Here is a 167,714-nt window from a genome sequence, read left to right on the forward strand (position 1 = left end):
AGCATGCATTTTTGAAAAATACACCCTACCCTCACCCGAAGGAAACCCGAACAAGACTCGAACAAAACCCCCTAAAATCAAGAAAAGAGGGTCATTGAGGGTCATTCAAGGTCATACAGGGTCATTCAGGGTCATACAAGGTCATTGAGGGTCATTCAGGGTCATTGAAGGTCATTGAAGGTCATTGAGGGTCAATTCAGGTCAATCAAGGTCAATTCAGGTCAGTTGGGGTCATGTGCTTGGTTATTAGGAAAATAGCTTTTAGATTTGAAGCATATTAATCTTAAAACCATTCAATTATGGCAACATTCGAAAAAGGAATCCTAGGTGGATTCTCAGGAAAAGTAGGTAACGTAGTAGGCTCTCGATGGAGAGGGAAAAACATTATGCGTAGTTTACCCCAACGTGGTAACTATACCCCAAGTACCAAGCAAGAAGAACAGCGCGAAAAGTTTAAAAAAGTAATCTCTTTCTTAAGTCCTATTGTAGAGATCTTAAGTCAGTATTTTGGGAGTCCGCAAGGCGATAAATCGCGTTCTAATTTGGCAACCTCTTATCACCTTAAAAATGCAGTAGTTAGCACCCCGCAAGGTATGCTAATGGATTATGCAAAGGTGCTTATTAGCAAAGGAGATTTAAGAGGTTTAGATGGTGCAACCGTAGCCGCAGCTGCAGGGCGTTTGTTAAACCTAAATTGGCAAGATAACAGCGGCCAAGGTAAAGCTACCAACACAGATGCTTTAATGGCAGTAGTCTATGCACCCGATCTTAATTTATTTTATAGTGGTACAAACTTGGCTACTAGGGATGCCACGGCTGTAAGTATTACCTTACCCCCATTTATGTTAGGGTTCGAGGTAGAAGTTTGGGCATCCTTTTACAAACCAGACACCAATTTTGCAGCCAACAGTACCTATCTAGGCGCAGTAACTGTAGTGTAAAACTATAAACACATCACAGCTCATGTTAGCAACGGATAAGGATATGCGTGTTAGGTATTCATTCAATAATTATGATACACTAACACGCTTTTTCTATGTTGTTTTTCTTAAAAACAGCCCAAACAAGCGGTATAATTTAACTGTTTTTACTTTAATTTATTAAATGAATTTAAGGTCTTTTTAATCAATATTCTATTGATTAACTTTTTAGGATAAAAACGCATCTTACCTATTTTACTGCTCGGTATTACATCATTTTTTATCCAACGTTTAAGCGTACTTTCACTAATCTTAAAATACCCTAAAACATCTTCCATAGTTAGCCAGATTTCATTATTCATATCTTCGATAGTGTAACCAAAATAAGGCTGAGAATCTTCATTGTGGTTCTTTTTTTTCCTTGACATAGTTTTTGTTTTTTAGTTAATATATAGCCCTGAATTTGAGCAAATTGCCTTACAATATAATAATTTTTTATGAATTTGATAATTTCTGTATAAAAACAGGGGTTTTTCCTTAGTGCATTTGATGGGTGTTGTTTAGGTGGGTTTTTGAGGTTAGGTGGTTAGATGGTTAGAAGTTTAATGTTAAATAAAAAGACTGCTTACTGCATACTGCTTACTGCCAACTAGAGTTTAGAGGTTTAGATGGTTAGATGGTTAGAAGTTTAATGTTAAATAAAAAGACTGCTTACTGCCAACTAGAGTTTAGAGGTTTAGATGGTTAGATGTTTGGTGTTAAATAAATAGACTGCATACTGCACACTGCATACTGCATACTAAAGTTCTGAGTGATGAGTGATGAGTTGCGCTTTTGAAAATAGAATACAACTGCAAACTGCCTACTGCCTACTGCCTACTGCCTACTGCATACTGCATACTAAAGTTCTGAGTGATGAGTTGGTTCTTCTAAAATAGAATACAACTGCAAACTGCTTACTGCAAACTGCCTACTTCCTACTGCCTACTGCCTACTGCCTACAGCCTACAGCCTAAAGCCTAAAGCCTAAAGCCTATTAAATTGCTAAAATAAAATTACACCAATATCGTAGCACCTTTAGATGATTTCTCGTTATTTTCATCAAAATAGAAATCGATTCTTCCTAAGTTTAAACCATAAGCACCCACTTGATTGATTAATGTATTTTTACCTTCACTGTTTTTTACAATGGTTGGTTTTGGTAAAAAGGTATGGGTATGCCCCCCAATAATTAAATCGATGTTTTTGGTGGCTTTTGCCAAGTTTAAATCAGAGATTTTATTCGGATTGTTTTTGTAATAATACCCTAAATGCGATAAACAGATTATTAAATCGCATTGTTCTTTATTTTTAAGTTGATCTGTAATGTCTTGTGTAACGGTTAAAGGATCTAAATAGGCAGTTTCTTTGTACATCTTTTTGTTTACCAAGCCTTCCAATTCTATTCCTAATCCGAAGATTCCGATTTTAATGCCCTCTTTTACCATAATTTTATAAGGCTTTACGTGGGTGTCTAAAACAGTATTCTTAAAATCGTAATTGGCAGACACAAAATCGAACTTTGCATGGGGCAATTGTTTGTACAAACCTTCTATGGAATTGTCAAAATCGTGATTTCCGATGGTAGCTACATCATACTTTAGCATGCTCATTAGTTTAAACTCCAACTCACCACCAAAATAATTAAAATACGGAGTTCCCTGAAAAATATCGCCAGCATCTAACAATAAGGTATTGCTGTTTTCTTGTCTTATTTGCTGAATTAAGGTCGCTCTTCTGGCTACTCCTCCTCTATTCGGATTTCTACTATGATTGGCACTAAAAGGTTCTATATGACTGTGTGTATCATTGGTATGTAAAATGGTAATATGCTTTTGCTTTTTTGCTATCATTGAGGGGAAAACCAAACCACCAGCCAATGCGAATGTAGAAACAGCTCCTGTACGTTTTATAAAATCTCTTCTTTTCATTATTGTAGTTTTATGCGGTTATCAATGGCTGTTTGTAAAGTATCTACTTTTTTAAAATAATCGATAATAGCATCTCTCATTTTATAGTCTAAAACGGTTAATTTAACAGGGTCTTTAAAAAAGTTCATTCTATCTCCACCTCCTTGTAAATAGTCTGTGGTTAAAACCGTGTAGTTTTTATTGGTATCAAAAGGAGTTCCGTTTATTTTTAACGCATAAGCATCATCACTAATGGTTAAATTGATGTTTTTAGACAAAGGATGTGCAGCTTTGGTTTTTATAAAATAGTGTAGTAACTCCTCCATTTTAGCGCCACTAAGCGTAACTGCCACCAATTCGTTTTCAAAAGGCATTACTTTAAAGGCATGTTCTTTGGTAACCACCCCTTGAGGGATGATGGCACGAATTCCGCCAGAATTAAATAGGGCAAAATCGATATTGGTATTAGTTGTTTTCTGATACACAGGGTTTGCCATTTCCATACACAAATCTGCCAACAAATTCCCCAATACACTTTGTTTGTTCCTATTTTCTTTGGTTAGCACTATAGGTGTAAAAGTTAAAGGTTCTTTCATGTCTCCAGTAAGTTCTTCTTTATATGGATGAATCAACGAATTAATCTCTTTAGAAGCTGTAATACTAGTGTCTATTGCAATGTTTTTTGCAGTTATTTTAGTAAGGTTTTGATGCTCTTTTTTACAAGAAGACAACAACACCAAAACACATAGAAAATGAATATATTTCATAAATGATGTAATTTGCCCGAAAGCTAGTAATTTATCAATAAAAACAACTGTTAATTTTTATAAAATATCTTTCACGTTGTTTGGTTGACTATTTTAAAAATCACCACAAATACTTACCCATAACTTAACGCTTAATTCACATTAAATTCATCTAGTTGTAGTATGCTTGTAGATTTAAATAATCACTATGGCAAGAGCAAGTTTAATCGCTTTTTTTATACTATTCCAAACTTTAGGACAAGAGATTAAATTCGAGAATTTCTCCGTAAACAACGGACTCTCTAATAATTCAGTTAGAGATATAGAAAATGATGTAAATGGAGGTTTGTGGATTGCCACTTGGGATGGTTTAAATTATTTTGATGGGTATCGATTTACTGTTTTTAAAAATGATATTGATGATAAAAATACCATTGCAGGTAATTTTATATCAAAAATTAAACGCGATGCCAAACACCGTATTTGGATTATTACAGAAGATGCAAAAATCAGCAGATATATTGGCAATAAGCAATTTAAAAACTACACCTTTAAAGAAAAACCCAAAGACATTGCCATTTCTACAAATGGAAATGCGTTGGTGTGCACTGCTTTTACTTGTTATGAGTTTATTGATGGTCAATTTCAAAAAACAAAACAACATATTGATGAGCAGGACAATGTTGGTTTAAAAAATATCCTTCTCAACCAATATCCACACCTTTATATTAATGATGTTTTAAGAGATAAAAAAGGAAATATTTGGTATGCCACACGTAAAAATGGTTTGTTTATTATTAAAAATAAACTCGACAAAGCCAATACCTATCACATCGAAAATTACCTAAAAGACCCTTATTCTTCTACTAGTTTTCATAGCAATGAGGTAGAAACTTTACACGAAGATCTTTTTGGCAATATTTGGTTGGGCGCAAAAGATGGTGGCATTTGTATGGCCTATTCTAATTCTGATAAAATTCTTTCTGTAGCACCTCATCCTTTAGAATCTCCCAACATTCCGAACGAAACATTACGTGCCATTACCAAAGATGCAAAAGGCAAACTTTGGCTGGGTTATTATACAAAAGGACTGTATTCTTACAATGCTTTGTCTAAAAATTATAAAAAATTCACCATTAAAGAAGCCCTAACACAACCAGATTGGAAACGCATTCGTTCTTTGTTTACAGCATCTGATGGTACAGTTTGGGCAGGCACCTATGCTGGTATTATTAGAATAGACAAAAACGGCAATTATGCGTTGTACAATGCAAATACAATTCATCATTTTCCGAATAACAGAAATTATTCCATTTTCGAAGACAGCAATAAACAATTATGGATTGCTTGTTGGGGAGGCGTGGCCAAGTTTAATTTAAAAACCAATCAGTTTGAAGCGTTTAAGGGGCAAGAGGCATTAAACCAATACCATATTAGAGATTTAAAATTTGTAGACCAAGAGTTGATTCTAGCCACTGAGAATAATGGTTTGCAACTCTTAGATGTTAAAAAAGGACAACTGCAAAAAGTAGAAGTACAAAAAGGCCTTTCTAATTTCCACAGTCAAGAAAAAAGTAGTACAACAAACAATAAAAAGATAAAATTAATTGATTTAAAAAACGGCGAATTACAAAGTATCAATACCCATAAAGGAATTTTAAGCAACAGTATTTATGCGGTTTATAAGGATAAAAAAACAGGTTATTATTGGATTGCCTCTTTAGGCGGATTAAGCATTTATGATAAAGAGAAAGGAATTATTAAAAACATCACAGAAAAAGAGGGTTTACCCAGTCAGTTGGTGTACGGAATTCTAAGTAATAAAGATGAGGTTTGGATAAGTACCACCAAAGGAATTGCCCTAATCAATAAAAATAACTTTTTGGTGAAAGCCTTTTATCCTAAAGGAGGATGGCAGGTATCCGAATTTTCGGAAGGTGCTTATTATCAAGATGCAAAAGGCGATTTGTATTTTGGTGGTATTAACGGTTTAAACTACTTTAATCCGAATAACATTCAGTTTAACACAGCCAAAGCAAAGCTGAAGTTGTTGGTAGACTATAATGAGAATTTTGCCTCAACTATTGTAAAAAATCACAACCATAATCATATTGATATTGATTTGGTGCCCATTCGATTTCCGATAAAAGTAGAAAAAAACATTTACTATAAACTAGAAAATCATGACAGCCAATGGATTTTATTAAACGTAAATAACGAAATCAGTTACAGCAATTTAGTGCCTGGAGACTATCAATTTTTAGTAAAAGAAGGTAAAAACTCACCCGCCAAACGCTTGTTTTCTTTACAAATTAAAAAGCCTTTTTATAAAACATTTGTTTTTTACCTCTTAGTATCTGCCTTAATTTTAATTACAGCCATTATTGCCTTATACCTAAAAAACAAAGCGAGTATTGCACAAAAACAACGCCTAGAACATAAAATTGCGGCTCGTACTAAAGTGATCGAGAACCAGAAAAAAGATTTGCAACAAATCAATAGCAAATTAGATGAAAAAAATAAAGAGATCTTGCATCAAAAAGAAAAGTTGTTAGAATTGCACAACAACCTTAAAAATGAAGATTTCGAAATCGAGAAATTCAAAACCTTTGTATTATCGGAATTCCAAGAACCCATTTCTAACATCATTAAAAAAGCCAATGGGTTAACCGAAAATACCGACAATAAGAAAAACATTCTTCAGGAATCTAATAAATTGATTACCCTAATATCTGAGTGGAATTACCTAAGCCATATTAAAGACATTGGCCCTGTAAAAACAACTGCCATTCACTTATACCCTATTTTAAAAAACAGCATTCACAAACTAGAAAAGTCTTTGCACCACAATAAAGTCGATTTTAATTTTAATATAGACACGAGCATTCAATGGGTAGAAATAGATGTTTTGCGTTTTCGATTACTGCTGCAATATTTGTTTAATGATATTAGCAAATATTCAGATACAGGCAGCCAATTAGAGGTAAACATCTCTTGTAAAAGTTCGAATGTAATCGTAGCCATTAAGGCGAACAGCAGCCTTTTGATTAACAATTGGTATAGCGTTTTGCATTACAGCCCTTATTTTAAAGCTTTGCAAACTGTATTGATCGATTTAAAAGGAGAATTTATCAATTACAATTTAAAATCTAAATTTAAAATTGCGCTACAAGTACCTATTACGCGTATCGATCCTCATGATAAGCAAATAGAAACCATATCTTGGAAACACTTTAATGCACAAGAAAACCTATCAAAGGATAAGAAAAATGTCTTAATTTTTAGTGATGAAGAGAATTTTGCCACTGCCCATCAAATCTTAGCTCAAAATGAGTATAATCTAATTTTTGAAAATTCAGCCAGTAATTTAAACTCAGCCACCAAACAAATTCCCATTCAGATTATCGTTTTATATCAAGTCACTTTTTCTAAAGAACTCTTATATTTTATCAACCATTCAGATGAAATCCAAAGAAAAAGAATTCCGATGATTTACATCTCCGAAGATATTAATTACGAATTAAGAGAACAGTCTATCGAATTTGGTATTGATACTTTGGTACAGCTACCTGCTAGCGAATCTTTTATTCAGAAAAAGATGGAATCACTCATCAACAAAAAACATATTTCTACAGAAGAGAATCAATTTCAGCAAAAGATATTCGACATTTTAACAGACCAAGACCACCTGTTTACAGCCAATGACAAACTGTTAAAAAAGAGTCTAGAAATCATTAAAAAAGAAATTCATAATCCTGCTTTTAATGTAGAAATGTTGGTGGATTTGTTAGATATTTCTAGAGTAAAATGCTATCGTTTGTTTAAAGAACGTTTAAAGCAATCGCCTTCTGATGTTATCATGTCTTTACGATTGCAAAAAGCAGAGGCGTTATTAAAAACCAAGAAACTAAACATCTCAGAAATTAGTTTTGAGTGCGGTTATAACGATCCGAAATACTTTGCCAAAACTTTTAAAAAGCATTTTGGCAAAAGTCCTAAAGAATTTAAACAACAATTTGTATAGGTCTGCTGTTAATACAGGATTTTCTTAATGTTAGAGAATTGTTACTGTAACAAAAGAACACCCAATCTGTTTCTTTTTTATACCAATTTGAACGTTTTTTCCACCTTACAGAAACCAAATTACCCCATCAGCTTTTAGGGGCAAATTACTTTTATACCAATCAAAAACTTAAATTAAATGAACAAATTTTATCTATTATTAATACTTGCTATAGGATGCCTATCTTATACAAATGCGCAAGTACAAGTATCAGGAAACGTAGTTTCGGATACTGAAGGAGTACCAATACCAAATGTTTCTGTGGCTTTAAAAGGAAGTCTTAACAAAGGAACAACCACAGATTTTGATGGTAATTTTGTAATGAAACTTAATGATGAAAAAGGTGTTTTAATTTTTTCATATTTAGGGTATCAAACAAAAGAAGTTCCGTATGCTGGTAACCAAACTTTAAAAGTAATCTTAAATGAAGAAGAAAATGCTTTAGAAGAAGTGGTTATTGTGGGGTATGGTTCTCAAAAAAGATCGGATGTAACAGGAGCCATTTCTTCTGTAAAAAGCGAAGACTTTAACCAAGGAGTTGTAGCCAATGCAGGGCAATTATTACAAGGTAAAGTGGCAGGTGTAAATGTTTCTTCTGCAAGTGGTGAGCCTGGTGCTTCGCAAGATGTAATTATTAGAGGTGTGGGTAGTTTACGTTCGGGTACTACTCCTTTGTATATTGTTGATGGTTTTGCCTTAGACAATTCTGGCAATGGAGTGGCTACAAATCCGTTAAACTTTATCAATCCTCAAGATATCGAAAGTATCGAAGTTTTAAAAGATGCTTCTTCTGCTGCCATTTATGGTTCAAGAGCTGCAAATGGGGTAATTGTAATTACTACTAAAAAAGGAAAAAAGGGAAAAACGAAAATCAATTTAACCTTATCTAACGGTTTTTCTACACTAGCAAATAAAGTAGACGTTTTTTCTGCGGATGAATTTAGAACCAACGTAAATGCTGTTAACGGAACTTTGGTTGATGGTGGTGCAAATACGGATTGGCAAGACGAATTAACCAGAACTGCAATTTCTAAAAACATCAACTTTTCGATGAGTGGTGGTACAGAAAATTCTTCTTATGCAGCTTCTTTAGGGGTAGATGATCAAGAAGGGATTTTAAGAAATAGCAATTTAAAACGATATTCAGGGCGTTTAAACTTAACACAAAAAGCTATTGACGATAAATTAAAGGTAACTTTTAATTTAACAGCCACTAAATTAGACAATACCAGACCAAACTCAAGGTCTGTGGTGGGTAATATGCTAAGCTTAAACCCTACTGATGCGCCTTATGTTAATGGAGTGTTACAAGGGAATTTAAGTAACGATGTTTTAAATCCTTTTATCGCAGAAACCATTTATGGAGATTATACTAACAACAACCGTATTTTGGCGAATATTTCTCCTTCGTATGAAATTATAAAAGGGTTAACTTACAAACTAAATGTAGGGGTAGATTATTCTATTACAGAAAGAGATGTACAGTATATGCCTTATGCTACAGAAACCAATACCACTTTGGGTAGCGTAAATACAGCCACTACAAAAAACAGTAACACACTTGTAGAAAACACGTTAAACTATAATTTATATACAGATTCAAGTAGTTTTACCTTTCTATTAGGACACTCGTATCAGCAAACAGAAGTTAGTCAAAAGCAATTTTACTTAGAGGGTTTTCCAGATAATGGTGTAGAACCAAGATATCAATTAGAAACTGCCAATCAGCAAACTACACAGTCTGCTTATGCCACAAAAAACGAGTTACAGTCTTTCTTTGGTAGGGTAAATTATACGTATAACGATAAGTATTTGGTAACTGCAACAATGCGTGCAGATGGTTCTTCTAAATTTGGAGCAAACAATAGATATGGATATTTTCCTTCTGTGGCTTTAGGATGGAACATCAGCAAAGAAAGTTTCTTAGCAGACTCAGATCAGATCAACAACTTAAAATTAAGAGCAAGTTGGGGACAAACAGGTAGCCAAGAAATTCCTTCTAAAATTACACAAGCAAGTTATACAGAAAGTAATACTGAGAATGATACTTATCCTTTAGATACGGCTGCAACCGATTTAAGTGGTTATCCTTATGGTTCTATTTTTACGCGTTTGGCAAATCCTGATATTCAGTGGGAAGTATCAACACAAACCAATATAGGTGTAGATTTCGGTTTGTTTGGTAACAAATTAACGGGTACTGTAGATTATTTTCACAAAGTAACCGACAATATTTTATTAGAGGTAGCTCCTACAGATCCTATTGTGCCTGTTTCTAGTTATTGGACCAACATCCCAAATATGGAAATTAAAAACAATGGTGTAGAAATTGCTTTAGATTACAACAACTATGTAAGTGATGATTTTTCTTATAACATTGGTGGTAATATTTCAATCACTAACAACGAAGTAAACAACTCGCCTTACCAAATTTTAACAACTGGTGCTGCACAAGGTTCAGGACAAACAGGTGCTACCATTAACGGTGTTTTAAATGGCGAATCTATTGGAGCTTTCTATATTCAAGAGTTTACAGGTATTGGTGCAGATGGCTTAAATCAGTTTGCAGATGCAAATAACGATGGTGAAATCTTAGATGATGATCGTAGAGTAGCTGGTAATGCGTTGCCTGATTATATTTATGCATTCTACCTAAACTTTAACTACAAGAATTTCGATTTAGGCTTAAACTTTAATGGTGCTGGCGGACATAAAATTTACAATCACGTTGCCATGTCTTCTTTTAACAAAGGAAATTTAGCCAACTCTTTTAATACTACAGATAGAGCTGTTGAATTTTTAAATGAATCTGCAACCAACTCTAATTTAGTTTCTACACGTTATTTAGAGAATGGAGATTTCTTACGATTAAACAATGCCACTTTAGGTTACAATTTCGATTTAGCCAAAATAGGTCTTGCAGAAAGCATTAAAAACCTTCGTGTATCAGTAACAGGTCAGAATTTATTTGTGATTACTGATTATAGTGGATTCGATCCAGAAATCAATACAGGTAGTGCCATTGGGGGTATTCAAACTTTTGGTATCGATTATTTCAGTTACCCAAAAAGTAGAACACTTCTTTTAAGCTTAAATGTAGAATTTTAATAAAGACAACAATGAAAAATAGAATAAAAAGTATCGTATTTGCCATCAGCATAGCATGTATCTATAGCTGTAGCGATTTAAAAGAAGAAGTTTTAGACGAGTCTTTAACAGGTAGTGGACAAGCTGAAGCCATTAGTGGTGCCATTGCTCCTGCTTACGGACAGGTTTCTTGGACATGGAGACACACCAATTACTATGGTTTGCAATTGATACCAAGTGACGAAGCCATTTTACCTTACAGAGGTGGAACAGATTGGTACGATGGAGGTAAGTTTTTAGCAGCGCACACCCACTCTATTACGCCTACAAACGATTTGGTAAAAAGTGCATGGACACAATTAACCATCAATATTTCTAGAACGGTAACTGCTATAGAGGTGTTAAGACCAATGGCAGAAGCTGGTAACACAGAAGCTGAAGGGGCTTTGCACGAAATGATTGCGTTAAGAGCTTATCTAAACATGTTAACTTTAGATAGTTGGGGTATTGCCTTTAAAAAGGAATCTTCGAATGTAGATTCAGAAATTTTAAGAACACAAGAGGCTATCGATTATATAGAAAGCGAATTGTTATCGGTTGTAGATGTTATCAATACCAACAAAGGCCCTGGAAGAATGACACAAGCTGCGGTTTATGGATTCTTAGCTAGATTGCACTTAAATGCTGCTGTGTATAGAGATCCTTATGGTACTCCAAACTTTACTTCAGAAGATTTAGATAAGGTAATTGCGTACACAGACAACATCATCAACTCTGGTCAGTTTTCTTTATCTCCAGAATATTTCGATTTATTTAATGATGATAATAATAGCAACCCTGAATTGATATTTGCTTTAGATCAACGTGGTGTTTTAAAAAGAGAACACAGTCGTTGGGCGTATTGGTCTATCCCTGGTTCTATGTTTCCAAGACCAGAACATACAAGTGCTGATGGTACAGATGGCCCAGCGATTACTTCAGATTTTTACCAAACTTGGGTAACCGCTTATGGTAGTGTAGATCCTGCAGATGCAGATCCAAGATTTTTACAAAAAAACACCCAAGAAGTTGCCAATAGTGTATCAGATCTTACAGGACTTTCTCCTTTAAATGACGAGGACAACTATTACTGTGTAGCTGCAGAAGACTTCGAAATTGATAGAGGTATTTTAAGAGGTGTGCCTTGGGCTGCTCGTAAAGATGAAAATGGTGCTTTTTATACTTGCGATGATGGATACAGAATTTATCCTGTAAAACAAATCAAAGGAAATGGTACTGATAAAAATGTAGCTTATGTAAACCTTACCGAAACTGTAGATTTTACCAACGAAGGTAGAGCACACCATACTGGATTTCGTGTGTCTAAATATCAATTCAGCCATACGTCACCAAACGGAAACAATTTTAGTAGTGTAGATTTGGTGTTAATGCGTTATGCAGAAATTTATATGATGCGTGCAGAGGCAAAATTAAGAAAAGGTGATGCTGCTGCTGCTTTAGCAGATGTAAATACGGTAAAAACAGCTAGATCTGCTCGTGAGCCAATGCCAACTGCTTTATCAAGTATCGATATTGATGTGTTATACAGAGAATTAGGTTTTGAGTTTTACTGGGAAGGTTTGCGTAGAACCAACCAAATCCGTTTTGGTCATTACGAAGATTCTTGGACAGAAAAAACAGATACTGATGTAAACCACAGGTTATTTCCAATTCCGCAGGTAGCCATAGATGGCGCCTCTAATACTCCTGGTTATATAGAACAAAACAAAGGTTATTAGCATTTTTTTGTTTATTGCTTGGGGAGCCCTTCTTTTATAGAAGGCTCCCTTTTTTAACCTTATCTTTAAAAACATACAATTTTATTTTAGCATGAATACTAGTACAAAAAGCATATTACTGAGTTTGTTAGCCTTTTACTTTATGGGCTGCGAAAACAAATCAGCAAAAAACACTTCAGAACATCCGTTAAATATTATTTTAATGATTGGTGATGGAATGGGTGTTGCACAAATTTCAACCGCTTTTTATTTTGGCGAAGACCATCCGAATTTTGAACAATTTCAAGAGATTGGTTTTATCAAAACCCAAAGCAGCAGTCATACCATTACAGATTCTGCAGCAGGTGCCACTGCGTTTGCATCCGGACAAAAAACCTACAAAAGAGCCATTGGCGTTTCTAAAGACAGTTTGCCAATTCCGTCTATTATAGAACATTTACAAGATAAAGGTTATCAATCGGGTTTGGTTAGTTTAACACCAATTACCCACGCTACGCCTGCCGCATTTTATGCTCATGTAAAAGACCGTGATTTGCACGAAGATATTGCCTTAGATTTGGTAAATGCTGATATCGATTTTTTTGCAGGTGGTGGCTTAAAATACATCAACAAAAGAACAGATCAACAGGATTTGTATGCAGCCTTACAAGCTAAAAACTACCAACTAGATACAATGGGGTTGTCTAAATACAACAGCAATAAGAAAAACGGTTATCTATTGGCTCAAGAAGGTTTGCCATCGAAAACTCAAGGTAGAAAAAACTTTTTGCAAGAGGCTACACAACTTGGTTTAGACTATTTTACCGAAAAAGACAAACCATTCTTTTTAATGGTAGAGGGTTCTTATATAGATTGGGGAGGCCATGCTATGGATGCTGAATTGTTAAAACAAGAAGTTATCGATTTTGATAAAACTTTAGGCGTGGTTTTAAAATACATTAAAAAACATCCAAATACCTTATTGGTAGTTACTGCAGATCACGAAACTGGTGGAGTTAGCATTGGCAAATCTTATGTAATTGATGAAGCTACTGGCGAAAAATACGAAGAAATAGATCAAGTGGCCATCAATTTTAATAACGATCAGCACAGTGGTAGTTTAATTCCTGTTTTTGCCAAAGGAAAAGGCGCTGAAAACTTTAAAGGGATTTATGAAAACAATGAAATCTATCATAAAATACTGAAAGCCATAGAAGATAACTAAAAATACTATGAAACAAAACCTAAAAATATTAATTGCTATAATTAGCGTTTGTTTTGGCCTTAAACACCAAGCAATAGCACAGAAAAATTATTGTATTCATTCGCATAACGATTACAAACAATTGGTGCCCTTTTGGAATGCTTTTGCCAACGGAGCCACTTCTTTTGAAGCGGATATCTTTTTAAAAAACAATCAATTGTATGTGGCACATGAAACCAAAGAAATAGCCACTTCTAAAACCTTAGAGGCTTTATATTTACAACCGATAGCAACAGCAATTGAACGCAAATACCTAAGGGATAAAAAAATCATCCTTTTGGTTGATATTAAATCCGAAGCCAAAGCTACTTTACATCAATTGGTTAAGACATTAAAAGCGCATCCTGCCATCATCAACAATAAAAACATACAAATTATTATTTCTGGGAACCGACCTAAAGCTGAGGAATATGTAAAGTATCCTGATTTTATTTATTTCGATTATCAAGAATTAGGTACAGCTGTTGCCTCAGAAATTTGGACGAAAATCGGAATGGTGAGTTTGAATTTTAAACGTTTTTCTGAGTGGAATGGTAAAGGAAGATTAACGCATCCGGATGAAAAAAGAATTGCAGCCATTTTAAAAAAGGCAAAGAAAACCAACAAACCTTTCCGTTTTTGGGCAAGTCCTGATTCTAAAAAAGCATGGAGAACTTTATCGGAAATGGGTGTAGATATCATAAATACAGATCATCCTTATAAATGTGTGTCTTATTTTAAATCTTTATCCAAAAGAGTGGTTATTTCTAACAGCTTTTCTGAGGTGTATCAACCTTCATTTAAAACAGATCAGAAAGATTTACCCGTAAAAAACATCATTTTACTTATTGGAGATGGTAATGGTTTGGCGCAAATTTCTGCTACTACCTTAATGAACAAAGGGCAATTGTCTTTAACCCAGTTGAAAAGTATTGGTTTTATCAAAACCCAAGCTGCAGACGATTTTACTACGGATTCTGCTGCTGCTGGTACAGCCTTGGCTACTGGTGTAAAAACCAACAACAGGGCTATTGGTACAGATGCAGCTTTACAACCTATTGAAAACATCACCGAAATTTTAAGCAAACAAGGATATTCTACAGCTTGTATTAGCACCGATAACATATTAGGGGCAACTCCTGCTTCTTTTTATGCCCATGCCATAGACAGGTCTGATGACCCTAAAATTGCCAACGATTTAATACACAGTAATCTTACTCTTTTTATGGGTGGTGGCGCTGCTGCTTTTAAAGATTCTAATATTCAAAATCACTTTAACATTTTATCATCCATAAGCGATTTAGAAAATGCTACGAATGATAAAGTGGGTGTATTTCTATCAGAACATGGCATCAAATCGATTAAGGATGGTAGAGGCAATATGCTAGCAGAAGCTACCAAAACCGGATTGGAATTTTTAAAGAAAAAAGAAAAGCCATTCTTTATAATGATTGAGGCTGCCAAAATAGATCATGCAGGGCATTCTAATGATACTGCTGGTATTTTAGCGGAATCTATAGATTTTGACAAAGCCATTACAGAAGCCTTACTATTTGCAGACAATAACCCAGAAACCTTAGTGATTATTACTGCAGATCACGAAACTTCTGGATTTAGCTTACCTCAAGGAAATGTAAAAACCCACGAATTAGAAGGCTATTTTGCTTCTTACGATCACTCAGCCATTATGGTACCTATTTTTGCTTACGGTGCACAATCCAACGAATTTCAAGGAGTCTATGAAAATAACGAAGTCTTTCATAAAATTCTAAAAGTATTGCAAAAATAACAACGAATTCCCCCCTGTTTTATGTAAAGAATCCCAAGCGAAAGTTTGGGGTTTCTTAATTATAAAAGTGTCTATTTTAAGCGTTCAGTTCGTCCATAATCTCAGCAAATAATTGATAGGATTTTATTCTATCGTTATTATCATAAATATTGGTCACTGCAATCAGTTCATCTGCTTGGGTATAGGTTAAAAACTCTTTTACTTGTGCTTTTACTGTGTCTTTGCTGCCAATAAAAGAGTATTTTAACATTTGATGCACTTGTGGATTGTTGAGCACTTCTTTGTAGTAATTGCTCATTTCAGTTGGTGGCTGAACTGCTCTTCTTTTGCCTGTAAAAAGCCCTACAATTAACTGAATTAAAGAGGTTGATAATCGTTCTGCTTCTTCATCTGTATCTGCTACAATCACATTAACCCCAGCCATAACATAGGGTTTTTGTAAGGCTGCTGAAGGCTGAAACTCTTCTCTGTAAATTTTTAATGCACTACCTAAATAGGCAGTAGCAAAATGACTGGCAAAGGCATAAGGTAGGCCTTTTTTAGCTGCCAAATGTGCACTATCTGTACTCGATCCTAAAATATATAGAGGTACATCTGCACCTTCTGCCACTGTTGCTCTTACTTTTGCAGTGCTGTTATCAACAGAAAAATATTGCTGTATTTTTTCTACTTCTCTCGGAAAATCTTGTGCTGCTTCCATAAAGTCAGAACGAATGGCTACTGCTGTTTCTCTGTCTGTTCCTGGTGCTCTTCCTAAACCCAAATCGATTCGGTTTGGATGCAAAGCTGCCAGTGTTCCGAATTGTTCTGCAATAATTAAAGGGGAATGGTTGGGTAACATAATTCCACCAGAACCAATTCTAATGCTGTTAGTCCCTTGGGCAGCATAACCAATTAAAACGGAAGTGGCACTAGACCCAATGTTTTCTGAATTGTGATGCTCTGCCAACCAATATCGTGTATAGCCGAATTTTTCAGCACTTTGTGCCAATGCCAATACATTGCTAAAGGTTTCAGATAAAGTAGTATTTTCTGATACCAAAGCCAGATCTAAAATGGAATATAAGGTGTTTTGTGATTTCATAAAGTATAATCCTAAACGTAACAACTGTAATGGGTTACTTTTTTTGCAAAGGCAAAGGTACACAACCTTATGGGGTATTTGTTCTAACAAATTGTTAATTCCTAACTTTGTTGAAGAGGTAAAAGCAATGGTATTGTGTTTTTTTTTAGAAGGTATGGCATAGAACTACCATTTGGTTATATTCATAGAAACAAAAAAAAAGAGCACATTACTTTTTACGGCAATGCACTCTAACGATTCAATTCCCCAATTGAAATAGTTTCCATTTTCCCCACTATTTAAGTTCTACTTCGTTTTTATATGCTTCTTATTTATCTAATGATGTTTAAGAATACTCAAAAGTAGTTTTTTTGTAAAAGTTGTATAGGCTATAATAGATATATAGCAATGAAGTGTCTATAAATTGAAGTTTTATATAGATGAACAATATTCTATTTATAATTTGTTATTTCGACCTTGTGGAGAAATCTCATCAAAACGTGTAAAATACACTAGTTCTCGATACTAATTTTCCTCATTGCAATCGTAAAATTCACTCGAACTGACAATGGTTAAATTAACCACATAGATGCAGAGGGAACATAGTTTTTGGTGAAAAGTTCTTGAAGTTTGTTATGTTTTTCAACCATCAAACTGACAGCTTGTTCTTGTCATTTCGACCTTGTGGAGAAATCTTATCATAACATATCAAAACCACTAGTTTTTGATACTAATTTTACGCTTTACAATCGTAAAATTCACTCGAAGGGACAGTATTTAGGTTGACCACATAGATACAGAGGGAACATAGTTTTTAAGATTTGTTTATCATTAAACTGATGTCATGTTGTTGTCATTTCGACCTTGTGGAGAAATCTCATCAAAATATATCAAAACCACTAGTTCTCGATACTAATTTTCCTCATTACAATCGTAAAATTCACTCGAAGGGACAGTACTTTTATTAAACACATAGAAACAGAGAGAATATAGTTTTTTAAGTTTACCAACCATAAAACTGACAGCGTGTTGTTGTCATTTCGACCTTGTGGAGAAATCTTATTAAAACAAAGCAAATACAATAGCAAGAACTACTATCATATTTGCTTTTATAATATCTAATGATTACTTTTTTATTGAAGTGTTTCTGTTTTACAACAAAAAAACTAAACAAAATTACTTGTTAATATTGTAAAGCTTTAGAGGGATTCCAACTCGTATTCTAGCCACAAAATAATCTTTTGCATCACCGCTATATAAAGCATTATCAAAGCCAACATCGATACCAAAAGTTAGCCCAGTATTACCGTCTTTATCGGGTTTTCTAAAAATAGGCCCTAATAGAATTGAATAATTTTTTTCGTAAAATGTTTTCTCTGGTTTTTTAATTTTATACCTATGTGTTAGCCCTAAATTTAAACCAAATATTTTCTTTTTCCCAAAATAATAAGCTGAGTAAAAATTGAAAGATCCATATTGTAAATTGTGTGTAATAGCATTAAAATCGCCAAGGACAATAGGTTCAGAGTCTTTTCCTTCATCATCTGTAATGTAATATATATTGTTATCATCTTTAGTAGAAACCGTTGGTGTACCGTGTATGAGATTACTAGTTAAAAAAGACCCTGAATTGTATTGCAAGCCCCATTGCATATAAAAAGCACTTCTTAAATTATTTCTAGTGTAATTATAATTGAATGATAAAATTGTTTTTAATTTATTAATGCCTTTTTTTTCGATGTCTAACGCTGCAAAATCATCTTTAATATTACTATCAATATTTTTAGATGCATCAGAAAAACTATAGGAATCGTTATTAAAGGATGCATTTACATCAAACCAATGAAAAGAATAACCTGTATTTTTTATGTTTTTTTTATCAAATACCGCAGCTACATTTTTTATTATCTTACCTAATTCTGTTGATTCGTTAGACCAAAATTTATCCATTAAAAATTCAATAATTTTATCATTATTTTTGTTTTCTAATTTAGAATATTGGTTAAATCTAAGGTGTTTTATTCTATTATCATTTGCATCCAATTGAAGCGTATTTATTAGCTCTTCTGTTTTCGGAATATTTCTTTCTATATTTTTAAAAAAAGTTTCTTGTTTTTTTAAATCTTTATAATATTTCGCAAGTTTTTCTTGCTGTACACTATCGTATTTAATAGCATCAGTTTTCATTGCATCTAACAGATCTGTGTATTTTTTTCGTAGATCTATATATTTTTTTAGAGTAAAGTTTTCTGTAATATCAGTGGCAATGCTATCTGTTACAAATACCTCTCTCTTAATTTTATGATATTTAAATTTAGATTTATCTACATTAGAATAACTAGAACCTGCAAATTTGAAGATTAGACCAATACTAATCCCTACACTACTTTTCCATTCATTTCTCGAATATAAATTAAATATGCTACCACTACCTGTGCTATTGATACCTGATTTTAAATAATATTGATGTTCGGCATTATCCTTAAGCAAAAAATTACTACTAATAGAAAGTGTTGTTTTCTCTTTATTTTGCGTATAACCGAAAGCAGAAGCATTATCTACTAAATCTGAATTACCAAATATTACTTGGTTAAAGGCTTGGGTTAATCGTTCATTTTGCAATTCTGGCTGCACAATCCATTTGTTTGTATTAGTTTCATTTGCTGCTCTATAATTATCGCTTATAATCTTTAATCTTTCTTGAAATTGGTTTTTCTTTTTAGCTGTATCTTGGGTATAGCTGTTAAAAAAAGATGCAACAAAAAGTAATGTGATTAGTTTTTTCATGATTAGTTTAAGTTTGATGGAAAGTTACGCTTTACAAGTTAGTTATAATATCCTTACAAATAGGTATTAAATTGTATTGACAAAAAAGCTTTTTAAGGTTCCTTATACATTAGTCTTGTTTTGTCATTTCGACCTTGTGGAGAAATCTTATCATAATATGTCAAAACCACTAGTTCTCGATACTAATTTTCCTCATTGCAATCGTAAAATTCACTCGAAGGGACAATACTCCTATTCAACCACATAGACACATAGGGAACATCGTTTTTTTGTAGAAAGTTTGTAAAGTTTGCCAACAAACGGTAGAAATCTAATACCAAAATCCCACTTCTCTACTAGTTTGCTTCGGGTTTGCTTCGGGGTTTGTTCGGAAAAGCATGCATTTTTGAAAAATACACCCTACCCTCACCCGAAGGAAACCCGAACAAGACTCGAACAAAACCCTATAGAATTAAGGGTAATGTTCACCAGAAGTTGCTGAGGTGTTGTAGGTAACCTACTTGTGTTCTGATGTGTTATGGTGTGTTATGGTGTTTTATTAGCATTCAATAAAAGGGAACTCCCACTTGTTTGTGCTAGCTTGTGCTAATTACTAACAAGGGTTTGTTTACTAGATGTTTAGCCCTTAGTTTTACCGCATATTAACTAAAAAACATTTCATTATGGCAACATTTGAAAAAGGAATCCTAGGTGGATTTTCTGGAAAAGTAGGCAACGTAGTCGGTTCTCGATGGAGAGGAAAAAACATTATGCGCAGTTTGCCTCAGCGTGGTACGTACACGCCAACTAGCAGACAAGAGCTGCAACGCGAAAAATTTAAAACCGTTATTGGCTTTTTGAGTCCGATTACGGACATCTTAAGTGCGTACTTTGGGAGTCCGCAAGGCGATAAATCGCGTGCTAATTTGGCAACGTCTTATCACCTTAAAAATGCGGTAGTCGCTACAACACAAGGTATGGTAATGGATTATGACAAGGTATTGATTAGCAAAGGCGATTTAAGAGGTTTGGATGGCGCTAGTGCTGCTGCAGCTGCTGGGCGGATTGTAAACCTAAACTGGCTAGACAACAGCGGCCAGGGTAAGGCAACTGCTACAGATGTTTTAATGGCTGTGGTGTATGCACCCGACTTGGGTTTGTTTTACAGCGACACGGCTATTGCTACTAGAGATGCTAGCACTGCTAGTATTACTTTACCGCAGTTTATGCTGGGGTTTGAGGTAGCAATTTGGGCTTCTTTTTACAAAGACGGCACCAATTACGCGGCTACCAGTAGCTATTTAGGCCTCTTAACTGTGGTGTAAATCTGTTGATGAAATAGAGGCGATTGCCAAAAGGCATCTCATCTATAGTAAAAGCGCATTAGATTCTAAACATTTGTTTGTTTAGGCTAATGCGCTTTTTTAATGGATCTGCAAGTATTGCGTTATGCAGTTTAACGGTTTATTGATTGTCTTCTAAAGCGTCGTTGTTTAAAGATTGTTGTGCAAGTGGTAACAAGATTTTGTTGAGCAACATTTTAGGAAACATAGGTGTATTACCAATTTTTAAGCTTGGTATCATTCGTTTTTTACGCAATTCGTAAATTTTAGATCGGCTAATTTTTAAATAGGCCATTAAACCTTCTGTAGTTAGCCAATCTTCATTTTTTAGCATGTTGCTGTCAAATTCTATCTCTTTGTGTTCTGATACAGGTTGTTTGCTTTTGTTTTTTTTTGGTTTTTTCATAGTTTTATGTTTTTAGTTAATGAAATTGCAATGTGAATTGCGCTGCAATTTAGTTAAAATTTTATAAATATCATAATCCTAGGGTTTTGTATTGATTTTTACACAATAAATTAAGGGTTTTTCCTGATTATTTGTATCGATAGGTATTTAAATTTTGAGTATACCCAACTACTAACCTTTTAGCCAATGGCATCTACCTAACACAAAAGGGTTTAAAAAATTTGCTATTATTTTAGAAAATGATATATTTAACAAAAAAATTGTAAAAATAACTTTAACTACTTGTTGGCATAGTTCTTCTATATAGATATATAAACTGATGATAGTTGAGTGTATAAACAAGTTGTACACAATTAACCTGAAATGACATTTGAAGAAATAAAAAAGAAATATTCTGAACGAGAACCAGCGTTTCCGAAAAATTTGCCTGCACCAAATGAAAAGGATTTGAATGAATTAATTGAAAAATTTAATTGTAAGTTTTCAAAATCATTTGTTGAGTTTCAACTCAAATATTGTAAAGAAATTCCAATTGGAGATTTCGCCTTTGAAGGATTTGGTTTTGCTAATAAAGAACTTGAGCCTTATATGAATTTGGAAGAAGTCTTAAAAGATTATGCAGAATTAGAATTTCCTGAATATCTAACACCTTTTAAACAAGAAAATGGAGACTTTTGGTGTTTTGACAATAGAAATTCTGAATCTGAATTTCCTGTTGTTATTTTTGACCATAACTCAAATCGAATTGAATCTGACCCTAATTATAACTGGAAAAATTTTATAGATTGGATTGACAAAACGATGGAAGATGAATATTAAAAATTATACTTTATGAAATTTTGAAAATGGAAACTATACACAAAATAGACAATGAATTTATTTCAATTTGTCAAGAAATTTTAAATGAAAATCTTGACTTAAAAGAATGGAATTTAATTGAGAGTTGCGACCAATTTCAGACTGAAAAATATTGTGGTGGATTTGACGGAACAGAGAATGAATTTACTTTTAGTTATTTTAATAGAAACAGGGAAGAATTTTGGTTTCAAGTTTCATTATCAGATATTGAAAGAATAAAAAAAGGAATAATTACAGAAGTTAATATTAGAAAGGCGGAATAAAAAACTGTGTACAACAAGATATATAATTTATTGCTTGCTTTTTTCTTACTTACGAAAATCCTCGCGGATTTTCTTTGTCAGTAATTATTTACTAAATTAGTTGCTTAAAACACACAACAAACCATATATAAACACGTTATGTGCAATACAAAAAACATCGTTTTAATAAATAAAATATGAGTAAAAAAGAAGAATTTGAGGAAGAACTAAAACGAATAAAAAATATTTATTTTTCTGCTCAAGAAACATTTTTGATTAATAAAGAACTTTATAAAAATAATGATTCAAAAAATTATGAAAGCTCTTTAAAAAATACAGACCTTTTTTTCTACTTCTGCAAAATATATTTTTGGAGAAATACTGTTTTGGAACTTTCTAAACTATTTAATAATAAAAAAAACGAGAAGTTTAATATTATAAAATTTATATCTAAACTTAAACCTACTGGATATTTTAAGTCATTAAATTTTGATGAACAATTTTTAGATTCTATCTTGAATAGAATAAAAACCAATCAGCATTTGATTGATAATTTAACAGAGCAGAGAGATAAAGTCTATGCTCACGAAGACAGAGACAACGAGAACGTTAAAAATTTGGTAAGTCATAGCGAAACAGAAAAACTTTTAGATATAGTGAAAGATTTGATTAAAGAGTTATTTCAGGTGCATTTCGAATCATCATTGCAATTTGATATGATAGCTTCGCCAGCTACGAGTCTGAAGAATATAATCGAAAAGTTATGTAAAATGAATGTCATTGAGGAAAAAGAAAGGACTGAATTCTTTAAGAAAATGACGGAATAGTGCTGCATAAAACAAGTTGTATAATTCATTGCTAGTCCTAACCTACTTGGAAATAACTTCGGAATTTCCTCTGGTTTGTTTTTGTTTACTAATTTAATTGGTTAAACCATCAACGAAATCATACACAAACATGTTGTACACAAGCTGAAAAAAAAACCAACGCAAAAACAGCACATTCATTTTTTTGTGCCAACGAGAAAAACCAACGCTCTAAAAAATAAAAGAGCTGTTTCTTAGCCTTTGCATTCAAATTAGAACACTATATTTAATATTATGTAGTATATATTTTTATATTTGCTACTACAAATTAATGAATATCTAAAATATGGATAATTCTGAAAAGAAAGAAGACCGGTTTAAACGAGTAGCTTCAAGGCGTGTGGAAAACATTCTTAAGGGAATACGTAGTCTTTCCAAATGCTCGAACATTAATAATTACGAGTATAATGAAGAAGATTTAAATAAAATGGTCAAAGCGATTAAAGAAGAACTAAAAACAATGGAGATTCAATACAAAAAGAACCTCAAAAACAATACTGAATCTTTTAACTTTTAATATGAAAGATATTTACCAAAACTTAATTACAGCCTATACACCAAAAGATGTTAGAGAGCTAATCCAAAAAATCGGACTTTCAAAAATTCGTTGGGAAGATGTTGGAGAAAGAAGAAACAACTTGGCAACAATAAACATAGGAACTGACCCAGCAGCTGGAGTTACGGAACGAATTACAAACGCCATAGATGCTGTTTTAGAAAAAGAATGGAAAAATCAAGGCGAACCTGATGGATTCAGAACACCACGAAGAGCATCTGAAAAATGGTTTGATATTGAAGATGGTAAAATCTCAACTATTAAATCCGCTGTAGACAAGAGAATTGAAAAGCTTTCTGATTTAATTAGCGTTACACTTTACGATTCTGGAATAGATGAAAAGCCAACAGTTGAAATCCGTGATAAAGGAATTGGGTTAGAGCCAGAACAATTTTCAGATACAATTCTAGCCTTAAATGGCAGTAATAAAATTGGTAAGCTTTATTTAATGGGCGCTTACGGGCAAGGTGGCTCTACTGCATTATCTTACAATAACAATACAATTATCATCTCAAAACCTTTTTTTAGTGAAGATGGCAGAAAGAAAAAGAAGGTAGCATTTACAATAGTTCGTATAAATCAAGGAGATTTAGATAAGGACAAACACGAATGGTATGAATATATGGTTGAGAAATCAACAGGTCAACCATTCACGATTGAAATTGATGATAAAACTTTTGAACCTGGAACATTGGTTCGTCATATTTTAATGGATTTAGGGAAATTCAAAGGTAAAATTACTACACCTTCAAACTCGCTTTGGTATTTGGCACACAACTATATGTTTGACCCTATTTTACCATTTACCATTTCAGACAGAAGAAAAGACCGAAAAGAAAACAGAACTGTAACAGGAAATAATCGATTATTAACATATACCAAAAACCTCGAATATAAAAATAAAGTAAGTCAAACATTCAAAAGTGGAAACGTAACAATTTATTGGTGGGTTCTAAATTCATTGGGAGAGGACCCTAAAAATCGAATAAAGAATTACACGACTGTTTCACATCCAATTGTTATAACCTTTAATGGACAAAAACAAGGAGCATTGTTAAACGGTCTAATTAAAAACGACCTAAAACTTCCTTTTTTAGACCGCTATCTTATTGTTCATATTGAAGCTGACCATATGGACAATGATTCTAAAAGACAGCTTTTTAGTAGTACAAGAGAATCACTTCGTGATACATCCATCCTTGAAGAATTGAAAAAGTTAACTATTGCCACTTTAGATGCAGATGACAAACTAAAAGAGCTTGATAGAAATAGAAAACAAAGATATTTTACAAAAGACGATTCACAAGTACTTGATAGTTTAAAGAAAAGATTGGCGAGAAGAATAAACACATATCTTCAAAGTTCAGGAAGCGGAACAAGTGTTACAACTTCAAGCGGAACTAATGATGGAGATTCTTCAAATAAACTACCTGAAATTCCATTTACTGACCCGCCAACATTCTTTGAAATCACAACCAAATCCCCTAAAGAAGTTTATCCTAATAAACCATTTTCTATAAAATTCAAAACTGACGCACATCCAAATTACTTTGCTAAAACTGAAACTTTTGTAGCATTCATCGAATCTCAATCTTTTGGTTCGTATACTGGAACAGCAAATGTTAGTGATGGTTATGGTATAGTTTATTTTAAGACAAATGAAGACACAGAAATTGGAGAAAAAGGAGAAATAACTCTAGAATTAAGACCAACAGGACAAAAATCTCTTAGCTCATCAATAGAAGTGGTTGCTGTTGAAAGTCCAGAAAACTCGAACTCAAATAAAGATGGAAAAAACAAAAGTCCAAATATTCGAGTTGAATTTATTGATAAAGACCACTTGTACTATCAAGAAAACGAATGGGATGAAAATAATGTTGCAGTTGTCAACAGCAGTCAAGACGAAGTAATAATATCGGTTTCAGAAGAAAATAAAAACTTAACAAAATTAGTAGCTAGAGCTCAAAGAAAGAATGACACAGCAGTTCAAGATATTAAGAACAAATATTTAGAGCATATTTCTTTCTATGCGTTCATACTTGATAAAAATAGACCTGATGTAATTCTTTCAAAAGATGATGAACAAATTCCAGAAGAATCTTATCAAAAATTGAAAGAATATGAACTAATGAACGCGAGTGAAACTGTATGTGGTATGATATCGGATTTCTTCGAGATGATAATTACCGAAAATGTTAATAAAGACTCGGAATATTAATGATGGTAGAAGAATATATTACACCTTGGGCTAAAAAAAATGATTCAGACCCATTACACTCTTTATGTTCCTATTTAGGTGCTTTTCCACCTTCTTTGGCAAATTACTTTATCAAATATTTTACAGATAAAAATGATTTAGTTTTTGACCCATTTTCAGGTCGAGGGACTACTATTTTAGAAAGCAGAATGCTTGGAAGAAAATCTTTTGGTTCTGATTTAAATCCTATTGCATTAGCTCTCAGTAGAGCAAAAAGTAATCATATAAAAAAAGAAGATGTAATAAATAGAATAAATTACTTGCAGTCTTACTATGATTATGCACTTTTTCATCCAGAGGCTGAAGGAGAGTCCGAAGAAATACATTTAATTTTTCATTCGAGAACTATTGCTGAATTATGCTTTTTAAAATCAGAGCTTTTAAATTCAGAGGATAAAATTGACCAATTTATTATAGGAGCAATTTTGGGAATAATGCACGGTGGAGTTAGAAAAGATGGTACATCAGGTTATCTTTCAATAAGTATGCCTAACACTTTTAGTATGTCTCCAGATTACGTTAGAAGATTTGTCCAAACTAAAGAACTAAGTCGTGAATACAGAAACGTCTTCAATATTTTAAAAGAAAAGGTTGAACGTGTTTTCAAGAAACATAAATCACCTAAAATCAAATCAAATATATTCGAATGTGATGCTAAAACTTTGCTCACATCAAAAGAGATTTCGAAACATAAAGGAAAAGTAGATTTGCTTCTAACATCTCCACCTTATTTGGGTATTGTAAATTATGCTAAACAAAATTGGATTCGTTCTTGGTTTTTAGAATCTGACCCAACAGAAATATCTGAAAAATTGGATGATGATTTGAATATTAATCAATGGGTAAAATTTGCAAAGGTAACAGCGTTCCAATTTAAAGAAATGATGAAACCAGATGGTGTTGCTGTATTTGTGATTGGAGACGTTGCACGTTCTTCAACAAGTGTCATTCCGTTAGCTCGCGAATTTGCTATGATGATTAAAGAAAATAATCTTTTTAAAAACACTTGGGTTTTCTCTGATTATATACAAGGAGTAGATAAGACAACTCGTATTTGGGGAGAAACAAAAGGAAAAGCAACTGGAACAGATAGAATAGTCATAGTTTCCGATGTAAATCCATTTATAAATAATGAACGATTAAACGGAGAAAAAACTGTGACTTATGACTTAATTCAAGAAAGTACAAAAAAATTTTTAGGATAATTATGAAAGGGAAATCAAAAATATTAATACTAGATGACTGGTATGAAGAGTTCGAGCCTGGTACGTATGTAGAAGACACTCTTGAAAGAACAATTATAGCTCGTTCTAAAGATGTTTTTCCTGATTATTACACATTACCATTAAAAAAAACGATTCAATATAATGGTGAATCAAGCCAACCAGACCTTTGTTTGGTAAAGAAAGATTATAGCAGATGGTATGTAATTGAAGTAGAATTGGCTAAAAAACCTTTTAAAGGCCATACAGAAACACAAATTCGAGTATTCTCAAATGGTAAATACAATTCAATTGATATATCTCAATATTTAGCTGGTAAAGAACCTGAAATTAATCAGGAAAAGTTAAGAAAACTTATATTACGCGATGAACCAGGAGTACTTATAATGATAGATGAGTATCCCAAATGGGCAGATGAAGCAAAGAGCTATCCAAGAACAGGTATCTTAGTGTTCGGAATGTTTGACCATCCAGACGGCGTAGAAGCTTACAGAATAGATGGAGAATACCCAATTATAGAAATTGAACGGTCTAGGTGTATATTTCCAAAATATCCTGCCAATATGCTAATAGTTTCTTCGCCGAAGATATTAAATATAGGTAATGGAGATGAAATTATACTCATAGATAATGGACGTAAAACCAAATGGGAAAGGTTAGATGATGGAAATAAAACATTTTTGATACCTAAAGGTCAAAACCCACTTAATATTAACAAAAAATACTTTCTTATTAAGTCTGAAAATAATGAATTTTATATTAAAGAAAATTAATTGATATGGATAATCTAAATTTAACATTCACAGCAAATATAGCAGAGTCATATAAAAGATTGTCTTATAAATTATGGTATGCATTAGCAGAATATATTGATAACTCAACCCAAGCTTATGTCGAAAATAGTGAGCTTTTAGATGAGCAATTAAAAAAGGATGGTGAAAATCTGTATGTACATATAAATTATTTTAGAGGTGAAAATTTATCTGATGATTTCTTCGAAATTTCTGATAATTCTATTGGAATGAATGAAGATGTTTTGAGAAGAGCATTTAATACTGGTCAAAAACCAGAAATTAATACGGGAAGGAGTAAATATGGTCTTGGTCTAAAAACATCCTCATTTTGGCTTGGTGATAAATGGTCAGTAACCACAACTCGTTTAGGGAATAATAAAGAATATGTAATTACAGTAGATATAGACAAAATTCATAACGGAAATATCTCATTAGAAATTAAGGAAAATGATGTTGAAGAAAAAGCACATTACACGAGAATAAAAATTTGGGATTTACACAGACGGTTTGTAGGTAGAACACTCTCAAAAGTCAGGAAATATCTATCTTCTATCTATCGATATGATTTGTTATCAGAAAGCCTTGAGATTAAATGGATGGATAAATTCTTGGTATGGAAAAACTTAGACGAGTTATTAGTTGAAAATTTTGAAGGAGAAAGAACAAAAAAAGAGTTTAAATTTGTTGTTGATGGCAAATCAGTTAAGGGTTGGGCAGGTGTTTTAAATAGAGGTGATAGAGGTCAAGCCGGTTTTGCATTAGTTCAATCAAATAGAGTTATTAATACAAATTATAGACCGAGTGAAATTTTTGGAGAACAAGATGGTGGTCGAAACGATTTGGTGAATCAAAGATTAATTGGTGAAATTTTCATTGATGGTTTTGATGTTAGCCATACAAAAGACCAAATTTTATGGTCTGGCGAACAAGAGGAAGAGTTAGAAAATAAATTAAGAGCAGAAGTTTTTGAATTAATTAGAATTGCATTAACCAGAAGAGTTCGTGAATCAGTTGATGTTTCTGATGTAAAGACTATAGAAATTGCGCTTGGAAATTTACACCACGAAATGGAAAGTGAAATTGCTTCTGATTTAATAGAAAATATTGAAATACCACCTGAAAAGGCACTTGAGAAAGCTAACAGTTATTTACTTGAGGCAGTAATAAATAGAATAAGTGAGCCTGTAGTAATCAGGCTTGGTAGTTTGTTAGTAAAACTTTATACAGACGAAGATATGTCTTCATATGACCCTTATGTGATATCAGATTCTTCAATCAAAAAGGCTGACAAAAATGTACTAATTGTCATTTTCAACCCAAATCATCCACATTGGCAAGAAATTAAAGATGATAATGGAGTATTGGTATTTCTGAGACACGTTGTATATGATGGTGTTTCTGAATGGAAAGCTTGGAATAAAACTGGAGCAATTAATCACGACACAGTAAAGTTTATAAAAGATAATTTATTGCGTATACCATTTGAAATTGAAAAGGAAAAATCAGAAAAAAAGGTTCGTGAAGAATAGAACTGATATCATTTATACCTAAATGGTCAAGCCAACGCTATATACCATAAACATTTGCAATTCGCAACAGCCAACACTAGACCAAAAATTGCAAAAGGGTATGCCTTGCCAACGTTAACAAGTTCAAAGAAATAAAACCCAGACATTAAAACAAAATAAAGGTTTTAACTACTAAAAAGATAAACATCATAAAATGAAACTAATAAAGTACGTACTTTTAGCTATCGGAATTTTAGGATTAATTGCGTCTATTTACAATATGATTTATACTCACTCAATTTCTGACCAAAAAACAGGATTGTTATCAGGGATATTTTTAATTTTTGTTTCCTTTAATTTAAATAAAATAACAAAAGGATTTAAAAACTTTAAATTTACCAATTCTTAAGATTGACATACCAACAAGGTTGTTAAATGTGCTTGCGGTTGGGTTACTACATAAATTGTGTTGAAACCGAAAATGAACTACAAAAGAAACAAAATAGAACTTGAAGAAAATGGATTTTCTGTTTTGGCAGCCCTATACTCGGACAATGAAATAAGCGGAATTTTAGCTTGTATCGAAAACGCTGAACAATTCGGAAATTCATTTGTAAAAACAAAAGATGTATTTGCTATCCGACAACTGATTAAGAATATTCCTGAATTATCTGACTTGCTATTTAACGAAAAACTAACTGCATTAATTTCTGACCTTTCAGCATCTGAATATTTCTTAACAAAAGCCATCTATTTTGACAAACCAAGCACATCGAATTGGTTTGTGCCTTATCATCAAGATTTAAGTATTTCAGTTAACAAAAAAGCTGATTTAGAAAATTATGAGAATTGGACTTTTAAAAAAGGACAATACGGAGTTCAGCCACCCATTAAAATTTTGAAAGACACCATTACCATCCGAATTCATTTAGATAAAACAGACAAGAATAATGGGGCTTTAAAAGTAATCCCTAAATCACATTTAAACGGAATTGTGCGAGTGGACTCAAAAGAGTGGAATATTGAAAATGAATGTATCTGTGAAGTGGAAAAAGGCGGAGCAATGTTAATGAAACCTCTTACTTTACACGCTTCCAACAGAACAACAAACGGAAAAAAAAGAAGAGTAATACATTTAGAGTTTAATAAACATAAATTAAAAAAACCATTGGCTTGGTTGGAATATTTTGCAATAAAAAAAACATTACAAAACAACCTATAAAATTAATGGCTAGTTCTCGCCTAATCTAGTTTAAAGCACTTAACAATGTTAACTACATAACACAAAAGGGTTTAAAATTTGTTAGCTATTCTAGAAAATGATATATTTAACATAAAAATTGTAAAACACATTTAACAACTTATTGGTATAGTTCTGCTATATAGATATTTAAACTGGTTCTAGTTCTGTTATGTACAATAGTGATACAAAAATTAAATAAATTATTATGAAAAGAAATTATCCTATTCTATTATTATTTATACTGTTTTTAAGCTGTTCGCAAGACAACTTAGTTAGTGAAATTCAAGAAGAAGATGAGATAATTAACCTACCTCCTAGTGGTTTTGAAGTTGAAATTAGTAAAATTACTCATAGTAGTTCTTCTATTAGTTGGAATGAGTCAATTGACCCTGAAAATGAGAAAGTGACTTACAGTATCTATATTAACGGAAACTTAGTTATTTCTGGTTTTGAAGAACTTGCATATGAGTTTACTAACCTAAATGAACAGACTGACTATACAGGGAAAATAATTGCCGAAGATATTTCGAATAATAAAATTGAAAAACATTTCAGTTTTACCACCAAAAAGTATTACTTAAAGTTTGTCAAAAAATACAACTATGGTAATGACAATGTATATAATGAGTGGCAGAATGGAATACCCTATGAAATAATTAAAACTAAAAATAATGATTATTTAGTTGTTGGGTATTATTGGCCTCAATTCTCTGGACAATCAAAATTATATGCAATGAAAGTTGATTATGAAGGTAATGAAATTTGGAAAAAATTTTATGATTTTGATGGTGGTGAAACTTCTATTGTAGAACATAATTCAGGTTTTTATATACTTGGACCAAGAGTACTTTTAAATTTGGATTATGATGGAAATTTACTATGGAGTAAAAATATTAATAGTAACAATAATCAAAATGAAAGATTAGAAACAGAATCGATTGAAGTTGATAATGATGGGGATATTTTTATAGTAAGTAACAGAGAATCTAATGATAATAATATCGGATATGAAGCTGTTATTATTAAGTTGAACAATAATGGAGAATTTCTTTGGGAAAAAGTATATAAATCAAATTTCTACAATAGTAAATTTTTTGATATCAATATAAATTCTAACAATGAAATAATTATTGCTGGATCAATTGAAACCTCCATATTTTCAAATCCTGTGCTATCAGGTTATTGGATATTAAAGTTGAATATTGATGGAGATTTAATTTGGGATAAGGTATTTGAAATTGGAAATCATGGAATTCCTTATCAAATTATTACAAAAAGTAATGGAAATTATGCTTTTGCAGGTTTTAAAAACGTGTTTGAATTAACTCCTAATGGAGACAATATATTCACCTACCCAAATGAACTTACTACTCCATTCTCAATAGCTGAAACTGATGATAATGGATTGATTATAACTGGTTATAATTGGTTCGGTGTCTATTTTGATTTAGTTACAATAAAATTTGGAGTTAATGGAACTGAAGAATGGACAAAAGTTTTTCAAGAATCATTTACACATTTATCTGGTCGTTCTATTTTATCTGAACCTGATGGTGGCTATAGAATTTTAGGAAGACTTACAAAAAACGTTTATAATGGAGACGAAAGACCGTTAATGGTTATTTATAAAACTGATTCTGAAGGGAATTTTGAATAAAATTTTTGACAACAAAGTATAAATTTTATTGCTGCTAAATTTTTCTTTTGGAAAAATACCCCAGGCACAAAGTTGTTTGATAAATTGCTTACTTTTAGCTTAAATAACGAAACAAATCTTATACGAGAAACGTGGCAATTAATTATGAAAAACAAAACAATATTATTTTCAGGTCTTTTTCTATTATTCGTGATTACAGCATGTAAATCGAAAAAAGAAATAGTAAATTCAAATAAAACTGAATTTAATAGACATATTAAATTTATTCCTGAAAGTAACAATTTAACATTTGACTTGACACGAAAAGAAAATATGCCTTTTTCTGAATATGATTTTGGAGCAGAACTTTATAATGGCAAAATTTATGCTTTTCTAGATAATCATAGAAATAGATATGGAAATGAAGATAACAACCACGGAGATGTATGTGTTTATGATATTAAAAGCAACTCTTGGAGTAAAATAAATGTTATACCTAAATCACAACCAACTACAACTTCAGTCTTAGTAAATGATAAAATATACTTGATTGGTTCGTCTGAAAAAAACAGAGATTTAATACAAGTATATAATATAACTAAGAATGAATGGGACAAATCATTTAATCTACCTATTGGTTTATACTGGACTACCGTAGAAACTTTTAAACAGAATATTTATGTTATGGGTGGTTACTGCCCTCAGCTACACCCGGAAATTATGACATTAAATAATGTACAAATATATAATACACAAACTAAAGAATGGTCTGAAGGAGCAACTATGCCTAGAAGAATTCAATCTCCAAATTCATTAAAATATAAAGATGAATTTTATGTTTGGGATAATTACCCTAGAGTAATGTATAAATACAATCCTGAAAAAAATATGTGGGGTAGTTTAGATAAATTTAGACCATACGTGAAAGGAGCTCAAGAAGGGCTTGTTTTAAATAATAAACTTTACTTTATTTCTGGTCAACAAAACTCAGGAAAAGTTTCTAAAGCTATAAAAAAGATATATGAATATAATCCGAAAACTAATGAGTATTTAGAATCTTTAAACAACCTAATTACAGGAAGGCATTATAATTACGGAGCTTTTAGCTATAAAGGTAAAATCTATTTATTAGGAGGAAGAGAAGATCAAAACTGGGATTCAATGAATGATGTTATTGAACTTAAAATAAAGAATTAATTACAATAACGTATATGAAAAATGAAAATCAGGAATAAAATATTAATCTTAATTTTGACTTTTGGTTTATTTTCTTGCAAGTATTCTAATAAAGAAAAAGAAACTAAAAAATCAGCACCTGAATTTATTCATTCTGAAATAGGTTTTTCTCTACCAGATTCTTTGAAAATTATAAATGATTATGGCCAAATTTTCACAAAATCTCAAAAAGCTGAATTAAACAAAAATATTTCTGATTATGTAATAAATACTACAAAAGAAATTATTATCGTAACTATAGATAGCATAAAGCCATACAAAGACATTCAAAAGTTCGCAACTGACTTAGGAAATGACTGGGGAATTGGAGCTCCAAAATGGAACAATGGACTTACTATTGTTTTGTGTAAACCTTGTAAAAAAATTGGAATAGCAACAGGAACTAGTACTGAACTGATTTTAACTGACGAAATTTGTAAAGAAGTAATTGAAAATACAATTATACCCGAATTTAAAAAAGGAAAATTTTATAACGGAATTAATAAAGGAGTAACTGAATTAATCACGAAATGGAAATAAAAGTACTGTGTACAACACCGTATACAATTTATTGCTAATGCAAGCCTACCTACTAAAATCATCGAAGATTTTCTATTTAGTTTGTATTTGCTAAATTAGGTGCTTAAACACCCATCTAATTTTATATAAACCACTGTGCAACATTTGAAAAAACCGAGAATGAAAAGATATTTAGGAATCATATTATTGATTTTTATAACTATTTCGTGCAAAGGACAATCGAACAGGAATACTGAAAAAAAAGTTGGTGGCCCTTGTCAAGATTGTGAGGCTGTTTTAGATTTTAAACTATTGAATCCAGAACCGAAAGCGATTGATACTTTACCAAGTTTTGAAAAGAACGAGCCTAAAATTAAAATAACAGGAACGGTTTATCAAAAAGACGGAAAAACACCAGCCGAAAATATTTTACTTTACATTTATCAAACGAATAGAAATGGCCTTTATCAGCCAAGTAACAACCCAATGGGTTGGGAAAAAACTCACGGACAATATCGTGAATGGTTAAAAACTGGCAAAGATGGAAAATTCACTTTTTACACGTTTAGACCAGCACCATATCCCGAAGCTCAAGAACCGGAACATATCCATATTTATGTAAAAGAACCGAATACAATTCCATATTATATAGACAGTTATTTTTTTGAAAGTGACCCAAAGCTTACGGCAGCAAAAAAACAATCTCAAAAAAATAGAGGTGGCTCAGGAATTGTAAAACTTAAAAAAGAAAATGGAATTTGGACAGCGAATAGAAATCTGATTTTAGGTCTAAACATACCAGATTATGAATAAAAAACGTTGAATAACACCGTATCCAAATTATTGCTGGTTCTCGCTTACCCTAATCCAAAGTCTTAAAAAAGGATAACCACCTAAAACAAAAGGGTTTAAAATTTGGTAGCTATTCTAAAAAAGGATATATTTAACAAAAAAATTGTAAAAATAACTTTAACAACTTTTTGGCATAGTTCTTTTTTATAGATATATAAACTAATGATAGTTGAGTATATAAACACGTTAGCCTTTATTAAAAAAAATAAAACCTGAAACAATTATGAAAAAAATAATCTTTCTATTAAGCTTTGTGATTTTAACGAGCTGCAACCAGGTAAAAAAGGAATCTAGTGTTGATAATGAATCAGTTAGCGTCGACGACATTGCCAATGGATACATTGAACACTTGTTAAAATTCAACCCTGAATTTGGAACATTCTACCAAATTGAAAACTCGGATAATATAAGTTTAACGGATATAAGTCCCGAAGGAATACAAATAGCAGAAAAAGCTGAAGATTCATTATTTAATGCTCTGATTGCAATAGATCGGAACTTATTAGATAAAAATCAAAAGATAACTTATCAACTATTAAAAACAGAGATGGAAAGCTCAATAAACCAAAGAGTTTGCAAAAAACAACTTTGGTCTATTAATCATTTAGATGCCTTTTATACGTGGTATCAATATATTGGACAAACTCAACCTGTGGGTGATTCCATTGGAAGAAAACAAACTTTGTTACGTTGGGAAAAAATTCCAAACTATATACGTAACGATATGGCAAATAATAAAAAAGGGTTAAACGAAGGCTATGCATTGCCAAAACCAGTTGTAGAACGCGTAATTGCACAAATGGAGCAGTTAGTTACTGCACCAATAGAACAAAATGTATTTTATATGCCTGCTCTTCGAGATACAAGCGCAGTATTTCAGAATAAAATGAAAGTTCAAATAGAAACTAATATTATTCCTGAAATCAAAAAATATCTTAGTTTCATGAAAGAGGAATATCTTCCAAAAGCAAGAACAGAACTATCTATATCAACTATACCTAATGGGAATGATTGTTATGCTGCAATGTTGAGTGCTTCGACAACTTTAAAAAACAGCCCTGAAGAAATTTATGCCTGGGGTGAGGAAGCTATTTCAGAAAGAGAGAGAGTTATTAAAACTTTAGGAGCTAAATTATATAATACTGATGATATACAATTAATTAAAGATTCGTTTGCTAAAGACCCTTCGAATTATTTTGAAACCAAAGACGAACTTCTAGCCGATGCACAAGCAGCCATCGATCGTGCAAAACTTAGGTCGAAAGATTATTTTAATTTGTACCCAAAGGCAGATGTTATATTAGAACCCATATCTGTGCTAGAAGAAAAGACTGGGTATTCTCGATATTTACCAGCATCAGATGATGGATCACGTCCAGCAACCTATATACAAGCGACATATAAACCATCAAAACAAGTTAAAGGAGCAGTCGAAAGCACAGCATTTCACGAAACTTACCCCGGACATCATCTGCAAATTGCAATTAGTAGAGAACTTGTTAGTTCACACCCAGTAACAAAATATCTTGGAAATTCTGGTTTTTCTGAGGGTTGGGCAAGATATACCGAAACTCTTTCGGACGAAATAGGTTTATATTCTTCCGATAACCATAGAATTGCCATGTATATGGGGCTTCCAACTGGAATGGTTGTGGATCCAGGTATTCATTTTAAAAATTGGACTCGAGAGGAAGCTATCAACTATACACTTTCTAAACAATCATCAATGACTAAAGATGATGCGGAAAGATACGTGGATAGAATTTCTGTATGGCCAGGACAAATGACAACTTACGGAGTTGGTGAAAGGTTTTTTATAATATTACGAAAAAAAGCAGAGAATAAATTAGGTGAGGATTTTGACATTAAAGAATTTCATGACACATGTTTAAAAAATGGTACAGTTCCTCTTGATTTTGTTACTGAAGAGGTGGACAAATACATAAAAACAAAGACTAACAATGGCTATTAGTAATTGCTTGTTCTCGCCTAACCTAGTTTAAAGTACTCACCAATGGTAACTACTCTACAAAAAAGGGTTTAAAAAATTGATGGCTATTTTAGAAAAAGATATATTTAACAAAAAAATTGTACAACTCATTAAACAGCTTGTTGCCATAGCTCTGGGATATAGATATTTAAACTTATGGTAATTGGGTATACAAGTTGGCAGCAATATCCAAACTGAACGTAAAACGAATGAAAAAGAAATTAAAACAAAGTATTCTGACTTCTTATCTGATTGGAGCACCAATAGGAATTTTTACTGTTGTTGCTACGATTTGGATTCCTCTATTACTAACAGGAGAAGGGCTTTTGACAATCGCTATTCTTGGAACATATGGGATTTCGACAATAGGACTTGTTGTCGCATTTCTAATTGCTCTTTGGATTGGCGGAAAATTAGCTTACCAAAATATAAATAGTGGAAAATCGCTAATTCTGACTTCTTTTAAATATTCTGCTCTTGTGAATTTAATAATCTGGACAACCTTTTGTCTGATTGTTGGACTGACAGTAACAGAAGAAAGATTTTTAATGATAATTCCACCAATTATTGCATTTATTTTTTGTACCATTTTAACAACATTTTCAATCGGACTTTTAATAGCCTACGTGATAAAACGAATAAATAATAAACCGACTGAATTAAAAAATATAATTGTTTAGATATTTAAACTGATAATCGTTGCGTATATATACAAGTTAGCAACAATTAAATGAAAATGAAACACTTAACATTATTAATTATTTGCTTATTAAATTTTTCTTGTTCAAACAATTGTATTTTGAATTATGAAATTGTAGAAGCAAAATATGAAATTCCTTTTTATAGTTCTCAAAACGAAATTCTGAAACAGTCTGCAAATACAGGTTATAAAAGATATGAATTGATAAATGTTAATGAATCTGAAATTCCTTACATAATGGAAATTCTGAATTCTCAAATATCTGAAACTCAAAATGCGATTAATAACATTGTAGAAAATTTGTGTGATTATAGTGTTCAAATTGCTGGAGTTTATGACAGAAAGGAAAAGGTTAAAAAAATTTATCTGAATTTTGAATGTGGTTTTTTTGATTATAAAACAATTAACGAAAGTGAAGAATATATTATTGGTTTTGACAAAAAAGAAACGAAATTTAGTAACACATTAGATGGAGGAGATTGTCATTTTCAAGCGGAAATAAATACTAAAACGAATAAGTTTAGAATTATAATTGTGAATGGAGAAGCATAAAAAACTGTTGCTAACACCGTACAAACTTTATTGCTGATTCTCGCCTATTTACAACAATCCTCACAGACTTTAAACTGCCCCAACACGTTGAGCGTATTGTAACAAAACTATAAACGCTTCGTCTTTCATTCATAGACTAATCAGAAGTTCAAAATGCAAGAAAATTTAATACAACGTAAAAAAGCCTGGAATACAATCTTTATTTTTCTGGCTATTGTTACAATTTTAAGCGCTTTGTTTCATTATGCGATAGTTAATTTGTATCCATCTCGCATCTACATTGGAGGTCTGATGTGGTGTCCTGCAATAGCTACCATAATCACTTTAAAACTGATAAAACGCCCTATTGCTTCACTACATTGGAATTGGGGGAATTGGAAATATATTCGACTTTCTTATTTTGTTCCTGCTTTATATGGTTTCATCACTTACCTACTCATTTGGGGGTTTGGCTTTGGAAGTTTTACAAATGGCGAAGCAATTACAGATTGGGGTAAAGAACTTGGTTTGATGGGAATAGGAACTTTAAATTCAACATCGATTGTAATCATCGCCATTCTCTTATTAGGAACTATCGAAGTAATTAGAGCAGCAGCAACCACTTTAGGAGAAGAGATTGGATGGCGAGGTTTTTTTATTTATGAATTAAGAAAAGTGCTTTCGTTTACTGGTGTTTCCATTTTTAGTGGAATTATTTGGGCAACTTGGCATTGGCCATTAATTGTATATTATGGCGAAAATGTAATCTTGGAGTTGGCAACATTTTATGTTGTAATCGTTTCTATGTCGTTTATGTTAACTTACTACACTTTCAAGTCGAACAGCCTTTGGCCAGCGGTCATTTTTCACGCAGTAAGCAATGTATATATTCAAAAAATATTGCCGGAGTTAACTCTTAAAAATGAAGGAACAGCACATTGGCATGGCGAATACGGAATTATGTTTGCCATTGTGACTTGTGCTTTTGGAATTTACTTTTGGAGAAAAGGAAGTAAAGAAAAATTGTAACTGAAAACCATAGCGCTTAACAAGGTGTATGATTCGTGGCTGGTTTTAGGCTACTTACAATTGTTCTAGCAAGTTTACTTTGTTTGAAATTATTTAGTAGATTTACAGCTTAACCTTGCAACTTATCTTACACAAAGACGTTCTTGGACAGAAAATGAAATATTGCAAGTACTTTAAAAAATAAAAATTTAAAAAAATTGACTATGACTTTAAATGAACGTCTTGAATTTTGTAAGATTTGTTCAATAAGACACGTTGACTTTAAAACTGGGTTAGTGTGTTCTATAACAAATGAAAAACCTCAATTTGAAGATAATTGTAAAGACTTTTTAAAAGACGAAAAAGAGGCAGAAAGAAAATTGAAAATGAAACTTGATGCAGCTGGTAATTCTAGATCTCAGAATGGGTCTTTAAATCCTACAAAAAATAAAAATTATGGTATTTTTCTTACTGTAGCTGGTTTGATACTTTTACTGTTTATTTCTTTGCTTTTTGGACTCATTGTTACTTTTGGTGGAATTTCATTTTATATTAGAGGAAAACAACAAGAAAAAGTTTTAGCTGAAAATAAACAATTGAATGAAAAAATAAATAACAACTTATAAGCATATTCAACCAACAAAGCTGTATAAAATTATTGTTGTTGGGGTTATGTGTGAATTAGGGCGTAAGTTGAAACAACACACTACAGATTGACAGAATATCCGAAAGACATAAAATTCAAATACAGTTGGAGAAAATACCAACAACGAGTGCTTGATGAATTACAAGAACACTTATCTGACCGACATCTTCATGTAATTGCACCACCAGGTTCGGGTAAAACTATATTAGGGCTTGAAGTTGCTATTCGACTGAATAAACCTACTTTAATACTCGCTCCGACAATTGCAATTCGCAATCAGTGGATACAAAGGTTTTGTGAACTTTTTCTTCAAACCAACTTGACACCTGATTGGATTTCAAGAGACATTCGTAATCCAAAATTTATGACAGTTGTAACCTATCAAGGACTTCACGCAGCTTGTAATAATTGGAGAATTGAAGAAGTAGAAATTGATAACGAAGAAGAAGTAGAAGAAAACGGAAACGGCAATTCAACCAATGCAGAACTTGACAACATTGTAAACGGACTAAAATCTCAAAACATCAAAACCATTGTTGTGGATGAAGCTCACCATTTAAAAAATGATTGGTGGCAAACGCTTACAAAAGTCAAAGATAAATTAGACCCAATTATTGTTGGCTTAACTGCCACTCCACCCTATGATGTAACGGCTACAGAATGGCAACGGTATATTGAGCTAAACGGACCCGTTGACACTGAGATTTCAATTCCGGAATTGGTAATTGAAGGAGATTTATGTCCACATCAAGATTACGTTCATTTTACTTTACCAACAGAAAATGAAAATCAAAAAATCGTTGATTTCAGACAAAGTATTGAAAAGCTTTTTCAAGAAATTAAAAGTGATGAAACAATTATTCAGGCAATTGAGCAACATCCTATTTGGCAAAACCCAACAGAGCAATTGGATTGGATTTATAATAATCTTTCCTATTACTCTGCTTGCTTGATATTTCTAAAATCGAACGAAAAGGAAATTCCAGAAACTCACCTTGAAGTAATTGGCGATAAGAAATTTGAAATTCCAAAACTTAATTATGAATGGATTGAAACGCTTTTAGATTTTTATCTCTACATGGAAAAAGAAAACTTTAAAGCGTTTGAAGAACATCAAAAAACTCTTGAAAATCGACTAAGAAGATATGGAGCAATTGAAAGACGACAAATCAACTTTTCTCACAATAAACGTATAACAGGCTTTCTGACATCAAGCATCAGCAAGTTAAATGGCATTAAAGACATAGTTGATTTTGAATACAAGAATTTAGGCAATGACTTACGGTTGGTAATTCTTTCAGATTTTATACGCAAAGAATTTTACATCAATGCACCTGAAAATAATCTTGAGCTAAATAAAATTGGAGTTATTCCAATCTTTGAAAAATTAAGACGAGAAAATAAAGAGAACAAGAAAATTGCTGTGTTAACAGGTTCAATGATAATTATTCCTGTAAGTGCTTATCCTGCATTTCAAAGTAAAGCAACGAAATATGGAATTAACCAAATCAATTCAAGTCCTGTTCCATTTGACAGCAATTACATTTTAATCAGTCAAACCGAGCAACTCAAGCACGACATTGTTCATATAGTAACTCAAATCTTTCAGCGTGGAGAAATTGAAGTTTTGATTGGGACAAAATCTTTGCTTGGTGAAGGATGGGACGCTCCAGCAATCAATTCTTTAATCTTGGCAAGTTTTGTAGGTTCGTTTGTGCTTTCCAATCAAATGCGTGGCAGAGCCATTAGAACTCAAAACGGAAATGGCGACAAGACAGGAAACATTTGGCATTTGGTATGTATTGACCCAACCTCGCCAACAGGCGGAGACGATTTTGATTTGCTAAAAAGACGATTTAGAAGTTTTGTAGGTGTTTCATTTAAAGAAGAACCCGGAATAGAAAATGGAGTTGGGCGTTTAAATTTGTCAGAAAACATTCATCATAAAGATGAAGCGGAGAGAAAGAATATTGAAATGTTCTCCCTTGCAGGCGACAGAGAAAGTCTAAAACAAAGATGGGAAACGGCACTTGAAACAGGCGTTACACTTGTTGAAGAAATCAAAATCCCCTTCCCTGAAGAAAAAGAATACAAAGCTGTCAAGTCATTGTACCTGAATAAAACAATTCGCAACCTTTTAGCCACTTTAGGTTCGGGCTTAGTTGGTTTTGGTTTAGAAAGTTTGCAAGGTCTTGGGAGAGCAGCAAGGAATATAAAAACTACCCAAGACCTTTATGTTTTCCTCGCAATTTTTGGTGCAATTGGAATAGCTATTTTTGGCAGACTGACATTCAAGACATTAAGGCTATATTTTAAATACAGAGACATCTCAAAAGACATTCAACAAATTGGAGACGCACTTTTAAACTCGTTGATTAAGGCAGGAGCAATAAATACTGACTATTCAAAATTAAAGGTGGAAACCTCGGTGGACAATTGGGGTGCAATATTCTGTCATTTAGAAGGTGGGACAACTTTCGACAAATCAACTTTTATAAACGCCCTTCAAGAAGTAATTGCGCCAATTGATAATCCAAGATACGTGATTATCAGAAAAAACATATTTATGCTTTTTGTAAAGCAAAAGGACTATCATTCCGTTCCTGAAATTCTCGGACGCAACAAGAATTTAGCGGAGTATTTTAAAAACCAATGGGAACGACTTGTTGGTTCTTGCGACTTAATTTTCACAAGGACAATTGACGGAAGAAAATTACTCTTACGATCAAGAGTAAAATCGTTAGCTGCACAATTTGAAGAAAATGTAGAACACGTGAACAAATGGAAATAAAGAATTTAAAATATATAGGAAACTGGATTTTTTTAATTCTGTTATTGACCTCTTGCAACAGTTCTTTAAAAAATAGTGATGCTAGTAATGCCAATTCTACTAAAGAACAATTATTGGATAATACCCTAATAGATGGCAAAAACTTTGCATTTCCAGACGGAAAACTTAAATGCTTAGTGATGAGCTTTGATGATGGTTCTGAACATGACCGACTTTTAGTGGATAAATTAAACAAAGCAAAGATTGTTGGCACCTTCCATTTAAACTCGGCTAGATTAGGTAAAAGAGCAGAATGGTTGAGCACTGAATTGGGATATGATACTTACTTTGTATCCGAAAAGGAAATAAAAGACCTCTATTCAGGACATGAAATTTCTAGCCATACAGCTAACCATCTTGGTTTAAATCATCAGACAGACGCATTGATAAAATCTGAGGTATCTACAGATATCACTAAACTTACAGCATTAGTTGGTAAGCCTGTTAAAGGTTTGGCTTATCCATTTGGTGCGTTTGACAATCAGACCTTAAAATCATTAAAAGACTTGGATATTAAGTATGCGCGAACGACAACATCTACTCAAAATTTTGAACTACCAGAGGCTAATTTTCTCGTATTAAAGCCAACTTGCCATATTTTTAATGCTGTAAATTTTGGTTCGTTTTTCGCCAATACTAGCACTAAAGAAATGCAGTTATTAAATATTTGGGGACATAGCTATGAGTTTTATAATAATTGGGAATTAGCAGACGCTATTTGCAATGTTCTAGGAAACAAGGATGATATTTGGTATGCAAAAACTATTGAATTAATAGAATACTTAGAGGCGATTAAACAGCTTAAGTATGCTAAAAATACTGTTTTTAATCCATCGAAAAAGATTTCGGTTTGGGTAAAAAATAAGAACGAAGACTTTGTTGAATTACAACCAGAACAAACGATGCCTATTGATTTTAAAAATTCTTATCTTAACGTAAATACTATCGACAGTTTGTATCCTGATCTCTCAACCGAGATAAAATATCATGGAGATTGGACAAAAGTGAATTACAAACATCGTATCGCAAAATTCAAAAAATCACCTTTACATTTTGGAGATATTGTCTTTGTTGGCAATAGCATAACAGAACAAGGTGGAGATTGGAGTAAAAGGCTAAATAAAAAGAATGTTCGCAATCGTGGAATTGCAGGTGATGTTACTGATGGAGTTCTAAAACGAATTAAAGAAATTACATATTACAAACCTAAGGCGTTATTTTTACTCATTGGAATAAATGATTTATTCAACTTACACTTTCAAAAAGAAATTCCGTCGGTTGAATATGTAGCTAAAAACATTATTAAAATCACTGAGATAATTCATGAGAAATCCCCTGAAACAAAAATATATTTACAAACCATATTACCCACTTCCGAAGATGATATAGCTACTAATATTAACACTGTTAATAGCATTATTAAAAACCATGAAAAAAATTCGAATTATGAACTAATTGATTTGTACAAGGTTTTTGCAGATAGTAACGGATTAATGAATAAAAATCTTACCACGGATGGAACACACCTTAATGAATTAGGGTATGATCTTTGGGTAAAAACAATAAAAAATACATTAAACTAAAAAGTTTTGGTCTAGTGCTTAATGGGGAATTAATCGCTGTTTAATTTCTATACAAACCATAGCAGCCGTATAAAAATTAAGTGCTAGAGCAACCCTACCCTTTAAAAAGCTTTAGACGTGTTTGCAAAAATAGAAACAACATTTCTAGCTACATTTTATTTGTTAACCTTATACATTTAAATTTTATAAAAATTATAACACAATTTATAGACAGATAATAGTTGCATAGCTATTTAAATTCATAAAAAATGAGTATTTATGTAATCGATAAAACAAATCTTATGAAAACTAAACTACTTTTTATACTTTTTATAATATCTTTTTCTAGTTACAATTATAGTCAAGAAAATAAGTCTGTATCAGAAAAAATAAAGATTGAAAGAGATAACGAATTAGAAAAATTAACCATTGAAGACCTTGAGGCAAAAAGAACAATTGATAGCCTTCAGCTTATTCTTAAATCTACTACTGGTTATAAAAAAAGAATTGACGGTTTAGAGTCAATTCAGGAAAAAACAGAAAGTCGTTTAAAAAAATTGGAAATTAAGCAAAAAACTGAAATCCGATTAAATGGTCAACTTGCCTTTATTGAATTATTAAGTGTTCAGAGAGATATAAAACCTGCAGAATTATTTTTAAAATCGCAATCTTTTTTCAATAATCTAGGAGACATCAGTAATATTAAAAATTACGATGCTTTTAACGAATGGAATAAAGAGTATACCAAATGGTATAACCGACAGAAAAAAAATAATGCAGTAGCTACTATAATTACAAACTCTCTTAATATTGTTTCTGATATTTCAAATAAAGTTCCGCTTTATGGTTCTATCTCTCAAACGATAACGTCTGGTCTTACATCGATAGTTAGTGGATTAGGAAAAAAAGATAAAGCCCTAAAATCGAAAACACCAGATATGATTAATCTTTTAAATATGATAGGACAATTTGAGCAACAAAAATCTATAATTGATTATGAATGGGCGTTGATTAATGAAGAACTAAAGCAATTAAAAAAAGAAAACAAAATCTTATTGCAAAATCAATTTGATTATTACAGCGTAAATTCTGTAGATTTTGAAGAAGAATATATGAAGGCTACTTTAGACAAACAGAGAGATGCTTTTAAAGAAAAATGCCTTATTAAAATTAATGAAAAAATTGCTCAATTTGAGGCGAACAAAAATAAAGCTTGGCTTGGTGATGTAGAAACATATATGTACAAAGTACAATCAATAAGAATGCGATTTGGTCAATTAACAAGCCGAATGTTATCCAACATTGATCGTTATAAAAATCTTATAGAAATTTTTAATAAAAACAATTATCCTGCTGAATTTACTAAAAAGGTATCAAACCTATCTAAATCATTAGAAGATGTTAGAAATACATTTTACGATTCTTTTAATCCTGCTACTTACATAGAAGATTCAGCAACAATGTACATTGGAACAGAAAAATAAACAATGGCAGCTGTGTTTAAAATGAATTGCTAATTAAACCTTAATTAACTAAACACTCGCAGGTTTTTTATCTGTATTTAATGGGCTAACTTTAGTACTAAGTTATATTAAAAATGTAAATTTAACTGCAATACTGGTAAAAACCAATTCACAATTACTAGGTATATATCAGCAATATAAGTGTTTAAAGTGATGGATATTGGGTATGTATATAATACAACCATAATGCAACGCAACCTTTATGGAAGAAAAGCATCTTTAGTATACAATACCATATAAAATGAAAATTAAATTTTACCTAATAATTACTTTACTGTTTTTTGTAGCATGCAACGAAACAATGGATGAGCCCATACCTGCAAGTGCTTCTTTAATGATTGGTAAATGGAAACTAACAGAAGCATTCGTAAGTGCAGGCGGACCTCAATATTGGATAGATGTTGAAAATGGCCAAGAATTAGAATTCTTTGCTAATGAAACTTTCTATTCAGATAGATTTACAGAATGTATGGACGGAATCTTTTCTATAGAAGCAAATAAATTGCTATTGGAATATACTTGTGATGGATTTAATAGCGAAGCAGAAAACAACGACGGCTTTATTACTTATAATTTAGAATTTTTTAGCAATTATTTTATGCTTACACCCACAAGTGGATTTCTTTGCACTGAAGGTTGTAGCTATAAATATATAAAACAAGAATAGTTAGTGTAAATACTCACAAAAATAAATACTTGTTTCAAAACCAACCATCTATAAACAACGGTAATATTTATAAATCTTTGATGCCATTCTATCTCCATTTTATTTGCTAACTTTAGTGCTAAATAAGCCAAATATTATACATTAAAAAAGGTGATTTTTTAAAATGAATAACGAACAAACTGCAATACGAACAACCTATTTTAGCATAATTGGAAATACTGCTTTAGCCCTAATAAAAGGACTTGCTGGTTTTTTTGGAAATTCTTATGCTTTAATTGCAGATGCCATAGAATCTACAGGAGATATTTTTGCTTCAATTTTAGTTTTATTAGGTTTTAAATATGCAAAACGCCCAGCAGACAAAAACCATCCTTATGGACACGGAAAAATTGAACCATTAATTACTTTTGGCGTGGTTGCTTTTCTTGTGGTTTCTGCAACAATAATTGCTTACGAAAGTATTCAAAACATTAGGACACCTCATAAAATTCCGAAATCATGGACTTTGATTGTTTTGGCATTAATTATCCTTTGGAAAGAAATCTCATTTCAAATCGTAATTAAAAAAAGTAAACAAACAAATAGTTCTTCGCTAAAAGCAGAAGCTTGGCATCATAGAAGTGATGCTATAACTTCGATAATGGCATTTATAGGAATTACGATAGCATTACTATTTGGAAAAGGCTATGAAACTGCTGACGATTGGGCAGCATTATTTGCGTCTGCATTTATCTTGTATAATAGTTATTTAATTTTACGCCCTGCATTAGGAGAAGTTATGGACGAACAATTGTATGACGAACTCATACTAGAAATTAGAGAAAAATCAACTCATGTAAAAGGGGTTTTAGAAACAGAAAAATGTTTTATTCGAAAATCGGGGATGACATTTCATGTTGATTTACACGCAATTGTAGATAGTGATATTACAGTAAAATCGGGTCATGATATCTCACATAACTTAAAAGATTATCTACAACATAACATACCTAATTTAGGAGAGGTATTAATTCATATTGAACCTAATAAATAACAAAAGCCTGCACATTTAAAAGTATTGTTTTAAAAAATGTAAAAAAGGTCTCAATCTTCTACTTTAGTACTGCTCTCATAATAGCTCATGTATGGTGTTTTTCGTTTGAGTGCATTTTTTAGTCTTGTACAAATTCTAATCATACTTATATACATCTTTGATGTCTTTCTATCTCCATTTTATTTACTAACTTTGATGTGATACAAACAACTTTTAGTAAACAAATACGTTTGTAAGTAGAAATATCGTAACAAAATGGCAAACAAAACAATTGACATCAATGAATCTACTATAAAAAAGTATGTAGAATCGCTACGTCCAGAAAATCCAGAAATTCGAGAACAAGTAGATATTGGATATTCTTATGACGGAAAAGTGGTACTATTATTTGAAATTAGACCTGATTGGCAAGACCCAACAAAGAAACAACAATTAGATTTTGCCAAAATACGATACTACAAATCTAGAAAAGAATGGAATTTATATTGGATGAGAGCCAGTGGCAATTGGGAAATTTACAAGCCTTTTCCAGCATCTAATTATTTAGATAAAATTATTGAAATTATAAAAGAAGATAAAAACGCTTGTTTTTTTGGATAAATCTAGAGAACATATCATCAAAGAAATTGCGCAAGAATTGGATTGCGGATCTGACTGTTTCTATAACCCTAAAACAAACGAAGTAATTGCCATTCCGAATTTTACTGAAATAATGGATGAAGATATTTTTCGTGAAGCTTTTGGTGAGGAACTAGATAAAATAAAGCAACATAAAGCAGATTTTATAAAGTTTGAAGCTTTAGAGAGCGTTGAATCTTTTAAAATTATGGAGCTCTTTGTGGCTCAGTTATCAGACAAAAAACTTCAATCAGCATTAGAAGAAGTATTGGCGAATAAAAAACCTTTTCAGAATTTTAGGTATATAATTGACCATTCTAACTTTAGACAAACGTGGTTTGATTTTAAACAAAATGAACTGGAAAAAAGAGTAAAAAACCAAATCAAAGTTTAAAAGCCCAGGTGTAAAGTTTACAAATTAAACTGATTCCTTCACTACCAAACTTCAATAAACTCTTGTAATGTTGATAAAATCTTCAAGGGCGCTCTATCTCTATTATATTTTGTATATTCCTAAATTCAAGACAATTAGGTAACATACAAATTAGTTTATGTCTAATTCATGACAATAAAATCTTTTTACACAATTCAATTCATTAAAGACAATAGCTACAATTTTTAGAAATGGAAATAATCATCACCAAAGGTAAAAATAGAAACACGTTAACTTGTAGAAGAAAAGATGGAACTTTTACAAGTATAAACCTTGGACCAGATTTGCCAAATCACGATATTGCTCACTACATTGTAGAAAAAGAATTTAAGTTAAAAAATGGTTTTTATGGAAAAGTTAATTCTGGAATGACCATAGCAGCATTATCTGATAAAGAGATAATTAAAACTTTGGACGCTGAAACCTGGCTATCTGAAATTATGGCAAGAAACCTTCAATCAATTGGTTCTGGAGCAGCAAAAACTGAAGAATTTATTGAATTGGTAAATTGGGAAGCTGAAAATAGAAGCGGAATTCAAGTTCCGAAAATGAACTTAGCAGATATTGAAAAAATGAAATCAGAATTTGACCAACTGTGCAAAAAATGGAATTTGATTCATGAAAACGGAGCGTTAACACTAATTTTTGAATAAAAGAAGACAACACATTGTAAAAAAATAAAACTGGTAAACCCTAGAGTATTTTATATGTCATTTATTATTAAGTAATTATATTGCTTAATCTTGGCAACTTAACTTGTACAAATACTTTCGCAAAGATTAAAGAAAAATATAAAATGAAAAGAAAAATTCTAACAATTATATTATTGATTTTGTTATTTGGAAATTGCACAAATAACAATAAACCTGAAATAGGAATTGTATCTCTTGACAAGAAAAAAAAACAAAAAACTGTTGAACAAAAAATAGAGCTGAATACTGAAATAATAAAAGAGTTTATCTTACAAAAATGGAGTTCTAAGACAATTGAATATAACGACAAATCGTTAACTTTTTATAGTTTTAGAGCGCAGAAAATGAAAAGGTTCGACGAATTTTTAATTGAATTTAAAGAAAATGGAGAATTATATATGAAAAACATGACAGAGAGTTATGAATGTGCAAATGGAATACCATATGTAGACAAAGCAACTTGGGAATTTAAAAAAGGACTTTACAAGCCTAAAACTAATGATTATCATTTGACTAATAATTTAATTTTACACATTAAAGGTGGAAAATTAGCCGAAAACAGATTCGAATTTAAAAGAGAATATAAAATAAAGTCAATTTCTGAAAATAAAATAGAACTTATACAAGTTCATTCATTTTTGGAAAAATTTATTACAGATGGAAATAATTTTTACGAAGAATAAACAATTTACCAACACCTTACAAAATAAATCACTAGTCCAACAGCTAACCTTTAAACCTCGCAAACTTTCTATCTGTAATTTATTTGCTAACTTTAGTACTTAAACCTCGCTACTTTTATTATACAACAAGGTATGGGTAAATAAACTAAAAAATCGTAATTTAATGAAAAAGGTGTATTATATTATTTTATTCTCTTTTTTTAGTTGCTTAACTAAAAATGAAAATAGAAATAACTCAATAAAAAAAACCAGTAGCGAAGTATATTTTAGTGGTATAAGTGACGAAGTTGGGTTTAATGAATCTGTTAACATATCTAGTGAATCAAATTTTTACAATAAATTACATAAAAAGGAAACAACCTATTTAAAAGATACAGTTATTATCAATTTTAGGGAAGTAGAATCTCCAAAAATATTTGAATTTTCTGGTTTTGGAAACAATACCTACTATCCTGTAAGAGTATTTATTACTCCAGGAGATAGTATTCATTTTGAACTTAAAAATGGTATACTTAACTTTAAAGGAAAGAATTCAAGTCACTATAACTTCTTTCTTGAATTAGAGCAAAAATTTGATCCTTGGACAGATTTAAAATTTAGTAAGTTAAATGCAGATTTTATAACATACAAGAAAAAATGTGAATCATTTTACAATTCAAGACTTAACTTTTTAAATGATTATATCGAAAAACATAAAAGTGTTTCTAATGAGTTTAAAACAGCGATTAAGGAAGAATTAGAATTAGAATATTTACTTAATTTAATACGTCCAAGGTCTGAAGTTCAAGATATATATACTATAAATACTAGTGAAGATTTAACAACAATAATAAAAAACTCTAATAGAGATGAAGGAGATTTTTTTGATTTGGATAGTTATCTAAACAATATAAAACTACAAGATTTAAATAAACCTCGTTTAGTAAATAATATGTATTACAAAATGAGTATAGTTCCCCTCATTAGACAATACTTTGTTAAAAGCGAAGAAAAACCTTTTTCTAAAGAATCTTTTAAACAAGAGTTAAACTTCATAAAACATAATTTTAATGATACAATTGTAAAATACGTAACAGGAAGGTTAATTGTTGATTACTATAATAGAGGATTTGGGAAAGATAAAAACAGTAATGAGTTTATGAAAACAACCATAAAAGAATATAAAAAAACAATTACAGACCCAACTTATATTAAAGCTGTTGAAGATATTATAAATGAACTTAATGCATTAAATGAAATAGTGCCTAAAAATCTAAAAGAGTCTGTAATCAACTTATCAAAAGATACTATAAATATAAGTTCTATTTTAAATAATAAGCAAATAAAAGTTATCGATTTTTGGGCAAGTTGGTGCCAACCTTGTGTAAAAGAAATAGTTGTAGGTAATGAAATTAGAGAAAAATTAGCACAAAAATATAACCTAAAATTTATATACTTTTCTGTAGATAAAGATTCAGAACAATGGATAAAACAGAGTATTTATTTTGAAAATTTTTTACCAAATGGCAATCAGTTTAAAATTTTAAACCTTAATAAATCAAAGTTTATTAAGTTCTTAAACATAAAAAACAGTTATGGATTAACAATTCCTAGATACGTTATTTTAGATACAGAAAATAAGGTTATTGATAACAATGCTCCTAAGCCATCTAATGAGAAATTTGAACAAATTATTCAAGAATTATTTGAAAAATAACTACTTACAGAATAGTAGATAATTTATTGCTATTTCTAGCTTGCAAAATTCTTTAATACTTTCTATCTGAGATTTATTTCCTAACTTTAATGCAATCACAATGCAACTGCTTACACAACAACGTTGCTTTTTTAATATTAACTATCGTTAAACCATGGTAAAATTCTTTAGAAAAATTAGACATAACTTGCTTTTAGAAGAAAAAGTTATAAAATATCTAAAATATGCCATTAGAGAAATAAAATTTCATAGCACAGATAATGATAGAAAAATAACGGGAGTGCTAAATTATTATAGTTCTAAAGTAGACTATTTAAAAGACGATTATACGTTATTCAATAATTTGGTGATGAGAGAGATTACCAAAAAATTAAATTTAACACCCTTTAAACAATTAAATTGGAGCAACCCGAATGAAAAAATGAAGGAAATCATAAACCATCTACATGCATAAAAACGCCTAATTCAATGCTAAAACACGCTAGGCTAGGCACAAACAAAATTACAAAACCACTACCAATCAATCCATTTGCCACCACTTTGTGTTGTTAGTTTGGCTGCCATCTATATAAATTTCTTCACCAATTTTTGGTGTACGCAGATTCACCTTTAAAGCTTTGGCTTTTGCGCTTACACGTTCTATAGGCTCTGTCCAAGCATGCATTGCCAATTTAAAAGCCCCCCAATGAATAGGCATGAATTCTCTGGCTTTTAAATCGATACTGGCTTGTACAGTTTCTTCAGGAAACATGTGTATTTCTGGCCACATTTTGTTGTACTGACCACATTCTATCATGGCAAAATCAAAAGGGCCATATGTTTCGCCTATTTGTTTAAAATGATGGGCATAACCACTATCGCCACTAAAAAAGATATTTTCGGTAGAAGATTGTATCACCCAAGAACTCCATAAAGTTTTGGTTCGGTCTGTCAAACCTCTACCAGAAAAATGTTGTGCAGGTGTACAAACAAATTTTAAATCATAAAAATCGTGTGCTTGCCACCAATCTAACTCTGTAATTTTTGTTTTAGGAATTCCCCAAGCTTCTAAATGAACGCCAACACCCAAAGGGGTATAAAAGTGTTTTACTTTGTCTTTTAAGGCCTTTATAGAGCCATAATCTAAATGATCATAATGATCATGAGAAATTAAAACAGCATCAATCGCTGGCAATTTTTCTATAGCAATGGGCAATTCTTTGCTAAAACGTTCGCTTCCCAATTGGTCTAAAGGTGCAGGTACTTTGCCAAACATTGGGTCTATCAATAAGGTTTTGTTCTCCATTTGTACTAAAAACGTAGAATGGCCAAACCATATAAAACGAGTTTTTCCTTTATAATTTGCAAGTGCTAAAGAGTCTATTTTAGCCACATTAATATTTTCTTTGGGTTTAGTATTGACTTGCCCTTTAAAATAGCCCAACAAGCTTGTACCCATATCTTTAAGGCTCATATCTAACTGAACTTCATTGGTATTTACAAATACACCATCTTTATATTGCTTAGATTTTTGATAGCTGGCTTTTTGTGCTTTGCTAGCTTTGCCTCCAAATTGCGGACTTAAGTTGATAAATAATACCACAATAAGCACCAAAATCAGCACAAACCCTACAATTCCATAAACCATTTTCTTTATAATTTTTAATATTTTATTTTTCATCATTTGCATCTTAGGGTTGCGTCATATTTACGTCATATTAGCGTCATATTAACGTCATATTTAAGCCATAGTAAGCCTCCTCAAAAAAACAGTCAATTTTAAGTATTAGTACACTACAAAATTACCCTCGAATTATCCAATTTAAAGCATCATTAAAATAGAAAACCAATAACAGCTAAATTAAAGCGTATACGATTTCGATTTTTCTAAGGTTTTTTTAATATGTTCACTATCCCAATGTTTGTCAAAATCTATAATTCCGCGTTTAAAATCATCATTTAAAAACTCTTCTTGTTGTCTAAGTTCTTCTCTGGCTTTAAAAATATAATTGTCTCCTCTGTTGGGTTCTGCAGCCAAACGTCTTAAACTTTCTTCATCGTACTTTTTAAAATTTTGAATCTGTCTGTTTAATGTATATTTTCTAAAACCCATTTTACTCAACACATCTCTGGCTAAATTTAAAGAGGTGTCTAAAGATTCTCTATAAATATTTTTATGCCCCAGGTTTAACAACTCATACGCATCGTATCTATTTTTTGTACGAATCATCAATTCCACATGCGGATACTTTTCTTTAACCAAAGCACTAATGGCCTTACTAACAGCCAATCTATTGGTAGCACAAATAATAATTTTGGCATCTGCAATACCTGCTGATTCTAACAAATCTACTCGAGTTGCATCTCCATAATACACTTCAAAACCCATTTTTCTTAAAAAATCAACACGATTAGAATCATGATCTAAAATGGTGGCTTCTACCCCATGAGATCTTAAAAATCGTCCAATAGTACTTCCAAAATGTCCAAAGCCCACTAAAATTATTTTTTGTGATTTTGCAATATGATCCATAGGTCTTTTTACAGACTCTTTGGTACCAATATTGGGCAAAATCAGTCGCTCGTTTACCATACTAATAATTGGCGTTAAAGACATCGATAATGCTGTAATTACCAAAAGTAGGTCCATTTCTTCTTGCGATAAAATATGCAGGCCAAAGGCAAAAGACAAGAGTACAAAAGCAAATTCACCTATTTGTGCCAAGCCAAAGGTCAGCATTAACTTTTGATCTAATTTTAACCCAAACACTACTCCTGTTACAAACAATACCAAGGCTTTAATAACAATAATGCCAATTAACAAACCACCAATAGTTAACGGATTATTGGCAATAACAATAAAGTTAATAGAGGCACCTACAGCCATAAAAAACAAGCCTAACAATAAGTTTTTAAAGGGTTCTAAGGTGCTTTCTAGTTCGTGTTTAAACTCACTACCAGACAAAACAACACCACCTAAAAAGGCTCCTAAAGCCGGACTTATCCCAACAAATTCCATTAAAAAAGAAATCCCAAATACAATAAATAAAGCAGCTGCAATTAACAATTCTCTTACCCCTGTTTTGGCCACTTTTCTTAACATGGGTACAATTAAATAGCGCCCAGCAACTACTATTAATGCTACAGATAAAATAATCGCCAGGGTTTGATATCCCATAGGCAAATCTGCAATTAAATTGGTTTGTTCACTATGTTGGGCATCCGTAGTTGTACTCCCTTCATTGCTAGACAATAAAGGCATAAAACCCAACATAAAAATCACAATAATATCTTGAAACAATAAAATAGAAAAGGCAGAAGTACCAAAAGTGGTTTCCATTAAGCCTTTTTCTTTAATGGTTTGCATGGCAATGGCTGTAGAAGACAAAGCAACTGCCATAGAAATTACCAATGCCACTTTAAAATCGAAGCCTAAAAAGTGAAACAATAAATAAGAAATCAGTAATGTACCTCCCACTTGTATGCCTCCCATGCCTAAAATGGTTTTTCGCATGTTCCAAAAGTTCTTGGGTTCTATTTCTAATCCTATTAAAAATAGCATCATTACAACACCAAACTCTGCAAAGTGTAAAATATCATCTCCTTCTTCTCCAATAAAACCCAACACATAAGGGCCTATTAAAACACCCGCAAACAAATAGCCAATTACAGAACTTAATCCCAATCTTTTGGCGATAGAAACGCATAAAATTGCGCCAGCCAAAAATACAATAGCTTCAAAAAGTATCGTTCCTGTCATAATTTATAAAGGATTTAATTGTGGAATTTCATTTAAAAAAGATTGATTCTCTATATCGTTAAGCGTTAAACTGTTTTGCAATAAATCAATGGCTTTACCATATTGCATAGTCGCTTTTTCTAAAACCTCATCAGATAATTTGTGTGTACCCATTACTGCAAAAGGTGGAAAATACGTCATATTACACAAATTAGCAGTTTGCTCAAAAGGCATTAAAAATTGCCTTACTGTAAAACTATTAATCCCTTCAGAACAGTACATTTCTTTAGACGCACCAGTAGTTATGGCATTCAAACATATTTTACCTTGCAAGGCTTTTCCATTTGGCCCATAAGCCCAGTTAAACTCTAAAACCATATCTATCCATTGTTTTAACAAAGGCGGACAACTGTACCAATAAAAAGGATGATGCCAGATGATAATATCATGTTGTGCTAACAATTCTTTTTCTGCTTTAACATCAATATGAAAATCATGATACTGTTCGTACAAATCTTGGATGGTTACATTTTCTTTTCCTCTAATCTGTTCTATTAAAGCAGTATTTACCCTCGATTTTTCGAACTTTGGATGCGCAAAGAGTACAAGTATTTTTTTCATAGGATGATGGGCTATAGTTGTAAATGTAACTTTTAAAGATTGAAACTACTATTATTATTTGATGTTTAAAAATTATAAAATAGTTTTTAAGCAAAATTTTACCTTTTGTTAAAAGTAAGCCTTTTACAATTTCAATAAAGCTTAAAACGTCACTTAAATAGGGCAAGCAAAAACTTTTCTATTAAAAAAGAGGTTTGCATAATATATACAAACCTCTTTTTAAAACTTGAGTACCCTAAAACTCAAAACATTTAAATTTTATTGCAATCCGCCACCTAATGCTTCGTATAAATCTACCACAGCAACCAATTGTTGCAATTTACTATCAATAACATTCAATTCTGCACTTAAAGCGCTTTGTCTTGCTGTTAATAAATCTAAATAATTGGCATAACCATTTTTAAGCAGCTCTTCTGAATTGGTTTCTGCCATTCTTAAGGCTTCTACTTCGTTTTTTCTGTATTCATATTTCTTTACTTCAGATTCGTACGTAAATAAAGCGTTAGAAACTTCGTTACCTGCTGTTAATAAGGTTTTCTTAAAGTTTAACAATGCAGTTTCTTGGTTGGCAATTGCCACTTCTTTCTGTGTTTTTAATTTCCTTTGATTAAAAATCGGTTGAGTAATTCCTCCCACAATCGTTGCAAACAGAGAACTTGTATCAAACAAATCATCAACATCTAAACTTTGTAATCCTCCAGAAGCAGTTAAAGTTAACGACGGATAAAAACTACTGTTCGCTACATTAGTCAACTCAAAAGATTGAATTAATCCATACTCAGCAGCAATAACATCAGGTCTATTTCTTAACAACAAAGTAGGTACACCTAAAACAATATCTTCTGTTATTTTTTGATCGTCTAATGCTGTACGTTCAAAATGTTGGGGAGTTTTACCCAACAAAATACTCAACGTATTTTCTGTTTTAAAAATAGCCGTTTCTATATCTACAGCTAATGCTTGTGCACTATTGTATTGCGCAATATTCTGGTCTACAGCTACCTGAGTTACTTGTCCAGCTTCTTTTAAGGCTTTAATAGTAGCTACACTACTTTTACGAGTCGCAATGGTTTGTTGCGTAACTTTTAACTGTGCATCCAAAGCCAATAAATTGTAATAGGTATTGGCTATACTTGCAATTAATTGTGTTTTAATCGCTTTATGAGCAGCAACATTTTGCAAATAGGCTGCCTGTGTTGCCCTTACATTACTTTTTATTTTACCCCAAATATCGGCTTCCCAAGATAAATTGGCAGCAATCTCATACGTGTCTATTCCACCACTAAACAAATCGCCAAACTGACTGTTTTCTGATAATTCTTGGTGCGTAACATTGGCTCCAATACTTACAGATGGCAAATAACCTGCCTTACCTTGTTTGGCATAAGCTTCTGCAGCAATCATTTGCTGTAGCGCTATACGCACATCCATATTTTGTGCTAAACCTTCTGCAATATAGTTTTGCAAATACTGGTCTGTAAATAAATTTTTCCAAGAAACCGCTGCCAAAGAAATACTATCTGTGGGCAAATTTTCTGTTCTGAATAAATTTTCGGTTTCGTTAAGTATTGGTCTTGTATACTCTTTTGCTGAAAAACAACTTTGTAATACAATAGCCATCATTACCAAAAGGGTACCTTTTTTAAGGTGATTCTTTTTTATATTTAGTTTCATCTTTTTAAGCTTCAATTGTTTGTACATTAGGCTTACCAGAAATTTTTTCTTGTAACCATTGAAATAAAATAAATAGAATAGGAATTACAAATACTCCTAAAATTGTACCAATTAGCATACCTCCTGCAGCACCAGTACCAATTGAGTTGTTTCCTTCTGAGCCAACACCTGAAGCTAATGCTAAAGGCATTAACCCAAGTATAAAGGCAAAAGAGGTCATTAAAATAGGTCTTAAACGTGCTTTAGCACCATCTATAGCAGCATCCACAATACTTTCTCCTTCTTTTCTTCTTGCCAAAGCAAACTCTACAATTAAAATGGCATTTTTAGCCAATAATCCAATAAGCATAATTAAGGCAATCTGAAAGTAGATGTTATTTTCTAAACCTAAAAACTTTGTACTAATATAGGCGCCAAATACCCCAAATGGTAATGAAAATATTACAGCAAATGGTAGTAAATAACTTTCGTATTGCGCACTTAATAAAAAGTATACAAATAAGATGCTTAGTATAAATATAAACGTCGTTTGGTTTCCTGCATTTACCTCTTCTCGAGTTAAACCAGAATATGCCACAGTATAATTACTTGGTAGTTTGGCAACTTCCTCTTCAATAACTCTAATGGCATCACCTGTACTAAAACCTTCGTTTGTAGCACCTGTTATTGTTGTTGAATTAAAAAGGTTGAAACGTGTTACTGATTGTGGTCCATACACACGCTCTAAGGTTACAAACTGTGTAATTGGCGTCATCTCTCCAGAATCTGTACGCACATACATGCTGTTTAAGGCATTCTCGTCTGCTCTATCTTCTGGTAATGCTTGAATATAGACTCTAAATTGTTTTCCATATTTAGAAAAATCTGAAGCGTATATTCCTCCAATATATCCTTGTAATGTTGAAAAAATACTATTAATTGGAACGCCTTTTTCTTTTGCTAAAGGCACATTAACTTCCATCTCATATTGTGGATAATTGGTGTTAAAAGCTGATGTTGCATATTTAATTTCGGGATGTTTCATTAAAGCCATAGAAAAGTCTTTATTGGCTTTATCTAAGTCTGTAAACTCGCCTCCAAATTTATCTAATAAATTAACTTCAAAACCAGATGAGTTACCAAAACCTCGTATACTTGGTGGCGCAAAGAAAATAATATTTGCTTCTGGTATAGTAGCCGCAATACCAAACAATTTTCCAATAATGGCTTGAGATGCCAATGATGGATCTTTACGTTCATCCCAATCGTCTAATTCAAAAAATCCAATTCCAAAATTACTACCAGCACCACTTATTAAACTACTCCCTTTAATAAATGAAACTCCAGTAACTCCTGGTAAATCTTTTGTTTTTTCAAACAACTCATTAGCTACTGCATTGGTTCTGTCTAAAGAAGCGCCTGCTGGTAATTCTATATTAGCGAAAATAATTCCTCTATCTTCATTTGGTACAAAACCTGTAGGTGTTGTTTTGGCTGCATAAAAAATACCAAATATGGCTAATACTAATAGTAAACCAGAAATCCATTTTCGTTTGTATAGTAATTGAAGTGATTTTCCGTATCTATCAATAGTTGCATTAAAACCACGATTGAATAGCGTATAAAAACGTTTTAATGGTCCTTTTCCTTTTAATTCTTCGTCATCTTTATGTTCTTTTAATAATAAGGCACATAATGCAGGACTTAAAGTTAAGGCATTTACTGCCGAAATTAATATGGCAATAATTAGCGTAACACCAAACTGCTCGTAAAATACTCCTGTTGGTCCTGTAATGAAAGTTACAGGAATAAATACTGCAGCCATTACTAAGGTAATAGAAATAATAGCTCCAGAAATTTCGTTCATGGCAGTTAGTGTGGCTTTTTTAGGATTGTGTTCGCCTTCATCCATTTTAGCATGAACCGCTTCTACAACTACAATAGTATCATCTACCACAATACCAATAGCGAGTACTAAAGCAAATAATGTTAATAGATTGATTGAGTACCCGAAAACATTTAAGAAAAAGAAGGTACCAATTATAGATACAGGTACTGCTATTGCAGGGATTAATGTAGATCTAAAATCTTGAAGAAATATAAATACAACTAAAAATACGAGTAAAAAAGCTTCTATTAAGGTACTTATTACTTTTTCTATAGACGCATTTAAAAATAAACTTGTATCATACGGTATTGAAATATGTAATCCTTCAGGAAGGTCTTTTTCTATAGATTGAAAAGTAGTTTTAATGTTTTCTATAATTTCCTGTGCATTGGATCCTTTGGTCTGAAAAATACCCATAAAAACTGCAGGCTTTCCTATAGTCATGGCATTAGACGCGTAAGATTGTGCATCTAACTCAATGATTGCAATATCTTTAAGCCTCAAAAACTCTCCATTTCCTAAAGCTTTTAGTACAATGTCGCTGTATTGTGCTTCGTCTTTAAAACGACCACTATAGGTTAATGTGTATGAGAATGATTCCCCATTATTTTGCCCTAAAGAACCTGCAGCAGCTTCTAAATTTTGTTCAGCTAATGCAGCAGTTACATCCGAAGGAATTAACCCATAAGAAGCCAACTTTTCTGGATTTAACCAAATTCTCATGGCATAATCTTGTTGCGAAAAGACGCTTACGTCTCCAACACCACTAATACGTTGTACAGCAGGAATTACATTGATTTTTAAGTAATTCTGAATAAAAGTAGCGTCGTAATCTTCGTTTTCAGAATACATTGAGATAAACATCAACGCACTGGTTTCTTGCTTTTGTGTTACAACTCCTGTTTGAGTTACCTCTGATGGTAGTAAAGGTGTCGCTCTAGCAACACGGTTTTGAACATTAACAGCTGCAATATCTGCATCTGTTTCTTGATCAAAATATACCGTAATTTCGGCTGTACCTGTATTTGATGCTGTAGAAGTAATGTACGTCATGCCTTCTACACCATTAATTTGCTCTTCTATAGGTATAATTACACTCTCTAAAACAGTTTCTGCATTGGCACCTGTATAATTGGCGGTAACTTTAATTGTTGGGGGTGCAATATCTGGGTATTCCTCTATAGGTAAGCTAGTTATACTAATTACTCCTAGTAAAACTATGATAATAGAGATTACTGTTGAAAGAACGGGTCTTTCAATAAATGTTTTTAACATGATAAATATGTGTTTGGGTTATCTAGTTTCTAAATAAGGTAGCTACTTGGGTTGTGGCTTCTTTAAAAGAAGTTTCTTTTGGCGATATTTCCATACCGTTTCTTAATTTTCCAACTCCAGAAACTATAATTTTATCGTTCGTTGTAAGTCCTGATTCTACTACATAAAGATTGTCTACTGTTCCTTTTATTTTTAAAATGGATGTAGCTACTTTATTGTCTTGGGTCAGTTTAAAAATCATAATATTTCCTTGTTGCTCAAAAGTAGCCGATTGCGGAACTACAATAGCATCTTTATAAGTGATTGGGAATCTTATTTTACCACTGTTACCATTGGTTAAAATTTCGTTAGGATTATCAAAAGCTGCTCTAATTTGAATGGTTCCTGTACTTTGGTTGATTTGACCTGTACTGGTTTGAATACGCCCTTTTTCAGAATACTCTTTACCATTAGCCAAAATCAACGTTAAATCTGGCGAATTCTTAATACGCTCTGCTTTGTTTTGACCTTCTGAGCGTTGTAAGTGATTGATGTATTGCGCTTCGTTAAAACTAAAAAAAGCATATACTTCGTCAATTTGACTCACTGTTGTTAATGGAGTAGCATCACTAGGACTAATTAAAGTACCTTCTCTAAAATTAATAGCGCCAACATAACCATCTATAGGACTCTTAATTGTGGCATAACCAATATTGGCTGTAACACTACTATAATTAGCTTTTGCTTGTGCTAAATTAGCTTTGGCTGTTTCTAATTGTACTGGACTAATTATGTTTTTTTCTACCAAAGGAATTAATTTATTAACCTCTACTTGTGCCACGTTTACACTTGCTTTTGCAGCACCTGCATCTTGACTTAAAGATTGGGTTTCTAATTTAAATAAAACTTGTCCTTTATGTACTTTTTGACCTTCGTCTACATATACTTTTTCTATATATCCAGACGTTTTTGCTCTTACATCACTATTTACTTTACCCTCTATAGTTGCAGGGTAATCAGTATAACCAGTTACGGTTTTTGTTTGTAATTGTGTTACAGGAAAAGGTAAAACCTGTTGCTGTTGTGCTGAAGTCGCTTTCGCTTTATCATTATTATCACAGCTAATCACAACTAGAAAAATACTAGCTATTGATAATATTGAAATTATTTTATTTATTTTCATTATTTTAAAGGTTGAATTTATTTTTAATTAGGTTTTCTTTTAGTTCTTTCATTGATGCAGAAGCACTTGCAATAAATTTGAGGTAATTATTATGAAATGTTAGGTCGAATTTTTCATCTTCTTCGGTTGCATTCTCATTTATAGCTTCTTTATAAGCTTTCATTTCAAGATGAAGCGCCTTAACAGATTCCCATTCATCCATCATAGTATCGATATGATTTAATACCGAATCTTTATTAACTACAAAGTACTTTTTACGGTCGCCCGTTTTAGTAAAATATTCTATTTTTTTTAGGTCTTGTAAATGGTTTAAATGTGTAGATATTGTGCTTTTACTTGCGCATAACACTTCAACCATCTCATCGAAAGTTGTACCTCGTTTCCCTGTTAAAATAATGTACGCCATTATGCGTGCTGCAACAGGCGCTAAATTATTTTTACTTTCTAAATGCACGCCAAGTCTTTCTACAAGCGCCATTTTTTTACTACATATCTCTTTCGTCATTATTACTTATTTTAATAATTACATGGCAAAAATAAACATTAGTTCGGAACAAACCGAACTAAACGAAGTTAAAAACGTGTTAAATAAAATAAAACAGGTAGTTACCTATTTTTAAATAAGATAAGTAAAACTAATATTTTACAAAATTATGATCTGATCAATTCAGAATTGATTAATTCTTGAGTGTTTGCTAATAATTCTTCAATTATATGGGACTTATAAGGCTTGTTTAGGTTTTCTGTGGCTATCATATTGATAAAATAAACAAATGCGATGATCTGCTAAGGTTTCAAAGTACATTTAACGCAACTCATGACTTTCACTATTTAGTATTTCTTCTATTTTTCGAAACCAATTATTTACCAGAAAATTTTGTTTTGAGCATTTGTATTTTAAAAAAAACTCTTTAAAAACTTAATATCTACAGTAGTTGTAGACGATTCTGCATTAACTACATAAATATCATCAGGAATAAAAACAAAAAAACTTTTTGGTGAATAGGCTACAGTTTTACCATTAATTTTAATGATTCCAATTCCTTTTTCAAAATATACAATTTCAAAAAAACGTATGGTTGTATAGTGGAAAAACTCAAAAAATGTTTAGTCTTTGTATTGTGCAATTACAATGTTTTGGATGATAGTTCTTGGCATAAAATAACATTTTTTAAAGCTACTAAATAATTTAAAATAGAAGAAGCCACATATTATAGTGGCTTCTTATTGCTTTTAGTTTCTACTTTAAATCATGTAATATAACAAATATTACTCTATTTTGCGTTTACTTTAAAACTGCCATTACTTCTAATGTAAATAACCGTTTCTGTATCTGTTGATAGGAATGAAAATGCACCTTCTTCAGCACCAAAATAAGATGGCGCGTTTAATTCCTTTTTCTCTCCGTTTTTAGCAAACTGATGTGTTAATCCTCCAGAAATAATAACCGCTCTAAAATTAGGGCTTAGGTTTTGAATTTTCCCCTTAAACCCAGCAGGTAATTTTAAAAGTGTTGCACGCAACTGATTTTTTTCGTGACTTCCCCATAAAAAAGCAGTTTTTACCTTACTTTTTTCATTTATCCATTCTATATCTTTGGCATTTAACCAAACTAAATTGGTTTTATCAACATTAACAGGTCTTTCTCCACTATCAAACGCTTCCGAAGTTGGTTTCACCAAATACGGACCTTCTTGAATGTCTAAAAATGCCATGTTTTCTATGCCATCAGCTGCAGTAATATGTGCTTCTCCTGCAGGTTGCTGCCAATAAGAACCAGCTGGCAACCATTGTTTTTCTGCATTTTCATCATCATTATGCAACAATCCTTTTATAACCACTCCACGATATGTAATATTATGAATGTGTGGAGGTGAAGAAAATCCTTTTTTAAATTTTACTAAAAATCCAGCAGGCTCGTTTTTTGTACGATCCCCCCAAAGTTTACCTGCTGCAGGACTTTTATCACCTCTTAAAGGATTTAACCAACCCCACTCTACCTGATCTGCTGTTACTACTTCGTTTTCAGTTTTAATCGGGTCTGTAGTTGGTGTTTGTGCATTTGCAAATACTGTAATTGTAAAAGCAATTAGAAATGCTATTTTTTTTATCATAACCTAAGTTTTTATTGATTAAGATTATATTTCAGTAAAAATTTCACTTTCTGATAATCTAGATTTTGGTGTTTTTTCGGTTGAATTAAAATCAGAATCCGTTCTATAACCTATAGAAACCGCTACTAAAGCAGTAAATCCTTTTTCTCTTAAACCAAACTCTTCATCTAAAGCTTTTACATCAATACCCTCCATTGGTGTAGCATCAATACCCAAACTTGCAACCCCTAATAAAAAGCTACCAATATTAAGATAGACTTGCTTTTCCATCCAATGTTGTAAATCTTTTAAATCGTATTTATGAATGCCTGCAAACGTTTTTACAGCACCTAAAAATCCGTTTTTTATATCTTCATTTGGGAATCTTCCGCTTTTATCTTCTGTTTCAGCAATGTGCTCATAATAAGCATCGTCTGCATCAATTTTAGCACAAAATAAAACTACTGCAGATGCATTGGTTACTTTAGGCTCATTAAAATGAAAAAATCCTTGCGTACCTTTTGCCATACGTGCCTTACCTTCTGTAGTTTCTGCAATGATAAAATGCCAAGGTTGTAGGTTTACACTAGAAGGACTCATTCTTAATAAATTTTTGACTTCGGCCATATCTTCTTCAGATATTTTTTTGCTTGCATCAAATTCTTTGGTAGTGTATCTCCAGTTTAAAGTTTCTCTTAAATTCATTTTTATTTCTATTTTAAGTTGATTTATCTAATTAATAGTTTTATACTATCAAAAGTATAGTGACAAAAGTATATATAGTTTAAGAGTTATACAATAACGGTCAAAAAGGATAGTATAAAAATCAGGTCTAAAATAATCGTATATAACTAAATAACAGTATTTTAAATAAAATGTTAAATTAACTATAAAAAGTATAGTTGTATAATTAATGATAGTATCTTAACTTTGCATCATTAATTTTTAAAAAAGGGAATAGTATGTATATTTTAAATGGTAAAGAATATCCTTGTTGTGCAAGTTTAACAATGGGATTTATTGGCGGAAAATGGAAAACGGTTATTTTATATCATTTAAGAGAAAAAACACTTCGTTATAACGAATTGCGAAAAGAAATGCCCACAGTTACTGAGCGAACTTTAAGTTTACAATTAAAAACACTAGAAGAAGATGGCTTAATTAAACGAAAAGTATATACGTCGAAACCGCCTTTAAAAGTAGAATATTCTTTAACCGATTTCGGTAAAACATTAGTCCCTGTAGTTCAAGCTATTGCAGATTGGGGAGTTTATGCTGTTAATGAAAAAGGTAAACTTACCCTTTAAATTAAATCCTAATTTCTAGTGTTTTTTATCGTTTTTAATACTGATGATTTGTGATTTAGAAATCAGTCATTAGATTTGTAAGAAAATCTTCGTATTGCTTTAATTCTAAAGGAACATCTGCATTTTTTTCCATATCATGAAAGTGATGTGTTGCTAACAACTCCATACCTGTAAATGCATTCATTCTATGAAAACCAAACATTACGCCTTCGTCTACACTTTTTTGATCGAAAAACTCATTTTCTAAAGTAAATGCAGTTTTGGGTGCATTCCAACTTGTGGTTAAAATGTATTTTTTTCCATGCATCAATCCTCCTGTTCCATAATTGATTTCTGGGTTTGTTCTAGATCTTCCATCACTTTTGTAAATTCCATTTTGATGACCTTCTGTAAAAACTTCATCAATGTACTTCTTAAATCCGAAAGGAATTTGAAACCACCAAATTGGGGTATGATAAATAACAACATCAGCCCATTTAAATTTTTCTACTTCTGCCTTAGCATCATAATTATCGCCAACTTGTGTAGTTTTTACTTTAAAATTTTCTGAGCTTTTAAGCAATGAAATGGTTTTATTGAATAGTGTTTCGTTAAATCTACCTCCAGAATGTGCAAAAGGATGACCTCCGTTAATTATAAATATATTTTTCATTTGTCTTTTATTAATTTAAAGCAAAATTAATGCGATTATAATTATTGTAAAAATAATACAAATCATACATTTGTATAAATATATTAATAGTTATGGTAAATTTAGAATGGTACAGAACTTTTAAAGAAATTTATGAAAATGGTACCTTAACAAAGGCTTCCATTGCATTATATGCTTCGCAACCAGGAGTAAGTGTGCATTTAAATGCTTTAGAAGCTTATGTGGGTAAAAAATTATTTGAAAGAACTTCAAGAAAAATGATTCCTACAGAAGATGGAAAATTTTTATATGAATTTATTATAGAATCTATCAACAAATTAGAAAGCGCAGAACAGCATTTTAAGAAAACAACTCAAGAGAAAAATCCGTCTTTAAATATTGGGATGTGTTCTGAAATGTTTCAGTTGATAATTGAGCCTGAAATACCAAAATTAGATTTTGATTTGGTAGCTAGATTTGGTGCGCATACAGACCTAATTAAAGACTTAAACAATGGAATACTAGATTTGGTAATTACCCCCAAAAAACAAAATGAAAAAAAGTCGTTGGTAGCTTATGCCCCTTTTTCTAAAGAAAGAATTGTGTTAATTGCAGGTAATAAAACAGATACCACTAAAATTCAAAAGCATATTGAATTGCATAATTTTAAAGAATTAGAACAGGAATTGCTTCAAAACACTTGGTATAGTTCATCTAATGAAATGGAACACTTTAGACGCTTTTGGTTCGAAAATTTCAATAAAAAACCTGCTTTTAAACCAAACTATATTTTACCCAATATAACTTCGATTATTAGATGTTTAAGCGATGGAACTGGATTAGCTTTAGTGCCAGATTTTTTATGTTTAGAACAAATTGAAAAACAACAAATACACTTAGTTTGGCAGGGAAAAGTAAAAACAGAAAACACCTTGTATTTTGCAACAAGAACAGATTTAAGACATCAACAAAAACTAGCCATTCTTAAAAATATTTTTATCTCTAAAATGATAACTACAGTATAGAAAAAGTTTTACTTTAAAATTTTAAAAACTAAACCTCTTTTCTTAAAACTTCTAAAGGCGGACTTTGTAAAACCGATTTTAAATTACTTAAACCAATAATTACCACTAAAATTGTAATACTTGGCAGAAAAACTAAAAACGGAATTGCAGAAGGCATAAAAGGTTCTTTAAACAATAATGTGGCTAATAATTGGCTACCTACTAAAGACAATAAAATTCCTGTTAAGCTACCCAACAAACCTAAATATACATATTCTAGAGCCGTAATTTGTAATATTTGTTTGCTTTTAGCACCTAAAGTTCTTAATAAAACACTCTCTTTTATTCGTTGATATTTACTGTTACGTACAGAACCAATCAACACAATAAAGCCTGTTAGAATACTAAAAAATGCCATAAAATTAATAATCCAAGAGATTTTATCTAAAATATCTTCGACAATTGTAAATACTTGTCGCAAATCTAAAATAGTAATGTTTGGAAAGTTTTTTACCAAATCTCTTTGCAAATCAGCTGAACTTTCTTCGTTTGCTGCATACGTTGTAATAACATTAAATTGTGGTGCTTTTTCTAAAACACCTGCAGGAAAAAGAATTAAAAAGTTTACTTGCATACTACCCCAATCTACTTTTCTAATACTCCCCACTTTTGTATTCATTAATACACCTTGAATATTAAAAGTAACTTTGTCACCAAGTTTTAAATTGGCATCTCTTGCAATACTTTCTGATATTGAAATTGGCACAGGTTGCTCACCATTAAAATTACCAGTAAAATCACCTTCTAACAGTTCTTCAGTTTCTACTAAATGATCTCTATACGTAACTCTAAATTCTCTATTTAACATCCATCTACGCATTTTAACAGTGGTATCTTTTCTTATTTCATTCGCTAATTTTCCACGAATACTATGCATACGCATTGTAATAATTGGTATGTTATCAATTACTTCTAAATCTTTACTTTCAAAATTCTGTAACAATGCTTTTTCTTGAGTACTTTGCACATCCATTAGAATAATATTAGCATCTGTTTTTTTGTTTTCTATGGATGTTTTTGCCAGTAAAATATCTTTGGTAAAATACAAGGTGCTAATTAAAAAAGTACCCAAACCAATGGCAACCACTAACACCATTGTTTGATTATTAGGTCTGAATAAATTTAATAAACTTTGTCTGCTTGTAAAGCCCCAAGAACTTGGAAAATACTTTTTTATAAGCTTGATAAATACATTAGAAACACCTGCTACAATAGCAAAAGTGATGAAAATTCCGATCGTAAACAGTAATCCATTTAAGGCACTTTTTAACATCCAAAAAGAAAATAAAAAAATGAATAACAGAATTGCTAAAATTACTAATATTCTTGCTTTTTTAGGTTTTTGCTGATTTTCTTCTTGACCTCTTAAAACTTCTAAAGGCGATACATACCAAGTACCTAACAAAGGCAATAAAGCAAATAAAACCGACATTAAAACTCCTAGAATAATCCCCATTAAAATTGGTTGAAAAGAGATAGAAACTTCTACACTAAATGGTAAAAACTCTTGTAAAATATAAGGAAATAAGAATTGCAAACCAATACCAATTGCTGCACCAATAATTCCTCCTATTAAGCCAATGCCTAAAATTTGAATCATATAAATTAAGAAAGATTGTTTTCTAGAAGCACCTAAACACTTTAAAACAGCTACGTTCTTTAATTTTTCTTTAATATAAATATGTACAGAACTTGCAATACCAATACAGCCTAATAAAAGTGCAATAAATGCTACTAGATTTAAAAACCTTCCTACATTATCATACCTTCTGCCAAGATTTCTACTAGTACTTGTATGTGTATCTAAATCAGCATTTTCATCATCTAAAATAGGATCTATTTTCTGGTCTAATGCTTCTAAATCTATTGTAGGATTTTTAAAAAAATATTGATATTCTGTTCTACTACCTAATTGTAATAATTCCGTTTTTTCTAAAAGCTGATAAGGAATTAACACAGAAGGTGCAATTGAAGATGAAATGGCTGTACTACCAGGAATCGATTTTAAAGCACCAATAATTGAAAAAGTAACTTTCCCTAATTTTATGGAATCTCCCACCTTTAAATCAAACTGTAACAATAAAGTAGCATCAACCAAAGCACCACCTAACTTTTGATAAGATTTACCAGCATTTTCTGGATCTGTAGTCAGTTCTCCATAAAAAGGAAAAGCTCCTTGCAAAGCTCTTACTTTTACTAATTTAGTACTTTCATTTTTTGGAAAAGCAGCCATAGAAACAAAATTGACTTCAGAAGCGTCTGCCCCTAAAGAATCTATAATTTTCTGTACTTTTTTGGATGGTTTTTGTCTGCTATCAATAATAAAATCTGCACCCATTAAAGATTTGGATTGCTTTTTAATATTGTCTTTTAAATTATAGCTAAACAACTGAATAGAAACCACAGCTGCAATACCTAAAATGATAGATGCCATAAAAAGCATTAACCTAGAAAGACTGGCTTTACCATCTCTCCAAGCCATTTTTAACAACCAATTGAACCCTGCTTTAGACTTATTAATACTCATTAAATTACAGCTGTTTTTTTATTAGAAATGATCTTACCTCCTTTTAATCGTAAAATTTGTTGCGTTCTGTTTGCTAAATCTAAATCGTGGGTAATAATTACTAAAGTTGTACCAGCTTCTTTGTTTAATTCAAACAACAATTGAATTACTTTTTCTCCAGTTTCTTCGTCTAAATTACCTGTTGGTTCATCTGCAAATAAAATTGCAGGTTTGTTAGAAAAAGCTCTTGCCAAAGCTACTCTTTGTTGCTCTCCACCAGACAATTGTGTTGGGTAATGATGCAATCTATCACCTAAACCTACTTTTGTTAAAAGTTCAATTCCTGTTGTAGCAGCATTTTTATCACCTTGTAATTCTAATGGTACAATTACATTTTCTAGTGCTGTTAACGTGGGTAATAATTGAAAATTTTGAAAAATAAAACCTACATTTTTATTGCGTAAAGCTGCTCGTTCATCTTCGTTTAAATCGTGTAAAGAAGTACCACATAATTCAACTGTACCTGCTGTAGGATAATCTAAACCAGCACATAAACCTAAAAGGGTTGTTTTTCCACTACCAGAAGGACCTACAATAGAAAATACACTCCCTTTTTCTACAGAAAAAGAAATATTGTTAAGTACTGTTAATTGTTTAGAACCACTGGTATATGTCTTCTCTAAATCATTAATCTTTAATATCTTTGACATTATTTATTTTTAACTTTAAATTAAAATATGTTGAATTTGAAAAATAATCATTTGTTGAAGAATAGCCACAATATAAGCCGAACAATTTTCTTAAAATTCTGTTATTTTTCGTTAGCATTATTGTTGTTTTCTTGTAAATCTGATACTCCAAAATCAGAAAATTCATTAAAAACAATTGAAACTGAAACAAAAACTCCAGTTAATGAAACTACCTCTAAAAGAATTGTTTTTTTTGGTGATAGTTTAACCGCTGGCTATGGTTTAGATGATGTTGAAAATGCTTTTCCTGGATTGATACAACAAAAAATTGATAGTTTAGGCTTGTCTTATACTGTTGTAAACTCTGGGATTAGTGGCGAAACTACCTCTGGAGGAAAAAACAGAATTGATTGGGTTTTGAATCAAAAACCAGATATATTTATTTTAGAATTAGGTGCTAATGATGGTTTAAGAGGTGTAGATTTATCTACCACTAAAAAGAACTTACAGTTTATTATTGATGCTGTAAAAACAAAATATCCTGATACTAAAATTGTTTTAGCAGGTATGCAAATTCCACCAAATATGGGACAAGATTACACTTCTGAATTTAAAAATATCTTTCCTGATTTGGCTAAAAAAAATGATTTAACCTTAATCCCTTTTTTATTAGAAAACGTTGGTGGAATTCCTTCTTTAAATCAATCAGATGGAATTCATCCTACAAAAGAAGGCCATAAAATATTGGCTAAAAATGTTTGGGAGGTTTTATTTCCTATTTTAAAATAAGTTATTTTGTACGTATTTTAAGAAATCTATTTTTAACTATTGGTATTCTAATAATAAAACCTAAACCCACAATTATTGCATAAATTAAATAGGTTTTTTCTAAAATTGCGATGTGCAATAAACTTAAAATTATGGCTAAATAAGCATAAGACTGTAGTTTTTTCCAATTCATTTTCATCTTTTTCATCGATTTTCTATTGGATGTAAAAAACAACGGAATTAAAATTAAAACAGCAATAAAACCAGCAACATAGTTAACTTGTGTAAAAGTTTCTAAAAAACCATCTGCCCAAATAAAGATGATAAAATGTAGAAAACTCCAAACTGCAGTTGCAATTCCCATGGCTTGCCTTACAAACAAATTGTTTACACCAAATAGTATAAAAAACGGAGTACAAGTCAGTACTGCAGTCATCCATCTTATGGCAAATTCACCAGAAATATGATATAACATTTCAATTGCATTTTCTCCTTCTGTACTTGTTATACCATTTACAAGAACTGTATTTAACATGTTAGAAAGGGGGATTAAAGGTAAAATAGCTAAAATGGTGACAATAAGCCATCCATAATTTTTTTTGATGAATTTCATACAATACTGACTTTTTAAATTATGCTTTATTTTTAATTGATTTTATCATTTCTAAAGGAGATTGATGTGGTCTTCCTGCTGCTATTTCAAAATCGGAGGTTACCTCGTAAGCACCTTGCAACATACTTTGATAAATTCCTGCAATTATTGTTCCCATAAAATCGCCTAAAGCTTCTTTTCTTTCTTGTGTATATTCTTCTACAGTTACATTCTGAAAAGATAAATCTGTACCATAAACTGTATTTATAACTGTTGCAAGTTCACTTTGTGTAATGGCATTACCAGCTAAATTATAAACTTGATGATTATGTTTATCTTCAATAAGCATTTTTGCATACGCAAAACCTAATTCAGGTCTGCTTGTGTATCCACATTTTCTTTCGCCAGCACAATTTCTAATTTTTCCCTCTTTTTTATATTGCTCTACATATTCGAGATCTGGTTCAATGTAAATTCCGTTTCTACCAATAACCCACTCTAAACCCGAAGTTTTTACATCTTCTTCTGTTTGTCTGTTGCTATTTACAACCGGACTAAAAGCAGTATCACTTTCTTTACCCAAAATACTGGTGTAAACAATTTTCTTTACACCATTTTGTTTTGCGGCTTCAATTACATTTCTATGTTGCGCTATTCTATTTTCTGGTGCATCATTACCAGAAACTAAAAGTAGTGCATCTACACCTTTTAAAGCCTCATTAAACAATTCTCTACTGTTATAATCTCCTTTTCTTATTTCTATTCCAAGATTTTTAGCTTTTTCAGGAGTTCTTGCAATACCAATTACATTTTCTTTACCAATTTCTGCAATTAGATTATTCGCAATAGCATTACCTAATTGACCTGTTACTGATGTTACAGCTATTTTCATGATTTTTATTTTTGACTGTTTTTTAATGCTTCTAATTCTTTTTCTAATTGTTCTGCTTTGTCTTTAAATTTTTGCATTGCTTTTTTTAATTGCCCTACTTTTTTAAAAACTTCATCATCTTGAACTGCTGTATACGTTACAACTCCGTCTTTATCTTTTATTTTTGATTTGCTGCCACAAGTGGGCAAATTGCTACTTGACTCATTTTTTATTTTTTTAAAGTTATTAATACCACTTTATCATCAAAATTAGATTCAAAATGATATTTATTTGTTTTTGCTATTGTTTTTAGAAAACTCTTAGATTTAGACATATCTGCATTATCTACATAAATGATTGTATTGTTATTAAAATTTGGTGCTAACATTTGAAATAAAGGTAGATATAAATCTTTCCATCCATCTAAAAAAAGAAGATCTATATTTTTATCATATCCTTTTAATGTTTCTATAGCATCACCAATTTTTATGTCTATTAAATCTTGAACACCCGCATTTTTAAAATTCTCTTGTGCTTTTTTTGCTTTAGACTCAATTAATTCTGTGGTTACAATAGCCCCACCTGTTTTTAAAACGCCTTGTGCTAAATAAAGCGTAGAAATTCCAAATGATGTACCAAATTCAACAATGTTTTTTAAATTATTTTCAATAATCAGTTTTTTTAAAGCTTTGCCTTGTTTTTTAGATATTGATAAATACACATTTTTAAAATCGTTAGGTTTTATGGGTCTAAAAATACCTTTTGCAAAACCTTTTGCCATTTTTCAATAATCCTTTTTGGCATCGTTAAAAAGTTCTGTTAAAATATTTTCTATTTGATGTTTTTGAATTTGCTGCATAATTAAAATTTATAAAAAAGAGACATAAAAACTATTTGACATAGCAACTACCCTATCTCTCTTTGCTAATTGTATTGTTTTCTCAGCTATAACACTAGTTACTGCTACATTTGTTTTTACTAAACAACTTATAATAACGAACTACTTTTATTGCTGATTTTAGTTTTATCCTTTTTTAATAATTTTAAGTTTCGTTATTACTACCACAAAGTTAATGAGCTAGTACACTAATTAGATTATCAAAATGATGACGAAAATGGTGAAAGTATAACTAAATTGCTTTTTATTAATACTGTTATCAAATTTTAAGTGGAGTTGTTTTTGTAGATTTTTAAAAACCAATATTATATTTAATTTCTTTTAGAGATGATAAAGTACAAAGCCAATCATCTTTATTTCTGCATGTATAAAATTAGCTATAAAAGATTTAACTATTTTACGTGTTATATTTTTAATAACAATTAATTAAATTCTAAATGGTTTTAAATTCAAGAGATTTTAAATGGTAATTGTATAACCGATTTAAATTTTTACTGTAATACAAAAAATAGGTTTGCTTTAAATAATTACCAATTAAGTACACTATTATTTAGTTTATTTACTATTGTTTGTTTTGCCTATAAACTGATATGTTTTTCCTAAATTATTCTATAAAAAAGAATAGACTAAAGTAAAACTTTAGTCTATCTTAAATAAAATTAGGGACTTTTATTTTAGGGGATTGCTTCTGGGGAATTTATCAGACGATATATTTTAAATTGATATTACATTTTTTAAAAACTTATTTGCATTATCGCTAATAATCTATATTTAAATACCAACATAGTTTATAAACACACAAACCGAAATTTTGTGATTAGACCTAAACCACTTTAGGTTTTATAATCATCGGTTTTGCCTAAAAAGTTGAACTTTTTAATTTTTAGTAAATCGATATTTTTTGGTAACATTATTGATGTATGCTTAGCGCATACTATTGAATTATTTATTGTTTTATTTTTGTTTGTAAAAGAAAAATTGAAAGAAGGTGATTGTATATTGTAAACGCTAAATACTAAATTGGTATTTACTATTTGTGGTAATGAATAAGAAGGCATTTCTGCTGTTATTTCAGTAAAAATCTTACTTGTATTGGGTTTTATATCTATAAAATTTTTAACTTTATTATATTCTTCTAAATATTTAAAACATTTTGCCTGTAAAGTAGTAATGGCTAATAAAGCAATAATAGCTATTGTTTTTTTCATGATCTTTTTAATAACACCACGAAAATAATCGCTATTTGAAGGTTAACTATAAATTTTCGTCCTTAACATTTTAACTATAGATAAATAGAAATTAAGTTTAGACGAACAATCTAAAGCAAGTTTAAACGTTTCATTAATTCTGGTCTTTTAGACCTACTGATAGGAATTACATCTTTTTTTATTAAAACACTATTGTCTTCAATATCTATAATTTTTTTAATATTAATTATATAAGAACGATGTACTTTTAAGAATAACGATTCTGGTAATTTCTCTTCGATTTTTTTTAATGTAGAATGTACTGTATAGTTTTTATCATCTGTTTTAATCAGTATATAATCTCCTTTTGCTTCTACTAAATAAATTGATGGTAAATCTATTTTTATAAGACGCCTATTGATATTTACATAAAAATCGTTAGAAATATCTTTGGTTTCTGAACTTGAACTTAAATTTGTAGAAATAGGTGTTATTCTTTTCTTTTCTGCTTTTAAAATAGCTTTTTCAAAACGAGATTGTTCAACTGGCTTTAAAAGATAATCTACAATAAAATCGTACTCAAAAGCTTGTAAAGCAAAATTAGGATCTGAAGTAGTTAAAATAATTTTAGGCGGATTTTTTAAAGATTTTATAAAATCTAATCCACTAAAATCTGGCATATGAATATCTAAAAAAATTAGATCTATTGCGTTTTCATTTAAAAATTTTATGGCTTGTATTGCATTCGAAAAATCATCAACAATTTCTAAATTTTTAAATTCCTTACAAAGTGCTTTAATAATTTCTCTTGCAAGTTTTTCATCATCAACTATAATACATTTCATAAAATATAATTTTTGTACTAAAATTATAAATTTTTAATGATTAATACTATTTTTTTAAACAAATAATATTTTTTTTAATGTAGTTGACTTTAAGACATTTAGAAACTAGAACTTAATTTTAAGTTTTTTTTATGGTAAAATGGAAGGTTGTGCCTTTATTAATTTCAGATTCTACCCAAATTTCTCCTTTATAAATGTCTATAATTTTTTTAACGATAGAAAGGCCTATTCCTGTAGAATCTTCAGAAACTTTTAACGATTGAAATATCTTAAATATTTTTTCGAAATGTCTTTTTTCGATACCAATTCCGTTATCGATTACAGAAAATTTATAAAACTTATCTTGTTCTTCAAAATCTATATTTATAACAGAGTTAGGTTTGTTACTAAACTTAATAGCATTACCAATTAAGTTTTGAAACAATTGTTCAAACTTAGTGCTATCTCCTTTTACAACTGGTAATTTATTTAAAATGTTGATGTTAATATTTTCTGGCACATACATAATATGCACTAATTTTTTAACCAAATCATCTAAATCTATTTCTAAATTATCTTTAGAACTTGAGTTTATGCTAGAAAATTTTAGAATATCTGTAATTAGATTTTCCATTTTTTCTAGGGTTAAATCTATATCATTAAAATATTGAAGACTGTTTTCATCAAATTTATCTTCATTATCCATTCTAATCCAAGTAGATAAAGCAGAAATACTTCTTAATGGTGATTTTAAATCGTGTGAAACAATGTGTGCATATTCTTTAAGTTCTTCATTACTTCTTCTTAATTCTGCTACTAATTCTTTATTTTGTTGCTCTACTTTAATTCGTTCTCTTAAATCTATTGCACTTTTAAGTTGTAGAGACACAATATTGGCAATATTTTCTATTGTTTTTTTATGTTCTTGGGTAAAGTAATTTTTATCTTTATGCTCTGCATCTATAACTCCAATAACTTCACCTTCGTTAATGATGGGAACCGTTATTTCTGAATAGCGGACTACATTTTCTGAAATATATCTTTTATCTTTAGATGTATCAGCAATAATTTCTGAAATACCTGTTACTGCAACAGTACCTGTTATACCTTTGCCAATTGGTATAATTCTTTTTTCTGATTCATTGTTTAGGTTTAATTTTTCTCCAAAAGCAGCAATTTGTTCTAAAGTATTATTTTCTTTATTAATAATATAAAGAACGCAGTCTTTATTCCCTAAATAATTGGCAATATTGCTCGATATTTCTCTAGCAATTTCACTAATATCTTCTTTACCTAAAACAGATTTGGCAGTATTATTAACCAGATCTAGTGTTAATTGTTCCTCTCTTTGTTTTGTAATATCTCTAACAATCCCCTGAGCTGCAATGGGTATATTTTGTTTGTCATAAATAATACTTGCATTGATATTTACCCATTTAATTTCATTTTTGCTAGATACAATTCTTGCTATAAAATTAGAATATTTTCCTTTTTTCAGCAATTTAAAAAAAGTATTTAGCGCATATTCATAATCTTCTTTATAAATTAAATCGAGAACATTCAACTCTATTTTATTAGGGTCAAAATCAAAGAGTTTTTCGGCAACATCGTTCATTTTAAGAATATTACCTTTAATACCAATTACCAAATAGGCATCATTTATATTTTCGAAAACACCTTTAAGTTCTGAATTTTTTTCGTCTATTAAACGCTCTAACTTTTCGTTTACTTCTTTAAGTTTTTGAGAAGTGTTGTAAAGTGTTAAAGATTTTTCTTCAAGAATTTTTTCTGCTTGTTTTCTAGCGATTTTTTGTCTTTGTAGCGCTCTTTCTAATATGTCAATTTTCTCTTGACTCATTAATTTTTAGTAATAAGAAAACGTACTTCTGTTCCATCTTCCTTAATTTTTTCTAAAACTATTTCTGCAGTACTGTTAAAATGTTCGAAAGTTTTTTTCATTAAACCTAGACCAAAATGGTGCATTGCTCTATGAGATTTATAAATTAATGTTAATGTGTTTTCCGTTTTTTCTTCTAAAATAAATACAGGTAATTCTGCATCTGGATAAATTTTTCTAACTTCTATGTGAATATGATTTTCGATAGAAGAAATCATTTCTATAGGATCTTTATAAGTTGCTAAAAGACCGGGATAACTTGTTTCTATGACACCAAAAAAATGTTCTCCATAAACCAATAACAAATTATCTATAGAAATACCGGTATTAGCACTTAAATGTTGCAGTAATTGTAACATTTCTGAAAAACTGTAGGTACCTATTGATGTATAAATTCCATTAGATTCTAATTCTGAAGCAGAAATAATTTTATCAACCATTTCTAAACCAAATTTCTCTTCTACTAATTCTAAAAATTCTGTAAAAACAATACCTTTCATACCTTATAATTTTAAAAATTCATTGAAATTCCAATAGTTCATTATTGCTTGTATTTTTAGTTCATAATCCTGCATTTTTAAAGGCTTTAAAATATAGCCAGCTATACCAAGGGCATAACAATCTGAAATATCTACATTATTGCTAGATGTTGTTAAAATAATTACAGGTATATGTTTTAAATCTTCTTTTTGTTTTATGATTGTTAAAAACTCTTTACCATTCATATCAGGCATATTTAAATCTAATAAAATTAAATCTGGCACATCTAATTTTATAGAAGCTAAAGCCTCTCTACCATTCTCTGCGATAGTTAAAGCATAGTTTTGAAGTTCTTTAGAAATAGATCTTTTTAGTTTAATTATTTCTATTTTATTATCTTCAACTAATAAGATTTTTAATACACTTTTATGCATTTTAGGTTTATTTAACAAAGCGAAAATAGGCTATTTTTTTTTTGTAAAAAATTTTCATCAGTTGAAGACTAAACTAGTATCGACTAAAATGAATTTAGTATCGACAAGTAAATTCTAAAAATATCCTAATGACATTTTATAAAAGTCTGGTCAGAAATTTCCACAACTGGCGCTGGAGATATATAAGGAATGCCTAAACCTAGACCTCTAAGGATAAAAAAAACGCCAATAAATATAACCAAAATTGGTATTACTTTTTGAATTTTGTTTCTAAAACTACCTTTTGTAAAATTACCAAGGTATACAAAGGCAGTCATTAAAGGTATGGTGCCTAAGCCAAATAAAAACATATACAAGCTTCCTAAAAAAGCATTAGATGTAGCTATAGCTCCTAAAAGTGCCATATATACTAAACCACAAGGCAAAAATCCGTTTAAGAAACCGATGGTAAAAAAAGTATCATTACCTTTCTTTTTTAATTCTTTACCTAAGGCATTTTTTATTTTTAAAATAATGGTGCTTATTTTTTTTGATACAGAAAGTTTATGTGAAATTTTAGGAAAAATGATAGTAAGTATCATTAAAACTCCAATAATTATTGATATTTGCTGTTGAAATCCGAATAAATAAAACCCTTTACCTAAAAACCCAAACAACAAACCTATTAAGCTGTAAGTAAACAATCTACCTAGGTGATAACTTACTATTTGAAAAAAACCTTTTACCGGTTTTTGTCTATCTACAGGTAACATAAAGGCTATTGGTCCGCACATGCCTATGCAGTGAAAACTACCCAATAAACCAAATATGATTGCAGATAAAAGCATTAATAAACAATTTCTTTTTTTAGTAAATAATCCTTATTTTTATAGTTCCATTGAATTTTAATGTTCCAACGACCATCTAATAAACGTTGTTCAGGCACGAGCAAATATGTTTTAGAAATTGAAATAGGCATTTCAAAATCTAATTGTTTATTAGATGGTCTGTATAGGAACACTTTTCCTGTTAGTTCTTTTGGTTGATAATCTGCTGGAAATTCAATTCTTAATCCCTTGGCATCTCTCTGTACTTTTATTTTTTCTTCTAAATTAATAGCATTTTGTGATGCATCAATTTCTTGTTGATAATTTAATTCTGCTTGGTAATATTTATCCGTAACTAAATCGTGGCTATAAGCATGATCTGTACTCATTGTAATTACGAAATACATGATAAAAGCAATAAATGCAATAATGGTAATTACGATTCCTGTTCCCCAATTAAATTTCATAATTTCTTGTTTTTTGAAATTTCTACTTTCGTCGAAATAACTTTGTTTATTTTCTTATTTATTTTTAGTGATAAGAATCCTTATTACCTTTATAATAACTTATAATTATTTATCTATAACTCCTTGGGCCTAAGAAATTTGTTTTTGTAGTTTCAATTAATTTATCGCCACTAAAAACACCAATTTCTATATCAATATTATCATCCTTTAAAACAGCAGCATTCAGCTCAATAAACAATGTACCTTCTGCTAAACCTTGTTTTGGCACTACAAAACTATGATTAGAAACCAATTTAATAACCCCTTTATGAGATAGAATTTTATAATTTACATCTTCTATATCTTTGGTAGTTTTATTAATTACTTTATAAGTGTAAACATTACTGATAACGTTATTTTCTTTGTGCTCGTATAATTGACCTGGTAATCTTAAAATGGTAGCTTCTACATTATTTCTTAAAAATAACATCCCAACTAAAACACCTATTAAAATTAACAATACTGCAGTATATCCTTTCATTCTTGCACTAAAATGGAAAGGTTTTTTCTCAGCAATATTTTCTTCGCTAGCATATCTTATTAAACCTTTTGGTAAGTTTACACTTTCCATAATATGATCGCATTCGTCTATACATGCTGTACAATTTACACACTCTAATTGCGTTCCATTTCTAATATCTATGTTTGTTGGGCAAACTACTACACATTGTTTACAATCAATACAATCTCCTTTTCCTAAAGCTTCTCTGTCTTCGTTTTTCTTAAATTTAGAACGTCCTAATTCTCTTTCTCCACGTTTATAATCGTAAGCAACATTAATGGTTTTATTATCTAATAGAACTCCTTGTAATCTGCCATAAGGACAAGCAATAATACATACTTGCTCTCTAAACCATGCAAAAATAAAATAGAAAACCCCTGTAAAAATTAATAATGAAATTAAGGTTCTAATATTATCTAAAGGATTGCCTGTGATGTAGCTAATTACTGTATCTCCACCAATTAAATACGCTAAAAATACATTTGCAATTAAAAAAGAAATTAGAAAAAAGATGAACCATTTTAGCAATCTTTTTCTAATTTTTTCGGCATTCCAGGGTTGTTTTTCTAAACGAATTTGTTTTCCTCTATCACCATCAATCCAATATTCTATTTTTCTAAAAACCATTTCCATAAAAATGGTTTGTGGGCAAATCCATCCGCAGAATAATCTACCAAAAACTACTGTAAATAGAATTACAAATACAACTCCAGTAATCATTGATATTACCAAAAGATGAAAATCTTGTGGCCAAAATGGAAATCCGAAGATATTAAAACGACGTTCTAAAACATTAAATAGTAAAAACTGGTTTCCATTTATTTTTATAAATGGTGATGTTAATAAAATAGCAAGTAACAAGTAACTAACGTAACTTCTGTACTTGTAAAACTTACCACTTGGCTTTTTTGGAAATACCCAAGAACGTTTACCATCTTCGTTTATAGTACCAATACTATCTCTAAATTGTTCGTTCTTGGGAGCTTCCATTCTATATAATTATTACTCTTGGTTACTTATTTTATTCTTCTACCCAAATTTCACCTTGTGGTGCTTTAGGTTTTGCTGGTGTTGTGCCTTGTAAAGAGATTACGTAGCTTGCCACTTTAGCAATATCTTCTGCTTTAATTGTTTTGTTCCAAGCAATCATACCTTTACCATCTCTACCACCTTCAGAAATTGTATTAAAAACATTTTTAATTCCACCTCCTAAAATCCAGTATTCATCTGTAAGATTAGGTCCAATAGAACCACCACCATCTGATAAGTGACAAGATGCACAGTTTAAATTAAATACGGCTTTACCTCTTTTTAAATCTTTTTCGTCTGTTAAAAGAGCTAGGTTAGCTACATCAAAAACATCTGGAGATGTTGCTTTGTATTTATTGATTTCCATTCTTGCTTCTGCCATTGCTTTTTGATATTCCATTTCTGGTGTATCTCCGCCCATAATATGGAAACGAACTAAATACACTACTGCAAATAAAATAGTTGCGTAGAACATGTATACCCACCAAGGTGGAAGTGAATTGTCTAATTCTTTAATGCCATCGTAATTATGATCTAATATAATTTCTTCTTCCTTTTCAATGGCTTTGGCTTTGGTCCAAGATTTTAAAATCTTTTTTATCCAAAGATTTGGTTCTTCTGCTACTATACCATCTTTTTCATTTTGCAACTCTTTAGCTTTAGTAATGGCTAAAACACTAACGTATTCTTTTAAAACCAATACCAAAATAAAACCAATTAGAGCAATCCAAACCAATGGGTTTTCGTAAAAACTTAGTGGATTTTGATAGGCTTTAAATGCATATACCAATGCAAAAAAGGTTACTAAAACGAATAGTATATATACTGTTGATTGAATCTTTTTTTTCATTTCTTTTGATTTTTAGTGATCTAAAGGAATATTACTAACCTTATTGATATATTCTTTTTTTGCGGTAAACACCCACCAAAATAAGGCTACAAAAAAAGTAAAGAAGATAATTAATGATATTAGAGGATATATTTCTATACCAGTAATACTTTCCATATGGTTTTTTACAAATTTTAGCATGATCTTATTTTTTAGAAATTTGTTGTTCTTCTTTCACTTTTATATCTGTACCTAATCTTTGTAAATAAGCAATAAGTGCTACAATTTCTCTATCTTTCATTTCTACAAAGTCTTGTCCGTTTTCTTTAGCATACTTTTTGTCTGCTTCATAGTTCTTGGCAAAATCAGGATCTTGATATAAACTTTCCTCGATTTTCTTTCCTTGAGCATCCATAGCTTGTTGTGCATTAGCTATTTCTTCTTCAGAATATGGAACTCCTAAACTAACCATGGCTTCCATTTTACTTTCTGTATCAGATTTATCTAACTTATCTCTAACTAACCATTTATAAGAAGGCATTATAGATCCAGGAGATGTACTTTGCGGATCGTACATGTGGTTCAAGTGCCAACTATCGTTGTATTTTTGACCAACTCTATGTAAATCTGGCCCAGTACGCTTACTTCCCCATAAAAATGGATGATCGTAAACATATTCACCTGCTTTAGAATATTCTCCATAACGTTCTACTTCACTTCTAAAGGGACGAATCATTTGAGAATGACAACCAACACAACCTTCTCTTATGTATAAATCACGCCCTTCTAACTCTAAAGGTGTATAAGGTTTTACACTACTAATGGTAGGTATATTAGACTCTACTAATAAAGTTGGAATAATCTGTACAATACCACCTATTAAAATAGCAACAGTTGCATAAATAGTTAGTTTTATTGGTTTTCTTTCTAACCAAGTGTGGTAACCTTCTCCTTTAGTTCTGTATTTAGAAACTTTTGTTAAAGCTGCAGCTTCTGCTAATTCATCTTCTACTCCACTACCTTGTTTTACTGTTCTTACTACATTGTAAAGCATCACGAAGGCACCAATAATAAACATAGAACCACCAATTGCACGCATCCAATACATAGGTATAATTTCGTTAACAGTTTCTAAGAAATTACCATAAGTTAAAGATCCATCTGGGTTAAATTGTTTCCACATAGAGGCTTGTACAAAACCAGCTACATACATTGGTAAGGCATATAAAATGATTCCTAGAGTTCCTATCCAAAAATGGAAATTTGCAAGTTTGGTAGAAAATAATGTTGTTTTAAACATTCTTGGTATTAACCAATACAACATCCCAAAAGTTAAGAAACCATTCCAAGCTAATGCACCAACATGAACGTGAGCAATAATCCAATCTGAAAAGTGAGCAATTGCGTTTACATTTTTAAGTGATAACATTGGCCCTTCGAAAGTAGCCATACCATAACCTGTAATGGCAACTACCATAAATTTTAAAACAGGATCTGTTCTAACTTTATCCCAAGCACCTCTTAAAGTTAACAAACCGTTTATCATACCACCCCAAGAAGGTGCAATTAACATTACTGAAAATGCAACCCCTAAGTTTTGCGCCCAGTTAGGTAAAGCTGTGTATAATAAGTGATGCGGACCTGCCCAGATATAAATGAATATCAAAGACCAAAAGTGTACAATTGATAACCTGTATGAATACACTGGTCTATTTGCTGCTTTTGGCACAAAATAATACATTAAACCTAAAAACGGAGTGGTTAAGAAAAATGCAACAGCATTATGACCATACCACCACTGTACTAAAGCATCTTGAACACCTGCATAAACTGAATAACTTTTTAAGAAACTTACAGGTAATTCTAAACTATTAAAAATATGTAATACAGCAACTGTTACAAAAGTTCCTAAATAAAACCAAATAGCAACATATAAATGACGTTGTCTTCTTTGTAGAATTGTCCATATCATATTTACACCAAAGGCTACCCAAACTAAGGCTATTGCTATATCTATTGGCCATTCTAACTCTGCATATTCTTTAGAAGTTGTGTAACCTAAAGGTAATGTAATGGCTGCAGCAACAATAATAGCTTGCCATCCCCAGAAATTAAAATTGCTTAAAAAATTACTTGCCATCCTAGCCTTTAATAATCTTTGTAGCGAATAATAAACTCCTGCAAATATTGCATTACCAACAAAAGCAAAAATTACAGCATTAGTATGCAAGGGTCTTAAACGACCAAAGCTTAACCAAGATATTCCTTCTGTTAAATTTGGGAATAAAAACATAAAGGCCAATAGTAAACCTACACTAAAACCAACTATTCCCCATAGAAGTGTAGCGTAAATAAACTTTTTGACGATTTTGTTGTCATAATAGAATTGTTGCATTTCCATAAAATGTTCTTTAAAAGTCTGATTAATTTTTATTGTTTTTCTTTTACGATTTCATCATCAAACAACATTCTTACAGAAGGCGTGTATGCATCATCATACTGCCCTTTTTTTACTGAATAAATAAATGCGATAAAGAATACAATTGCCACTAAAATACTTAGTGTTAGTAGTAGGTATATTACGCTCATATCTTGCCTGATAATTATAAAACAAAAATAGTTTTGTCGATTATTTTAAAATATGACTTTTATCATATTCTTAAAATTTTATCAAAAAAAAACATCATACCAATTGGTATGATGTTTTTTTGTTTTAAGAATTACACTAATTCTAGACTAGCTTTTTGCTACTCTAAATCGCTTGAAAAATAAAAGTGACGCTAAGAATAAAAATGGCAACTTTTAACAGTGCACCTGATAATTTTCGAAGTAAAATTAAAGTTTTTAGGTAATCTAAGTTTGTACTTTTCATATAGGGGGAATTTTAAAGTTGTTATAAATATAGAAAATTAAAACTTTGTACCAAAAAAAATACTCAAATATTTTAAATTGTCATTGAAAATAACTTTCCCTTAACCTTTTGTTTAAATAGCTTTTTGTCGAATGCCATACAAATATTTCTTACAAAAGGTCTAGCCTCTATTGGCACAGTTAAAGAATTATCATTTATAATTACCAAACCATCTTTTTCTAAAGGTGCTAATAAATCTAAATGCTCTTGTATGTTTTCTATTTTGGTTGATGGATCTTCCCAAGATGTATAAAAATTACACATAATATTTAAAATGTGCTTTCTAATAATTTTATCTTCAGAAGATAAGATATGACCTCTAAAAACTGGAATCTCTCCTGCATTTATAATTTCTTGATATTCTTTAACGGTTTTAACATTTTGTGCAAATCCATACCAAGAATCTGAAATGGCAGACATCCCTAAACCAATCATTAATTGGGTTTTATTAGAGGTATAGCCCATAAAATTTCGATGCAACGTTTTGTTAATAGTTGCTTTGTATAAACTATCTGTTTTTAAAGCAAAATGATCCATACCAATTTCTTCGTAACCCAATTCTGTAAAAAGTTGTTTGCCAATTTCGTACAATTCTCGTTTTTCATCGTCTTTAGGTAAATCATTTTTGTTAAAACCTCTTTGCCCTACTCCTTTTACCCAAGGTACGTGTGCATAACTGTAAAAAGAAATTCGATCGGGTTGTAATTCCTTAGTTTTATTAATGGTATGTATTACATTTTCTTTGGTTTGATGTGGTAATCCAAAAATTAAATCGTGACTTACAGAAGTATAACCAATTTCTCTAGCCCAGTTGGTAACTTGTGCTACAGCTTTAAATGATTGAATTCTATGAATTGCCTTTTGTACTTTATCATTATAATCTTGTACACCAAAACTAACTCTTGTAAAACCACAATGGAATAAGGTTTTTAATTGCGCCTTGGTCGTGTTGTTTGGATGCCCTTCGAAACTAAATTCTGCTTCTTTATGTTTTATTGAATTCGCAAAAATTCCGTCTAATAAATACTCTAAATTCTCTTTAGAAAAAAAAGTTGGAGTTCCTCCTCCTAAATGTAACTCTTTTATAATTGGTACTTCGTCTAATAAATCGACATATAATTGCCATTCTTTTAACACCGCATTTATATAATCTTCTTCTACTTCGTGTCTTTTTGTGATGTGTTTATGACAAGCACAAAATGTACATAAACTTTCGCAAAAAGGCAGGTGAATGTACACACTAATACCTTCTTTTAAGTTACTTTCTTTAAACGATTTTTGAAAACTATGAATCCAATTTTGTTTTGTAAAAGTAGCATCATCCCAAAAAGGAACTGTAGGATAACTTGTATATCTTGGCCCTGGAATGTTATATTTTTGAATAAGTGATGTTTTCATATGTTCTTGATACAATTTTTTCATTTCTAATTAAAATCACACAAACTGCCAATTAAGCCAATTCTAAAGCAATTTCTATCATCTCTTTAAAGGTTTGCTCTCTTTCATCTGCAGACGTTTTTTCTTTTGTAACCAAACTATCAGAAATGGTTAAAATAGATAATGCATTTACATTGTGTTTGGCAGCAACTGTATACAAACCAGAGGTTTCCATTTCTACACATAGAATTCCGTAAGCAGCCCATTTTTTATAACTCTCAAAATCATCAGCATAAAATTCATCAGAACTTAAAATTCCACCAGCTTTTATAGGTATGTTTTTATTGTCTGCAATTTCTATGGCTTTTTTAAACAATTTAAAGCTAGCTGTAGGTGCATAATCTGCTCCATTAAAACGCATTGTATTTAAACCAGAATTGGTAGATGCAGACATTGCAATAACAATATCTCTTATTTTTACGTCTTTTTGATATGAGCCAGCAGACCCCACTCTAATTAAGTTTTTTACACCATATTCGTTAATTAATTCGTGCGTGTAAATTAATGTAGAAGGAATGCCCATACCTGTTCCTTGTACAGAGATTCTATTGCCTTTATAAGTACCTGTAAAACCTAGCATTCCACGAACATCATTATACAAAACAACCTCATTTAAAAAGGTTTCTGCAATCCATTTTGCTCTTAATGGATCTCCGGGTAATAAAACAGTTTCTGCAATTTCGCCTTTTTTGGCTTCGATATGTAAACTCATATTAATACGTATTTTTATCTGAAGCACCTTTTGTAACCAACATTACCCCAGAAGAAGTTCCTAAACGAGTTGCCCCAAGTGCTATATATTTTTTTGCTATTTCTATATTTTTAATTCCCCCAGAAGCTTTTATTTGTGCATTTTCTTTAACCACTTTTTTCATTAATTCCACGTGCTCTAACGTTGCTCCATTTGTACCAAAACCTGTAGACGTTTTTACAAAATCTGCACCTGCATTTACTGCCAATTCACATGCAATTGCTATTTGTATATCCGTTAAATAACAGGTTTCTAGAATAACTTTTAATACATTATTCCCTATAGCTTCTTTGATTGATTTAATTTCATGCTGTACGTAATCAGTATCATTATCTAGCAATTTACCTACGTTTATAACCATATCTATTTCTGATGCTCCTTTTTGTATGCAATCTTTAGCCTCAAAAACTTTGGCTTCTGTTGCCATTGCTCCTAATGGAAAACCAATTACTGCCGCAATTTTTACATCAGTATTTTGCAAATTTTGTTTTACTAACTCTACATAACATCCATTTACACAAACTGCATAAAAATGATATTGCTTGGCTTCTTTGCAAATTTGAATAATATCTTTTTTGGTAGCTGTTGCTTTTAGTAAAGTGTGATCTATGTATTTATTTATCTGCATGACTTTTGTTTAATTTTTTACCTAATAAATTGGTAGAAATGGTTGTAAAAATTACTATACTTATAGAACTTAAAGGCATTAAAATAGCAGCGATAACTGGCATTAATTGACCTGAAATAGCAAAATATAACCCAATAATATTATAACAAAGCGATAATACAAAACAATATTTTATAATTGTAATCGCTTTTTTTGAAGCCTTAAAAAAAGCTTCAATTTTATGAAATTGAGAAGCATCTAAAATGGCATCGCAAGCAGGCGAAAAAACGTTTATATTTTCTGATAAAGCAATACCTACATCACTTTGTGCTAACGCACCTGCATCATTTAAACCATCACCAATCATGGCCACTTTTTTTGCTCTTTTTTGTTGTTGTTCTACAACTTCTAATTTATCTTTTGGTTTTTGATTGAACAACAAGGTAGTGTTATTTGGCAAAAAATCAGTTAAATATTTTCGTTCTCCAGCATTATCTCCAGAAACTACAGCTAGCTCATAATCGTTTTGAAATGAGTTAAAAATTTCTTTTACACCTGATCTGTAATTGTTTTTAAAAATAAATTTTCCTTTATAAATATCATTAAAATTAATGTGTACAGAAGTATCAAAAGAAGTAATATCTTCATCATTTTTTAAAAAGGATGCTGAACCTAATTTTAGTTTATTTTGTTGATACTCACTTTCTATTCCTTTGCCTAAAAACTCGTTATAATCTTCTAATTCTACTGTTTCTACTTCTGCAAAAGAATGATATAAGGTTCTGCTTAAAGGATGATTAGAAGCTCTTAAACTACTTTTTAAAATTCTTTTTTCTTGCTGATTTAAAGGAATTCCTTGATATGAAATGGTACTTTCTTTGTTTGTTGTTAAAGTACCTGTTTTATCAAAAATTATAGAATTTACACTTGCCAATTGTTCTATTACAGTCGCATTTTTTAGATAGAATTTTTGTTTACCAAAAATGCGTAATAAATTTCCTAAAGTAAAAGGAGCAGCTAACGCAATAGCACAAGGACAAGCAATAATTAATACAGCCGTAAATACATTTAAGGCTTTACTAGCATCGAAAAATAACCAAAAAACAGTGGATAAAAATGCAATTGATAGCACTATAATTGTAAAATTTTTACTGATTTTATCGGTTAATGTTTTAAATGATGACGATTTATCATTCTTAAAAACATCATTACTCCATAATTGTGTTAAATAACTTTGTGAAACCGAAGTTAACACTTCCATTTCTATAATTCCCGATAATTGTTTCCCTCCAGCAAATAATTTATCACCAGATTTTTTATGCACAGGTTCAGCCTCACCTGTTACAAAACTGTAATCTATTTGGGCATTTCCGTTGATTAAAATTCCATCTACAGGAATTAATTCTTGATTTCTAATTAAAAGTCGATCTCCTTTTTCAACCTCATAAATCTGAATATTTTCTTCTTTTTTATCTGATAAAATTCTGGTGACAGCAATTGGAAAATACGATTTATAATCGCGCTCAAAGGATAAAAAATTGTAGGTTTTTTGTTGAAAAAATTTACCCAATAATAAAAAGAAAACTAATCCTGTTAAACTATCAAAAAAACCCGTTCCTAGATCGAAAATAATTTCTACAGAACTTCTAATAAAAAGTACAGAGACTCCAAGTGCAATAGGAACATCAATATTTAAAATTTTAGAACGTAACCCTTTAAATGCAGAAATAAAATAATCATTTGCGGCATAAAAAACTACAGGCAATGAGAAGAAAAACATTAACCATCTGAAGATATTCTTATATTTTTCTAGCCAAAATCCATCAACTTCAAAATACTCAGGAAAAGACAAAAACATAACATTACCAAAAGCAAAACCTGCTATGCCTAGCTTATAAATTAAACTGCGGTCTACCTTTTTTTTGCCAGTTTCATAATCTTCTAAACTTATGTATGGTTCGTAACCAATGGCACTTAATAAAAGTACAACTTCTTTAAGCGATGTTTCGTTTGCATTGTATGAAATTCGTACCGTTTTTTTAGGAAAATCTACTTGAGAAGTACTAATTTTAGCATTTAATTTATGCAAATTCTCTAACACCCAAATACATGAACTACAGTGTATATGAGGTATGTATAAGGTTATAATTTGTGTATTACCATCATTAAATTCTAGTAATTTATCTATGATTTCTTTATTCTCTAAAAAATCATATTTTCCTTTAATTTCTGTGGGTATTGCACCTGGGTTTTCTTGAAAATCATAGTAACATGTTAAATCGTTTTCAGAAAAAATTTCGTAAACAGTTTTACAACCATTACAACAGAAATTTTTATCGTCGAATTTTATGATTTTATCATCACAAGAATCTCCACAATGATAACATAATGTGGTATTCATATTTACTCTTTTTGCCTGATACAAATTTCTAATAAGTATTGGGTTTATAATATGATATTTATCAGCTTTTTTTTATCTTGCATCTTGGTTTAAAACAATAAAATGGGTAAATGTGAACAATGTATTATTCGTCAATTTAATTCTTTAAAACACCTGTCTAAGGAGGAATTAATAAGGATGTCTAATTGTAAAACTTCTAAGGTTATAAAAAAGGGAGATGCATTATTTGAAGAAGGCGAACACATTAATGGAATCTTTTGTATTAAAGATGGTATTTGCAAGGTTTCTAAAATGAGTGAAAACGGAAAAAACCAAATTATAAACTTAATTAAACAAGGCGATTTAATTGGTGAAAGGAGTTTAATTTCTGACGAAGTCTCTAACTTAAATGCAATTGCTTTAAACGATTTAGAAGTTTGTTTTATTCCTAAAACAGAAATTCTTAGAGACTTAGAAAAAAACAACAACTTTTCTTTTGATGTTTTAAAAAACATGGCTGGTTCTCTAAAAAGTGCAGACAATTTAATTGTAGATATGGCTCAAAAAACGGTAAAACAACGTTTGGCTGAAACTTTACTTAAATTAGAAGACAAATTTGGAATAAACAACGATGGCGTTATAAATATTCATCTTTCTAGAGAAGAAATTGCCAATATTATTGGTACTGCAACTGAATCTGCTATTCGATTATTATCGAATTTAAAAAAGAAAGAAATTATTGCTTTTATTGGCAAGGATATTAAAATAGTAAATCATAAAGAGCTAGAAAAAATCTCTCACGGATTTTAAGAACTTAAAAAGAATAGCCAATTGCAAAGTTTAAAACGGGTTCATCTACTCTAAAATCTAAACGTTCGCCTTCTGGCAAAGCAGGATCGTGAAAAGGTGCTGCCAAATCAAAACGAATTACAAAACCTTGTACATCTATTCGTACACCAAAACCTGCACCCATACCTAATTCTTTTAAAAAGTTAGCGGTAAATTTATCATCATCATTAAAAGCAGGATTTGCATCTGAATTCCAAACATTACCTGCATCAACAAAAAATGCACCTTTAAAAAATGAATAGATTGGAAATCGATATTCTACATTTGCTTCTAATCGAATATTACCAGTTCTATCAAAAAAAGAAGTACTATTTTGATTGTTGGTATCTGAGTAAGTACCTGGCCCTAAAGAACGCGTATTAAAAGCTCTAACACTATAAGGTCCACCAGAATAATATTGTTTTACAAAAGGTACTACATCTGAGTTTCCATATGCCAAACCATATCCTGCAAATAACCTTGTGGCAATAGTTTGTTGATAATTATCACCAAAATTAAAATGATATCTTACATCGAAATCGGCTTTGGCATATTGTGCATATTGTAATCCTAAAAACTCTTTAGGTTCTCCTGCAGCAGGTTCTTTACCAAATAAACTTATTGAATTCCCTGCAACATCTAAAGTTGAATTAAAGAAAATTTGATGCGTTCTTTTAGCTGATAACATTTCGTTATACGTAAAAGAAAATGTTAGTCCTGATATAAATTGTTGATCGAAACTACTCAGTAAAAAAGGATTATCTTCTAAAATTTGTTCAAATTCTGGAGTTGTATTTGAAAGCCGTGTATAGTTTACCGAAATTGGGTTAAACTCGTAGGTAATATATTTATTGGCATTCCACACATAACCAAAAAGTGCTGTACCAGATAATAAAGTATACAACTCACTTCTATCTAAATAAGTTGTACTTAAACTGGTTTTTGTTTTTGGTATTGAGTATTCAAAAAAATCTTCGTTTATAGAAAAAGGAGCAATAACTCTAGGAAAAATTAATTCTGATTTTAATTCTAATTCTAAACTACTTAAACCAGAATTATCACCAGAAGAAACTTGAGTTTCATAACCAACACTAGAACTAAGATTTAGGGTTTCTCCACCACCAAAAAGGTTTCTATTACTAAAAACCAAACCTAAAGTTGGCCCTGCAAAATTATTAGATTTAGTAACGGCTTGTAGTTCTGCACGAATGGCACGTTTTGTTAATGGAGATAAAAATATATTGGCTTCTAAAGCACCTTCGTTATCATTGGCCAATGTATCTAATTCCTTATATTGAATGTTAACGTATTTGTATGCACCAATTGTAGACAAACGTCTGGCTGTGTTTTTAGAAGTATTTGGATTGTAATATTCGCCTTCTTTTAAGTTGATAAAATCGTCTAAAAATTTAGGCTTAAAAAACACTTTTTGTTGATAATAATTTTTGTTATTAAACCTATTAGAAATATTTTGTGTAGAATCTTTTAAATCATAATTAGGATAAACATTGATGGTTTTAACTTTGTACGGAATAATTGCTTTTTCTGGTACATTTTTCTTTAACTTTAAAAATAAATCGAACTTTTTATTTTTATATTGATTAGTATCTGCTTCGAAAATTAAAAAATTACTATTAAAATTATAATAACCTTTATCTTTCAATTCGCTATCTAATCTTTGTCTTTCTAATTTAAAATTACCTAAATCGAAACGCATATCTTTTTCAAAAGGCGATGTTTTACTTAGTTTTTTTATTTCTTTAAAAATAGGTTTTGAAAAACTATCAACTTTATAATTTGCCATTCTGTATGGCTCTTTCACTTTTAGTTGATATTCTAATGATGCTCTTTTTTCTAATTCTGTAAAAGAAGATGCTGCAGAGCTGTAGAAAAAACCATTGTTTTCTAGTCTGTTTAACAATATTTCTTCTACCTCTAAATTCTCTACATCAGACTGATACACAGGCTCCTCACCAAATTGTTTAAATAGCCATCTATTGATAAAATTCGTTTTCTCTTTCTGATTTTTATAATAGTAGTACAAACCCAAATGCATGCCTAAAAACTTAGAATTTGGTTCTGGCCTTAACACCTGAGTTAAGTTTTCTTTTAGTTTGTTTGGTTGTTTTACAGCAGAATCTGCATCCATTTTAATGGTAGCACCTGTGTATAATCTTTTGCCTTCAGGAATATATTTATTAATACTACAAGAGTATAATATGGAAATTACGCCAACTACAAAAACGCTATTTTTTAAAATCTTTCTCAATGATTAATTTTTTTTCTTATCTAAACTATGGTTTGTTTTTTCTTCTTTTTCAGCTTGCTTTTTTTCTGAGAGTTCCTTTTCTTTTTCAGCTTTATCTTTCTGAGCTTTAAAAATTGCAGCCCAAAGTTCTCTAAAGTGATTAAATTCTTGAGTAAAAATAAGTGCAATTCCGTTTACAATAGTTTGTCCATCAATAACATTTTCGAACTCACTTTTTCTAAATCCTTTTAAACGATATCTACCATCTTCAGATAATTTGTATTCTAAACTAACATTACCAATTAAAGGAGTTTCTTCACCAGTTTGGCTGCTTCCTTGCAAATCTACATCACTACCTACTCTAACCGTTAATCTATCATCAAACAGTTTTTTTTGAGCTGTAACTCCTAATTGTGTTCTATCTGTTGCTGCTGTTCCTTGGTAATCAGTATAACTATTTAAATCGAAATTTAATTCTATACCAGAATTTCCTAAAATTTTATCAGAAAATGCATTTAATTGCCCAGAAACAGCATCGTTTAAATTATCTCTTGCAATTGTTGCAAAACCACCTGAACTACCATCGCTACCAGAATCTGGATAAAATCGATTTAAAACCAATAAAGAAAAAACTTGTTTGTTTAATTCTTCTTCTTGCTCATTAACTTGTTGAACTCTACCATAAACTTGGCCACTAACAGCACCTTGTTCATCTTCTGGCATATCTAAATTAAAAGATATTTCTGGTTGTAGTAGATTACCATCAATATTAAGATAAACATAAAAAGGTAAAACTTGTTTAAATTTATTTTGAACAGAAGAATCTTCATCAGAAATTTGAGATGCCATTAAAGCAGATGCTGTTGTTTCTATGTTATAAACAGCGCTAACATCTAAACTTGCATCAAAAGGATCTCCAGACCAAGATACGCGTCCTCCAGGAACTAAATTAAATCTTCTATTAACTAAACTATATAAATTTAGCTCATAATGTCCATCAGTAATTTCATAAGTTCCTGTTAAAGAAACTCTTCCATTTGGCACCATATTAAACAGAAATTCACCTTCTCCAGAAACATTAAAATTATCTCCAGTTTCTTCGTCTAAAACAACAGTAATTGCAGCATCTTTACTGATATTTAATTTTGTAAAAATATCAAAACCAGTTATGGTTGCAGATTTTTCTTCTGTTTGTGTAAGTATAGCATCAGGATTTTCTCTGTTCACAAAAACCACAACTTCATCTCTATTTTCTACACTGGCATAGGTTGATGGCAAAACATAAGTTACGTCTGTATCTGAGCCTATTGTTACGTTTGCAGATAGTTTTGGTATTTGTAAATCTCCTGTTAAATCTGCATTGGCATTAAAGGTTACTACACCAAATAAAGAGGGATTATCGTCTTTACTTGCATTTAAAAGTCTAAAGTTTTTAGCACTTAATTGCAAATCGAATGTTGGATTGATAAAACTTTCCGTTAAAATTTTACCTGATAATATTAAAGAATTTTTCTTGGCATCTAAAATGGTAAAATTGGATAAATATACTCCATCATGATCTAAACGAATTTTTTCGTCTTTTAAAGTAAACTTGGTGTTTAGTTTGGTTATTTTAAAATCGGCATTATTAAAGTTTATATTTCCATTATATTTTGGATTTGAAGTTGTACCTGTAACTTTAAAATCACCAGAAAAACTTCCACTTGTTTCTTTAATTTCGCCTAATGAAAGTGTGTTTAGTGCTTTCATTTTGAATTGGTTTAAAACGATATCTAAATTTAAATTGGCATCGTTATTGGCTACAATATAATCGCCTGTTAAATCTAAATCAATATCACCTTCTTTTAAGTTTGCTTTAAAATCGTATTTATTGCCTCCTAAAGATTTTGCATCTATAGACAGTTTTCCCAAATCTGTTTTTAAAGCTTTAAATTGATGTACTTGCAAATCTGCGACAATACCTGTGTTATTAAAAGGTTCTTCTAAAATAAATCTACCATTTAAAATTCCGCTTGCAATAGGTTTATCAGGATTTAAATAATTAAAAACTTCGCTAATTTTAAAGTTTTGATAATTGACAGCAACATGAGTTTTTTCTATATTTTCTGCTTTGTCTGTAATTTCTATTGTTTGATTATTTTTATCAATTTTAAAATTATTGAAATTCAATCGATTATTATCTGTTAAAACAACACGATTATCAGAAGGAATATTCCAATTCGTTTTGTTTAAAATTAAGTTTTCTGGATCTATTGAAAAGACCAACTTTTCGCGACTTCCTGTAATTTTAGCAGCAACATTCATTAAAGTTTTGCCTTTGTCTAAACCTGCAAAATTTAAGTTTAATTGATTGTTGATTTGATTACCAGAAATTTTTGTTTGTGGCACTTTAAAAGGCGTCGCATTTATACCTTTAAACCCTAATTCAAAATTAAAACTTTCTTTATCTGTACGCATTGTAAATGCCAAACTGTCTAGTTCATTTCCACTATAATTTATATGTGGAGCAGTAATTTCTGCATCTAATTTTCTTTCAGCTTGATTAAAATCTAACGCAATAACTACAGTATCAATAGCTTTTAAATTGACTAAAAAAACCTCTTCTAATATTGGCGTTTGCGAAACTTTACCATTAAATTTAATATTTACAGGGTTTGCAATTGTATCTTTTAAAACTACATCTCTATAAAAATAACTAGCTATATGTTGTTGCAAAGCATTTGTAAATGTTTCAGGATCTGTATTAGATGCTAACTTTACATCTAGCATTTTATTTGTTACAGAAACAGCAGTGGTATCTTTATTCGTTAAACCATTTGCTTTAATTTGCCCTAATAAATAAGTTTTATTATCGTATACAACCACTCCATTTTTTATATCAGCATCAATTTTATAAGATTCTAAATTACCATTAAAATTAGCAGTTACATCCATACCTGTTTTAATGTTTCTCTGTAACAAACCTAAGCCCTGTAAATCTGCACCAATAACGTTTAAGGCTAAATTTGCTTTGGTATTTACACTGTCTAATTTAACATCAGCATCTAATTTAAAATTTAAATTATCATCTTTATAATTTGACGTGAACTCTCCTACTCCATTTTTAAAATCACCAGTTAAAACAAGATCTTTAATTGGATACTCATTGAATGTAAACTCAGAAACTGTTGCATTGATTGATGCATCTAAATTGTTGATGTTTTTTCCACTTCCAGAAGTTTTTACATCTAAACTAACTGCTCCAAATTGATTGTTTTGTAAAAGTTGATTTATTTGAAATTCTTTCATTTGAATAGTTGCATCAAATTCTATAAATGTTTTGTTTGTAAAACGACCATCAACCTGAATTTTACCTTGTGATGAATTTAATGCGAAATCTGTATTTACAGCATTTAAACCTCCATTTACAAGTCCTGAAACTGAAATTTCTTCAGGTAATTTTATGCCTAATTCTTTTTCATTAACAAAATTTACAAGGTCTGATCTTGTTGTGGTAGCTTTAAAATTTGGAAGATTTAGCTTTAATTCAGTTGGATTTGTAGCGTTTAAAACTGTGCCATCAACCAAAATAGTTGAATTTTTTCCCCAATTGATTTTACTATTATCGATTTGAATATTAGCTAAAGTTCCGTTTGCAAAAACAGCACCTTCAATTGGTTTTTTACTTAATTCTTTTAAATAACTATTAATTTTTAGTGAAGGTTGAAATTTAGATAATCCTTTTAAATTCAGTTGAATTTTTGGTAAATTCAATTGAACATTAACTTTTTCTGGACTGTTCATTAAACTTGAAATTGAAGTATAGTTCAAGTTTGCATTTCCACTAATTTCATTATTATCTAAATCGAAATAAAAATTATCCAAATTAATATTTTGATCTGAAAATGTAGCACTTAACCTAAGCTGATCTAATTGAAGACCAGAACTTTCTTTAAAGTTTAGATTTTTTAAATTTACGCTTCCTTTTTTATTGTTATAGTTGATGTTATCTGCTGCTAAATTGAATTTAGACAGCGAAATTGCATTTGGATTAAACGTATTTGTTTTTATTTTTTGATTGTTAACAAAGTATTTTATAGAGTTATTCTCTAAATCAATTGTATTTACATTCACCTTTAATTCTGGCCAAATAAAGGTTGATGAGCTTGTATTAACAGCACTTGAATTACTGATTAAATCAACCGTAATTTTTGAGTTTTTAAGTGATACTGAATTGATATCAAATATTGATTTTTCTAAATTTAATCTTGGTGAATCTGATTCAAAATCTATTAACTCTACATTTGTAGACAACTGATTTACTAGATCTTTATAATAAAAATGAGTATTTTTTATAGAAATATTACTAGCAAAAAAATTTGGAAGTGATCCTTTTTCTGTAGACTCTAGTAAAACTGGTAATTGAAAATAGTTAATTTTTGAATTAGAAAGGCTAATTTTTTCTGTTTCAAAAATCATTTTTTCTAGATCTAAAGTTTTTACTTTAGTTTTTAAATTACCAACTTTAAAATTGCTTTTAATACCTAAAGGAATATCATTATAAACAACATCAATATCTGTAAAATTTAAACTGCCAATAACCATTTCTGGACTTGCAGTTGTAGAATCTTGAGGAACTGTATTTGTATTTTGAGTGGCCAAAGCATCAATTAAAAACTGAAAATTATAACCAGAAACTGTATCTTTTCTAACAATATTAGCTTTTAAACCATTCCAATTCACTTTATCAGCACCTAATTTTGTACCTCTAATTAGTCCCCAAATTGGTAAATTTGCTTCTAATGAATTTGAATACACTAAAGTATCGCCTTTTTTATCTTCTAAATACAAACCATCTACAGCTAAATTACCATCAAATGTTATAAATGCTTTTTCTATTTTTACAACAGTATTGGTTTTGTTAGAAATATAATTGGTTGCCTTGTTGACAATAATATTTTGGCCCCAAGCACTTCTAATAAATAAAAGAAGCAGAAAAAGTAAGCATATAATAAACAAAAAAACTCTTAGAAATCTTCTTAGGTATCTAAATTTACGCTTCTTCTTATTTGGGTTTGACACTGATTTTAATTTTTAAACACAAAGATATCATAGAAGCCAAACTAAATTATCTTATTTGATGTATTTATTAACTCTTTTAATCTATAATATTATTTAAAAGATTTTATACATTTGTTAGGAACTGTTTAATCACCTTTTCCTCAGCATATATGAAACAACTTATTATATTATTACTCATTATTATAGCTGCAATTATTGGTTATGGAAAATACAATCAATACAAAAGATATAATGCCCCAGAAGTTAATTACACTACTGATAAAAAAATAGACAAAACCTATTATAACCAAGAAACCTTGTACAATTATTACGAGGCAATTGAAGATTTAGATAGCTATGTAATGTTGCAATGGACTGCAAATGATATTGATGTAAGAACGCCTGAAGATGATGATGAAGAAACTAAAAATGCTGTAAAAACGTATGCTGAAAAATTGGCAAAAGTTCATTATTACGAAGCTATTTTAAGTAATTCTGCTGAACTTAAAGCACAAGGTTTATCGAATAATGAAATTAAGTTTTTAGAAGAAAAAGGGATTGATTTAGCAACTTACAACAGTAAAAAATTAAATACTAAAATTAAAAATCTATTCAATTCTAATATAAAATTATATAATGGTTCTAAAAACGCTATTATTTACGAAGTACAAAAAGAACTAATTAATAGAGGACACAATATTAAATTAGATGGTGTTTATAGAATTGAAACACTAAATGCCATTAAAGATTTTGAATCAAAAAACAATCTTTTGGCAGATGGATTTTTAGACGAATTAACACTTGAATTAATGTTTCCGTAAAATATTAATTTAAAATATTGGTTAAACCCAACTTAACAAAAATGAGTAATAACTAAATCTTAACGTAGTTATTTATTCTAAAAACACCAACGCATCTGGCACATCTCCTGTACCAATTGTACTTACAATTTTAAAAGATTTCATATCAACTACTTCAATTTTTTTGGCATTTGAGTTTGATATAAACGCATACAAACCATTAGGATGCATTAATATATTAACCGGACGTGGAGTGTGGTATAATATTTTTTCTAATAAGGTTGTTTTACCATGCAACATTATGGTTTTAATTTTTTCTTTAGATTGTTGACTAAAAATATCAATACTACCATCAGTAGCATTTGCTACAAAACAATGCTTACCATCTACAGAAAACTTTAATTTTAAAGATTCGTTTCCAGAACTAATAGTATTTACAACTGTATTGGTTTTGGTATCTATAACTGTTATTATATTTTCTTTTGTATTTGTAACCCATATTTCTGAACCATCAGGAGTAATGTCAATTCCTTTTCTACCAATTCCACAAGAAATGGTTTCAATAACTTTATCATTATTTAAGTCGATAACACTTACAGATCCCGAATTTATATTGGTTGTATATGCAATTGCTTTCTTTGGATGAAGCACAGCAAGATGACTCTTTTTTTGATTGGTTTCTAGTTCTTTTTCTACTTCTTCAGTTTCAATATTTAACACAAGTAGTTTATTATTTACATAATCTACAACCGCTACTTTGTTCGCTTCTGGATACTGAACAATTCCATTAATTTTTATGTTATCTTTTAAATCTATTGTTTTTTTAACTTTATTACCCTCTGTATCAATAACTTTAAGATCAAAATCTACCTCTGAACCATAATTGGTAAGAACAATATTTTTACCATCTATAGTGGCTACTGCTTCGTGAGATAACATATCAATAGAAGTTTCTGCAATTTCTTTTCCTGTTGATAAGTTAATCACTTGCACCTCTTCACTTAACTTACTAACTACATATAATTTACCACTAGTACTTATGGTATAAGAAGGTAATCTAAAAACTAGAATAGAAATTCTTAGCACTATAAATAACAATCCAAAGAAAAGGATCAAGAATTTTAAACGCTTCATCATTTTTCGTAACAAATATTTTTTTATTAAGCGGACAAATTTAGTTAATTAATGCTAAGCCATCAGGCATTTGCCCTACTTTAATACTACTTACAATGGTAAAACTATTCAAATCAATCACCTCTACTCTACCAGCTGTAAAATTTGAAACAAAGGCATACTGCTCATTAGGATGGAATAATATCCCTACTGGACGTGGTGTGTGGTAAAGTATTTTTTCGAGAATATTCTTTTTACCAGGTATATGTATAGTTGCTATTTGTTTTTTTGATTTGCTATCATAAACAGAAATTGTACCATCAGTAGCATTAGAAACCAAACAATATTTACCATCTTTCGAGAATTTTAAACGCAAAGGTTCTTTTCCTGTGGGCATAGTAATTATGGTTTCGTAGGTTTCTGTATTCAACACATAAACTAAATTTTCTTTGATATTTGTTACCCAAAGTTCAGTGCCATCTGCTGAAATATCAATACCTTCTACCTTATTAGAAAACGGAATGACTTTTACAACTGAATCTAATTGAATATCGATAACACTTACAGAACCCGAATTTATATTTGAAATATATACCAATGGTTTTTTAGGATGCTCAACCAATAAATGGCTAAACTCTTGTTGAGTTGCTATTTGCTTTTCTAACTTCCCTGTTGCTACATTTACAATGGATAAATCATTGCCAATATCTGTTACAACTGCTACTTTATGATGTGTTTTAAGAGGAATTATTCCATGAGGTTTTGAGCTTTTTCCCAATGATATTTCATGAATAACCTCATTATCTTTTGGATCAATTACAGTAACATTGTTGCCATTTTCGTTGGATGAGCCATAATTAGTAACTACCAATCTATTCAAATTTTTAACAAATGCGGCTTCATGTGGTTCTACAGCAATAGGGAGTTCTTTGAGTTCTTGCCCTTTATTTAAATCGAAAATTGTAACACTTTTACTTACTTTATTTACAACGTATAAAATACCTTCTGTTTTAATGGAGTAAGTAGGTTGTTTTACCAAATAGAAAACTACAAATCCTAAAACAAACAATGCACAAGCAACAATTACTGCTTTTAATTTTCTCATATAATATTTGATTTAAATTGCTCAATTGCATATTTACAGGCTCTAGCTGTAAGTGCCATATAGGTTAACGACGGATTTTGACATGCTGATGAAGTCATACAACTTCCATCTGTGATAAATACATTTTTAACATCATGCATTTGGTTATATTTATTTAATACTGATGTTTTAGGATCATTCCCCATTCTAGCAGTTCCCATTTCATGAACCGCAGAACCAGGATCTGGACTTGTTCTATAACTGCCTACATTTTCGAATCCTGCTTTTTTGAGCATTTCTTCGCTTGCTTTAGTCATATGTTCCATCATGGCTTTTTCATTTGCTCCATATTCAAAATGTACTTTTACAAGCGGTAATCCCCATTGATCTACATTATTTTTATCCAAAGAAATTTTATTTTCATAATAAGGTAACACTTCACCTCTACCACCTAAAGAAATTTTCCATTTTCCAGGAGTTTCTAGTTGTGCTTTTAATTCAGCACCAAAACCTGTTGTGGGTTTCGATTGCCAATTTTCTCTTTCACCTTTACCTTGAATTCCATAACCTCTTACAAAATCATTGGTTTGAGTATCATTACCTAAATTTTGAAATCTAGGAATATAAATGGTTCCTGGAGATCTACCTTTATAATATTTATCGAGTAAACCGTTAAAAGTTCCATAAGTACCTTCATTTACGATGTGATCCATTAAATTATGACCAATTTGAAGACTAGAATTACCTAAACCATTTGGGAATGTTTCTGAAACCGAATTTAATAAAATAGAAGCTGTACCTATTGTTGATGCATTTAAGAAAATGATTCTGGCATAATAATTCATTTCTTCTTTTGTAATAGCATCTATAATAGTAACGCCTACAGCTTTTGCTGTGTTTTTATCGTACAACACTTCTTTTACAATTGAATTTGCTCTTAAGGTTAATTTACCAGTATTATTGGCATCTACTAAGGTTGATGTATTACTATTAAAATAACCAGAATAAGGGCAACCTCTACTGCATAAATTACGGTACATACATCTACCTCTACCTTTTTTATATTCGGTTAAATTAGCAACTCTACCATTTATAATTACACGATCTGAATATTGTTTGCTAATGCTTTCTTTGAGATGCTTTTCTACAGCATTCATTGGAATTGGTGGTAAAAAAACACCATCTGGTACATGATCTAATCCTTCTAAGCTACCACTAACACCTACATATTCTTCTACATAATCGTACCATTTTTCTAAATCTGCATATCTAATAGGCCAATCTATTCCATAACCATCTTTTTTATTGGCTTCAAAATCGATGTTTCCCAAACGATAACTTAATCGCCCCCAAGTTAAAGAACGACCACCAACTTGATAACCACGTATCCATTTAAATGGTTTTTCTTGAATGTATGGATGTTCTGAATCTTTTACGTAGAAATCTTTATTCCCAGCATCACAATGGCTACTTTGTATGGGTCTTTCTTTTAATTCTTCTTTTGTTAAATGGTTTCTATATTTAAAATCCCAAGGATCATTAGAAGATGTTTTAAACTCTTTATCTGCACCACGTTCTAAAACCAATGTTTTTAGTCCACCTTCTGTAAGCTCTTTTGCAGCCCATCCTCCACTAATACCAGACCCAACAACAATGGCATCAAAAGTGTTTCTGTTAGTTTGTGTTTTCATCATAATTTTATCTTGTTGCCCAAGCTTTTTGGTTCGGTTGTAATTCTGTAATTGCTATGTATTTTCCTGGAGCTGGATCATAAGCCAACAGTTGTGTTGCGCCAATTTCTGACGTACAATATCCTTCTATTGTTAATGCTTTTAATATTTTAAAAAAAGATCTTCCAAATATTTTGTTATCAATTTTAGTTAATAAACTATTTGGGTCGCTATCTGTATCCAATTTTTTTAGTATTGCTGTTTTTTGTGATAATGAACAGTTTTCAAAAGTAGAATTATAATCGCTTTCAGCTGTTTCTTGTACATCATTTAAACCATTAAAAAATGTGTTGAATTCTTTATTTGATGAACATGCTTCCATAAAATCGATAATATAATCATGCACTTTAGCTTCTTTTGCACCAGGAGTATCTGTGGGTGGAATAATAACATCTACCAATTCTGCAATTAAATTTTTATGATCTACAAGGCTACCTCTATTTGAAGTACCGTAAAAAAAACTAATCCCTTTAAAGGAAGCAAAACTAATCCCTGTAATGGCTAAAATACCTCCTATTGCTTTTCTTCTATCCATAATTGATTTTATTTTTTGTTACTAAATTCCCTTTTTTATGCCGCTCTTTTTGATCGTTCCCAATTTACAGATTGCGATTTTTTTAGATAGCGAAAGAACCCTAAAACAACCGATAAATTCATGATAAAAAAGTAATAAGGAACAAATAATAATTTAATTCTTGTTTCTCTATTTTCTAAGAACCAACCTAACAATGCAGCTGCATAAAACAGCACTTGTAACCAAAAAAACACAGTGTATAATGATAGCGTAAACAACCCTTCTTGGATTGCCAATATTGACAAAACCGGTATTAACGCAATTAAACATAAAGGTGTTAAGCTCCAACGTAAAACACGATGAGAAATGTATTGAAACGATAAAGTTCCATATTTAAAAACATTTAATAAAGATCGTAATCTTACAATAGATTGAATTCCACCAGCCGAAATTCTAATTTTACGCTTTAATTCTTCTTTTACATTTGCAGAAGCAGTTTCTATAGCATACGCATCAGGATCGTATTGAATGGTATAGCCATCTTGTGCAACTCGTAAAGAAATGATAAAATCATCAAGAATGGTATCTTTTTCTACGTGTCTATACAATTCGGTTCTAATCGCAAATAATTCGCCAGCTGCACCAACAACAGAATACAATTCAGCATCCCATTTTTTTAGAGTAGATTCATATTTCCAGTACAAACCTTCACCAGCACCAGAAGCCACGTCAGCTTCTTTATCTACAATTCTTTTTTCTCCAGAAACACAACCCACTTTTGGACTGCTAAACAGATTCACAATACGTCTAATAGATTGTTTACCCAAGTTGGTATTGGCATCACTAAAAATTACAATGGGCGTTTTTACGAATTCCATACCACGATTCATAGCACCAATTTTACCATTTCTTGCATCTAAATGATAAACGCTTGTATTAGGATACCCTTGTAACAAATCTGGAGTACCATCATCAGAACCATCTGTAACCCAAATAATATTTAATTTTTCTTTCGGATATTCTAATGCTAACGAATTTTTCATTTTAGCTTCCACATAATCCTTTTCATTATATGCAGCTATAAATAAAGTAACTTCAGGTTCGTAAGTGGTATCAATGGATTTTTTTTGTCCAATATTAAAAATCCTTCTGATTTTAATAATTGCGTATAATAATATTCCATACCCCACATAAGTATACACTATGATGAATAATAAAATCCAAAAAATAATTTCTAATGTTTCCATATTATTTTACTTTTTCCCAAACCTTAGTTTGATGGTTATACTGTTTTAAAACTCTTGCAGGATTACCTACAGCTACAGAATATGGTGGTATATCTTTAGTTACAATACTACCAGCAGCCACTATACAATGTTTGCCAATAGTAACACCAGCAACTACCACTACATTTGCACCAATCCAAGAATTATCTTCAATTACGATGGGTGAAGTAGATACTCCTTGTACATGAATTGGCACACTAATATCTTCGTAATTATGGTTTAAACCAGAAAGTGTGATGTTCTGAGCAAGTCTAATATCATTACCAATAATTACAGGTCCAATAATAGTATTACTCAATCCTATTTTGGTTCTATCTCCAATAATTACGTTTCCTACTCCATTGTTTATGGCCGAAAAATCTTCGATAGTTGAATCTTCACCTAGTTCAAATTTATTCCAAGGCACAACATCCATTCTTGTTCTTGGTCTTACAATTGCTCCTTTTCCTTTTTTGTGATAAAAAGGATTTACAAACCATTTGATCCATAATCTTGGTCTTGTTTGCTTAGGAATTAAGATAGACCAATGCACTAATTTTTTAATGCGTTCATTCGATTTTATTTTTTCTTTTAATCCCATTCTATACTGTCTTTCGTTGCTTTAATAATTGATTCGTAAATGGCTTTTACATTATTCTGCCAAGTATGACTTTTGGCAAAAGCGATTCTATTTGCAATGAGTTCTTCAGAATTTTCGGCTAAAGCTTTTTCAATTAACACTACATAATCTTCTTTGGTCTCACCCAAATACACATTTTCTTTAAACATTTGCATTGCTTTGGTTTGCGTTGCTATAATGGGTTTTCCCATGGCCAAATATTCATCAATTTTTCTTGGATAATTCCCTATAGTTAAGTTATTAATCAACTGCGGATTTGTAGCAATATCAAATCCCTTTACATAATTTGGCAATTGAGAGGCATCTTTTCGTCCTAAAAAATAAACGTTAGACATGTTATGAAGATTCGAGTTTTTAAAATCATTATCTTCTGGGCCTACTAAAACGATACTCCAGTTTTTTCGCTCTTCAGCAATAAACTCTAACAACTTTATATCTAATCGTAAACTTGTTAAAGACCCAACATAGCCAATTATAGGTGATGGAATTTCTTTAAATTCTTCTGGAATTATGATGCTATCATCCTCATCACTAAAATGGGAAACATCACAGCCTTGCCCAACCATATAACTGTGGTTGTTATAAGCTCTACAAAAATCTTCAAAAAATTCAGAATTTGTTAAAACTACATCGGCTTTTTTTACAACCTGTGGTTCAATACGTTCACCATGTTTTTGCCAATAAGGAACTTTTACCAAATAATCTCGCATATAATAAGCGTATACTTTTGGTTGTAAAAACTCTTTTAAATGCAAACCTAAAAACATAGAACTATCGTTAAATAGGATAAAATTCTTAAAATCCATTCTAGAAATTGCATTCTTAATATCATTCGCAAAAATTTTAGCATTTCTTTTGTTTAAGATCTTAAACAACGAATGGATAGGAACTGAATTGATAGATTCAACGATTGATTTTGGGTATAAGTTCCATAAGTTTTTATCAATTTCTACCAAATCATTTTCTTCTCCATTTTTAATTCGGATTCTTTTTTGAATGGTAGCTTTATCCTTTTGACTGCGCATTACAGATCTAGTCATTGGCGGATTTACATATAAAACACGATTATTTTTAGCAAATTCTGCAGCAATATTTTTACAATTGCTTCCAATTTCGATATCCCAAGCTTGTATACCTACTACAATGATGTCTTTACCTTTAATCATATCTTTATTTTTTAGAATTTTCTGCATCAATTAATGCATAAAGTTTTAAATATTCTTTAGCCATATTATGCCAAGAAAACTCTTTGCTACGCTCTAAACCTTTATTACAGAGATTTTTTCTATAATTTTCATCATCCAATATTTTTAAGATTCCTTGTGTAATTTCTTCTGGTTTAAACGGGTCTATAATATGAGCAGCATCTGCAGCAACCTCTGGCATAGACGATGTATTTGAAGTGATTACAGGCACATTACAAGACATTGCTTCTAGCATAGGAATACCAAAACTTTCTCTTAATGATGGATATAAAAAAACATCACACTGCGCATAAATGGCAGGTAAATCTGTATTTACAACATAACCTGTTAGCAAAATACTGTTGATTAAATCTGGATTTTTAATTTCTACTAAAAGTTTTTTCAATTCTACTTGATCGTAATCTAGCATCACCAATTTATGATTTGAACCTGTTTCTTTTAAAAAATCAGAAAAAGCTTGTAAGGTTCCTTTGGTATTTTTTTTAGGATCTGTATTGCCCAAGAAAAAGAAAAATTGATCTGGTAATTGGTATTTGTCTTTAACTCTTTTTAGTTCTTTTTGATCGGTTATTGGTTTAAAGTGTTCGCTAACTCCGTTATAAATTGCATCTAATTTAGCATTGCCTTTTATCCCAAAAAATTCTCCAATTCTGTTTTTCTCGAAATGAGAAACTGTAATTACTTTTTTGCTCTTTTTTACCACTCTTGGCACCACTAACTTTCTGTAAATATTCCCAAATTTTTGATACGTAGTAGCACTGCTAGAGAGTATTTTTAAATAGCTACTTTCCATATAAATGATATCATGTAAAATAGTGATTAAAGGAATACTCGTAAAAAAAGGTGCTGTATTACTTGTACAATGCAAAACATCACAACCATACTTTTTAGCCGCTTTTGGTAAAGCTATTTGCTCCCAAGTTGGGTAAGGACCTCCATTTAATTCAATAATTTTAAAGTTGGGGGTTTCTTTAAGAACTGTGTTATCTTCATCTGGCTTTACAAAAATAAAGTACTCGTTTTTATGGTCTAAAAGTTGAAGATTTTTAATCAACTCTAAAGCAACCATATCCATACCATGTTTTTTCTTACGAAAAAGTCTTTGTCCTTCTATACCAATTTTCATAATGCACTAATTTAAAAGTTAATTGCGTAATTCATCATTAATCTTTTTTTAATTTTAGGATACAAAACCACTTCTATTACATAAGAAAAGAGAAGCATAAAAAGAAGGTATAATGAGTATTCAATAATTTTATTATTTATAAAGTTTAAGTAAGTAGCTTCGACCACCAAATAATGATGTGATATATACATTACATAAGAAAAAGGCGCCAAATACTTAAAAATTCCGAATAACTTATCGAAGCCAAACCAGTTTAATTTGTTCCAAATTACACCCGCAAACATGGCTATAAAAGCAAATGTAAAATGCCTTAATTCTATAAAAGGAAAAGCTACCAAAGGATAATCGTAAACCTTAGTATACTCGAAATTGATGTATAAATTGAGTCCTAAAATCCCTAAAATAAAAAGTAAAATATAAGCGTATTTTTTTATAGATGCAAATGTATACGTTTCACCATGTAAATACGTTTCCGCAAAATTTACGCCTATCCACCAAATGGCAAAATACATGACAATTCTATTTAAAATAAAAGGATAAAACAAATATGAAATAGCTGCTGTAATGGTTATTACATTCACCCAAAAATTGAGTTTTTTGGGTTTTATTCGATCTGATAATAAAAAAAAGAGCATATAAAACCACCATTCATAAGAAAGCGACCAAAGTACTCCATTGCCTAAATAAGTGGGAGAAATTACATTTGGTTTTAATGAAATTACATCTTGCAGCATAAATAAATTACCTAAAAGCGTTGTGATTTCAGGATCTGCAAAACCTCCTTCACTATAACATTTCATAAGATAAGCCATTAGGAAAATAAATAAGAGAGGAATGTAAATACGAACAAATCGTTTTAAAAAGTAGGTTTTAAAAGTTTTATCCGGGTTTCTATCCCATGTATACTTTATTACAAAACCACTTAATATTAAAAACATAATTACAGCTTCAGAACCAAAACGAAAAAGAATACCAATATTAATTCCCAAAAACATAATTTTTTGGGGAAGCATGTGAAAAAGCACCACGTAAAGTGCTGAAAATCCACGAATGGCCTCTAATTTTTCTAGTTTCTGTTTTTTCATTAGGGGGATTTTAAAAAATTTACACTTATTTATTTTGTTTTATATCTTCTGAGCTTGATGTATGTTGCGTATGAATAAATGTTTTATTAGCTCCTTTTATTTTAAGTAACGACAATAACATCATAAACATCCCTTTAGGTAAACTTGCCAAAGCTCCTAAGGTTTTTAAGTTGTAAAACGATCTTGGTACAGAGAAAATGAAAGATAATATACAAGCTGATGCTAATATTATCCAATATTTTGAGTAAATAATTTCATTTTCTAAAACATAATTTACGATTACAAAACCAATGGTAGATAAAATAACTGCACCCAATAATAAAATTCTTGGCGGCTGTATAAATTGAATGGCTTTATCAAAATAATCAACATTTCCTTTCAAAAATAAATGTTTAATGGCTGATAGAATATCTTTTCTAAAATAATGGAATTGAGCCGATAACCATCTACGGCGTTGATTACCAAATACTTCTGATTTTTGTATTTTTTCATCGTACACAACAGCATCATCTAAATAGACAATTTTACGACCTTCTTTTAGCATTTTTAATTCAATTTCTTTATCAAAACCTCCAATAGCAGTAACTGTAGCCATTAATGATTTAAAATATTGATAACGAAATGCCATACCAGAACCTATAATTGCAGAAGATAAGCCTAATACTCTGTGCCCTTTTCTAAAAATATTATTATTGATTTCTTCGCTAATGGCATCTAAAATTGCCCAAGAATTATTTACATTTTTTGCTGTTCTATGACCTTGTACTGCTATAAAATCATATTCGAAAACTGCATTAATTTTCTTTAAAAAATCAGAAGCCATAACATTATCTGCATCTAAAACTACAGCAATATCATAATCTGCATCAAGTTGAGCCATGGCTTTATTTAATGCTTTAGACTTTGTACTTTTCTCAAAACTTACTTCTATCAACTTAATAGGCAATGTTTTTAAAGTTGCTAAAGTTTCTTTTTGAAAAGAATCTGCAATGATGACAACATCATATAAATCTGAAGGATAATCTTGCTGTAATGCCAAATTGGCTACTTCTACAATTACTCCATCTTCTTTATAACCAGGCACTAAAACTGCCATTTTTTTTAGATTTCCGTTATCAGAATATGTTTTTTGTTTGTAAAAAAGACTGGCTACCGAAAATATAAAAATATAGAGGGTTGCTAAACCCAAAAGAGTTAGCAAAATGATTTGTATAATATTAAGTACTAGCATAGTAAAGGTAATTGGTTAGTAAGAAAAAGAAGGAACTGTAATGTTTTATTTTTTAAGTTTTCTTAGTTTATTACGTACTTTTAAACCAAATTCTCTTAAAAAAGGCAAGTGTTTACCACTTTTAAGGTTATACATAAATGATTCTGATTCAAATATCATTTCAAAATTAGCAGTACACAATACTGGTTTTTTTGAGATTCTATTAATTTCTACAGCTTGGTTGTATTCGCTTTCAATAAAAAGTACGTAAGGTTTTGACATGTATGCTTTTGCCTTATGATCTCCATGATTATTTGCTTTTTGTCTTGCAGCCATGTCTGGTAAGTCTAACATAATTAAATCGTTATACTTAATATTTTGAGCTGCTAACCAAGTTTCTGTTTCTTTTCGATATTTCTCTAAACGCGATGTTACTATAGTTCCTATTTTAGCTCCAGGAATAAATAAAGGTGGTGCGTTTAAAATAAAATCGATGTATTTTTCTCCATCATCGTTTTGTTCTGGTGTTGGATCTTCGCATAAAACACCATCAATATCAAAACAAGCTTTTTCTAGAGTAGTATGGTTTAAAACATTCCATTGAAAGTATCTTGGTAGTGGAACGATTTCAAAGAAATAATCTACCATTTTTTCTTTTCCAGGAATGATAAATATGGCGCAATATTTTAAATCGAATTTATCTTCAAGATGTTTTAATTTCTCTTTACATTCTATCATTGCAGAGCCAGATGCAATACTATCATCTACCACTAACACTTTTTTGTAAGCTCCTTCCTCAAAAAACTGACTTCTTGCTCCTGCTTTGTAAATATGGCCATTTAAAAACGAATCAATATCTGTATAAGGCTTATTTAAATAAAGTGATAAAAGATTTGCAGGTAACATACCACTTCTTGGTACACCAACAATTAAATCGAAATCACGAGGAATTATACTTAGTCTTTTAAGTATAATGTTATTTAAGTCCTTTATATTTCTGTAATTCATAATAAATAATTTAAGAGGGTTTATAGTTGATTTTTGTTTTAAATATAGCGCAATGTTTTCTAAAAACTTAGGCTATACTTATTTTTTTTTCTGTGAATTCTTTTTCAAAAGTTTCTGGTGTAGACATAATTGCCATGGAAGCATAAAATAATAAGGCTGTTGGCATACCTCCTAATATTGCATTACCATAGGAAGCTAACATTACACCTGCCATACCAGAAATTAGAGCACTCATTTTTATTTTTGTTATTGGGTCTCTAATTTTAAACATTACTTTATAAGATGCCATACCGATTGTAAAAAAAAGCACGCCTAGGTGAAACACTAAACCAATTATGCCCATCTCTGCCCAAATCATTACATACCAACTATCTGTAGCTACGTTCGATAAATAAGCGTGAGGTAAAAAGCGTTGTGCCTTGTCTCCTGCGTGTCCAATACCACCACCTATGGGTCTAGATGCTAAATACACTTTTAGTTTTTTTTGATTAGCTTTTCTAACCAATAAAGAAGGATTATTGGGGTCAAAACCAGTTCTCATTCTTCTTATTTGATAATTTCCATTACCAATCATGGTATACTTGAAAAAAACAAAAATAAGTGCAACAAAAATAACACCAGCACTTAATACTTTTACATTTTTTCTCAGTACAAAAAATGTCATAAGCCCCGCAAAAGGCACAGCTATAGAACCCCTTGTTCCAGAAATCATCATTCCGTAAAAACCTAAAAGCCCTACAGTGATAAAGAATACTTTTTGAATTCCTTTTTTAGACATTGAATAAATCATAAATACTACGCCTGCATATCCCTGATTACCACCAAACTGTCCTGCATCACTAAAAAATGAAAACACTCTAAGCTTTCCAAAAAGCACATGTGTTTCTGCACCTCCATTATCTAGCCATGCCTGTTCTGCATAATCAACACCAAAAGCCATTTGAACAAAGCCTTTAAATGTAGCAAGTATAGAAAAACATCCCCATACATATAAAAAGGTATCTAGCTTTTTATGGGTGTTAATTAACATAAAAGTTAATATCAAAAAAAAGAAGAAATAAAAACCAACACCCCTACCTGCAATCCAAGGTTCAATCATTCTTGCTTCGGGATTTGCTATTTGTAAAATGCAATACAATAACCAAATACCCGCTAATTTAGTAATGGTTTTATTTGCTGGAGACCAATCTACACGTTCTTTAAATCTAGAAAAAATAAGGGCTAAATATGTAATAATCATGATACCATCAATAGCGAAACCCAATGGTAACCCTTTAATATACCTACCAATACCAAGTATAACAAAATTAAGACCTATTGCTGTATAAAAACCTAAAATAGGGTTTTTAAATAATAAATTTAAATAAACAGTACCAAATACTAGTGCTAAAAAAAGTCCTATCCCTACTAATTTCAATTTGGCAAGTACAAGGCCAACAAATAAAACACCCACAAAAAATAATAAAATATTCTTAGGATTTGCCAAAGCTGCAGAACCTGGTAGTTTTTCAAATGGATTACTATGCTGATTATTTGTACTCAATATCCTTTTTTATGAATGTGTTCAATTAGGCAAAGCGATTTTTTATAATTTTATTTTTTAGATTTTTGTAAAAATCAATTCCGCTTAGAAAAATTTCTTTGTAAGATAAGGTGAGCTCTTTATTTAAAAAGTACATCCCCATCCAGATGCCCACTAAAGTAAAAACGATTGAAGCTACTGCAACAAGTATAAGCGATTCAAATACAAAAATGGCTATAAAATCTCCGATAACATTTGCAGCAACCATCACAAATACTTTAATGGCATTAATATTGGGTTTATTTATACTATCTAGACCAATACCTGTCATTCTATCAATTGGCAATAAAAGACCATAAATAGAGAAGACTCTTACAATATTTACTACATTAAAGCCAGTAACTGGATCTACCTTTAAATACTGTTCTCCAGACAAAATCAACACTAAAAACTCTGCAAAAACAAAAGTGAAAATACTCATTAAAATAAACAGGTAAGTTAAAGCCCCTGAATAAGTGTAGAATAATTCTTTAACCTCATTTATCCTACCTTGAACACTGGCTTTAGACATTTTTGGAAATGCAGTGGCTACAAAACTACGCAATGGAATTTGCTGTAATTCTGTAAGTTTTAACGGAATACTGTAGAGTGCAACTGCTTCGTTTCCTAAAGGACTTAAACTTAAAATTAAAGTATCTGCACTTCTTAATAAATTACTGCCAATTAGTGTAAATGTGGTGTATTTACCAAAATCTAATAATGTTTTATTTGTTACAGAGGTTGCTTTGGTAATTAATTTAGTGCCATCCCAACCTAAAATTATGGTTATAAAAGAAGTAAATGCATTTATAATTAGTAATGCAATTACCAATTCATTTAAGGTCATTTCTAAATAAAAATAATTTACTGCAATCGTTAAAAAAAACAATCCGCTATTTACCGATTTAACAATTAATATTTTTCCGTATTTTCTATCTGCTTGTAAAACTACTAAAGCATTGTTCCAAGGAAGATTTAAAAAAGCTAAAAGCGGATACCATTTAAAAAATAAATTATATCCAGAATTACCAATTGTATCTTTAAAAACAATATTACAAAACACTAAAATTGCTGCAATAAATACGGTTGCACCTAAACCAATTAGCGCATTAGACCCAATGAGTTTATTTCTAGAAGATTCGTCTGCACCAGATAAAAACCGAATTAACCCAGTATTTGTAATACCAAAACGAAACATTTCTACAAAAGAGCCTCCAGTTATAAAGAGCACCCATTCACCAAAAACATCTAAAGATAAACTTCTGGCTAGTAATGCAAAGCCACTTATACCCAAAAGCGCAATAACAACGTTACCTGCTAAGGATAAAAAATTATCTTCTCTTATTATTTTTTTCAACATTTTCATTAGCTTGATTTCAAATTTGATTTTTTGAAAAGAATTGAAACTTAAATATTGATTTGATTTTTTTTCTAAATTTTGATCGCTTTTTTGGTAAATCTCCTAGCATAGATTCTACTTCGTTAATATTTACTCCATTAACAATAATATTAAGCTTAGAGCCACAAACTTCTCTTAAATTACTGATTGCGGATTCATCTGCAGTAGACCATGCTCTGTTAGCTCTACATACTAAAATATTTAAATCTGCATTTACCATTAACTCAGTTGGATAATTGGAATAAATAATTGCAGGTATTTCTATAATGATAAAATCTAGATTGTTCTTTAAGGTGATATTATTCGACTGAAAAATATCTGTATGCGTTTTTGCATTAAAGAAATCGTTATTTAATTCATAATAATCATATTCTGATGGTGATAGATAACTAGAAACATCTGCTAAAAAAGGATTGTTAACATCTACTCTTGGATCTGGATACCCAAATATTTTATTTAAAATTGGTGATTTGCCTTGTGGTTTAACAGTGGCCTGTTCTTGTTTATAATTGAGCAATAACACTTTTTTACCTTCTTTTTTAAAGGTTTTTGCAATATTGCCTGCTGTAACCGTTTTACCTTCTAATTTTTGTGTACTAAAAACTACAATAATTTTAGTCTTATTTGTATCCTCTTTAAAACCGAAAAATTGAAATATATTTTGAGTTATAATTTCTATCAATCGATTTTTAATAAAATTTAAATTAAAACTACCTGGATCTAAAATAATTTTAGGAATCATCCCTAAAGAAGGAAAACCAGTTTTTTTACTGGCACTTTGAGAGTTTTTAAGAGAATCATCAAAGTATTCCATCATAAAAATAATTCCCAATGTTAAAATACCTCCTAAAAATGAAGCTGCAATAATTAAAATGGCTCTTTTTGTTGGGTTAGGAGAAACTGGATAATATGGGATGTCTATAGGTTTTAAGTCTGATGACAATTCACTGTCTTGTAGTTTTAGTTTTGCTAAATTTAAACCATGAAGAATTTCTAGATAGCCTTGCTCAGCAACAGATATTTCTCGCTCTAATCGTTTCATATTTGCACCAGCAGGAGCATATCTTGCATACGTTTCTTGAAACTCTTTGTTTTGCTGATTTAATACTCTAAGTTTTGCTTTTAAATTTTCCGATTCCACAACATTGTTCATCCAGTCGGGTAATAATTTAGAAACAGGTAAGCCATCAATTGAATTTTGGTAGGAATATAATTGATCTACCCCTTTTTTAATTTCATCGTTCAGTTTTTTTGTATCATTTTCTAATTGAGTTATTTTATTAGAATTTTCTAGGCTATAGTTCGATTGGTTTTCTGCTTTTAATAAGGAAAGTTGAAAGTTTAAATCTCCTAATTGTTTCTTTTTATCAAGTATAAGGTTATTTTTTTCTTGAATAATTTCTTGTATATCTAATTTTTTTTCTAAACGTGTTATTCCTGCATTTAAACCCGCTAATTCTGCAATATTTTTTTTGTAGTCGACCTCCATGTCTTCTTTAACAACAGCTACGGCTTTACTTTGCTCGTAATAATTTATAATTTTAGAAGATTTATTAAATTCAAGAAGTTCATCCTCTGCATTTTTTAATTCTACTCTTGCCTTTTTTAATTCATTTTGAAAATATTTTACAACAGCATCAGATCTATTTTCTTTTATAAGTTTGTAATTTTTAATACAAACACTATTGTATATGGCAAGCGTTTGCTGGCATATACCAGGGTCATTAACAGTGTAACTTAATTTAATTAAATCGCTACTATTTATTCTTTGTGCAGTAATACTTGAAATTGCTTTTAAAGAGTAATGATCATCTTCGTCATAATTTAAAAGTTCATATACATAATTATCATTACTGCTTTTCATAAAAGCAATTAAATTTTCAACCGTTTTTTCATATTTATATCTATCTATTTGCTCTGGAAACAGTTTTTCGTCAGTACCTTCTATTTTATTTTCAACATTATAAGTTCCTTCTTCAGTAGATACATAATCGTATAAATATTTTGGTATTTTTTCTTGAAATTCTTTAAAAAGTTCTTCAGAAATATATTTTGGATTTGCTTCGGGTAGCATTAAATGCAATGCAAGTAATCGAATAGCTACTTCTTCTTGAGTTTCTCTAGATTTTATGATATTAATTAAGTTATCAAATGCAGAGTTTGTTGCCTGATAGTTAAAGGTTTTATCCATTTCAATAGAAGAACCTGTTGCTAAACCTGTGTATAAGAGAGTTTGTGAGGAGTATTCGAAAGATGGGTTCATGGTAAGTAAAATTACCAAAACACCCAACAAAATAGGCACTGTAATTAATAGTACTATATGTTTTAAGATTAAGCGAATAAAATCGACTATAGTCATCTTTATAATTTTAATTAGTTAAACCAAAGACAAAACCTGCCATATCTTCTAACATTTTTTTTACGGTAATAAATTCAGAAAATGCTTTCTCATATTCTGCCTCTATGTTTGATGTTATATTGTTTATTCTTACATATTCTGATACAGCAACTACACCATTTCTAAATTCTTTTTCTACCATTTGCTTATTCACTTTAGCATCTGCTAAACTTTTAGATCGAATTTTAAGTATGTTGTTTTTTAAAAGCATATCTTGATACATTCTAATAACAGTTTGCCTGATTTCTTGTTCTTGAAATTCTGCCATATGTTTTGCTTCATCTACTTCTAATTCTGCAAGTTTCAGTTGATTTTTTCTGTTTAAAAAATCGAATATTGGAAATTTTAAATATACACCAACGCTATAGTTAAATTGACGAGCTGTGGTTAAAGCAGCAGTAGTATTAACACCATCACTATCTGTAGCAAAGTTACTTAGGTTACCATACCTTGTATCTGCCTGAATACCAAAATTTCTTGTCCAATAAATACGTTCTGATGCTAATGTAGATTCAGTAACACCTATATGTTTCTTCCGAAACTTAACCATTCCACTATTTTTTATTACAGAATCTATTACTGCTTCTAGCGATGGAAATTGAAATTTATTGCTGTATACAATTGCTTCTTTTGTATTCTTAATTGTTTGTGCTTTAATAGAACTTAATTGAAAAAAAATTAAGTGTATAAGAAATATTACCTTAACAATATTATTCATAAATATTTTTTTTACTAAACAGTATCTGATTGAAACAATGCTGGAATTGTTCTAAGAATAAGTTTAATATCGTACCAAAAAGAATAATTATTTCCTCTAAATTGTTCTGCGTATTCATTATCTAGCCTCATTCTTTCTTCTTCAGACATTTTACCTCCTTTACCCCTTAATTCTACTTGCCACAAGCCAGTAATTCCAGGAGGTGCTAAAAATCGTTTTGATAAATCATCACCAGTAAGTACTTCTGCTTCATATACAGGTAATGGTCTATTACCTACAATAGACATATCTCCTTTTAAAACATTTATAAGCTGTGGAAGCTCATCAATACTGGTATTTCGTATAAATTTACCCACTTTTGTAATTCTAGGATCATCTACAATTTTAACAAAAGTTGAATCATTTTTGGCAGCTTCTCTTTTTTGCACAGTTAACCAATAATCGCATATTTGGCGTGATTCTATATACATAATTGGCGAACAGGATTCACCTTCGGGTAAACTACTACATTTTGGACAAGGTATATCTAAAGAACTTACTTCTGATTTTACGTTTTCTTTTTTGTATTGATTTTTTTCGGCAGCTAATTTTTTTAATAATTCATCAGAACCAGTTCTCATAGATCTTAGTTTATAAAAGTCAAACGTTTTTCTACCAACACGTTTTGATATATAATACACTTTTCCTTTAGATTCTAACCTTATAGCTATGATTATTAGTAGTAGAAACGGAGATGCAATAAGAAGCACAGATGAAGCTACAACAATATCAAACAAACGTTTAGATAGCGGCATTTTGTAACCTTCTGAAACATTTTTTTCGACTATTTTACTTGATTTTGGTTTCTTATTTTCACATAAATAAGACACTCTATCTAGAATATCTTTAGGATTGCTTACAGAAAACACGTAATAATCATCTATCTGCTTTTTAAAGGCAGATTTATAAATGTCCACATTAAATTCTTTACAGAGAATAATAAAAGGAATAGTATCATATTCTTTTTGTGCACGCAACCATTTGTAAAGAAAAAAACCAGTATTACCAGGTAAATAGTAATCGCATATTATAGCATTTACAGTTTTATTTGATTGTAAATATCGTGTAGCTTTTACACTGTTTTCTATTCTTGTAACTGAAAAATGATCGCTTTTTTCTACATTAAAATAGTTATCTAAACTACCTATATATAAGATATTAAGTTTCAAACTCATTTGTACTCTATTTAATTTGTAATATTAAAACTTATTATTACCACTCAATTGCAAAATGAATTGGGTACAAATTTTTCTTAACTAACTCTTCAAGTTCTTCAGGATTAAATGGTTTTGTTAAATAATCTTGAGCACCAAGCCTATAACATTTAATACGTTCTTTACTTTCTGCTCTACCAGATAACATAACTACTGGAGTATGTTTTGTAAAACCTCTTTGACGCACTTTGGTTAAAAACTCATAACCATCCATATCTGGCATTTGAATATCACAAATAATAAGATCGGGTATATTACTATCTAACCATTCTAATGCTTCTAATGGATTGTGTTTAGTTATTACCTCATAATCTTGCGAAAGAAAGTTTTGCAAAAGCATACAAATGCTCAATTCATCATCTAAAACTAAAATTGTTTTCTTCATCTTTTATTGTATTTTAAAGTCATTCTTTAACCCATTTATAACCTCATTTGCATATAGGCTACATTTATCGATTATAACTTTTAACTCAGTTTTATTTAGCGTACCTATTGCTTCTTCGTTAAGTAGTAAAAGTTGTTCTTTTAGCTTATGGGCTCCAAAAAAGTGAACTGTTGGTTTAAATTTATGAACTTCGTTCTTAATTTTTACAATGTCATCCGCTAAATAAGCAGTATTCAATTCTTTTATAAACTGTGGAATTTGATCAATAAAAACCTTAACCATTTCTAAGATTAAATCTTTATTGCCTCTGCACATTGTTTCTACATCTTTAAGATCGTAAAAAGTAATTTTTGAAAGATCGGAATTTGGGGGTAAATTCATAATATTTAATAAATTAATAAACAACATCATAAATATAGTACATAAATTTTTAAAATTCCTAATTTATTGTAAACTTATATTATTTATTAGAAGATTTTTTATTTGCTAAAACTAAGCACTAGCAAATTAATAAAGATAATTTTAAATTACTATTTAAATATTGTTATTCTATTGATCTAAATTCTACCTTAATGTTATTTAAAAATCTCTTTTTTATCTTTTAAGCATTGACTCTTATAAAAATTTAAAACCTTATCTTTATCTATAGATTACATTATTATTGTAAAGTAGAATGTTAATTGCATGGAGCTTATTGTCAATTTTAAGAACATTTGATTTTAAATATAATATTGTTCGGTAAACAATTGCTGTAAACACGGCCTAACATTTTATACTTTTTAGGAATTAATAACTATATATGAAAAATAATATTAGCAAATTAAAAGGGAAACGAGTACTTGTGGTAGATGATAATATGATGAATATAATGGTAGTTAAAGTTATATTAAGCGAATATGAAATAACCCTTTCAGAAGCTACAAACGGTGAACAAGCTGTTGCTTTTCTAGAAAAAAATCCAACAGATTTAATTTTAATGGACCTTAAAATGCCTGTTTTAGATGGTTTTCAAGCGACAAACATCATTAGAAAAAAATTGAAATTAACTACACCTATTATAGCGTTAACCGCTAACAGTATAGAAGAAGAGAAAATAAAATGCTTAGAATTAGGAATGAATGATTATTTAACAAAACCTTTTGACAGAGATGTTTTTTTAGAAATCGTAACCAAGTACATCAATTAAACCAGATTTTTTTTAAAAATTATTCTTTAAGTTGCTTTCAATGCAATTCATCAATACTTTCTTACTTTTTATCTTAACCAATTTATCAATAGTCTAGTTTTGAAGAAAATAAAACTTAATATACCTATTTTTACATCGAATAAATAAAATTTAAACTTAATAGTCCCAACCTATGAAAAATTTTCTCCCAAGTTTATTAATTGCAACGCTTTTGCTTGTAAGCTCTTGCGATAATAAATTCCCACAAGAAGAAGAATTAACTCCAGAAACTACCACAATTAACAACTTAAAAGCTAGTGCAAATTTTGATTGGAGTAATTCTAACAAAACAAAAGTATCAATTTACACAAAAGACAATGCTAACAATCCAGTAGCAAATGTTAAAGTAAGTATCTGGACGGGTTTAGAAGACGAAGATGGAATAGAAATAACCAATGGAGTTACAAATAGTCAAGGAGAATTAAGCTTTGATTATGATTTTGAAGCAGATATGACAGACGTTGTTTTAAAAACAGATTTTATAGGTTTTATTAAAGAGATAAAAGTACCTATAGATAATGGAAATGTATACTATACATTTGGAGGAGAAGACAGTAGCAAATCTAGTGTAGACTCTAAAAATAATGCATTTTATAATAAAGTAGAAAACACACTTCAAAAAAACTTTAATTCAAATATTCAAATCAATTATATTGGAAGCTATAATAGTAATGGTGTACCAAATTATTTAGAAGACGAAAGAGATTACATTAGTGGCGATTTTTTAAATGATGTTAATGCGGCTCTTCCAGAATATAAGCCAGTTCCAGAGTATCATCCAGAATATTTAACAACTGTAAACGAACAAAACTTAGTTATCTTAGATGATGCAGATGTATGGGTTACTTTTGTATCTGAAGGTGCAGGTTACAGAAATGTACTAGCTTATTACACTTATGATAGAGATTTCCCTCCTACAACTCCAGAAGATATTACAGAATGTACTGTCATTTTTCCAAACGTTTCTTTCAGAAATTCTGGTGGAGGTTTACGCTCTGGCGATAAAGTGTATTTGGGTACTTTTAAAAAAAATACGGTAGTTGGTTGGATGCTAATGAGAAATGGATGGAATAGTACTACTCAAGAATCTACAGAAGGTTTAGGTTTATTATATTCAAATTTTGAGTTAAATCCAGAAGAAGATATCGCTCATCGTCAGCACTCAGTTTTGTTAAGAGATGAAGAAAGAGATATTATCTATATTGGTTTCGAAGATTTAATTAGACCAGGAGGTGATAATGATTTTAACGATGCTATTTTTTATGCTTCTTTCAACCCTATAGAAAATGTAGAAATAGAAAATATACTGATATCAAATCCAGATCCTATTGACACAGATAATGATGGAGTTTACGATAGTTTTGATGATTATCCAGAAGATCCTGAGCGTGCTTTCAACAATTATTACCCTAACAGTGCTAACTTTGGTTCTTTAGCTTATGAAGATTTATGGCCTTCTACAGGAGATTATGATTTTAACGATTTAATTGTTGATTACAATTTTAACAGAATAACAAATGCAGATAATAACGTAGTTGCTTTAGAAGGTAAGTTTGTTGTAAGAGCTATTGGAGCAAATTATGAAAATGGTTTTGGATTTACAATAGATGGAATAGCACCAAACTTAGTAGAATCGGTTACAGGTACAGCATATACTGAAGGTTACATACAAAACAATGCAAACGGAACAGAAGCAGGTCAAAGCAGTGCAACTATAATTGTTTTTGATAATGCAAAAAAACATGGTTTTGCTAATACAAGGCAAGATCAGGCTTTTCAAGTTGCAGATACTTTAAAAGTAAATATTGAATTAGCAACACCAGTTAGTCAAGATGCTTTTGGGTTAGCACCATATAATCCTTTTATCATCATTAATAAAGAAAGAGGTAAAGAAGTTCACTTAGCAGACTATGCACCAAGTGATTTGGCAGATACTTCTATTTTTGGTCAATCTGCTGATGACACACAACCAAACATTAGTAAATATTATAAAACAACAGAAAACTTACCTTGGGCAATTAATTTTCCTAGTAAATTTGAGTACCCAATTGAAAATGCTAGTGTAGATACAGCGCATTTAAATTTTATCACTTGGGTTTTAAGTGATGGTTTAGAATATAAAAATTGGTACAAAAATGAACCTAGCTTTAGAAATTCGAGTAATATATACAGCGAATAATACTTTTTAACAATACATAATTCGATCGTCTAAAAATAGTTTTTTTTAGACGATCGAACTCATTTATACAAATCATGTTTGTACAATTTAATATTATTTGCTAAACTTAAATTCGGTTTTATAGTAGCTACGTCTCCTTTTCTATTATTTTTCTAATTCTAAAATTTTAGGATTCTTAACGTTACTTTTTAGTAAAGAATATTTTTTGAAATGTTTCTGTTCTTTGAACTTTTCCTGTGGATGTTTCTATGAATTTACTGATAAAATAAATTTCTTTTGGTTTCTCAAATTTTGATAGTGTTTCAAGATTTTTTATTTCTTTTAAAAGCTGATTTTCGACTTCTGTAGAAACCTTATCTTCAATAATTAACACCAATTTTTCTCCTAATTTATCATCAGCAAGTCCAGCAACAAAAAACCGATTTGTAAGTATTTTCGATAATTTTTCTTCTATTTTCTCTGGATGTAATTTAACTCCACCAGAATTGATTACGTTATCAAAACGACCTAACCAACCAAACTGAGTATCAGAAATTAAATCGACAACATCATTGGTAAAAATGATTTCTTCTGCAACTTTAGGCGCATCAATTACCAAACAATTTCGTTGATCTTTATAAATAGTTATATTGGGTAAAATAGTATAAAAAGAAATTTTATCTGTGTTGCTTACATCCTTAGAAAAATTATTCAAGGCCTTTACTGCAATATGAGTTATAGTTTCTGTCATTCCGTAAGTGGCAAAAATTTGTGTACTTACCGTAGAAAGTTTTTGTTGTAACGTATTAGAAACTACTCCTCCACCTACAATTAGTTTATCTATCAAACTTATTTTTGATAAGGAGTTTTCTAATTGCAAAGGTATCATTGCAGAAAAATGGTAGTTTGAATTTACTTTTTCTAAAGGATGAGCTGAAGGCGCAATACAATCTAAGTGCCAGCCTAAAGTTAATGCTCTTACAAGCATCATTTTACCAGCAATATATGCAATTGGCAAACATAAAAGTGCAGTAGTTTTTTCGGGCAAATTAAAATAATTACCTGTAGCAACTGCAGAATTTTGCATCAATTCTTTTTTTAATTGAATTGTTTTCGGTTTGCCTGTAGAACCTGAAGTTTGTACAGAAATACTAATTTCTTTAGAAAACCATTGTTCTAAAAATTGATGAATTTCATCAGAGAAACCTTTTGAAAATTCCAAAATTTCATCCACAGAACCAAAAGAAGTTCCATTTAGTTTAAAACTTTTATGAAATTTATTCTGCTCCAATATCATCTAAAACTCTATAATTTTCTTTTAAATTGATTGGTTTTTCTATTTTACCCGTTAATTTTTCTTGCCAATCTTTCCACTTGTAAACCTTTGCAAAAATAAGCACCAAAATTGGGAAAATTACAAAAACAGGTACAAACACATCTATGCCCAAAACAGGTTCAGAAAGGTCTATTAAAACAGAATCTGTTTGAAAAACTGTCCATTCTGCAGTAACCAAAAGAGCTGTTAAAAGGTTGTTTGCAGCATGGAAACCTAATGCTAATTCTAATCCTTCGTCCATTAAAGTAATAATCCCCAAGAAAAAACCAGTACCAATATAATAGACCAAAATACCATAGCCCAATTTAGCAACTTCTGGATTTGCAATGTGCAATAAACCAAAAATTAAAGAAGTAACAATTAACGGAAACCATCTGTTTTTTGTTGCAATACCAATTCCTTGCATTAAATATCCTCTAAAAAAATATTCTTCGAAACTGGTTTGCAGAGGAATTAAAATTACCGCAATTAAAGCCAATTTTAAAAATTTATCTAAATTAAAATTCCATTGATAATCTTCTGGAGCTAATGTATAATCAATCACCAAAAAAATAGTAGTGATACTACCCCATAATAAAAAGGAAAAAAAGACTCTTTTCCAATCTATTTTTTTTCTAGAAGTTGTTAAAGAAGTAAGTGTTTGTTTGTGAACAAATTTTACCCAAATTAAAAGCGCTATTAAACCAACTGCAAATTGTGCAAGACTTTCTATTAAAAATCGATTGGCCCCTTTCTTGGCTATTTCTACCTTCATAATTTTTTCTACATCTAAATCTAAAACCCAGATTGCTAAAAAATTTAATGCCATTAAACCAAAAAATAAAATAGGAATAATTAAGTATTTCCACATTCCTAATTTTCCTGAATACGCTTGTTGTATGTAGTTCATTTTTACTTTTTTATTGAGATTCTGACTCCAATTCAGAATTACTTTATACTAAATTAAAATTCCAATTTAAGGTTGGATTGTATTGCAAAAATCCGTTTTTAACCTCTAAAGGACTTGTAATATTATTGGTAAATAAACTACCAGTTCCTAAACCTTGAGGCAATTTATTTTGCAATGTATGGGTAAATTGTGCAATAGCATTTAAACCAATATTACTCTCTAAAGCAGAAGTAATCCACCAACCAATATTATTTTCTTCTGCTAATTTAATCCATTCTTTACTACCAGCAAAACCGCCCACTAAGCTTGGTTTTAAAATAATATATTGCGGATATATTTGTTTTATAATGTTCTTCTTTTCTTCGGATGAAAACACGCCTATTAACTCTTCGTCTAAAGCAATTGGTAATGGTGTTTTTTCGCAAAGTTTTGCCATTTCTAAAATCTGACCTTGTTGAATAGGTTGCTCTATAGAATGAATTTTTAATTCTGATAATCGTTTTAATTTTTCAAGTGCATTATTGGGGTTAAAAGCACCATTAGCATCGACTCTTAATTCGATTTCATTTTCAGAAAATTCTTTTCTAATTGCTTTTAACAATTCAATTTCGGTAGTAAAATCGATAGCACCAATTTTCATTTTAATACAAGAAAAACCCGCTTTAATTTTGTCTTTAATTTGTTTTTTCATGTACTCTTTTTCGCCCATCCAAATTAAACCATTTATAGAAATTGCTTTTTTTCCTTTGGTAAATTCTGATGGAAAAAGTTCAAATTTATCATCACTTTTTAAAGATAAAAAAGCTTGTTCTAATCCAAACTGAATTGATGGAAAATGGGATAATTCTGCCAATAAAAAATCTAAACCTTTATTGATATTTGCACAAACCCAACTTAATTTTTCTTCGTAATTTGAAACATCATCTATACTTAAACCTCTAAAAAGACCAGTTTCTCCAATTCCGATTTTATTAGTATCATTTAAAATAATAAACCAAGTTTCTTTGGTTTTTAAAATTCCACGAGACGTTCCACTCGGATTTTTAAAATTGAGAATGTATTTTTTGTAGTTGGCTTTTATCAAAATAAAATAATTATTGTTTTTCTACAAATTCTTTAAAATTATCTAAATATACTTGATCTTGTTTTTGAAATGTGCCTTTAAAATAAGGAAACAAGCAAGCCATTATATAAGAATCGCTTTTGCAGCTAGAGGTTAACGTAATTGTAGTTGCATCTCCATTTGACTTAAAAATATAGTCGTCTGTTTTTAGCATATTTTCTGCATCAAAAAAAATGGTGACTTTTTCGTTAGGCACGTAAGCCAATACTTTTTCTGTCATGGTAATTTCTTGACTTTGATTTTCTACAACCATTTTATAAGTGCTTCCTGTTTTACCAATTGTTTCGTTTATAACCTCTAGAGATTTAATTTCTGGTATCCAATTTTTAAGATTTTCTTGTTGGTTAAAGGTTTTAAAAACCGCTTCTACAGGCTTATTTACAGTAACTTCTGCTGTATAATTGGTTTGTTTTACAAATAAACCTGTTGCAAAAAACACAATGGTTAGGGCTGTTATAATTCCTAAAATAATTTTTATTGTTTTCATTTACTAAATTTAAAATATGGTGTTTGTAATTGCAAAAAGAATGGCAAACAAAAATGTACTTAATGCTACTTTTTTTAATTCTTTATCTAATTCTGCAGGAATTTTATTCTCGGCAACTGTTTTTACATTTTTAATTAACGGAATAAACGCAACTAAAAATATAAACTGATAAATGGTTTCAAAATTTAAAGAGATAAAAACTAATGTTGAAATTAATGCTCCGAAAATTAAAAAATAATGATATTGTTTTGCTTTCTCAATTCCTAACTTTACCACTAAAGTATTTTTATTATTCTTTTTATCTTCTTCTCTATCTCTTAAATTATTTAAATTTAAAACAGCTGTACTCAACAAACCAACTGAAATTGCTGGTAAAAAGATTTCAAAATTTATAATTTTTGTATACAAAAAGTAAGACCCCACTACACTTAATAATCCGAAGAAAACAAACACAAAAACATCTCCAAAACCAGAATAACCATAAGCTGAATTACCCACAGTATATTTAATGGCAGCTGTAATTGAGGCAATACCAAGAACAAAAAATAGTACTGAATACCCAAAATTATCGCTACCAAAAGCTACGTATATCAGCAATAATGCAATAATTAAAGTGATTATTGTGGTAACAATCATTGCCATTTTCATTTGTTTTGGCGTAATTGCCCCAGAAGAAACCATTCTTGCTTCTCCTGTTCTATTTTTGTCTGAACCTTTAACGCCATCTCCATAATCGTTTGCAAAGTTAGATAATACTTGAAAACCAATAGTAGTTAGAATTGCTAGCCAGAAAGTTGGTGTTAACCAAGCAACAATTTTCACACTTTCTATTGAAATAGAATTTAAATAATCTACCCCTAAATAACTCCCCACAATTATCCCAGAAACAGATAAAGGTAAAGTTCTTAAACGTGCAGCTTTTATAAAACTTTTTACATCCATTCTTTTGTACTTGTTTCTACTTTGTATAAAGTGTGATTATAAATGTTTATGGCATCAGAAAAAGGAATACAAGGAATTTTTATTTTACCTGAAGCTGTTTGGAAAATTATATCTGCTACATTGCTTCTTTTCTGAAAAACTGTTTGCTTCATTTTAATGTTTTGCACTTTAAAAATTTCTAAATAAGTAATGTGTGTTTCTATTAATCCTTTACCTACCAACAACATAGCATCAGAAACTTTATAAAAACGTTTGTTTACTTTTTTAAAGATCAAAAATACAACAATAGGAATCACTAAAATAATTGAATAGAAGATTTCGACTTTAGAAAATGTTAAATATAATGCTGAATACACTACAATTAAAAACAAAAAAGTGAATAGAAAAATTCTTCTCTTATAATAATTATCAGCAAAATTCTTTTCTCTATTTTCTACATCAGCAACATTAAATAAACTATTTTTTATTGTTTCTATTTGTGCTTTTTTACAACCTACAATGCGTATTAATTTTTCTTTCTTTTTATTGTTTAATTTTCCGCTTACAGCTTGTTTAAAATTCACAAAAGATATGCCAATGAGACGTTTTAAAGGATTTGTAGAAATTGTAATATTCTGTACTTTTTGTTTCTTTAAAACAATCGATTTTTTTGTAATTAAACCCTGATTAATTTCGAAAGCATTCTTTTTTAAAAATACTTTTAAATTAAAATGGACAAGAAATACTTTTACAAAAGAAGTAAGCAAAGCAACTACAATTATTATTATCAGCAATAAAAAGATTAAAAAAACGCTTGCTGTTACTGCATTTGTATTTTCTTTTATAAAACCGTCTAAAATTTCAGTTTTACCAAGACTATCTGTAAGTTGTTGCACCTGTTGATAAAAACCAATTATAACTGCCAGAAATAAAAATAAGTTTCGCAGATGATTTTCGGTTAAACAAACTTTAAAAAGTTCTTTAATACCTATACTTAACAATGGTTTTATTTCTGTTTCTTTTTCTTTTTCTTTAGCTAAAGAAGCATTAAATGCTTTATTTGTGGTGATCATTTCTTTTAAAGCTGTTGCTTTTTCTAAGGAAATCGCTTTAATAGAAATTTCAGTTTTACTTGTACCCGCTGTTTCTATGCTAACTTCGTACACGTTTATGACTTGCTGAATTAAGTTTTGCTTAAAATTAATATTCTGAATTCTATGAAAAGGAATGGCTGTATTCGTTTTTTTTAAAATCCCTTGTTTTAATATAAAATGCTCATCTTTAATTTTAAACTGAAAATTTTTATAAATTAAAATGGCTCTCATCAATAAAAAAAGTAAAATAAAAGCAAAACCGAAATAAATATAGTTTACATTAAAACTTGATATCTCAGAAAAATCCTTAAAAACAATAAACAACAATAGCCAAGTTGCTTTTAAAACCTTATAAATAAGTGCTATGTAAATAACAAAAATCCCTTTTGGAGATTGTTTTGAGAAAGAAGAAAAATCAAAAGAATTATTCATTAATTTTAGTACTTATAAATTCTTTGATTTGTAATGCTGTTTCTTTTTTAATGCCTTTAATTACCAAATCGTCACTACTATCGCCTGCTGTGTAAACACTTAAAGCAGACAAGCCAAATAATCTTGAAAAGGGTTTTTCGTCAGTTTCTACATGTTGAATTCTAGAGAAAGGCACTGTCGTTAATTTCTTTACAATTAAACCTTCTTTATAAGAAATATCTTTTTCTCTTAAAGCATATTTTTTTTGTACAAAACTTAATTTAGTGTAAACAAAAACAATCAGAAAAACAGAGATTAATAAGATGTATAAGTATAAAATATATGGTTTAATTTCTTCTGATAAAACATAGCTTTGCATTAAAATTAAAGCTACTAAACATATTAAAAAAGTTAAAAAAAAATTGATTAAAATTACCTTAAAGTAACTTTTATCAATTTTAGTAAATTCAATTTTAGTGATGTTTGGTAATTCATCAACCAAATTATTCTGAAACTCATTGGTCATAAAAATTAGTTTTTAATGTAAAACTCTTCGTTACTTAACACTAAGGCTTTTTTAATATCAATTCTATCACTTTCTTTGTTGTAAGGCACTATAAAAGCATCATCTAAACCAATTTTTTTTATTTCTTCTTTAAATAAAGTTGCTGTTGTATAACTAGAAAAAACTCCCAATTGATAAATTCGTTTGTTTTTATTTTCAATTTCTTTAAAGCTGAAATCGTCTTTGGTATTAATGTCTAAATCTAATTTTTCGAAAACGCCTAATTGAATGGTATAAATTACATCAGGATTAATAATAGTACTTTTTAAATCTAATGTTGAATTCGGTTTTACCTTGATACTATCTAACAAAGCACTAATTTTTTGCTCTTTATTTTCTATAATTGTTTCAGATTTAGAGTACTCTGTATATAAATAAATGGAAGAACATAGCAGCAGAATAATGATAATAATATAGATAATATTATTTCTTGTATTCGTCTTTTTAACTTTATTAGATTTTAACTTTAAATTTACAAAACCAGTTTGCAGTTTTTCTTTGTCAGTTTTTAACTTATCTAATTCAGAATACAATTCATTAAGTACTTTTTCTTCTATTAGTGGCATTTTAGTGGTTATAAATTATTAGCTTCTGCAATTAATTCAGCTATATCTTTAACAATTACTTCTGTTTCTTTTTCTTTAAATTTAATTCCGTCTGTCATCATTGTGTTGCAATATGGGCAACCAGTGGCTATAATATTGGGTTTGGTTTTTAAAGCGTCTTCTGTTCTTAACACATTAATTTCTTTATCGCCTTTTTCTGCATCTTTAAACATTTGTGCACCACCTGCACCACAACATAAAGCTGTTTCTTTATGACGTTTCATTTCTGTTAAATTAACGCCCAATCTTCTAATTAAATCTCTTGGAGATTCGTACACCTCATTGGCTCTACCTAAATAACAAGGATCATGGAAAGTTACTCTTTTGCCTTTTAAAGTAGAATTATCGATATTTAAACGACCTTCGGATATTAAATTTTGTATAAATTGTGTATGATGATATACTTCGTATTTTCCTCCTAAAGAAGGATATTCGTTTTTTAAAGTATTAAAAGAATGCGGATCGCATGTTACGATTTTTTTAACCTCGTAACCATTTAAAACTTCGATGTTCATCATAGCTTGCATTTGAAACAAGAACTCATTTCCTGCTCTTTTTGCTGCATCTCCTGTTGATGATTCTTCTGTACCTAAAACTGCAAAATCTACATTGGCTTGATGTAATATTTTAACAAAAGCTCTACTTATTTTTTTTGCTCTATCATCATAACTTCCTGCAGCACCCACCCAAAATAATACTTCTGGTTGTTTGCCTTGAGCCATCATATCTGCCATTGTTGGTACGTTCATAATAAAATGTTTAATTGTTTATTCGTTGAAACGTTTAATTGTTAAAAACTTCTCGATACAAATTTATTCGTTTCTCATAAATTCACTCGAAGTGGCAATATGTTAGCTACTTTTTCTAAAACATGACTGCCAACTGCTCCTGAAAACTGTTAACTAATTTTACTCTTCGTTTGCCCAGTTTAATCTGTCTTGTTGATTGTATGGCCAAGGAGCACCATTATTTTCAACATTTGTCATCATCATATTTAATTCTTGTGGAGCCGCACTTTGTTCCATCACTAAATATCTTCTCATATCCATTATAATTGATAATGGATCTATATTTACAGGACATTCTTCTACACAAGCATTGCAACTTGTACACGCCCAAAGTTCTTCTGGAGAAATATAATCGTTTAATAATTGCTTATTATCATCAACAAAAACCCCATTATTTGCATCGATATTTCTACCCACTTCTTCTAAACGATCTCTGGTATCCATCATTATTTTACGAGGCGATAATGCTTTACCTGTTAAATTTGCAGGACAAGAAGACGTACATCTGCCACATTCTGTACAAGTATATGCATTTAATAATTGTACCCAATTTAAGTCAGTTACATCAGAAGCTCCAAACTTTTCTGGTACTGCATCTTCAGCTCCTTCTTCTGGCATTGCATAAGGATCTGCATCTGGATCCATCATTAATTTAACTTCATTAGTAACCGCTTCTAAATTATTGAATTGTCCTTTGGGATTTAAATTTGCAAAATAAGTGTTCGGAAATGCCAATAAAATGTGCAAATGCTTTGAATAATATAAATAATTTAAGAAGACTAAAATTCCTAAAATATGAATCCACCAAGCTGTTCTTTCTATTGCATGAATTGTATATGGAGAAAAACCATCAAACAAAGGGACTAAAAATTGACTTATTGGATTTCCAATTCCTGCTTGTTGAAATGATGTGTCTGTGGCGTTCATCACCAAAAACAAGGTCATTAAAACCATTTCGAAATACAAAATGTAATTTCCATCATTTTTTGGCCAACCTTTCATTTCTTTACTTAAAAAACGTTTGATGTTAGAAACATTTCTACGTAACCAAAAGATAATAACAGCTACAAAAACTAATGCCGCTAAAACCTCGAAAGTACCAATTAAAAAACCATATAATGTTGCAGGTATTACCTCTAGAAAAATTCTGTGTGTACCAAAAATACCATCTATAATAATTTCTAAAACTTCGATATTAATAATGATAAAACCAACATAAACAATAATATGCAGAAATCCTGAAAAAGGTCTTTTTACCATTTTAGATTGCCCAAGAGCAATCATCATCATATTTTTTAAACGTTCAGATTTTCTGTCTGTTCTATCTACATCTTTCCCTAATTTGATGTTTCTTGATAGTTTTTTTACATTCATCACAAAAAAACCAATACCTGCAATTAAGGCGATGATAAAAAATATGTTTGGTAAATATTGCATTCTAAAAAAATTAAATTAATATACTATTATTCTTTAACAAATAACAAACTATCTGGTGGTGTTGGCACGTATTCTTTAGGTTTTTTACCAAATAAAGAAAAGTGAACATATCTCTTTGGATTTGTTTTTAAATCTCTTAATAACTGTTCTAATTCTTTTGATGCTGCTTCCATATTTTGATACAAATCATCATCATTAATTAACCGACCAATAGTACCATCTGTTGAGTTAATTTTAATTGATAATTCGTTAAAATTATCTACAGCATTTTCTGCTTTTTGTACAATTTGATTAAAATTAACTGTTGTTAAACTATCTGAAAGTTTGTTTAAATTACCAGTAATGTTTTTAGCATTCTCTAAAGTTATTTTTATGTTTTCTTTATTATCAGAAACCATATAATTAACAGATTTAACTGCTTGTCTTAACTCATAAATAGTAGCAGCTAAATTGGTTACTGAAGAGTTAATGCCTGTAATTGTTTCGTTATTTAAAACTTTATTTATTCCACTAAACAAAGTATCTGCTCTAACAATAACTTTTTCTAATTTTGTTTGTAATGGGTCTAATCTTTCGCCTATAGAGGTTAATAAACCTGCTTTTATTTCTCCTTGTAAAGTATCTAAACTAACAGCAAGTTCACCTTCGTAACTTGGTATAATTGCTAAATTAGAACCCGATAATGGATTGGGAGAATATATTTTTACAATGCTTTTTTTAGAGAATTCTATATCATTTTCTAAAGAGAACCTAACTACTAATTTTCCTTTTTTATTCGGATTTTGGTTAAAGTTAATGTCTTCTACTTGCCCTACTTTTAAACCATTTATGGTAACTAAACTAGCTTCTGTTAAACCACCTACATTATTATATTCTACAATAAACTCTCTTGCTGAGGGCGAAAAAACATCATGCCCTTTTAAAAAATTATAGCCCCAAATAAATGCAACTACAATTAAAATAGCTATGATACCCGTTTTTAATTCTTTTGACATGTTTGAAAATTTACTAACAATATTACTAATAATTTTGGTTACTATCACCAAAACTAATGCATTTTATACACATCTTTTACAGCTACTTTTTCTCCGTTTTTAAAAGCTACCATAAAAGCAGATGTGTAACCTTTTCGTTTGGCAATTTTAAGTGACTGTAATGCTTCTCTATAAGAAGAAGTAACTCCGAAATAATACTTATAATAACTACCAACTTTTACCCTTTGCACGTTAGATAAACCTTTAAAATTGTATGATTTTGTTGGTATTTTATTTTTTCCTGAAGCAATTTGAATTTTAAATTCAACTACATCATAATTTGCGTTTTCTACGAGTTGCTCTACAACCGTGTTTAGTTTTAGATTATTGATGTACTTCTTTATGGCATCTACAATAGCATTACCCATTTGTATTTGGCCCTTAGAAGAATTTAAATATCTACCTTCATTTCTATTGGTTAAAAAACCCAACTCAACCAAAACACTTGGCATTATTGTTTCTCTTAAAACCTGAAAGTTATCTTGTTTTACTTTTCTATTGTTTCTTTTTAATTTATAGGCAAAATTATTCTGAATTAAACTGGCAATTTGCAAGCTTTTATCTAGGTTTTCTTCTTGTAAAAGTGATAAACCAATTACAGATTCTGCTGAATTAGGATCAAAACCTTTGTATTTACCTTCATAATTATCTTCGTACAAAAGAATTGAAGCATTTTCTCTTTTGGCTATTTCTAAATTCTTTTTATTACCTCTCAATCCTAAAACAAAAGTACCTGCACCATAAGCGTTTGATGTATGAGAATCGCAATGAATAGAGACAAATAAGTCGGCTTTTGCGTTGTTTGCTATTTCTGCTCTTCTCCAAAGATCTGGGTAAGTGTCATTTTTTCTGGTATAAATAACCTTAATATCTTTTTCTTTAGCCAAACCTTTGCCTACAATTAAAGCTACTTTTAATGCAATATTTTTCTCTTTGTAACCGTTCCCTAAATTACCAGGATCTTTACCACCATGACCAGCATCTATAACAATTGTATATACTTTTTGAGCGTTTATTATTGATGATGAGCAAAAAAACAACAAAGAAATTGTTAAAAAAAACAGATTTTTAATCGTGGTTTTAAAATTGTGTATTTGTAATTTATTCATCAATAAAATTTAACTAATTTTGGCTTCATTAATTTTGTGATTCAAATATTGAGCCATACTTTTACTCACTACAAAAATAGTATTTATAGCATTGCAAACAAACCTATCATACTTACTTTTATTTTGCTGCTTCTTTGTAGTAAAGATTAGTTTTTGCCAAGATATAAAATCTAAAGAAAAAATAGTTATTCCTTCTGTAGGTAAAGACAGTATTAACCTTAAGAAAAAAGACTCTTTACAACTTATACAAAAAGATTCTATTTTCAACTCTAAAAAGGATAGTTTACTTACCAAACAAATAGATACTGTTGCTACTGATTCTATAAAACCAAAAGAAGCAATAGACGATTTAATTGTTCACGTAGCTAAAGATTACACCATACAAAATGCTAAAGAGCAAACTGTAACTTTATATAATGAAGCAAATATTACCTATACAGATATCGATCTAAAAGCAGGTATTATTATTATTGATTATAAAAAAAACACCCTTTTTGCTAAAGGAATTATAGATAGCACAGGCTATACACAAAGACCCGTTTTTAAACAAGGTGGCCAAGAGTCTGAACAAGATTCTATTATTTATAATTTTAAAAGTAAGCGAGCTTTAATCTATGGTTTAAAAACCAAACAAGGTGAAATGTTTACCTATGGTGAAAAAACAAAACGAGTAAATGATTCTACGATTTACATTCGTAAAATACGTTTTACAACTTCAGAAAAAGAGGTGCCAGATTATTATATAAGAACCAATAAAGCAAAATTAGTACCTGGTAAAAAAATTATTGTAGGTTTTAGTAACCTAGTTTTAGCAGATGTACCTACTCCACTTGTATTGCCATTTGCTTATTTTCCGATGACAGAAACCAGTACTTCTGGTTTTTTAATTCCTGCTTTTGATACTGGAAGTAGCAGCAGAGGAGTTGGTTTACAAAATGGAGGATATTATTTTGCAATTAACGATTATGTAGATTTAAAACTTACTGGAGATGCTTGGGCTAATGGAAGTTGGGGACTTAGAACCAACTCCAATTACGTAAAACGTTATCGTTTTAGTGGAGTTTTTAGTTTTGATTTCGAAAATATTATAAGCGGTATTAGAGGTTTTGATGATTACAGCAAAAGTAGTAACTTTAATGTAAGATGGACACATAGTCAAGATTCTAAAGCGAGTCCGAATTCTAGATTTTCGGCTTCTGTAAATTTAGGAAGTAGTAGCTTTTTTAGAGAATCTTTAAATCAGTTTAATGTTGCTCAAACACAAAACAACACTTTTAACTCTTCTATAAATTATAGTAAAACTTTTGTTGGTACTCCATTTAATATGGCTGTTACAGCAACACATCAACAAAATACAAATACAGAAAGCATAACAATGACATTGCCTTCTTTAACCTTAAATATGAATAGGGTTTATCCTTTTGCTGGTGAAGGTGGTATCAAAAAAACACCCATTCAAAAATTAGGTTTCAACTATAATATGCAAGGTCAGTATTTAATTAATACTACTGATGATGAGTTTTTTACCAGTAAAATGTTTGAAACAGCAAGATCTGGTGTACAACATAGTACAAGCACAAGTACCAACATAAAAGCTTTTAAATATTTTACCTTATCACCAAGTGCAAACTACGAAGAAACTTGGCAATTTGATTATATTCAAAAAGAATATGATGAAACCAGTAATGTAGTTGTTACAGATACTTTAAGAGGATTTAAAAGCTATAGAGAATACAATATGGGGGTTAGTTTATCTACAAACATTTATGGTACTTTTAACTTTAAAAAAGGAAGATTAAAGGCCATAAGACATACACTTAGACCTACCATTTCTTATTCTTACAGACCCGATTTTAAGGATAAATTTATTAGAGAAGTACAACAAAGTACAGACCCAACAGATTTTCTAGAATATACTGTTTTTGATCAAGGTATTTATGGAGCTCCATCCTCTGGATTAAGTAATTCTATTGGAATATCAATAAATAATGTTTTAGAGGCAAAAGTAGCCCCCAAAGATCCAGATAGTGATGAAGAAGATGAAAAAATTATGCTTTTAAACAATTTAAACTTTAGCTCTTCTTACAATATTGCAGCTGATAGTTTACGTTGGTCTAATGTTTCTTTTAATGCTGGTACACGTTTATTTAAAGATAAATTAGCGTTAAACTTTAATGGTTCTTTAGATCCTTATCAAGTGGTTGAAGTAAATGGGAGTGCTGTAAAAATTGATCAGTTTAATTCTTTTCCTAGGTTGTCTAGTGCCAATTTAACAGCCAACTATTCCATTTCTAGTACAGATTTTGATAAATCGAAAGAGAATGATAATGATAAAAATGGAAATGGAGCTAACAATCCACCAGATACTATGGGTGCTAACATAGACCCAACAAACGATAGACAAAGACAATCTACAAATAATAACAAAAAAGGTGGCACTACAAAAACAGATTTGTATAGAGCCAAAATACCTTGGTCTATAAACTTGGTTTATTCTGCCAATTACAGTAATAATGGTATAAATCCAGGAGAGGTTGGTGTGCATACTTTAGGCTTTAGTGGTAACATAGAATTATCACCAAAATGGAAAGTAGGTTATTCTTCTGGTTACGATGTAAAAGGTGGCGCTTTCTCTTTTTCTCGATTTAATTTTACAAGAGATTTAGATAGTTGGCAGTTTAATTTTAACTGGGTTCCTTTTGGCACAAACTCTTCTTACACCTTTTTTATTGGGGTAAAATCATCTACGTTATCCGATTTAAAATGGGATAAAAACAAACCACCAGATAGAGTATTGTTTTAAATTTTTAACTTATAAACTAACTTTATCAACTTTTATAAAAGATGTATAATTCCTAAGAATTTCAAACTTTAGAGATATGAAAAAAATAATTACTACAAAAAATGCACCTGCTCCTATTGGGCCTTACAATCAAGCTATTTTAAGCGGAAATACTTTATATACATCTGGCCAGATTGCAATTAATCCAGAAAATGGTGAATTGGTTTTAGATTCTATAGAAAATGAAACCAAACAAGTAATGGAAAATGTAAAAGCTGTTTTAGAAGCTGCAGAAATGACTTTTGATAATGTAATTAAAACTTCTATTTTTATTGCTGATATGCATCAATTTGCTAAAATTAATGCCATTTATGGAAGCTATTTTAATGAAGAAACTGCTCCTGCCAGAGAAACTGTAGAAGTAGCTAATTTACCAAAATTTGTAAATGTAGAGATTAGTGTTATTGCTGTTAAATAGCTTTAATTAATAAGTTTGCAGTAGAAGGATTTGTTGCTAAAGGTACATTATGCACATCACAAATTCTTAATAACATAATAATATCTGGTTCATGAGGATGTTTTGCATGTGGATCTCTAAAAAATAAAACCATATTACATTTACCTTCTGCTACTCTGCTTGCTATTTGAGCATCACCACCAATTGGTCCTGACAAAAATTTTGTTACTTTAAAGCCTGCATTCTCAGCTTTTGAACCTGTTGTACCTGTAGAAATTAATTGAATTCTTTTTTGTAGCAGAGTTTCTTTGTGTTCATTTAAAAATTGAACCATTTCTGCTTTCATGCCATCATGAGCTATAATTGCTATTTCCATATATTAATTTAAAAGAAAAGCCTAAAAGTAATTTCTTACTCTTAGGCTTAAAAAATTATATAATTATTTTTGATTATAATGTTGCAGCATATTCTACTAAATCTACTAATTTAGTTGAATAACCGATTTCATTATCGTACCAAGAAACAACTTTTACAAAGTTATCATTTAAAGCGATACCTGCATTTGCATCAAATACAGAAGTACGAGTTTCACCAACAAAATCTTGAGAAACTACTAATTCTTCAGTATAACCTAAAACACCTGCCATTTCGTTTTCAGAAGCAGATTTCATAGCTGCTTTTACTTCTTCGTAAGATGCACCTTTTTCTAACTTTACAGTTAAATCTACTACAGATACATCCATAGTTGGTACTCTAAAAGCCATACCAGTTAATTTACCATTTAATTCTGGAATTACCTTACCTACAGCTTTTGCAGCTCCAGTTGAAGAAGGAATAATATTGTGTATTGCTGCTCTACCACCTCTCCAATCTTTGTTAGAAGGGCTATCTACAGTTTTTTGAGTTGCAGTTGCTGCGTGAACAGTTGTCATTAAACCTTCTGTAATTCCGAAATTATCATTTAAAACTTTAGCTATTGGCGCTAAACAGTTTGTAGTACAAGATGCATTAGAAAAAATAGTATCAGAAGCTTGTAATTTTGTATGGTTTACTCCCATTACAAACATTGGTGCATCTCCAGAAGGTGCAGAAATAGCTACTTTTTTAGCTCCACCTTGTATGTGTAAATTAGCTTGTTCTAAACTCTTAAAGATACCTGTACATTCTAAAACGTATTCAGCTTCTACTTCATCCCATTTTAAATCAGCAGGATTTCTTTCTGCAGTAATTCTAATTTCATTACCATCTACAATTAATTTACCATCTGCTACTTCTACAGTACCATCGAAAGCCCCATGTACTGAATCGTATTTTAACATATATGCTAAATAATCTACGTCTAATAAATCGTTTATACCAACTACTTGTACATTTTCTCTTTTAATTGCAGATCTGAATGCTAATCTACCAATTCTACCAAATCCGTTAATTCCTATTTTAATCATCTTATTCTTGTTATTTATTATTACACAGACATTATATCTGATACTCTTATTAATTCTTTATTTATTTTTGATTGTCCTTTTATTGCTTTTTCTAATGGAGTTACTGCTATTTTATCGTTTATTAAACCTACCATTAAATTCGATTTACCATCTATTAAGCTTTCAACAGCGCCTACCCCCATTCTACTTGCTAAAACACGATCGAAACAAGAAGGAGACCCTCCTCTTTGCATGTGTCCTAAAACGGATACTCTAACTTCGTATTCTGGCAAATGTTCATCAACATAATCTTTTAATTCGAAAACATTTTTACCGGTTTTATCACCTTCTGCAACAATTACAATACTCGATGATTTACCAGATTGTTTACTTCTTCTTAAAGATTCTAACAAACGTTCTAAACCAAGATCTTCTTCAGGAATTAGAATTTCTTCTGCACCTGCACCAACACCAACGTTTAATGCAATATGCCCAACATCTCTACCCATTACTTCTACAAAAAATAATCTGTTGTGCGATGATGCTGTATCTCTAATTTTATCGATAACATCTACCACTGTATTTAATGTTGTATCGTAACCTAGTGTATGAGAAGTACCTTCAATATCATTATCTATAGTACCTGGAATACCCATAACAGGAAAACCAAATTCTTGGTTAAAAACTAAAGCTCCTGTAAAACTACCATCACCACCAATTACAACTAAAGCATCTACTTTTGCTTTTTTTAATTGGTCGTATGCTTTTTTTCTACCTTCTTTGGTCATAAATTCTTTTGACCTAGCCGATTTTAAGAAAGTTCCTCCTTTATTGATGATCCCTTTTACACTACGTGCATTCAGTTCAATAAAATCACCTTCTATCATCCCTTGATATCCTCTGTAAATACCTGTGCATTCTATTTTATAAAAGGCACATGTTCTTACAACAGATCTAATTGCTGCGTTCATCCCTGGAGAATCTCCTCCAGATGTCATGACTCCTATTTTTTTTATATTTCCCATAATTTATGATGTAAAAATACTTATTTTAAATGACTTAAAATAATAAATTTACGAAAACGTTATAGCCTCTAATCCCCTTATTTTGCAAGGAAAATTAAGATTTTTGACTCGAAATCGTTTTCATTTTTTCGACAACTAATCATTATAAAATCTTTATAAAAATGTTAACTATAAATTCCCCTCAAAGTTTATCAATTGATTCTTTTTAGGTTGTAAAGAGTCTTTTTTAATTGCTTTATTTGCTTTGTTTTTAGCTTTCTTTTTTAATCCAATTTTTGTTAGTAACCCAGACAAAGTGTTAAAATTTACTTGATAAGAAAGTCCTACACCTTGTGTGTAGCCTTCTTCTTGTTGCGAATATTGGATTTCGTTTTGACGATTAAAAATAATTCCTCTAAAATTACCTTCAGAATTTAATAGTACTTCTACTTTAACTTCGCCAACTACACTAGATTGTGTTTGTGCTCCAACTGGCACCCCCACTTTTCCATTTATGATAACTCGATCGCTTACTTGTGTGCTTACAGATAAATCTACTTGATTGTCTATATTTAATCGATCTATATCATTTACTTCTCCTTGTTGATAATCTAAACCCAGTTGAAATTTACTATCAGGACTGTTTAAAAGGTTAGAAAAAGCACCCGCAATTGCACTTGATGCTGTACTTGCTAGTGTATTGTTTACATCAAAACTTGCTTTATCTGGATTTCTAAAAGAATTAAAGGCCAATAATGATATGAATTGAGTTGTTTTTTCGTTTACATTATTATCATTTAAAATAAACTCTAACTCACTAGCTATGGTAGGATCTACATTGGTAAGTTGTATGTCTAATTCTTGTTTAGAGTTGAATAAACTTCCTGAAATTCTTGTTACCAAATCGATTTCTTCTTTTCTATTCGAATTAAAATTTTCTAATAAAACACCAGGATTTGCTTTGGCTGTGTAAATTGCTGTTACATCTAAGTTGGCTTCGTACGGGTTTCCACTCCAAGAAACTGTACCTCCTTTTTGTATTACAAAAGGTTTATTGATGATTCCTCCGTATTTAAAATCGTAAACTCCACTATCAATAATATAATCGCCAAACATATCGAATTTACCTCTGGTGTCTATTCTTATTTGCAAATTACCTGCTCCTCTACCTTTTAATTGGCTTCCATTAACTTCATCAATTACAACTTGTGCTAGAGCATCTTTTGTAACTTCTAAATTAATATTTAAATCTAACCCTTTTACAGCTTCTTTTGCCAATTCTTTTTGTTTGTCTTCTGTAGAAATTTTATCACTCTTAAAATGAATTAAACTATAACTATCTACAGTTTCTACGTCTTTTAAAGGCACAACAAATTTTGTGTTCGGATTTGTTTTTGCGTTAACCTCTATAGTTAATTGATCTGTTAAACCTGTAATATTTGCAGAACCGTCCATAAATGCAGTTCCATAATACAAAGCTTCTTCAGTATTTTTGGTATCTAATACCAATAAATTATCGGTATCAATTTCTAAATCTAAAAACCATTTTTCGAAATTTAGATGAGTTATGCTTCCTATAAATTTACCAGCGGATTTATATTTGGTATCTAATAACTTTATGTCTTCTAAAATAAAGGATTGTTGATCTAGCGTAATTACAGATATGCCATCAAAATCATAATCAACATTTAAATATGGGAATTTTAATCCTGCATTTTTAAGCTTTAAACTCCCTAACATATCTGGATTTCCTAAAAAACCTCTTAAATAAAAGTTACCAGACACACTACCTCTTAAAGAAGATATTACATCTTGCCCTAAAGGGCTAAATGCTTGCAATTTGTAATCTTCTAAAAACACTTCTAAATCTATTAACGGCCTTTTATTAGAAAAATCTAAAACACCAGTGGCTGCAATGCTTTTAACTTTTTCGTTTTTTATAGATAAATCTACATCGTATTTTTCATAAGAATTATCGCCAATAACACTTATGGCTAATTCTCCTTGATTAAAGTTATTTACTTCGAAATCTTTAATTACTAAAATTGCTTCGGGTTGATAAACATTATCACTTTGTATAAAATCTAAGTTACCAGAAACCCTACCTTTTAAAGCCAAACTGTCTATTTCTGGCATAAAACTTTGTAGCCTTACTTTGGTAAAATCTGCAAAAAGTTTTTTATCAGAATCGCCTTTAATACTGCCTAAAAACTTAATTTCTTGCTGACCAGATGTTAATTTAAACTGACTAAAGTCAAACTCATTCTTGCTTAAATCAAAAATAATTTGATCTGTATTTTTATCATCAGGAGTTATGTTCCAAGCCGTATTTTTAAATACAAAAGTAGATTTCTCGAAACCTAAAACCGATTTTTCATCTTTATTAATGGTATAGAAAAAATCTAAATTAAAATTTTCGTTGTTTTTTAAGCCTCCATTAAATTCAGATTTAAAAAATAAAGTGTCGTTCTGAGTTTTATTCAGAAGGTTTAATTTAGAAACTTTATAGTATTTTGTATTTACTTCTGATGCTGTTAAATGCGAGTTATAAAATGGATTTTGATTGTCTGTTCTTAATAAAATATCTTTCAATTCGTTGCCATAAACATCTATTCTAGGTGATGAAAATGTAAGCTTTAATTGATTTTTATTCGATTGTATTTTACCTTTAACTTTGGTATTATCATCGATATAAACTTCAGGAAAAAAAACATTTACAACTTGATTGTAAATGGTAAAATTAAAATCGACAAACTGATTTGGTGCTACAGTGTAAGGTTGATAATTGGTATAAATGCTACCCAAAGCATTCTGAGCAACTCTACCTACTTCCGAAAAAGTAAATTTACCTTCTATAAAACCGTTAGCAATATCTTCTGAAGTTAAATCGATTCTTTTAATACTGTCTTTTACAGACGATGCTATTTTAAATTCTTTAAAGCTAAATTCTTCTTTTTGATTGGTATAAAAAACGTCTTTAAAAACAGCATTACCAACAATATCATCGAAAGTATTTCCTTCTACATCCAATTCTATAATTCCTTTTAAATTGGCAATGCTATCTCTTGTAAATAAGTTGGTTTCTTTTAGATTTAGGTAATTTATATTCGATTTAAAATCGAACTTATTAATTTCATCCGATAAATCTGCCAAGCCATTAAAAGTCATTTTAAAATTAACATCATCCACATTTAAATCTCCATCAAATTTATTGTTTTGATACTGACCATTGGCAGTTATATTTTGATAATTATAGTTTTTAAATTCCAATTCAGAAATCTTACCAAGAAAAGTAGTATTTATATTATCTAATTTAAATCCACTTCCATCAACATCACCTTTTAATGAGGCTTTACCAAATAACGGATCGTTAAAAAAAGCTCCTAAATTAAATGCTTGCAGTTCAATTTCTCCACTGTATGTTGCATAGTCGATATTATCGATATTAGAAATTTGTAAGTCTGTAATTGTGGCTCCAATCTCAGAATTTACAGCAATATCTGCCTGAATTTGTACAGGCGTAACTTTTACATATCCTCTTAAATTAAATTTACCGAGTTTATCGAATTCACTTGGTAGGGTTTTACCAAGTACATTTGGCAAAATACTTTTTAGTTCTTTGTAAGTGGCTTTTAAATTGGCTAAATCTCCTTCAAAAATAAAACCTCTTTCAGTACTTAAAGCATTTACAAAAGATAAATTCCCGTTAATAAGAAGTCCTTTTTTTGATGATAAATTCAGTTTTTCTACTTCAAAATTGTTTAGAGTTCCATTTAAATATCCTCCTTTTAAAGTTAAAATATCAGAACCACTTAATTCTTGATAAAACTTTTTAATATCTTGAACTGCAATATCACTTTTATTAAAACGCGCTTCTATTTGCACTTTATTATTAAAATCTATTAAATCTTCTCTATTGTATGTAAAATCGATATCAGCATTAATATCTGTTTTTTTGGTTTGTAAAGTTGTAGTGCCAAAATGCATGGCAGTTTTTGTATACGTAAAATCTGTTGTTAAATTGGTAACTTCTAAACCGTATTTATCTGTAAAATGTAAACCTCTTATGTTTGTAGAAAAATTTGGTCCATTAATATCTAAATCTTGTAAATTTCCTCCAGCATTTTGCACAGCATAGTCAATAGAATCTTTCTTATTGGCATCTACCAATCTATAATTTAAATTGTTTACATAAACATCTGAAGTTTGCAGTATAAATGGATTTGCAAGAGAATCTTTAGGTTTTCCAGAATCAAAAGAATCTATAAAAATAGAAAGGTTATCATTATCTTCTCCTTTATACGTTTTCATATAACAAAAGGCATCGTCCAAATAAATGCTTTTTAAATTTACCTCGCTATCTATAATTCTTTTTGCATTAATTATTGAGGTACTTAATTTGTTTACAAAAATTAAGGTGTCTTTATGATGATCTTTAATCTTTACTCCTTTTAATTGTACACTACCCAAAAGAGAAAAATCTACTTTTTCTATAGTTACATCTGTACCAAAATCTGCATTTATTCTTTTGGTTACATAATTTCCAATTCTTGTTTGTACAGCTGGTATAGACAGTATCATACTAATCAATAGCAAAAAGAGTAGAAAGTACCCTAACCATTTTAGTATTTTTTTTCTTTTATTTTTGATGGAAGTTGTTGTTTTTAAGAATTAAAAATTATGTAAATAATAATCAAAAATACTGCCAATTATTATAAATATCATACAAATTTAAGAAACTATTAAATATCTATAATTAAAATTAAAAACTTAGATAAATTTATACTTAATTTTGCAGGACTTTAACTTATTTTATGAATTCACCCATATATATTTTAGGAATAGAATCTTCTTGCGATGATACAAGTGCATCTGTAATTTGCGATGCAAAAGTTTTAAGTAACGTGGTTGCCAACCAAGAAGTGCATTCAAAATATGGTGGTGTAGTTCCAGAATTGGCTTCTAGAGCACATCAACAAAACATTGTTCCTGTTGTACAGCAAGCATTAGAACAAGCAAATATTACCAAAGAACAATTGTCTGCAATTGCTTTTACCAAAGGTCCTGGCTTAATGGGGTCTTTGTTAGTTGGCACCTCTTTTGCTAAATCTTTGGCTTTGGGTTTGCAAATACCACTTATAGATGTAAACCACATGCAAGCGCATATTTTAGCGCATTTTATTGAGGATGAACAGAATAAAATTCCTGATTTTCCTTTTATATGTTTAACTATTAGTGGAGGACACACACAAATTGTTAAAATTACCAATCATTTTGAAATGGAAATTTTAGGAGAAACTATTGATGATGCTGTTGGAGAAGCTTTTGATAAATCTGCCAAAATTTTAGGATTAGCTTATCCTGGAGGACCTTTAATAGACAAATATGCCAAATTAGGGAATTCAAAAGCTTACTCTTTTACAAAACCAAAAGTGGGCGATTTAGATTTTAGCTTTAGTGGTTTAAAAACTGGAATTCTTTATTTTATTCAGAAACAACAACGAATTAACCCTAATTTTATAGAAGAAAATTTAAATGATATTTGTGCTTCTATACAATATACTATTGTAGAAATTTTAATGGATAAATTAAAAAATGCCGTAAAAAAAACCGGAATTAAAAAAATTGCAATTGCTGGCGGAGTTTCTGCAAATTCAGAAATTAGAGCAAGATTAGAACTTGCTGAAAAACATTGGTGTTGGTCTACATTTATTCCGAAGTTTGAGTACACCACAGACAATGCTGCAATGATTGCTATAACTGGTTATTTAAAGTATTTAAATAATAATTATGCTGATGTTTCTGTAACTGCCCAAGCACGATTAAAAGTTACTGACTAACTTTGTGTTAATATTTTTTTTACATTAAAATAATGTTGTTTTTTTGTAAAAAATTTGTTCGATTTTGAGAAATATAATCAATAGAATAAGATTTAACTTTTTCTACTTTCTTTTTTGGGTACTTTATTTTGTTTTTGCACGTGCTTTTTTTTTGATGTATTATTTTGATAAAACTCAAGAAATTAGCTTTTTAACCATTCTAAAAACATTTTTATACGGATTAAAGTTAGATGTATCTTTTGCAGCTTATTTATCAATAATTCCGTTTTTTCTGATTCTTTTCTCAATATTCATCAATAAAACTATAATTGTAAGTTTTACAAAATGGTATACAATTGTTTTAATCATAATTATAAACTTATTATTATTGATTGATGCTGGTCTGTATCAAGCTTGGGGAACGCGTTTAGACACTTCTATTCTACCCTATTTAAATACGCCTGAGTTAATGCTTTCTAGTGTTTCCAATTTTCAAATGATTTCTGGAGGACTGGCTTGGTTGGTTATTTCATTTGTTTTTATTAAACTTTTCATTAAAAACCTTAAGAACTACAGTAATTTAATTAATTATGGTAAATGGTTAGAAATACCCGTTTTTCTTATTTTAACTTTATCATTATTAATACCTATAAGAGGTGGTTTTCAAATCATACCAATAAACCAAAGTAATGTTTATTTTTCTGATAAAATGTTTGCAAATCATGCTGCAATAAATTTTATCTGGAATTTCTTTAACACATTAACTCATAAAACAGATGGTATAAACTATTATAAATATTTTGATGAACAAACAGCTTTAAATATAGAAAATGAAAGAAGAGGAAAACTTTTAGAAGCTGATATCGATTCTGTTTTAAATACTGATAAACCCAATGTTATTCTAATCCTTTGGGAAAGTTTACCTGCCAAAATTATTGGTTCTTTAGGTGGTGAGCCCAATGTTACTCCTAATTTAAATAGACTTTCTAAAGAAGGAATTTTATTTACCAATTTTTATGCAAATGGAGATAGAACAGACAAAGGTATCCCTGCTGTTTTAAGTGGTTATTACCCACAACCTATAGAAAGAATAATGCGTACGCCCAACAAAACTAGAAGTTTACCAATGTTGCCTCAAAAGATGATAGATTTAGGTTACAAAACTACTTTTTATTATGGTGGAGATTTAAATTTTGGAAATATGAATACCTATTTGCGAAATGCGGGTATTACTAATTTTGTAGATGGAAGTGCATTTGACACCAAAGATTGGAGCTCTAAATGGGGTGCTTACGATGATGTTTTTATGAAACGTTTGGCCAAAGATTTATCAACAGCACTAAAAGAACCATTTTTTAATATTGCTTTAACTTTATCTAGCCATGAGCCTTATGATATTAAAGGTGAGTATAAATTTGGGAATGATACTCATGACAATACTTTTAGAAGTGCACATCATTACACAGATAAAACCATTGGTGATTTTGTTGAATTTGCCAAAAAACAACCTTGGTATAAAAACACATTAATTGTAATAATGTCAGATCATGGACACAGTTCTCCACAACATGATGGGCCTTATTTTTCTCCTAAAAAATTTAGAATTCCTATGCTTTGGTTGGGTGGTGCTTTAAACAAAAAAGGAATCGAAATTCCTGCTATTTCTAGTCAAGTTGATTTTTCTTATTCTCTTTTAGATTTAGTAAATGGCGATAATAAAGATTTTAGTTTTAGTAAAAATATCTTTAACACATCTAACAAACAATATGCTCATTATATCTTTAATAAAGGTTATGGAACCATTTCTAAAGACGGTGTTTTTATTTACGATTACATCAGTAAAAAACCAATTCTAGATGATGGTAAAAATACAACTCAACTAGATTCTTTAGGAAAAGCGATTACTCAAAACGCTTATCAAGATTTTCTGAACAGAAAATAGATTAAACTCCAAATTGCGTTAAATGATGATCTAAATGTTTGTAAAACATATTATTCCATTCTTCTTTAGTTAAACCAATATTTCTTAATTCTTTTATTAGAATATTTTTATCGTTCATCTAATGCAAAATTTTAAATAACAATTCTTTTAAAATATCTCCTTGAGTTTGATTTGCGCCAACTCCTTTGCTCTTAACATCTGCATCTCTTAAAAAAGCAATAACTTGTGCTACTTTTCGCATTGGATAATTTCTAGCTGCTAAAAAATAATCATCTATAAAATAAAAACCAACGCCTAATGCTTTAGAAACGGCACTTTTAGATTTGTCTTGCAAACCGTGAAAAAGCAACAATTTTGTAAAAAAATTATTCAGTAAAGAAATGGTCATTACTGTTGGATTGTTTTTCGGATTTACCACAAAATAATTGATAATTCTATTGGCTTTTGCAATGTCTTTAGCACCAATTGCTTTTTGTAATTCGAAATTATTAAAGTCTTTAGAAATACCAATATTTTCTTCTATATGTTTGTCATTAATAATGGTTTCTTTTGGTAAAATTAACATCAACTTACTTAATTCGTTTGATATTTTACTTAAGTCTGTACCCAAAAATTCTACCAACATTTGAGCCGCTTTCGGTTCTATTTGATATTTTTTTCCGCTTAAAACTCTACGAATCCAATCTGCAACTTGATTTTCATAAAGCTTTTTGCTTTCAAAAATTAAACCCGATTTTGCAATAGCTTTATGCAGCTTTTTACGTTTATCTAACTTTTTGTATTTGTAATTAAGCACTAAAACAGTTGTAGGCTGGGGATTTTGGGCATAAGCCACCAACTTTTCTATACTTCTACTTAAATCTTGGGCTTCTTTAACAATAATCACTTGTCTTTCAGCCATCATCGGAAAACGTTTGGCTGCAGAAACAATATCTTCTATAGTTGCATCTCTACCATACATAACCTGCTGATTAAAACCTTTTTCAGATTCGTCTAAAACAGTTTCTTCTATATAATCAGAAATCTTATCAATATAATAAGGTTCATCACCCATTAAAAAATAAATGGGTTTTACATTCCCTTTTTTAATATCTGAAACAATGGTTCTTATTTCGTTCATTTATTTTTTTACTTTATTCACTGCGAATTCACCAATAAATAATCATTTTATAAATCACAAAATTTGTGAATTTGGTGGCAAGATAATCATAATACAATTCTTTCGAATTCTAATGATTCATTTTAAAAATTAACTAAAATACATAATCTATTTCCAGAATCTTTTAAATAATTAATACACTGAGCTATATGCTTTGGATGAAATTCTTTCACTGATTTTATTTCTAAAATTATTTTATCTAAAATTACAAAATCAGCATAACATTTATGTGGTAAAATAACGTCCTTATAATTAATTACATATTCTTTTTCTCTTTTAAAACTTATATTTTTCTTCTTTAATTCATATTCTAATGCATCTTTATAAACAACTTCTAAAAAACCACCACCTAAATTTATTATGGACTTCAAATAAAGTACCAACAATATCGTAGCTTTATTTTTTATAAATCATTTTTATTTGTGATATTCGTGGTAATGAAGCTGCAAAAACTCAATCTACCTACATATAATTTCAAACTCAAAAATAGCGAAAATAAGACGCTTATTTTTGATAAATTAAGAAAAAAATATTTTGTGTTAACACCAGAAGAATGGGTTCGTCAGCATTATGTTTCTTTTTTAATTGATCAAAAAAAGTATCCCATTTCTTTAATTGCCTTAGAAAAACAGTTAACCATTAACAACCGAAAAAAAAGAACAGATATTTTGGTGTTTAATGCAGCTGGCAAACCCGATATTATAGTAGAATGCAAAGCTCCACAAATAAAAATTACACAAGCTACTTTTGATCAAATTGCGAGATATAACCTAAAATTAAAAGCAAATTATTTAATAGTTACCAATGGTCTAGAACATTATTATTGCAAAATGGATTTTAAAAACGAAACCTATATTTTTTTAAAAGAAATTCCTGCTTATAATTAAGATAAAATTAGAAGTAAACTAATTTTTTAAATGTAATTTCGCAACCTTGAAAACTGCAATCGTAATATTAAATTGGAATGGACAAAAACTGTTGGAACAGTTTTTACCCTCTATTGTAAATTTTAGTAAAAATGAAGCTGAAATTTATGTGGCAGATAATGCCTCTACAGACAATTCCATTGCATTTGTTAAAGATAATTTTCCGACTGTAAAAATCATAAAAAATGCAGTAAATGGTGGTTATGCCAAAGGTTATAATGATGCTTTACAAAACATTAACGCAGACATTTATTGCTTATTAAATTCTGATGTAGAAGTTACCCAAAACTGGCTACCTCCTATTTTAGATGTTTTTAAGGCTGATGAAAAAACGGCTATTATACAACCAAAAATTTTAGATTACAAAGACAAATCTAAGTTTGAATATGCAGGTGCAGGTGGTGGTTTTATCGATTTATATGGATATCCTTATTGTAGAGGACGAGTTTTTAATCACCTAGAAAAAGACCATAATCAGTTTAATGATATTACTGAAATTTTTTGGGCTTCTGGAGCATGTTTATTTATTCGATCTACAATTTATCATAAAATTGGTGGTTTTGACGAAGATTATTTTGCACATCAAGAAGAAATCGATTTGTGTTGGAGAACGCAAAATATTGGTTACCAAGTAAAATATGTTGGTACTTCTACAGTTTTTCATGTTGGTGGTGCTACTTTGCAAGAATCTAATCCGCATAAAACGTTTTTAAATTTTAGAAATAGCTTATTAAATGTGGTTAAAAACGTGCCTAAAAAATGGTTTTTATTTGTTGTTTTTTCTAGGTTAGTTTTAGATGGAATTGCTGGTGTTAAATTTATTTTTGAGCTAAGACCTATTCATACTTGGGCAATTTTAAAAGCGCATTTTAGTTTTTACAGAAACTTTTTAAAATTTTTAAAAAAACGTAAACGTTTGCAAAAGAAACAAGATTACAATTTACACACCAGTATTGTTTGGCAATATTTTGTTTTAGGAAAAACTAAATTTAAAAATTTAAAATAATTTAAACGTTAGAGCACATCTAAACTTCCTTTACCTTCTCTAATAATCTCTGGTTCAGAATTGGTTAAATCTATTATTGTTGATGCGTAATTATCTCCATAACCACCATCAATAACAACATCTACCAAATTTTGCCATTTTTCATAAATCAATTCTGGGTCTGTAGTATATTCTAAAATATCATCATCATCTCTAATAGAAGTAGACACAATTGGGTTGCCTAAACTTGTTACTAAAGCTCTTGCAATATTGTTATCAGGAATACGAATACCTACTGTTTTTCTTTTTTTAAAAGCTCTTGGTAAATTATTACTACCAGGTAAAATAAAAGTATAAGGCCCAGGCAATGCTCTTTTTAGCAGTTTAAAAGTTGGTGAATCTATTTGTTTTATATAATCTGATAAATGACTTAAATCGTTACAAACAAAAGAAAAATTAGCCTTTTCTAGTTTTACACCTTTTATTTTTGCTATTTTTTCTAAGGCTTTTGGGTTGGTTATATCGCAACCTAAACCATAGACTGTATCTGTAGGATAGATGATTAACCCTCCTTTTTTAAGAATATCGATAACCTTATCAATTGCTTTTTGATTTGGGTTTTCATTATATATTTTAATGAATTCTGCCATAAGATAAAAGTACAAAAAAACTCAACTTAATACTAAGTTGAGTTCTATTTTTATGGAAGTAATTCTTTTTTTATGATTTATCAACCAACCTAAAACCTTCTCCATGGATATTTAAAATTTCAACATTTTCGTCTTCTTTTAAATACTTACGTAATTTAGCTATGTAAACATCCATACTTCTAGACGTAAAATAATTATCGTCTCTCCAAATTTTGGTAAGGGCTAATTCTCTTGGCATTAAATCATTTTTATGTATGGCCAACATTCTTAACAATTTACTTTCTTTTGGCGATAATTTACTAGGTTCGCCATCTTTACCAATTGATAAGTGACGCAATTTAGAGTTAAAGAAAAAAGAACCAATTTCAAACTCAAATTGTTCTGATTCAGCAGATTTATCTGTTTCTTTACGTTGCAAAATTGCTTTAATTTTGTGCAATAAAACTTCTGAATCGAAAGGTTTATTTAAATAATCATCTGCACCAACTGCATAACCTTTTAAAACATCTTCTTTTAATGTTTTTGCGGTTAAGAAAATAATTGGCACTTCTTTGTTTGTTGCTCTAATGTCTTGTGCTAAAGAAAAACCGTCTTTACGAGGCATCATTACATCTAAAATACACAGATCGAAATCGCTATTTTTAAACATAATTAATCCTTCTATACCGTCTTTAGCATGTGTAACGTTATAATCATTTAACGCTAAATAATCTTTTAAGACTGTTCCAAAATTTGGATCATCTTCGACTAATAAAATCTTTTTACTTCCCATTTTTAAACTTTTAAATTAAAGGTAATTTCACTGTAAATATGCTTCCTTTTCCTTTTTCACTTTCAACAAACACTGTTCCATGATGTTTATCTACAATTTCTTTAACATAGGCTAAACCTAATCCATGACCTTTTACATCATGTACATTTCCTTTTTGTTCTCTATAGAATTTGTCAAAAACGTGTTTTTGTACGTTTTTTACCATTCCTATACCTTGGTCTTTTATTTTTACAATAAAAAACTTATTGGTGCTTTCTGTATATACGTCTATAATTGGAGCTCCTTCTGTGTATTTAATTCCATTTTCTAAAATATTTACAAATACATTGGTTAAATGAAACTCGTTTCCTGAAATTTCTGATATAATTGCCTCAAAATGGGTTTTTATCGTTCCATTTCTATCATTAATTAATAAACTTACATGATTAATAGCATCGTCTATTACATCATGAATATCGATAACGCTTTTGCTAATGTCTAATTGGTTTTTTTCTAATCTAGAAATACGTAAAACATTTTCAACTTGCGTATGCATTCTTTTATTTTCGTCGCGAATCATGTTAATGTATCGCATTACTTTTTCAGAATCACTAATAATTTTTGGATTTTTTATAGAATCTAGAGCCAAATTAATTGTTGCTATTGGCGTTTTAAATTCGTGTGTCATATTATTAATAAAATCCGTTTTAATTTCTGATATTTTTTTCTGTTTTGTTAATTGGTATAAAGAACTTGAAAACGCAATAATGATGATAAATATAAAAAATAAAGACAATAATAAAATATTAGAAATACCCGATAATATATGTTTGTTTTTCGATGGAAAAGTTACATATAACAAATATTCAGGATTACCTTCTCCGTCTTTTATTAATGGATATTTAATACTATTTTGTTTGTTAATTGTATAATAACCCGATTTTAGTTTTGTGGCTAATTGATCATTACTATACACTCCATATTTAAAGTCTAAATTAATATTTCTTTTGTTTAATTCATCTTTAATTGTTGCATTTAATTCTTTATTACTTATTCTTTTATGTATTGGTTTTGTTTTGTTTATATTTCTAAAAACCTCTTCGAACTCACTTTTTTCTATACTTCGTAATCGAGAGGTAAATGAATATCTTTTTTCATCTACAGAAGAAAAAAGATTATCGGGTCCTTTTATTAATTTTGATTGAAAAAAATCGTTTTTACCTGTTATTCTTTTTACTATTATACTATCATTATCTAAAAAATCGGTAGGCATTTTAAAATTTTCTTCTAAAATTGTACCTCCATAAGTAAACTTTTCTTTGGTGGTTGTATCAATTTCTTGAAACAGAAAATTCTTAATTTGTGCTTCATCTGCCATCACCGAATTTTCTAAAATACCTTCGTATTTCTTTTCTAAAAAAGCGCGCTCTTTTTCATTAATTCTTTCAGCTACTCTACCTAAAGAAATCTTAACATCATTCTTAAATTGTTCTCTTTTACTATCTACAGCATTGTTTATCCAATACAGCTGAACAGCAATAATTCCAATCAAGGAAATGCTCATTAAAATTACGATAAGAACAAACATTTTTTTGCCCATAAATCAAAGTTAAGCCAATAAAAAATTGCATTTCGCGTTTTTAACGTTGATTAACAAAAAAAATAGAAATTTAAGACTAATTTAACAATAACGTTAAATTTAAATAAAGCTTTTAGAATTTTTCTGTTAAAATATGATGGATTTTGTGCACTTGATTTTGAGTTTCATCAAGAGAATTATTAAAAATAATATAATTAGATTGATGCATTTTTTTTTCATCATTCCATTGATTTTTCATCCTATTTAAAACCTCTTGTCTAGAGCAAGAATCTCTAGAAATAACTCGATTAATTTTAGTTTCTAAATCTGCATAAACTGTAATAATAACATCACACTTTAAATGACTTTTACTTTCAAATAAAATGGCATTCTCATAAATAATGTAGTCTTTTTCTATATTTTGTTTGATAAATTCTTGAAAATGTTTTTTTACTTCTGGATGTACAATTGCATTAAGCTCAGATAATTTTTGTTTATTTTTAAAAACAATATCTGCAATGTATTTTCTATTTAAAGTAGCATCATCTATATAAGCATCTTTACCGAAAGTAGCTGTTATTTTTTGTTTGATGATTTTTGATGCGTTCATCAATTTTTTAGCTTCTACATCTGCCACATATATAGCCACATTTTTATGAGCAGCAAAAAAATTTGCAACTGTAGTTTTACCACTACCAATACCACCTGTTAAACCAACTATTATCATTTACTTCTGAATTAAAAAATCAATTTTTGAGGGTGTAATTTTAATACTCTTTAAAAAATCTGGTTTTGCAATTACTTTTGGTATTAAATACCCTAAATTATTTTTTTCTGATAAAGCATAATCGCATTCAATAAGAAAAGATGAAGTTGAAACTTTTGTAAAATTAGACAAAGCAACCACAAAAACAACTTCAATATTTTCTGTAAGTGTGGTTAAATTAACAGATTCTGGCAAGTTTTTAATGATAAAAGGTACTTGCAATGTGCCTTCTGTAAACTTATCAACTTTTCCAGAAATGGTAACTTTTTTTTGCTTAAACTTTAAGTTTTGTTGTTTAACTGGTTTTATAATACTGACTTCTTTATTAAAATCTGATTTTACATCTTTTAAAACCAACTTACTTAAATTTAAATGGCTAATTTCTTTAATTTGAGATTCTGGTCCAGAAATTACAATAGAATCTGGTTGATAATTTATTTCGTTTAAAAGATCGTATCCAATATGATAATCGATTTCTAAATTGGGTTTTAATGCTACTTTTTTTGAAGCCAAAATACCTAAATTTAAGTAAATGGTATCTTGTATAATTTCTTGCAATTGAACACCAGAAATTAATTGTTTTTGAATTTTTAAATACTGATTTCTTGGTAAAAAATAATATTTTGAAGCATTTTTCTTAGTTAATTTCGATGCATCTAAATGAAGTTTTTTATTTCTAATTTTAGACCTTAAAATTTTAAAACCAGATGCTTTTACAGCAATGTTTATTTGTTTAATTGGTGTTTCTTGTAGCAATTTATCTTGCGCAATATTTGTATAATCTACTGTATAAGTTATTACAGAAGTATATTCTTTAGAGAATGTAATTAATAACCATATTACAGAAGAAATGATTAAAAAACTAATAAATGTTTTCGGTATTTTCTTTGAAGATTTCACCCTGATTTTAAATTTATTGCAATCTACTGAAAAAGCTTGTAAACAAAAAAATGAGCTTAATCTAAATCTAGAAAAAGCTCATTACATATTTTTTTTAAAAAAATTACTTTTTTGCTGGTGCTGAGTATTTTTTACTCAATTCCATAGAAATTGCAGAACGTTCAAATTTAATTTTTCCTGCTCCAGTTTCTATTGTAATGGTATTGTCTGTAGCGTTAATTTCTACAATTTTACCGTGAATACCACTTGTGGTAATTACTTTAGCTCCTTTTTTTATTTCTGCCTGAAAAGCCTTTTCTTTTTTCTGACGGCTAATTTGTGGTCTTAAAATAAAAAGATATAATACTAAAATCATTGCCGCAAATGGCAACATACTTGCTAAGGTTCCTGAATCCATTATAAAAATTAAATTATGATTTTGCTTTTGGTGTTACCATACCTTTAAGAGTTAAAATTTCTCTTCCAGTTTCGGTATTAGTAATTAAAGTAATGTTTTTTTGTTGTCTGTTTCTTTTTCCACTTGTGTTAAATCTTACCTGAATGTCTTCAGTTTCTCCTGGTTTAATAGGTTTTTTAGGCCAAACAGGTACTGTACAACCACAAGTAACTTTTGCATCAGTAATAATTAAATCTGTTTTACCAGAATTTGTAACTTTAAAAACTGTTTCTACAATTTCGCCTTCATTTACAGTTCCGAAATCAAATTCTTTGTTTTCGAAAGAAATTGAAGCTGCTCCTTTTTTAATAGCTACATCTCTAGACTTTGCTACTTCTAAATTTTCTTTGTTAATTTTTGCAGCTGCTTTTTCTTTTCCACAAGAAACGAATAAAGTGGTAGAAAGTATAAAAGCGAATAATATTGTTATTTTTCTCATAATTCTATAATTTGTGTAAAAATAATAAAAATTGTCTAAAATGATGAGCTTATAGCAATCCTCTACCTATTTTAACAATTCTTTTGTCTTTCAGAAACTCTTTCGATATTTTATCTAAAACTCCGTTTATAAAATAACTACTTTTTGATGTTGAATAATCTTTGGCAACTTCTATATACTCATTAATAGTAACCCTTACTGGTATAGAAGGAAAATTAAGAAACTCGGTCATTGCCATTTTTATTAAAATCATATCTATGTCTGCAATTCTATCAGTTTCCCAATTAGGAGTTTTTGCAGTAATATCTTCTTCGTAAGTTTTGTGTTTTAAAACTGTTTTTTTAAACAAATTAGATACAAATTCTTCATCATCTTTATCTTTGTATAATCTACTTAAAATAAAGGTTTTGTCTGGCTTACATTTGCTTAACGTTTTTACAACCCACGTATTTACAAAAGGAATATCATCTAACCAAGAAATCATTTTATCTTCGTAATATTCAGATAACTTTTCGTTTGGTGCTATAATTTCTTTAAAAAAATCGATTACAAATGCTTTATCAACCTTAAAAGAGTCTTCTGTGGTGTTTATGTATTTTTTGTACAAATCGCTTTTTTGCAATTCATCAAAAATAATTTTTACATACTCATCATCTAACTCCCAATTATCTAACTTATTTAGTTCTACATAACCTTCTAAACTGATACTTTCTGCAAGTTGATTAATCAGCTTATTGTCAATAAATTTAGTGTTGGGTTTTAAATCTTCTTTAGTGGCAAGAATTTTCTTTTTAGATAGCGCTATTTTTTTAGCTGCTAATTTTTGTACTTCAATTATTAATTGAAAATTTAAAACGTACAAATCGTACATTTTTAAAATACTGTGTTTTAAAAACTTTTCTTCTCTAATAATATCATCATTATGAGATTGTTGTATAGCATACACAGATTGCATTACTTTAACTCGAATATGTCTTCTGTTAATCATTGTAAAGAACTTAAATCGCTTTTTAATTTGCTTTGCAAAAATAGTATTTATTTAGTTTCTCAACATCACTTTTTTAATTCTTTTTTAAGAAAATATATCTTTCTGAAACTCGTATCTTCGTGCTCAATATTTTAACTCAATTCTCTTTTGAAAGCATTACAATATTTAAACAAATATTTTTCTAAATACAAATGGCGCATCTTAGCAGGATTGTTAATAACAGTCTTATCTAAACTTCTTGCGCTTCAAGTTCCAAGAATTATTAAAGAATCTTTTAATATTGTAGAAGATTATAAAAACGGAGCTGTTACAGATTTAGCCATTGTTAAAGACGAACTTTTAAAAAATGTACTTATTATAGTAGGTGTGGCTTTATTAAGTGGTTTTTTTACCTTTTTAATGAGGCAAACTATTATTGTTACTTCTAGGTTGATAGAATTCGATTTAAAAAACGAAATCTATCAGCAATACCAAAAACTATCGCTTAATTTCTATAAAAAAAATAGAACGGGTGATTTAATGAACAGAATTAGCGAAGATGTTGGTAAAGTAAGAATGTATGTTGGCCCAGCTGTTATGTATACCATGAATATGCTAGTGCTTTTTGCAGTAGGTTTTACACAAATGACAAGAGTAGATTTAAAACTTACATTATATACTTTAATACCTTTTCCTTTATTATCTATTTCTATATTTATACTGAGTAAAATTATTCATAAAAGAAGTACAATTGTTCAGCAATATTTATCAAAATTAACCACTTTTAATCAAGAGTTTTTTTCAGGGATAAATGTGGTAAAATCTTACGGAATTGAATCTTCCATAATTAAAGATTTTGATACCATTTCAGATTTAAGCAAAGAGAAAAACATTAACCTACAAAAAGCAAATGCATTGTTTTTTCCTTTAATGATTTTATTAATCGGAATGAGCAACTTAATTGTAATTTATGTTGGTGGAAATCAATACATAAATGGCGAAATAAAATCTGGAGTTATCATAGAATTTATCATGTACGTAAACATTTTAACTTGGCCAGTGGCAGTTGTGGGTTGGGTAACTTCTATGGTGCAACAAGCAGAAGCATCGCAAGCTAGAATTAATGAATTTTTGGACCAAGTGCCAGAAATTAAAAACGAAAGCAAAACACCTACAGAAATTTACGGAAAAGTTACGTTTAAAGATGTTACTTTTACTTATGATGATACTAATATTACTGCTTTAAAAAACATCAATTTTACTGTAAATCCTGGTGAAACTTTAGCTATTTTAGGGAAAACTGGTTCTGGAAAATCTACAATTATAGAACTTATTTCTAGATTGTATGATACCAAACAAGGCACAGTTTTGTTAGATGACAAACCAATAAAAGAAGCCAATTTAAACGATATTAGAAATCAGATTGGTTTTGTGCCTCAAGATCCTTTTTTGTTTTCTGACACAATTAGTAACAATATTAAATTTGGTAAAGAAGATGCTACAGAAGAAGAAATTACAACTGCAGCAAAAAATGCTGATGTACATAAAAACATCATTGATTTTCCAAAAGGATATGACACAATTCTTGGAGAACGTGGTGTAACTCTTTCTGGCGGACAAAAACAACGTGTTTCTATTGCAAGAGCAATTATTAAAAATCCTAAAATTTTAATTTTTGATGATTGCTTATCAGCCGTAGATACAGAAACCGAAGAAAAAATACTTTCTAACTTAGAAAAAGTATCTAAAAATAAAACCACATTTATTATTAGTCACAGAGTTTCATCAGCAAAAAATGCAGATAAAATAATTGTTTTAGATGATGGTAAAATTACACAACAAGGAACTCACAATCAATTAATAACTAAAGAAGGTTATTACAAAGATTTGTACGATCAACAACTTTTAGAAAAAGAATTTTAATGTTTAACATTGCTACCTAAATTATTTTATTAGATTTGTACACATAACAAACAAAAATAACTACTATTTAAAAAGATTATGGCAGAGAGAGTTGAACAGGAGGAAATTTTTTCGCAAGTACTAAGAGCAGGAAGAAGAACCTATTTTTTTGATGTAAGAGCTACAAAAGCAGACGATTATTATTTAACTGTTACAGAAAGTAAAAAATTTACGCATGATGATGGATCTTTCCACTATCAAAAACATAAAATTTATTTATATAAAGAAGATTTTTCTGATTTTCATGAAATGCTAAAAAAAGCAACAGATTACATTATTGCAGAAAAAGGTAATGAGGTAATTAGCGAACGTCATCAAAAAGACTTTAAAAAAGAAGATAATTTTACAGAAGAACCAAAATCTGCACAGAGTTTTACAGATGTTTCTTTTGATGATATTTAATACTATCTATTTGATTTTTAATTAGTTTTTTTTTGATGAATTATTTTACTCAGTATATTATTTTTACAATTTAGTATATAATTCAAATTCAATTTACACGTTTCAAAAAACTGTAAGCAATTATGCTTGCAGTTTTTTTATAAAACTTTTTTAATGGTTTTACTTTTTAAAACCGTTTCTTGCCACTCATTTTTAGCAATGCTATCTTTAGTAATACCACCACCAACATAAATAATAGCAGTGTTATTTTGTATTTGCATGCATCTTAAGTTTACAAAAAGCGACGATTTTTTATTGATATTCAGTTCACCCAAAAAACCAGTGTAAAAACTTCTATCATAATTTTCGTTTTCTAAAATAAAATCTTTCGCCATATTTCTAGGCAAACCACAAACTGCAGGTGTTGGATGTAATGCTCTAACTAATGATTTTAAGTCTGATTTTTCACTAAGCTTCCCTTCTACTTTAGTTCTTAAATGCAGTAAATTACCTGCTTTTATAGTTTCTGTTTTATCAATTTTTAATTTTGATGAAATTGTATGCAATTGATGTTCAATAAAATCGGTAACCAATTGTTGTTCTTCCAATTCTTTGCTTTTCCAAAGAGGTTTTTCTTGTCCATTATCAACCTGAGTGCCAGCTAAAGACATGGTTTTAAAAACATCATTTTCGATATTTAAAAGCGTTTCTGGTGTTGCACCAAACCACAAACCAACTTTTGGATGATACCAACAATACACAAAAGCATTTTTATAATTTTGTAATAATTTTTTATAAATTTCGAGCAAATCAAAATTACTGATTTTAACCAACTCCTTTCTAGAAATTACAATCTTCTTTAAATTGCTGGCATTTATTTTTGCAATGGTTTTTTCAACCAAATTGATGTGTTTTTCTTTCGCAGTTTCATCCACCAAAAAAGTTTTCTCAAGAGCAGCATCATCAAATTTTAAGTTGATGGTTTCTTGGAATTCTTCAGATTTTTCAGTTGGAAATAACAGGGCTTTTTTATCGGCATTAAAAGGCGCAAAAACAAAACCAGATTCTTTAAAACTTGTGGTATAAATTAGCGCATCATTTGGCCTAAAAAAACCAGAAATAGTATTTTTATTTGGTTTTCTATAAATTACAAATGGCAATTTTTCGTTATAACAACGAATCACTTTATCAAAAATTCTCATCTACTATTTTTTGTCTAAAACAATATTGGTTAGTTTACAAATAGAAATTAAGTTGTCTTTTTCGTCTACAATTTTAATTTCCCAAAGATGAGTAGTTCTACCTTTATGAATTGGTTTTCCTATACCAAAAACAAAACCTTCTTTTACACTTTTTATATGGTTTATACTTAGCTCAATACCTTTTATAATTTTAGTTTTGGTATCTACAAATAAAGCAGATGCACAACTACCAACAGTTTCTGCTAAGGCTGCAGTTGCACCTCCATGCAAAATACCAAAAGGCTGGTAAACTGCTGTATTTACTGGCATTTTAGCTTTTAAAAAATCTTCACCTACATCTACAAACTCTATTTTTAAAGTTTCCATTAAGGTGTTTTTATTAAGACTATTTAGTGCTAAAAGCGTTTTTTCTTTATCCATTTAAGCGTGATTAAGATTGTAAAAATAAGCATAATTTATTGTATTTTTGCAGCTCAATATTTTAATGATTATATGTACAAAATACGAGTTATCTTAGATACTAAAGAAGATGTTATTAGAACAATTTTGGTTGATGAGCATATCAATTTAGAAATTTTACACAATACAATTGCAACTGCATTTGGTTTTGAAGGGCAAGAAATGGCTTCTTTTTACAAAACTGACGACGAATGGAACCAAGGTGAAGAAATTCCGTTGTTTAATATGGCAGAAGCAGGCGAAGCTATTTCTATGCAAACTTGTATTTTAAAAGACACTTTACCACTAGAAAATGATAAATTAATTTATGTTTATGATTTTTTAAATATGTGGACGTTTTATGTTGATGTGATAGAAATATCATCAGAAAATAGAGAAGATTTACCACAAACTATTTTAACCGTTGGCGAAATTCCTGCTGAAGCACCTGAAAAAGAATTTGTTGCAGATAAATTAGAAGGTGAAAACGATGATGATGATGAATTTGACATTTTTGATGATTTTGATTTTAATGAATATTAGTTTTAAGCTCAAAAATCATTTTTTAAAGTTGATTGCTATAAAATGTAACAAACTTTAACCTTTTTTCCCTTGTAACAAAATTGTACTTTAGTCGTCTTACTTTTTATAACTGACTAAATCAATTTCTTTGGAAACAATCTTATCTCTTAAAAATTTAGACAAAAAATACGGAGCTGTTCATGCTGTAAATAATCTTTCTTTTGATATTCAAAAAGGAAACGTTTACGGAATTCTTGGGCCAAATGGTTCTGGTAAATCAACAACTTTAGGAATTATCTTAAACGTTGTAAATAGAACTTCTGGCGAGTTTTCGTGGTTTGATGGCAAACTATCTACACACGAAGCTTTAAAAAAAGTAGGTGCAATTATAGAACGCCCAAACTTTTATCCTTACATGACAGCTACTCAGAATTTGGCATTAATTTGTAAGATAAAAGGAATATCAACAGAAAAAATTGATGAAAAATTAACCACAGTAAATCTTTTTGAAAGAAGAAATAGTAAGTTTAAAACTTTTTCTTTGGGGATGAAACAACGTTTGGCAATTGCTTCTGCATTATTAAACGATCCTGAAATTTTAATTTTAGATGAACCTACCAATGGTTTAGATCCGCAAGGAATACATGAAATTCGTGAAATCATCAAAAAAATTGCTGCTAATGGAACTACGATTTTGTTGGCCTCTCACCTATTAGACGAAGTAGAAAAAGTTTGTAGTCATGTAGTTGTTATTAGAAAAGGTGTAAAATTATACGCTGGTAGAGTTGATGAAATGACAGCTTCTAATGGTTTATTAGAACTAAAAATTGATACTAAAGAAGACGAATTAATTGCGTTTTTAGAAAATCACGATTCAATTTTAAAGGTTGCTAAAGATCATGAAACAATAATTGCAACGTTAAGTAAAAATTTATCAGCATCAGAAATCAATAAAGATTTATTTAACAAAGGTTTTGTTTTGAGTCATTTAGTAAAACGTAAACCAAGTTTAGAGCAACAATTTTTAGATTTAACAAAAAACAACTAATCAAAAAAAAAATAAAGTCATGTTAAGACTACTTACTATAGAATTTCATAAATTAAGGTACAACAGAGCAAGCAAAATTTTGTCTATAATTTACTTTGGTTTGCTTACATCAATTGCATTAATTGCTGCTATAAAATTTGAATTTGGTAATTTTAAATTACATTTAGCAGATGCAGGAATCTTTAATTTTCCTTATATCTGGCACTTTAATACCTACATTGCTGCCATCTTAAAATTCTTTTTATTGTTGGTAATTGTATCAATGATGAGTAATGAATACAGTTATAAAACCCTAAAACAAAACCTAATAGATGGTTTAAGTAAAAAAGAATTCATACTATCCAAATTTTATACAGTAATTGCTTTTGCTGCAATTTCTACTGTTTTTGTTTTTGTGGTTTCTTTGGTTTTGGGTTTAGTGTATTCAGATTATAATGAGTTTGCCATAATTATTTCTGATTTAGATTATTTATTGGCTTTCTTTATAAAATTAGTTGGTTTTTTCTCTTTTGGTTTATTCTTAGGTATTTTAGTAAAACGTTCTGCTTTTGCTGTTGGTGCCATGTTTGTTTGGCTAATTATTGAAAACATGTTTAGAGGATATCTTTTTTGGCAGTTTAACGAAAACGAACATACTAGTAATACAGTAGATAAATTTATGCAGTTTTTACCTTTAGAATCTATGACCAATTTAATTAAAGAACCTTTTTCTAGATTAGGTGCTGTTAGATCTGCTGCAAATACAATGGGTGAGACTTTTACAAAAAGTTATTCTGTAGATTTTACAAACATTTTAATTGTTTCTTTTTGGACATTCTTATTCATTTATTTGTCTTATAAATTATTATTAAAAAGAGATTTATAATCCGATTTATAAAAAATTACTTTAAGTAAGAGTTACATCTTATTTAAAATTTTTACACAAAATCATATACTTTAAAAGTATATGATTTTTTTTTAAACTATTTAGAACGTTTGTGGTCTAAGTTTGTAATAAGTATTGTTATTTTTTATTAATTTCTTATTATTTTTAACCAAATATTCCTAATTAAACAATTACTCATTGAAATCCAAACTTTTAGTATTAGTCATTTTTGTTTCTTTATTTTATTTGAATGATGCAAATGCACAATTAAGTAAAAAGCATTTTATACCACCTTTAACTTATGCAGAAGAAGGAAATGCCAATCCTGAAAATCAATATTTTTATATTTCTACACCAAGTAATAAAGATGTGAGTTATACCATAAAACAAGTTGGTTCAGATAATGATATTACTGGTATCGTATCTAGCTCAAATCCACAAGAAATTTTTATAGCTACTGGAGACAGCCAACTTTTTGTTCATGCCAATCAAACAGGAGCTGTGCATAGAGATAAAGGATATATAGTAGAAGCAACAGATGTTATTTACGTTTCAATTCGAGTTTTAGCTGGTGGTAGTGCACAAGCTGGAGCACTTGTAAGTAAAGGTTCATCTGCATTAGGCACAACTTTTAGAGCAGGTATGTTTACCAATGAAAATCCGCAAAGTAATTACTTAAATTTTGTTTCAGTAATGGCTTCAGAAGACAATACTCAAGTAACTTTTGATGGTATAACACCTGGTTTAGAAATTAAAAATTATTCAGGTACTTTTCCGTTTTCTGTAACTTTAAATGAAGGCGAAAGTTATATTGTAGCCACAAGTGCAGATGATGTAATTACAAACAGAGATGGTTTAATTGGTACTTTAATTTCTTCGGATAAAAACATTGTTGTAAACACAGGTTCTGCAAATGGTAGTTTTCATAATGGAACTGGTAGAGATTATGGAATGGATCAAATTGTTGGTTTAGATAAAGTAGGTACAGATTATATTTTTGTTAAAGGTGATGGAAATGATGGCTGGGAAAATGTACTTATTGTGGCTCATGAAGATAACACAACAATAAGCATTAACGGAAATGGTGTAAGTACAACCTTAAACAAAGGTGAATATAGCTTAATTGAAGGAAATCAATTTACATCAAATGGCAACCTATTTGTTAAAACTTCTAAGCCTGTTTTTGCTTATCAAGGAGTGGGTGCAAGTACAAGCGAAGCCAACCAAGGTATGTTTTTTGTACCACCTTTAAGTTGCGAAAGCAGAGGAAAAGTAGACAATATACCCAACATAGAAAGTATTGGTAATGTAACATTTTCAGGTGGTGTAACCATAGTAACCAATGCAAATGCAACTGTAAATATCAATTCTCTACCAATCTCAAATTTTGCAACTTCTGGTCCTTTTGCAATTGACATAGACAATGATGGAATTGCAGATTACGAAACCTATAAAGTCATAAATCTTACTGGAAACATCAGCGTAGAAAGTAGCAACGAATTGTATTGTGCTTATTTTAATGTAAATGGGGCTGCTACTTCTGGTAGTTTTTATTCTGGTTTTCCAACAGCTCCCGAAATTAATTTTAACACCACTGTATCTTCTTTGGGTAACTGTATTCCAAATGTAACTTTAGAAGCTGCAAACACAGATTTATTCGACAGTATAAAATGGGAATATTATAACGAAAACACAAATACTTGGGAAGAACGCAGTACAAACGTCACGTATAAACCCATAGAATCTGAACCTGGTAAATATCGTTTAATTGGAACAATAAATTGTACAAACACCACTTTTGAGTCTATTGAAATTCCTGTAAGTATTTGTCCAGATGATTTTGATGGTGATTTGATCATTGACAATTTAGATGTTGATATTGATAATGATGGAATCCTAAATTGCGACGAATCTATTGGAAATGCTACTTTAGATCTTGCTGATAAAGACAACCCTGAAATTATTTTTCAAGATAATTCTACAAACTCAACAATTGTATCAAGAGTTTTTTCTACTTCTGATGTTACAAATACTTACAATGGTCAAAATAATGGAGATTTTCAATCGATAATTTATCCTTCAGTAGATTCTAAATTACAATACGAACTCAATTTTACTCAGAATGTAAATTTTAAATTCACACAAAACAAAAACCAAGACCATACCATTTCTGAAGGCGAATTTTTTATTCTTAAAATTGGTCCAAGTAATAAAAACGTTACACTTTTAGATCCTGATGATCAACTTTTAATTGATAGTAATTTTGATGGTGAATTCGAATCTGGCATTACCAATATTTCTGCTTCAGAAATTCATTTTAAATACAAAGCCAATACAACTGGGGCTTCAAGTACTTTTGAATTTGTTGCCAATCAAGTAGATCAAATCGATTTTAAACATCAATCTACAGGACTTGCAGCTCCATCCACTTTTAGTGGAAATATTGAATTAACTTGTTTTACTTTAGATTCTGATGGAGATGGAATTGAAAATATGTTTGATATTGATTCTGATAATGATGGAGTTCCAGATATCGCAGAAGCATCAGCAACCAAAATAATCTTATCCAATACAGATGCAGATTTAGATGGTTTAGATGATGCTTTTGCAGGAGTTATCACCAATATTGATACAGATAATGATGGCATCCCAAATTATTTAGATGTTGATGCAGATAATGATGGAATTTTTGATTTTATAGAAGCAGGCATATCAGAAAACGATGTTAATAACGATGGAATTTTAGACAATGCAAACGCTGCAAATGTTGGCTTAAACGGATTATTAAATACCTTAGAAACTCCTGATGACAGTAATATTTTGTCGTATACAATTTTAGATTCAGATGCAGATAACATTTATAATTTCTTAGAATTAGATGCAGATAATGACAATTGTTTCGATGTTTTTGAAGCAGGTTTTACAGATAATAATAATGATGGAATTTTAGATGCAACTCCTTTTGCAGTTAATGATGATGGAAAAATCAGCAACAATACAGATGGTTATACAAATCCTAATTTAGATTACATAACAAGTGCTCCCATAGAAATAACTTCTCCTTTCGAAAACGTTATTTTCTGTGAAAACGATACAGATGTTATAACCATAAATAGTACTGCAGATCAATATCAATGGGAAGTTTCTACTGATGGTACAACTTGGAGTCTTATTGCTGATAATGCAATTTATAGCAATAGTAATTCTAATAGTTTACAGCTTACAAATACTCCATTAAGTTATCATAATTATCAATATCGAGTAATTTTAAATAGAACAGGTAATGCGTGTACAGAAACATCGAATATAATTACATTAACTGTAAATCCTTTGCCAATTCTTAAACCAAACCCAGAATTAAATCAGTGTATAGAAGTTGCAGATACAAACACCACTGTAAATTTAACCTTGGCAGAAAACAACATTTCTGAAACTGAAAATGCAACTTTTGAGTATTATAAAGATATGGCTGGTGCTAATTTAATTGCAGATCCTACCTCCTATCCTGTACAGGTAAACATCACAGAAACTGTGTATGTAAAAGTAATTTCAGAGTTTTCTTGTGCATCAAAATTAAGCGAATTAACCATAAATGTTGGGCAAACCATTAGAAATTCTTACAACGAACTTCAACCTCCTGTATGTGATGATTTTTTAGATGCTGATGGAAATGATACTGCAGCAAATTCTGATACCGATAATATTACCAATTTTTATTTAGACGAAACTGCTATTTTAAACGGAATTGATCCTCCTATAAATACACAAGTTTTCTTTTACGAAAATGAAACTGATAGAGATAATTCTTTAAACGAAATTGATATTACAAATTTCAGAAACGACATTACAAAAAACGAAGTAACCAATATTTCAAACGGAATTCAATTCCCTATTTTTTACAAAATTCTAAGTACAATTAATAATGATTGTGAAGGAATAGGCGAATTTTATCTTCAAATTGATGCTGTACCTACAGCAACTCAAGTTCCAGATTTAGAGTTATGTGATGATGGTATTGATGGTGATGCTACTAATGGAATTGTACAAAATTTTGATTTAGAATCACAAACTGCTAGCATTTTAAATGGGCAAAATCCTGCTGATTTTACAGTAACTTATCACCTTTCTAAATCGGATGCCAATGCAGGTATTAACGAATTAAACTCTCCTTTTCAAAATTCAATTCGAGATTCTCAACCTATTTATGTTCGTGTTACAAATAACGCAACTGGTTGTTTTACAGACCACACCTCATTTAATCTAATTGTAAATCCTGTGCCAATTGCTAATTTTGTTGAAGATTTAGAAGTTTGTGACGACAATTCTGATGGTTCTGCAAGAAATGGATTTTCGCAATCTATAGATCTAGAATCACAAACTGCTGGTATTTTAGGCTCTCAAGATCCAAGCATAAATAAGGTTACCTATCACAGCTCTTTGGCTGATGCTCAATCTGGAAATATTCCTTTGGTTTCGCCTTATTCAAATCAAATTCCAAACAGAGAAACCATTTACATTCGTATAGAAAATACAGTTTCTGGTTGTGTTAACGGAATTTCTAATTTTGATGTTATTGTAAACCCAGAACCAACATTCGAAACACCTACAAATCTAGCCTATTGTGATGATGATTTGGATGGTGATGATGCCAATGGAATTGTACAAAACATCGATTTAGACAGTAAAATT

The 167,714-nt window shown here is 30.2% G+C and carries 142 protein-coding genes and 1 pseudogene; 56 read left to right on the plus strand and 87 right to left on the minus strand.

Going from position 1 to position 167,714, the window contains the following annotated elements; translation table 11 throughout:
* Positions 1-299 precede the first annotated feature (299 nt).
* On the plus strand, positions 300-941 hold the full coding sequence (locus ACWYN7_RS08385) for a DUF6266 family protein (RefSeq protein ID WP_462859461.1): 642 nt from the start codon (positions 300-302) through the stop codon (positions 939-941).
* A 146-nt stretch (positions 942-1,087) separates the two neighbouring features.
* Here ACWYN7_RS08385 and ACWYN7_RS08390 read toward each other — a convergent pair whose 3' ends face one another.
* The 3 genes from ACWYN7_RS08390 to ACWYN7_RS08400 form a co-directional block, all read right to left on the minus strand.
* A complete protein-coding gene (locus ACWYN7_RS08390; protein WP_462859462.1) occupies positions 1,088-1,348 on the minus strand; it encodes a helix-turn-helix domain-containing protein in 261 nt (86 codons plus the stop codon).
* A gap of 627 nt (positions 1,349-1,975) precedes the next feature.
* A complete protein-coding gene (locus tag ACWYN7_RS08395) occupies positions 1,976-2,890 on the minus strand; it encodes a bifunctional metallophosphatase/5'-nucleotidase (protein WP_462859463.1) in 915 nt (304 codons plus the stop codon).
* The gene (locus ACWYN7_RS08400; protein ID WP_462859464.1) at positions 2,890-3,636 is read right to left on the minus strand and encodes a 5'-nucleotidase C-terminal domain-containing protein; all 747 of its coding nucleotides are present in this window, start codon (positions 3,634-3,636) and stop codon (positions 2,890-2,892) included. Before ACWYN7_RS08400 ends, ACWYN7_RS08395 begins: the two co-directional genes overlap by 1 nt.
* A 187-nt stretch (positions 3,637-3,823) precedes the next feature.
* Between ACWYN7_RS08400 and ACWYN7_RS08405 the strand changes: the two genes are divergently transcribed.
* The 5 genes from ACWYN7_RS08405 (at position 3,824) to ACWYN7_RS08425 (ending at position 15,554) form a co-directional block, all read left to right on the plus strand.
* Positions 3,824-7,639, plus strand: coding sequence for a two-component regulator propeller domain-containing protein (locus ACWYN7_RS08405; RefSeq protein ID WP_462859465.1), 3,816 nt, complete (start codon positions 3,824-3,826; stop codon positions 7,637-7,639).
* A gap of 177 nt (positions 7,640-7,816) precedes the next feature.
* Entirely contained in the window at positions 7,817-10,786 is a 2,970-nt protein-coding gene (locus ACWYN7_RS08410; protein WP_462859466.1) for a SusC/RagA family TonB-linked outer membrane protein, read from the plus strand.
* Between the two features lie 11 nt (positions 10,787-10,797).
* Positions 10,798-12,543 (plus strand): RagB/SusD family nutrient uptake outer membrane protein, encoded by a 1,746-nt coding sequence (locus tag ACWYN7_RS08415; RefSeq protein ID WP_462859467.1) that lies wholly within the window; start codon positions 10,798-10,800, stop codon positions 12,541-12,543.
* A gap of 91 nt (positions 12,544-12,634) precedes the next feature.
* Complete coding sequence (locus tag ACWYN7_RS08420; RefSeq protein ID WP_462859468.1) at positions 12,635-13,747, plus strand: alkaline phosphatase; 1,113 nt, start codon at positions 12,635-12,637, stop codon at positions 13,745-13,747.
* 7 nt (positions 13,748-13,754) lie between these two features.
* Positions 13,755-15,554: an alkaline phosphatase gene (locus ACWYN7_RS08425; protein ID WP_462859469.1), complete on the plus strand. Its 1,800-nt coding sequence runs from the start codon at positions 13,755-13,757 to the stop codon at positions 15,552-15,554.
* Positions 15,555-15,630: 76 nt separating this feature from the next.
* Here the strand turns inward: ACWYN7_RS08425 and ACWYN7_RS08430 are convergent, their stop codons facing one another.
* Both ACWYN7_RS08430 and ACWYN7_RS08435 read right to left on the minus strand, forming a co-directional pair.
* Positions 15,631-16,638, minus strand: a complete 1,008-nt coding sequence (locus tag ACWYN7_RS08430) for an LLM class flavin-dependent oxidoreductase (protein ID WP_462859470.1) — start codon at positions 16,636-16,638, stop codon at positions 15,631-15,633.
* Positions 16,639-17,793: 1,155 nt separating this feature from the next.
* Positions 17,794-19,404 carry a hypothetical protein gene (locus ACWYN7_RS08435; RefSeq protein WP_462859471.1) on the minus strand — a complete coding sequence of 537 codons (1,611 nt, stop codon included), beginning with the start codon at positions 19,402-19,404 and terminating at the stop codon, positions 17,794-17,796.
* 662 nt (positions 19,405-20,066) lie between these two features.
* Here ACWYN7_RS08435 and ACWYN7_RS08440 point away from each other — a divergent pair.
* Positions 20,067-20,708 (plus strand): DUF6266 family protein, encoded by a 642-nt coding sequence (locus ACWYN7_RS08440; RefSeq protein ID WP_462859472.1) that lies wholly within the window; start codon positions 20,067-20,069, stop codon positions 20,706-20,708.
* 139 nt (positions 20,709-20,847) lie between these two features.
* On the opposite strand, the gene ACWYN7_RS08445 is transcribed toward ACWYN7_RS08440, so the two are convergent.
* Positions 20,848-21,132, minus strand: a complete 285-nt coding sequence (locus ACWYN7_RS08445) for a helix-turn-helix domain-containing protein (protein ID WP_462859473.1) — start codon at positions 21,130-21,132, stop codon at positions 20,848-20,850.
* Between the two features lie 363 nt (positions 21,133-21,495).
* Between ACWYN7_RS08445 and ACWYN7_RS08450 the strand changes: the two genes are divergently transcribed.
* The 30 genes from ACWYN7_RS08450 to ACWYN7_RS08595 all read left to right on the plus strand — a co-directional run bounded on the left by ACWYN7_RS08450 (position 21,496) and on the right by ACWYN7_RS08595 (position 51,967).
* Positions 21,496-21,951, plus strand: coding sequence for an SMI1/KNR4 family protein (locus ACWYN7_RS08450; RefSeq protein WP_462859474.1), 456 nt, complete (start codon positions 21,496-21,498; stop codon positions 21,949-21,951).
* A gap of 26 nt (positions 21,952-21,977) precedes the next feature.
* Complete coding sequence (locus ACWYN7_RS08455; RefSeq protein WP_462859475.1) at positions 21,978-22,253, plus strand: hypothetical protein; 276 nt, start codon at positions 21,978-21,980, stop codon at positions 22,251-22,253.
* Positions 22,254-22,429: 176 nt separating this feature from the next.
* Positions 22,430-23,059, plus strand: coding sequence for an AbiU2 domain-containing protein (locus tag ACWYN7_RS08460; protein WP_462859476.1), 630 nt, complete (start codon positions 22,430-22,432; stop codon positions 23,057-23,059).
* 325 nt (positions 23,060-23,384) lie between these two features.
* Positions 23,385-23,615 (plus strand): hypothetical protein, encoded by a 231-nt coding sequence (locus tag ACWYN7_RS08465; protein ID WP_462859477.1) that lies wholly within the window; start codon positions 23,385-23,387, stop codon positions 23,613-23,615.
* A 1-nt stretch (position 23,616) separates the two neighbouring features.
* Positions 23,617-25,872 (plus strand): hypothetical protein, encoded by a 2,256-nt coding sequence (locus ACWYN7_RS08470; protein ID WP_462859479.1) that lies wholly within the window; start codon positions 23,617-23,619, stop codon positions 25,870-25,872.
* Entirely contained in the window at positions 25,872-27,116 is a 1,245-nt protein-coding gene (locus ACWYN7_RS08475) for a DNA methyltransferase (RefSeq protein ID WP_462859480.1), read from the plus strand. The genes ACWYN7_RS08470 and ACWYN7_RS08475 overlap by 1 nt, the downstream gene beginning before the upstream one ends.
* A gap of 2 nt (positions 27,117-27,118) precedes the next feature.
* The gene (locus tag ACWYN7_RS08480; RefSeq protein WP_462859482.1) at positions 27,119-27,907 is read left to right on the plus strand and encodes a hypothetical protein; all 789 of its coding nucleotides are present in this window, start codon (positions 27,119-27,121) and stop codon (positions 27,905-27,907) included.
* 5 nt (positions 27,908-27,912) lie between these two features.
* Positions 27,913-29,457, plus strand: a complete 1,545-nt coding sequence (locus ACWYN7_RS08485) for an ATP-binding protein (protein WP_462859483.1) — start codon at positions 27,913-27,915, stop codon at positions 29,455-29,457.
* 193 nt (positions 29,458-29,650) lie between these two features.
* On the plus strand, positions 29,651-29,845 hold the full coding sequence (locus ACWYN7_RS08490; RefSeq protein WP_462859484.1) for a hypothetical protein: 195 nt from the start codon (positions 29,651-29,653) through the stop codon (positions 29,843-29,845).
* A gap of 72 nt (positions 29,846-29,917) precedes the next feature.
* A complete protein-coding gene (locus ACWYN7_RS08495; RefSeq protein ID WP_462859486.1) occupies positions 29,918-30,658 on the plus strand; it encodes a phytanoyl-CoA dioxygenase family protein in 741 nt (246 codons plus the stop codon).
* Positions 30,659-31,082: 424 nt separating this feature from the next.
* Entirely contained in the window at positions 31,083-32,336 is a 1,254-nt protein-coding gene (locus tag ACWYN7_RS08500) for a hypothetical protein (protein WP_462859487.1), read from the plus strand.
* Between the two features lie 294 nt (positions 32,337-32,630).
* Positions 32,631-33,512 carry a Kelch repeat-containing protein gene (locus ACWYN7_RS08505; RefSeq protein WP_462859488.1) on the plus strand — a complete coding sequence of 294 codons (882 nt, stop codon included), beginning with the start codon at positions 32,631-32,633 and terminating at the stop codon, positions 33,510-33,512.
* A 21-nt stretch (positions 33,513-33,533) separates the two neighbouring features.
* On the plus strand, positions 33,534-34,070 hold the full coding sequence (locus tag ACWYN7_RS08510) for a TPM domain-containing protein (RefSeq protein ID WP_462859489.1): 537 nt from the start codon (positions 33,534-33,536) through the stop codon (positions 34,068-34,070).
* Positions 34,071-34,229: 159 nt separating this feature from the next.
* Positions 34,230-34,862 carry an intradiol ring-cleavage dioxygenase gene (locus ACWYN7_RS08515; protein WP_462859491.1) on the plus strand — a complete coding sequence of 211 codons (633 nt, stop codon included), beginning with the start codon at positions 34,230-34,232 and terminating at the stop codon, positions 34,860-34,862.
* Between the two features lie 262 nt (positions 34,863-35,124).
* Entirely contained in the window at positions 35,125-36,873 is a 1,749-nt protein-coding gene (locus ACWYN7_RS08520) for a DUF885 domain-containing protein (protein WP_462859492.1), read from the plus strand.
* A 227-nt stretch (positions 36,874-37,100) separates the two neighbouring features.
* A complete protein-coding gene (locus tag ACWYN7_RS08525; protein WP_462859493.1) occupies positions 37,101-37,571 on the plus strand; it encodes a hypothetical protein in 471 nt (156 codons plus the stop codon).
* 119 nt (positions 37,572-37,690) lie between these two features.
* Complete coding sequence (locus ACWYN7_RS08530; RefSeq protein ID WP_462859494.1) at positions 37,691-38,143, plus strand: hypothetical protein; 453 nt, start codon at positions 37,691-37,693, stop codon at positions 38,141-38,143.
* Between the two features lie 153 nt (positions 38,144-38,296).
* Complete coding sequence (locus ACWYN7_RS08535; protein WP_462859495.1) at positions 38,297-39,151, plus strand: CPBP family intramembrane glutamic endopeptidase; 855 nt, start codon at positions 38,297-38,299, stop codon at positions 39,149-39,151.
* Positions 39,152-39,354: 203 nt separating this feature from the next.
* Positions 39,355-39,756 (plus strand): hypothetical protein, encoded by a 402-nt coding sequence (locus tag ACWYN7_RS08540; RefSeq protein ID WP_462859496.1) that lies wholly within the window; start codon positions 39,355-39,357, stop codon positions 39,754-39,756.
* A gap of 87 nt (positions 39,757-39,843) precedes the next feature.
* Positions 39,844-42,567 carry a DEAD/DEAH box helicase family protein gene (locus tag ACWYN7_RS08545; protein ID WP_462859497.1) on the plus strand — a complete coding sequence of 908 codons (2,724 nt, stop codon included), beginning with the start codon at positions 39,844-39,846 and terminating at the stop codon, positions 42,565-42,567.
* Positions 42,558-44,189 (plus strand): GDSL-type esterase/lipase family protein, encoded by a 1,632-nt coding sequence (locus tag ACWYN7_RS08550; protein ID WP_462859498.1) that lies wholly within the window; start codon positions 42,558-42,560, stop codon positions 44,187-44,189. The genes ACWYN7_RS08545 and ACWYN7_RS08550 overlap by 10 nt, the downstream gene beginning before the upstream one ends.
* Before the next feature lie 281 nt (positions 44,190-44,470).
* Entirely contained in the window at positions 44,471-45,652 is a 1,182-nt protein-coding gene (locus tag ACWYN7_RS08555) for a hypothetical protein (protein ID WP_462859499.1), read from the plus strand.
* A gap of 280 nt (positions 45,653-45,932) precedes the next feature.
* Complete coding sequence (locus ACWYN7_RS08560) at positions 45,933-46,358, plus strand: hypothetical protein (RefSeq protein ID WP_462859500.1); 426 nt, start codon at positions 45,933-45,935, stop codon at positions 46,356-46,358.
* A 163-nt stretch (positions 46,359-46,521) separates the two neighbouring features.
* Positions 46,522-47,391 carry a cation diffusion facilitator family transporter gene (locus ACWYN7_RS08565; protein WP_462859502.1) on the plus strand — a complete coding sequence of 290 codons (870 nt, stop codon included), beginning with the start codon at positions 46,522-46,524 and terminating at the stop codon, positions 47,389-47,391.
* A gap of 255 nt (positions 47,392-47,646) precedes the next feature.
* Positions 47,647-47,991 carry a DUF3024 domain-containing protein gene (locus ACWYN7_RS08570; RefSeq protein ID WP_462859503.1) on the plus strand — a complete coding sequence of 115 codons (345 nt, stop codon included), beginning with the start codon at positions 47,647-47,649 and terminating at the stop codon, positions 47,989-47,991.
* A complete protein-coding gene (locus ACWYN7_RS08575) occupies positions 47,984-48,403 on the plus strand; it encodes a UPF0158 family protein (protein ID WP_462859504.1) in 420 nt (139 codons plus the stop codon). The genes ACWYN7_RS08570 and ACWYN7_RS08575 overlap by 8 nt, the downstream gene beginning before the upstream one ends.
* 230 nt (positions 48,404-48,633) lie before the next feature.
* Positions 48,634-49,095, plus strand: coding sequence for a hypothetical protein (locus tag ACWYN7_RS08580; RefSeq protein ID WP_462859505.1), 462 nt, complete (start codon positions 48,634-48,636; stop codon positions 49,093-49,095).
* 143 nt (positions 49,096-49,238) lie between these two features.
* Complete coding sequence (locus ACWYN7_RS08585; RefSeq protein ID WP_462859506.1) at positions 49,239-49,817, plus strand: hypothetical protein; 579 nt, start codon at positions 49,239-49,241, stop codon at positions 49,815-49,817.
* Positions 49,818-49,980: 163 nt separating this feature from the next.
* A complete protein-coding gene (locus ACWYN7_RS08590; protein ID WP_462859507.1) occupies positions 49,981-51,513 on the plus strand; it encodes a TlpA family protein disulfide reductase in 1,533 nt (510 codons plus the stop codon).
* Between the two features lie 154 nt (positions 51,514-51,667).
* The gene (locus tag ACWYN7_RS08595) at positions 51,668-51,967 is read left to right on the plus strand and encodes a DUF6933 domain-containing protein (protein WP_462859508.1); all 300 of its coding nucleotides are present in this window, start codon (positions 51,668-51,670) and stop codon (positions 51,965-51,967) included.
* A gap of 66 nt (positions 51,968-52,033) precedes the next feature.
* Here ACWYN7_RS08595 and ACWYN7_RS08600 read toward each other — a convergent pair whose 3' ends face one another.
* From ACWYN7_RS08600 to nfsB, 10 genes and pseudogenes are all read right to left on the minus strand, one after another.
* The gene (locus ACWYN7_RS08600; RefSeq protein WP_462859509.1) at positions 52,034-53,173 is read right to left on the minus strand and encodes an MBL fold metallo-hydrolase; all 1,140 of its coding nucleotides are present in this window, start codon (positions 53,171-53,173) and stop codon (positions 52,034-52,036) included.
* Between the two features lie 180 nt (positions 53,174-53,353).
* A complete protein-coding gene (locus ACWYN7_RS08605; RefSeq protein WP_462859510.1) occupies positions 53,354-55,252 on the minus strand; it encodes a monovalent cation:proton antiporter-2 (CPA2) family protein in 1,899 nt (632 codons plus the stop codon).
* 3 nt (positions 55,253-55,255) lie between these two features.
* On the minus strand, positions 55,256-55,852 hold the full coding sequence (locus ACWYN7_RS08610) for an NAD(P)H-dependent oxidoreductase (protein WP_462859511.1): 597 nt from the start codon (positions 55,850-55,852) through the stop codon (positions 55,256-55,258).
* A gap of 258 nt (positions 55,853-56,110) precedes the next feature.
* Positions 56,111-57,526, minus strand: a complete 1,416-nt coding sequence (locus ACWYN7_RS08615) for an efflux transporter outer membrane subunit (RefSeq protein ID WP_462859512.1) — start codon at positions 57,524-57,526, stop codon at positions 56,111-56,113.
* A gap of 4 nt (positions 57,527-57,530) precedes the next feature.
* Positions 57,531-60,668: an efflux RND transporter permease subunit gene (locus ACWYN7_RS08620; RefSeq protein WP_462859513.1), complete on the minus strand. Its 3,138-nt coding sequence runs from the start codon at positions 60,666-60,668 to the stop codon at positions 57,531-57,533.
* 22 nt (positions 60,669-60,690) lie between these two features.
* A complete protein-coding gene (locus tag ACWYN7_RS08625) occupies positions 60,691-61,830 on the minus strand; it encodes an efflux RND transporter periplasmic adaptor subunit (RefSeq protein WP_462859514.1) in 1,140 nt (379 codons plus the stop codon).
* A 4-nt stretch (positions 61,831-61,834) separates the two neighbouring features.
* Complete coding sequence (locus ACWYN7_RS08630; protein ID WP_462859515.1) at positions 61,835-62,335, minus strand: GbsR/MarR family transcriptional regulator; 501 nt, start codon at positions 62,333-62,335, stop codon at positions 61,835-61,837.
* Between the two features lie 392 nt (positions 62,336-62,727).
* Positions 62,728-62,910, minus strand: a pseudogene (locus tag ACWYN7_RS08635) (AraC family transcriptional regulator); the annotation flags it as partial.
* Between the two features lie 194 nt (positions 62,911-63,104).
* Positions 63,105-63,944, minus strand: coding sequence for a DUF4437 domain-containing protein (locus ACWYN7_RS08640; RefSeq protein ID WP_462859516.1), 840 nt, complete (start codon positions 63,942-63,944; stop codon positions 63,105-63,107).
* Positions 63,945-63,968: 24 nt separating this feature from the next.
* On the minus strand, positions 63,969-64,628 hold the full coding sequence (gene nfsB / locus ACWYN7_RS08645) for an oxygen-insensitive NAD(P)H nitroreductase (protein ID WP_462859517.1): 660 nt from the start codon (positions 64,626-64,628) through the stop codon (positions 63,969-63,971).
* A gap of 257 nt (positions 64,629-64,885) precedes the next feature.
* On the opposite strand from nfsB, the gene ACWYN7_RS08650 reads away from it, so the two are divergent.
* Positions 64,886-65,230: a winged helix-turn-helix transcriptional regulator gene (locus ACWYN7_RS08650; protein WP_462859518.1), complete on the plus strand. Its 345-nt coding sequence runs from the start codon at positions 64,886-64,888 to the stop codon at positions 65,228-65,230.
* 55 nt (positions 65,231-65,285) lie between these two features.
* On the opposite strand, the gene ACWYN7_RS08655 is transcribed toward ACWYN7_RS08650, so the two are convergent.
* Complete coding sequence (locus ACWYN7_RS08655) at positions 65,286-65,882, minus strand: NAD(P)H-dependent oxidoreductase (protein ID WP_462859519.1); 597 nt, start codon at positions 65,880-65,882, stop codon at positions 65,286-65,288.
* 92 nt (positions 65,883-65,974) lie between these two features.
* Between ACWYN7_RS08655 and ACWYN7_RS08660 the strand changes: the two genes are divergently transcribed.
* Positions 65,975-66,886 carry a LysR family transcriptional regulator gene (locus ACWYN7_RS08660; protein ID WP_462859520.1) on the plus strand — a complete coding sequence of 304 codons (912 nt, stop codon included), beginning with the start codon at positions 65,975-65,977 and terminating at the stop codon, positions 66,884-66,886.
* Positions 66,887-66,914: 28 nt separating this feature from the next.
* On the opposite strand, the gene ACWYN7_RS08665 is transcribed toward ACWYN7_RS08660, so the two are convergent.
* Together ACWYN7_RS08665 and ACWYN7_RS08670 are read right to left on the minus strand one after the other, a co-directional pair.
* A complete protein-coding gene (locus tag ACWYN7_RS08665) occupies positions 66,915-69,407 on the minus strand; it encodes an ABC transporter permease (RefSeq protein WP_462859604.1) in 2,493 nt (830 codons plus the stop codon).
* A gap of 44 nt (positions 69,408-69,451) precedes the next feature.
* On the minus strand, positions 69,452-70,141 hold the full coding sequence (locus ACWYN7_RS08670) for an ABC transporter ATP-binding protein (RefSeq protein ID WP_462859521.1): 690 nt from the start codon (positions 70,139-70,141) through the stop codon (positions 69,452-69,454).
* Positions 70,142-70,168: 27 nt separating this feature from the next.
* Here ACWYN7_RS08670 and ACWYN7_RS08675 point away from each other — a divergent pair, with 27 nt between their 5' ends.
* Complete coding sequence (locus ACWYN7_RS08675; protein ID WP_462859522.1) at positions 70,169-70,909, plus strand: arylesterase; 741 nt, start codon at positions 70,169-70,171, stop codon at positions 70,907-70,909.
* Between the two features lies 1 nt (position 70,910).
* Here the strand turns inward: ACWYN7_RS08675 and ACWYN7_RS08680 are convergent, their stop codons facing one another.
* The 20 genes from ACWYN7_RS08680 to ACWYN7_RS08775 form a co-directional block, all read right to left on the minus strand.
* Positions 70,911-71,501, minus strand: coding sequence for a ferric reductase (locus ACWYN7_RS08680; protein ID WP_462859523.1), 591 nt, complete (start codon positions 71,499-71,501; stop codon positions 70,911-70,913).
* Positions 71,502-71,520: 19 nt separating this feature from the next.
* Positions 71,521-72,372 carry an SDR family oxidoreductase gene (locus ACWYN7_RS08685; RefSeq protein WP_462859525.1) on the minus strand — a complete coding sequence of 284 codons (852 nt, stop codon included), beginning with the start codon at positions 72,370-72,372 and terminating at the stop codon, positions 71,521-71,523.
* 5 nt (positions 72,373-72,377) lie between these two features.
* Positions 72,378-72,560: a hypothetical protein gene (locus ACWYN7_RS08690; protein ID WP_462859526.1), complete on the minus strand. Its 183-nt coding sequence runs from the start codon at positions 72,558-72,560 to the stop codon at positions 72,378-72,380.
* A gap of 20 nt (positions 72,561-72,580) precedes the next feature.
* Positions 72,581-73,132 carry an O-methyltransferase gene (locus ACWYN7_RS08695; protein WP_462859527.1) on the minus strand — a complete coding sequence of 184 codons (552 nt, stop codon included), beginning with the start codon at positions 73,130-73,132 and terminating at the stop codon, positions 72,581-72,583.
* Positions 73,133-74,082: 950 nt separating this feature from the next.
* Positions 74,083-74,457, minus strand: a complete 375-nt coding sequence (locus ACWYN7_RS08700; protein ID WP_462859528.1) for a hypothetical protein — start codon at positions 74,455-74,457, stop codon at positions 74,083-74,085.
* 110 nt (positions 74,458-74,567) lie between these two features.
* Complete coding sequence (locus ACWYN7_RS08705; RefSeq protein WP_462859529.1) at positions 74,568-75,281, minus strand: LytR/AlgR family response regulator transcription factor; 714 nt, start codon at positions 75,279-75,281, stop codon at positions 74,568-74,570.
* Between the two features lie 118 nt (positions 75,282-75,399).
* Positions 75,400-77,118 (minus strand): ATP-binding protein, encoded by a 1,719-nt coding sequence (locus ACWYN7_RS08710; protein ID WP_462859530.1) that lies wholly within the window; start codon positions 77,116-77,118, stop codon positions 75,400-75,402.
* Entirely contained in the window at positions 77,118-77,657 is a 540-nt protein-coding gene (locus ACWYN7_RS08715; protein ID WP_462859531.1) for a heme NO-binding domain-containing protein, read from the minus strand. The genes ACWYN7_RS08710 and ACWYN7_RS08715 overlap by 1 nt, the downstream gene beginning before the upstream one ends.
* Before the next feature lie 3 nt (positions 77,658-77,660).
* Positions 77,661-78,071 carry a response regulator gene (locus ACWYN7_RS08720; protein WP_462859532.1) on the minus strand — a complete coding sequence of 137 codons (411 nt, stop codon included), beginning with the start codon at positions 78,069-78,071 and terminating at the stop codon, positions 77,661-77,663.
* A 125-nt stretch (positions 78,072-78,196) separates the two neighbouring features.
* Positions 78,197-78,898 (minus strand): sulfite exporter TauE/SafE family protein, encoded by a 702-nt coding sequence (locus tag ACWYN7_RS08725; protein WP_462859533.1) that lies wholly within the window; start codon positions 78,896-78,898, stop codon positions 78,197-78,199.
* On the minus strand, positions 78,898-79,344 hold the full coding sequence (locus ACWYN7_RS08730) for a FixH family protein (RefSeq protein WP_462859534.1): 447 nt from the start codon (positions 79,342-79,344) through the stop codon (positions 78,898-78,900). The genes ACWYN7_RS08725 and ACWYN7_RS08730 overlap by 1 nt, the downstream gene beginning before the upstream one ends.
* Positions 79,345-79,453: 109 nt before the next feature.
* Entirely contained in the window at positions 79,454-80,875 is a 1,422-nt protein-coding gene (gene ccoG, locus ACWYN7_RS08735; protein WP_462859535.1) for a cytochrome c oxidase accessory protein CcoG, read from the minus strand.
* Positions 80,876-80,906: 31 nt separating this feature from the next.
* On the minus strand, positions 80,907-81,764 hold the full coding sequence (locus ACWYN7_RS08740; RefSeq protein ID WP_462859536.1) for a cbb3-type cytochrome c oxidase N-terminal domain-containing protein: 858 nt from the start codon (positions 81,762-81,764) through the stop codon (positions 80,907-80,909).
* A 12-nt stretch (positions 81,765-81,776) separates the two neighbouring features.
* Positions 81,777-81,944, minus strand: a complete 168-nt coding sequence (locus ACWYN7_RS08745; RefSeq protein ID WP_068359046.1) for a cytochrome C oxidase subunit IV — start codon at positions 81,942-81,944, stop codon at positions 81,777-81,779.
* Positions 81,945-81,948: 4 nt separating this feature from the next.
* Positions 81,949-84,144 carry a cytochrome-c oxidase, cbb3-type subunit I gene (gene ccoN / locus ACWYN7_RS08750; RefSeq protein WP_462859537.1) on the minus strand — a complete coding sequence of 732 codons (2,196 nt, stop codon included), beginning with the start codon at positions 84,142-84,144 and terminating at the stop codon, positions 81,949-81,951.
* A gap of 29 nt (positions 84,145-84,173) precedes the next feature.
* Complete coding sequence (gene ccoS / locus ACWYN7_RS08755; RefSeq protein WP_462859538.1) at positions 84,174-84,332, minus strand: cbb3-type cytochrome oxidase assembly protein CcoS; 159 nt, start codon at positions 84,330-84,332, stop codon at positions 84,174-84,176.
* Positions 84,333-84,687: 355 nt separating this feature from the next.
* On the minus strand, positions 84,688-86,052 hold the full coding sequence (gene hemN / locus ACWYN7_RS08760; RefSeq protein WP_462859605.1) for an oxygen-independent coproporphyrinogen III oxidase: 1,365 nt from the start codon (positions 86,050-86,052) through the stop codon (positions 84,688-84,690).
* A 52-nt stretch (positions 86,053-86,104) separates the two neighbouring features.
* Positions 86,105-86,803 carry a purine-nucleoside phosphorylase gene (gene deoD / locus ACWYN7_RS08765; protein WP_462859539.1) on the minus strand — a complete coding sequence of 233 codons (699 nt, stop codon included), beginning with the start codon at positions 86,801-86,803 and terminating at the stop codon, positions 86,105-86,107.
* A gap of 1 nt (position 86,804) precedes the next feature.
* On the minus strand, positions 86,805-87,470 hold the full coding sequence (deoC, locus tag ACWYN7_RS08770; protein WP_462859540.1) for a deoxyribose-phosphate aldolase: 666 nt from the start codon (positions 87,468-87,470) through the stop codon (positions 86,805-86,807).
* Positions 87,457-89,850: a heavy metal translocating P-type ATPase gene (locus ACWYN7_RS08775; RefSeq protein WP_462859541.1), complete on the minus strand. Its 2,394-nt coding sequence runs from the start codon at positions 89,848-89,850 to the stop codon at positions 87,457-87,459. Before ACWYN7_RS08775 ends, deoC begins: the two co-directional genes overlap by 14 nt.
* A gap of 177 nt (positions 89,851-90,027) precedes the next feature.
* On the opposite strand from ACWYN7_RS08775, the gene ACWYN7_RS08780 reads away from it, so the two are divergent.
* A complete protein-coding gene (locus ACWYN7_RS08780) occupies positions 90,028-90,639 on the plus strand; it encodes a Crp/Fnr family transcriptional regulator (protein WP_462859542.1) in 612 nt (203 codons plus the stop codon).
* 4 nt (positions 90,640-90,643) lie between these two features.
* Here the strand turns inward: ACWYN7_RS08780 and tamL are convergent, their stop codons facing one another.
* Complete coding sequence (gene tamL, locus ACWYN7_RS08785) at positions 90,644-92,926, minus strand: translocation and assembly module lipoprotein TamL (RefSeq protein ID WP_462859543.1); 2,283 nt, start codon at positions 92,924-92,926, stop codon at positions 90,644-90,646.
* Positions 92,927-92,929: 3 nt separating this feature from the next.
* The gene (locus tag ACWYN7_RS08790; RefSeq protein WP_462859544.1) at positions 92,930-97,966 is read right to left on the minus strand and encodes a translocation/assembly module TamB domain-containing protein; all 5,037 of its coding nucleotides are present in this window, start codon (positions 97,964-97,966) and stop codon (positions 92,930-92,932) included.
* Positions 97,967-98,115: 149 nt separating this feature from the next.
* Between ACWYN7_RS08790 and ACWYN7_RS08795 the strand changes: the two genes are divergently transcribed.
* Positions 98,116-98,766: a peptidoglycan-binding domain-containing protein gene (locus tag ACWYN7_RS08795; protein WP_462859545.1), complete on the plus strand. Its 651-nt coding sequence runs from the start codon at positions 98,116-98,118 to the stop codon at positions 98,764-98,766.
* 72 nt (positions 98,767-98,838) lie between these two features.
* On the opposite strand, the gene ACWYN7_RS08800 is transcribed toward ACWYN7_RS08795, so the two are convergent.
* The 18 genes from ACWYN7_RS08800 to ACWYN7_RS08885 all read right to left on the minus strand — a co-directional run bounded on the left by ACWYN7_RS08800 (position 98,839) and on the right by ACWYN7_RS08885 (position 118,820).
* A complete protein-coding gene (locus ACWYN7_RS08800) occupies positions 98,839-99,879 on the minus strand; it encodes a YncE family protein (RefSeq protein WP_462859546.1) in 1,041 nt (346 codons plus the stop codon).
* Between the two features lie 40 nt (positions 99,880-99,919).
* On the minus strand, positions 99,920-100,963 hold the full coding sequence (locus tag ACWYN7_RS08805) for a YncE family protein (RefSeq protein WP_462859547.1): 1,044 nt from the start codon (positions 100,961-100,963) through the stop codon (positions 99,920-99,922).
* Entirely contained in the window at positions 100,960-102,633 is a 1,674-nt protein-coding gene (locus ACWYN7_RS08810) for a GMC oxidoreductase (protein ID WP_462859548.1), read from the minus strand. The genes ACWYN7_RS08805 and ACWYN7_RS08810 overlap by 4 nt, the downstream gene beginning before the upstream one ends.
* Before the next feature lie 7 nt (positions 102,634-102,640).
* Positions 102,641-103,207: a gluconate 2-dehydrogenase subunit 3 family protein gene (locus ACWYN7_RS08815; RefSeq protein WP_459485335.1), complete on the minus strand. Its 567-nt coding sequence runs from the start codon at positions 103,205-103,207 to the stop codon at positions 102,641-102,643.
* Between the two features lie 35 nt (positions 103,208-103,242).
* A complete protein-coding gene (locus ACWYN7_RS08820; RefSeq protein WP_462859549.1) occupies positions 103,243-104,433 on the minus strand; it encodes a glycosyltransferase family 2 protein in 1,191 nt (396 codons plus the stop codon).
* A gap of 1 nt (position 104,434) precedes the next feature.
* A complete protein-coding gene (locus ACWYN7_RS08825; protein WP_459485338.1) occupies positions 104,435-105,052 on the minus strand; it encodes an acyltransferase in 618 nt (205 codons plus the stop codon).
* Entirely contained in the window at positions 105,043-106,257 is a 1,215-nt protein-coding gene (locus ACWYN7_RS08830; protein WP_462859550.1) for a glycosyltransferase, read from the minus strand. The genes ACWYN7_RS08825 and ACWYN7_RS08830 overlap by 10 nt, the downstream gene beginning before the upstream one ends.
* A gap of 4 nt (positions 106,258-106,261) precedes the next feature.
* Complete coding sequence (locus ACWYN7_RS08835) at positions 106,262-107,422, minus strand: glycosyltransferase family 4 protein (protein WP_462859551.1); 1,161 nt, start codon at positions 107,420-107,422, stop codon at positions 106,262-106,264.
* 11 nt (positions 107,423-107,433) lie between these two features.
* Entirely contained in the window at positions 107,434-108,507 is a 1,074-nt protein-coding gene (locus ACWYN7_RS08840; RefSeq protein ID WP_459485345.1) for an acyltransferase family protein, read from the minus strand.
* 25 nt (positions 108,508-108,532) lie between these two features.
* On the minus strand, positions 108,533-109,603 hold the full coding sequence (locus ACWYN7_RS08845; protein WP_462859552.1) for a glycosyltransferase family 2 protein: 1,071 nt from the start codon (positions 109,601-109,603) through the stop codon (positions 108,533-108,535).
* 180 nt (positions 109,604-109,783) lie between these two features.
* Entirely contained in the window at positions 109,784-110,725 is a 942-nt protein-coding gene (locus tag ACWYN7_RS08850; protein WP_459485349.1) for a phosphoribosyltransferase, read from the minus strand.
* A 67-nt stretch (positions 110,726-110,792) separates the two neighbouring features.
* Entirely contained in the window at positions 110,793-112,268 is a 1,476-nt protein-coding gene (locus tag ACWYN7_RS08855; RefSeq protein ID WP_462859553.1) for an O-antigen ligase family protein, read from the minus strand.
* 25 nt (positions 112,269-112,293) lie between these two features.
* On the minus strand, positions 112,294-113,643 hold the full coding sequence (locus ACWYN7_RS08860; RefSeq protein WP_462859554.1) for a lipopolysaccharide biosynthesis protein: 1,350 nt from the start codon (positions 113,641-113,643) through the stop codon (positions 112,294-112,296).
* A 19-nt stretch (positions 113,644-113,662) separates the two neighbouring features.
* Positions 113,663-116,044, minus strand: a complete 2,382-nt coding sequence (locus ACWYN7_RS08865) for a GumC family protein (RefSeq protein ID WP_462859556.1) — start codon at positions 116,042-116,044, stop codon at positions 113,663-113,665.
* A gap of 10 nt (positions 116,045-116,054) precedes the next feature.
* Entirely contained in the window at positions 116,055-116,801 is a 747-nt protein-coding gene (locus ACWYN7_RS08870) for a TolC family protein (RefSeq protein ID WP_462859557.1), read from the minus strand.
* Between the two features lie 14 nt (positions 116,802-116,815).
* A complete protein-coding gene (locus ACWYN7_RS08875) occupies positions 116,816-118,015 on the minus strand; it encodes a sugar transferase (RefSeq protein ID WP_462859558.1) in 1,200 nt (399 codons plus the stop codon).
* Between the two features lie 37 nt (positions 118,016-118,052).
* A complete protein-coding gene (locus ACWYN7_RS08880; RefSeq protein ID WP_462859560.1) occupies positions 118,053-118,439 on the minus strand; it encodes a response regulator in 387 nt (128 codons plus the stop codon).
* A gap of 3 nt (positions 118,440-118,442) precedes the next feature.
* A complete protein-coding gene (locus tag ACWYN7_RS08885; protein WP_462859561.1) occupies positions 118,443-118,820 on the minus strand; it encodes an Hpt domain-containing protein in 378 nt (125 codons plus the stop codon).
* A 418-nt stretch (positions 118,821-119,238) separates the two neighbouring features.
* Between ACWYN7_RS08885 and ACWYN7_RS08890 the strand changes: the two genes are divergently transcribed.
* Both ACWYN7_RS08890 and ACWYN7_RS08895 read left to right on the plus strand, forming a co-directional pair.
* Positions 119,239-119,625, plus strand: a complete 387-nt coding sequence (locus ACWYN7_RS08890) for a response regulator (RefSeq protein ID WP_462859563.1) — start codon at positions 119,239-119,241, stop codon at positions 119,623-119,625.
* Between the two features lie 172 nt (positions 119,626-119,797).
* Positions 119,798-121,843, plus strand: coding sequence for an LruC domain-containing protein (locus ACWYN7_RS08895; protein ID WP_462859564.1), 2,046 nt, complete (start codon positions 119,798-119,800; stop codon positions 121,841-121,843).
* 181 nt (positions 121,844-122,024) lie between these two features.
* Here ACWYN7_RS08895 and ACWYN7_RS08900 read toward each other — a convergent pair whose 3' ends face one another.
* The 12 genes from ACWYN7_RS08900 to ACWYN7_RS08955 all read right to left on the minus strand — a co-directional run bounded on the left by ACWYN7_RS08900 (position 122,025) and on the right by ACWYN7_RS08955 (position 133,621).
* Positions 122,025-123,119 (minus strand): AMP-binding protein, encoded by a 1,095-nt coding sequence (locus ACWYN7_RS08900; protein WP_462859565.1) that lies wholly within the window; start codon positions 123,117-123,119, stop codon positions 122,025-122,027.
* A complete protein-coding gene (locus tag ACWYN7_RS08905; protein ID WP_462859566.1) occupies positions 123,100-124,047 on the minus strand; it encodes a lysostaphin resistance A-like protein in 948 nt (315 codons plus the stop codon). Before ACWYN7_RS08905 ends, ACWYN7_RS08900 begins: the two co-directional genes overlap by 20 nt.
* A gap of 43 nt (positions 124,048-124,090) precedes the next feature.
* Positions 124,091-125,131 (minus strand): o-succinylbenzoate synthase, encoded by a 1,041-nt coding sequence (locus tag ACWYN7_RS08910; RefSeq protein ID WP_462859567.1) that lies wholly within the window; start codon positions 125,129-125,131, stop codon positions 124,091-124,093.
* A gap of 10 nt (positions 125,132-125,141) precedes the next feature.
* A complete protein-coding gene (locus ACWYN7_RS08915) occupies positions 125,142-125,657 on the minus strand; it encodes an SRPBCC family protein (protein ID WP_462859568.1) in 516 nt (171 codons plus the stop codon).
* 9 nt (positions 125,658-125,666) lie between these two features.
* Entirely contained in the window at positions 125,667-126,599 is a 933-nt protein-coding gene (gene menA / locus ACWYN7_RS08920; protein WP_462859569.1) for a 1,4-dihydroxy-2-naphthoate octaprenyltransferase, read from the minus strand.
* The gene (locus ACWYN7_RS08925) at positions 126,590-128,104 is read right to left on the minus strand and encodes a PH domain-containing protein (protein WP_462859570.1); all 1,515 of its coding nucleotides are present in this window, start codon (positions 128,102-128,104) and stop codon (positions 126,590-126,592) included. The genes menA and ACWYN7_RS08925 overlap by 10 nt, the downstream gene beginning before the upstream one ends.
* Positions 128,097-128,609 carry a PH domain-containing protein gene (locus ACWYN7_RS08930; protein WP_462859571.1) on the minus strand — a complete coding sequence of 171 codons (513 nt, stop codon included), beginning with the start codon at positions 128,607-128,609 and terminating at the stop codon, positions 128,097-128,099. Before ACWYN7_RS08930 ends, ACWYN7_RS08925 begins: the two co-directional genes overlap by 8 nt.
* Positions 128,610-128,614: 5 nt before the next feature.
* Complete coding sequence (locus ACWYN7_RS08935) at positions 128,615-129,214, minus strand: hypothetical protein (protein WP_462859572.1); 600 nt, start codon at positions 129,212-129,214, stop codon at positions 128,615-128,617.
* 8 nt (positions 129,215-129,222) lie between these two features.
* Positions 129,223-130,002 (minus strand): (Fe-S)-binding protein, encoded by a 780-nt coding sequence (locus ACWYN7_RS08940; protein WP_462859573.1) that lies wholly within the window; start codon positions 130,000-130,002, stop codon positions 129,223-129,225.
* 159 nt (positions 130,003-130,161) lie between these two features.
* Positions 130,162-131,478: a 4Fe-4S dicluster domain-containing protein gene (locus tag ACWYN7_RS08945; RefSeq protein WP_462859575.1), complete on the minus strand. Its 1,317-nt coding sequence runs from the start codon at positions 131,476-131,478 to the stop codon at positions 130,162-130,164.
* A 26-nt stretch (positions 131,479-131,504) separates the two neighbouring features.
* Positions 131,505-132,473: an MlaD family protein gene (locus ACWYN7_RS08950; protein ID WP_462859576.1), complete on the minus strand. Its 969-nt coding sequence runs from the start codon at positions 132,471-132,473 to the stop codon at positions 131,505-131,507.
* Between the two features lie 53 nt (positions 132,474-132,526).
* On the minus strand, positions 132,527-133,621 hold the full coding sequence (locus ACWYN7_RS08955) for an N-acetylmuramoyl-L-alanine amidase family protein (protein WP_462859577.1): 1,095 nt from the start codon (positions 133,619-133,621) through the stop codon (positions 132,527-132,529).
* Between the two features lie 91 nt (positions 133,622-133,712).
* Between ACWYN7_RS08955 and ACWYN7_RS08960 the strand changes: the two genes are divergently transcribed.
* Together ACWYN7_RS08960 and ACWYN7_RS08965 are read left to right on the plus strand one after the other, a co-directional pair.
* Positions 133,713-136,424 (plus strand): putative LPS assembly protein LptD, encoded by a 2,712-nt coding sequence (locus ACWYN7_RS08960; RefSeq protein WP_462859578.1) that lies wholly within the window; start codon positions 133,713-133,715, stop codon positions 136,422-136,424.
* 76 nt (positions 136,425-136,500) lie between these two features.
* Positions 136,501-136,881 (plus strand): RidA family protein, encoded by a 381-nt coding sequence (locus ACWYN7_RS08965; protein WP_462859579.1) that lies wholly within the window; start codon positions 136,501-136,503, stop codon positions 136,879-136,881.
* Here ACWYN7_RS08965 and ACWYN7_RS08970 read toward each other — a convergent pair.
* From ACWYN7_RS08970 to ACWYN7_RS08985, 4 genes are all read right to left on the minus strand, one after another.
* Positions 136,874-137,236 carry a methylglyoxal synthase gene (locus ACWYN7_RS08970; RefSeq protein WP_462859580.1) on the minus strand — a complete coding sequence of 121 codons (363 nt, stop codon included), beginning with the start codon at positions 137,234-137,236 and terminating at the stop codon, positions 136,874-136,876. The genes ACWYN7_RS08965 and ACWYN7_RS08970 overlap by 8 nt on opposite strands.
* A gap of 73 nt (positions 137,237-137,309) precedes the next feature.
* Positions 137,310-138,305, minus strand: coding sequence for a type I glyceraldehyde-3-phosphate dehydrogenase (gene gap / locus ACWYN7_RS08975; protein ID WP_462859581.1), 996 nt, complete (start codon positions 138,303-138,305; stop codon positions 137,310-137,312).
* Positions 138,306-138,325: 20 nt separating this feature from the next.
* On the minus strand, positions 138,326-139,309 hold the full coding sequence (pfkA, locus tag ACWYN7_RS08980; protein WP_462859582.1) for a 6-phosphofructokinase: 984 nt from the start codon (positions 139,307-139,309) through the stop codon (positions 138,326-138,328).
* Between the two features lie 168 nt (positions 139,310-139,477).
* Positions 139,478-143,869 (minus strand): translocation/assembly module TamB domain-containing protein, encoded by a 4,392-nt coding sequence (locus ACWYN7_RS08985; protein ID WP_462859583.1) that lies wholly within the window; start codon positions 143,867-143,869, stop codon positions 139,478-139,480.
* 233 nt (positions 143,870-144,102) lie between these two features.
* Here ACWYN7_RS08985 and tsaD point away from each other — a divergent pair, with 233 nt between their 5' ends.
* The gene (gene tsaD / locus ACWYN7_RS08990; protein WP_462859584.1) at positions 144,103-145,128 is read left to right on the plus strand and encodes a tRNA (adenosine(37)-N6)-threonylcarbamoyltransferase complex transferase subunit TsaD; all 1,026 of its coding nucleotides are present in this window, start codon (positions 144,103-144,105) and stop codon (positions 145,126-145,128) included.
* Between the two features lie 154 nt (positions 145,129-145,282).
* On the plus strand, positions 145,283-147,049 hold the full coding sequence (locus tag ACWYN7_RS08995; protein WP_462859606.1) for an LTA synthase family protein: 1,767 nt from the start codon (positions 145,283-145,285) through the stop codon (positions 147,047-147,049).
* A 118-nt stretch (positions 147,050-147,167) separates the two neighbouring features.
* Here ACWYN7_RS08995 and holA read toward each other — a convergent pair whose 3' ends face one another.
* Both holA and ACWYN7_RS09005 read right to left on the minus strand, forming a co-directional pair.
* Positions 147,168-148,169 carry a DNA polymerase III subunit delta gene (gene holA, locus ACWYN7_RS09000; RefSeq protein WP_462859585.1) on the minus strand — a complete coding sequence of 334 codons (1,002 nt, stop codon included), beginning with the start codon at positions 148,167-148,169 and terminating at the stop codon, positions 147,168-147,170.
* A gap of 122 nt (positions 148,170-148,291) precedes the next feature.
* Positions 148,292-148,579, minus strand: a complete 288-nt coding sequence (locus ACWYN7_RS09005; RefSeq protein WP_462859586.1) for a GxxExxY protein — start codon at positions 148,577-148,579, stop codon at positions 148,292-148,294.
* 72 nt (positions 148,580-148,651) lie between these two features.
* Here ACWYN7_RS09005 and ACWYN7_RS09010 point away from each other — a divergent pair, with 72 nt between their 5' ends.
* Entirely contained in the window at positions 148,652-149,095 is a 444-nt protein-coding gene (locus ACWYN7_RS09010; RefSeq protein WP_462859607.1) for a type I restriction enzyme HsdR N-terminal domain-containing protein, read from the plus strand.
* Between the two features lie 46 nt (positions 149,096-149,141).
* On the plus strand, positions 149,142-150,140 hold the full coding sequence (locus ACWYN7_RS09015; protein WP_462859587.1) for a glycosyltransferase family 2 protein: 999 nt from the start codon (positions 149,142-149,144) through the stop codon (positions 150,138-150,140).
* Between the two features lie 8 nt (positions 150,141-150,148).
* Here ACWYN7_RS09015 and ACWYN7_RS09020 read toward each other — a convergent pair whose 3' ends face one another.
* The 8 genes from ACWYN7_RS09020 to nusB all read right to left on the minus strand — a co-directional run bounded on the left by ACWYN7_RS09020 (position 150,149) and on the right by nusB (position 156,628).
* Positions 150,149-150,769, minus strand: a complete 621-nt coding sequence (locus tag ACWYN7_RS09020) for an L-threonylcarbamoyladenylate synthase (RefSeq protein ID WP_462859588.1) — start codon at positions 150,767-150,769, stop codon at positions 150,149-150,151.
* A gap of 70 nt (positions 150,770-150,839) precedes the next feature.
* Positions 150,840-151,541, minus strand: coding sequence for a response regulator transcription factor (locus ACWYN7_RS09025; protein ID WP_462859589.1), 702 nt, complete (start codon positions 151,539-151,541; stop codon positions 150,840-150,842).
* A 10-nt stretch (positions 151,542-151,551) separates the two neighbouring features.
* The gene (locus ACWYN7_RS09030) at positions 151,552-153,120 is read right to left on the minus strand and encodes a sensor histidine kinase (protein ID WP_462859590.1); all 1,569 of its coding nucleotides are present in this window, start codon (positions 153,118-153,120) and stop codon (positions 151,552-151,554) included.
* 112 nt (positions 153,121-153,232) lie between these two features.
* Positions 153,233-153,826: a dephospho-CoA kinase gene (coaE, locus tag ACWYN7_RS09035; protein WP_462859591.1), complete on the minus strand. Its 594-nt coding sequence runs from the start codon at positions 153,824-153,826 to the stop codon at positions 153,233-153,235.
* Positions 153,827-154,765: a YbbR-like domain-containing protein gene (locus ACWYN7_RS09040; protein ID WP_462859592.1), complete on the minus strand. Its 939-nt coding sequence runs from the start codon at positions 154,763-154,765 to the stop codon at positions 153,827-153,829.
* Between the two features lie 103 nt (positions 154,766-154,868).
* A complete protein-coding gene (gene yajC / locus ACWYN7_RS09045; RefSeq protein WP_462859593.1) occupies positions 154,869-155,162 on the minus strand; it encodes a preprotein translocase subunit YajC in 294 nt (97 codons plus the stop codon).
* Positions 155,163-155,175: 13 nt separating this feature from the next.
* Complete coding sequence (locus ACWYN7_RS09050) at positions 155,176-155,640, minus strand: DUF1573 domain-containing protein (RefSeq protein WP_462859594.1); 465 nt, start codon at positions 155,638-155,640, stop codon at positions 155,176-155,178.
* A 49-nt stretch (positions 155,641-155,689) separates the two neighbouring features.
* A complete protein-coding gene (nusB, locus tag ACWYN7_RS09055; RefSeq protein WP_462859595.1) occupies positions 155,690-156,628 on the minus strand; it encodes a transcription antitermination factor NusB in 939 nt (312 codons plus the stop codon).
* A gap of 147 nt (positions 156,629-156,775) precedes the next feature.
* On the opposite strand from nusB, the gene ACWYN7_RS09060 reads away from it, so the two are divergent.
* Together ACWYN7_RS09060 and ACWYN7_RS09065 are read left to right on the plus strand one after the other, a co-directional pair.
* On the plus strand, positions 156,776-158,530 hold the full coding sequence (locus ACWYN7_RS09060; protein WP_462859596.1) for an ABC transporter ATP-binding protein: 1,755 nt from the start codon (positions 156,776-156,778) through the stop codon (positions 158,528-158,530).
* A 78-nt stretch (positions 158,531-158,608) separates the two neighbouring features.
* Positions 158,609-158,971, plus strand: a complete 363-nt coding sequence (locus ACWYN7_RS09065; RefSeq protein ID WP_462859597.1) for a PUR family DNA/RNA-binding protein — start codon at positions 158,609-158,611, stop codon at positions 158,969-158,971.
* A 137-nt stretch (positions 158,972-159,108) separates the two neighbouring features.
* Here ACWYN7_RS09065 and ACWYN7_RS09070 read toward each other — a convergent pair whose 3' ends face one another.
* Together ACWYN7_RS09070 and ACWYN7_RS09075 are read right to left on the minus strand one after the other, a co-directional pair.
* Entirely contained in the window at positions 159,109-160,152 is a 1,044-nt protein-coding gene (locus ACWYN7_RS09070) for a chorismate-binding protein (RefSeq protein WP_462859598.1), read from the minus strand.
* Between the two features lie 3 nt (positions 160,153-160,155).
* Positions 160,156-160,572, minus strand: coding sequence for a PaaI family thioesterase (locus tag ACWYN7_RS09075; RefSeq protein WP_462859599.1), 417 nt, complete (start codon positions 160,570-160,572; stop codon positions 160,156-160,158).
* 72 nt (positions 160,573-160,644) lie between these two features.
* Here ACWYN7_RS09075 and ACWYN7_RS09080 point away from each other — a divergent pair, with 72 nt between their 5' ends.
* The 4 genes from ACWYN7_RS09080 to ACWYN7_RS09095 all read left to right on the plus strand — a co-directional run.
* The gene (locus ACWYN7_RS09080) at positions 160,645-161,133 is read left to right on the plus strand and encodes an IS1096 element passenger TnpR family protein (RefSeq protein ID WP_462859600.1); all 489 of its coding nucleotides are present in this window, start codon (positions 160,645-160,647) and stop codon (positions 161,131-161,133) included.
* A 127-nt stretch (positions 161,134-161,260) separates the two neighbouring features.
* Positions 161,261-162,160 carry an ABC transporter ATP-binding protein gene (locus tag ACWYN7_RS09085; protein WP_462859601.1) on the plus strand — a complete coding sequence of 300 codons (900 nt, stop codon included), beginning with the start codon at positions 161,261-161,263 and terminating at the stop codon, positions 162,158-162,160.
* 19 nt (positions 162,161-162,179) lie between these two features.
* On the plus strand, positions 162,180-163,025 hold the full coding sequence (locus ACWYN7_RS09090; RefSeq protein WP_462859602.1) for an ABC transporter permease: 846 nt from the start codon (positions 162,180-162,182) through the stop codon (positions 163,023-163,025).
* A gap of 198 nt (positions 163,026-163,223) precedes the next feature.
* Positions 163,224-167,714 (plus strand): IgGFc-binding protein (locus ACWYN7_RS09095; protein WP_462859603.1); only part of this gene is annotated, 4,491 nt, incomplete at its 3' end.

It is taken from the genome of Polaribacter sp. M10 (genome assembly GCF_054968445.1).

Excerpts from the sequence above, each read along its gene's own strand:
- ACWYN7_RS08385 (WP_462859461.1), top strand. The coding sequence starts at position 300 with ATGGCAACATTCGAAAAAGGAATCCTAGGTGGATTCTCAGGAAAAGTA.
- ACWYN7_RS08390 (WP_462859462.1), bottom strand. The coding sequence starts at position 1,348 with ATGTCAAGGAAAAAAAAGAACCACAATGAAGATTCTCAGCCTTATTTT.
- ACWYN7_RS08395 (WP_462859463.1), bottom strand. The coding sequence starts at position 2,890 with ATGAAAAGAAGAGATTTTATAAAACGTACAGGAGCTGTTTCTACATTC.
- ACWYN7_RS08400 (WP_462859464.1), bottom strand. The coding sequence starts at position 3,636 with ATGAAATATATTCATTTTCTATGTGTTTTGGTGTTGTTGTCTTCTTGT.
- ACWYN7_RS08405 (WP_462859465.1), top strand. The coding sequence starts at position 3,824 with ATGGCAAGAGCAAGTTTAATCGCTTTTTTTATACTATTCCAAACTTTA.
- ACWYN7_RS08410 (WP_462859466.1), top strand. The coding sequence starts at position 7,817 with ATGAACAAATTTTATCTATTATTAATACTTGCTATAGGATGCCTATCT.
- ACWYN7_RS08415 (WP_462859467.1), top strand. The coding sequence starts at position 10,798 with ATGAAAAATAGAATAAAAAGTATCGTATTTGCCATCAGCATAGCATGT.
- ACWYN7_RS08420 (WP_462859468.1), top strand. The coding sequence starts at position 12,635 with ATGAATACTAGTACAAAAAGCATATTACTGAGTTTGTTAGCCTTTTAC.
- ACWYN7_RS08425 (WP_462859469.1), top strand. The coding sequence starts at position 13,755 with ATGAAACAAAACCTAAAAATATTAATTGCTATAATTAGCGTTTGTTTT.
- ACWYN7_RS08430 (WP_462859470.1), bottom strand. The coding sequence starts at position 16,638 with ATGAAATCACAAAACACCTTATATTCCATTTTAGATCTGGCTTTGGTA.
- ACWYN7_RS08435 (WP_462859471.1), bottom strand. The coding sequence starts at position 19,404 with ATGAAAAAACTAATCACATTACTTTTTGTTGCATCTTTTTTTAACAGC.
- ACWYN7_RS08440 (WP_462859472.1), top strand. The coding sequence starts at position 20,067 with ATGGCAACATTTGAAAAAGGAATCCTAGGTGGATTTTCTGGAAAAGTA.
- ACWYN7_RS08445 (WP_462859473.1), bottom strand. The coding sequence starts at position 21,132 with ATGAAAAAACCAAAAAAAAACAAAAGCAAACAACCTGTATCAGAACAC.
- ACWYN7_RS08450 (WP_462859474.1), top strand. The coding sequence starts at position 21,496 with ATGACATTTGAAGAAATAAAAAAGAAATATTCTGAACGAGAACCAGCG.
- ACWYN7_RS08455 (WP_462859475.1), top strand. The coding sequence starts at position 21,978 with ATGGAAACTATACACAAAATAGACAATGAATTTATTTCAATTTGTCAA.
- ACWYN7_RS08460 (WP_462859476.1), top strand. The coding sequence starts at position 22,430 with ATGAGTAAAAAAGAAGAATTTGAGGAAGAACTAAAACGAATAAAAAAT.
- ACWYN7_RS08465 (WP_462859477.1), top strand. The coding sequence starts at position 23,385 with ATGGATAATTCTGAAAAGAAAGAAGACCGGTTTAAACGAGTAGCTTCA.
- ACWYN7_RS08470 (WP_462859479.1), top strand. The coding sequence starts at position 23,617 with ATGAAAGATATTTACCAAAACTTAATTACAGCCTATACACCAAAAGAT.
- ACWYN7_RS08475 (WP_462859480.1), top strand. The coding sequence starts at position 25,872 with ATGATGGTAGAAGAATATATTACACCTTGGGCTAAAAAAAATGATTCA.
- ACWYN7_RS08480 (WP_462859482.1), top strand. The coding sequence starts at position 27,119 with ATGAAAGGGAAATCAAAAATATTAATACTAGATGACTGGTATGAAGAG.
- ACWYN7_RS08485 (WP_462859483.1), top strand. The coding sequence starts at position 27,913 with ATGGATAATCTAAATTTAACATTCACAGCAAATATAGCAGAGTCATAT.
- ACWYN7_RS08490 (WP_462859484.1), top strand. The coding sequence starts at position 29,651 with ATGAAACTAATAAAGTACGTACTTTTAGCTATCGGAATTTTAGGATTA.
- ACWYN7_RS08495 (WP_462859486.1), top strand. The coding sequence starts at position 29,918 with ATGAACTACAAAAGAAACAAAATAGAACTTGAAGAAAATGGATTTTCT.
- ACWYN7_RS08510 (WP_462859489.1), top strand. The coding sequence starts at position 33,534 with ATGAAAATCAGGAATAAAATATTAATCTTAATTTTGACTTTTGGTTTA.
- ACWYN7_RS08515 (WP_462859491.1), top strand. The coding sequence starts at position 34,230 with ATGAAAAGATATTTAGGAATCATATTATTGATTTTTATAACTATTTCG.
- ACWYN7_RS08520 (WP_462859492.1), top strand. The coding sequence starts at position 35,125 with ATGAAAAAAATAATCTTTCTATTAAGCTTTGTGATTTTAACGAGCTGC.
- ACWYN7_RS08525 (WP_462859493.1), top strand. The coding sequence starts at position 37,101 with ATGAAAAAGAAATTAAAACAAAGTATTCTGACTTCTTATCTGATTGGA.
- ACWYN7_RS08535 (WP_462859495.1), top strand. The coding sequence starts at position 38,297 with ATGCAAGAAAATTTAATACAACGTAAAAAAGCCTGGAATACAATCTTT.
- ACWYN7_RS08540 (WP_462859496.1), top strand. The coding sequence starts at position 39,355 with ATGACTTTAAATGAACGTCTTGAATTTTGTAAGATTTGTTCAATAAGA.
- ACWYN7_RS08550 (WP_462859498.1), top strand. The coding sequence starts at position 42,558 with ATGGAAATAAAGAATTTAAAATATATAGGAAACTGGATTTTTTTAATT.
- ACWYN7_RS08555 (WP_462859499.1), top strand. The coding sequence starts at position 44,471 with ATGAAAACTAAACTACTTTTTATACTTTTTATAATATCTTTTTCTAGT.
- ACWYN7_RS08560 (WP_462859500.1), top strand. The coding sequence starts at position 45,933 with ATGAAAATTAAATTTTACCTAATAATTACTTTACTGTTTTTTGTAGCA.
- ACWYN7_RS08565 (WP_462859502.1), top strand. The coding sequence starts at position 46,522 with ATGAATAACGAACAAACTGCAATACGAACAACCTATTTTAGCATAATT.
- ACWYN7_RS08570 (WP_462859503.1), top strand. The coding sequence starts at position 47,647 with ATGGCAAACAAAACAATTGACATCAATGAATCTACTATAAAAAAGTAT.
- ACWYN7_RS08580 (WP_462859505.1), top strand. The coding sequence starts at position 48,634 with ATGGAAATAATCATCACCAAAGGTAAAAATAGAAACACGTTAACTTGT.
- ACWYN7_RS08585 (WP_462859506.1), top strand. The coding sequence starts at position 49,239 with ATGAAAAGAAAAATTCTAACAATTATATTATTGATTTTGTTATTTGGA.
- ACWYN7_RS08590 (WP_462859507.1), top strand. The coding sequence starts at position 49,981 with ATGAAAAAGGTGTATTATATTATTTTATTCTCTTTTTTTAGTTGCTTA.
- ACWYN7_RS08595 (WP_462859508.1), top strand. The coding sequence starts at position 51,668 with ATGGTAAAATTCTTTAGAAAAATTAGACATAACTTGCTTTTAGAAGAA.
- ACWYN7_RS08600 (WP_462859509.1), bottom strand. The coding sequence starts at position 53,173 with ATGAAAAATAAAATATTAAAAATTATAAAGAAAATGGTTTATGGAATT.
- ACWYN7_RS08605 (WP_462859510.1), bottom strand. The coding sequence starts at position 55,252 with ATGACAGGAACGATACTTTTTGAAGCTATTGTATTTTTGGCTGGCGCA.
- ACWYN7_RS08610 (WP_462859511.1), bottom strand. The coding sequence starts at position 55,852 with ATGAAAAAAATACTTGTACTCTTTGCGCATCCAAAGTTCGAAAAATCG.
- ACWYN7_RS08615 (WP_462859512.1), bottom strand. The coding sequence starts at position 57,526 with ATGAAACTAAATATAAAAAAGAATCACCTTAAAAAAGGTACCCTTTTG.
- ACWYN7_RS08620 (WP_462859513.1), bottom strand. The coding sequence starts at position 60,668 with ATGTTAAAAACATTTATTGAAAGACCCGTTCTTTCAACAGTAATCTCT.
- ACWYN7_RS08625 (WP_462859514.1), bottom strand. The coding sequence starts at position 61,830 with ATGAAAATAAATAAAATAATTTCAATATTATCAATAGCTAGTATTTTT.
- ACWYN7_RS08630 (WP_462859515.1), bottom strand. The coding sequence starts at position 62,335 with ATGACGAAAGAGATATGTAGTAAAAAAATGGCGCTTGTAGAAAGACTT.
- ACWYN7_RS08640 (WP_462859516.1), bottom strand. The coding sequence starts at position 63,944 with ATGATAAAAAAAATAGCATTTCTAATTGCTTTTACAATTACAGTATTT.
- nfsB (WP_462859517.1), bottom strand. The coding sequence starts at position 64,628 with ATGAATTTAAGAGAAACTTTAAACTGGAGATACACTACCAAAGAATTT.
- ACWYN7_RS08650 (WP_462859518.1), top strand. The coding sequence starts at position 64,886 with ATGTATATTTTAAATGGTAAAGAATATCCTTGTTGTGCAAGTTTAACA.
- ACWYN7_RS08655 (WP_462859519.1), bottom strand. The coding sequence starts at position 65,882 with ATGAAAAATATATTTATAATTAACGGAGGTCATCCTTTTGCACATTCT.
- ACWYN7_RS08660 (WP_462859520.1), top strand. The coding sequence starts at position 65,975 with ATGGTAAATTTAGAATGGTACAGAACTTTTAAAGAAATTTATGAAAAT.
- ACWYN7_RS08665 (WP_462859604.1), bottom strand. The coding sequence starts at position 69,407 with ATGGCTTGGAGAGATGGTAAAGCCAGTCTTTCTAGGTTAATGCTTTTT.
- ACWYN7_RS08670 (WP_462859521.1), bottom strand. The coding sequence starts at position 70,141 with ATGTCAAAGATATTAAAGATTAATGATTTAGAGAAGACATATACCAGT.
- ACWYN7_RS08675 (WP_462859522.1), top strand. The coding sequence starts at position 70,169 with ATGTTGAATTTGAAAAATAATCATTTGTTGAAGAATAGCCACAATATA.
- ACWYN7_RS08680 (WP_462859523.1), bottom strand. The coding sequence starts at position 71,501 with ATGAAATTCATCAAAAAAAATTATGGATGGCTTATTGTCACCATTTTA.
- ACWYN7_RS08685 (WP_462859525.1), bottom strand. The coding sequence starts at position 72,372 with ATGAAAATAGCTGTAACATCAGTAACAGGTCAATTAGGTAATGCTATT.
- ACWYN7_RS08695 (WP_462859527.1), bottom strand. The coding sequence starts at position 73,132 with ATGGCAAAAGGTTTTGCAAAAGGTATTTTTAGACCCATAAAACCTAAC.
- ACWYN7_RS08700 (WP_462859528.1), bottom strand. The coding sequence starts at position 74,457 with ATGAAAAAAACAATAGCTATTATTGCTTTATTAGCCATTACTACTTTA.
- ACWYN7_RS08705 (WP_462859529.1), bottom strand. The coding sequence starts at position 75,281 with ATGAAATGTATTATAGTTGATGATGAAAAACTTGCAAGAGAAATTATT.
- ACWYN7_RS08710 (WP_462859530.1), bottom strand. The coding sequence starts at position 77,118 with ATGAGTCAAGAGAAAATTGACATATTAGAAAGAGCGCTACAAAGACAA.
- ACWYN7_RS08715 (WP_462859531.1), bottom strand. The coding sequence starts at position 77,657 with ATGAAAGGTATTGTTTTTACAGAATTTTTAGAATTAGTAGAAGAGAAA.
- ACWYN7_RS08720 (WP_462859532.1), bottom strand. The coding sequence starts at position 78,071 with ATGCATAAAAGTGTATTAAAAATCTTATTAGTTGAAGATAATAAAATA.
- ACWYN7_RS08725 (WP_462859533.1), bottom strand. The coding sequence starts at position 78,898 with ATGCTTTTATCTGCAATCATATTTGGTTTATTGGGTAGTTTTCACTGC.
- ACWYN7_RS08730 (WP_462859534.1), bottom strand. The coding sequence starts at position 79,344 with ATGAAATTTAATTGGGGAACAGGAATCGTAATTACCATTATTGCATTT.
- ccoG (WP_462859535.1), bottom strand. The coding sequence starts at position 80,875 with ATGGAAGCTCCCAAGAACGAACAATTTAGAGATAGTATTGGTACTATA.
- ACWYN7_RS08740 (WP_462859536.1), bottom strand. The coding sequence starts at position 81,764 with ATGAAAAAAAAGATTCAATCAACAGTATATATACTATTCGTTTTAGTA.
- ACWYN7_RS08745 (WP_068359046.1), bottom strand. The coding sequence starts at position 81,944 with ATGCTAAAATTTGTAAAAAACCATATGGAAAGTATTACTGGTATAGAA.
- ccoN (WP_462859537.1), bottom strand. The coding sequence starts at position 84,144 with ATGGAAATGCAACAATTCTATTATGACAACAAAATCGTCAAAAAGTTT.
- ccoS (WP_462859538.1), bottom strand. The coding sequence starts at position 84,332 with ATGAGCGTAATATACCTACTACTAACACTAAGTATTTTAGTGGCAATT.
- hemN (WP_462859605.1), bottom strand. The coding sequence starts at position 86,052 with ATGAAAACATCACTTATTCAAAAATATAACATTCCAGGGCCAAGATAT.
- deoD (WP_462859539.1), bottom strand. The coding sequence starts at position 86,803 with ATGAGTTTACATATCGAAGCCAAAAAAGGCGAAATTGCAGAAACTGTT.
- deoC (WP_462859540.1), bottom strand. The coding sequence starts at position 87,470 with ATGCAGATAAATAAATACATAGATCACACTTTACTAAAAGCAACAGCT.
- ACWYN7_RS08775 (WP_462859541.1), bottom strand. The coding sequence starts at position 89,850 with ATGAATACCACATTATGTTATCATTGTGGAGATTCTTGTGATGATAAA.
- ACWYN7_RS08780 (WP_462859542.1), top strand. The coding sequence starts at position 90,028 with ATGTCTAATTGTAAAACTTCTAAGGTTATAAAAAAGGGAGATGCATTA.
- ACWYN7_RS08795 (WP_462859545.1), top strand. The coding sequence starts at position 98,116 with ATGAAACAACTTATTATATTATTACTCATTATTATAGCTGCAATTATT.
- ACWYN7_RS08800 (WP_462859546.1), bottom strand. The coding sequence starts at position 99,879 with ATGAAGCGTTTAAAATTCTTGATCCTTTTCTTTGGATTGTTATTTATA.
- ACWYN7_RS08805 (WP_462859547.1), bottom strand. The coding sequence starts at position 100,963 with ATGAGAAAATTAAAAGCAGTAATTGTTGCTTGTGCATTGTTTGTTTTA.
- ACWYN7_RS08810 (WP_462859548.1), bottom strand. The coding sequence starts at position 102,633 with ATGAAAACACAAACTAACAGAAACACTTTTGATGCCATTGTTGTTGGG.
- ACWYN7_RS08815 (WP_459485335.1), bottom strand. The coding sequence starts at position 103,207 with ATGGATAGAAGAAAAGCAATAGGAGGTATTTTAGCCATTACAGGGATT.
- ACWYN7_RS08820 (WP_462859549.1), bottom strand. The coding sequence starts at position 104,433 with ATGGAAACATTAGAAATTATTTTTTGGATTTTATTATTCATCATAGTG.
- ACWYN7_RS08825 (WP_459485338.1), bottom strand. The coding sequence starts at position 105,052 with ATGGGATTAAAAGAAAAAATAAAATCGAATGAACGCATTAAAAAATTA.
- ACWYN7_RS08830 (WP_462859550.1), bottom strand. The coding sequence starts at position 106,257 with ATGATTAAAGGTAAAGACATCATTGTAGTAGGTATACAAGCTTGGGAT.
- ACWYN7_RS08835 (WP_462859551.1), bottom strand. The coding sequence starts at position 107,422 with ATGAAAATTGGTATAGAAGGACAAAGACTTTTTCGTAAGAAAAAACAT.
- ACWYN7_RS08840 (WP_459485345.1), bottom strand. The coding sequence starts at position 108,507 with ATGAAAAAACAGAAACTAGAAAAATTAGAGGCCATTCGTGGATTTTCA.
- ACWYN7_RS08845 (WP_462859552.1), bottom strand. The coding sequence starts at position 109,603 with ATGGCAGTTTTAGTGCCTGGTTATAAAGAAGATGGAGTAATTGTAGAA.
- ACWYN7_RS08850 (WP_459485349.1), bottom strand. The coding sequence starts at position 110,725 with ATGAATTACAGAAATATAAAGGACTTAAATAACATTATACTTAAAAGA.
- ACWYN7_RS08865 (WP_462859556.1), bottom strand. The coding sequence starts at position 116,044 with ATGACTATAGTCGATTTTATTCGCTTAATCTTAAAACATATAGTACTA.
- ACWYN7_RS08870 (WP_462859557.1), bottom strand. The coding sequence starts at position 116,801 with ATGAATAATATTGTTAAGGTAATATTTCTTATACACTTAATTTTTTTT.
- ACWYN7_RS08875 (WP_462859558.1), bottom strand. The coding sequence starts at position 118,015 with ATGAGTTTGAAACTTAATATCTTATATATAGGTAGTTTAGATAACTAT.
- ACWYN7_RS08880 (WP_462859560.1), bottom strand. The coding sequence starts at position 118,439 with ATGAAGAAAACAATTTTAGTTTTAGATGATGAATTGAGCATTTGTATG.
- ACWYN7_RS08885 (WP_462859561.1), bottom strand. The coding sequence starts at position 118,820 with ATGAATTTACCCCCAAATTCCGATCTTTCAAAAATTACTTTTTACGAT.
- ACWYN7_RS08890 (WP_462859563.1), top strand. The coding sequence starts at position 119,239 with ATGAAAAATAATATTAGCAAATTAAAAGGGAAACGAGTACTTGTGGTA.
- ACWYN7_RS08895 (WP_462859564.1), top strand. The coding sequence starts at position 119,798 with ATGAAAAATTTTCTCCCAAGTTTATTAATTGCAACGCTTTTGCTTGTA.
- ACWYN7_RS08900 (WP_462859565.1), bottom strand. The coding sequence starts at position 123,119 with ATGATATTGGAGCAGAATAAATTTCATAAAAGTTTTAAACTAAATGGA.
- ACWYN7_RS08905 (WP_462859566.1), bottom strand. The coding sequence starts at position 124,047 with ATGAACTACATACAACAAGCGTATTCAGGAAAATTAGGAATGTGGAAA.
- ACWYN7_RS08915 (WP_462859568.1), bottom strand. The coding sequence starts at position 125,657 with ATGAAAACAATAAAAATTATTTTAGGAATTATAACAGCCCTAACCATT.
- menA (WP_462859569.1), bottom strand. The coding sequence starts at position 126,599 with ATGGATGTAAAAAGTTTTATAAAAGCTGCACGTTTAAGAACTTTACCT.
- ACWYN7_RS08925 (WP_462859570.1), bottom strand. The coding sequence starts at position 128,104 with ATGAATAATTCTTTTGATTTTTCTTCTTTCTCAAAACAATCTCCAAAA.
- ACWYN7_RS08930 (WP_462859571.1), bottom strand. The coding sequence starts at position 128,609 with ATGACCAATGAGTTTCAGAATAATTTGGTTGATGAATTACCAAACATC.
- ACWYN7_RS08935 (WP_462859572.1), bottom strand. The coding sequence starts at position 129,214 with ATGCCACTAATAGAAGAAAAAGTACTTAATGAATTGTATTCTGAATTA.
- ACWYN7_RS08940 (WP_462859573.1), bottom strand. The coding sequence starts at position 130,002 with ATGAACGTACCAACAATGGCAGATATGATGGCTCAAGGCAAACAACCA.
- ACWYN7_RS08945 (WP_462859575.1), bottom strand. The coding sequence starts at position 131,478 with ATGCAATATTTACCAAACATATTTTTTATCATCGCCTTAATTGCAGGT.
- ACWYN7_RS08950 (WP_462859576.1), bottom strand. The coding sequence starts at position 132,473 with ATGTCAAAAGAATTAAAAACGGGTATCATAGCTATTTTAATTGTAGTT.
- ACWYN7_RS08955 (WP_462859577.1), bottom strand. The coding sequence starts at position 133,621 with ATGAATAAATTACAAATACACAATTTTAAAACCACGATTAAAAATCTG.
- ACWYN7_RS08965 (WP_462859579.1), top strand. The coding sequence starts at position 136,501 with ATGAAAAAAATAATTACTACAAAAAATGCACCTGCTCCTATTGGGCCT.
- ACWYN7_RS08970 (WP_462859580.1), bottom strand. The coding sequence starts at position 137,236 with ATGGAAATAGCAATTATAGCTCATGATGGCATGAAAGCAGAAATGGTT.
- gap (WP_462859581.1), bottom strand. The coding sequence starts at position 138,305 with ATGATTAAAATAGGAATTAACGGATTTGGTAGAATTGGTAGATTAGCA.
- pfkA (WP_462859582.1), bottom strand. The coding sequence starts at position 139,309 with ATGGGAAATATAAAAAAAATAGGAGTCATGACATCTGGAGGAGATTCT.
- ACWYN7_RS08985 (WP_462859583.1), bottom strand. The coding sequence starts at position 143,869 with ATGATACTGTCTATACCAGCTGTACAAACAAGAATTGGAAATTATGTA.
- tsaD (WP_462859584.1), top strand. The coding sequence starts at position 144,103 with ATGAATTCACCCATATATATTTTAGGAATAGAATCTTCTTGCGATGAT.
- ACWYN7_RS08995 (WP_462859606.1), top strand. The coding sequence starts at position 145,283 with ATGTATTATTTTGATAAAACTCAAGAAATTAGCTTTTTAACCATTCTA.
- holA (WP_462859585.1), bottom strand. The coding sequence starts at position 148,169 with ATGAACGAAATAAGAACCATTGTTTCAGATATTAAAAAAGGGAATGTA.
- ACWYN7_RS09020 (WP_462859588.1), bottom strand. The coding sequence starts at position 150,769 with ATGGCAGAATTCATTAAAATATATAATGAAAACCCAAATCAAAAAGCA.
- ACWYN7_RS09025 (WP_462859589.1), bottom strand. The coding sequence starts at position 151,541 with ATGGGAAGTAAAAAGATTTTATTAGTCGAAGATGATCCAAATTTTGGA.
- ACWYN7_RS09030 (WP_462859590.1), bottom strand. The coding sequence starts at position 153,120 with ATGGGCAAAAAAATGTTTGTTCTTATCGTAATTTTAATGAGCATTTCC.
- coaE (WP_462859591.1), bottom strand. The coding sequence starts at position 153,826 with ATGATAATAGTTGGTTTAACAGGTGGTATTGGTAGTGGTAAAACTACA.
- yajC (WP_462859593.1), bottom strand. The coding sequence starts at position 155,162 with ATGGATTCAGGAACCTTAGCAAGTATGTTGCCATTTGCGGCAATGATT.
- ACWYN7_RS09050 (WP_462859594.1), bottom strand. The coding sequence starts at position 155,640 with ATGAGAAAAATAACAATATTATTCGCTTTTATACTTTCTACCACTTTA.
- nusB (WP_462859595.1), bottom strand. The coding sequence starts at position 156,628 with ATGATTAACAGAAGACATATTCGAGTTAAAGTAATGCAATCTGTGTAT.
- ACWYN7_RS09065 (WP_462859597.1), top strand. The coding sequence starts at position 158,609 with ATGGCAGAGAGAGTTGAACAGGAGGAAATTTTTTCGCAAGTACTAAGA.
- ACWYN7_RS09070 (WP_462859598.1), bottom strand. The coding sequence starts at position 160,152 with ATGAGAATTTTTGATAAAGTGATTCGTTGTTATAACGAAAAATTGCCA.
- ACWYN7_RS09075 (WP_462859599.1), bottom strand. The coding sequence starts at position 160,572 with ATGGATAAAGAAAAAACGCTTTTAGCACTAAATAGTCTTAATAAAAAC.
- ACWYN7_RS09080 (WP_462859600.1), top strand. The coding sequence starts at position 160,645 with ATGTACAAAATACGAGTTATCTTAGATACTAAAGAAGATGTTATTAGA.
- ACWYN7_RS09090 (WP_462859602.1), top strand. The coding sequence starts at position 162,180 with ATGTTAAGACTACTTACTATAGAATTTCATAAATTAAGGTACAACAGA.